The organism is Cellulomonas sp. JH27-2 (assembly GCF_014837175.1).
Lineage (GTDB): Bacteria > Actinomycetota > Actinomycetes > Actinomycetales > Cellulomonadaceae > Cellulomonas.
On the sequence record NZ_JACYFR010000001.1, the window covers coordinates 1 to 228900 of the forward strand.

A 228900-nucleotide genomic window follows, 5' to 3' on the forward strand; every position below is an offset into this window, starting at 1 on the left:
CGGTCCTCCCACCGGGGCGCCGGCAATTCGCATGCAAGCCACGAAGGCAGTCACGCTAGGAGTCAGACGCCCCGGTGACAGGACCCAACCACCGCTAAGCGGCACCGTCACCCTGACACTGAGCCTCACGCTACGCCGCGCATGCACGAGGGCCCGGACACCGTGCGGTGTCCGGGCCCTCGTGGGGTGCTGCGGGCGTCAGGCCTTGTCGGCCTCGGTCGCCTCGGCCTCGGTCGCCTCGTCGGCGGACGCCTCCGTGGCGGTCTCCTCGGCCTGGGGCTCCTCGGCCGGCTTGGCCTTGGGCGCCGACTTCTGCGTCGCCTTGGTGGCCTCGCGGACGACGGCCTGCTTCGGCGAGACGGGCTCGAGGACGAGCTCGATCACGGCCATGGGCGCGTTGTCGCCCTTGCGGGGGCCGACCTTCGTGATGCGGGTGTAGCCGCCCTGACGCTCGGCCATGGCGGGCGCGATCTCGGTGAAGAGGACGTGGACGACCTCCTTCTCCTTGATCACGGTCATGACGCGGCGACGAGCGTGCAGGTCGCCGCGCTTGCCGAACGAGATCAGGCGCTCGGCCAGGGGGCGCAGGCGCTTGGCCTTGGCCTCCGTCGTCGTGATGCGGCCGTACTTGAACAGCTGCGTCGCGAGGTTGGCGAGGATCAGGCGCTCGTGCGCCGGTCCGCCACCGAGCCGGGGACCCTTGGTGGGCGTAGGCATGGTCATTCTCCTTGGAAGTTCATCGTCAGTACCGAATCAGTACTGGTCGGTCCTGAGGCTGAATCAGTACTGCTCGTCCTCGACGAAGTCGCCCTCGTCGTCGCCGTAGTAGGCCGCCGTGGTCGGGTCGAAGTCGAGCGGGCTGTCCTTGAGGGACAGGCCCAGCTCGGCAAGCTTCTCCTTGACCTCGGTGATCGACTTGGCGCCGAAGTTGCGGATGTCGAGCAGGTCGGCCTCGGAACGCGCCACGAGCTCACCCACCGAGTGGATGCCCTCACGCTTGAGGCAGTTGTACGACCGGATCGTCAGCTGCAGGTCCTCGATCGGCAGAGCCAGGTCGGCGGCGAGCGCGGCGTCCGTCGGCGACGGACCGATCTCGATGCCCTCGGCCTCGACGTTCAGCTCACGGGCCAGGCCGAAGAGCTCGACCAGCGTCTTGCCGGCCGACGCGAGCGCGTCGCGCGGGCTGATCGCGGCCTTCGTCTCGACGTCGACGATGAGCTTGTCGAAGTCCGTGCGCTGCTCGACACGCGTCGCCTCGACCTTGTAGGTCACCTTGAGGACCGGCGAGTAGATCGAGTCGACCGGGATGCGGCCGATCTCGGCGTCGAACGACTTGTTCTGGTTCGCGGACACGTAGCCGCGGCCCCGCTCGACGGTCAGCTCGATCTCGAGCTTGCCCTTGTCGTTGAGCGTCGCCAGGTGCAGACCCGGGTTGTGGACCTCGACGCCGGCCGGGGGCACGATGTCGGCGGCCGAGACCTCACCAGCACCCTGCTTGCGCAGGTACATCACGACGGGCTCGTCGTTCTCCGAGGAGACGACCAGCTGCTTGATGTTGAGGATGATCTCGGTGACGTCCTCCTTGACCCCGGGCACGGTCGAGAACTCGTGCAGCACGCCGTCGATCCGGATGGACGTGACGGCGGCACCGGGGATGGAGGAGAGCAGCGTACGGCGCAGCGAGTTGCCGAGCGTGTAGCCGAAGCCGGGCTCGAGCGGCTCGATGGAGAAGCGCGAACGGTTCTCCGAGATGACCTCTTCGGTCAGGGTGGGGCGCTGTGCGATCAGCACGGTGTGATTCCTCTCAGCGGGCGTCCGCCATATGACACGCCGCAGGTACTACAGGCCGCCGCGGTCTCGGTCCACCGGGGCGGGACAGGCGAAACCCCCGGGGGCGGCGAAGCCACCCCCGGGGTACGGGTGATCAGACGCGGCGACGCTTCGGCGGGCGGCAGCCGTTGTGCGCCTGGGGCGTCACGTCCTGGATCGAGCCGACCTCGAGGCCGGTCGCCTGCAGCGAACGGATCGCGGTCTCGCGGCCCGAGCCCGGGCCCTTCACGAAGACGTCGACCTTGCGCATGCCGTGCTCCTGCGCACGACGAGCGGCAGCCTCGGCGGCGAGCTGGGCGGCGAAGGGCGTCGACTTGCGCGAGCCCTTGAAGCCGACCTGGCCCGACGACGCCGACGCGATGACGGCGCCCGACGGGTCGGTGATCGAGATGATCGTGTTGTTGAACGTGCTCTTGATGTGCGCCTGGCCGTGGGAGACGTTCTTCTTCTCCTTGCGGCGCGGCTTGCGCACGGCGGAACGGGTCTTGGGAGGCATGTCTTCTTCTCTCTACAGGATCGAGGGTCCGGCTGCGCGGACGGTGCGCGCTGCGGCGGACAGGGCTACTTGCGCCCGGCCTTCTTCTTGCCGGCCACGGTGCGCTTGGGGCCCTTGCGGGTACGCGCGTTGGTCTTGGTGCGCTGACCGCGCACCGGCAGGCCGCGGCGGTGACGCAGGCCCTCGTAGCAGCCGATCTCGACCTTGCGGCGGATGTCGGCGGCGACCTCACGGCGGAGGTCACCCTCGAGCTTGAAGCTGGCCTCGAGGTAGTCGCGCAGGGCGACGAGCTCGGTGTCGCCCATGTCCTTCACGCGAAGGTCACCGGAGATGCCGGTGGCGGCGAGGGTCTGCTTGGCGCGGGTGCGGCCGACCCCGTAGATGTAGGTGAGCGCGATCTCCAGCCGCTTCTCGCGGGGGAGGTCCACTCCGATAAGACGTGCCATGTGCCTGGTGGCTCCTGAACTGCGTCGGAGGTCTTCCGCACCATCTCCCCGCTGACTGCGGGCCCCGGCCTCCGACCGAGGGTTCGCCGGTCCGGCCCTGCGGGCCGGTTCCGGAGTGGTGGTGCGCTGTGCCGACCCCGTGGGGTCGTCGTACTGCGGGTGGAGCGAGACGCCGTGAGCGTCAGGGCATCAGCCCTGGCGCTGCTTGTGGCGCAGGTTCTCGCAGATCACCTGGACGCGACCGTGCCGGCGGATCACCTTGCACTTGTCGCAGATCTTCTTGACGCTGGGCTTGACCTTCATCGCGTGTTCCTCCGCCGCCGTTTCGTTCCCCGGTGCACGGGGACATGACGGCGTGTTGATGTGGTGATTACTTGTAGCGGTAGACGATGCGACCGCGGGACAGGTCGTACGGGCTGAGCTCCACCACCACGCGGTCCTCGGGGAGGATCCGGATGTAGTGCTGCCGCATCTTGCCCGAGATGTGCGCGAGAACCTTGTGGCCGTTCGTGAGCTCCACCCGGAACATCGCGTTGGGGAGCGCCTCGACGACACTTCCCTCGATCTCGATGACGCCGTCCTTCTTCGCCATGTCCTCCGCTAACTGTCGGTCTTCTGGAACAACCCACGGCGACCGCGAACGACCGGCGACTGCCGACCGATGGCGGACGTACGTGGGGAGCGGGTGCTGATGCCGTTCGACCGGACACCCGCTCGGTCGCAGACCGGCTCGGCATCGGATGACTGACAGGGCGCACACACCCAACGGACAACTGTACGCCATCACTCCCAGCAGACGAAACCGGCTCGGACGTGACGTGCGGGACATCCGCGCCGCTCGGTGCGCGCGGACGCGCACGCCCCGGTCGGATGTCACCCCGGCGTCACGTCCGCCCACGGCGGGCAGGAGCTGGTCAGCCGAGCGGGGCGACCTGCACGCCGAGCGCGGCCAGCGCCTCGGCTCCACCGTCGGGCGAGGTCAGCACCCAGATGCCGCCCTCGTGGAGCGCAACGGTGTGCTCCCAGTGCGCCGCGCGGGACCCGTCCCGCGTCACGACCGTCCAGTCGTCCTCGAGGACGTCGCTCTCCTGCTCGCCACGGACGAGCATGGGCTCGACGGCGAGGCACATCCCCGGCCGCAGGCGTGGACCACGGTCTCGGGTCCGGTAGTTCAGGACGTCGGGCGGCTGGTGCATCTGCGTCCCGATCCCATGCCCGACGTAGTCCTCGACGATCCCGTACCGCACGCCTGCGTTGAGACCCGCTTCGTGCGCGGCGTCGACGACGTCCTCGACGGCCTCCCCCACCACACCGAGCCTGTCGGCCGTGGCGAGGGCGGCGATGCCGGCCCACATGGCGGCCTGGGTGGTGGCGACGAGCGCATCGTCACCGTCGTCGACCGCCCCGGGCACCACCATCGAGAACGCGGCGTCACCATGCCAGCCGTCGACGACCGCACCGAAGTCGACCGAGACGACGTCCCCGGCTGCCAGCTCGCGTTCGCCGGGGATGCCGTGCACGACCTCGTCGTTCACCGACACGCACAAGACCGCCGGGTAGTCGTGGTAGCCGAGGAAGGACGAGCCCGCGCCGGCCTCGGCCAGGACGCCCGCCGCGACGGCGTCGAGCTCCGCGGTCGTCACGCCGACGGCGACCGCCGCGCGCACCGCCGCGTGAGCGTCGGCCACGACGAGTCCGGCCCGCCGCATGAGCAGCATCTGCTCGGGCGACTTGAGCTCGATCCGTTCCCGGCCGAACATCGTCAGCGCGCAGCCGTGCCGATCACCGCGAGCAGCCGCTCAGTGACCTCGTCGACCTCACCCAGGCCGTCAACCTGCGCGAGCAGGTCGCGCTCGGCGTAGACCGCCGAGATCGGCGCGGTCTGCTCGGCGTACACGTCGAGCCGGTGGCGGATGACGTCCGCCGTGTCGTCCTCGCGTCCCTCGATCTCGGCGCGCTTGATCAACCGCTCGGTCACGACCTCCGGGTCCGCCGTGATCTCGACCGCGAGGTCGAGCGAGAGACCGGCGTCGGCGAGGATCGTGTCCAGCTCCGCGACCTGAGCCACGTTGCGCGGGTAGCCGTCGAGCAGGAACCCCTCGGCCGCGTCCGCCTCGGCGAGCCGGTCGCGCACCATGGCGTTCGTGACCTCGTCGGGCACCAGGGCACCACGCGAGGAGTACGACTGGGCGAGCTTGCCCAGCTCCGTGCCGCCCTTGATGTTGGCGCGGAAGATGTCGCCCGTCGAGATGGCCGGCACGCCCAGGCGCTCGGCGAGCCGTGCGGCCTGGGTGCCCTTGCCCGCTCCGGGAGGACCGAGGAGGACCAGACGCGCGCTCACCGGAGGAACCCTTCGTAGTGCCGCTGCTCGAGCTGCGACTGGATCTGCTTGACCGTCTCGAGGCCGACGCCGACGACGATGAGGATCGACGAGCCACCGAACGGGATGTTGTTGCCGACGCCCAGCACGATGAACGTGATCGTGGGGATCAGCGCGACGAGCGCCAGGTAGATCGAGCCGGGCGCGGTGATGCGCGAGATGACGTAGTTCAGGTAGTCCGCCGTGGGGCGCCCCGCGCGGATGCCGGGGATGAAGCCGCCGTACTTCTTCATGTTGTCGGCGACCTCGTCCGGGTTGAACGTGATGGCCGTGTAGAAGTAGCAGAAGAAGATGATCAGGACGACGTAGATCGCCAGGTGCAGCGGCGCGCTCGTGCTCGCCAGGTTCAGGGAGACCCAGCGGACCCACTCGGAGTTCTGGTCACCGAACTGGGCGATCAGCGCGGGCACCTGCAGCAGCGACGACGCGAAGATCACCGGGATGACGCCCGCCATGTTGATCTTGATCGGGATGTACGTGCTGGAGCCGCCGTACATGCGCCGCCCCACCATCCGCTTCGCGTACTGGACCGGGATGCGGCGCTGGCTCTGCTCGACGAACACGACGAGCCCGATGACGAGGATGATGATCGCCATCACGACGATGAACTTGCTGACACCGTTGTTCGAGCCGGCGATCGACCACATGTTGCCCGGGAAGCTCGCGGCGATCGAGGTGAAGATCAGCAGCGACATGCCGTTGCCGACACCGCGCTCGGTGATGAGCTCGCCGAGCCACATGATCAGGCCCGTACCGGCGGTCATGGTGATGACCATGATCAGCAGCGTGACCCACGAGTCGTCGGGGATCACGTCGAAGGAGCAGCCCTGGAACAGGTTGCCGCTGCGCGCGATCGTGATGATCGTCGTCGACTGCAGGATCGCCAGGCCGATCGTCAGGTACCGCGTGTACTGCGTGAGCTTCGCGGTGCCCGACTGCCCCTCCTTGTGGAGCTCCTCGAACTTGGGGATCACCACGCGCAGCAGCTGGACGATGATGCTCGCCGTGATGTACGGCATGATCCCGAGCGCGAAGACGGACAGGTGCAGCAGCGCACCACCGCTGAAGAGGTTGACCAACCCCAGCAGGTTGCTGTCCGCCGTCGCGTCGATGCACTTCTGGACGTTCGGGTAGGACACCCCCGGCGTCGGCAGGAAGGAGCCGAAGCGGAACACGACCATGATCCCGATCGTGAAGAGCAGCTTCCGCCGCAGGTCGGGCGTCCTGAACGCCCGCACGAATGCGCCTAGCACCTGATCCTCCTGTACCGCTGTCGCGGCAGTTCGTGCGACCGGGTCGTTCCGGCCGCGTCGCCCGGCTGTCGCACAGGCACCCGGGGCACCCTAGCCGATCGAGGTCGAGATACGGAACGAGGCCGGTGGGCGTGAGAACGCACCACCGGCCTCGTACCGGTTTGTCAGTCCTGCGAGACGCTGCCGCCGGCAGCGACGATCTTGTCCTTCGCCGACGCCGAGAAGGCGTCCACGGCGACGGAGACCTTGACCGTCAGCTCACCGGTGCCGAGCACCTTGACGGGCTGGCCCTTGCGGACCGCACCCTTGGCCACCAGGTCGGCGACCGTCACGTCGCCACCGTCGGGGTACAGCGCCGAGAGCTTGTCCAGGTTGACGACCTGGTACTCGACGCGGAACGGGTTCTTGAAGCCACGAAGCTTGGGCAGACGCATGTGCAGCGGCATCTGACCACCCTCGAAGCGGGTGGGGACCTGGTAACGGGCCTTCGTACCCTTGGTACCGCGACCGGCCGTCTTACCCTTCGACGCCTCACCACGACCCACGCGGGTCTTGGCGGTCTTGGCGCCGGGGGCCGGACGCAGGTGGTGCACCTTGAGGGTGCCACCGTTGCCGGGCACAGCAGCCGCCTCGGCAGCCGCGACCGCGGCAGCCGACTTCTCGGCCTTCGGCGCAGCGGCCGTGGCCTTCTTGGCGGCGGGCTTCTTGGCGGCAGGCTTCTCGGCCGACTCGCTCGCAGCCTCGGACTTGGCCGAGGTCTTGCTCGCAGCCGGCTTCTTCGCAGCCGTCGTCTTCGCAGCAGCCTTGGGGGCCGCAGCCTCCGAGGCAGCAGCCTTCTTTGCCGGAGCCTTCTTGGCGGTCGCCTTGGGGGCGTCCTCCGTGGACTCCGTGGCCTTCTTGTCGTCAGCCATGGTCACTCGACCTCCTCGACCGCGACCAGGTGCTGCACGGTCCGGACCATGCCGCGGATCTCAGGACGGTCCTCCTTGACGACGACGTCGCCGATCCGCTTGAGGCCCAGGGTGCGCAGCGTGTCGCGCTGGTTCTGCTTGCCACCGATGCCGGACTTCTTCTGGGTCACCTTGAGACGGGCCATCACGCACCCACCTTCTCGGCAGCCTTCGCCCGACCCTCGGCCTGGGCGCGCAGGAGCGCGGCCGGGACGACGTGCTCGACCGGCAGGCCACGACGAGCGGCCACAGCCTCGGGCTGCTCGAGGCCACGCAGGGCCTCGACCGTCGCGTGCACGATGTTGATCGCGTTCGACGAGCCGAGCGACTTGCTCAGGACGTCGTGGATGCCGGCGCACTCCAGGACGGCGCGCACGGGACCACCGGCGATCACACCGGTACCCGGCGACGCCGGACGCAGGAACACGACACCGGCAGCGGCCTCACCCTGGATGGGGTGCGGGATGGTGCCCTGGATGCGGGGGACGCGGAAGAAGTTCTTCTTCGCCTCCTCGACGCCCTTGGCGATCGCCGCGGGCACCTCCTTGGCCTTGCCGTAGCCGACACCGACGGTCCCGTCGCCGTCGCCCACCACGACGAGCGCGGTGAAGCTGAAGCGGCGGCCGCCCTTGACGACCTTCGAGACACGGTTGATCGTCACGACGCGCTCGAGGAACGCGCTCTTCTCTGCGGCGTCGCGGCCTCCGCGGCCGCCGCCGTCGCGGCCACGACCGCCGTCGCGACGGTCACCGCCGCCCGTCCCGGTGCCGCCCGCGGGCGCCCCGGTGTTGCTGCGCTGAGGAGCAGCCATCAGTGAGTCCTCTTCTTCCGGTTCGTCGTCGTCACAGCGCCAGACCACCCTCGCGGGCACCGTCGGCCACCGCGGCCACCCGGCCGTGGTACTTGTTGCCGCCGCGGTCGAAGACGACCGCGTCGATGCCTGCTGCCTTGGCGCGGTCGGCGATGAGCTCGCCGACCTTCTTCGCCTTGGCGGTCTTGTCGCCGTCCGCGGTCCGCAGGCTCGCCTCGAGGGTCGAGGCCGAGACCACGGTCTGCCCGATGCCGTCGTCGACGACCTGAGCGGTGATGTGGCGCGCGGAGCGCGTCACGACGAGACGGGGGCGCGTGGCCGAACCCTGAACCTTCTTGCGAAGACGCAGGTGACGACGCTGGCGCGCCTTCCGCTTGCCCTTGCCGATGATCTTGATCGCCATGGCTTACTTACCGGCCTTTCCGACCTTGCGGCGCACGTTCTCGCCCGCGTACCGCACGCCCTTGCCCTTGTACGGCTCAGGCTTGCGGATCTTGCGGATGTTCGCTGCGACCTCGCCGACCTGCTGCTTGTCGATGCCCTGCACCGAGAAGCGCGTCGGGGCCTCGACCACGAAGGTGATGCCCTCGGGCGGGGAGACGACGACGGGGTGGCTGAAGCCGAGGGCGAACTCGAGGTCCGAACCCTTGGCGACGACTCGGTAACCCGTGCCGACGATCTCCAGCTTCTTGACGTAGCCCTCGGTCACGCCGGTGACGAGGTTCGCCAGCAGCGTGCGGGTCAGGCCGTGCAGCGAGCGCGACGCGCGCTCGTCGTCAGGACGCGAGACGACGAGGGTGCCGTCCTCGTTCTTGACCTCGATGGGGGCGGCGACCGTGTGCGCGAGGGTGCCCTTGGGGCCCTTCACCGTCACGACGGCTCCGTTGATGTTGACATCCACGCCGGCCGGGACCGGGACGGGGATTCTGCCGATACGAGACATTGGCTAGCTCCTTTCCGTCTCGGGATTACCAGACGTAGGCGAGGACTTCCCCACCCACGCCCTTCTTGGCGGCCTGCTTGTCGGTGAGGAGACCGGAGGACGTGGACAGGATCGCCACGCCCAGGCCGCCGAGCACCTTGGGCAGGTTGGTGGACTTGGCGTAGACGCGCAGGCCCGGCTTGGACACGCGCTTGACGCCGGCGAGCGCACGCTCGCGGTTGGGGCCGTACTTCAGCTCGATGACGAGGTTCTGGCCAACAGTGGCCTCCTCGACCTTCCAGCCGACGATGTACCCCTCGGCCTGAAGGATCTCCGCGATGTGCGACTTCAACTTCGAGAACGGGATCGAGACCTCGTCGTGGTGCGCCGAGTTCGCGTTCCGCAGCCGCGTGAGCAGGTCTGCGATCGGGTCGGTCATGGTCATGGGGGCTTCCGCCCTTTCTCGCCGGGGTATCCCGGCCCGCTCTGCGCTGTGCAGGGAGCTGGCCGGGACCTACCGACGCTCGTACTACTGAGTGATTACCAGCTGCTCTTGGTGACGCCGGGGAGCTCGCCGCGGTGGGCCATCTCCCGCACGCAGATCCGGCACAGGCCGAACTTGCGGTACACCGAGTGCGGACGGCCGCAGCGCTGGCAGCGCGTGTAGCCGCGAACCGCGAACTTGGGCTTCGCAGCCGCCTTGTTCTTCAGAGCGGTCTTCGCCATGGTCAGTTCTCCTTGAACGGGAAGCCGAGGAGCTTGAGGAAAGCGCGACCCTCGTCGTCCGTGTCAGCGGTGGTGACGATCGTGATGTCCATACCGCGGACACGGTCGATCTTGTCCTGGTCGATCTCGTGGAACATCGACTGCTCCGTGAGGCCGAACGTGTAGTTGCCGTGGCCGTCGAACTGCTTGGGCGACAGGCCGCGGAAGTCACGGATGCGCGGGAGCGCGGTCGACAGCAGTCGGTCCAGGAACTCCCAGGCACGGTCGCCGCGCAGCGTGACGTGGGCGCCGATCGGCATGCCCTCGCGCAGCTTGAACTGGGCGATCGACTTGCGGGCCTTGGTGACCTGCGGCTTCTGGCCCGTGATCTGGGTGAGGTCGCGGATAGCGCCCTCGATCAGCTTCGAGTCCTTGGCGGCGTCACCGACACCCATGTTGACGACGACCTTGACCAGCCGCGCGACCTGGTTGATGTTCGCGTGGCCGAAGTCCTTGAACAGGGCCGGCTTGATCTCGTCGTTGTACTTGGTCTTGAGGCGCGGCAGGGCCGGGGCCTCGAGAGTCGTCTCGGTCATCAGACGTCCTTCCCGGAGCGCTTGGCGACGCGAACGCGAACGTTGCGCGTGCGGCCGTCACGCTCGACCTGCTCGGTGCGGTAGCCGACGCGAGTGCCCTTCTTGGTCTCCGGGTCCACGAGCATCACGTTGCTGATGTGGATGGGAGCCTCGACGGTCTCGATGCCACCGGTGCGCGTTCCGCGCTGGGTCTGGCCGGCCTTGACGTGCTTCTGCACGCGCTGGACGCCCTCGACGACGACGCGCTGCGTCTCCGTGAGCACCTCGAGCACGCGGCCCTGGCGGCCCTTGTCACGGCCGGAGATGACGACGACGAGGTCGCCCTTCTTGATCTTCGCCATGATCAGATCACCTCCGGTGCCAGCGAGATGATCTTCATGAACTTCTTGTCGCGCAGCTCGCGGCCCACGGGGCCGAAGATGCGCGTGCCACGGGGCTCGCCGTCGCTCTTGAGGATCACTGCGGCGTTCTCGTCGAACTTGATGTACGAACCGTCGGGCCGGCGCCGCTCCTTGCGGGTGCGCACGATGACGGCCTTGACGACGTCGCCCTTCTTGACGTTGCCGCCGGGGATCGCGTCCTTGACGGTGGCGACGATGACGTCGCCGATTCCGGCGTAACGGCGGCCCGAGCCACCGAGAACACGGATGCAGAGAATCTCCTTGGCACCCGTGTTGTCGGCGACGCGCAGTCGCGTCTCCTGCTGGATCATCTACCTACTCCTGTCGTCTGGCGGGTTCTGCGCCGCGCTTCTCGCGAGCAGCCTGGCCGAACGGATAGTTGCCGTGATGCACACGTCGCGGCGGGGACCTTCTTGCGTCGGCCCCCGCCGCCCGTGGGCAACTTGGGGTGGTGCTGGGCTTACTTGGCCTTCTCGAGGACCTCGACCAGACGCCACCGCTTGGTGGCGGAGAGCGGCCGCGTCTCCATGATCAGCACGAGGTCGCCCACGCCCGCCGAGCCCTGCTCGTCGTGCGCCTTGACCTTGCTGGTGCGTCGGATGACCTTGCCGTAGAGCGGGTGCTTGACCCGGTCCTCGACCTCGACCACGACGGTCTTGTCCATCTTGTCGCTCACGACGTAGCCCCGACGCGTCTTGCGGTACGCGCGGTGCTCGGCCGTGGCGGTGGTGTGCTTGTCGTTCATGTCAGCCTCACTCGCTCGCGGTCGGAGCGGTACGGATGCCGAGCTCACGCTCGCGCAGGATCGTGTAGATCCGGGCGATGTCGCGGCGCACGGCCTTGAGCCGCCCGTGGCTCTCGAGCTGACCGGTGGCCGACTGGAAGCGGAGGTTGAAAAGCTCCTCCTTGGACTTCTTCAGCTCGGCAACCAGCTTCTCGTCGTCAAAGGCGTCGAGCTCGGTGGGAGCCAGGTCCTTGGTTCCGATAGTCATCAGTTACCACCCTCGCGAACCACAAAACGGGTCTTCATGGGGAGCTTGTGCTGCGCGCGACGCATGGCCTCGCGGGCGAGCTCCTCCGGGACGCCGGCGAGCTCGAACATCACTCGGCCGGGCTTGACGTTGGCGATCCACCACTCGGGGGAACCCTTACCGGAACCCATGCGGGTCTCGGCGGGCTTCTTGGTGAGCGGACGGTCCGGGTAGATGTTGATCCAGACCTTGCCGCCACGCTTGATGTGGCGGGTCATCGCGATACGAGCAGCCTCGATCTGACGGTTGGTGACGTAGGCGGGCTCGAGGGCCTGGATGCCGTACTCACCGAACGTGATCGACGTACCACCGGTCGCGGCGCCGGAGCGCCCGGGGTGGTGCTGCTTGCGGTGCTTCAGCCTGCGCGGGATAAGCACGGCTCAGGCCTCCGTTCCGGACTCGGGGGTCGCCTCGGGGTTGGCCTCGACGGCACCCTCGGCCGCGGGGGCCTCAGTGCGCTCACGACGAGGGCCACCGGCACGGGGACCGCGGTCTCCACCGCGCTCGCCGCGGTCACCACGCGGGCCGCGCGACGGACGAGGAGCCTGCGTCGCCTGCTCGCGGGCGAACTCCTTCTCCGTCATGTCGCCCTTGTAGATCCAGACCTTGACACCGATGCGACCGAAGGTGGTACGGGCCTCGAAGAACCCGTAGTCGATGTTCGCGCGCAGCGTGTGCAGCGGCACACGACCCTCGCGGTAGAACTCCGTCCGGCTCATCTCCGCGCCACCGAGGCGGCCGGAGACCTGCACGCGGATGCCCTTGGCGCCGGCGCGCTGCGCCGACTGGATGCCCTTGCGCATGGCGCGACGGAACGAGACACGGCTCGCCAGCTGCTCGGCGATGCCCTGGGCGACCAGCTGGGCCTCGATCTCGGCGTTCTTGACCTCGAGGATGTTCAGCTGGACCTGCTTGCCCGTGAGCTTCTCGAGCTCGCCACGGATGCGGTCGGCCTCCGCGCCACGACGCCCGATGACGATGCCCGGGCGGGCGGTGTGGATGTCGACGCGAACGCGGTCACGCGTGCGCTCGATCTCGACCTTGGCGATGCCCGCACGCTCGAGGCCGGTGCCCATGAGCTTACGGATCTGCACGTCCTCGCGGACGTAGTCGCGGTAGCGCTGACCCGGCTTGGTCGAGTCGGCGAACCACCGCGAACGGTGATCGGTGGTGATGCCCAGGCGATACCCGAGCGGGTTGACCTTCTGTCCCACTATCGGGTCCGTCCCTTCGTGCTCTGGCGCTCGCTGACGACCACGGTGATGTGGCTCGAACGCTTGAGGATCTGGCTCGCACGGCCCTGCGCCCGGGGGCGGAACCGCTTGAGGGTGGGCCCCTCGTCGACGAAGACCTCGGAGATGTAGAGGTCCGCCTCGTCGAGGCGCTCACTGTTGCGCTTGGCACCCTCGACCGCGTTCGCGATCGCGGACTGCACCGTCTTGAGGACGGGCTCCGCTGCAGACTGCGGTGCGAACTTCAGCACCGCGACGGCCTCGCCGGCCTGCTTGCCACGGATGAGGTCCACGACGCGCCGGGCCTTCTGGGGAGTGACGCGGACGAACCGCGCGCTCGCCTTGGCTTCCATTGCTGTCCTGCTCTCTTGTCTCTGCCGCTCGGGCGTCACCTGCTGACCGGGGTCAGCGGCGACGGCCCTTACGGTCGTCCTTCTCGTGGCCGCGGAACGTCCGCGTCGGGGCGAACTCGCCGAGCTTGTGCCCGACCATCGACTCCGTCACGAACACCGGGGTGTGCTTGCGTCCGTCGTGCACGGCAAAGGTGTGGCCGAGGAAGTCCGGGGTGATCACCGAACGGCGCGACCACGTCTTGATGACGTTCTTCGTGCCGGCCGTGTTCTGGACATCGACCTTCTTCTGCAGGTGACCGTCGACGAACGGGCCCTTCTTCAGGCTACGTGGCATCTCAGGCTCCTATCAGCGCTTGTTCTTGCCGGTGCGCCGACGGCGCACGATGAGCTTGTCGCTCGGCTTGTTCGGACGGCGGGTACGACCCTCCGACTGGCCCCACGGGCTGACGGGGTGACGTCCACCGGACGTCTTGCCCTCGCCACCACCGTGCGGGTGGTCGATCGGGTTCATGGCGACACCACGGACGGAGGGGCGCTTGCCCTTCCAGCGCATGCGGCCGGCCTTGCCCCAGTTGATGTTCGACTGCTCGGCGTTGCCCACCTCGCCGACCGTCGCGCGGCAGCGCAGGTCGACGTTGCGGATCTCACCGGACGGCAGACGCAGCTGGGCGTAGGGGCCGTCCTTGGCGACGAGCTGCACGGACGCACCAGCCGAGCGGGCGATCTTCGCGCCGCCACCGGGCTTCAGCTCGATGGCGTGGATGACCGTACCGGTCGGGATGTTGCGCAGCGGCAGGTTGTTGCCGGGCTTGATGTCGGCGCCGGGGCCGTTCTCGATGACGTCACCCTGCGACAGCTTGTTCGGCGCGATGATGTAGCGCTTCTCGCCGTCCGCGTAGTGCAGGAGCGCGATGCGCGCCGTGCGGTTGGGGTCGTACTCGATGTGCGCGACCTTGGCCGGCACGCCGTCCTTGTCGTGACGACGGAAGTCGATGACGCGGTACGCACGCTTGTGACCGCCACCCTTGTGACGGGTGGTGATGCGGCCGGTGGAGTTGCGGCCACCGGTCTTGTGCAGCGGGCGGACCAGCGACTTCTCCGGCGTGGAGCGCGTGATCTCAGCGAAGTCGGCGACCGACGAGCCGCGACGGCCCGGGGTAGTCGGCTTGTACTTACGGATTCCCATGAGTTCTCAGTCCTTCGATCAGCCGACCGGACCGCCGAAGATGTCGATCGTTCCCTCGCGGAGGGTGACGATCGCACGCTTCGTGTCCTTGCGGCGGCCGGTGCCGAAACGGGTCCGACGGGACTTGCCCTGTCGGTTCGCGGTGTTGACCGAGTCGACCTTGACGCCGAAGACCTGCTCGACAGCGATCTTGATCTCAGTCTTGTTGGCACGCGGGTCGACGAGGAAGGTGTACTTCCCCTCGTCCAGCAGGCCGTAGCTCTTCTCCGACACGACGGGGGCGAGCAGGATGTCGCGCGGGTTCTTCCCGAGGTCGCTCACTTGGACTCCTCCTTCGCGCCCTTGACGGGGCCAGCGAGGAACGCGTCGAGCGCGCCCTGCGTGAAGACGACGTCATCCGAGATGAGCACGTCGTACGTGTTGAGCTGGTCGGCGACGAGCAGGTGGACCCGCTCGACGTTGCGCAGCGACTTCCACGTGATCTCGTCCGAACGCTCGACGACGACCAGCACGTTCTTGCGACCCGAGAGGTTCTCGAGCACGGCCAGAGCGGACTTCGTCGACGGCGCGGTCCCGGGCGCGAAGCCCGACACCACGTGGACGCGACCGGCGCGGGCGCGGTCCGAGAGAGCACCACGGAGCGCCGCGGCCTTCATCTTCTTGGGCGTGCGCTGGCTGTAGTCACGCGGCGTGGGGCCGTGGACGACGCCACCACCGGCGAACTGGGGCGCACGGGTCGAACCCTGGCGGGCGCGGCCGGTGCCCTTCTGCTTGTACGGCTTGCGGCCGCCACCACGGACCTCGCCACGAGACTTCGTGTCGTGCGTGCCCTGGCGAGCCGCCGCGAGCTGCGCGACGACGACCTGGTGGATCAGCGGAACATTGGTCTGCACGTCGAAGACGTCGGCGGGAAGCTCGGCCTGGCCGGCCTTCGCACCCTTCGCGTCCAGGACGTCGACGGTCAGCGTGTCACTCATCGTGTTCACGCACCCTTCGCAGCGGAACGCACGACGACGACGCCACCCTTGGGGCCGGGAACGGCACCCTTGACGAGGATCAGGCCCCGCTCGGCGTCGACCGCGTGCACGGTCAGGTTCTGGGTGGTCTGGCGGGCGACGCCCATCCGACCGGCCATCTTGATGCCCTTGAACACGCGCGACGGCGTCGATGCGCCACCGATCGAGCCGGGCTTGCGGTGGTTCTTGTGCGCACCGTGGGACGCGCCGACTCCGTGGAAGCCGTGGCGCTTCATGACACCGGCGGTGCCCTTGCCCTTGGTGGTGCCGATGACGTCGACGATCTGGCCGGCCTCGAAGGCCGCCGCGGTGATCTCCTGACCGAGCGCGAACTCGGCAGCGTCGGACGTACGGATCTCGGCCACGTGCCGGCGCGGGGTGACCCCGGCCTTCTCGAAGTGGCCCTTCAGCGGCTTGGTGACCTTGCGGGGGTCGATCTGGCCGTAGGCCAGCTGGACCGCAGCGTAGCCGTCAGCGTCAGCGGAGCGCACCTGGGTGACGACGTTCGTACCGACCTCGACGACCGTCACCGGGACGAGGCGACCGGCCTCGTCCCAGAGCTGGGTCATGCCGAGCTTGCGGCCGAGCAGTGCCTTCACGGGGCGCTCGTTCTGCTGGGTAACCATAGAAATCAGTTCCTTCCCAGCGTCAGAGCTTGATCTCGATGTTCACGTCCGCGGGCAGGTCGAGACGCATGAGCGAGTCGACGGCCTTCGGCGTGGGATCGATGATGTCGATGAGCCGCTTGTGCGTGCGCATCTCGAAGTGCTCGCGGCTGTCCTTGTACTTGTGGGGCGACCGGATGACGCAGAAAACGTTCTTCTCCGTCGGCAACGGCACCGGACCCACGACCGACGCACCAGCGCGAGTCACCGTGTCGACGATCTTGCGCGCCGAGCTGTCGATGACCTCGTGGTCGTAGGACTTGAGCCTGATGCGGATCTTCTGTCCCGCCATGGCGTCGTCTCAATCTCTCTCTTCGAACCGATCCGTCCGACCCCCGCACTCGGGCGTGTCGCATTTCGCGCCACACCGTTGCGCTGCGTACCGTCAGGCACGAGGTCGGTGGTTGTTGTCGAACGTCCACCACCGGGTTGACCCCGGGGTCCTGCCGTTCGCCACGTCTGTCAGCCCAGCTGGCCGAGCGCGCACGAACGCGCCACCTCAGCGGGCAACTTGACTAGTCTGCCAGAGACACCCAGCAATGGCCAATTCCCTGCGTCACACCGCCCGCACCGACACCCGTGATCTCCCCCACACCCCCGGCGGCGCGACCGCGCGTCAGGCGGCACGACCGCGCGTGGCGCTCGACGCGCGGTCGACGCGGGAGACGCGCGGTCGAGGCGATCCGTCGACGAGCACGCCGGCATTACGGAGGTGGGCCGCGAAAAGCGCCGGGTCAAGCGCTGTTCGCCACGTCCAGCGCGTGACGCCCAGCCCGGTCGCGCGGATCGCGTCCTCGCGCCGCTTCTCGCTCCAGAGTCGCTCCTCGAGCGGGCGCCCATCGGCGATCCCGTCCATGCGGTACTTCAGGCGCCCGTCGAACTCGCCCACGAGCCCGAGCGCCGGCCAGTAGAAGTCGACACGACCTACGAGGCGGTCGTCGACGCGCACCTCGTGCTGCAGGTCGGGTAGCGAGACCGCGAGCTCGATCATCCGCGCGCGGCTGAGCTACTCCCCTACCGACTCCGCACGAGCATCGGCCGCAGCGACGACGCGCCGTGCGCGTGCAGCGCCCCGCCTCGACCCCAGTGTCTCGGCCCCCGCTGCCAGCGCGTCTGACGTCGTCAGCTCGGCGCGCAGCGCGTGGTCGGCCATCGCGAGGCCAGTGGCGAACGGTGCGACGCGTGCGACACCGAGCACCGTGGTCGCCGGATCCGTGACGGTGAAGCCGTCGCGAACGTCTGTCGGCGGGTCGAGGTCGGTCCCGTGCACGACCACACCCCGCCAGGAACGCCCGCCGCTCGCGCCGCGCGCCACGACGTGCACCGACTCCGGCCATCGGCCCACCAACGGCAGGCCCCAGAGAGCCGCCGCGGAGTAGTGGGAGAAGACCGGAGCGGTGAGCGTCCGCGCGGCGGCCATGACGGTCTGCCGGTAGCGAGCCTCGTCGGACATCGCCGCCCACACCTGCGCGTCCACGTACGCGCCCGGGCGGATCCGCGTCATCAGTGCTGCCGCGCGCGCCGTCCTCAACGCGCGGTCGTCGAGCCCTGCCGCGCGCGCATCCTCGGTCAGCACCACACCCCTGCGCGCCAGCGCGCGCACCGCCTCGTCATCCACCAGGCCACCGTGGCACCGCTGGATCCGTCACGATGGCGGTCATCCACAGCGCCGCACATCTCATGACCGGCCCACCCGCCCGCACCCGCGCAACGTGGGCCGCGACCCACCGCGGGTCCGGCGGCGGCGACGCGCGGCGCATACAACGCACGCCGGCGACGGACGACCCGCCGTCGCGGTCCGGTGTGCGGGCGTGGCGATGGGCCGGTCCGCGGTGGACCGGCCCATCGATGGAGCACGTCAGGGGTGGTCGATGGTGAGGGTGGACAGGCCACCACCCACCTTGAGCTCGTAGCGGTCGTCGCCGAGCTGCTCGGTCTTGAGCGTCGTGCCGCTCCCGACGCCCTGCGTGGCCTTGCCGTCGACGGTCGCGGTGCCGATGCCCGAGGTGACGTCGACCTGGGCGCCGACTCCGTCTGGCAGGTGCACGGCCAGGTCCTGCGCACCGCCCGGCTGGTCGATCGTCACGGCACCGTCAGGCTTGGGCAGCGTGAGCTCGATCGTCCGGGTACCGCCGGCGAGGGTGAGGTCGGTCAGCTTGCCGGCACCGAGATCGGCCGTGAGCGTGTCCAGGCTCGAGGAGATCTCCAGCGTCCACGCCACGTCCGGCGCAAGCCGCAGCGCGACCTCGTCGCCCGAGCCGAGGTGGAGCTTGTCGGCGCCGTCCGCCGTGGGCTGCTGCCCCGTGGTCGCGTCGGCCGTCAGCAGGTTGGCACTCGGGGCGTCTGCCGTGATCGTCAGCGCTCGGACGGAGCCGTCGATCGCGAGCGTCGCCTCGGTGGCGCTGCCGCGGTCGATGCGGACCGGGTCCCCCGTGGGGCCGTCGCCATCGCCCGCCCACGGCTTGATGACGATCAGGGCGATCGCCACGGCGACCGCGACGGCTGCTGCGACGACGATCCAGGCCGTGCGCGCGGGGGGCCGACTGCTCCGCGTGGAGGATCGTCGGGTGGTCATCGTCGACGAGCCGGTACTCGACTCGCCCGTTCCCGCGTCGTTGCGGTCGGGGGTATCCATGGCGGAGATGGTAGCGATCCCACGCCCGCTTTTCACCCGCTTGTCCGCTCTGCGGGATCCGCCCGGAAAGCGAGCGGGTACGCAGGAAGGCCCGGACGCCGAAGCGCCCGGGCCTTCCCGGTGTTCCTACCCCGAAGGGCTCAGATCACTTGATGATCTTGATGACGCGGCCCGAGCCGACGGTGCGGCCACCCTCGCGGATGGCGAAGCCGAGGCCCTCCTCCATGGCGATGGGCTGGATCAGCGTCACGGAGATCTCCGTGTTGTCGCCGGGCATGACCATCTCGGTGCCCTCGGGCAGCGTGATGACGCCGGTGACGTCGGTGGTGCGGAAGTAGAACTGGGGGCGGTAGTTCCCGTAGAACGGGTTGTGACGGCCACCCTCGTCCTTGGCCAGGATGTAGACCTGGCCCTCGAACTCGGTGTGCGGCGTGATCGAGCCGGGCTTGACGACGACCTGGCCGCGCTCGACCTCCTCGCGCTTCGTGCCACGCAGGAGCAGACCGACGTTCTCGCCGGCCTCCGCGTAGTCGAGCAGCTTGCGGAACATCTCGACGCCGGTGACCGTGGTCTTGATCGCCTTCTCCTTGATACCGACGATCTCCACCTCCTCGTTCACCTTGAGCGAGCCACGCTCGACACGACCGGTGACGACCGTGCCACGGCCGGTGATCGTGAAGACGTCCTCGATCGGCATGAGGAACGGCTTGTCGATGTCGCGCACCGGGTCCGGCACGTTCTCGTCGACGGCGTCCAGCAGGTCCTCGACCGACTTGACCCACTCCGGGTCGCCCTCGAGCGCCTTGAGGCCCGAGACGCGAACCACGGGGACGTCGTCGCCCGCGAAGCCCTGCGAGGAGAGGAGCTCGCGCACCTCGACCTCGACGAGCTCGAGGATCTCCTCGTCGTCGACCATGTCCGACTTGTTCAGGGCGACGAGCAGGTAGGGCACGCCGACCTGACGGGCGAGCAGGACGTGCTCACGCGTCTGGGCCATCGGGCCGTCCGTCGCGGCGACCACGAGGATGGCGCCGTCCATCTGCGCCGCACCCGTGATCATGTTCTTGATGTAGTCGGCGTGACCGGGAGCGTCGACGTGAGCGTAGTGACGCTTCTCCGTCTGGTACTCCACGTGCGCGATGTTGATGGTGATGCCGCGCTGCTTCTCCTCAGGCGCCTTGTCGATCTCGTCGAACGGCGTGAAGGGGTTCAGCTCGGGGTACTTGTCGTGCAGCACCTTCGAGATGGCGGCCGTCAGCGTCGTCTTGCCGTGGTCGACGTGACCGATGGTGCCGATGTTGACGTGCGGCTTGGTGCGCTCGAACTTCGCCTTGCCCACTGGGTGTCCTCCTCAGGACTTGGTAGAGATTGCCCGTCTGCGATACCGAACGGTACCTGCCAGGCGCGCGTCCTACGGGTCGGTTTATGTGATGGAACTACAGGGTTCGACCTGTGGGACTACTCGCCCCGGGTCTTCTTGATGATCTCCTCGGCAACGTTCCGAGGAACCTCGGCGTAGCTGTCGAACTGCATCGAGTACACCGCACGACCCTGCGTCTTGGAACGCAGGTCGCCGACGTAGCCGAACATCTCGGAGAGCGGAACCTGGGCGCGAATGACCTTCACGCCCGTGGCGTCCTCCATGGACTGGATCATGCCGCGGCGCGAGTTCAGGTCGCCGATGACATCGCCCATGTAGTCCTCAGGGGTGCGGACCTCGACGGCCATGACCGGCTCCAGCAGAACCGGGTCGGCCTTGCGGACCGCTTCCTTGAGGATCATCGAGCCGGCGATCTTGAACGCCATCTCGGAGGAGTCCACGTCGTGCGCGGCACCGTCGAGCAGCGTGGCCTTGACGCCCACCAGCGGGAAGCCCGCGAGGACACCGAGCTGCATCGCGCTCTGGATACCGGCGTCGACCGACGGGATGTACTCGCGCGGGACGCGGCCACCGGTGACCTTGTTCTCGAACTCGTACAGCTCGCCCTCGGCGGGGTCCAGCGGCGCGAAGGTCATCTGCACCTTGGCGTACTGGCCCGAACCACCGGTCTGCTTCTTGTGCGTGTAGTCGATCTTCTCCACCGTGCGGCGGATCGTCTCGCGGTACGCGACCTGCGGCTTGCCGACGTTGGCCTCGACCTTGAACTCGCGACGCATACGGTCGACGAGGATGTCGAGGTGGAGTTCGCCCATGCCGCCGATGACGGTCTGGCCGGTCTCCTCGTCGAGCTTGACGCGGAAGGTCGGGTCCTCCTCGGCGAGCTTCTGGATGGCCAGGGAGAGCTTCTCCTGGTCACCCTTCGTCTTCGGCTCGATGGCGACGTCGATCACCGGCTCGGGGAACGTCATCGACTCGAGCACCACCGGCGCGGACGTGTCGGCCAGGGTGTCACCCGTGGTGACGTCCTTCAGACCGATGAACGCGTAGATGTGGCCGGCCGTGGCCTCCTCGACGGGGTTCTCCTTGTTGGAGTGCATCTGGAAGAGCTTGCCGATGCGCTCCTTCTTGCCCTTCGTGGCGTTGAGCACCTGGGCGCCCTGCGCGACCTTGCCGGAGTACACCCGGACGTAGGTCAGCTTGCCGAAGAAGGGGTGCGCGGCGACCTTGAAGGCCAGCGCGGAGAAGGGCTCCGTCGCGTCGGGGTGACGCTCGACGACGACCTCGGGGTCCTTGACGTCGTGGCCCTCGACGGCCGGGACGTCCAGGGGCGTCGGCAGGTAGTCGATGACCGCGTCGAGCATGGGCTGGACGCCCTTGTTCTTGAACGCCGAGCCGCACAGGACCGGGTAGGCCTGGCTGGCGACCGTGAGCTTGCGGATGCCCGCCTTGATCTCGTCGACCGTCAGGTCCTCGCCACCGAGGAACTTCTCGAGCAGCTCGTCGTCCGTCTCGGCGACGGCCTCGAGCAGCTCGGCCCGGTACTGCTCGGCCTTCTCCTGCAGGTCGGCCGGGATGTCCTCGACCTCGTACTTCTCGCCCAGGGCCGTCTCGCCGCGCCACACCAGCGCGCGCATCTCGACGAGGTCGACGACACCGATGAAGTCGTTCTCGGCGCCGATGGGCAGCTGGATGACCAGCGGCTTGGCCTTGAGGCGGTCGACGATCGTCTTCACCGTGAAGTAGAAGTCCGCGCCCAGCTTGTCCATCTTGTTGACGAAGCAGATACGGGGGACGTCGTACTTGTCGGCCTGACGCCAGACGGTCTCCGACTGGGGCTCGACGCCCTCCTTGCCGTCGAACACGGCGACAGCACCGTCGAGGACGCGCAGCGAGCGCTCGACCTCGACCGTGAAGTCGACGTGACCGGGCGTGTCGATGATGTTGATCTGGTTGTTCTTCCAGTAGCAGGTCGTCGCGGCGGACGTGATCGTGATGCCGCGCTCCTGCTCCTGCTCCATCCAGTCCATCGTCGACGCACCGTCGTGCGTCTCACCGATCTTGTAGTTGACCCCGGTGTAGAACAGGATCCGCTCGGTGGTCGTCGTCTTGCCGGCATCGATGTGCGCCATGATGCCGATGTTGCGGACCTTCGTGAGGTCGGTGAGCACGTCGAGTGCCACGTTGGTTGCCCCTTGTCGGTTGGCTCGTGGAGGTGCCGCGTGCCCGCCCGCATCGGGGCGGACGGGCCGCGGCTGCCGGGATTACCAGCGGTAGTGCGCGAAGGCCTTGTTGGACTCGGCCATCTTGTGCATGTCCTCGCGGCGCTTGACCGCGGCACCGAGGCCGTTCGAGGCGTCGAGGATCTCGTTCATGAGGCGCTCGGTCATCGTCTTCTCGCGGCGGGCGCGGGAGTAGTCGGTGAGCCAGCGCAGCGCGAGCGTCGTCTGGCGGACCGGACGGACCTCGACGGGCACCTGGTACGTCGCACCACCGACGCGGCGCGAACGCACCTCGAGCGACGGGCGGACGTTGTCGAGCGCGCGCTTGAGCACGACGACCGGGTCGCCCTGCGTCTTCTCACGGACGCCCTCGAGGGCGCCGTAGACGATCGACTCGGCGACGGACTTCTTGCCGTCGAGCAGGATCTTGTTGATCAGCTGCGTGACGACCGGGGACCCGTAGACGGGGTCAGCGATCAGCGGCCGCTTGGGGGCCGGACCCTTGCGAGGCATCAGCCCACCTTCTTCGCGCCGTAGCGGCTGCGCGCCTGCTTGCGGTTCTTGACGCCCTGCGTGTCGAGGGCGCCGCGGACGATCTTGTAGCGGACACCGGGGAGGTCCTTCACACGACCACCGCGCACGAGCACGATGGAGTGCTCCTGCAGGTTGTGGCCGACGCCCGGGATGTACGCCGTGACCTCGACCTGGCTCGAGAGGCGAACGCGCGCGACCTTGCGGAGGGCGGAGTTCGGCTTCTTCGGGGTCGTGGTGTAGACGCGGGTGCACACACCGCGTCGCTGGGGGCTGCCCTTGAGGGCAGGCGTCTTCGACTTGTTCGTCTTCGCCTGCCGGCCCTTGCGGACCAGCTGCTGGATCGTAGGCACTACGTCTCCGTCTGTTGGATGAGCTCTGGTCGACCGGATCCCGTCACCCTGGACGGCCGGCATGTTCGAGGAGTGCCGCCCGTCGCGCGGCTGCCTCGGTGGTCTGGAGTCCCGAACCGACCCCCGCGCCCGGGCGTGTCGCCCCGCTCCCCGGCGGCACCGGCCATCCAGGTAGACCTGGCTGATTCGGCTTCGCTCGGCGGCGGTTCTCCACCCGGTGCACGTCCCCGGACGAGTCCGGATCGTGTGCACGCACGAGGGCCCGACGGCGCGGGCACGGTGTCCTACGCTACCTGCCACCTCGATGGGCGTCAAAGTGGCTGACCAGCGGCCCCTCGCCTCGCGTGCGCGGGTCACACCACGTCATCGACGCTACGCCTTCGTGACGCCGCGCACCAGGGACCAAAGACCCGAGGGGGCCCGCCGCGAACGGCGAGCCCCCTCGGGCTGGGACGCGAGTCCCGGTGGATCGGATCAGCGGAAGTCGCCGAAGTCGATGTCCTCGAGCGGGATCGCCTCGCCCGAGCCGAGGCCCAGGGCGGGGAAGTCGATCTCGTCGTAGCCGAAGGTCGGGTACAGCTCGGCCTTCGCCTCCTCGGTGGGCTCCACCGCGATGTTGCGGTAGCGGGGCAGGCCCGTGCCGGCGGGGATGAGCTTGCCGAGGATGACGTTCTCCTTGAGGCCCAGCAGCGGGTCGGACCGACCCGACATCGCGGCCTCGGTGAGGACGCGCGTCGTCTCCTGGAAGGAGGCCGCAGACAGCCACGAGTCGGTCGCGAGCGACGCCTTCGTGATGCCCATGAGCTCCGGACGACCCGAGGCCGGCTGGCCACCCTCGGACACGGCCTTGCGATTCGCGTCCTCGAAGCGCCCACGCTCGGCCAGCTCGCCCGGCAGCAGGTCCGTCGTGCCCGAGTCCAGCACGGTCACGCGACGCAGCATCTGCCGCACGATGACCTCGATGTGCTTGTCGTGGATGTCCACGCCCTGCGAGCGGTAGACCTCCTGGACCTGCTCGACCAGGTGCTCCTGCGTCTTGCGCGGGCCGAGGATGCGCAGGACCTTCTTCGGGTCCACCGCTCCCTGGACGAGCGACGTACCGACCGTCACCCGGTCACCGTCGCCGACCAGCAGGCGCGAGCGCTTGGTGATCGGGTAGGCGACAGGCTCGATCTCGGAGTCGTCCGGCGTGAGGACGATCCGCCGCGAGCGGTCACCCTCCTCGATCGTCACGACGCCCGAGTACTCCGCGATGGGCGCCTCACCCTTGGGGGTGCGGGCCTCGAAGAGCTCCTGGACACGCGGCAGACCCTGCGTGATGTCGTCGGCGGACGCCACACCACCGGTGTGGAAGGTACGCATGGTCAGCTGCGTGCCGGGCTCACCGATGGACTGGGCGGCGATGATGCCGACGGCCTCGCCGATGTCCACCAGCTTGCCGGTGGCCAGAGAACGGCCGTAGCACTTGGCGCACGTGCCGACGCGCGACTCGCACGTCAGGACCGAGCGGACCTTGAGCGACTCGACGCCCGCCTCGATGAGGCGGTCGAGCAGCACGTCGCCCACGTCGTCACCGGCGTGGCCGACGATCTCGCCGTCCACCTCGACGTCGGTGGCCAGCGTGCGCGAGTAGACGCTCGTCTCCACCTTGTCGTGGCGGCGCAGGCCGGCGCCGTCCGGCGTGCCGATCGGCATGGGCAGGCCGCGCTCCGTGCCGCAGTCCTCCTCGCGGACGATGACGTCCTGCGAGACGTCCACCAGACGACGCGTGAGGTAGCCCGAGTCGGCGGTCCGCAGAGCCGTGTCCGCCAGACCCTTGCGGGCACCGTGCGTGGCGATGAAGTACTCGAGGACGGACAGGCCCTCGCGGTAGTTGGACTTGATGGGACGAGGGATGATCTCGCCCTTCGGGTTGGCCACCAGACCACGCATACCGGCGATCTGACGGACCTGCATCCAGTTACCACGCGCACCCGAGCCGACCATCCGGTACACCGTGTTGCGCGCAGGGAAGTTCTCCTGCATCGCCTTGGCGACCTTGTCGGTGGCCTGCGTCCAGATCTCGATGAGCTCCTGGCGACGCTCGTCGTCGGTGATCAGGCCCTTGTCGTACTGGCCCTGCACCTTGGCGGCCTTGCCCTCGTGCTCCTCGAGGATGCCGGCCTTGGCGGACGGCGTCGCGACGTCGGAGATGGCGATCGTGACGCCCGAGCGGGTGGCCCAGCGGAAGCCGGCCTCCTTGAGCGCGTCGAGGGACGCCGCGACGGCGACCTTCGGGTAGCGCTCGGCCAGGTCGTTCACGATCACCGAGAGGCGCTTCTTGTCGACGACGCCGTTCTCGTACGGGTAGTCGACGGGCAGCAGCTCGTTGAACAGCGCGCGGCCCAGCGTCGTCTCGAAGGCCAGCGAGTCGCCCTCGGTCCAGCCCTCGGGTGCGTCCTCCTCGGCCAGCACCAGGTCGTCGAACTTGATCTTGACGACCGCGTTCAGGTCCAGGCTGCCCTGGTCGAACGCCATGACGGCCTCGGACACCGAGCTGAACGCCCGGCCCGCACCGAGGGCGTCGTCCTTGTCCGACGTCAGGTGGAACAGACCGATGATCATGTCCTGCGAGGGCATGGTCACCGGACGACCGTCCGACGGCTTGAGGATGTTGTTGCTCGAGAGCATGAGGATGCGGGCCTCGGCCTGCGCCTCGGCGCTCAGGGGCAGGTGCACGGCCATCTGGTCACCGTCGAAGTCGGCGTTGAACGCCGCGCAGACGAGCGGGTGCAGGTGGATGGCCTTGCCCTCGACCAGCTGGGGCTCGAACGCCTGGATGCCGAGGCGGTGCAGGGTGGGTGCACGGTTCAGCAGCACCGGGTGCTCGGTGATGACCTCCTCGAGCACGTCCCACACGACCGGGCGGGCGCGCTCGACCATGCGCTTGGCCGACTTGATGTTCTGCGCGTGGTTCAGGTCGACCAGGCGCTTCATCACGAACGGCTTGAACAGCTCGAGGGCCATCTGCTTGGGCAGACCGCACTGGTGCAGCTTGAGCTGCGGGCCGACGACGATGACCGAACGGCCCGAGTAGTCGACGCGCTTGCCGAGCAGGTTCTGGCGGAAACGCCCCTGCTTGCCCTTGAGCATGTCGGAGATCGACTTGAGCGGGCGGTTGCCCGGACCCGTCACCGGACGGCCACGGCGGCCGTTGTCGAACAGCGAGTCGACGGCCTCCTGGAGCATCCGCTTCTCGTTGTTGACGATGATCTCCGGCGCACCCAGGTCGAGCAGTCGCTTGAGCCGGTTGTTGCGGTTGATCACGCGGCGGTACAGGTCGTTCAGGTCGGAGGTGGCGAAGCGGCCACCGTCGAGCTGGACCATCGGACGCAGGTCCGGCGGGATGACCGGGACGGCGTCCAGCACCATGCCCGTGGGCGAGTTGCTGGTCGTGAGGAACGCGTTGACGACCTTCAGACGCTTCAGGGCACGCGTCTTGCGCTGGCCCTTGCCGTTCTTGATGATGTCGCGCAGCGACTCCGACTCGGCCTCGAGGTCGAAGGCCTCCAGGCGCTTCTGGATCGCCGCGGCGCCCATCGAGCCCTCGAAGTAGTTGCCGTAGCGGTCCTGCAGCTGGCGGTAGAGCAGCTCGTCGCCCTCGAGGTCCGCGACCTTGAGGTTCTTGAAGCGGTCCCACACCGTGTCGAGGCGGTCGATCTCGAGGTCCGCACGCTTGCGGATCTGCGCCATCTCGCGCTCGGCCGAGTCGCGCACCTTGCGACGTGCGTCGGCCTTGGCACCCTCGGCCTCGAGCGCGGCCAGGTCGGCCTCGAGCTTGGCGGCACGGGTGTTCACGTCGTTGTCGCGGCGGTCCGAGATCTCCTTGCGCTCCAGGTCGATCTCGTTCTGGAGGTTGGGGAGGTCCTCGTGCCGACCGTCGACGTCGACCCAGGTGATCATGTACGCCGCGAAGTAGATGACCTTCTCGAGGTCCTTCGGGGCCAGGTCCAGCAGGTAGCCCAGACGCGAGGGCACACCCTTGAAGAACCAGATGTGCGTGACGGGCGCGGCCAGCTCGATGTGGCCCATGCGCTCACGACGTACCTTCGAACGGGTCACCTCGACGCCGCAGCGCTCGCAGATGATGCCCTTGAAGCGCACGCGCTTGTACTTGCCGCAGTTGCACTCCCAGTCCCGGGTGGGGCCGAAGATCTTCTCGCAGAACAGGCCATCCTTCTCCGGCTTCAGGGTCCGGTAGTTGATGGTCTCGGGCTTCTTCACCTCACCGTGCGACCAGGCACGGATGTCGTCGGCAGAGGCCAGGCCGATACGCAGCTCGTCGAAGACGTTGACGTCGAGCAAGGGGGGTCCTACTTCCTTCGCTTGCCGGGTTGTCCGGCGGACGGAAATGGTGCAAGGGGTGCGGGCGCCCGCCGCCCGCCCTCACGGAAGGGCGGCGGGGCTCGGCGTCAGATCTCTTCGATGCTGCTGGCGTTGGGCCGGCGCGACAGGTCGATGCCGAGCTCCTCCGCTGCGCGGTAGACCTCGTCGTCGTTGTCCTTCATGTCGATCGACACGCCATCCGAGGACAGCACCTCGACGTTCAGGCACAGCGACTGCATCTCCTTGAGGAGGACCTTGAAGGACTCCGGGATGCCCGAGTCGGGGATGTTCTCCCCCTTCACGATCGCCTCGTAGACCTTCACGCGGCCGGGCACGTCGTCCGACTTGATCGTCAGGAGCTCCTGGAGCGTGTAGGCCGCGCCGTACGCCTCGAGGGCCCAGACCTCCATCTCGCCGAACCGCTGGCCACCGAACTGCGCCTTACCACCCAGCGGCTGCTGCGTGATCATCGAGTACGGGCCGGTCGAGCGGGCGTGGATCTTGTCGTCGACCAGGTGGTGCAGCTTGAGGATGTACATGTAGCCGACCGAGACGGCCTCGGGGAACGGCTCGCCGGAGCGGCCGTCGAAGAGGAACGCCTTGCCGTCGCCGCCGACGGTGCGCACACCGTCACGGTTGGGCAGCGTGCTGGAGAGCAGCCCCGACAGGGCGTTCTCCTGCAGACCGTCGAACACCGGCGTCGCCACCGGGTTGCGCGGCTCGCTGCTCGCGGCGATCGCGGGGACGTTGTCCTTCCAGGACAGGTCGCCCTCCGTGGCCAGGGAGATGTCCCAGCCCTGCGCGGCGATCCACCCGAGGTGGACCTCCAGCACCTGGCCGACGTTCATGCGCCCGGGCACACCCATCGGGTTCAGGATGATGTCGACCGGCGTGCCGTCCGCGAGGAACGGCATGTCCTCCTCGGGCAGGATCGTCGAGATGACGCCCTTGTTCCCGTGGCGGCCGGCGAGCTTGTCACCCGCGGTGATCTTGCGGCGCTGGGCGATGTAGACGCGCACCAGCTCGTTGACGCCGGCGGGCAGCTCGTCGCCGTCGTCGCGGCTGAACGTGCGCACCTCGATGACCGTGCCGGACTCGCCGTGGGGCACCTTGAGCGACGTGTCGCGGACCTCGCGGGCCTTCTCGCCGAAGATGGCGCGCAGCAGGCGCTCCTCCGGGGTGAGCTCGGTCTCGCCCTTGGGCGTGACCTTCCCGACGAGGATGTCGCCGGCCGCGACCTCGGCACCGATGCGGATGATGCCGCGCTCGTCGAGGTCCGCCAGGACCTCCTCGGAGACGTTCGGGATGTCCCGCGTGATCTCCTCGGGGCCGAGCTTGGTGTCGCGCGCGTCGACCTCGTGCTCCTCGATGTGGATCGAGGAGAGCACGTCGTCGGCCACGAGACGCTGGCTCAGGATGATGGCGTCCTCGTAGTTGTGGCCCTCCCACGACATGAACGCGACCAGCAGGTTGCGGCCGAGCGCGAGCTCGCCCTCGTCCGTGGCGGGACCGTCCGCGAGCACCGAGCCGGGCTCGACGCGGGCGCCGGCCTCGACCAGGACGCGCTGGTTGTAGCTCGTGCCCTGGTTGGAGCGACGGAACTTCGCGACGCGGTGCGTCGACGTCGTGGCGTCGTCGTTGGCGATCGTGATCAGGTCGGCCGAGACCTCGGTGACCACACCGGGCTTGCTCGCGACGATGACGTCACCGGCGTCGACGGCCGCGCGACGCTCCATGCCGGTGCCGACGAGCGGCGCCTCGGAGCGGACCAACGGCACGGCCTGGCGCTGCATGTTGGCACCCATGAGGGCGCGGTTGGCGTCATCGTGCTCGAGGAACGGGATCAGCGCGGTGGCGACCGACACCATCTGGCGCGGGGAGACGTCCATGTAGTCGACGTTCTCGCCAGCGACGTACTCGATCTCGCCGCCCTTGACGCGGACCAGGACGCGGTCCTCCGCGAAGTGGCCGTCGGCCTTGAGCGCGGCGTTCGCCTGGGCGATGACGAAGCGGTCCTCGTCGTCGGCCGTCAGGTAGTGGACCTCGTCGCTGACCTTGCCCTTGATGACCTTGCGGTAGGGGGTCTCGACGAAGCCGAACGGGTTGATGCGCCCGTAGGTGGCCAGCGAGCCGATGAGGCCGATGTTCGGGCCCTCAGGGGTCTCGATGGGGCACATGCGGCCGTAGTGCGACGGGTGGACGTCACGGACCTCCATGCCGGCGCGGTCGCGGGACAGACCACCCGGGCCGAGTGCCGACAGACGCCGCTTGTGCGTCAGGCCCGCGAGCGGGTTGTTCTGGTCCATGAACTGCGACAGCTGGCTCGTCCCGAAGAACTCCTTGATGGAGGCGACGACGGGGCGGATGTTGATCAGCGTCTGCGGCGTGATGGCCTCGACGTCCTGCGTCGTCATGCGCTCGCGCACGACGCGCTCCATCCGGGACAGGCCCGTGCGGACCTGGTTCTGGATGAGCTCGCCGACCGCGCGGATGCGACGGTTGCCGAAGTGGTCGATGTCGTCGGTCTCGACGCGCACGTCCACGGCCTCGCCGGCACGCTGGCCGGGCAGGGTGCCGACCTCGGTGTGCAGGGCGGCGAGGTACTTGATCGCGGCGACGACGTCGGCCAGCGACAGCACCGAGTCGGCGAGCGGCACGTCGATGCCGAGCTTCTTGTTCAGCTTGTAGCGGCCGACCTTCGCCAGGTCGTAGCGCTTCGGGTTGAAGTAGAAGTTCTCGAGCAGCGCGCGACCGGCCTCGACCGTGGGCGGCTCGCCCGGGCGGATCTTGCGATACAGGTCGAGCAGCGACTCGTCCTGGGTCTGGACGTGGTCCTTCTCCAGCGTGTCGATGACGGCCGGGAACTGCGCGAACTCCTCGCGGATCTCCGCCTCGCTCATGCCGAGGGCCTTGAGCAGGACGGTCGCGTTCTGCTTGCGCTTGCGGTCGACGCGGACGCCGACGTTGTCGCGCTTGTCGATCTCGAACTCGAGCCAGGCGCCGCGGCTCGGGATGATCTTGGCCGTCAGGATGTCCTTGTCGGACGTCTTGTCGGCGGTGCGCTCGAAGTAGACGCCCGGCGAGCGGACGAGCTGCGAGACGACCACGCGCTCGGTGCCGTTGATGATGAACGTGCCGCGCTCGCTCATGAGCGGGAAGTCGCCCATGAAGACGGTCTGGCTCTTGATCTCACCGGTGGTGTAGTTGACGAACTCCGCGGTCACGAAGAGCGGCGCGGCGTACGTGAAGTCCTTCTCCTTGCACTCTTCGGCCGTGTACTTGGGCGGCTCGAAGCGGTGCTCGCGGAAGGAGAGGGACATGGTGCCGCCGAAGTCCTCGATCGGGGAGATCTCCTCGAAGATCTCCTCGAGGCCGGCGGTCTCCGGGACGTCCTGACGTCCCGCCTCGAGAGCGGCGGCCACACGGGCCTGCCAGCGCTCGTTGCCCAGGAGCCAGTCGAAGCTCTCGGTCTGCAGACCGAGCAGGTCCGGGACCTCGAGGGGCTCGTGGATCTTGGCGAAGGAGATGCGGCGCGATGCGGTGCGGTTCGCGATGGCGTCGGCGGACGGAGCAGAAGGGGTGCGCGAGGCAGCCAAGAGGGGTCCTTCCCTGCGGATCGATTGCACGCTGCGCCAGAACCTGGCGAGTCGCGACCCCCCGGCCTCGCAGCACTCCGCGTCGCGCACGTACGGCGCGTGAGGGCTGGGGTTATACGGGATCGCGGGCACAGGCCAGCGCAAAGCGCTAGCATACTCAGCCCGTGGGGGAAAGTCCACCCCCGCCGACGGGCCGGGCCGCGCCGGACGTCACCGCCCGGTGGACGACCTCGTCGTCGTCGGGCGCCATGGTGGCACAAGTCACGGCGCGCGCCAAGCCCAGGGCGCCGCTGCCGGCCGGTCGCCGGGGGGACGACGAAGGCCCGCACCCCAGGGGTGCGGGCCTTCGGTGCGCTCCGGTGCTCAGATCACGCGAGAGCTCCGGAGCTCAGATCACTTGAGGGTGACGGTCGCGCCGGCGCCCTCGAGCTGCTCCTTGGCCTTCTCGGCCGTCTCCTTGTTCGCGCCCTCCAGGACGGCCTTGGGAGCGGCGTCCACGAGGTCCTTGGCCTCCTTCAGGCCGAGGGACGTGAGAGCGCGCACCTCCTTGATGACCTGGATCTTCTTGTCGCCGGCGGCCTCGAGGACGACGTCGAACGAGTCCTTCTCCTCCTCGGCCGGGGCGTCGGCGGCGCCGCCACCAGCGGCGGGGGCGGCAACGGCGACCGGGGCGGCCGCGGTGACCTCGAAGACGTCCTCGAACGCCTTGACGAACTCGGAGAGCTCGATGAGGGTGAGGCCCTTGAACTGCTCGATGAGCTCGTCGGTGCTGAGCTTCGCCATGAGAGGCGTCCTTTCTTCGGTGCCAGGCAGCGGGGTCGTCCCGCGCCTGCGCAGGGTGTGGGTGTGCGCGGTGCGCGACCTCGGCAGGAGCCGGGATCAGGCAGCTGCGGCTTCCGATTCCTGCTTCTGGCGCAGGGCATCGATGACACGGGCGGCCTGAGCGGTGTTCGCGGTGAAGACGTAGGCAGCCTGGTAGAGCTTGGCCTTCATCGCACCGGCCGCCTTGGCCAGGAGAACCTCGCGGGACTCGAGGTCCGCGAGCTTGGTGACCTCAGCAGCGGTCAGGGCGCGTCCGTCGAGGACACCGCCCTTGATGACCAGTGCCGGGTTCGCCTTGGCGAAGTCACGCAGACCCTTGGCGGCCTCGACCGGGTCGCCGTTGACGAAGGCGATCGCCGACGGGCCCGCGAGCGCGTCGTCGAGGCCGGTCAGACCAGCGTCCTTGGCCGCGATCGCGGTCAGCGTGTTCTTCACCACGGCGTAGGTTGCGTTGCCGCTGAGCGCGACGCGCAGCTGCTTGAGCTGCGCGACGGTGAGCCCGCGGTACTCGGTCAGCACGGCCGCGTTCGACTCGCGGAACTTGTCCGTGAGCTCTGCGACTGCGGCTGCCTTGTCCGGCCTCGCCATGGCAATCCTTCCAGTGGTGGTGCCACCGGTCCTGGTCCCCACAAACGAAAGAGCCCCGCGCAGGCGCGGGGCTCGCATCCGGATCGCTCCGGGACGTGAACTCTCACCTGCGCTGGCCTCCGCGTGCTGCGGGACTTCGGGCGGTCCGACGAATCGGGCCGACGACCGGCGGTCTTGGGCTCGTCCAGCGTACGTGACATCCGCGCGACGACCAAATCGCCCGCCACGCGCCGGGCCGGACCCATCCGCACGCGGCTCGGCGTCGAACCACGTGCGACCGACCCCGGCCGTCGCCGGGATCCACCGCACGGAAGGCCACATCCCATGAGCCAGTCACCGAATCGCCTGCTCGGAGCCGTCTTCGGCACCGTCTACCTGCTGGTCGGCCTCGCCGGCTTCTTCGTCACGTCGGGTGTCGCGTTCGCGGCGACGACCGGCAAGGCGCTGATCATCTTCGACGTCAACCCGCTGCACAACATCATCCACCTGCTGATCGGTGCCGCCCTGCTCTTCGCCGCCACCCGGTCGGTGCCGGCGGCGAAGGGTGTCAACACGACCGTCGGGGCCGTCTACCTGCTGGTGGGCGTCGTCGGCCTGTTCTTGGTGGGGTCGAGCGCCAACATCATCGCGCTGAACGGCGCGGACAACGTACTGCACCTCGCGAGCGCCGTGCTCCTGCTGGGAGTCGGCCTGGGCGCGGACAAGGTCGCGAGCACCACGGCCGGCGCACGGACGGCGTGACGTCCCGATGACCATCGCCCACCCCCTGCGGACCGGCGCGGGCCCGCGCGCGGCGGACCACACCGCCCGCACGACCCCGCCGGCCCCTGCGGGCGTAGCCGGTCTCGTGGCGGCCGAGGGTGCCGGTGCCGAGCGCACCGGCGCCCTCGCCGCCCGGACGTGGGCCGCGGACGCCGCGCTCGGCGCCGGCCTGGTCCTGTTCGCACTGGGCGCCGAGCACCTGGGCGACCACGTGGTGCTCGCCGCGATCCTGATCACCTGGGGCGCAGCCGAGACGCTCTGGGCGGTGCTCGCGCTGCGCGGTCCCGCACCGCTGCCCCGGTCCGCGCTCGCCGTCCTGCTGGTGGGCGCCGCCGGATGGGTGGTCGTCCAGCCCGCCACCCGGACGACGATCGGCACGGCCGACCTCGCCGTCGTCGTCCTCCAGCTCGCGGCCGCGATGCTCCTGGCCGCACGCCTGCGCGCAGGTCGCGTCGGCGCGGGTCGCGGGAACCGCGCGACCGGCGGAGCGGCGACACCGGTCGCCGTGGGCGCCGGACGCCAGCTCGCCGTCATGGCCGCCGGCGCACTCGTGGTCGCCACCGTCACGGTGCCCGGCCTGGCCGCCACGAACGCAGGCGCCCACGCGGTGCCGCACTCGGAGCACTCCGTCAGCTGGCTGGGTGGCGGCCACCACCACGGATGATCCATCGTCGTCGGCCCGCCATCGAGCCACCGCCTCGCTGACGCCGCAGGTCAGCGGGGCGGTGCTGTACCCCCGGTGTACCCCCGGCACCCCAGGGTCCACGAGTGCAGCCGGAACCTCCGGCTCGGACGTGACCGTCGGCGTCCCGGCCGGCGGGTCAGACCGGGGCGCCGAAGCAGACGAGCGGGACGAGGGCGCCCGTCGCGTCGCGGTCCTCGCTGGTCGCCTGGGCGAGCGCCCGAGCGACGGGGACGTCGTCGCGCAGCAGCTGGTGCGTGCGCGTCATGACCCGCCGCGCGGTCTCGTCGGGCAGCGGCGCCAACGCCGCGACCACGCACCCGACGCCCTGGCGCAGCAGCACGCTCGCCATCCCGAGCGCCTCTCCCCCCGCGCGGATGCTGGCGCGGCCCACCTCGCAGGACGACAACAGCACGAGGTCCGGCACGGACCCGCCCGTGTCGAGCTCGTGCGCGAACAGCGGGCCGTCGGCCAGTCGCACCGACGAGAACAGCGGGTTGTCGGGCTCGTGCCGACCGTGCGCGGCGAGATGGACGATCCCGGGAGACGCGAGCAGCTCGATCATGCGCGCGACGGTCGCGTCCTCGCCGACCACCGCCTCTCCCCCGGGCCACAGGTCGGCGACCTCGCGGACCTCGGCCTCGGCGTGACGCAGGCCGGGACCGGCCGCCGCGCGGATGCGCACCGGCGGCAGGGCGGCCGAGCCGGCGTACCGCATCCAGTGGTGGACCGACGGTGCGACCACCGTCGACGAGCCGATCCGCGACGGCAGCAGCGACCAGGGCAGGACCCCCAACCAGCCCCCCGCGACCACCACCAGCTCGCCCGACGAGGGCAGGACCGGCGACAGACTCTCCTCCAGGCGCGCCAGGCACGCGTCCAACGACCTGTCGGCGACCGCGCGCAGCTCGGCCGGGACCAGCGGGTTCGCGACGACCTCGAGGTCGGCGTGCACGCGTCGCACCTGCTCCGCCACGTGGGCCGCGGGACCGAGCTCGTGCAGCGTCGCCACCCGGCCGTCGACGAGGACCGCGACCAGCTCACCCCGGTGCTCGACGACGTCGAGCAGCACGACGTCGCCCCGCTCGCCGACGGCCTCGACCACGGCGGGCGCCCGCGGAGCACGCTCGGCCCGCGCGCTGCCCTGCTCGTGCCACGACCGGGCCAGGATCTCGTGCTTGAGGCGACGCTCCTCACGCAGGTGCTGCACGCGGACCGGGTCGCTCGCGGGCAGCGACGGCGCGGCGCGACCTTCGTCGACGAGCCGGCGCAGCTGCCACAGCAGCGTCGCGGTCTCCGGGTCGGACGGCGGCCGCACGCGCGGCGACCCTCCGATCACCGCCCGCACCCGCTCGGTCGCCTCCAGCACCGCACCCGCCCGCTCGGTGCTCAGCGCGATCTGCATGTCGAGGTCGGCGAGCGCCGACCCGTGCACCGCACCCGCCGTACGCAGGTCCAGCGAGCCGAACCGGGCGCGGTGCATCTCGAGGTCCTGCTGACCGGCCCGGACGTGCTCGCCGGCGCTGATCCGCTCGCCGGCCGCGAGCGCGAGCATCGCCCGGATGCGCCGGCCGTGCAGGCGCACGGGCAGCGGGTCGTCGGTACGCACCGGGCCCAGGTCCTCGAGCAGGCCGCCGGGATCGGGCATGGCACCACGCGCGATGTCCGCCTCGATGCGGACGTAGGCGGCGGCGTCCTGCCACACCCGCCGCCCGGTCTGTGCGCACAGGTGCTCGAGCTCGGTCGCGCGACGCGCCAGGGCCGTCCAGGCCGCCCGCGTACCTGCCGGACCTGCGGCGAAGTCGGCGGCGTCGGCCTGCAGCCCCAGCAGGGCGGCGCGCACGGCCCACGCCTCGTCGCCGCGCCGGCGGAACCGCCGCCGCGCGGACGCCGCGAAAGCCCGCGCCGCGGGAAGGTCGCCGCGCAGCAGCGCGCACTCCGCGCGCCCCAGCTCGCACTCCGCGACGTCGCGGGTCAGACGACGTCGCGCGAACATCGCGGCGGCCTCGGCGAGCGTCGCGTCGGCGACGCTGACCAGACCCGCCTCGAGCAGGACGTCGCTGCGGTCCCGCAGCGCCGTGGGTCGGGGCGGTCCGGGCAGCGAGCGCGCCGCCTCCTCCATGCTCGCGAGCGCCTCAGGCAGCTGACCGGCGTAGAAGTGCACGTACCCGAGGTTGTGCTCGGCCTTGAACCGCAACAGCTCGAAGCCCCCCTCGCCCGCCCGACGCGCGCACTCCGTGAGGTCGGCGCGCGCGAGCGTGATCTCCCGGCGTTCGAGCTGCAGCACGCCGCGGTTGAGCAGGGCTCGGCAGACGTCGACGGCATCGGCCACCGCGGAGGCGTCGACCGTCGCCGTGAGCAGCCGCAACGCCTCGTCGTGCCGCCCCGCTCGCACCGCGGCCAGCCCGCGCATACCGTCGACCGCCGGCCGCAGACCGGGCCAGACGTCAGCCGCCCCCGCAGCCAGCATCGCGTCGAGCCGCTCCTCCGCCACGCGCGTCCGGCTGCCCGTCTCCGTCTCGCTCTTGGCCAGCTCGGTCAGGGCCCGCGCGCGGACGCGCACCACCGCCTCGGCACGATCCGCGGGGTCGATGCCGTCGAGCTGCTCGAGCGCGACACCCAGGCGACGACGCGCACTCTCCGGACGCCCTTCCGCGTTGTCCCTCTCGGCACGACGAACCGCCCCGACGACGGCGTCGAGGGACGACGGCCCGGCGGCCGCCGGTCCGTGCTTCGCGGGCATGGGTTCCTTTACAGCTCGATCTGAGGCGTCACCACGGGGACGGTGGGCTCGGACAGACGACGCAGCACCAGCCTGGCAGGTCCGCGCTCGATGTCGACGAACGAGAACCGCCCGTCGTCGTCGGAGATCGTGGAGATGACCTCCGCGCCCTGGTGCAGCTCGACGTCGATGGCCTCGGCCGGGGCGGCCCAGCCGTCGACACGCACCCGGCCGGCTTCGGCGTGCACCGAGATCATGACGGTCAGGACGTCGGTCGTGAACGTGATCGTGCCGGCCTCGATGCTCGTCTCGTCGGTGCGCACCGCGAGCGCGAGCTCGCCGTCCAGGCGGAGCTCGGCGACGTCCGCGTGCAGCGCCTCGATCGTCAGGGCCATGCCGATCCGGTCGACCAGGCCCGCCGGCACGGGATCCGTGTCCTCGACCATCCGGGCCAGGCTCTCGAAGACCTCGCGGTCCAGCTCGTCCAGCACTCCTGCCGCCAGGAGGGCGACCGTGGCGTCGTCGTTGCTCATGACAGGCTCCAGGTGGGGTCGGCGTCGAGGGCGGCGCGCAGCTTGCCGAGGCACCGGCCACGCGTGGGGCCGATGCTTCCGACCGGCATCCCCAGCGCCTGGGAGACGACCGTGTAGTCAGGGCGTTCGACGAGGGCCACGAGCCCGAGCAGCTTGCGGCACCGGTCCGGAAGCGCCCGCACGTGGTTCCACAGCGCCTGGTCGCGCTCGCTGCGGACCGCGACCGAGTCAGGCAGGTCCTCGACGGGCGCGGTCAGCCACTCGGTCGCGTTCTCGTCGGCCGCCTGCCGCACGTGCTCGTCGCGGCTGCGCCGGACCGAGCGCCAGGCGGCGCGCTTGGCGGTGACGAGCATCCACTGCAACGTGGCGCGGGGGTCGCGGATCTGCTCGATGTCCCGCACCAGCGTGAGCCACACGTTCTGCACGATGTCTTGGGCCTGCTCCGGGTCGGCACCCTGCGCCCGCACCGTGTGCCAGAGCAGCGGGGTCATGACCTGCACGAGCGCAGCGAGCTGGCCGCGGTCTCCGGCTCGGTAGGCCAGCACCGCTCGGGCGGCCTGGTCGGCCAACCCATCCCCCTGGTCGCGGAGCGCGGTGTCCACCGGCTCCACCAGGTCGTCACTCATCATGGAACCCCTCACAGCGGGCCTCGTCGGGCGGCCGCCCTGCTCAGACTAGGGCGACCCGGATGACCCGGACAAGGAACGGCGCGCAGCCCGGGTGCCGGTGCCCGGGCGGCAGCGCGGGCAGGCGGCATGGACAGACGCTCCTCGACCAGGAACGCCGGGAAGGAGCACGCACCCGGCCACCAGATACATGCAGTCCACGATCTCTGCCCTCTTTCTTGCGCCGCGGTGTATCTGGGCCGGTCGTGCGCGCTCCTGACCTGGTGCCGCACCCCCGGGAGACCGCGTGCAGCACGCCCCGTTCGAGCCCGACGCCAGGAGAGACCGCGAGATGAGCGAGCACGAGAGCGCCACGCCGGCGGACGCCGCCGACCAGATCCGACCGACGAAGCGCCGCGTGGAGGATGCCCTGCTGGCCAGGCCCGGTGTGGTCGGTGTCGACATCGCCGAGAAGTGGTCCGACGGCCGTCCGACCGGTCAGCAGGCGATCGTGGTGCACGTGGTCGCGAAGCGCGACCACGGTGACCTGGGGGCGGACGAGCTCGTCCCGCCGTCGTTCGACGGCATCCCGACGGACGTCGTTGCCCGGGTCGTGCGCCCCCTGTCCGTCCAGGAGTCCGACCCGCCGCAGGTCGACGACGAAGGACCGACGACGCGCCGGCGCACGCGGCCGCTGGCCGGCGGCCTCAGCTTCGGTCCCGCCGACGCCGTGACGATCCCCGTCGACGGGATCGCGCAGCGCCGGACCGTCAACGGGACGCTCGGCGCACTCGTCGTCGAGCGTCACACGGGGCGCCTCATGGCGCTGACCAACTGGCACGTGGCGGCGGGCGACGGGCTCGAGGACCTCGGCAGCACCTGGATCCAGCCGGCCCTCGCCGACGACGGCGACCCGCGCTCCGACCGCGTCGGCGCGCTGGTGCGCGGCACGCTCACCGACCGGATCGACGCCGCGCTCGTGGCCATCGCTCCCGGAGCGCCGTGGCTGCCTGGGATCGTGGGCATCGGTGCCGTGACGGGTGCCGCGCCCGCCGTCACCGGTACGACCGTCCGCAAGAGCGGGCGCACGACGGGCCTGCGCACGGGCGTCGTCACGTCCGTGGACTACACGACGTCGGTGGACTTCGGCCCGGGGATCGGCTGGCACACCCTGCGCGATCAGGTCCGCGTCGAGCCCGAGGCCGGCGGCCAGGCTTTCTCGGCGGGGGGCGACTCCGGGTCCGTGGTGGTCGACGAGGAGGGGCGCGTCGTGGCGTTGCTGTGGGCCGGGGAGGACGACGGCAGCTTCTCGGTGGCCAGCCCGATCGCGGTCGTGCTCGACACTCTGGGGATCGATGTCCTCGACGTCCGCACGGCCCGGGCGCTGCTGGCCGCCCAGGCGCGTGCCGCGCGCGCCCGGAAGGTGCAGGCGATCAGCCCGTGGGCGGCGTCGCTGCCCCCGATCTCGTCCGTCTACCGGGGTGTCTCGACCTGGGGCGCGCGGCCGCCCGCCGGTGCGCGGAGCCGGTCGGCTGCAGCCCGGCCGACGTTCCGCCCGACCTGGACGTCGTCCCCTGCCGCGGGTGCGGCGTCGTCCGACGGTGCGGCACCGGGTCGGCCGACGGGGAGCGCTCGCACGCACGACGGCGCGTCGACGGAACCGTTCACCGAACCTTTCACGGAGCCCTTCACCGAGCCGTTCACGGAGCCGTTCACCGAACCGTTCACCGAGGCCCTCGGGACCAACCCGTTCACCGAACCCTTCACCGAGCCCTTCACCGAACCGTTCACCGAACCGTTCACCGAGGCCCTCGGGACCAACCCGTTCACCGAACCCTTCACCGAGCCCTTCACCGAACCGTTCACGGAACCCTTCACGGAACCGTTCACCGAGGCCCTCGGCACCAACCCCTTCACCGAACCCTTCACCGAACCCTTCACCGAGCCCTTCACCGAACCGTTCACGGAACCCTTCACCGAGCCGTTCACCGAGTCCGCCGGCACCGCATTCACAGCGTCGCTCGCGTCCGCCTCGCCGCGCACGCAGGCCCGCGTGATCGCGGCGATCCGGGCCCGGGAGATCTTCTGGGCGGGCTTCATCGCCGCGGCGACGCGACGAGCGCGGTGACGGACCGCACCAGCCGGCCCGTCACCGCGGGCCGGCGCCCGCCCACCGACAGGAGAGGACGATGACGATCCCGACCACGTCAGTCGACGACACCGACCTGGTGCCCGTCCCGCTGCGGCGGAGCCTGCGGCTCCTGCCGGGCGACGGCGCAGCGGTGCACGCTGCACGGCCCCTCGTCCGCGAGCTCGAGGACCTCACCGACGCCATGCACGAGCGCGGTGCCACGGCGCGCTTGCGGTCGGACCTGGTGGACCTGCTCGGGTGCTGGGCACAGGCGCTCGTCGGCCTGCACCGCAGCAGCGTCACCATGCTGACGCCTGTCGGCGAGCTGCCCTGGGTGCTGGCCGACGGCCTGCCGGCGTGGCTCGACGAGCTCCCCCGTGAGGCGGGGCCCGTGTGGGCGGTCCGCGCTCACCCGGCGATCCGGCGGGCGCTCGACGACACCCGCCGGGCCTGGTCCGCGGTCCAGCTGACCCACGGTGACCCGACCGGCGACGCCGTCGACGTCACCCGTTCGGCCGCCGAGGTGGAAGCGCGGCTGACACCGACCGGATCGGCGCGGGCGGGCGTCCTCGGCGACCCGCGCTGGGACGTCGCGACTGTCGTCGACTGGCTCGCGTGCGCGCTCGATCCGGCGCTCGACCCGGTGTGGGGCATCGACCCTGCCGCGACCTTCGTCGCGCGCTACCGGGCCCACGGCGGTGACGCGCTGCCGTCCCGCGCGATGGCGGCCGCCCGCACGCTGACGACCGCCGTCGAGTGGACCGCTCAGCTCGCGGTCCTGCAGGAGCCCGACGAGGAGGAGCTCGCCTGGCTCGCCGGGCTGTGGGGACGCCCGCTCTCGCTCGTGGCGCCCGGGGGCTGATCCGCAGGGGGGACCAGACCGCGGCCCACGTCGGACCGACGCAGGCAGGCAGGCAGGCAGGCAGGGTACGACGAAGGCCCGATCCGCAGGGGGGATCGGGCCTTCGTCGTACGTTCAGCCGAGCGTGACCTGGATCAGGCCGCGTCGTCCTCCGACGTCAGGTTCCGGGTCTTGTTCTGGTCGAACAGGATGCCGGGGCCGTTCGTGGTCGAGATCGTCGCCTTGGCGATGTAGCGACCCTTCGAGGCCGACGGCTTCAGACGCAGGACCTCGTCGAGAGCGGCAGCGTAGTTCTCCACCAGCTGGACGTCGGAGAACGACGTCTTGCCGATGATGAAGTGCAGGTTCGCGTGACGGTCCACACGGAACTCGATCTTGCCGCCCTTGATGTCGGCGACAGCCTTCGCGACGTCCATCGTCACCGTGCCGGTCTTCGGGTTCGGCATCAGACCACGCGGGCCCAGCACCTTGCCCAGTCGACCGACCTTGCCCATGAGGTCGGGCGTCGCGACGGCGGAGTCGAAGTCCGTGTAGCCCTTGGCCACCTTGTCGATGAGCTCGTCGCCACCGACCTCGTCGGCGCCGGCCGCGCGGGCCTGCTCGGCACGCTCACCCGTCGCGAAGACGATGACGCGGGCGGTCTTGCCCGTGCCGTGGGGCAGGTTGACGGTGCCACGGACCATCTGGTCCGCCTTGCGCGGGTCGACACCGAGGCGGAAGACCACCTCGACGGTCGCGTCGTACTTGGTCGTCGACGTGGCCTGGGCCAGACGAACGGCCTCGAGCGGGTTGTAGAGCTTGCCCGCCTCGATCTTCTCGGCGGCGTTGCGGTACGCCTTGCTGTGCTTAGCCATCTGCTTGTTCTCCTTGTCAGCAGTCGTGGTCTTCACGGGCCGCACTGGCCCTGCCACTGGAACTTCTTGCTCAGTCGGTTCGTGCTTCGTTCTCAGTCGGTTCGGCCCGTCTCGGACGTCGCCTTGCCCACTGTTCCTTCTTCTCGGGCTGACCGCCGCTCCGTGATCGGCGGAGGCGTCGCCCCCACCGATCACTGCGCTCTGGTCAGCCCTCGACCTTGATGCCCATGGAACGCGCGGTCCCGGCGATGATCTTCTCGGCCGCGTCCAGGTCGTTCGCGTTGAGGTCCTCGAGCTTGGTCGAGGCGATCTCGCGCACCTGGGCGGAGGTCAGCGTCGCGACCTTGACCGTGTGAGGGGTCGGCGAGCCCTTGGCCACACCAGCGGCCTTCTTGATGAGCTCGGCGGCCGGCGGCGTCTTGGTGATGAAGGTGAACGAGCGGTCCTCGTACACCGTGATCTCCACGGGGATGACGTTGCCGCGCTGGGCCTCGGTCGCCGCGTTGTACGCCTTGCAGAACTCCATGATGTTGACGCCGTGCTGACCCAGCGCCGGACCGATCGGCGGCGCGGGGGTGGCGGCGCCGGCCTTGATCTGGAGCTTGATCAGGCCGGTGACCTTCTTCTTCGGGGGCATGATGCCTTCCGTTTCTTCTTCGTGGACCGACGCCGTGGGCGATGACCCGGTTGCAGGACGCCCCGGGACCGGGGCGTGACAGTCAGATCTTGGCGACCTGGCTGAAGGCGAGCTCGACCGGGGTCTCCCGGCCGAAGATGGAGACGAGGACCTTGAGCTTCTGGTTCTCGGCGTTGATCTCGGAGATCGTCGCGGGGAGCGTGTCGAACGGGCCGTCCGTGACGGTGACCGACTCGCCGACCGTGAAGTCGACCTGGATCTTGGGGGCCGCCTTGGCGCCACCGGCCGCGGCGGCGGGCGCCTTGACCTCGAGCGTCGGGGCCAGCATCGAGAAGACCTCGTCGAGCGTGAGCGGGACGGGCTGGTGCGTGTGGCCGACGAAGCCGGTCACGCCGGGCGTGTGACGGACGGCGCCCCACGACTCGTCGGTCAGGTCCATGCGCACCAGGACGTAGCCGGGGATCCGGACGCGACGCACGACCTTGCGCTGCGCGTTCTTGATCTCCACGACCTCCTCCATGGGGACCTCCACCTGGTAGATGAAGTCCTCCATGTTGAGGCTCTGCGTGCGGTTCTCGAGGTTCGCCTTCACGCGGTTCTCGTAGCCCGCGTACGAGTGGATGACGTACCAGTCGCCGAACTGGCTCTTGAGCTGCGCCTTGAACGCCGCGACGGGGTCCTCGTCGACGTCGGGCTCGTCGGCCTGCTCGTCCTCGTCCGCCAGCTCAGCCTCGTCCGCCAGCTCAGCCTCGTCGGCCTGCTCGGCCTCAGCCTGCTCGGCCTCGTCGTCCTCGTGCTCGGGCGCGACGTCACCCTCGGGCGCCTCGACGGCCTCGACCGACGCCAGGGCGTCCTCGAGCTCGGCGGCAGCCGGCGTGGGCTCCTGCGACTCCTGCGACACGTACGAACCTGCTTTCTCAGCGTGTGGTGCGGGGCGATGCCCCGCGTGTGACGACGGACGATGTCTGCCCGTGACGGCGGTCAGCCGCCGAAGACCCAGAAGGTCAGCTTGCCGATGGCGAGGTCGACCACGGTCACGAAGGCCATGACGACCGCGACGAACACGAGGACGACCGACGTGTAGGTGATCAGCTCCGAGCGCGTCGGGCGGACGACCTTCTTGAGCTCGGAGACGACCTGGCGGAAGAACAGCGCGATGCGGGCGAACAGGCCGCGCTTGGCGGTCTTGCTCGCGCCCTTCGACGAGTTCGACGACGGCGTCCGCGGCGCGTCGGCACCCGGCGCTGCGGAAGCTGCGGTTTCGCTCACGTCTGGCCCCTACGTCTCGTCGTGGTCGATCCCCCGTGCGGGGGTCGACGCTGCGGTCAGGCCGACGCTTCGCGCCGGACCGTCCGGCGGTCCTGCTCGCGTCCGCCCGGGAACTGCGAAGTTCCCGGGACGGACCGCGTGCGCAGGGTAGACAGGACTCGAACCTGCAACCTGCGGTTTTGGAGACCGCTGCGCTACCAATTGCGCCACTACCCTTCGAGGTCCACGCCGCCACGACCGGTCCGACGGCCCCTCGCAGGGCGCAGACCATCATGGCGTTCGTCAACCGCCGACGGATCACTGTACGCGACGCGAGGCCATGGGTCGAACCGCGTCTCCCGGAGCAGTCCGCCCCCCGTCCACCGACCGAAATTCGGACGTCGACCGGACGTGACGTCTGCCACTATGGTGCCCGTGAGCGAGTCCACCTCCCGTCCGCGCGTGTCCGCCCGTCTGGCCGCGATCGCCGAGTCCGCGACGCTGGCCGTCGACGCCAAGGCCAAGGCCCTCAAGGCCGCTGGCCGCCCGGTCATCGGGTTCGGTGCCGGCGAGCCCGACTTCCCGACGCCGGGCTACATCGTCGACGCCGCCGTCGCCGCCGCGAAGGACCCGGTCAACCACCGGTACACCCCCGCCGCCGGGCTCCCCGCGCTCCGCGAGGCCGTGGCCGCCAAGACGCTGCGCGACTCGGGCTACGAGGTCTCGCCCGGTTCGGTCCTGGTGACGAACGGCGGCAAGCAGGCCGTCTACCAGGCGTTCGCGGCGATCCTGGACCCGGGCGACGAGGTGCTGCTGCCGGCGCCGTACTGGACCACCTACCCCGAGGCGATCTCGCTCACGGGCGCGCGGCCGGTGGAGGTGTTCGCCGGCGTCGAGCAGGGGTACCTCGTGACGGTCGAGCAGCTGGAGGCGGCCCGGACCCCGCAGACGAAGGCGCTGCTCTTCTGCTCGCCGTCCAACCCCACGGGGGCCGTCTACTCCCCCGAGCAGACCGCGGAGATCGGACGCTGGGCGCTCGAGCACGGCATCTGGGTCATCACCGACGAGATCTACGAGCACCTGACCTACGACCACGCGGTGTTCACGCCGATCGTCCGCGTCGTGCCCGAGCTCGCCGACACGACCATCGTCCTGAACGGCGTCGCGAAGACCTACGCCATGACGGGCTGGCGCGTGGGCTGGATGATCGGGCCGGCCGACGTCATCAAGGCGGCGACCAACCTGCAGAGCCACCTGACGTCCAACGTCGCGAACGTCTCGCAGCGTGCGGCGATCGCGGCCCTCTCCGGCGACCTCGCCGCCGTCGAGCAGATGCGCACCGCGTTCGACCGTCGCCGGCGCACCATGGTCGAGATGCTGGCGGCGATCGACGGTGTGCAGATCCCCGCCCCGCAGGGCGCGTTCTACGCGTACCCCTCGGTGGAGGGGTTGATCGGTCGCACGGTCCGCGGTGTCACGATCGGCTCGTCGGCGGACCTGGCCGCCGTGATCCTCGACGAGGCCGAGGTCGCGGTCGTGCCCGGGGAGGCGTTCGGGCCCAGCGGGTACCTGCGTCTGTCGTACGCGCTGTCCGACGACGACCTCGTCGAGGGCGTCGGGCGCATCCAGAAGCTGCTCGCCGAGGCGGAGTAGAGCCGTGCCGGGCGCCGTCCTCGAGGTGATCGGGCTGCGCAAGCGGTACGGCGACAAGCAGGCGGTCGACGGGCTCGACCTGCACGTCGACCTCGGCGAGATCGTCGCCGTGCTGGGTCCCAACGGCGCCGGGAAGACCACCACCGTCGAGATCTGCACGGGGTTCCGGCACCGCGACGACGGTGACGTCCGCGTGCTCGGCGTCGACCCGCAGCGCGGCGACCGGTCGTGGCGCTCGCGCATCGGCGTGGTGCTGCAGACGAACAACGACCTGGCCGAGGCGTCGGTCGGCGAGCTCGTGCGGCACTTCGCGCGCTTCTACCCGCACGCGCGCGACCCCGACGAGGTGGTCGACGCGGTGGGGCTGCGCGAGAAGGTCGGTGTCCGGGCCCGCCAGCTCTCCGGTGGTCAGCGCCGCCGCCTGGACGTCGCGCTCGGCATCGTCGGCTCGCCCGAGCTCATCTTCCTCGACGAGCCCACGACGGGCTTCGACCCGCAGGCGCGGCGCGCCTTCTGGGACCTGATCGGCAGCCTGCGCGACGACGGCACCACGGTGCTGCTCACGACGCACTACCTCGAGGAGGCGGAGCACCTGGCCGACCGCGTCGTGGTCGTCGACCGGGGCACGGTCGTGGCCCAGGGGGCACCGCAGGAGCTGGGCGGTCGCGGTGCGCGGCAGGCGGTCGTCCGGTGGTCGGAGGGCGGCGGCGTGCGCGAGGAACGGACCGACACGCCGACGGCGTTCGTCGCGCAGCTCGGCGCCCGCCTCGGCGAGGTCCCCGGCCTGGAGGTGCGCCGGCCGACGCTCGAGGACGTGTACCTCGCGCTCGTGGACGCCACGCCCGACGACGAGGAGCGGTCCTGATGGCCACCGCGACGCAGGTCACGACGCCACTGCCCGGCACCCTGCGGCTCGGCTGGGAACGCACCCGGTTCGAGCTGCGGACGTACTTCCGCGAGCGCGACGCGGTCGTGTTCATCTTCGCCTACCCCGTGATCATGCTGGCGATCTTCGCGACGGTGTTCGGGCAGGACGGTGCCAGCGTCGACGTCGGCGACGTGCGGATCCCGTTCGCGCAGTACTTCCTGCCCGGCATGGTCGCCACCGGCGTCATGCTGTCCAGCTTCCAGAACCTCGCGATCTCCATCGCCGTGGAACGCGACGAAGGGGCGCTCAAGCGCCTGCGGGCGACGCCTCTGCCGCCCGCGTCGTACTTCGTCGGCAAGGTCGGGCAGGTGCTGCTCAGCTCGCTGCTGCAGACGACGCTGCTGCTCGCGGTCGCCCGTGTCGTCTTCGACGTCCCGCTGCCCGCCGACGCGGCACGCTGGGCGACCTTCGCGTGGGTGTTCGTGCTCGGCACGGCCACCGGTTCGGTGTGCGGCGTCGCCTACTCGAGCATCCCCCGCTCCGGACGCGCCGCGAGCGCGGTCGTGACGCCCGTCGTGCTGGTCCTGCAGTTCATCTCCGGCGTCTTCTTCCAGTTCGACCAGCTGCCCGCCTGGATGCAGCAGGTCGCGGCCCTGTTCCCGCTCAAGTGGATGGCGCAGGGGATGCGGTCGGTGTTCCTCCCCGACGCGGCCGAGCAGCTCGAGGTAGGCGGCTCCTGGCAGCTGGGCATGGTCGCCGCGGTGCTGCTCGTGTGGCTCGTCGGAGGCCTGGTGCTCGGCGTGCGCACGTTCCGCTGGAGGCGCCGCGACGACGGTTGAGGGCTACGGCCCCGCGAGGACGGTGCCGTCCTCGTCGAGCAGGCTTCCGTCGTTGCGCATCGACCAGTTCTCGACCACCTCGCCGTCGGGTCCGTGCAGGACGCCGTCCGAGTCGAACGAGTAGCCGGACCCGGCCCACGGGTCGGGCTCGAGCAGGTCGGAGCCCAGCCCGTCACCGTCGTCCGTCTCGGGGAGCGGCCACACCGAGTCCGTGTCGCCGGGAGCCGTGTCGTCGACCCCCTCGAGCTGCTCGGAGAACGCGTCCATCCACAGCTTTTGCAGGAACTCGCCGTCGTCGAGGTCCCCGGACGCCTTGAGCTCGCGCACGTGGTGCGCGACGAGCCTGCTGATGTCCGCGGTCGTCGCGAGGATCGAGACGCGCCAGCCGTCGTCGTCGCGCACGGCGACCAGACCGGCGTCGTCGAGGCCCAGCTGCCGGACGAGCGGCTGGTCGGCGAAGCACTCGCGCGGCCCGTCGTCCTGCGTCACGCACGTCCCTTCGATCGTCGTCCGGACCGGGTCGCGGTCCGTCGCCGGGGTGGTGACGACCACCGGTGCGGCCACGAGCCGTGCGCGGTCGCCCTCGCCGTCGATGGCCGTGCTGGTGAACCGCGCCTCCTCGATCGTCGGGACGTCCATCGCGTCGGGCTCGTCCTGGTCGGCCCATACCTGGCCGTAGACCGCGACGAACCGGCGCTCGGCGGGCGGGAGCAGGTCCGCGAGCGGGCCCAGGTCACCCGACGCCGCGTCCGTGAACGAACGGACGAATGCCTCGCCCGCATCCTCGGGCGTCCCGACGAACGTCCCCGGCCCGGTCGGCATCGCGCCACGCGTCGTGCCCCGCTCGGCCGTGGCGTACTCGCCCATCGTCATGAGCGGGCTCACGTACCACGCGTCGCCCTCGCGGACGGCGACGAGGAACGGCTCGATGTCCCCCCGCTCGGAGTGCGCGACGAGTTCGTCGGCCGTGATCGTCCACGGCAGCTTCGCGTCGATCTCCTGCGTGGCCTCCGCCCAGCCCGCGTCGACGTCCTCGGCCGACAGGCCGGCCGTCGCGAGCGGCCCGTACACGTCCGCGAGGGCGTCCACGATCGCGGCGCCGTCGCCGTCGACGGTCAGCGAGCCGCCGACGATCGTCACCTTCGCCAGGCCGTCGCCGATCGACTCGCTGTGCAGCCGCAACCCGCTCAGGTCCGCGTCGAGCGTGTCCAGCACGCCCAGCAGCTTCTGCGCGGAGACCTCCTGCCCCGTCACCCCGCTGAGCTCGGAGAAGGGCTCGACCAGGTCGGTGAACGTCGAGACCTCGGCCGGTGAGATGGCTCCGTAGACCGCGACACCGTCCTTCGCGGCCGCCCCCTCGACGAGCTGCGTGACGGCCGCCTCGGGCGTCGACGACCCGCCCAGCTTGCTCAGGACCAGCAGCCACGCGGCGCCGGCCCCCAGTCCGACGACGAGCACGACGGCCACCGCGACCGCGACCGACCTTCCGCGCCTCGAGCGCCCCGGAGCCTCGGGCGTGCCGGCCTGCTCGTCCAGGGCGACACCGACCGCGGCGGACCCGCCTCCCGGCGTGGTCCGCGCGGGGGCACCGTCGGGGTGGAACACGGCGCCCGGTCGCACGGTCGGCGGCGTCGCGGACACCGACCGGCGCGCGAGCGCGGCATCGACTGCCGGGTCCCGCAGTGCAGCCAGCCAGTCGAGGAGGCCAGGGTGCGCGGCGGGGTTGGCGGCGACGACCGGGCGCAGGTCGGGACGCTGCGTGACGATCCGCGCCAGGTCGGCCGCCGAGGCCTGTGGGTGCGCCGCGAGCGCCGCGTCGTCTGGCATGTGGACCTCCCCCTCGGCGGCGCGGGTCGCGCTCAGCCAGCTCACAGGCTAGGGGTGGCGACGCGCCCACCACGCCGCCCGTCCGGGTGAAGCGCTCGGACTTGCTGGCACACTGGCCGGGTGCGTGACCTGGCGAAACTCCCCAAAGCGCACCTGCACCTGCACTTCACGGGTTCGATGCGCCCGTCGACGCTCGCCGACCTGGCTGCGCAGCACGGCGTGCGGCTGCCGTCGGCGCTGCTCGACGACGACCCGCTCAAGGTGCCCGCGGACGAGCGCGGCTGGTTCCGGTTCCAGCGGTTGTACGACGCGGCGCGCGCGTGCGTGCGCAGCGAGGCGGACATGCGGCGCATCGTCACGGAGGCCGCGGCCGACGACGCCGCCGAGGGTTCAGGCCGCCTGGAGATCCAGGTCGACCCCACGTCGTACGCGCCGTTCGTCGGCGGCATCACTCCCGCGATCGAGATCGTGCTCGACGCGGCGCGCCAGGCCGGCGACGCGGCCGGCATCGAGGTGGCCGTCGTCGTCGCAGCCTCCCGCATGCGCCACCCGCTCGACGCCCGCACCCTGGCCCGGCTCGCGGCGCGGTACGCGGGCGACGGGCACGGCGAGGTGATCGGCTTCGGGCTGTCGAACGACGAGCGGCGCGGCGAGACGGCCGAGTTCGGGCCTGCATTCGCGATCGCCCGCCGAGCGGGCCTGGCATCGGTGCCGCACGGCGGCGAGCTGCTGGGGCCGGCGCACGTCGAGGCCGTCGTCGACTCGCTGGTGCCCGACCGACTGGGGCACGGGATCCGCTCCGCGGAGGACCCGCGCGTGCTGGAACGCGTGGTCGACGACGGCATCGCCCTCGAGGTCTGCCCCGCGTCCAACGTCTCGCTGGGCGTCTACCGGTCCCCCGCCGACGTGCCGCTGCGCGCGCTCGTCGACGCCGGCGCGACCGTGGCGCTCGGCGCCGACGATCCGCTGCTGTTCCGTTCCCGCCTGCTCGCGCAGTACGAGGACGCGCGCACCGTGCTCGGCTTCTCCGACGACGAGCTCGCCGACCTGGCCCGCTCGTCGATCCGAGCGAGCCGCGCGTCGGACACGACGAAACGGGGCCTGCTGGCAGGCGTCGACGACTGGCTCGCGACGCCTGCGCGCTCGTCGGGCTAGCGCCGCTCGGCCTCGTCGACCCATTCGACCGGATCTGCCTGCGCCCGCTTCTCCGGGTCTGCCACGTGCCGCAGCACGAGCGAAGCGGCAACGAGCGCGGCGCCCAGGACGATTCCGATCTGCAGCACCTGGCTGAGCACGATGAAGAAGCGAAGGGTGACCTCGCCGTCGAACGGACTGCGGAACTGCAGCCAGACGTTCACGACGAACCCCACGGCGAGCATGACGACCCCCGTCCAGAACGTGCGGGCGGGCGTGAGGCGAGGCGGCATCGTCATCGGTGCTCCCGGTGTGAAGGCCATCCGGGCGGACGGCGCGTCGGGGGATGCTATCGGAGCCCGGTGCTCGCCGTCCGGCGAACGAGCCGTCGCGGCGACTACAGCGAGAGGCCCACCAGCACGGGTTCGGCCTCGAGGGTGACGCCGTAGGCGGCTCGCACGCCGTCGCGGACCTCGCGGGCCAGGGCGACGAGGTCAGCTGCCGACGCGCCACCGCGGTTGGTGAGCGCGAGGGTGTGCTTCGTCGACAGCGTCGCCCGGCCGGGCGCGCCGTAGCCGCGTGTGAAGCCGGCGTGCTCGATGAGCCAGCCCGCGCTCGTCTTGACGGCACCGTCCGCGGCCGGGAAGCGCGGAGCCTCGTCGGGCAGCGTCGCGGCCTGCTCGGCCGTCAGGATCGGGTTGGTGAAGAACGAGCCGGCGCTCGTCGTGTCGGGGTCGGTCGGATCCAGGACCATGCCCTTGCCGGCCCGCAGCGCGAGCACGGCGGCGCGGACGTCGAGCAGCGGCGCCCGCTCCCCCACCTCGACGCCGAGCGTGCGCGCGAGCTCGGCGTAGGCGATCGGCGCCGACAGCGTCCCCTGCCGGAGTTGGAAGGTCACGTCCAGGACCACGTAGCGCGGGGTCGGGTGCCAGGGGCTGCGCGGGTCGTCGACCGACGCACGCATCGACCGCTTGAGCAGCGACGTCCGGTAGCCGAACTGCAGGTCGACGAACGGCAGCGTCCGCACGCGGGCGCGCTCGCGGTCCCAGACCCGGACGGTCGCGATCGTCTGTGACACCTCCTGCCCGTACGCGCCGACGTTCTGCACGGGCGTCGCGCCCGTCGAGCCCGGGATACCGGACAGGGCCTCGATGCCGTACAGGCGGTGGCTCGTCGCCTCGGCGACGACGTCGTCCCACGGCGTCCCCGCAGGGACCTGGTACGTCACGCCCGCGCACGCGGAGTGGTCCGGGACGTCGATGCCGGCGCGCAGGTCGCGCACGACGACGCCGTCGAAGCCCTCGTCGGCCACCAGCAGGTTGGACCCGCCGCCGAGGACCAGGAGCGGTCGTCCTTCCTCGTCGGTCGTGCGAACCGCGTCGATGAGCTCCGCCTCGGTGTTCGTCGTGACGTACTGGCCCACCGGGCCGCCGACGCGCAGGGTCGTGAGGTCGGCGAGGGCGGGGGCGGTGGTCACGTCGGGCACCACCCCAGGTTAGTCGCCCTGCGCAGGCCGGAGCGGGCGGGCGGCGTTGGTCACCAGCAGGCCCAGGACCGTGGGGATCAGCACGGCCAGCAACGCGTGCCGGTAGCCGACGTGGTGGGCGAGCAGCCCGAGCAGCGGCGGACCCGCCAGGAACGCGGTGTAGCCGATGGTGGACACGACGCTGACGCGCGCGGCGGCGCGCACGGGGTCGTCGGACGCCGAGCTCATGCCGACGGGGAAGCCCAGCGCGGCACCGGCGCCCCACAGGACGATGCCGACCGCGGCGAGCCACAGCGGTCCCACCAGCGCGAAGATCGACAGACCGACGATGGCCAGCGCGCTGCACGCGCGCAGCACGGCGACCCGGCCGTAGCGGTCCAGGACCCGCGTGCCGAACCAGCGTGCCGTCGTCATCGTGCCGACGAAGACACCGAACGCGACCGCCCCGAGCGAGTCCTGGGTGTCCCAGCCGTCGACGACCGCGAGGCCCACCCAGTCGTTGGCCGACCCCTCGGTGAGGGCTGCGGCCATGACGATGAGGCCGATCATGAGCGTGCGCGGCTCGGTCCACGCGGCGAGCGCGCCCCGCGCGCCACGGGGGGCGGTCGCGGCCGGCTCGTCGCCGGGCGTCACGGTGAGCACGTGCTCCTCCGAGGCAGGGAGGAACCAGCGCACGGCCACGATGACCAGCACCGACGTGATCACGACGGCGACCGGCACGTGCACCCACACGTCGACGTGCAGCGCGGCGGCGCCCGCCGCGATCGCTGCGGCCGCGAACGTGCCGAAGGAGAAGCCCGCATGGTAGCGCGGCATGACGGTGCGCCCGAGCTTCTGCTCGACGGCGGCACCCTCCAGGTTCATCGCGGCGTCCCACACGCCGGTGCCGGCGCCGAACACGAGCAGGCCCGCAGCCGTGAGCGGCACCGAGTCGATGCCGACACCGCTGGTCGCCACGATCAGGCCACCCGCGTTGAGCAGCGCGAAGATCGTCACGGTGCGACGCGCGCCGAGGCGCTCGACGACGAGCCCCGCGAGCGGGATGGAGACGAGCGAGCCGACGGCGATGACCAGCAGCAGCAGGCCCATCTGCGCCTGCGAGAACGACAGCCCGTCACGGACGGCGGGCAGCCGCGACGCCCACGTCGCGAAGTTGAAGCCGTTGAGGAAGAAGACTGCGAAGACGGCGAAGGACGAGGCCTGCGCGGTCGGGCGGCGTGTCATAGCCCCTCTCAGGGTGTCGGTCGTCATCGATCGTCCTCGGTGGTCGTGGTGGATGGTCTCATGGGGTTTCAGGGCACCCGCAGCGGAGCGGGCTCGCCCGCGCTCTGGCCGACGAGCACCGACAGCTCTTCCTCGATCGGCCGGGCGGTTTCGGCGGCCTCGTCGGGCCGGCGCGTCGCCTCGACCAGGGCCGGAGCCTCCGGGGCGACCCGACGCGAGAGGCTCACGGAGACCACCATCGCCGCCGCGATGAGCACGAGTGCGTGCCGCGCGCCCATGGACTCGGCCGCAAGGCCCAGCAACGGTGGCGCCGCGATCGACGCGACCGACGAGAACGACGACACGACGGACACGCGTCCCGCAGCCCGCAACGGGTCGTCCGAGGCGGCCGCGATGCCGACCGGTACAGCCAGCGCCGCGCCGAAGCCCCACAGGGCGACACCGGTGCCGGCGAGCTGCAGGCTCGGGGCGAAGCCGAAGACCAGCAGGCCGACGAGCGAGACGAGGCCGGAGGTCCGCAGCACGACGACGCGCCCGAAGCGGTCGATCAGGCGCGTGCCGAGCAGCCGCACGACCGTCATCGACGCGACGAACAGCCCGAGCACGAGCCCTCCGATCGCCTCCGTCCGGTCGAAGCCGTCGACGACGGCGAGCGAGAGCCAGTCGTTCGCCGACCCCTCGGACAGGGCGGCCGCGAGCACGACGACGCCGATCAGCAGGGTGCGCGGCTCGCGCCAGGCGTCGAGGGTCGACCCGATCCGACGGCCCGCGCCGGCCGGCGCCGCAGGCCGCGACTTCGTCGGGGCCTCGTCGGGCGCGTAGGGCAGGACGACCCCGCGCAGCGACGCGAGTCGCCACACGACCGCGACGCCGGCGACGACTGAGAACTGCACGACGACGGGCACCTCGAGGTGCGACGCAGCCGCGCCGAGCGCCGAGCCCGTCACCGCGCCGATCGAGAAGGCGGCGTGGAACTGCGGGATGACCGTGCGACCCATCGCACGCTCGATCCGGCCGGACTCGACGTTGATCGGGACGTTGCCGAGCGCGATCGCGACACCGTTCAGGAAGATGCCGACCGCCAGCACCGGGATCGAGCCCGTCGCGGGCCCCACGCCCATCAGCACGTACCCGAGCGCGAGCACGGCGGTCGACGCGACGATCGCGCGACGGCTGCCGAAGCGCTGCACGACGATCCCCGACGCGGTGACCGTCAGGAGCGCACCGACCGAGCCGACGAGGAGGATCCCGCCGAGCTCCGCCGTCGACAGGCCGAGGTCGCTGCGGACCGTGGGGATCCGGGCGAGCCAGCTCGAGAACGTGATCCCCGTGAGCGCGAACAGACCCATGAGGAGCCATCGGGCCCGGGCGAGCTCGGGGTGCCCGGTCGGGGCGGGATGGGACACGTCGGACTCCGGGACAGGCCGTGGTCGAATCGTTTCGATATGTCAGCGAACGAGACGGTCGAATCGATTTGAGGGACGATGCCATTGTGCGGGTACGCTGACCGCGGCGTCAAACAGGCCGCCAAGCCACCGACCAGCAACGATGTCGACGGTCTCGTCCCGGGTCCCCCGGCCCGACACGGAGGTGTCCCCTGTCTTCCCAGCGCCCCACGCTCGCCGACGTCGCGGCAGCTGCCAAGGTGTCCGTGTCGACGGCCTCGCTCGCGTTCTCCGGGGCCGGCCCCATCGCCGCGACGACGCGACAGCGGGTGCACGATGCCGCCGCCGAGCTCGGCTACGCCGGTCCGAACCCCCTCGGCCGTCAGCTGCGACGCGGCCGGTCGGGCATCGTCGGGGTCGTCGTCGGGGATGCCTTGAGCCGCGCGTTCCGTGACCCGGTGACCACGCAGGTGCTCGACGGCCTCGTCGGCCACCTCGGGACCCTGGACCTGGGCGTCCTGCTCATCCCCAGCGCATCCGGACCCACGACCACGACGATCGACCCTCTGCTCGAGTCCGCGGCCATGGACGTCGCCGTGGTGATGTGGGGCGGCGCGGGCGACAGCCCCGTGCTCGCAGGCCTCGCCCGGCGCGGCATCCCCACCGTGCTCATCGAGGGTCGGCTCGCACCGGGCGTCAGCGTCGTCGGCATCGACGACCGCGGGGGCATCGAGCAGGTCACCCGCCACCTCCTCGACCTGGGCCACACGCGCATCGCGTCGGTCACGCTGCCGTTCGACCACGAGCGTCGCGACGGTCTCATGACCAGCCAGCGACTGGCCGACCCCGCCTGGGAGATCACCCGGCGGCGCCTCGCCGGCATCCACGACGCCGGCGTCACGCCCGTCGCGGTCTACGAGACGCCCGCCTCGCTCGTCGAGCACGGCGCTACCGCCGGCCGGGTCCTGCTCTCCGGCCCGGACCGCCCCACGGCGGTCGTCTGCCAGTCCGACCTGCTCGCCTCCGGCGTCGTGCTCGCCGCCCGCGAGCTCGGCCTGCGCGTGCCGCAGGACGTGTCGATCGCCGGCTTCGACGGCATCGACCTGCCGTGGCTCGCGCCCGACGTGCTCACGACCGTGGTCCAGCCGCTCACCGAGAAGGGTGCGACCGTCGGCCACCTGGTCGAGGACATCCTGGCCGGTGCCGAGCCCGAGCACCGCGAGCTGCCCGTCACGCTGCGCGTCGGGACCACCACGGGCCCCGCGCCCTCCTGACGATCAGCCCAGACGGACGACCGCCTGCGCCTTGCCCAGCACGCGCGCGCCCTCGACAGTGACCGTCAGGTCGATGCGGGCGGTGTGCGCGTCCTCGTCGAGCGCACCGACGGCACCGACGACCTCGACCGTGGCCGAGCCGGGGTCCGGCACGGGGACCGGACGCGTGAAGCGCACCTGGTAGTCGACGACGGCGCCCGGGTCACCGGCCCAGTCGGCGACCGGCCCGGCCGCGGCGCCCATCGTCCACATGCCGTGCGCGATGACACCGGGAAGGCCGACGGCCGTCGCGACCCGCTCGTTCCAGTGGATCGGGTTGAAGTCGCCCGACGCACCGGCGTAGCGGACCAGGCGGGCACGGTCGACGACGATCTGCGCGCGCAGGACCTCATCCCCGACGCTCAGGTCGGCGATCGCGGGGCTCATGCGGCCTCCTCCGGACGGACGGCGAGCGTGGAGACGACGGTGGCGACGCGCTCGCCGGCCTCGGTGCCGATCTCGCAGCGCGTCGTGATCATCGCCAGGCCCGCGCGCTCGACGATCGAGTCGACGTGCAGCACCGTGACCAGGCGGTCGCCGGCCATGATGGGGCGGTGGTGGGTGAAGCGCTCGTCGGCGTGGACCACGCGGGAGAAGTCGATGCCCGCAGCCTCGTCGGTGAACAGCTGGGACTCGGCCCGCTGCGCGACGACGACCGCGAACGTCGGCGGTGCGATCACGTCGGCGTGGCCGAGGGCGCGCGCCGCGGCCTCGTCGGTGTGCGCGTGGTGGTTCGCGCCGACCGCGTCGGCGAACTCGGCGAGCTTGACGCGGCTCACCTCGTAGACGGCGTTCGGCGGGTACTCGCGCCCCGCATAGCTCGTGTCGACGGGCATCGTTCGCTCCCAGCGTCGTTGATGGTCTGGTCCGAGTCCTGGTACGACACAGGCACGCCTACCGGCCTGGGCCGGGGCGTGCCTGACGTCTGTGAGCCCCTGTCGGGGCCGAGATCAGCGGGTCTCGCGGTGAACCGTGTGGCGGTTGTCGCGGGGGCAGAACTTCTTCATCTCGAGACGGTCGGGGTCGTTCCGACGGTTCTTCTTCGTGATGTAGTTCCGCTCCTTGCACTCCGTGCACGCGAGCGTGATCTTCGGACGGACGTCCGAGCTCTTGCTGGCCATGGTCTTGCCACCTCTCGCGCCCGAGGCGCTTGCATCTGCTTGTCGCGGTGCGCCGGCCGACGCACTGCTCTCGTTCGTCTTGGTAGCGGGAGCGGGGCTCGAACCCGCGACCTCACGATTATGAGTCGTGCGCTCTAACCAGCTGAGCTACCCCGCCACTGTCAGTGGGTCCGGGCCCGCGCTGACGCGCGGGCCCCGAACACACCACAGAGCCCCGAAAGGGAATCGAACCCTTGACCTTCTCCTTACCATGGAGACGCTCTGCCGACTGAGCTATCGGGGCAGCGCGGATTAGGTTACACGGCGACCAGCGCGGAAGCGAAATCGGCCCCGAGCCCGCCCGCGGGTCGCCCGCCACCACCGCGCGTCGCCCGCAGCACGCGCCCGCGCCGGCGGACCCGCGGTCGGTGTCGACGGAGCGCCACCGGCGACGTCGGGTGCCGCACGCGGTGGCGTCGATCACTGCGGCGGCGCGGTCCTGGCGCGGGCGCGGTGGGACGACGAAGGGGCCGTCCTGGTCAGGACGGCCCCTTCGGCAACGTGGCGGGTGAGGGATTCGAACCCCCGTAGGCGTTGCCAGCTGATTTACAGTCAGCCCCCTTTGGCCACTCGGGTAACCCGCCGGGGATGCGCACCGGGTGGACCGCCGCTCGGGCGGCACCGCCGTGGCGTGCCGTGGAAGGATAGCAACACCCGGGCGCCCAGAGCGAAACGGGTGGTCACCGGCCTCGCGGGATCGCGGCGGCCCGGTGGCGACGAAGCAGCAGTGACCGCGCAACGAGCACGAGGAACAGCCCGGCGGGCAAGGGCCGACGACAAGTCGGGACCGCGCCGGACAGGAGAGGAATGCCATGGCGAGCGAGTCGTCGTTCGACGTCGTCAGCAAGGTCGACCACCAGGAGGTCGACAACGCGCTGAACCAGGCCGGCAAGGAGATCGCGCAGCGCTACGACTTCAAGGGCGTCGGCGCGTCGATCGCCTGGTCGGGCGAGAAGATCCTGATGGTCGCCAACTCCTCCGAGCGCGTGCTGGCGGTGCTGGACGTCTTCCAGACCAAGCTCATCAAGCGCGGCATCTCGCTGAAGTCCCTCGACACCGGCGAGGACGGGCCCGAGCCGAAGCCGTCGGGCAAGGAGTACCGCCTGGAGGCGGGCATCAAGGAGGGGCTGAGCAGCGAGACCGCGAAGAAGGTCGCCAAGATCATCCGCGACGAGGGCCCCAAGGGCATCAAGACGCAGATCCAGGGCGACGAGCTGCGCGTCACGGGCAAGAGCCGCGACGACCTGCAGGCCGTGATCGCGCTGCTCAAGGGCGCCGACGTGGACGCCGACCTCCAGTTCACGAACTACCGCTGATCGTGCGCGTCTTCCAGATCGGAGCGGCGGGCGGGGTCGGCCAGCGGCTGTCGGCCCTGCTCGTCGCGCGCGGTGACGAGGTCACGGGGATGCACCGGCGCCCGGAGCAGGCCGCCGTGATCGAGGCGACTGGGGCGACGGCCGTCACCGGTGACCTCGTCGCGGACGACGTGGCGACGCTCGCCGAGCGCCTGGCCGGCCAGGACGCGGTCGTCTTCAGCGCGGGTGCGCACGGCACGGGGACCGACGCGACGACGAAGATCGACGGTGAGGGCCTGCGCAAGGCCGCCGACGCGGCGGTGCAGGCGGGCGTCCGGACGTTCGTGCTCGTGTCGGTGTTCCCCGACGCCGGTCGGGCGGCCGGCGCCGGCGACGCGTTCGAGCACTACATGCGGGTGAAGAAGTCGGCCGACGTGCACCTGGTCGGCACCGACCTGGACTGGGTGATCGTCCGCCCCGGCACCCTCGTCGACGAGCCGGGCGACGGGCACGTCACCGCGGGACCGGCGATCGAGTACGGCGACGTGCGGCGCGACCACGTCGCGGCGTTCATCGCCGAGGTTCTCCACACGCCGGGGTTGCGGCGCAGCATCGTCGAGCTCACCGACGGCCCGACGCCGGTCGCCGAGGCCGTGGCCGCGCTCGTCGACCGCTGACGGGCCAGGACGCGACAGGCGCCGCACCCCTCGGGGAGCGGCGCCTGCGGCGTGCCAGGGGCGTCAGCCCACGGTGACGTCCAGGTCGACGACCACGTTGCCGCGCGTCGCGTTGGAGTACGGGCACACCTGGTGGGCCTTGGCGACGAGGTCGTCGGCCACGTCCTGCGCGACGCCGGGGAGCTCGACGCGCAGCACGACGGCCAGGCCGAAGCCGACCTCCTGCTTGAGCAGCGAGACCTCGGCGGTCACGGAGTCGTCGGCGAGCGTCGCCCCGGACTGGCGGGCCACCCCGCGCAGCGCCGAGTGGAAGCACGCGGCATAGCCGGCGGCGAAGAGCTGCTCGGGGTTGAGCGCCCCTCCCCCACCACCCATCTCCTTCGGTACGGCGAGGTCGACGTCCAGGGTGCCGTCCGACGTGCGGACGTGGCCGTTGCGGCCGTCACCGGTCGAGAGGGCGGATGCGGTGTAGATCGGGTCCACGGGTGAAACTCCTTGCCTCGGGTACCTACCCGACAACGAACGTAGGACCCGACGTGTTCCGCCCGCGTCAGCCCTGGTTGCGCCTGCGCGCGACGAGCAGGAGCACCAGGCCCGCGAGCAGCAGGACAGCCACACCCACGACGACCGGAGCGACGTTCGAGCCGGTCTGCGAGAGCTCGCCGCCCGGAGTGGTCGGGGAGGCGCTCGGCTGCGGACTCTGGGTCGGGGCCTGCGTGGGGCTCACCGTGGTCGACGGGGTCGGGGTCGGAGTGGGCGACGGGGTGGGAGCCGCCTCGACCTGCGTGGTCGCGCTCGCGGTGCGGGCGGCGCCTGGGGTGCACGCATCGCACGGCGTCACGACGGCGGTGTTCGTCACCGAACCAGCGACGCTCGCCGTCGCGGTCACCTGGACGGTCATCGAACCGCCCGCGGGCACGGTGGCCACGGCGTCGACGTCACCGCCGCCTGACGACGGTGCGCACGACGACCCGTCGGACACCGCGCACGTCCACGTCGCGTCGTCCAGGCCGGCGGGCAGGGCGTCCGCGACCGTTGTGGCGGGCGCGGCGACCGCTGCCGCGTTCGTCACCACGACGGTGTACGCCACCTGGTCCCCCACCGTCGCGGTGGCCGGACCCGACTTCGTGATCGCGAGGTCCACCGGGACGGTGCACGGCACCCGCACGGTGTCGGTGTCGTTGTCCGGGTCGGCGTCGGTGAGCGACGTCGACGTCGTCGCGCTGAACGCAGCATCACCAGCCAGGCACGCGTCGAGGCCGCCTGAGGCGTCGCCCGTGAACGACAACGTGTCAGCACCGCTCGCGGCGATGGCCCCCAGGCTGCACAGGAACCCCGCCGGGCTGGGGGTGCACCCGGCCGGTGTGACGATGCTCGACCGGTCGATCAGGGCCGGGACGGTGACCGAGACGGCGGCGTCCGGTGCGTCACCGTCGGGTGCGGCCAGGTTCTCGACGTCGACCGTCCACGTCACCGGCTGCCCGTAGAAGATCGGGTCGGTGGCGACGTCGACCGTCGGTGCCAGGTCCGGCAGGGCGCGCACGCGGGTGGTCCAGGTCGCGGTGTTGTCGGCGGGTGTCAGCTCGCTGCGGTGGGCGGCGGTGATCGTGGCGGTGTTGGCGAGGTCGCTGCCCGCGAGCGCGTCGGTGGTCGTCCCGGTCACGGTGATCGTCGCGGACTCGTCCCGCTGGAGGGCGAGCGGTACGTCGAGCGTGCTGCCGGTGACGTCGCCGCTCGCGGGGTCCGGGCAGGCCGTCGACACGTCGGAGGTGCACGTCCACGTCACGTCCTGGAGACCGCCGGGGATCGTGTCGCTCACCACGGTGTCGGCGGCAGGGTTGATGTCGTCGTTGCTCGCGATGATGGTCCACGCGACCTGGTCGCCCGCGTTCACCGTCGCCGGGCCGGTCTTGGTCACGGACAGGTCGGCGTCCGCGGTGGCGACGAAGTTCGAGATCTCGTAGTTGTTGGTGGCTCCGCCGGTGCCCGCGGAGAAGCCGAGCTTGAGCTGGGCCGGCCGAGCGGGCTCCCCCTGCCCGAGCCCGCGGACGTCCACACGGTTGTAGACCGTCTGCAGCGGACCGCCCGACGTCGCATTCATCTGCACGGTCACGAAGAGGCTGTCGGTGCCGCTCGGCTCGACCTCGACGTGCACGTGACGCGGCGCCGTGGGCAGGGCCGTCAGCGCGCCGCCCGGCGCGTCCGTGTCGGCGAGCACCGGCCACGCCGTGGGGAGCGCGGCCGCGGCACCACGCAGGGTGATCGTGTTGGGCGTGCTCGGGAACCCGTTCCCCGCCCCGAAGTTGCCGTCGTTGTCGAAGCCGATGCCCAGGTACGCGCCCTGGATGGAGACGTATCCCGCCGCACCGCCGCTCTGCCCCAGGTTCGGAGCCTGCGCGGCGTCCATGAGGAACACGGTCGCGGCGTCGCCCGGGTTGCCGCCGCCGTAGTTGGCGTAGTCGAAGTCGAGTGAGAACGCGACGTCCGAGGGGAAGCCGTCGTCGAGCGTCGCGTTGCCCACCTGGAAACCTGGCGAGGCGCTCGTCAGACGCAGCGCGTCGGCCGTGAGGACCGCCGAGTTGGACGCCGGCTCCGGAAGCACCCAGTCGGGGCTCGCGAACGAGCCGGCGAAGGGCTCGTCCACCGGGAAGGGGTCCGCGAGCGCGGGAGCGGCGACCGCGACGACGAGCGCTGCGGCACCGACGGCCGCCGCGAGACGATGTGTCCTCATCCAGGCATCTTGCCTCGTGCCGCCCGATGCGTCCTGCTTCCTCAGGTCACGATCGAGAATCACCCGGCGGCTACCGCCCCCGCGGTGGATCAGTACCGCGTGATGCCGCCCTGCTGACCGGCCTGAGCCTCGAGACGCGCGATCCTCTCGGCCATCGGCGGGTGCGTCGAGAAGAGCCGGGCGGCACCCTTGGCGCTGAACGGGTTCGCGATCATCAGGTGCGACACGTTCTCGAGCTTCTGGTCCTGCGGCAGCGGACGCGCGGCCGTGCCCTGCTCGAGCTTGCGCAGGGCCGACGCGAGCGCGAGCGGGTCGCCCGTCAGCCTGGCGCCGTCCTCGTCGGCGTCGTACTCCCGCGTCCGGCTGATCGCGAGCTGGATCACGGTCGCCGCCAGCGGCGCGAGGAAGACGAGCAGCAGCCCGGCGAGCGGGTTGCCGCCGTCCCGCCGGTCCCCACCGCCGAAGAACAGCGCGAACTGCGCCAGCGACGTGATGACCCCTGCGATCGCTGCCGCGACGGACGACGTCAGGATGTCCCGGTTGTAGACGTGCTGCAGCTCGTGGCCGAGCACGCCGCGCAGCTCACGCTCGTCGAGCAGCTGCAGGATGCCCGCCGTGCAGCACACCGCCGCGTTCCGGGGGTTGCGGCCCGTCGCGAAGGCGTTGGGTGCCATCGTCGGCGAGACGTACAGGCGCGGCATGGGCTGCTTGGCCGACGTGGAGAGCTCACGCACGATCCGGTACATCGCCGGCTGCTCCGCCTCGCTGACCGGCGCGGCGCGCATGGAACGGATGGCGATCTTGTCGCTGTTCCAGTAGCCGACGAAGGTCATCACCAGGCCGAGCGCGGTGAAGATCAGCAGGTACCGGGGTGTCCCACCGCCAAGGATCCAGCCGATCCCGAGCAGCACAGCCCACATGACGCCGAACAGGGCCGCCGTCTTCAGGCCGTTGTAGTGCTGGTGCCCCATGCGTCCGTCCTCCTCGAGATGTCGAACCTGCCAACGTCCCGAGGATTCTCGCAGTTCCCTGCGCCGCAGCAGGCGCCAGTCAGCTCACCGACGCGCGGTTCAGCGCGACCTGCACCATCTCGTCGCGCGGGACCACCTTGATGCGCTCGCGGCCGTGCGGCTCACCCAGCGTCTTCTCGTAGGCGTCGAGCAGCTCCCAGTCGGTCCACTGGATGACGTCGACGCCACGCTCGGTGAGGAAGTCCACGATCGCCGCGGGGTCGCGGTCGGTCGCCGTGTAGAACGCCTCGCCGGCGGCCTCGACGTCCTCGCTCAGGTGGCGGATGGTCTCCGACGCGTCCGACTTGGTGTGGCCGATGAGGCCGACGGGGCCACGCTTGATCCAGCCCGTCGCGTACACGCCGTCGATGTGCTCGCCGTCCACGTCGAGCACCCTGCCCTCGCGGTTGGGGATGACGCCCGCGACGTCGTCGAACGGGATGTCCACCAGCGGCGAGCCGAAGTACCCGACCGCGCGGTAAACCGCCTGGACGTCCCAGTCGTGGAACTGGCCGGTGCCCGTGACGTTGCCGTCGCCGTTGAGCGCCGTGCGCTCGGTGCGCAGGCCGACGACCTTGCCGTCCTCACCCACGATCTCGGCCGGCTTGTGCAGGAAGTGCAGGTGGAGGCGGCGGCTGGCCGAGTTCTCCTCCGGGTCCTTCAGCGTCCAGTCCGTCAGGGTCTTGACGACCTGCTTGGTCTGGTTCGACGAGTGGATCGCAGCCATCGAGCCCTCGTCGAACTCGAAGTCCTCCGGGTAGACGATGACGTCGACGTCCGGGACGTGACCCAGCTCGCGGAGCTCCAAGGGCGAGAACTTCACCTGCGCGGGACCGCGACGCGCGAACACGTGCACGTCGGTGACCGGCGAGGCCTTCAGGACGGCGTAGACGTTGGCCGGCACGTCGGTCGGCAGCATGTCGTCCGCGTGCTTGGCCAGCACGCGCGCCACGTCGAGCGCGACGTTGCCCGCGCCCAGCACCGCGACCTGCTGCGCGTGCAGCGGCCACGTGCGCGCGACGTCGGGGTGCCCGTCGTACCAGGACACGAAGTCGGCGGCGCCGTAGGAGCCGTCCAGCTCGATGCCCGGGATCGGCAGCGCCGCGTCGCGGAACGAGCCCGTCGAGAAGATGACCGCGTCGTAGAACTGGCGCAGGTCGTCGAGCTTGAGGTCCGTGCCGTAGTCGACGTTGGCGAGCAGACGGATGTCGCCGCGCTCCAGCACCTTGTGCAGGGCGACGATGATCTGCTTGATGCGCGGGTGGTCCGGTGCCACGCCGTAGCGGACCAGGCCGAAGGGCGCGGGCAGTCGCTCGAACAGGTCGATGCTGACGTCGAGGCCGCTCTTGGAGAGGATGTCCGAGGCGTAGATGCCGGCCGGGCCGGCGCCCACCACGGCTACGCGCAGGGTCGGGGTGCTCACGGGTGCGGTGCCTTCCGATCGGGGAGCCCGCCCGGGTGCGTCACGGGGCAGGGCTGGTCTGCGGACCAGTGTAGGACTCCAGGTGAGTCTTGCCTCAGTCCCCGGCCACAATGCGGACAAGGTGAGTGGGAATTGCCGCGTGGTGACGTCACCTAGAGTCGCTGGGTGCCGACCACCTCGACCCGCGCCGGGTTCGCCGCAGGCATCGCGGCCTACTCGCTCTGGGGCGTCTTCCCCCTGTACTTCCCACTGCTGGAACCCGCCGGCGCCGTCGAGATCATCGCGCACCGCGTCGTCTGGTCGCTCGTCGTCTGCCTCGTCGCCCTGCTCGCCACCCGCTCGTGGGGCGCGTTCGTCGCGACGCTGCGCGACCGACGGGCCTTCGGTCTGCTCGCTCTCGCGGCCGTGCTGCTCGCGGTCAACTGGCTGGTCTACGTCGTCGCCGTGCTGTCCGACCGCGTCGTCGACGCCTCGCTCGGCTACTTCATCAACCCGCTGGTCACCGTGGCGCTCGCGGTCGCGCTGCTGGGTGAGCGGCTCCGCCCGACGCAGTGGGTCGCGCTCGGCTTCGGCGCGGCGGCCGTCGTCGTCATCACCGTCGGATACGGCCGCCTGCCCTGGATCGCGCTGACCCTGGCGCTGAGCTTCGGCCTCTACGGGCTGCTCAAGAATCGCGTGGGCCGCTCGGTCGAGGCGCTGCCCGGCCTGGCCACCGAGACCCTCGCGCTCGCGCCGCTCTCGCTCGGCTACCTGCTGGTGCTGCAGTGGCAGGGCACCGGCTCGTTCACGACGCACGGGGCCTGGCACGCTGCGGCGCTCGCGTCCGCCGGCCTCGTCACAGCGGTCCCGCTGCTGCTTTTCGGGTCCGCCGCCCGGCGGCTGCCGCTGTCCGTCGTCGGGATGCTGCAGTACCTGACGCCCGTGCTGCAGTTCCTCATCGGCGTCCTCGTCTTCCACGAGGTCATGCCGCCCGCGCGCTGGTGGGGGTTCGGTCTCGTGTGGGTCGCGCTCGTCCTGCTCAGCGCTGACGCGCTGCGGCACTCGCGGGCGCAGCAGCTCGCCCGCCGGGCCGACGAACGCGCTGCGGGGTCAGCAGCCTGACGCCTCCTCGACGTCGGCCTGGATCGAGACGTCCAGCTCGTCGGCGATTCGGTCGACGACGAGGAACGCCGTGGTGCCCTCGAACGGGCGCGACAGGCACAGCTCGACGTCTGCATCCGACTCCCCCATCCCACGGACCCAGCCGAGCTGGTTGGCGCGGTCCGCATAGAACGCCAGCGCGTCCGCCGAGCCGTCGCTGATCGACTGTGCCGCCGACGCGGCGTCCTCGTCCTCGTCGCACGGCCCCGCCACGACGGCGCCCGCGTCGGCTCCCGGCGGGGCGACGGCGAACATCGGATCGGCCACGATCGAAGCCGTCAGTGCGCGGTCCGTGTCCGTGCACCCGCGCGAGACGACCGTGACGACGGCCACGGCACCGAGGACGACGAGCATCGCCACACCGACGACGAGCGACGACACCGCGGTACCGGGGCAGTCGTCGAGCCAGGATCGGGACGGGTGTCGCGACCGGGACGGTCATCGGGCCGCCGCCGTCTCTGCGTCGACGACCAGCACCGTGACGTTGTCCGAACCGCCTGCGGCGAGCGCGGCCTCGACCAGCCGGTCGGCGGCCGCCTGCGGGTCGGGCTCCGCCTTGAGCTCGGCCTCGATGCGGCTGTCCGGGACCTCGTCGGTCAGGCCGTCCGAGCACACGAGCATCCGGTCCCCCGGGCTCACCGGGATCCAGAACACGTCGGGATCGACCGTCTCGGAGCCGCCGCCCAGGGCGCGCGTGACGACGTTGCGTCGCGGGTAGCGCGCGGCGTCCTGCGGCGGGACGACGCCGCTCGCGACGAGCTCGGCGACCTCGGAGTGGTCCTGCGTGACCTGCTCCAGCACGCCGCCGGCCATGCGGTAGGTCCGCGAGTCCCCGACGTTGAGGACCAGCCAGCACGGCGTCCCGCTGTGCTCGCTCAGCACGACGCCCGTCGCGGTGGTGCCCGGGCGCCGCAGGGGGTCGTCGGCGGGCAGGGCGCGGACGCGGGCGTGCGCCGCGCGGATCACCTGCCGGGCGCGGGCCAGGTCGGGCGTGCCGCGGCCCAGGACCCGCAACGCCTCGACGGCCGTGCGGCTCGCCAGCTCGCCGGCCTCGTGGCCGCCCATGCCGTCCGCGACGACGTACACGCCGCCGCCCGCGTGCAGCGCGTCCTCGTTGGTCGCGCGCCCCGCACGTTCCGTGGCCACGCCGACCGCCACGCGCACCGCCGTCACCGGGTCGTCCCCGCCGACGTGCGCGCGATGCTCATCGTGCTCCCTGGGCCGGCTCCGGAGGTCGTCGGCCCAGCATAGTCAGCGGCGCTCGACCCTCGCGCTGCGCTGCCCGAACCGGATGGTCCAACCCGGCCCGACCAGCGCACGCGTGCCGGCCGGCAGCGTCGCTGCCACGCCGTCGGGGTCCACGAGCACGGTCCCGTTCACCGACGCGCGGTCGATGACCCACAGCTCGTCGCCCGCCGGGGTCAGCCCGAACGAGACGTGCACCTTCGAGACCGACCGTGCAGGGTCGTCGATCACGACGACGTGCACGATCCCCATCTCGCCCTCGGGGCTGCGCCCGACGATCCCGTCACCCGTGACGTCGAACTGCTGGCCCGTGTCGAAGACCATCCGCAGGACGGCTTCGCGGTCCTGCGGCATGCTCTCTCGCAGCCGCGTGTACTCCAGGTCGCCCAGGTCCTCGGCCCGCGGCACCGGCACGACGCCCGGCTGACCGGGGTAGCCGGTGATCAGCGGTGCGGTGGCCGGCTTCGGGTCCGCGGCCGGGCTCGGTTCCGGCGTCGGCTCCTGGTCGGCAGCACCGGGAGCACCCGCCGCGCCGCTCTGTGACGCCTGGGAGGCCGCCTCCTGCGCCGCGACCGTCTCCTGCCACGCCGCCGGGTTCTCGGCGGCCTGGGCAGCCGCCAGCCGCTCGGTGTACGCCGAGGCGACGGGGCCACCGCGCGGGCGCACCGGCGGGGCGGGCTCCGGCTTCGCGGCGGACGGGGCCGCCGGGGGCGTCGGAGACGACTCGGGCAGGCGGCTCCAGTCGGGCGCGCCCGCTGCCGCCAGGGCCGCGCCGTTCGTCGGACCGTCCGTGGCGCCCGGCGCCGCCTCGAATCGGGCTACGGGTGCGGGCCATGCCACGCCCTCGGGCTGCTCGGGCATGGGCGGGACGACGGGCAGCGGGCGTACGGGCTGCTGCGCCGGGGCCGCCCCACCCCCGACGGCCCGCTCGACGGCCTGGTTCCACGCACCCGCTCCGGACTTGCGCGGCCTCAGGGCGGAGGCGCGCAGCACCAGGGTGCCGGCCGCCTTGTCGTGCCAGCCGCGCTGCGCGGGGCCGTCGTCGAAGGCGCCGGACGCGACGACGACGAGGGCGCCGACGCCGCAGGCCAGCGACCCGGCGGCGACGACGAGCTGGCGCACGAGGATCTTGACCAGGCCGGCCGGTGCACCGGTCTCCGTGGACACCGTGCGGTAGCCCAGCAGCGCGGAGCCGACGGTCGCGCCCGTGAACGCCTCCGCGAACCACTGCCCGATCCCGACGAGGACCGCCAGGACGAGCCCGACCATCAGGTAGCTCGGCTGCCCGGTGACCGCGACGAGCAGGAGCCCGACGCAGTACGCGAGCGTCCCCACGAGCCCGTCGATCACGAACGCGCCGACGCGACCGCCGACGGGTGCGACGGTGCCCGGGCTCACCGGGACCCCGGCCCCGGGGAATGTCGAGCTGCTCACGTGACCCCCACTCCTGGTCGGCGGCCGTCGTGGCCGCGCGGCACATCGTGCCAGAGCGGAGGCCCCCGGCGCGACGCGGGTCGCAGGGTCAGGACGCGCGGTCCACCAGCAGGTCCGCGAAGGCGACGAGCGCCTCCTTGACGGGACCGTCCGGCAGCGGGGCGAGCTCGGCCGTCGCGGCCCGGATCAGGGCCACCGACCGCTCGCGCGTCTCGTCGACGACGGGGTGGGCCGCCAGCGCCGCGACGGCTGCCGCGAGGGCGTCGTCGTCGGACAAGTCGGCGTCGAGCAGGGCCAGCGTGCGCCGATCCTCGTCCGTCGCGTCCGGGCCGGCCGCGCGGGCCCGCAGCAGCAGCACCGGCATCGTCGGGACACCTTCACGCAGGTCGGTGCCGGGCGTCTTGCCGGTCACCGCGCCGGCCGAGGTCAGGTCGATGACGTCGTCTGCGAGCTGGAACGCGACGCCGATCTTCTCGCCGTAGGCGGCAACGGTCGCGACGACGTCCGGCGTGCAGCCCGCGAACATCGCACCCAGGCGCGCGGAGGTCGCGATGAGCGAGCCCGTCTTGTCGGCGAGCACCTGCAGGTAGTGCTCCACCGGGTCGTCGTCGGCGCGCGGCCCGACGGTCTCGTGGAGCTGGCCCAGGCACAGGCGCTCGAACGTCGCCGACTGGATCCGCACCGCCTCCGGGCCCAGACCGGCGACGGTCGACGACGCACGCGCGAACAGCAGGTCGCCGGTCAGGATCGCCACCGAGTTGCCCCACACCTGGTGGGCGGTCGGGGCGCCGCGACGCACGGGAGCCGAGTCCATCACGTCGTCGTGGTAGAGCGTGGCCAGGTGGGTCAGCTCCACGACGACGGCGGCGTCGAGCACCTCGCGCCGCGCACCGTCGCCCAGCTCCGCGGCCAGCAGCGTCAGCACCACCCGCAGCCGCTTGCCCCCGGCGTTCATCAGGTGCCGCGAGGCCTCGTCGGCCAGAGAGTCCGCATGGGACACGGCGTCACGCAGCCGCTCCTCGACCAGCGCGAGGCGGTCGGTGAGGCGCGCAGCCAGGTCCGGATCGGCCAGCGGGATGGCCGTCGTCGTCGTCACAAGGACGAACCTATCCCGCGCGAGCGCCTGCCCCGGCACCGACGGGCGTCACGGCAGGAACGTCGACATGTGCGAGATCGCGTCGAGCACCGGCGTCGGGAACACGCCGAGCACCAGCGTGACCGCCGCACACACCGCGATCGCGACCGTCGCGAAGCCCTCGGTCCCGACCACCGTGGTGGTGACGGACGGTGCGCGCTGCGCGACGAGCGTCGCGACGGCACCGCCGTCGGCGTCCACCGGAACGTCGTCGCCTGCCTCGACCGGAGCAGCGGCGGCGGCGTCGTCGGCCTCGTCGGCCGTCTGGTCCGCCGGTGCGTCGCTGAAGAACATCAGCACGACGATGCGCACGTAGAAGAACGCGGCGCCCGCCGACGCGAGCACGCCGAGCAGGGCCAGCGGCCACGCGCCGCCGTCGACCGCCGCGGAGAACACGCCGAACTTCCCGATGAAGCCGGCCGTGAGCGGGATGCCCGCGAACGAGAACAGGAACAGCGCGAACGACCCCGCGAGCCACGGGTGCCGGCGGCCGATGCCGGCCCACTGCGACAGGTGCGTCGCCTCGCCGAGCACGATGCCGTCGGCGTCCCGCTCGCGCACCAGCCACACCACGCCGAACGCGCCGATCGTGGCGGCGCCGTAGACGAGCAGGTAGAACAGCACGGCCGAGACGCCCTGCGCGTCGAGCGCGACGATGCCGGTGAGGATGAACCCGGCGTGCGCGACCGACGAGTACGCGAGCAGCCGCTTCATGTCGGTCTGCGTCATGGCGATGACGGTCCCGACGACCATCGTCGCGATCGTCACGATCCACAGGACGACGTCGAGGTCCCACTTCAGCCCGGGCATGACCGTGTACCAGACCCGCAGCAGCGCACCGAAGGCGGCGACCTTGGTGCAGGCCGCCATGAACCCGGTGATCGGCGTCGGGGCCCCCTGGTAGACGTCGGGCGTCCAGCTGTGGAACGGCACCGCACCGAGCTTGAACAGCAGACCGGCCAGGACCAGGACGGAGCCCACGAGCAGCAGGGAGTCGGTGCCGGTCGGCGTGGCGACGGCGGTGGTGATCCGCGCGTAGGTGAGCGAGCCGCTGTAGCCGTAGAGCAGCCCGATGCCGAAGAGCATGAGCGCCGAGGCGAACGCACCGAGCAGGAAGTACTTCATGGCCGCCTCCTGCGAGAGCAGGCGACGGCGACGGGCCAGACCTGTGAGCAGGTAGAGCGGCAGGGACAGGACCTCGAGCGCGACGAAGAGCGTGAGGAAGTCACCTGCTGCGGGGAAGACGAGCATGCCTCCGGTGGCGAACAGGACCAGCGGGTAGACCTCGGTCTGCTGCAGCCCGCGGCGGCGCGCCAGCTCCTCGTAGTCCGACCCGGGCACCGCGGCGGCGGTGGGCGCGAAGGCGTCCTCACCCGTGCTGGTGCGGTCGGCGACGGTCAGCAGCGCGACGATCGCGAGGAGCGCGATCGTGCCCTGCAGGACGAGCGTCGGGCCGTCGACGACGAGCGAGTCGCCGAGCACCCGCACGCCGCCCGTGCGCTTGACGCCGTTCCAGAGCAGCGCAACCGCCAGGACCGCACCCGCGAGCGCTGCCAGCGAGAACGCGAGCTGGACGACCCGACGGCGGCGCTCGGGGACGAACGCCTCGAGCAGCACGCCGATCGCGGCCGCGCCGAGCACGACGAGGACGGGGCTCAGGTGCGCCCAGTCGACCTGGGGGGCCGTGAACGTCACGGGTTGCTCCCTTCAGCGGCGGCCGGTAGGTCGGTGACGCCCACCTGCTCCAGGGTGACCGAGGCCGGCGGGCGGACCAGGTCGAGGGCCGGACCGGGCACGAAGCCCAGCACGATCATGGCGGCGAGCAGGGGTGCGATCGCCCAGGTCTCGCGCGGACGCAGGTCGGGCATCGTCTCCAGACCGTCCTTGACCGGCCCGGTGAAGATGCGCTGGTAGGTCCACAACACGTAGACGGCGGCGAGGACCACGCCCGTCGAGGCGACGATCGCCGCGGCAGGGTGCCGGGCGAACGAGCCGACGAGCACCAGGAACTCCGAGACGAACGTCGACAGGCCGGGCAGCGACAGCGCGGACAGGCCGGCCACCAGGAACGTCCCGGCCATCACGGGCACCACGCGCTGCAGTCCGCCGAAGTCGGCGATGTCCTGCGACCCTCGTCGGGCCACCAGGTAGCCCGCGATGAGGAACAGGGCACCGGTCGAGAGCCCGTGGTTGACCATGTAGAACGACGAGCCGGCCACCGACGTGGACGTGAACGCGAAGATGCCCAGCACGATGAACCCGAAGTGCGACACCGACGTGTAGGCGATGAGCCGCATGAGGTCCTTCTGCCCGATCGCCAGCAGCGCGCCGTAGATGATCGAGATCACCGCGAGCACGATGACGAACGGGGCCGCCCACCGCGAGGCCGCCGGGAACAGCGGCAGGCACAGTGTGAGCATGCCGAACGTGCCGACCTTGTCCAGCACGCCGACGAGCAGCGTGGACGTCCCGGGCGTCGCGTTCTGCGCTGCGTCGGGCAGCCAGGTGTGCACCGGGAACATGGGCGCCTTGATCGCGAACGCCAGGAAGAAGCCGGCGAACAGCCACTTCTCCAGCGTCGGGTCCATGGTCAGGCCGGTGAGGTTGTCGGTCAGGAAGCCGTCCTTGCCTCCGGGACCCTGCAGGTACAGCCCGATGACGGCCACCAGCATGATGAGGCCGCCGGTGAGCGAGTAGATGAGGAACTTGATCGCCGCGTACCGCCGCTGGGCGCCGCCGAAGGCGCCGATGAGGAAGTAGACGGGGATCAGCATCGCCTCGAACAGGACGTAGAAGAAGAACACGTCCCGCGCGGCGAACACCGCGACGATGAAGGCCTCGAGCACGAGCGTGAGCGCCAGGAAGTGCCGCAGGCGGTCGGTGGGCGCGTCGTCGGAACCCTGCTCGCGCCAGCCCGCCAGGATCACGAGCGGCACCAGGGCGATCGACATGAGGATCAGCGCGATCCCGACGCCGTCGACGCCCACCGCGTAGGAGACCCCGAGCGACGGGATCCACTGGTGGGTCTCCTTGAGCTGGACGCCGGCGTCGCCGGTGTCGAACGCGGAGAGGGTGGCGACGCCGATCGCGACCTCGACGAGGGCGACGGTCAGCGCGACGGCACGTGTGCGGCGGCGGGCTCCGGCGGGCATCAGCCACAGGACCGCGGCCCCCACCAGGGGGACGACGATCAGGGCAGTCAGCCAGGGGAAGTCGGAGGACATCGTGTTGTGCGCTCCTCAGCTCTGGATGACCAGGACGACGACGACGAGGACGACCAGACTGACGAGCATGGTCGCGGCGTAGGAACGCACGTAACCGGTCTGGGTCTTGCGGAGCAGGCCGCCGAGTCCGACGGCCGTCTGGCCCACACCGACCGCGGCGCCGTCGACGACCGCCTTGTCGGTGTAGACCAGCGAACGGGTGAGGTGCTGCCCGGGCTCCACCAGCAGCGCGTCGTTGACGACGTCCTGGTAGAGGTCCACGCGGGCCGCGCGGGTCAGCGCGGTGCCGAGCGGCGGGACGACGGGCACGGTCGAGATCGCGTACCGCCGCCAGGCCAGGACGGCGCCGGCGACGACGAGCACCAGGGTCAGGATCACCAGCACGACGGGCTGGATCACGGGCTCGCCGTGCTCGGTGTGCCCGGTGACCGGGGCGAGCCAGTCGACGAACCGGTTGCCGATCCCCAGCACCATGCCGAGCCCGGCCGAGCCCACGGCCAGGATGATCATCGGCCACGTCATGAGCGCCGGGCTCTCGTGCGGGTGCTGCTCGCTGCCGTCGGCCTTCGTCGACCAGCGGCGCTCGCCCTCGAACGTCATGAAGAACAGGCGCGACATGTAGAACGCGGTGATCCCGGCGCCGAGCAACGCCACCATGCCGAAGACCCAGGCGCGCCAGGTGTGCCCGTCCGTGGGGATGAACGCGGCCTCGATGATCTTGTCCTTCGACCAGTAGCCGGAGAACGGCGGGATGCCCAGGATCGCGAGCCAGCCGAGCCCGAAGGTCACGTAGGTGATCTTCATGTAGCGAGCCAGGCCGCCGAACCGGCGCATGTCCACCTGGTCGTCCATGCCGTGCATCACGGATCCGGCGCCCAGGAACATGCCGGCCTTGAAGAAGCCGTGCGTCACCAGGTGGAAGATCGCGAACGCGTACCCCACCGGGCCCAGGCCCGCGGCCAGGATCATGTAGCCGATCTGCGACATCGTCGAGGCGGCGAGCGCCTTCTTCAGGTCGTCCTTGGCGCAGCCGACGATCGCCCCGAACAGCAGCGTGATGGCGCCGACGATCACGACGACGAGCTGTGCCGTGGGTGCCGCGTCGAACAGCGTCGACGAGCGCACGATCAGGTAGACGCCGGCGGTGACCATGGTCGCGGCGTGGATGAGCGCCGAGACGGGCGTCGGGCCGGCCATCGCGTCACCGAGCCAGGACTGCAGCGGGAACTGCGCCGACTTGCCGCAGGCAGCCAGCAGCAGCATGAGCCCGATGCCGGTGAGCGTGGCCTGTGACACGCCGCTCATGTCGTGGTTCAGGACGGTGTCGAAGTCGACCCCGCCGAACGTCGAGAACATGAGCCCGAGGGCCACGATGAGCCCGATGTCGCCGACGCGGTTGGCGACGAACGCCTTCTTGGCCGCCACCGCGTACGGCGTGCGCTGGTTCCAGAAGCCGATGAGCAGGTAGGACGCCAGACCGACACCCTCCCAGCCGACGAACAGCAGCAGGTAGCTGTCCGCGAGCACCAAGATGAGCATCGCGGCGACGAACAGGTTGAGGTACGCGAAGAACCGGCGCCGGTCGCGGTCGTGCTCCATGTACGCCACGGAGTAGACGTGGATCAACGTGCCGACGAACGTCACCAGCAGCACGAACGTCATCGACAGCGGGTCCAGCCGCATGCCGGCGTCCACGTGGAACGCGCCCGCGTCGATCCACGTACCCAGGTGAACGTCGAGGATGCGGCTGCTCGCGTCGCGGCCCAGCAGGTGCAGGAACGTGATGAGGCCGATGACGAAGGCACCGGCCGAGGCGAGCACGCCCAGCCAGTGTCCCCACTTGTCCGACCGCCGCCCGGCCAGCAGCAGGACCGCCGCGGACGCCAGCGGCAGGCCCACGAGCAGGGGCGCCACGGCGTAGATGCCGTGCTTGACGGGTTCGGCCGCGACGGGCGCGATGTCGGTGAAGGGCACGCTCGTCGCCCAGGACGTCAGGGTGTGCACGATCCGCCCCTCAGCTCTTCAGCAGGTTGATGTCGTCGACCGAGGCCGAGCGTCGGGTCCGGAAGATGGCCACGATGATCGCCAGCCCGACGACCACCTCCGCCGCCGCGACGACCATGACGAAGAACGCCATGACCTGTCCGTCCAGCGTCCCGTGCAGCCGGGAGAACGTCACCAGCAGCAGGTTGGACGCGTTGAGCATGAGCTCGACGCCCATGAAGACGATGATGGCGTTGCGCCGCAGCAGCACCGTGGCCGCGCCGATCGAGAACAGGATCCCCGACAGCACCAGGTAGTGGGTCAGGCTCACTTGTCGTCCTCCCCTTCCACGTCCGGCCCGGCCGGCGGTTCGGTCGCCGACCTCCCGGCCAGGACGCGGTCGATGCGCGCCGCGTACTCGGAGGCGTCGGCCTCCTGGCCGCGCACGCGCAGCACGCGGGGCACGGACGACTCGATCGGGTTGCCGAACGGGTCGAGCGCCGGGACGTCCATCGCGTTGTGCCGCGCGTAGACACCGGGCGCCGGCAGCGGCGCCAGGTGGTGACCACCCGCGACGCGCAGGTCGGCGAGCTGCTTCTGGTCCCGCTTGGTGGTCAGGCGACGACGGTGCGTCAGGACGAGCGCGCCGAGCGCGGCAGTCACGAGCAGCGAGCCGACGACCTCCATCGCGAACACGTGGTCGGCGAAGATCGCGTGGGCGATGCCGACGGGGTTGGACGCCTCGTTGGCCTCCTCGACACCCACCGGGTTCGGGTAGACCGCGGTCCCGATCACGCCGACGACGACGGCGACGAGCCCGAGCCCCGCGAGCCAGCCGATCCAGCGCTGGCCGCGGATCGTCTCGACGAGCGAGTCGGCCGAGTCGACGCCCACCAGCATGAGGACGAACAGGAACAGCATCATGATCGCGCCGGTGTAGACGACCACCTGGACGACGCCCAGGAACACCGCCCCCTGCGCGACGTAGATGAACGCGAGCGAGATCATCACCACGACCAGGCAGAGCGCCGCGTGCACCGACTTGCGGGCGAACAGCAGGCCGAGCGCCGCGATCACCATGATCGGCGCCAGGATCCAGAACAGGGCCTCCTCGCCGCCGGACGTCTGTCCGGTGGACGCGAGCGTCGCGGGAAGCGCAGCAGGAACTGCCGCCAGCGCGCTCATCGGCTGCCCTGCTTGTTCGCGCCGGCCACCAGGCGGGCCATCTCGGCCGCTGTCTCGCCCTGCGCCGCCTCGTTGGCGGCGGCGATGCCGTCGCCCTCCGGCAGCGTCGGGTCGTCGGGCCGGTGCTCGCGCACCCACGCCCGCTGGGCGTCCGTCGCGTGCGTGACCTCGCCGCGGTAGTACTCGGTGTCCGTGGTGCCCTCGACCATCGGGTGCGGCGCGGCCAGCATCCCCTCGCGCAGGGGGGCAAGCAGGTCCTGCTTCTCCCAGATCATGCCCGCGCGGGTCGGCCCGGCCAGCTCGTACTCGTTGGTCATCGTCAGGGCCCGCGTCGGGCAGGCCTCGATGCACAGGCCGCAGAAGATGCAGCGCAGGTAGTTGATCTGGTAGACCGCGCCGAACCGCTCGCCGGGCGAGCGCTGGTTGTCGGGTGTGTTGTCGGCACCCTCGACGTAGATGGCGTCGGCCGGGCACGCCCACGCGCACAGCTCGCAGCCGATGCACTTCTCCAGGCCGTCCGCGTACCGGTTGAGCTGGTGGCGGCCGTGGTAGCGCGGCTTGGCCGGCACCTTCTCCGACGGGTACTCCTCGGTGACCGTCTTGCGGAACATGTTGGACAGCGTCACGCCGAACCCGCCCACCGGGGCGAGCAGACCCTTGATGCCCGAGCCGGGCTGCATGAGCGGCGTGTAGCTGTCGGGCGCGCCGACGTCACCGACGGGCGAGCGACGCTCGACCTCGGTCTTCGGCTTCGGTGCCGGCTTGGCGGCGGGGCGCGCCACGGCCTTCGTCTGCGGCCGGGCGCCCGACGAGGCCGCCGGGCGGGCAGGCTTCGCCGGCGGCTTGCCGGAGCCGCCGGACGCAGGGGGGTTCTTGCGCGGCTCAGCCACCGTGCACCTCCGGGGTGGTGGGGTCGGTCTCGCTGGGGGCGTCCGGGCTGGAGGCGACCTGCGCCTGCGCGCCGACGGAGGCCCGCTGACGGTCGCGGCGCGGCGACGGGGGCAGCACCTGGCCGGGCAGCGGCGGCACGGGGTAGCCACCGGCGAACGCGTCGAACGGCTCGGGCTTCGCCGGGGGTGGGGGTTCGGGCTTCTTGCGCTCGGGCAGGAACGCCGTGATGACGATGAACACCACCAGCACGCCGGCGGCGCCGAACAGCACGCTGCGGTCGATCTCCCAGAACTTGCGCATGCCCTGCACCAGCGCGACGAGCACGAGCCAACCGAGCGCCGCGGGGATGAGCACTTTCCAGCCCAGCTTCATGAACTGGTCGTACCGGAACCGCAGCACCGAGCCGCGGACCCAGACGAAGAAGAACATGACGGCCCAGAGCTTGACCAGGAACCACAGCACGGGCCACCAGCCGTGGTTGAACATCCCGTCGTTGATCGCGGAGATCGGCCACGGCGCACGCCAACCGCCCAGGAACAGCGTGGTCGCGACGGCCGAGACGTTGAGCATGTTGATGTACTCGGCCAGGAAGAACCAGGCGAACTTCATCGACGAGTACTCGGTCATGTAGCCGGAGACCAGCTCGCCCTCCGCCTCGGGGAGGTCGAAGGGCAGGCGGTTGGTCTCCCCCACCATCGAGAAGACGTAGATGACGAACGCCGGGATCAGCGGGATGAACCACCAGATCTGCGTCTGCGAGCTGACGATCTGCGAGGTCGACATCGAGCCCGCCACAAGGAACACCGAGACCAGCGACAGGCCCATGGCCAGCTCGTAGCTGATGACCTGGGCCGTGGAGCGGACCGAGCCCAGCAGCGGGTAGGTGGAGTTGGACGCCCAGCCGCCGAGCACGATGCCGTACACGCCCACGGACGCGCAGGCCAGGATGTAGAGCACGGCCACGGGGAAGTCGGTGAGCTGCAGCGGGGTCTGGTGGCCGAACAGGTTCACCACCGGGCCCAGGGGGATGACGGCGAACGTCAGCAGCGAGCAGAACACCGCGATCATGGGCGCGACGAAGTAGACGATCTTGTCCGCCGCCGTGACGGTCATGTCCTCCTTGAACAGGAGCTTCATGGCGTCGGCGAGCGACTGCAGCAGACCGAACGGGCCGTGCACGTTGGGGCCGGGACGCACCTGCATGCGTGCGACGACCTTGCGCTCGAACCAGATCGCGAACAGCACGCTGGTCAGCAGGAAGACCACCAGGACGACGGCCTTGATGACCGAGATCCACCAGGTCTCCTGGCTGAAGTCGGCCGTGACGGGCGCGACGGCTGCGGTGAGCATCAGACCACCTCCGAGGATCCTGCGGCGATCCGGACGACGTCGCCGGCGTCCGCGTGCAGGGTGTCGCGCACGGCGCTGCCGGGCGCGTTGGTGGGCAGCCAGACCACGTGGTCCGGCATGTCCGTGACCGCCGCGGGCAGCGTGATCGTGCCCGCGTCCGTGCTGACCGCGAGCGCGCCGCCGTCGGCGACACCGGCCGCGGCCGCGGTGGCGGCGGAGACCCGGGCGACGGCCCGCTTGGCCGTGCCGGCCAGGTGGGGCTCGCCCGTCTGCAGGCGGCCGGCGTCCAGGAGCTGGTGCCAGGTGGCCAGGACCGCGGTGCCCGGCGCGACCGCGGGCGGCTCGTCGGCCGTGACCGCGGGGGCGGCCACCCGTGCACCGTCCCAGCCGCCGAGCTGGTCGAGCTCGGCGTGCACGTCGGCCAGCGTCGCGAGGCCGAGCACCACGCCCAGCTCGTCGGCAAGCTTGTCCAGCACCCGGTGGTCCGGCATCGCGTGCGAGGCGAGGGCCTGCGGGAACGGGCGCGGACGCCCCTCCCACGTGACGAACGTGCCGGAGCGCTCGACCGGCGGGGCGACCGGCAGCACCACGTCGGCGCGGTCGGTCACCTCGGAGGCACGCACCTCGAGCGAGACCAGGAAGCCCACGCGATCGAGCGCGTCGCGCACCAGCGTCGGGTCCGGCAGGTCCGAAGGCTCCAGTCCGCCGACGACGAGGGCGCCGAGGCTGCCGTCGCGCGCCCCCGCGATGATCTGCGTGGTGCTACGACCCGGCGCCGCCGGGAGGCTGTCGACGTCCCACACCGCAGCGAGGTCCACGCGGGCCTCACCGTCGGCGACCTGGCGACCGCCCGGCAGCAGCGACGGCAGCAGGCCGGCCTCGACCGCGCCACGCTCCCCCGCCCGGCGCGGGACCCAGGCCAGCCGCGCACCGGTGCGCTCGGCCAGCGCGAGCACGGCGGTGAACCCGCCGGCCACGCCGGCCAGCCGCTCGCCGACCAGGATCACGGCGCCGTCGGCGGCCAGCGCCTCCGCGGTCGTGCCCAGCTCGTCGGCGGCGCCGTCGACGATGCCGTCGAGGACCTCCGCCTCGGTGCCGGGCGCCGCAGCGAGCAACGTGCCCGACAGACGCTCGACGCCCCGGCTGGCCAGCGCCGCGACGGAGACGACGCGCGTCTTGTGCCGCACGACGGCCTGCCGCAGCCGCAGGAAGAGGACTCCCGCCTCCTCCTCGGGCTCGAGCCCCACGAGCAGCACGGCGGGTGCCCGGTCCAGGTCACCGAACGTGACCTCGAGCGTGCGACCCGCGACGCGGTGGGCGAGGAACGCCTCCTCCTCGTCGGAGTGCGGGCGCGCCCTGCCGTCGACGTCGTTGGTGCCCAGTGCGACGCGCGCGAACTTGCCGTACGCGTAGGCGTCCTCGAGCGTGAGGCGCCCACCGGGCAGGACCCCGACGGCGCCGGCCGCGCGCAGACCCGCCGCCGCGGCGCCCAGCGCCTCGACCCAGCTCGTGGGCTCGAGCGGGCCGCGCGTGCCGTCAGCGTTGCGCGTGCGGACCAACGGCGTCGTCAGACGGTCGGGGGCCGACTGCCACGTGAACGCGAAGCGGTCCTTGTCGCTGATCCACTCCTGGTTGACCGCGGGGTCCTCGCCGGACAGCCGGCGCAGCACCACACCGCGGCGGTGGTCGATGCGCAGCGCGGAGCCGTTGGAGTCGTGCTCGGAGACGCCGGGCGTCGAGACCAGGTCGAACGGTCGCGAGCGGAACCGGTATGCCGCCGACGTCAGCGCGCCCACCGGGCAGATCTGCACCGTGTTGCCGGAGAAGTACGACGCGAACGGCTTGCCGGTCGTGTCCGTCGTCGCCGCACCGACCGGCACATCGCCCTCGATGCCCAGCACCGCGGGGTCGAAGGTGCCGATCTGCTGGTTGGCGCCGCGCTTCTGCAGGTCGATGAACGTGTCGCCCGCGATCTCCTCGGAGAACCGGGTGCAGCGCTGGCACAGCACGCACCGCTCACGGTCGAGCAGGATCTGCGTGGAGACCGCGATGGGCTTGGGGAACGTGCGCTTGACGTCGACGAACCGGGTGGACGCCCGGCCGTTGCTCATGGCCTGGTTCTGCAGCGGGCACTCGCCGCCCTTGTCGCAGACCGGGCAGTCGAGCGGATGGTTGATGAGCAGCAGCTCCATCACGCCGTGCTGCGCCTTGTCGGCCTCGGGCGACGTGTGCTGGGTCTTGACCTCCATGCCCGGCATCACCTCGAGCGTGCAGGACGCCTGCGGCTTGGGCATCTTCGCGAGCTTGCCGTCGCGGCCCGGGGCCCAGACCTCCACCAAGCACTGGCGGCACGCGCCGGCCGGGGCCAGCAGCGGGTGGTCGCAGAAGCGCGGGATCTGGATGCCGAGCTGCTCAGCGGCGCGGATGACGAGCGTGCCCTTGGGGGCAGAGGTCTCGATGCCGTCGATGCTGAACGTGACCTCGTCGGCCGGTGCCTCCGGGACGGCCGGCGGAGCAGCCGGGACCAGCGGCGTCGTCGGCGCTGCGGACGTGATCGTCATCAGTGTGCTCCCGCCAGCTGGGCGCCGCTGCGCGGCCGGTAGTCGAACAGGGCGCTGCGCTCGGGCGGGAACAGGACGTCGGCCGGTGTGTGGCAACCCGCCTCGAACTCCTCCCGGAAGTACTGCACCGCGCTGGTGATCGGGCTCGTCGCGCCGTCGCCCAGGGCGCAGAACGCCCGGCCCAGGATGTTGTCGCACAGGTCGAGCAGCAGGTCGATGTCGGCGCTCGTGCCCTGCCCGCGCTCGATCCGCTGCAGCACCTGGGCCAGCCAGAACGTGCCCTCGCGGCACGGCGTGCACTTGCCGCACGACTCGTGCTTGTAGAACTCGGTCCAGCGCGTCACGGCCCGGACCACCGACGTGGTCTCGTCGAAGATCTGCAGCGCGCGCGTGCCGAGCATCGAGCCGGCCGCTCCCACGGACTCGTAGTCCAGCGGCACGTCCAGGTGCTCGGCCGTGAAGATCGGCGTCGACGAGCCGCCGGGCGTCCAGAACTTCAGCGCCCGGCCGCCGCGCATCCCGCCGGCCATCTCGAGGAGCTCGCGCAGCGTGATGCCGAGCGGGGCCTCGTACTGGCCCGGGTTGGTCACGTGGCCCGAGAGGCTGAACAGACCGTGGCCGGTGGAGCGCTCGGTGCCCATCTGCTTGAACCAGTCGGCGCCGCCGACGACGATGCCGGGCACCGAGGCGATCGACTCGACGTTGTTGACCACCGTCGGGCGCGCGTACAGGCCGGCGACGGCGGGGAACGGCGGCTTGAGGCGCGGCTGACCGCGCAGGCCCTCGAGCGAGTCGAGCAGCGCGGTCTCCTCGCCGCAGATGTACGCACCCGCGCCGGCGTGGACCGTGATCTCCAGGTCGTAGCCGGAGCCCAGGATGTCGCTGCCGACGTAGCCCGCCGCGCGGGCCTCCTCGACCGCGCGCAGCAGGCGGCGGTAGACGTGCAGCACCTCGCCGCGCACGTAGATGAAGGCGTGGTGGCAGCCGATGGCGTAGGACGTGATGATGACGCCCTCGATGAGGTGCTGCGGGCTCGCCATCATCAGCGGGATGTCCTTGCAGGTCCCCGGCTCGGACTCGTCGGCGTTCACGACGAGGTAGCGCGGGCCGCCGTCGGGCGCGGGTAGGAAGCCCCACTTCATGCCCGTCGGGAAGCCGGCCCCGCCGCGACCGCGCAGGCCCGAGTCCTTGACCATCGTCACGACGTCGGGCGCCTGCATGTTCAGGGCGCGCCGCAGGCCGCGGTAGCCACCGCCTGCCTCGTAGGTCTCCAGCGTCCAGGACCTGTCGGCGTCCCAGTGGGCCGTCAGCACCGGTGCGAGCGTGGTGGCCATCAGGACTCCTTCGCCTCGTCGGACGCCTGCTTGTTCTCCTGCTGCGCGGCCGACGAGTCCGCGGCGGTGGCCGCCGGGCGCTCCGCGCTGGACTGCTCGTCCCCGGCCTTCGGCGTCGCGGTCGCGCCGGACGCCGCGGCGGACGACGACGCCGTCTTCGTCTCGACGGGCTCCTCGGCCGGCTCGTCGCCCGGGAACGCGGGCGCCTCCCAGCCGTTCTCGCGCGCCAGCACGGTGCCGCGCACGGTCGGACCGCCGGCGCCGACGCCCTCGTCGGCCCGCCCGTCCGGGAACCCGGCGAGCACGCGGGACATCTGCTTGAACGAGCACACGCTGTCCGCCCCGCGCGTCGGAGCCACGGGCTCGCCGGCCCGCAGCTTCCCGACGAGCTCGTCCGCCGACTCCGGCGTCTGGTTGTCGAAGAACTCCCAGTTGACCATCACGACGGGCGCGTAGTCGCAGGCAGCGTTGCACTCGATGCGCTCGAGCGTGATGGCGCCGTCGTCCGTCGTCTCGTCGTGCCCGATGCCGAGCTCGTCGGACAGGTGCTCCCAGATCGCGTCGCCGCCCATGATCGCGCACAGCGTGTTGGTGCAGACGCCCACCGTGTACTCGCCGTTGGGGTGGCGCTTGTACTGCGTGTAGAACGTGGCGACTGCCGACACCTCGGCGGTGCTGATCCCGAGCGTCGCGGCGCAGAACGCGATGCCGCGCGGGCTCACGTAGCCGTCCTCGGACTGGACCAGGTGCAGCATCGGCAGCAGCGCCGAGCGCTCCTGGGGGTAGCGCGCGATGATCTGCGCGGCGTCCGCGGCCAGGCGCGCGTGCGTCTGCTCGTCGTACGCGGTGCGGTGGGTCTGGCCGGGTGTCCGGCCCGCCTCGACGGACATCAGCGGTCCACCCCTCCCAGCACCGGGTCGAGGGACGCGACGGCGACGACGACGTCGGCCACCTGCCCGCCCTCGCACATGATCGACGTTGCCTGCAGGTTGTTGAAGCTCGGGTCGCGGAAGTGCGCCCGGTAGGGCTTGGTGCCGCCGTCGGAGACCAGGTGGACGCCCAGCTCGCCGCGCGGGTGCTCGACCGTCTGGAACACCTGGCCGGCCGGGACCCGGAAGCCCTCCGTGACCAGCTTGAAGTGGTGGATCAGGGCCTCCATCGAGGTGCCCATGATCTCGCGGATGTGGTCCAGGGAGTTGCCCATGCCGTCGGCGCCGATCGCGAGCTGTGCGGGCCAGGCGATCTTCTTGTCCTCGACCATGACCGGTCCGGCGTTCTTCTCCAGCCGCTCCAGGGCCTGCTCGACGATGCGGATGGACTGGTGGATCTCCTCCATCCGCAGCACCACGCGCGACCACGAGTCCGCGTCGGTGGCCGTCGGGACCTCGAAGTCGTACGTCTCGTAGCCGCAGTACGGCGTCGCCTTGCGCACGTCGTACGGGAGCCCGGCGCTGCGCAGGACCGGCCCGGTGATGCCCAGGCCCATGCAGCCGGCCAGGCCGAGGTAGCCCACGTCCTTGAGGCGCAGGTGCAGGATCGGGTTGGCCAGCATCAGCTCCTCGAGCTGGGCCAGGTAGTGCTTGACCTCGACGAGCGCGTCGCGCGTGGCGCGGACCGCCCCCGGGGGCAGGTCCTGTGCGACACCGCCGGGGCGGATGTACGCGTTGTTCATGCGCAGGCCCGTGACCATCTCGAAGATCCGCAGGATCTCCTCGCGGGCCGTGAAGCCCACCGTCATGATCGTCGTGGCGCCCAGCTCGTTGCCGCCCGTCGCCAGGCACACCAGGTGCGACGTGATGCGGTTCAGCTCCATCATCAGCACGCGGATCACCGACGCGCGCTCGGGGACGTCGTCGGTGATGCCCAGCAGCTTCTCCACGGCCAGGCAGTACGCGGCCTCCTGGAACAGCGGAGCCACGTAGTCCATGCGCGTGCAGAACGTCACGCCCTGGGTCCAGGTGCGGAACTCCATGTTCTTCTCGATGCCGGTGTGCAGGTAGCCGATGCCCGCCCGGGCCTCGGTCACCGTCTCGCCGTCGATCTCCAGCATCAGGCGCAGCACACCGTGGGTGGACGGGTGCTGCGGTCCCATGTTGACGACGATGCGCTCCTCGCCCAGGCGCGCAGCCTCCTCGGCGATCTGCGACCAGTCGCCGCCCGAGGCCTCGAACATCGGCAGATCGGCGTCGTCGACGATCCGAGCCGTCGAGTGGGTGGTGCTCATGAGTAGGACCTCCGCTGGTCAGCGGGTGGGATGGTGGCGCCCTTGTACTCCACGGGGATGCCACCCAGGGGGTAGTCCTTGCGCTGCGGGTGCCCGGGCCAGTCGTCGGGCATCTCGATGCGGGCCAGGCCGGGGTGGCCGTCGAAGATCAGCCCGAAGAAGTCGAACGTCTCGCGCTCGTGCCAGTCGTTGGCCGGGTACACGCCGACGGACGACGGGAGGTGCGGGTCCTCGTCGGGCACCGACACCTCGAGCCGCAGCGCGCGGCTGTGCGTCACCGAGAACAGGTGGTAGACCGCGTGCAGCTCGCGGCCCGTCTCGTGCGGGTAGTGCACGCCGCTGACGCCCAGGCTGAGCTCGAAGCGCAGGTCCTGGTCGTCGCGCAGCGCCTGGACCACCTCGACCAGGTGCTCGCGCGCCACGTTCAGGGTCAGCTCGCCGCGGTCGACGACGACGGACTCGACCGCCGCGTCGAACCCGGTGCCCGACTCCCCCAGGATCTCGGCCAGCACGTCGACGGCCTCGTCGAACCAGCCGCCGTACGGACGCTGCGACGGGCCGGGCATCGCGATGGTCGTGACGAGCCCGCCGTAGCCGGAGGTGTCCCCGCTGCCGTGCACCCCGAACAGGCCGCGGCGGACGTCGACGACCTCGAACGCGGTGCGGTCGCCGGGCGTCTGCGAGCCGGCCTCGAGCGCGGCCTTGCTCGTGCTCTGCGCGTCGGTGGTCGCGTCGCCGGGCTTCACGGCCGCGGCAGCATCCTGCTTCTCGTCCGTCATCGCAGCAGGCCCGTCATGTGCGAGGTGGGCGTCGCTGCGAGCGCCGCTGCCTCGGCGGCCGCGGCGGCTTCCTGGCGGTTGACGCCCATCGGCTCGTTCTGGATCTGCTCGTGCAGCGTGAGGATCGCGTTGATGAGCATCTCCGGCCGCGGCGGGCAGCCGGGCAGGTAGATGTCGACGGGCACGATGTGGTCGACGCCCTGCACGATCGCGTAGTTGTTGAACATGCCGCCCGAGCTCGCGCAGACGCCCATCGACAGCACCCACTTGGGCTCGGACATCTGGTCGTAGACCTGCCGCACGACGGGCGCCATCTTCTGGCTGACGCGCCCGGCGACGATCATCAGGTCGGCCTGACGCGGCGAGGCTCGGAAGACCTCCATGCCGAACCGGGACAGGTCGAAGCGCGGCGCGCCGGCGGCCATCATCTCGATCGCGCAGCACGCGAGTCCGAACGTCACCGGCCACAGCGAACCCTTGCGGAAGTAGCCGACCAGGTCCTCGATCGTCGTCAGCAGGAAGCCCGACGGTGCCTCTTCGATGCCCATGTCAGGCCTCCTTCCGGTTCGACACCTGCGTCAGTCCCATTCCAGACCGCCCCGCTTCCACTCGTAGACGAACGGGATGGTGATGAGCACCAGGAACAGCAGCATCGCGAGCAGGCCGAACGTCGCCAGGTCGGCGAAGCTGACGGCCCACGGGTAGAGGAAGACCACCTCGATGTCGAAGACGATGAACGTCATGGCCACGAGGTAGTACTTGATCGGGAACCGGCCGCCGCCGATGGCGTGCGGCGTGGGCTCGATGCCGCACTCGTACGCCTCGAGCTTGGCGCGGTTGTACCGCTGGGGGCCGATGATCGCGCTGGTGCCGACGCCGCCGAGTGCGAGCACCGCCGCGACGCCCATCAGGATGAGCAGCGGGACGTACGGGTTGCTCATCGTGCGTCACTCCACTTCGTCGTGGTCGAGCTTCGGGGGGTCATGCTGCGGGTGCGATCCTGGCGAGGGCCGCGATGGTCCGGTCGACCACGTCGCCGCCGCGCGGCTCGTAGCAGTCGGCCAGGAGCTTGAGCACGAACTTCATGAGCAGCGGCCGGGGCAGCCCGTACCGCGTGCAGATCCTCATGATCTCCGGGTGCTCGATGATCCGGACGAAGAGCCGGCCGAGCGTGTAGTACCCGCCCAGGTCGTCCTTCATGCGGCGCTGGTAGGTGGCGAAGGCCCGCTCCCGCCCGGCGACCGTGCCGCGCGCCAGGCCCTGCGCGATCGCGTCGGCGGCGACGCGGCCGGCCTGCAGGCCGTAGGCGATGCCCTCTCCGTTGAACGGGCTCACCATGCCGGCGGCGTCGCCGGCGAGCATCAGCCCGTTGCCGTACAGCGGGCCACGGTTGAAGCCCATCGGCAGCGCAGCGCCGCGCACGGGCGCGAGCTGGTTGTCCTCGGTGAACTCCCACTCCGCCGGCGCGTTCTTCATCCACGCCGCGAACAGCGCCTTGTAGTCGACCTTCGTCGCGGCGGCCGTGGAGCTCACGGAACCCAGGCCGACGTTGGCCGTCCCGTCGCCGAGGGAGAAGATCCAGCCGTAGCCCGGCATGAGGTTGGAGCGGCCGGGCTCGCCGTCCCACAGCTCGAGCCACGACTCCATCCACGGGTCGTCGTGCCGCGGGGTGCGGAAGTAGGTGCGCACCGCGACGCCCATCGGACGGTCGTCCCGCTTCTTCAGGCCCATGCCGGTGGCGAGGCGCGCGCTCACGCCGTCGGCCGCGATGACCACGGGCGCCCGGTAGACGATGTCGTCGCCCGCTCGCTTGCCTGCGTCGTCCACGGGCCGCGCCGCCACGCCGAGGATCCGCCCGGTGCGCTCGTCGCGCACCGGACCCGTCACGCTGGTGCGCTCGTGCACCTTGGCACCCGCGGCGCGCGCGTGCTCGACGAGCGTGTGGTCGAAGCTCATCCGCGCCTTGGCCAGCCCGTACGACGGGTACGAGGAGATCTCCGGCCACGGCAGCTCGAGGCGGTGACCGCCACCGATGACCCGAAGGCCCTTGTTGCGGATCCAGCCGTCCTGCTCGCGCGTGGGCAGGCCCATGCGGACCAGCTCGGCGACCGCGCGGGGCGTCAGGCCGTCGCCGCAGATCTTGTCGCGCGGGAAGGACGCCTTGTCGAGGAGCAGCACGTCGAGGCCGCCGGAGGCGCAGTGGAACGCGGCGGAGGCACCCGTCGGCCCCGCGCCCACGACGATGACGTCCGCGTCATCGCCTGCGATTTCCACCACCAGTGACCCCACTTGTGACGTTGTTCACTATCGACCTCTGGCGAGCATAACCACGACTTCTGGGGCTGTCTGCGAAGGTATGGCTAACCTGCAGGGTGCAGGCCCGTGATCATCGGCCGGGCCGGGTGAAAGTACCCCTGTGACCTGCGCGTCGACACGCTTGCGCAACACCCCGGACGCGTGGGCCGACGTGGCGCCGGGGTCGGCGGCCCTTGCCGCTCGTCGCCCGAGTGCCGGCTCTCGTCAGGGCTACGGACGCGTCGCCCGGTGCAGCGCGACGATGCCACCGGAAAGGTTCCGGTACGCCACGCTCCCCCAGCCCGCGCGCTTGACCATCACGCCGAGCTGGTGCTGGTTCGGCCACTCGCGGATCGACTCCGCCAGGTAGACGTAGGCGTCCGGCTCCTTGGAGACGGCGCGCGCCACGGGCGGCAGCGCCCGCATCAGGTAGTTGCTGTAGACGGCGCGGAACGGCTTGAACGTGGGTGTCGAGAACTCGCAGACGACCAGCCGCCCGCCGGGCTTCGTCACGCGCAGCAGCTCCGCGAGCGCGGCCGGCACGTCGCTCACGTTGCGCAGCCCGAAGCTCATCGTGACCGCGTCGAACGACTCGTCGGCGAACGGCAGATGCAGGGCGTCACCGTTGACGAACGGCAGGTCGGGCCGACGACGCTTGCCGACGCCCAGCATCCCCTCGGACAGGTCGCACGGGATCACCCGCACCCCGGCGTCCGCGAGCGGCTCGGACGACGTGCCCGTGCCCGCGGCCAGGTCCAGCACGGTCTCACCCCGCTGCGCGTCCAGCGCCGTCAGCGTCGCCTTGCGCCACCGACGGTCCTGCCCCATCGAGATGACGTCGTTGGTCAGGTCGTAGCGATGTGCGACGGCGTCGAACATCGCGGCGACCTCGTGCGGGTCCTTCTCCAGGCTGGCGCGCGACATGCCCCCATCGTCGCAGGTCTGGGTCGTGCTGCGTCACTCGTGCGGGCTGAGCAGCTGGTACATCTCGAAGTCCTGCCAGCGCCCCGCGATCTTGAGGTACTGCGGCGCCAACCCGTACCGGACGAACCCGTTGCGCGCGAGCACGCGCTGCGAGCGCCCGTTGTCCGGCAGCGTCTCGGCCTGGACGCGGTGGAGCCCCAGGTCGTCGAAGGCGAGCGTCGTCATGCGCGGCGACGACGTCCGCCCGCTGGCCGCCCGCGGTGAAGTGCTCGTCCTGACGCAGCGGCTCGTACGGGGCGAGGAAGTCCCGGTTCTCACGCAGCAGCGCCGCGAGCTCCTCGGCGTCCTCGGTGCGGATCAGGCGTGTGGTGGGCACGGCGCAGTGTGGCTCGTGCCCTGCGGAGATCGTCGGGGCCCGCAGGCAGCTGGGCCGCCGGTCAGCCCTGCGCCTGCCCTGCGACGGCGTCGCCGCCGTCGCAGTGCTCGTCGAGCGAGCACCCCGGGGGAAGGTCGGGAGCGGACGCCTCAGGAGCGGTGTCGGTCGGCCCCTGATCGAGGTACGTCGCGCGGTACGGCGGGATGTCCTTGCCGTAGTCCCAGACCATCTCGAGCAGAAGCCCCGTCGCGGGGTCGAGGATCAGCCGTTCGCGGTCGTGGATGACCAGCTCCCCGGGACGGCCCGTGCTGTCGGTGATCTCTCCTCCGCTCCGCACACCCGGGAGCTGAGCAGCGACCTCCCAGAGCCCCTGCCGCAGCTTCGGCGGCGCCGGACTGGCGGTGAGGAGGTCGACGACTGCGGACCACATTGCTCCGTCTGTGACGGGCTTCCGGTCGTCAGCCTGCAGGATGCGCCGAAGGGCACGCTCGAGCGACCCCGGGTCGGTCGGCAGCGCGACGACCTCCGCCCACGTGAGATCGGCGCCGAACGCAGAGTGCCCCGAGAGGTACGGCGTACCGCCCTCGACCGAGGACCGACTGATCACGCTCCAGTCACGACGGCCGGCCCACTCCTCCACGCGCTCCTTCTTCGCTCCGGCCTGCTCGTCCGAGTACACGAACGTGGTGTGCCAGTAGGCGGCATCCCGCGCGTCCCCCGTCTGAGACGCCGCACCCTGGGCAGCGCGCCGCAAGACCTCGGCCGCGCTCGCGCTCGATGCAGGATCGCTGCCGGCCACCTCGAGCGCGGGGACAGCGAGGATGGCCGCCGCAGCTGCTGAGGCCACCAGGGCGACCAGTCCGCGCCGGCGCGCTCGTCGCCGGTCGAGCAAACGTGCGCCGCTAGTCCCGGCGCGGTCGACGTCCGGGTCGAGACGAGCGCTCAGCAGGGCGTAGGCGCCGACCAGCGCGTCGGGGTCGGGAGATCCCGCGGGGCCGATCCGGGTGAGCCGTTCGTCGATCGTGGGCGTGTTCACTGCGTCCTCCGGGCCAGGTCGAAGATGCGAGTACTGAGATCGGCGCCCCCATCGGCGGCTGATCGGTCGTCGGGCGAGTCGGCGGGTGGCGCGTCCAACAGCCCCGCGAGCCTTCGTCGGGCTCGGTGCAAACGCACCTGAAACGTCGCGACCGCGACCCCGTGCACGGCCGCGGCCTGAGCCGGCGTCAGGCCGTCCCAGGTGACGAGGAGCAGCGCTTCGCGATCCACCGCCGAGAGTGCCGCGAGCCCGCGCAGCATCGTGGTGCGTTCGATCGCCTCGACCTCCGCGCCAGGCGCAGGCGCCGGTGAGACCGACGCGAGGCGAGCGAGCTCGTCGTGAAGCACTCGCTGCCGATAGTGCGACCGCTGCGCGTTCGCGATCGTGTTGCGGGCCACGACGATGAGCCACGGCAGAGGTTCACCGGGGATCTCGGCCAGCCGGCGCCATGCCACGAGGAACGTCTCGGCGACGATCTCCTGCGCGGTGTCAGGATCGACGTGCCGCATGGCGTACGCGTGGACTCGGGGTGAGTGAGCGGACCAGATCGCCTGGAAGGCCGCGGCCGCCGTGTCGGAGCTGACGCTTATGCTGTCCGGCTGCCCAGGCTGCTGTGTTCCCATGCCTTGAAGTGTCCGGCAGGGAGCCGTTCTTACACTCCGCCTCTATCTGTTGTCCGGCCGCCGCCCGACGACCGACGTCGCGATCGGGGCCAGCAGCGCGACCGCCGCCACGACGAACGCGGTCGTCGCGACCGTGTCGTCGACCAGCGGACCGTTGGTGCGGCCCAGCCCGATCCACCCGATGCCCCACGCCATGGCGAGGCCGATCGGGATCGTCACCGACGGTCGGCCGCGCCCGAACACCGCGTAGGCGATCGCGAGAAGCGCGGCGAGGACGAGCACGACCACCGACCAGCCCGTGGCCCCGAGGCCGAGCTCGCCGACGTCGGCGACCGAGAGGAACGAGGCGATGTTCGCGAGCGTCGCGACGCTGACCCAGCCCAGGTAGAGGCCGAGGGTCGTGTCGGTGATCCAGGAGGTCGCGGCGCCGGTGTGGGCGGTGCGGACGAGCCGGACGAAGATCACCGCGAGGACGGCCAGGAGCGCGAGGATCACCACGACGCTCCCGCCGACGGATCCCGCCTGGACGACCCCGATCCACAGCGCGTTGAGCAGCATCGACGCGAGGATCCACCACGAGACCGCGCGGAGGCGCGGGTCCGCGGCCTGCCGCGGGAGGGCCTGGGCCACTGCGAAGGCGGCGAGCCCGAGGTAGATCAGCGACCAGATGGAGAAGGCCGGCGTGTCGGGGGCCAGCGGGGTTGCCGTGGCGGACAGGGCGCCGTCCGCGGCGTCGGCGATCGCCTGCCCGCCGAACGCACCCGAGCCGACAGCAGCTCCACCGATGGCGACGATGGCCCCGACGAGCACCGTGACCTGCCGGACCCGGTCCCCCGTCGTCGCCTCGTCGTGCACTGCCACCGTCGCCGTCTGCATCACGTCAGCGTGCCAAGCCGTCACGTCCCCGGCATCTCGAGGGCCTGTCAGCCCCCGCTCCGCAGCGGGTCGCGGCCGATGAATCCGAGCAGGCGGGTCTGGACGTCGGCGTCGTCGGGGACGGGCACCGCGGGGCCGTACTGACCCGACGACCGCAGCAGGTCCTCGATCGGTGTCATCCCGGCGAGCAGGTCGGCGCACGTCTGCTCGTCGAGCCGCTCGTCCTGACCCGTCGCGCGAGCGAGGTCCCACGTGTGCAGGAAGACGTCGGTGGTGTAGAACCGGTCGACCGCCTCGGGCAGCGGCATCTCGCCCACCATCGGGTGCCGGAACGGGGTATCGGCCCCGGCCCCGTCGAGCAGCCGCTGCACGGCGTCGGCGTGCACCTCCCACGCCGCGACCGGGTCGACCTGCGGCGACCGGCCGCGGTCGAGCGCCAAGCCTGTACCGGCCTCCAGGAACGCAGGGAACCACTCGACCAGGTGGGCGACCACGTCCCGCGCCTGCCAGCCGGGCACCGGTGCGGGCGCGTCCCAGTCCGACGCGCCGCGCACCCGCGCGGTGAAGGTGGCGGCCACCGCACGGTGGCGTGCTGCTGGTTCGCTCGGGAGGGTCATCACGTGCTCCTGGGGTAGGCGTCGGGCGTGCTGCGGTCGCGACGAGGATCGACCCACCGCGCACGGCTGGTGCGCAGGCGCGTCGACAGATGCCGTCGTGCCTACGAGTCCAACGAGTCGAACGCGTCGACGAACTTCACCGACGCGGCCGAGATCTGCGCGCGGGCGTCGTCGTGGGAGATCGTCGGCGTGCCGTCGCCGGGCTGCGGGCCGTAGTCGGCGAAGAAGGCGTGCACTCCCCCGTCGATCACCGTGTAGTGGGTCTGCGCCGGCAGGTCGGGCTTGGCGGCGTCGATCTTGGCCGGCGTGGCCAGCCCGTCCTGGGAACCTGAGATCGACTCGACCTTCGCGGTCAGCGACGTGCTCTCGTCGCCGGCGGGGTAGGACGCGTAGAGCAGGAGCCCGACGACGGGCGCCGTGGCGTCGGAGTCCGCGGCGTCGGCCTCGGACGAGGCCACGACCCCGCCCAGCGAGTGCCCGCCGACCACCCAGCGCCGGGCGTCCGGGAAGGCCGACCGCGCGTCGTCGAATGCGCCGGTGGCGAGGAAGGCGATGCCCAGGGGCTGCTTGGCGATGACGACCAGGTGCCCCGACTCCGCCAGCGGGCGCAGGACCGCGGCGTAGGCACGGGCCTCCACCTTGGCGCCGGGCTGGAAGAAGACGGCCGTGCCGGTGACCTCGCCCCTGGGCTCCAGCGAGATCCGCGTCGCGGACTCGGTGACCGTGACCGCGGCGTCCGAGCGCATCGCGGCGAGCGCCGGCTCGACCGCGGTGAACGGCCGCAGCCAGGCCATCGTCGCGACCCACCCGATCGCGACGGCGACCAGCACGAGGTCGCCGACCAGGCGCCAGCCGGCGTGCGCCGATCGGCGCCGCACGCTGCGCCACAGCACCAGGACGCCGCCCACCACGGTGAGCCCGAGCAGCATCGGGTACAGGGGGTGCCCGTGCAGGACGGCGCCCCACTCCGTGAGGCAGACCCAGGCCACGACCACGAGGCCCGCCACCGCGACGACGCGCACGGTCCACGTCAGCCACGCCGGTCGAGCTCGGCCGCCTGCAACGTTCGTCTCCTCGTCGGCGTCGGACGCCACATCACACCTCCGCAGTCGGCTGCCTCCCAGGGTGCCACCCGCTCACCCGGCTCCCACGACGACCGCGGCGCGCAACGCCCGACGTGGCGAGCCTCACGCCGCGGAGCCGGGCGCGGCGCCCGTGCGGGCATACCCTGGAACCGATGAGCACGCTGACCTCCGCGGACGACGTGCCGCAGCCGCTCGTCGTGCGGACCGTCGCGCTCGACGGCCTCGGCACCGACGACGCCACTACCTCCGCCCCCGATCCTGCGGACCTGCTCGACCTGCTTCCCTCCGACGCACCGCTCGCGTGGGTACGCCGGGGTGACGGTCTCGTCGGGTGGGGCGAGGCGCTGCGCGTCGAGGTGGGCGGCGCGAGCCGGTTCGCGGACGCGGAGCGGGCTTGGCAGGACGTGCTGACGCGTGCGATCGTGCGCGACGAGGTGCGCCTGCCCGGCACGGGTCCGGTCGCCTTCGGGTCGTTTGCGTTCGACGACGAGTCCCCCACCGGTGGCGTCGTGGTGGTGCCGCAGGTAGTCGTCGGCCGACGCGGCAGACGGACCTGGCTGACGACGATCAGCACGGGCGCACAGCTCGTCGGGCCTCCGGCGCTCGCCGACGTGACTGCCGCGCACGTGCCGCCCACGGACCCAGGTGCGGTGGCCTACGACGACGAGGACGCAGCCGACTGGAAGGACGTGGTCGCGCAGGGCATCGCCGCGATCCGGGCGGGCGACGTCGACAAGGTGGTGCTGGCGCGGGACGTCCGCGCCACCACGGAGCACCCCGTCGACGCGCGCTGGGCGCTGGACCGGCTGGCCGCGCAGTACCCGTCGTGCTGGACGTTCAGCGTCGACGGGCTCGTCGGCGCGACGCCGGAGCTGCTGGTCCGCTCCGAGAAGGGCCTGGTCACCTCACGCGTGCTGGCGGGCACCATCCGGCGCACGGGAGACGACGACGCCGACGTGGCCCGCGCCGCGATCCTCGCCCATTCCTCGAAGGACCTCGAGGAGCACGAGTACGCGGTGACGTCGGTGGCCCACGCGCTCGAGCCGTTCTGCTCGTCGACCAACGTTCCCGACGTGCCGTTCGTGCTGCACCTGCCCAACGTCCTGCACCTCGCCTCGGACGTGACCGGCGTGCTGACGGCGACCGACGCCGCGCACCCGTCGTCGCTCGCGCTGGCCGCCGCGCTGCACCCCACCGCGGCCGTCTGCGGCACGCCCACGCAGGCCGCGAGCGCGCTCATCGCGCGCGTGGAGGGCATGGACCGCGGCCGCTACGCCGGGCCGGTCGGTTGGTTCGGCGCGGACGGCGACGGCGAGTGGGGCATCGCGCTGCGCTCGGCGCAGATCGACCACGACGACCCGCGTCGCGTGCGGCTGTTCGCCGGCTGCGGCATCGTCGCGGCGTCCGACCCGGCCGCCGAGCTCGCGGAGTCCGAGGCCAAGCTGGTGCCGATGCGGCACGCGCTCGCGCGCGACTGAACGCTCAGCGCTCGGGCCACCGCCGCAGCACGTCGACGAGCAGAGCCTTCTCGGCCGCCTGCACGCGCGCCCGCAGCGCGTCGAGGTCGTCGCTCTGCTGCACCGGCACCTCGGCCTGCGCCACGATCGGGCCCTCGTCGTACTCCGCCGTCACCAGATGAACCGTCGCGCCCGTGCACGTCGCGCCGTCCTCGAGCACTGCCGCGTGCACGCGGTCTCCGTACATGCCCTGCCCGCCGTACGCGGGCAGCAGCGCGGGGTGGGTGTTGAGGATGCGGCCCTCGTAGGCGGCCAGGGTGCGCGGGCCCAGCTTGCGCATGTAGCCGGCCAGGACGACGACGTCCACGCCCGCGTCCTGCAGCGCGGCGAGGATCGCGGCGTCGAGGTCGTCGGGCTCGGGGTGCGTGGCCGACGACAGGTGCGCGGTGGGGACGCCGCGGTCGGATGCGACCGTGAAGATGCCGGCCCGGCTGTTGTTGCCGACGACGAGGCAGGCGACCGCGTCGACCGTGCCGTCCTGCGTCGCGTCGATGACGCGGGCGGCCGTGGTGCCGCTGCCGGAGCCGAGCAGCGCGATGCGGGGGCGCGAGGTTTCCGTCACGGCGCCATTGTCCACGCCTCGCAGCAGGTGCCGGGACGCGGTCTCACGACGACGACCGAGCTACGGCCGCCGCGTCGAGGCCGTGACCGTGAACTTGCGGTCGCGAGCCACCTGACGCGTCGGCCCGACCGTCCGCTCGAGCGCGGGTCGGTACCGCAGGTGCGAGTTCCACACGCACCACAGCTCGCCGCCCGGGGTCAGCAGCCGGGCCGACGCCTCGAACAGCCGGTGCGCCACGCCCGTGTCGAGCGCGGCACCCACGTGGAACGGCGGGTTGAGCAGCACCAGGTCCGCGCTCGCACCGGGCAGCGTCCCGGCGGCGTCGTCCTGCACGACCCGCACGCGGTCCGCGACGCCGTTCGCGGCGGCGGTCGCGGTGGCCGACGCGACAGCCGCCGCGGAGTCGTCGGTCGCGACCACGCGGACGTCCGGGCGCCGCATCGCGAGCGCCGTCGCCAGCACGCCGGTGCCGCAGCCGAGGTCGACGGCGGACCCCGCACGGGGCGCCTGGTCCAGCACGCCCAGCAGCAGACGGGTGCCGATGTCGATCCTCGTCCCCGCGAACGCCGCACCGTGCGCGCAGACCGTCAGGCCCAGGTCGTCGTGCCACTCGCTCGCCGGCCACGCCGAAGGGCCTGGCAGCGGCGACGACGCGACGAGCACCCGCGACTTCTGCCGCGCCAGGTGCGGCTCGACGCGGCCGAACCAATGGCCCAGCACGTCGTTCATGGCGAGCGTCATGTGCTTGACGCGGCCCCCGGCGACGACGGCGACGCCCGGGTCGGCGTTGGCGGCGACGAACCCGGCGATCTCGTCGAGCGCGTCCAGCGAGCGCGGCAGCTGCGCCAGCACGACGCGCGCGCCGGCCAGCGTCGTCGCGTCGAGAGGGCCGGAGACGAACGTGCCCGCGAGGCCGAGCCGGTCCGCGTTCGCGGCCAGCGCGCGCTCGCCCGAGCGCAGGTCCTGGTGGCTGCGGACGCCCCGGGCGCCGTGCAGCGCGACCGCACCGAGGGTCAGCGCTCCGTACCGGTCACCGATCGTGACCACCTCACCGGGTCCCGCCGCGGCGAGCGCCGAGGCCGCCTCGTCGAGCACCAGCCGGTCGGTCGCATCGGCGGCGGGCTCGTCGTCCGCGCCCGGACCGGCGACGGCTTCGTCGTCCGGTCGACGACGCAACGCGTCGAACGAGAACTCCACCACGCGCCTCTTTTCGTCGTCCGACCCGCCGACGAGCGGATCGCACCGACCGTAACCGACGCGCGCCCGCCGGGACGCGCTCGCGCCCGCGGGGTCCCGTCCTGATCGGACGGTCCGCGCGGGCGCGAGGGGGGTTCCGGTCACCCGCAGGGGGTCGGGTGACCGGAGGCGGTCCGGATCGGACCGCGCCGCGGCACAGGGGGTGCGTGCCGCGGGGAGGTGGCCGGCGACCGGGCACTCAGGGGGGTGCGCCCGATCGCCGGCCGGCTTGGGGAGGTCAGCCCTGGCCGCCCTGCTGCTCCTGGAACCACTTCCAGAGCTGCTCGGGGGTCATGGTGTTCGGGTCCAGGCTGCCGGAACCGGAACCGTCGCCCTGCTGGGTCGAGCCGTCGCCCTGCTGGGAGCCGTCACCCTGCTGCGAACCGTCACCCTGCTGCGAGCCGTCGCCCTGGCCGAACGGGTCGGTGCCCTGCTGACCCTGGCCCTGCTGGCCGGAACCGTCGCCCTGCTGGCCCGAGCCGTCCGAGCCCTGCGACCCGTCTCCGGGCGTCGTCTGCTGGCTTGACGCGGTGTCGGTCTTGGTCGCGAGCTTGACGGTGACGTCCTTGGCGTCGCCGTCGCGGACGACCGTCAGCTTGACCTCGTCGCCGGCGGCGTACGAGCGGACGAAGGCGGTCAGCGACTCGGCGCCGCCCACGGCCTTGTCGTTGATCGCGACGACCACGTCGCCCTTCTGCACACCGGCGTCGGCAGCCGGCGAGCCGTCCGTGACGCCCTCGACCACGGCGCCGCGGCGCGTGACGCCGTCGGCGGTGGCCGTGCCGTCGTTCAGGCTGACGCCCAGGAACGCGTGCTTGGCGGTGCCGGAGTCGATGAGCTGGCTGGCGATGTTCTTGACCAGGTTCGACGGGATGGCGAAGCCCAGGCCGATCGAGCCGGACTCGCTGGACAGCGTCGCGATGGACGAGTTGATGCCGACGACACGACCCTGCGCGTCGAACAGGGGGCCACCGGAGTTGCCCGGGTTGACCGCGGCGTCGATCTGGATCGCGTTGGTGACGGTGCCCTCGCCGCCGTTCTCGCCCTGCGTCGAGACGGGACGGTCGACGGCGGAGACGATGCCGGTGGTGACGGTGTTGGCCAGGCCGAGCGGGTTGCCGACGGCCATGACGGCCTCGCCGACGACGACGTCCGAGGAGTCGCCGATGGCGGCCGGCGTCAGGTCGTCGGGGACCTTGTCGAGCTTGATGACCGCGAGGTCGGTGGTCGGGTCGGTGCCCACGACGGTCGCGTCGTAGATCCGGCCGTCGGTCAGCGTGACCGTCGCCTTGCCCTGCGCGCCGGAGACCACGTGGTTGTTGGTGACGATGTGGCCCTTGGTGTCGATGATGACGCCCGAGCCCTGCGCGCTGCCGTCGGCCGTCGTGACCTGGATGGCGACGACGGACGGGGAGACGGCCTTGGACACGGCCTGCCAGTCCGGGTCGTCGGAGGTGGAGCCGGACACCGGGACGGCGTCGTTGGACGTCTGGCCGATCGTCGCGATGGAGGCCGACGACGTGCCGTCGTTGTTGTCCGACTCGGCGATCCCGAACACCGCACCACCGGCGATGATCGCGCCGACGGCCGCGGCGGCCGTGACCGGGAGCCACAGGCGGCGCTTGCGGGCCGGGGCCGGCGCCGTGGCGACCGACTGCTCGGCCATGCCCCACGGGTTGTACTCACCGGAGCCGGCGGGCGCCGCGTTCGACGTGGCCGTGCTCGACGCGGCGACGTACGGCAGCGGGGTGGTCTGGGGGTGCGCCTGCGGCTGCTGCATCGTGGGCGGCTGCATCGTCGGCTGCTGCATGGTCGGCTGCTGCATCGTCGGCTGGACTGCGGCGTGCTGCTGCGTCGCGGCGCGCTGGGCTGCCTCGCGCTGGGCTGCCTCGTAGGCGGCGCGCTGGTCGGCGGGGGCTGCGGGGTGCGGCGGCACGAAGGGGTTCGTGGGGTGCGCGACCGGCGGGATGGGCTGCGTCGCGTCGTCCTGCGGGTGCTGGTTCTCAGGCGTGGTCATCAGTTACGGCCTCCTTGGTATGTCTCCATACAACTAGGTCGCACTGGAGGGACCCTTCAGGGAACCTGGGAGTTCCCTGCGAGTTCTGCAGGAGGCGCCGATGCCCCCGTCGGTCCGCCCGCCGGACCGACGGCGAGACAGACCCTTGCGGCTGAGACAGACCTCTGCAGACGCCTGTCTCGCCCGCAGAGGTCTGGCTCGTCCACCTGTGATGGGGCGGAAGGCAAGGTCTCAGGTGGGGAGCGAGGCCGTGACCGCCGCGGCGATGGCCTCGTTCAGGGCGCGGCGCGACGTGCGGTCGACGCGCACCTCGACGACGGACAGGCCCGTCCCCGGTGCCGCGAGCGCCGGGAGCAGCCCGTCGACGTCGCCGACGCGCGTGTGCCGCACCCCGTAGCCCGCGCACAGCGCGGCGAGGTCGGCGCCGTGCGGGGTGCCGAAGAAGCGCTCGAACACGTCGGCACGCGCAACCTCGCCGGGTTCGAGGGTGGCGAAGATCGAGCCGCCGTCGTCGTTGGCGACGACGATCTGCAGATCGGCGCCCCGCTCGAGCGGTCCACGCAGCAGGCCGCCGACGTCGTGCAGGAAGGTCAGGTCGCCGACGAGCGCGCGCACGCGCCGGTGCGGCAGCCCGAGGGCCACGCCGACGGCCGTGGAGACGGTCCCGTCGATGCCGGCCAGCCCCCGGTTGGCCAGGACGGTGGGCGCGACGTCCCAGCGGGCCAGCAGGTCGAGGTCGCGCACGGGGTTGGAGGCGCCGACGACGAGCACGTCGTCGGCCGACGACGCCGCCGCGACCGCTCGGGCGAGCACCGGACCCGTGACGCGGGCGCCGGCCCGTGTCCGCATCCCGCGCTGCGGCGGGTCGAGCAGAGCGTCGATCGCTCGGCTCGCGGCCTCGTCGGCAGCCTGCCAGGACTCCAGCCAGCCCACCGACGAGCCCAGCCGTCCCGTCCGCATCCGCGGCGGGACCTCGAGCAGCACCTGGTCGGCGCGGCGTCCCGCGTCGACCCAGCTCGCCCCGGACGCGGCGACGACGATCACCTCGACGTCGTCGCGCGTCAGCAGGGCCTGCACCGGGCGGCTCAGGGTGGGACGGCCGAACACGACGACGCGGCGGACCTGGCCGCCCAGCGCGTCGGCAGACAGCAGCAGCCGGTACGCGGCGATCGCGTTGGCGCCCGCGCGGGCACCCGACGACGGCTCGGCGAGCAGCGGCCAGCCGTTGGCCTCCGCGGTCCGGCGCGCGGCCGGGCCGGCCCCGTCGCCCGCGACCACGACCGTGGGTGTCGCGGCCGCCCGGCCCGCCCGGATCAACGGCCGGTCCGGATCGGGGGCGGCGACGGCTGCCGGCGCGGGGCGCCGCTCGACGTGCGCCAACCCGTCACCCGACGGCGCGGGCCACGGCTCGTCGCCGGGCACCAGCGGGTCGCGGTAGCAGAGGTTGAGGTGCACCGGACCGGGGTCACCTGTGCGCGCTCCGACGGCGGCGGCGACGGCCCGGACCGCGACGGCGCGCAGGTCCCGCGCCTCGTGCGCCAGCCCGGTCGGCGCCGGGACGTCGAGCACCAGGCGCGTCGCACCCGCGAAGATGCCGACCTGCTCGGTGGTCTGGTTGGCGCCGGTGCCGCGCAGCTCGTGCGGCCGGTCGGCGGACAGCACGAGCAGCGGGACCCCGGCGTGGTGCGCCTCGAGCACCGCCGGGTGCAGGTTGGCGACGGCGGTGCCGGAGGTCGTGACGATCGCGACGGGCCGGGGCACCTCGCCGAGCGCGTGGGCGCGGGCCAGCCCGAGCGCGAGGAAGCCCGCCGACCGCTCGTCGATGCGGACGTGCACGCTGAGCGCGGGGGAACCGGCGGGGCGCGCGTCGTCGGGCAGCGCGGCGTCCGCGAGCGCGTAGGCGAGCGGGGCGCTGCGTGAACCCGGCGCGAGCACCACGTCCTGGACGCCGAGAACCGCGAGCGCCTGGATCAGCACCCGCGCCGCCGTCGTCGCCGGGTGCGTGGTCACACCCGCCATCATGCCTGGTCGCGCGCGTGGTCGACGCCGTCGCCGTCCGCGCGCAGATGGTGCTCGACGGCGCCGATGCGCGCGACCCACTGCGCGGCGAGGTCGTCGTCGGCCGTCGGGACCCGCGCGGCGACCACGTCGGGCCGACGCACGGGCAGCGCACCGTCGACGGGCAGCAGCGGCTCGGCGACCACGTCGGCCGTCAGCAGCTGGGCGGTCGCCAGGCCGCACGCGTACGGCAGGTCCGGCAGCGCTGCGGCGAGCGCGACGCCCGCCGCCAGCCCCACCGACGTCTCGAGCGCCGACGACACGACGACGGGCAGCCCGATCCGCTCGGCGAGCTCCAGGCACGCGCGCACACCGCCCAGCGGCTGGACCTTGAGCACGACGACGTCCGCGGCCTCGGCCCGTGCCACGGCGAGGGGGTCCTGCGCGCGGCGGATCGACTCGTCGGCCGCGATCGGCACATGGGTGCGACGACGCAGCCGCGCCAGCTCGTCGACCGCCGGCACGGGCTGCTCGGCGTACTCCAGGCCGCCGGCGGCACGGTCCAGCAGCGCGAGCCGCTCGACCGCCGTCTCCAGGTCCCACGCCGCGTTGGCGTCCACCCGGATGGCCCCGTCGGGCCCGATCGCGTCCCGGACGGCCTCGAGCCGCGCGATCTCGTCGTCGACGCTCTGCCCGCGCTCCGCGACCTTCACCTTGGCGGTCCGGCAGCCGCCGGACCCGGTCACGATGCGGTGCGCCAGCTCCGGGCCCACGGCAGGAACGGTGACGTTGACGGGGACGCTGTCGCGGACGGCCGCCGGCCACCCCTCGTCGGCCGCCTCCCGCGCCGCCCGCCACCAGGCGCTGGACTCCGCGGCGTCGTAGTCCCAGAACGGGCTGAACTCCGCCCAGCCGGCGTCGCCGCGCAGCAGGACGCCGTCGCGACGCAGCAGGCCGCGGAACCGGGTGCGCAGGGGGATGTCGTACACGAGCACGTCCCCCACGGTAGGCGACGCGTCAGCGTCCGAGCGCGGCGGCGACGACGGTCCGGGCGTGCGCGCGCACGTCCCGCCCCTCGCTGAGGGCGGCCACCGCGGCGCCGTCGACGAGCGCGACGAGCACGGCGGCCGGCAGCGGCAGGCCCAGGGCGTCGACGGCGGCGTCCAACCCGGACCGGCCCTCGGCGTAGGCGGCAGCCAGCGTCGCCGACGCACCCGCGCCGACGAGGTGCACGTAGTGGCTGCTCACGTCGCCCACCGGCAGCACGGCGTCGACGAGCACGCCGACGGCACCGTTGTCGGACCCGTCGTCGGACCCGTCGCCCGTCGCCGCACCGGCGCGCCCCGCGACCGTCGCGCGCGCGTGCTCGGCCCACCGCCGGGCGACCTCCTGCCCGGCCGCCGCGAGCAGCTCGTCGAGGTCGGCGAAGTAGTAGGTCGTCGCGGAGAGCGACGCGCCGGCGCGCGCGGCGACGGCCCGGTGGCTCACGGCGCCCGGCCCCTGCTCGACGAGGAGCTCGACCGTCGCGGCGACCAGCGCGTCCCGACGCAGGGCTCCCCGCGCCCGCCGACCGTCGCTCACGCGTGCGCCGACCCGGACAGGTTGAGGCCGACGACGCCCGCGATGATCAGGAGGATCGAGGCGACCTTGAGCAGCGAGGCCGGCTCGCCCAGCACCGTCATCCCCAGCACGGCGGTGGTCACGGCCCCGATCCCCACCCACACCGCGTACGCGGACCCGACCGGCAGCGACCGCAGCGCGAACGCCAGTCCGGCCATGCTCGCAGCGAGCAGCACGACGAACGAGACGGACGGCCACAACCGGCTGAACCCGTCGGAGGCCTTGAGCGACAACGCCCAGCCCGCTTCCAGCAGACCCGACACGACCAGCACGCCCCACGCCATGACACACCTCAAGCTTTCGAGCGCGCACCGGGTGACAGGTCCGCCGTCGTGCGCACTTTCTGGTACGACCGTACCAGATTTGTCCCGACTAGGCTGAACCCCGTGAACGCACCGCTGCCCGACCGCGTGTCCGAGACGTTCGACCCGACGCGGTGGCGCACCGTGGACGGGTTCGAGGACCTCACCGACCTCACCTACCACCGCGGTGTCGACCGGACCGGCGCGGAGCCGCGCGACCTGCCCGTCGTCCGCGTCGCGTTCGACCGTCCCGAGGTCCGCAACGCGTTCCGCCCGCACACCGTCGACGAGCTCTACCGCGTGCTCGACCACGCCCGCATGACGTCGTCCGTCGGGACCGTCCTGCTCACCGGCAACGGCCCCAGCCCGCGCGACGGTGGCTGGGCGTTCTGCAGCGGCGGCGACCAGCGCATCCGCGGCCGCGACGGGTACAGGTACGCGGAGGGCGAGCAGGCGCAGGACGTCGACCCGGCCCGCGCCGGTCGGCTGCACATCCTCGAGGTCCAGCGCCTCATGCGGACCATGCCGAAGGTCGTCGTCGCGCTGGTGGGAGGCTGGGCCGCGGGCGGCGGCCACTCGCTGCACGTCGTCGCCGACCTGACCATTGCGAGCCGCGAGCACGCGCGCTTCATGCAGACCGACGCCAACGTCGGCTCGTTCGACGGCGGCTACGGCTCCGCGCTCCTGGCCCGTCAGGTGGGAGACAAGCGCGCGCGAGAGATCTTCTTCCTGGCCCGGGAGTACTCGGCCGACGACGCCCTGGCCTGGGGAGCCGTCAACGACGTCGTCCCCCACGCCGAGCTCGAGGAGGCCGGCCTGGAGTACGCGCGCATCATCGCGACCAAGTCCCCGCAGGCCATCCGGATGCTGAAGTTTGCCTTCAACCTGGCCGACGACGGCCTGGCCGGCCAGCAGGTCTTCGCCGGCGAGGCCACGCGGCTGGCCTACATGACCGACGAGGCCGTCGAGGGGCGCGACGCGTTCCTGCAGCGCCGCGACCCGGACTGGTCAGGCTTCGGCTACGCGTTCTAGCGAGTCGCCATCGCCCAGGAGGCCAGGCCCACGAGCTGGGCGACGAGCGCGGCAGCGCCGATCACCAGGCCCAGCAGGATCAGGCCGGACACGACGACCGCGCCCAGCGATGAGGTGTCGTGCTCGTGGTGGTCCGGCTGCGTCGTGGTCATGCGACCAGCGTCGTCCGCGGTCGCCGCGCCGGGCATCGGCCCCGGGGCGCGACCCGGCGCGCCCGCCGTCAGACCGCGGGCGCGCCGGCGTCAGACCTCAGGACGACACCTTGAACGACCCGTCCTCCTTCGGGACGAGCTCCACCCACGTGTTCCCCGGCGCCAGCAGCGCGGGCGACCCGTCGGACAGGAACAGCCGCAGCGGCTCGTCCTTCGCCTTCTTCTTCCACGTGACGGCCACCGTCTTGCCGCCCGTCGCGACCAGGCCCTTGCCGGAGCCGACCAGGTCGTAGGTCGGGACGGGGGCGCCGCCCTGGGCGTTGAAGCCCGAGTCGGGGTGCTTCGCGACGATCGTGACCACGTTGGTCGCGGTCAGGCGCTTGCCGTCGCGGGCGGTCGCCGGGGTCGAGTCCTCGCTGCGGTTCCACTTCTTGGCCTTGGCGTCCCACGTCCACGAGGGGTGCGCGGCAGCGGACAGGGCGTAGGAGATCTTCGAGGTGCCCTTGCCGCCCCCGACTGCCGCGGCCTCGTCGGCCGAGCGCGCGAACAGGAACTGCTGACCGGGCGCGTCCTGGTGCTTGTCGTTGGCGCTCTTCCAGAACGTCTTGGGCGTGCCGTAGACGTTGTGCGGCGCGGCCCGGTCCGACGTGCGGTACATGCCGGCCGCGCCCGCGTCGTGGCTGATGGGCTGGATGCCGTTGGCGGCGACGAGCGGCAGGATGCCCTTCTGCCCGCCCGAGAACGCCAGCAGACCGTGCATGGGCGCCAGGATGATCGGGTCCATCGGGCGCACCGAGCGGATGGGGCCCACCTCGTCGGGCACCTTCGACTGGAAGACCGCGATGAAGCGCGACACCTGGAACTCGACGACCGTCTCCCAGACGATGTCGGCCTGGTCGAGCCCCGTCTGCGGGCGGGCCTGGTGCGTGTTCTCGATCTTCACCGCGAGCGCGGGCCGGTTGACCGGCTTGCCCTCGACGCCGGTCAGCGGCCACGTGGGCGCGATCGACGGCGTGGGGGCGGGCGTCTTGTCCGCGACGACGGTCGGGGCGACCGTCACGGGCGAGGCCGTGGGCGCCGGGGAGTCCGAGCCGCCGCTGCAGGCGGTCAGGGTCAGGGCTGCTGCCCCGGCGAACGCGGCGGCGCTCCACACGGTCCGGCTGGTCATCGGTTCTCCCTGGGCGTTCGGTCTGGCTTCGGTGCGCACGTGGGCACCGGTCAGGCGGGTCACGGGACTGGCACGGTCGGGCGCCTTGCGCCCGGGGACAAGGCTGACACACGCCGGGCGACGACCGTGCCATCACCGCGCCGCACGCCGGGCGAGTCCTGGCGCACGTCGCGCACGGGGTCCGCGTGAGTCCCCGGCGGGAGCCGGGCGCCGTGACGACGACTGCGCGCCACTACCGTCAGCGCGGCCTACGCTGGTGGGATGACCCGGCCGCTGCGCGACGTGCCCGCGCAGGCGGAGCCGCTGCTCGCAGCGCTGGAGCCGGCTCTGGACGGTCGCGGGCCCGCGGTGGCGCCCGTGCCCGACGAGCACCGCGACGCGTCGCACGCGACGAAGGCCCCGGGCGTGCCCGACGAGGTCGCGGTCGTCGTGCGCACGTCCGGCTCGACCGGCGACTCCCGCGCGGTGATGCTGGGCGGCGAGGCGCTGCGCGCGTCGGCGGGCGCCACGTACGACCGCCTGGCGGGCCCGGGCCGGTGGTTGCTGGCGCTGCCGGCCGAGCACGTCGCGGGCATCCAGGTGCTGGTCCGGTCCGTGCTGGCGGGCACGACGCCCGTCGTGATGGACGCGGGCCCGTTCCGGTCGGCGGGCTTCGTCGCCGCGACCGCACGCCTGGGCGCCGGGACTCGGTACACATCCCTGGTCCCCACCCAGCTCGTCCGCCTGCTCGACGACGAGGCCGCCCGCGCCGCGCTCGCCACGTACGACGCCGTCCTGCTCGGCGGTGCGGCGGCACCGGCGGCGCTGCTCGATGCCGCGCGCTCGTCGGGCGCCCGCATCGTCACGACCTACGGGATGTCGGAGACCTGCGGCGGCTGCGTCTACGACGGCGTCCCGCTGGACGGCGTCGAGGTGACGCTCGACGACGGCGTCGTGGAGCTCGCCGGCCCCGTGCTGGCCACCGGCTATCTTGGTCGGCCCGACCTGGACGCGCAGGCCTTCGTCCACCGCGACGGCGGGCGGCACCTGCGCACGTCGGACCTCGGCACGCTCGACGACGGCGTGCTGCGGATCCTCGGCCGCGTCGACGACGTCATCGTGACGGGCGGCGCCAAGGTCGCGCCCGCCGCGGTCGAGGACGTCGTCGCAACCCTGCCCAGCGTCGCGGAGGTGTGCGTCGTGGGCGTGCCCGACGACGAGTGGGGGCACGCCGTCGTGGCGGCCGTCGTGCCCGCCGGCGCCCCTCCGACGCTCGACGAGGTCCGCGCCCTCGTCGCCGCCCGCCTGGGGCCTCGCCACGCTCCGCGCCGGCTCGTCCTGCGCGACCACCTGCCCCACCGCGGCATCGGCAAGCCCGACCGCCGTGCGCTCGTCCGCGAGCTGACCGACCCCACTCCCCGGAGGACCCTGTGACGACCGCCCACGACTGGGTTGCCGGCGCCCGCCTGCGCACCCTGCCCGCCGCCGCCGCGCCCGTCCTGGTCGGCACGGGCGCGGCCGCCCAGCTCGACTCCGAGCACCTGGGCCGGGCGCTGCTCGCGCTCGGCGTCGCGCTCGCGCTGCAGGTGGGCGTCAACTACGCGAACGACTACTCCGACGGCATCCGCGGCACGGACGTGGACCGCGTGGGACCGATGCGGCTGACCGCGTCGGGCACGGCGACCCCCCGGTCGGTCAAGACGGCGGCGTTCGCGTGCTTCGGCGTCGCGGCGCTGCTGGGCCTGTGGCTGGTCGCCCTGTCCGGGCAGTGGTGGCTGATCCTGCTGGGCATCGCGTCGATCGTCGCCGCCTGGTACTACACGGGCGGCAAGAACCCGTACGGCTACCGCGGGCTGGGCGAGGTGGGCGTGTTCGTGTTCTTCGGCCTCGTCGCGGTGCTCGGCACCACGTACACGCAGGCGGGACGGCTGTCGTGGCCGGCCTGGGTGGGGGCCGTGGCCGTCGGCCTGCTCGCGTGCGCGCTGCTCATGGTCAACAACCTGCGCGACGTGCCCACCGACGCCCTCGTCGGCAAGCGCACCCTGGCCGTGCGGCTGGGCGAGCACCGCGCCCGACGCGCCTACGCGGGCCTGGTGATCGTCCCCGTGCTGCTCGGCGTCGCGTGCTCGTTCGCGTCGCCGTGGTGCCTGTTCGTCTCGATCCTGCTGCTGCCCGCGATCATCCTGGCGGTCACGGTGCTCGTCGGCGCCCGCGGGCGGGCCCTGGTCCCCGTGCTCGCCGCGACGGGGATGCTCGAGCTCGCGTTCGGGATACTGCTGGGGTTGACCCTGGCGCTGTAGCGCGTCAGGCGTCGGAGCGCGGAGCCTGCTCGGGCTGCTGGGCGGCTCGGGCGGCGTCGTCGGCCGCGTCCTCGAGGTCCGCGTCGCGGTCCAGCGCGGTCTTGGCGCGCGCCGGCGCCCGCTCCGAGCGGGCCTGCACGTAGGCGGCAGCGGCGGCGCTCTGCTTGCCCAGCAGCACGTACCCCAGCCCCCAGGCCAGGAACAGCGCGGCGAGCGGGGCGAGCCAGTCGCGCAGGCCGATCATCCAGAGGCCGACGGTGATGACGGCGAACAGGAGCAGGCGCAGAGCGGTGTAGACGACGACAGGCACCCCTCCAGGGTAGGTCAGCCCGTCACGTGGACCGAACGCGCACTACCCTGACGGCATGCTGCGCAACCTCGGGGTCCTGCTCCTCATCGGCCTGGTCGTCTACTGCGTCATCGACATCGTGCGCAGCGAGGCGCACGAGCGACTCGGCGTGCACCAGGCCCTGTGGATCCTGCTCGTGGTCCTGTTCCCGCTGCTCGGGTCGGTCGTCTGGCTGGCCGTCAGCATCACGCGCCGCGGCCAGGCACAGCCGCGCCCCGCCGGCTGGGGCGCCACGACGTCGCGCGGCCCGTCGGCGCCCGACGACGACGACGAGTTCCTCTGGCGCCTGGACCAGGAGCGCCGCGAGAACCCCCCGAAGGACGACCCGAAGCCCTGACCCGGCCACCACGCCCACCCGCACGTCCGCCCACCCGGCGAACCTGCGATCATTGGCGCCAAGACGTCAGATGACGTGCACGATCGCAGGTTCGGGATCGGGTCCTCGCTCGGAAACCGCTCGTGCTCAGAGGCCCGAGTACGAGTGCTTGCCGGTGACGAACAGATTGATGACCGTGAAGTTGGCGAGGACGCAGGCGTAGCCGACGAAGACGAAGTACGCGGCCCGCCGTCCGCTCCAGCCGCGGGTGGTGCGCGCGTGCAGGTAGGCCGCGTAGACGACCCAGGCGACGAACGTCCCGATCTCCTTGGGGTCCCAGCCCCAGTAGCGGCCCCACGCGTGCTCGGCCCAGATGGCACCGGCGATGAGCGTGAACGTCCACAGCACGAACCCGACGGCGTTGAGCCGGAAGGACATGGCCTCGAGGCGACGCGCGTCGGGCACCTGCTCGAGCCACGCGAACCGCGGTCCGGTCACGGCCCAGCCGGACAGCGCGCGGCGCATCCCGTCGCCGCGCGACCAGGGCGCGACCAGGTGGGAGTGGTCGTTCTCGCGGCCGTCGCGCAGCACCTGCAGCACCGCGGCGGCGAACGCGACCGTGAAGATGCCCGTGGCGCTGATGGCGACGCCGACGTGCAGCACCAGCCAGTAGCTCTGCAGCGCGGGCTGGACGGCCTCGGCCTGGACGTAGAACTTGAGCAGCGCGGTCGCGAGGAACAGGACGGCGAGGCCCAGCACGACGACGCTGATGAACGGGATGGCGCGGCGGCGCTGCACGATCGCTAGCACCAGGGTCGCCATGAAGACGCCGACGAGCGTGAACTCGTACATGTTGGCGGTGGGCCAGCGGCCGGCGGCGATGCCGCGCAGCACGATGCCGCCGAACAGCAGCGCGACGCCCAGGAGGTGCGTCGACCGGGCGATGCCCTCGGCGCGGTGCGAGCGGTCGGGCGCGGCCTCGTCGGCCGATCCCGCTGCCGCGCTCACGGGGCCGCTGGACGCGCCGGCCATCGCCGGGACAGCGGCGCGCGTGCGCTTCTGGGCCTGCTCCGCGATGCGCGCCATGTCGACCGTGTAGGCGATCAGCGCGATCGTGAAGGAGGTGGCGGCCGCCCACACCAGCAGGGTGCTCAGGTCACCGGTGTTCATGGCGTCTCCTGCGTCGAGGTGGGGGTCGAGGTGGTGCTGGTGTCAGCAGCGGGTTCAGCGGGCGGTTCCAGCGGCAGCGCCGCGAGGATGCGGTCGAGCTCGGGTTGGAGCCCCACGTCGTCGCCGCGCGCGAGCCCCGCGGCGGTCACCACTGTACGACCGTCGCCGGCCTCACGGCCCGGAGCAGCGCGGACCCAGATCCGCCGCCGCGGCGCGAACAGCGAGGTGGCCAGCCCGACGAACGCCAGCAGCGCGAAGACCAGCACGTACAGCAGCGCGGGGTCGTGCCGCAGGTCGAGCGCGACGTACCGCGGCAGCGCCTTGAACGTCAGCGTGCCGAGCCCGTCGGGCAGGTCCACGGTCTCGCCCATCTTGACGTAGAGCGTGACGGGCTTGCCGTCCTCGTCGACCGACTGCGTCATCTTCGACTCGTCGAGCTCGTAGACGTTCTGCGGGACGCCGGTGTCCAGGCCCAGGTCGCCGTGCCAGACCGTCAGCACCAGCATCGGGTTGCCCGGCTGCGGGTAGATGGACTGCCACGTGGTGTCGTCGACCTGCTGCGCTGTGGGCAGCAGGTAGCCGACGATGCCGATCTGGTCCTGGCCGCCCGTGACGTCCGGCGCCTTGATGACCCCGCGGGACGTGTAGACGTTGTTCTGCGGGATGAACGGCGTCGGGCCGTCGGCCGCGACGTTACCCGCGGCGTCCTTGATCTCGACGTCCGGCGCGTACCCGTTGCCCGTCAGGTAGACCTTGGCGCCGCCCGCGTCGAGCGGGTGGTTGACCTTGATCGTCTTCTTGGTCGGGTCGCCGCCGGGCTCGGTCAGCGTGACGTGGGCGGTGAAGTCGCGCGGGTTGAGCGTGGTGGGGTCGAAGGCCGACTCGAAGTCGTCGAGCTTGAGGGTGAACGGGTCGAGCGACGACGGGTCGAACGCCGTGCCCTGCTCGAACGTGTCGTAGGCGACCTTCGCGTTGGCGAAGCCCTCGCCCTGGATCACGATCGCCTGCGCGCGGTAGTGCAGCAGCTGGCCCGTCGCCACGGAGATGAGCAGCCCGACCAGGGCCAGGTGGAACAGCAGGTTGCCCGTCTCGCGCAGGTAGCCGCGCTCGGCGGACACCGACCACGCGCCCCCGCCCTCGTCGCGCACGTCCGTGCGGTACCGCGGCCACAGCGGCAGCCACGGGCGGCGCAGCACCTTCTCCGCCGCGCGCACCAGGGTCTCGGGCTCGTCGGCCGACGAGCCGGCGCCCTGGGCCGGGAACCGCGTGAACCGCCGCGGCGTGCGCGGCGGACGGCCCCGCAGGGCGCTGAAGTGCACCTTGGTGCGCGGCAGGATGCAGCCGACGAGCGAGACGAACAGCAGGATGTAGATCGCCGAGAACCACACCGACGCATAGACGTCGAAGAACCCGAGGCGGTCCAGCCACGGGCCGCTCGTCGGGTGGTCCAGCAGGTAGGTCGCGACCTTGGCCTCGTCCTGCGCGCGCTGCGGGAACATCGCGCCCGGCACCGCGGCGACGGCCAGCAGCATGAGCAGCAGCAGCGCCACGCGCATGCTCGTCAGCTGGCGCCACGTCCAGCGCAGCCAGCCGAAGAAGCCGATCGCGGGGACCACGACGCGGGGCTCCGCGGGCGACGACGAGCCACCGGCCGTGTCGTCGGCTGCGTCGCGTGATCCGCCGTCGCGCGCCGCGTCGTCGGCCGCCGGAGCCGTCGGCGTGTCCGCGGGATTGTCCGCGAACGTGTCCTCGAGCCCCTCGGGGCGGTACCGGGCCACGTCACACCACCGTCGTGAAGGGGTCGTTGCCGGTCAGCAGGCCCTGCAGCCACGAGGCCCACTGGCCCCAGACGCCGGTCACCAGCGCCAGCCCGATGACGATGAGCATGCCGCCGCCGATGCGCATGATCGCGACCCGGTGCCGGCGCAGGAACCCGAGCGCACGCGTCGAGGACTCGAACCCGAACGCGACCAGCACGAACGGCAGCCCGAGGCCCAGGCAGAACATGACGGACAGCAGCGCCCCGCGCCACGGCGTCCCGCCGTCGAGCGAGAGCGCGAAGATCGCGGTCAGCGTCGGGCCGATGCACGGCACCCAGCCGAGACCGAACGTCAGCCCGAGCAGCGGCGCACCCCACAGCCCGGCTCGCGGCGCGAGGTGGACGCGGCGCTCGTTCTGCAGGAAGGGGATCAGCCCGCAGAACGCCAGGCCCATGACGATGACGACCACGCCCATGATCCGCGTGATCGGGTTCTGGTAGCGGTTCAGCCACCCGCCCAGCGAGCCGGCCAGCACCCCGAACGCGACGAACACGACCGTGAACCCGGCGACGAACAGCGAGACGCCGAGCAGCACCCGCGAGCGCGCCGGGGCGACGCGCGTCGTCGTCGTGCCCACACCCCGCTCGCCCAGGCTCGCGGCGGACCCGGACATGCCCCCCAGGTACCCCAGGTAGCCGGGCACCAGCGGCAGGACGCACGGGGAGGCGAACGAGACGAGCCCGGCGATCACGGCGACGGGGATCGCCAGCAGCAGGGTCCCGGAGGCTGCGGTCTGGCCGAACCAGTCGCCGGCCCCGGTCAGGACGGTCACGAACCCTCCGCGAGCACGTCGTCGACGATGCCGCTCAGGGTCGAGGCCCGCGCCGTGCCGAGGATGCGGGCGGCCACGTCACCGTCCCGGTCGAGCACGACCGTCGTCGGGACCGCGTTGATGGGGATGACGCCCTGCAACGACGCGATCGCCGTGCCGTCCGTGTCGTGGATGCTCGGGTACGGCACGTCGAACGCCTTCTGGAACGCGAGCGCAGGGCCCTTGGAGTCCGTCCCGTTCACGCCGATGACGTGCACGCCTTTCGACTCGTAGTCGTTGGCGAGCGCGACGAGGTCGGGCGCCTCGGCACGGCACGGCGGGCAGTTGGCGTACCAGGTGTTCACGACGACGACATCGCCCTGCCACGCCGTGACGTCCTGCTCCTTGCCCGCGTAGTCCGTGCCCGTGAGCTCCACGGGCCCCTTGCGGTCGTCGGCCGCGAAGATCGCGGTGCCCCCGTCCCCGGAGACGTACCCCTGGCCGCTGACGTCGTTCGACGCCTTCTCGTCGGACGTGCTGCAGGCACCCAGCAGCGCGACGACGACGAGGGCCGCGGCGAGCGACCGCACGCGCGCGCTCACGCCCCCGCCACCGTGGCGGCACCAGGCAGCAGGTGCGCGGCGGGCTCGCTGTAGCCGATGCGCACCAGGCGGTCGTCCTCGAACGTCAGGCTCGTCAGGCTCGCGAGCGAGCACTGCCGCTTGCGCGGGTCGTGCCACAGGCGGCGCTTCTCCGACGCCAGGCGCAGCACCCACACCGGGAGCTGGTGGCTGACGACGACGGCCTCGTGGCCGCGGGCCAGCTCACGCGCGTCGGCGACGGCCGCGCTCATGCGGGCCACCTGCTCGACGTACGGCTCACCCCACGACGGGCGGAAGGGGTTGCGCAGGTAGGGCCAGTGCTGCGGGTGGCGCAGCGAGCCGTCACCGACGCCGAACTTCATGCCCTCGAAGTGGTTGCCGGCCTCGATGAGGCGGGGGTCCGTGCCGACCTCGAGCCCGAACGCCGCGGCGATCGGGGCGGCCGTCTCCTGCGCGCGCTGGAGCGGTGAGGCGATGACGGCGACGACGTCGTGCCGGTGGGGCTCGTCGGCCAGGTACGCGGCGACCGTGCTCGCCATCTCGTGGCCGCGCTCGGACAGGTGGTAGCCGGGCAGGCGTCCGTACAGGACCCCCTCCGGGTTGTGCACCTCACCGTGGCGCATGACGTGGACGGTCGTGGCAACCATGAGGCTCAGTGTCCCCTACGTCGCTGTGTGTCGGAGTCGATCAGTCCACGCTCACGGCGTGACACGGGCCACTGACCAGGTGCGTGCGGACGATCTCCATGGCCTCCCCCAGCGCGGCGAACTGCTCCGGGGTCAGCAGGTCGACGAGGTGGTCGCGCACCTGCTGGACGTGCAGCGGAGCAGCGGCGACCAGCGTCGTCCAGCCCAGCTCCGTCATCGTGCAGTTCACCCCCCGCGCGTCGGCCGAGCACGACGAGCGCGTGACCAGGCCACGTTCCTCCATGCGGCGCACGGTGTGGGTGAGCCTGCTGCGCGAGTGCGCGAGGTCGTCGGCCAGCGCGGACATGCGCTGCGTGCGGCCGGGCTGCTCGGACAGGCGCACCAGCACCTCGTACTCGTGCGTGGACAGGCCCGACGACGCCTCGAGGTCGTGCGCCAGCACGTTGGTCAGCCGCGCCGTCCCGTCCCGGAACATGCGCCAGTGGTGCTGCTCGGCGTCGGAGAGCCAGCGCACGTCGGTCGCCGGGTCCTCGGGGGCGGCCGGCTGGGTGGCGGTGGGCTCGGTCGAGGCCTGCTCGGTCGAGGCCGTCGAGATGCTCATCACACGGACCTCCGTCTCGTCTGCTGTTGCGGTCCTGCCGCAACTGTAGTACAACTTTTAACTATCAAGGTGATTGATACTTCAACTTCCCTCGGAGGCACCCGATGAGCACCACCACCACGAACGTCCCCACCGACCTGACCGCCGGCACCTGGGCCATCGACACGTCGCACTCGGAGGCGGCCTTCACGGTCCGCCACGCGGGCATCTCGAAGGTGCGTGGCACCATCGGCATCGCCGAGGGCACCGTCACGGTCGGCGACGACCTGGCCGGCACGTCGGTCTCCGTCAAGCTGGACCCGTCGACGGTCTCCACCGGCGACGCGGGCCGCGACGGTCACCTCAAGAGCGGCGACTTCTTCGACGTCGAGGCGTTCGGCGAGTGGACCTTCGTCTCCACCGAGGTCCGCGGCCAGGGTGGCGACTACGTCATCGTCGGCGACCTGACGATCCACGGCGTGACGCAGAGCGTCGAGCTCGCCACCGAGTTCAACGGCACGGCCACCGACCCGTTCGGCAACCAGCGCGCGGGCTTCGAGGCCTCCGTGACGATCTCCCGCAAGGACTTCGGCCTGACGTGGAACGCGGCCCTCGAGGCCGGCGGCGTCCTGGTCAGCGACAAGGTCGTCATCGCGCTCGACGTCTCGGTCATCAAGCAGGCCTGACGACCCCAGCACCACCCGCACCACCCCCAGCGTCCGAGCATGTGGTCGTCATAGCGACCACATGCTCGGACGTTGTGCATGACGGGTCGTCTCAGGCGCCCGTGGCCGAGCGGCGTGCGTCGTGGAACGCCAGGATCTGCAGCTCGGAGGCCACGTCGACCGCACGGACGTCCACGTGGTCCGGGACGCGCAGGGCACGCGGCGCGAACGTCAGGATCCCGGACACGCCCGCGTCGACGAGCGCGTCGCACACCCGCTGGGCGGCGTGCGCGGGCGCCGCGATGACCCCGATGCTGACGTCCCGCTGCTCGACGACGCGCGCGAGCTCGTCGGCCGGCTCCACCACCAGACCCGCCACCGTGGTGCCGACCACGGCCGGGTCGGCGTCCAGCAGTCCCACCACCGCGAAGCCGCGCTCGGCGAAGCCGGAGTAGTTGGCGAGCGCGTGGCCCAGGTTGCCGATGCCGACGATCACGACGCGCCGCTGCGTCGCGAGCCCCAGCACGACCCCGACCTGCTCGCTCAGGTGCGCGACCTCGTAGCCGACACCGCGCCGGCCGTACGAGCCGAGGAACGACAAGTCCTTGCGGAGCTGCGCGGAGCTCACCCCGGCCCGCTCTGCCAGCTCGTCCGACGACGTCGTCACGATGCCCTCGTCGCCCAACGCACCCAGCGCCCGCAGGTACCCGGGCAACCGCGCGACCGTGGCCGGCGGCACAGCGCGCACACCGGCGCCGCTCGAACGAACCCCCACGTCAACCCCCTCGTCGACCAGGATCACCGTCGACCCTGCGAGCCAGGTTAGGGCTCGCGCGGCGCCTTGGCGAGAGCCTTGCGCACCCGATCTGCGTCGATGCGCCAGTAGCCTTGCCGCACGCCGTCGACCTCGACCACCGGCACCAGCTCGCCGTACTCGGCCAGCACGTGCCCGCCGGCCTCGTCGACGTCCACCTCCGACCAGGACGCACCGAGCCCGCGGAGCGTCTCGCGCGCCTCGTCGCACAGGTGGCACCCGGCACGGCCGAAGAGCACGGTGCGGACACGGTCGCTCGTCATGGCAGCGAGCCTAGACCGGACGAGGTGCCGGGCCTGTGCACGGCCGTCCGCGCGTGGTTTCGATCGTTACAGTGACCCGGTGCAGCAGGCTCCCCCCACCCCCATGTCGGACGCCTGCCCCGTCGCCGCCTTCTTCGACGTCGACAACACGCTCATCCGCGGCGCCAGCGCGTTCCACCTCGCGGCCGGCCTGTACCGGCGCGGGTTCTTCCGCAAGCGCGACCTGTGGCGCTACGCGTTCCACCAGCTCCGCTACCGCGTGCTGGGCGAGAACAAGGATCAGATCGACGAGCTGCGCTCCGAGGCGCTGCAGATCATGCGGGGGCACTCGGTCGCGGAGGTCACCGCGATCGCCGAGGACATCTACGACCAGGTGCTGTGCCTGCGGATCTACCCCGGCACGCAGAAGCTGCTCGACGAGCACGTCGCGGCCGGCCACGGCGTCTGGCTGATCACCGCCACGCCCGTCGAGATCGCGTCCCTGCTGGCGCGCCGGCTCGGCGCGACCGGCGGGCTCGGGACCGTCGCCGAGCACGCCGACGGGCACTACACCGGACGGCTCGTCGGCGACATGCTGCACGGCGAGGCCAAGGCGGCCGCGGTCCGCACACTCGCCGCCGAGCGCGGCATCGACCTGTCCCGCTCCTACGCGTACGGCGACTCGCTCAACGACGTCCCGATCCTGTCCGAGGTGGGCCGGCCGTGCGCCATCAACCCCGAGCGCCGGCTGCGCCGGTACGCGGCGGAGGTCGGCTGGCCCGTGCGTGAGTTCCGGGGCCGACGACGGGCCGCCCGACGAGGCGTCAACGCCGCCAGCCTGGCGGGCGCCGCGTGGGCCGCGAGCCTGGTACTGCGCGCGGTACGCCGCTCGCTGCGCGGCCGCTGAGCCACCGTCAACTGCCGGTTCTGCTCAGGCCTTCACGGCGCGGCTCATGGGGAAGATCCACGGGCCGTCGTCGGGGTGGTCGGACATCGGCACGCGCTCGCGCACGGACGCGTAGCCGAGGTCGGTGTAGTAGCCGACGTTGTCCGGCTTCGTCGTCTCCAGATAGCTGGGCCCGCCGGCCTCGTCGACGAGCGCGAACGCCGTCGCCATCAGGAGCTTGCCGCGGCCGGCCCGCTGCAGGTCGGGCCGTACGCCCAGCGCCTCGACGTACCACGCGTCCTGCGGGACGCCGGCCGACGTGACGTCGCCGAACCGGATGATGCCCAGGCTGTGCTCGCGGGTCGTTGCCGCGATCCGGGCGATGCGCAGCGACTGGCGCAGCCACCGGGCCGTCGTCATGGGGTACGTGCCGGGCGGGTAGATCGCGATGGCGCCGGTCGTCACACGGTCGAGGCGCGTCACGAACGCGTGCCCGTACCGGACGCCGTCGGCGAGCGTCATCCGGTACAGCGCACGCAGCTCACCCTCGCGCCGTGCGCGCACGGGGAACAGGTGGACGAAGCCGGGGTCGTCGGCCAGCGCCGCCGCCAGGACGTCCGCCGCCTCGGCGATGCCTTCCGGGCGCAGCGGCTCGACGGAGTCGGGAAGGGGCGCGGCGGACATGTCGGGCATCCTCTCTGGGACATGCGTCCAGATGCAAGCCCGAGGCGCCTCTGACCTGCGAAATCACGACCGAGATCGCTGCCTCTACCAGCCACTTGCAGGGAACGTGGTGCCGGAGGTGCCTATGCTCGGCTGGTGCCCCTCCAGGTCCGCCCCGCCCAGCCCGACGACGTCCCCGCCCTGGCGCGCCTCGCTGCGGCCACGTTCCCGCTGGCCTGCCCGCCGGACTCGACGCCGGCCGACCAGCAGGCGTTCATCGACGCCGTGCTCTCCCCCGCCCGGTTCGACGAGTACCTCGCCGACCCCGCTCGCACGGTGCTGGTGGCCGACGAGGACGGCGAGCTGGTGGGCTACACGATGCTCGTCGCCGGGACGCCCACGGACGCCGACGTGCGGGCGACGCTGAGGCTGACGCCGACCGTCGAGCTGTCCAAGTGCTACGTCCTGGCCGGCCACCATGGCGCCGGCATCTCGAACGCCCTGATGGCGGCCTCGCTGGAGGCGGCCCCCGCGGACGCCGCCGGGATCTGGCTGGGCGTCAACCAGCTCAACGAGCGCGCGCAGCGCTTCTACGGCCGCCACGGCTTCCGGCGCGTCGGCGTCAAGCACTTCCAGGTCGGTGACCGGCTCGAGGACGACTACGTCCTGGAGCGCGCGCTCGACCGCTGAGCCCGACGCCCTCGACGCCGCAGACCGACCCCGGACGCACGACGGGCCCGGCATCAGCCGGGCCCGGTCGGGTCACTTCTTGTTACGACGCTGGTGGCGCGTCTTGCGAAGCAGCTTGCGGTGCTTCTTCTTGGCCATCCGCTTGCGGCGCTTCTTGATGACGGAACCCATAGGTCCACTCTCGCTTCCCGGTGGAGTGGCCCGACCCGGCGGGGCCGGACCTTGCTGATCGATCGACGCGCGGTTCGTCGATCAGCCATCGAGTCGCGCACGCACGGAGAAAGTCCGAGGCCCTACCTTACGCGATCTTCGGCACCGCCCGCGACGCGCCGTCGGATCCGCCCCGCTCACAGGCCCCTCAGGAGGTGCGGCGGTCGGCCTCGTCGGCCGTCTCGACCGGCGCGATGGACGTGGCGAGGAAGTGCTCGAGGGCGTCGGCGGGGACGCGGAAGGACCGGCCGACGCGGACGCCGAGCAGCTCGCCCGAGTGCAGCAACCGGTACACGGTCATCTTCGAGACACGCATGATCTCCGCCACCTCGACGACGGTCAGGTAGCGCTGGCGGCCCGGCTGGTCGCTCATGTTCTGCTGCTCTTCCATTCCGGCCGGCGATGCGTCGGCCCCGCGCACCCCCGCTGGGTGTTGCCCCACCCTAGTGGCGCGTGGGACTGGAGTGAAAGAGGTGAACTCGTGTGACACCTGTGCGGCACCTGGACGGCCCAGTCGCCGCTCAGGCGTCGGCGTGCAGACCCAGCCGGGGGAAGGTCGCCGCGCGCGTCGCGCGGATCGCCCGGTCCACCTCGTCGTCCGGGTCGTACCCTGAGGACCACGGCCGGAACGCCGGCTCCCGCCCGTCCCCCATCTCGGGCGGGCCCGCGCGACCGTAGCGGTTGGTGACCAGCTCGCGCCACGCGTCGGGCACGGGGGTGGCCGGGTCCAGGGGGCGGTGCGCGGCGACGGCCAGGACGTGGGTCCAGGCGCGCGGGACGACGTCGATCATGGCGTAGCCACCTCCGCCGAGCGCGAGCCAGCGGCCGTCGCACACCTCGTGCGCCAGGTCGTGCAGCCAGGTCGCCGCGAGCCGCTGACCGTCCACCGAGACGCGCAGGTGCGTGAGCGGGTCCATGACGTGCGAGTCGCACCCGTGCTGGGTCACGAGCACCTGCGGCGCGAAGTCCCGGACGACCTCCGGCACCACCGCGTCGATGGCCCGCAACCACCCGGCGTCGCCGGTGCGCGACGGCAGCGCCAGGTTGACCGCGAGGCCGTCGGCGTCCGGGCCGCCCGTGTCGGTCGGGTAGCCCGTCCCCGGGAACAGGTGGTGGCCGGTCTCGTGGACGGAGATCGTCAGCACGCGCGGGTCGTCCCAGAACACGGCCTGCACGCCGTCGCCGTGGTGCGCGTCGACGTCGACGTACGCGACGCGCTCGGCTCCCGCGGTGAGCAGGGAGCGGATGGCGACGGCGGCGTCGTTGTAGACGCAGAAGCCCGACGCGGCACCCGGCATGGCGTGGTGCAGGCCGCCCGCGATGTTCACCGCGTGCTCGCAGTCCCCGCGCCACACCGCGCCCGCGGCGTCGACGGTCCCCTGGACCACGCGCGCGGCCGCCTCGTGCATGTGCGGGAACACCGGGTCGTCGCGCGTGCCCAGACCGCGGTCCGGGTCCGCCGTGCCCGCGGCGGCACGGCGCACCGCGGCCACATAGTCGGGGTCGTGCACCGTCTCGAGCAGGGCGTCGGGCGCGATCCCCGGCGCGAGGAGCTCGACGCCGTCGAGGACGCCCAGCTGCTCGGCGAGCCGAATGGTCAGCTCGACGCGGTCCGACGTCATGGGGTGCCCGTGCCCGAAGTCGTACCCGAGCATGTCGGACGACCACACCACGCGCGCGGAGCCGGCCGTCATGACCCCACTGTGTCATGCCGCCGACTCTCGACGACCACCGCCCGCGCGAACGGCCTGGCCATGCCACAGTGGTGCACGTCGTCCGGGACGCCGGGACAGACAGGGGACATGCGCGCGACGACCGCGTCGACACGGGCGCGAGGAGGTGGGATGACACGCGGCAACCTGGCCTGGCGCGGGCGCGAGCTCGTCGACCGCGCCGCGCGGCAGTCCCCCGCCCGGCTGGCGCTCGGGGTCTTCGCCGCCGTGATCGCACTGGTGACCGTGCTCCTGCTGATGCCGTGGGCCACGACGAGCGGCGAGCGGGCCCCCTTCGTCGACGCCCTGTTCACCGCAACCTCCGCCAGCACCGTGACGGGCCTCGTCGTGGTCCCGACCGGGGAGTACTGGTCCGGGTTCGGGCTCGTCGTCATCCTGGTCGCCATCAAGGTGGGCGGCCTCGGCGTCATGACGCTCGCGTCGCTGCTCGGCATGGCGGTCTCGCGGCGGATCGGGCTCACACAGCGCCTGCTGGTCTCCTCCGAGACCAAGACGACCCGCCTGGGCGAGGTCGGCTCGCTGGTCCGCACCGTCATCGTCACGTCGACGGCCCTCGAGCTCACCATCGCGGTGATCCTGCTCCCCCGGTTCCACATGTACGACGAGGACTGGGGCGAGGCGGCCTGGCACGCGCTGTTCTACGGGGTCTCGGCGTTCAACAACGCCGGATTCGTGCCCACACCGGAGGGGCTCGAACCGTTCGTGAGCGACTGGTGGGTGCTGCTGCCGATCATCGTCGGCGTCTTCATCGGCTCGCTCGGCTTCCCGGTCATCCTCAACGTGGCGCGCCACCTGCGCGAGCCACGGCGGTGGAACCTGCACTCCAAGCTCACGGTCGTCACGAGCCTGGCCCTCGTCGTGTTCGGGTCGCTGCTCGTGGCGGCGTTCGAGTGGACCAACCCGGGCACCTTCAAGCCGCTGGGTCCCAGCGGCACCGTGCTCGCCTCGCTGTTCGCGGGCGTCATGCCCCGCTCGGCCGGGTTCTCGACCGTGGACGTCGGCCAGATGCACGAGGGCACGTGGCTGCTCACCGACGCCCTCATGTTCGTGGGTGGCGGCTCGGCGTCGACCGCCGGCGGCATCAAGGTCACGACGCTGGCCGTCATGCTGCTCGCCATCGTCGCCGAAGGGCGTGGCGACCGGGACGTCGAGGCGTTCGGGCGGCGCATCCCGCGCGAGGCCCTGCAGGTCGCCATCGCCGTCTCGCTGGTGTCCGCGACGTTCGTGCTCATCGCCTCGCTGCTGCTGCTGGCGATCACCGGGTGGACCCTGGACGTGGTGCTGTTCGAGGTCATCTCCGCGTTCGCGACCTGCGGGCTGTCCACGGGCCGGACCCCCGACCTGCCCGATGCGGCCAAGTACGTCCTGACCGTGCTCATGTTCATCGGCCGGACCGGCACGATGACGCTTGCGGCGGCGCTCGCGCTGCGCAACCGTCGTCGGGTCATCCGGTTCCCGGAAGAGAGGCCGATCATTGGCTGACACCCCGCAGAACGCCCCCCGCAACCCCAAGAAGGCCGACGGCGTCCTCGTCATCGGCCTGGGTCGGTTCGGGTCGGCCATCGCCGCGACCCTCGACCGGCTGGGCCAGGACGTGCTGGCCGTCGAGCGCAACCCCGAGCTGGTGGCCCAGTGGGCCGGCCGGGTGGCGCTGGTCGAGGCCGACGCGGTCAACCCCGAGGCGCTCGAGCAGCTCGGCGCGCGCGAGTTCCCCGTGGCCGTCGTCGGCGTGGGCTCCTACCTCGAGGCGTCCGTGCTCATCACCGCGAACCTCGTGGACATCGGCATCCCCCAGATCTGGGCCAAGGCCATCAGCTCCGAGCACGCGCGCATCCTGCAGCGCATCGGTGCGCACCACGTGATCCTGCCGGAGGCCGACGCCGGCGCCCGCGTCGCCCACCTGGTCAGCGGCAAGCTGCTCGACTACATCGAGGTCGAGGACGGGTTCACCGTCGTCAAGATGCGCCCTCCCAAGGAGACCCAGGGTTTCACCCTGGCGCAGTCCAAGATCCGCGAGCGGTACGGCGTCACCGTCATCGGCGTCAAGAGCCCCGGGCTCGACTTCGTCTATGCCGACTCAGAGACACGCATCTCCGCCAACGACCTGCTGGTCGTCAGCGGCCACGCCGACCTGCTGGAGCGGTTCGCGGCCCGCCCCTGACAGGCCTGCCACACCCCGGGCACTCCACCCACTCCACGCACTTCACGCACTTCACTCGAAGTGAATGCCTGGTTGAACGACACGCCGCGCGCACGGTGTCCGGCGCGCGGCATGTCGTTCAACCAGCGATCCACCGCTACCGCTTGACCACCAGGGTGGTGGTCGACTTCGACGAAGTGATGTCGGCCGTGCCGGCGTACGTCGTCGTCACCTTGTACGTGCCCTTGGCCAGCTTCGGCAGCGTGATCTGCGCCTTGCCGGACCGCAGGGTCGCGGTCTTGGCCGCGTAGGTCCAACCGCCGCGGGTGACCTTGACGGTTACCTGGCCGGTGGGCGTGACCTTCGACGCGGTCACCGACACCTTGACGACGGCCTTCTTCGACGCCTTCACGGACGCCGCCGACGCCTTGGTCTTCGACGACGCCTTGGTCACCTTGACCGTGGCCGTGTCCGACGAGCCGAGGAACCGGGTGTCGCCGCCGTACACAACCGTCAGCCGGTGCGTGCCCGCCGTGGGTCGCGTCAGCGTGAGCGTCACACGGCCGCTCGCCAGCTTCCCGGACGCGACCTGCGCGCTGCCCTCGAGCACCCGGACGGTGCCTGTCGGCACGCCGCCCGCGCCGCTGACGCGGACCACGACCGTCGCCGAGCCGCCGTACACGAGCGACGACGTGGCCGTCGCCGCCGTGACCGACGCCTTGAGCTGGACGCCTGTGGCGGGCAGGGACAGCGCGTTGACGGCCTCGGTGTTGCCGGCGACGTCGACGGCCCGGTACTGCACCGTCGTCGCAGCCGACCCGATGCGCACCGCGGAGGTGTACGCCTTCCACGCGCCGGTCGTCCCGAGCCGGTACTCCACCCGGGCCACGCCCGACGTGGTGTCCGCCGCCCGCACGCTGACCGCGCGGGCCGCGTCCACCGCCGCGCGGCTCACCGGCGCCGTCGCGTCGACACCGACCGTCAGGTTCACGGACGCCGAGCGGCGAGCCGTGGTGTCGGTGGCACGCGCCGCGACCAGGTGCAGTCCGTCAGCAGACAGCGACGTCGACGCCGACGAGCCGGCCGTCGCGGCCCACGCCCCGCCGTCGACCGCGAGCTCGACGCTCGACACGCCCGACGGGTCCGTCGCGGAGGCCTGGACGGCGACCGGCGCGGTGCGGAACCAGCCGGACAGACCGTCCGCCGCCCGAGCGGCCGCGAGTGCGACCACCGGGTCGGTGTCGTCGGTGACCGTCACCGTGACGACGGCCCGCACCTGCGAGCCTGCCGCGACGGTCCCGGACACCGTGAACGTGCCGGGTGCCGCGTACGACGAGCCGGCGACGTGGTCCCACTCCACCGGCGCGACGGCCGTGCTCCCGTCGGCGTAGTGCACGGTCGCCGTGGCGGGGAGGTGCGGCGCCGTGCCCTGCGCGGTCGTGACCGCCTGCGCGTCCACCGACGTGACCAGCAGGTCGGGCTGGTAGGCGCCGAGCAGCCGCTCGTACTCCGCCTGGGTCACCGGCAGGACGGTCCCGTGCCGCGGGCTCGACGGCAGCTGCGCCGACGGCACGCTCGTCCAGTCCCCCGAGTCGAGGTCGGTGGACGTGAACGCCAGGTACCCCTGCCCGCCGTGGTAGCTGGGCTGGTCGATGAACAGGTACCAGCGCTCCTCGGTGTTGGACCTGAAGATCGTCGGCCCCTCGCCGCCCGTGAACGTGCCGCCCCACGGGTTGGGCTGGTTCAGGCCCACCTTCTCCTTGACGAGCTGCCAGCCGGGCGCGCTCGTCGTCGTCGGCAGCGAGCCGGTGACCGTGGCGAGCAGGTCCGTGGACCTCTCCTCGCGCGGGATCATGTACGCCTCGTCCTTGGTGAAACGGTAGAACGTGTCGCCGTCCTTGATCACCGTCGAGTCGATCATGCCCAGGCCCGTGCCGCGCTTGACGTCGATCCACGGCTTCGGGTCGGAGAACGTGACGAAGTCACGCGTGGTCGCGTACATCATGCGGTTGTAGCTGGTCCGGTAGTCGCGGCCTGCCGTGTCCGTGGTCGGGTACAGGTTGGACGCCCAGTAGACGACGTAGGAGCCGAGGTCCTCGTCGTAGTAGGCCTCCGGCGCCCACGTGTTGCCGGCGTAGTCCGACGAGACCTTGACGTGCCGCTGGTCGGACCAGTGCACCAGGTCGGTGGACTCCCAGACCTCGAGGTAGGTGCTGCCGTTCTGCTGGGCGGCGGAGAAGTTGTTCCCGCCGTAGATCTTGAGGTCGGTGGCCAGCAGGTAGAACTTGTCCCCCTCCGGCGAGCGGACGATGAACGGGTCGCGCAGGCCCTTCTCGCCGAACGACGAGGTCAGCACGGGGTCGCCGTCGTTGAGGTCGGCCCAGTGCGTCGGGTCGTTCCCCTTGCTCGCGCCGAAGTAGATCGACTCGCCGTCCGGCGTCGTCTCACCCTCGAAGTAGGCGAACATGTAGGCCGTCGGGTCGGCGGCCTCCGGCAGCGCCGGGACGGTCGCGGTCAGGACGCGGGAGGCGCTCAACCCGTCGAGCGTCGCCGTCACCGTCAGGTCGACGGTCGTCGCCGCCTGGCCGTGCGCGGGGCGGTGCACGACGCCGGTCGCGTCGACGACGGCCTCGTCGGCCGACTCCCACGTCAGCGCCGCACCATGCGCGCCCGTCGTGGGGAGCGTCAGGTTCCCGCGGACGTCGCCGAGGTTCGGCACGACGACGCCGTCGAGCGCGTCCGTCAGCAGGCCGTCGGTGTCCGGCAGCGCGAGGACGGTCACCGCCAGGGCGCGCGTCGTGCTGACGCCCGCGCGCGTGACCGTCGCCGTCAAGGTGACGTCGGTGTCGCCCGTCGCGGCCGACGGCCGCGTCACGACCCCCGCCGCGGACACCACGTCCGGGTTCGACGACGCCCACGAGACGGTGGTGCCGTGCGCGCCCGTCGTCGGCAGCGTGAGCGACGACGTGACGCCGGACGTGTCGCCCAGCGACAGCGCGGCCGCGTCGGTGGTCACGGCCGGGGTCACGACGTCGACGGCGAGATCGGTGCGCTCGTCGTCCGTCAGCGTGCGGTCGTAGACGCGGAAGTCGCGGATCGCGCCCTTGAACGAGTTGTCCCCGGCCCACGGCGAGCGGCCCAGCATGTTGTTCGTGCCGCCTCCCACGATGTCGCTGGGCTTGACCGTGATCGCGCTGTTGCGCGCGACCTCGACGCCGTCCTCGTAGAGCACCGAGTACCCGGGCGTCGCGACGGTGCCGCCGACGATCGTGTAGGTCAGGTGCTTCCAGATGCCGGTGGTCAGTGCGCCGGCCCGGATCGTGTTCAGCTCTCCGCTCGCACCGGTGGTGATGGCGCCGCGCAGCCGCGGCTCCCAGTCCTTGCCCGTGACGAAGACGTAGCCGGCGTCGGACGCGTTGCCGAGGCTGAAGATGAAGTAGTTGTTGGCGAGCGTCGGGTCGATGTTCACGTCGAAGTCGACCGACACCGTGCCCAGCCCGGTGAGCAGGCCGTCGGGCAGGTCGATGGCGTTGCCCGAGCCGCCGGCGCCACCGGAGAACGTGAACCCGTCACCGCCGGCCCACGTGCTGGCGCCGAGCACGGTCCCGTCGCGCCCGTGGCCCGACGAGTCCGCGGCGACCGTGCCCGACGTCTCGTCGAGGGCGTACCGGGCGACGAGCCCGTCGTCCGGTCCGTCGGCGGCGGTCGCGGGCGTCGCCGCGACCACCCCCGCGAGCGCGACCGCGATCGCGGTCACCGCCCCTGTGGTTGTGCTGATCCTCATCAGAGCACTCCTTCGTGTCTGGAAGCTGCTGGAACGTACGTGTGGTGGGTGCGGCGGGGCGCCCCGGTCCGGGCCGGAGCGCCCCGCCCGCGGGCTACCGGCGGACGGTGAGTGTCACGGTCCGGGTCGACGAGGCCACGCCCGACGAGCCGGCGTAGGTGACCGTGACCTTGTAGGTGCCGGCCTTGAGCTTCGCGAGCCGCACGTTCGCGGCGCCCTTCGAGGACAGCGCCGCGCTCTTCGCCTGGACCTTCTTGCCCGACTTCGTGACCGTCACGGTGACCTTGCCGGTGGCCTTGACGCCGGTCGACGACGTCACGGCGACCTTGACCGTCGGCTTCGTCGTCGTGCGCACCTTGGCCGGCGCGACCGACGCCCTGGTCGCCGAGGACGCCTTGACGACCTTGAGCGACACGGCGTCCGACGAGCCGGAGAACCGCGCGTCGCCGCCGTAGACCACCGTGAGGCGGTGCGTGCCGACCTTGAGCGACGACGACAGCGACACGGTGACCCGGCCGCTCGCGAGCGTGCCCCGACCGACCTGCGTCGAGCCGTCCAGCACCCGCACGGTCCCGCTGGGGGTCCCACCGGCTCCGCTCACGCGGACGGTGACCTTCCCGGCGCGCCCGTAGGAGACCGGCGAGGCCGCCACGAGCGCGACGGTCGACGACGGCGCCAGGACGACGCCCGCCTTCGGGACGACGACCGAACCCGTGTTCTCGACGTTGCCGACCTCGTCGACCGCGCGGAACTGCACGGTCGTCTGGGCCGAGCCGACCTGCACCGCGGACGAGTACGTGCTGTACGACCCGTTCGTGCCGATCCGGTACTCGATCCGGGCCACGCCCGAACCGCCGTCGGCCGCCCGCAGCGCGACCGTCCGGGCCTTGGCGTCCACCACGGCCTGCGAGACCGGCGCCGCCGCGTCGACCGTCACGGTCAGCGACCTCTCGGCGGACACGTTGCCGGACCCGTCGACCGCCCGGGCTCGCACCACGTGCGACCCGTCCCCGGTGACCTGGACGGACGCCGATGTGCCGACGGTCGACGCCCACGCGCCGCCGTCCACGCTCAGCTCGACGTGGTCCACGCCGCGGTCGTCGGACGCCGTGGCCGTGACCGTCGCCGGGGAGGCCCGGTAGCCGTTCACCGCCGTGCCGGCCGCGGACAGGTCCGTGACCGTCGGCGCCTTCTGGTCGGTCGTGTGCAGCCGCAGGAAGGTGATCGAGTAGGCCGGGAAGTCGTAGGTGAAGTCGTTCGACAACCCCGTCAGCTCCCGGTCGACCGGCAGGATCTTGGTCTTGTCGGCCTTGGTGTTCATGTCGGTCGGGTTGCCCACCATCTCGGTGGCCGTGCCCGTCCCCGTGACCGTGACGTCCGAGACCTGGACCTGCGTGCGCAGGCTGCGGTCCGCGGTGTTGACGACCTTGACCAGCAGGTCGCCCGTGCTCTGGTCGCGGGTGACCACCTGGTAGATCTCGGTGGTGGGCAGCTCGTCGGTGTAGTCGATCTGCAGCTCGCCGTCCAGGTAGAGCTGGATGTGGCGACCGTCGACGACGACCTTCACCTTGTAGGTCTGGCCCGTGACGACCGACGTGTTCTCGACGGCCTTGACCTCGCTGGCGCTGCCGCCCGTGGCCTTCTGCAGGACGGACCGGGTGTTGTTCCAGCCACCCAGGTTCCACCAGAAGAAGTTGTTCGGGCCGCCGGCCGCGAAGCCGACGAGGAAGCCCTCGCTGCCGGAGATCTTGCGGGCGTCGACCTCGAACGTGTAGTCCGACCAGTCCTTGGTGTAGGCGTCCGTGATGATCGAGCGGGCGTCGTTGACGGTCGTCGAGCTCTGCACGTACTCACCGTTGGTCACCGCCCACGTGCCGGACTGGCGCTGCCACCTGCTCGCGTCGGTGAACGTGTCGCTGAACAGCTCGCCGTCCGCGCCGGTCACCTTGACGTTGTCGTAGGCCGCGGCCGTGGACCACGTCGACAGGAACACGCCACCGGTGAGGTCGGGGACCTCCGGGGCCGGGCCCTCGTAGGTGCTCGGCACCACCTGGTCGCCGCGGTTGTTCGAGAACAGCTTCTGCACGTAGTAGTTGACCGAGCCCCACGACTCGTCGTTGTCGAACCAGATGGCGTCCGGGCTCCACTGCACGTAGTCCTCGTTGGCCAGCAGCGGCGCGTACGACGCCAGCTTGACCACGTCGGAGTTCCGCTCCAGACCCGTCATGTACGAGGCCTCCGACAGCGCGTTCCACATCGTGTTCCCCTGGCTGGCGTACTCGCCGAGGAAGACGTCGGGACCGGAACGGTCGTAGGTGTCGTAGCGGTCGTTGTTGGCCAGGAACCACGACGGGTCGTTGTAGTAGTGCTCGTCGACGAGGTCGACCTTCTGCTTCTTGTTGAAGGCCCACAGCGTGTCGAACCGGCTGCCGGAGTCGTCCGGACCGGAGTTCGACAAGATCTTCACGTCCGGGTACTTCGCGGCGACGGCGTCGCGGAACTTCGGGAAGTTCGCCTCGAACGTCGTCGTGTTCTCCTCGTTGCCCAGGCCGATGTAGCGCAGGTTGAACGGCTCCGGGTGGCCGAGCGCCGCACGGCGCGCGCCCCACGTCGTCGTGACGTCGCCGTTGGCGAACTCGATGAGGTCCACGGTGTCCTGCACCCACTGCTTGATGCGGGCGGCGTCCGTCATTTCGGGGATCGTCGAGCCGCAGCCGTTGGCACCCACCGAGAGCACGGGCAGCGGCGTGGCGCCCAGGTCCTCGGCGAGCTCGAAGTACTCGAGGTAACCGATGCCGTAGGACTGGTTGTAGCCCCAGAAGTTCCAGTTGGTGGCGCGCTCCTCGACCGGGCCGAGCGTCTCCTTCCACTGGTAGGTGCGCTTGCGGTCGGTGTAGCCCGAACCGGAGTAGGAGTCGAACGTGCCGACGTTGGTGACGCAGCCGCCCGGGAACCGCAGGAACGACGGGTTGAGCGCCGCGATCTTGTCCGCCAGGTCCTTGCGCAGCGACGTCTTGCCGTTGACCGGCCCCACCCAGGTGTCCTCGGGGAACAGCGAGACCATGTCGAGGCGCAGCGTCCCGGTGGCGCCGGCGAGCACGGCCAGGCGGCCCGCCGCCGTCGTGGCGTCCGCCGTCAGGGTCGCCGTGTACTTCTTCCAAGTGTCGGAGCCGCCGACGGCGACGGTGCCCGCCGCGAAGACCGTGTCCCCGGCCGCGTTCTCGACCTGAACGGTCAGGTCCTGCGCGACGCTCGAGCGCGCCCAGACCGAGAAGTCGTACGTCTGGCCGGCCTTCAGCGCCAGACCCGAGTTGTAGCCCGCGTTGCGGATGCCGGCTCCTGCGCCCGTCGCATCGAGCTTCAGGTAGTTGCGGTTGGTCGCTTTCAGGCGGTCGCCGTCGTTGACGACGGTGCCCGTGCTGCCCGCACCGTCACCGCGCTCGAGCACGTCCCAAGCCGTCAGGCCGGTGAACGAGGAGTTGTCCGAAGCGTTGAACTCGAAGGACCGGTTGCGGACGAGCTCGGCGTACAGGCCGCCGTCCGCGGCGTAGTTGATGTCCTCGTAGAAGATGCCGTAGAGGTCGTCGGAGATGTCGACGCTCGTCGCGCCGCCGTCCACCGCCAGCGTGCCGGTGGTCGCCGCCTGGTACTCGATCGTCAGCGCGGTCGCGTCCTGCTCGTCGCCCAGCGTCAGCAGACCGTCGCCGTCGAGCCTGACGTACGGCGCTCCGGCCGCGAGCCGCAGGACCAGCTTGCCGCCGCCCGCGTCCGTGAACCGCAGGGCGCTGGCGGCGCCGTCCGCGTCACCCAGCACCAGGCGCCCGTCGGCCGCGACCACGGGCAGGTTCCCGTCCCGCGTGCGCAGGCTGACGGAGCCGTCGCCCAGGTCCGTCGGCACCAGGCCGACGACGCTCTGCGGCCGGTCGGACGTCAGCGCCAGGACGCCGTCCCGGTCGACGAGGTAGCGCGGACCGGACGCGGCGTGCACGGTGAACGGACCGGTCGGCACCGTGTCGGCACCCTCGGCCGTCGTGAGGCCGAAGGAGTCGAACCGGACCGTGTGCGACGTGCCGTCCTGAGCCGCCAGCGCATACAGGCCGACGGCGGTCATGTCGAAGCCGACCGTCGTGGTGTTGGCCGGCACCCAGCCGGTGCCGTCCCAGTAGCTGGTGGTGACCTGGTCACCCGTGCGCTTCAGCTGCAGCGTCTCGCCCGTCGAGCCCGGCCGGTCCTCGAAGTCGAGCGCGGCAAACGAGCCGCCCGTCTCGGCGTCCGTCTCGATCGCGCGACCGGACGGCGCCAGGTCGCCCACGTACGTCAGGCCAGCACGGACGTAGTTGTCCATGTCCTTCCAGGCGATGATCCCCGCGCCCTGGTAGACCTTGGACACCGCGCCGCTGAACGTCGCGACCGCGGTGAAGTCACCGGCGGGGACGTCCACCATGAACACGTTCTTGGCCGAGTTCGCGGTCTGCCACGTGTCGCCGGTCTGCGACTGCAGCGTGAGCGCCCCGTCGCCCAGGGACCACGCCGACGGCGCCTCCTGGGTGATCGACCAGTGCGGGTCCAGCGTCGTGCCGTCGAAGTCGTCGGTCCAGGCCTGCGGTTCCGGATCCGCCGCGGACGCCGGCGCACCCACGGCCACGGCACCGGCCGTGACCAGGGCGAATGCCGTCAATCCGGCAGCCAGACGGGCCGTGCGGCGGTGCCGCGCTCCCGTCGTCGGGGCATGTGCAATCATCGTCAGTGCTCCTACCTCTCCCAGGTGTGGTGCGCCCGATCACGGCCCGTGCGCTTCGTTGCCCACGGACCCGGATCGGCAGCCCCCGTCCACGCCAGGGACTCACCGGTGGCAGCCGGCCCTGGCGGGACGGGAGCGTGCCGTCCTCATGCGTATGAAGTTGTGGATGGGTGGGTGGCGCTACCTGCGCCGGACGACCAGCAGACGCTGCAGGATCACGAACACCAGCAGCAGCGCGCCGATCACGATCTTGGTCCACCACGACGAGAGCGTGCCCTCGAACGTGATGATGGTCTGGATGAGGCCGAGCACCAGCACGCCCAGCACGGACCCGAGCACGAAGCCCGAGCCACCCGTCAGCAGCGTGCCGCCGATGACGACCGCGGCGATCGCGTCGAGCTCCATGCCGACACCGGTCAGCGAGTAGCCCGACCGCGCGAACACCGCGAAGAGCAGGCCGCCCAGACCGGCGCACGTACCCGAGATGACGTAGACGAGCACCTTGGTACGCGCCACCGGCAGGCCCATGAGGCGGGCCGACTGCTCGTTGCCGCCGATCGCGTAGACCGTGCGGCCGAACCGCGTGTAGTGCAGCGTCACGAACGCGACGAGGACGACGCTCAGGGCGATGACCCCGCTGGGGGTCACGGCGAAGTTGTCGACGATCTCCCACCGCGTCTCGGACAGCTTGACGATGGTCGCGTCCGTGATCGGGATCGACTCGGGCGCCACGACGTAGCACAGGCCGCGGGCCAGGAACATCGCGGCCAACGTCGCGATGAAGGGTTGGATCTCGAACACGTGGACCATCACGCCCACGATCCAGCCGATCAGCGTCCCCACCAGGATGGAGGCGGGGATCGTGATGATCGCGTCCCAGCCGTGCAGGAACATCCACGCGGAGATGCAGGTGGACAGCGCGACGACCGCGCCGACGGACAGGTCGATGCCGCCCGTGAGGATCACGAACGTCATGCCCACGGCGACGACGATGAGGAACGAGTTGTTGATGAACAGGTTGGCCATGACGCGGCCGGACAGGAAGTTCTCGTACCGCGTCCCGCCGATGACGAGCATCAGCACGAGCACGACGAAGGTGCCGAGCACCGGCAGGTAGCGGCGGTCGAGCACGGGCAGGCTGCGTCGGGGGGCGGGCTTCACCGTCGGCTGCGGGCCCTTGCCCGAGGCCTGGACGGTCATCTGGTCGGTAGCCATCAGGCCGGCACCTCCACGGGCACGGGAGCCGCCTTCCTGCGGCGGGCTCGCAGCTTGTGCTGCACCACGGGGGACTGCAGCAGGCACACGACGATGACGACGAGGGCCTTGAACAGGGACACGGCGTTCACCGGGATGCCGATGACCGTGATGGACAGGGTCAGCGTGGTGATGACCAGGACGCCGACGAGCGTGCCGGTGAGCGAGAACTTGCCGCCCGCCAGCGAGGTGCCGCCGATGACGACCGCGAGGATCGCGTCGAGCTCGATGAACAGGCCGGCGTTGTTGGAGTCGGCCGCCATGATGTTGGAGCTCTGCAGGAACCCGGCGATGCAGGCGAACAGCGCGCACAGCACGTACACGGTCCAGATGATCGTCCGGGCCCGGACGCCGGCGAGCCGCGACGCGACCGGGTTGATGCCGACCGACTCGATCAGCACACCCAGCGCGGTCCGGCGGGTCACCACGGCGACGACGGCGAAGAAGAAGCCGGCGATCAGCGCGGCGATCGGCAGGCCGAGCCAGAACCCGGAGGCCAGCGCCTTGTAGGGCGCGCTGGTCACGGTGGTGATCTGACCGCCGGTGATGAGCATGGCGATGCCGCGCCCCGCGGTCATCAGGACCAGCGTCGCGATGATCGGTTGGATGCCGAGGACCGCCACGAGGAAGCCGTTGAAGACGCCGATGACCAGGCAGACCGCCAGGCCGGTCGCCATGGCGAGCGCGACGGTGGTGAGCGAGCCGGGGTCCGGGCTGTCCGCGATCTGCGAGAGCGTCACCGCTCCGGCGATCGCCATTACGGCGCCGACCGACAGGTCGATGCCGCGGGTGGCGATGACGAGCGTCATGCCGAGCGCGACGAGCAGCAGGATCGAGGACCGGCGCAGGATGTCGATCGGGCCGCCGTACAGGTGACCGTCACGGATAGTGACCTCGATGAACGTGTGGTGCTTGAGCGTGCTCGCCAGCAGGAGCACGAACAGGGCGACGATCGGCCAGAACAGCCGGTGCCGCGTGAGTTGGGCCAGCCCGGTCATGCGCTGGTTCCTCCGCTCGCGATGAGGTCGACGACGACGTCGGTCGTGACGTCCTGGGAGTTGACGAGCTCGGCGACCTTGCGGCGGTCGCGCAGCACCGCGATGCGGTGCGAGAGGCGCAGGACCTCGTCGAGCTCGGCCGAGATGAAGACGACGGACATGCCCTGGGACGCGAGCTCGGCGACGAGCTTCTGGATCTCCGCCTTGGCGCCGACGTCGATGCCACGGGTGGGCTCGTCCAGGATCAGGAGCTTGGGGGCGGTGGCGAGCCACCGCGCCAGCAGCACCTTCTGCTGGTTCCCGCCGGACAGGTTGCCGGCGATCGCGTCGGGGTTGGCCGGGCGGACCCCGAGCGCCTTGATGTACCGGTCGACGACCTCGTCGGCCTTGCGGCTCGGGACCCGACGCAGCCAGCCGCGCTCGGCCTGCAGGCCCAGCACGATGTTCTCGCGAACCGTCAGGTCACCGATGATGCCCTCGGTCTTGCGGCTCTCCGAGGAGAAGACGATGGACCGAGACAGGCCCGCGCGCGGGTTGCGCAGCCGGACGGGCTCGCCGGCCACGCGCGTCTCGCCGGAGTCGGCGTGGTCGGCGCCGTACAGCAGCCGCGCGAGCTCGGTGCGTCCCGACCCGAGCAGGCCCGCCAGCCCGACGATCTCTCCCGGGAAGATGTCGAGGTCGAACGGCTCGATGGAGCCCTTGCGGCCCACGCCGATCGCCTGCAGGTACGGCGTTCCCGTCCAGTCCACGACGGCCCGCTCGGAGCTGGTCTCGAGCTCGGACAGGACCTCGAGCTCACGGCCGATCATCTTGCCGACCAGCTCGACGCGCGAGAGCTCCTCGGTGCGATACTCCCCCACGAGCGTGCCGTTGCGCAGCACGGTCAGGCGGTCGCTGATCGCGTAGATCTGGTCCAGGAAGTGCGACACGAACAGGATCGCCACGCCGCGGTCGCGCAGCGTGCGCACCACGTCGAACAGCCGCGCGACCTCGTCGGCGTCCAGGCTGGACGTGGGCTCGTCGAGGATCAGGACGCGCGCGTCCACGACCATGGCGCGCGAGATGGCGACCAGCTGCTGCACCGCGAGCGAGTGGCTCGAGAGCGAGGAGCGGGGGTCGATGTCCAGGTTGAGCGCCTGCAGGTAGCCGCGGGCGGCCTTGCGCGTCGCGTGCCAGTCGATCACGCCGAACCGGCGGATCTCGTGGCCCAGCATGACGTTCTCGGCCACGGACAGGTTGTCGGTCAGGTTGACCTCTTGGTACACCGTGCTGACGCCCGCGGCCTGGGCTGCTGCCGGTCCGGAGAAGACCTGCTCGACACCGCCGACGACGATGCGGCCGGAGTCGATGCCGTAGACGCCGGTCAGCGCCTTGATCAGCGTGGACTTGCCCGCGCCGTTCTCGCCCATGAGGGCGTGCACCTCACCGGGAAGGAGCCGGAAGTCGACCCCGTCGAGCGCCTTGACGCCGGGAAAGGTGATGGAGATCCCCGTCATCTCGACGATCGGGGTCGTGCTCTGCTCGGTCATCGTCGACCTCTCGTGCTGGTGTCGTGCCGGGCGTCCTGGGAAGACCTGCGCCCCCGGGAACGCGACGTCGCCGTCGCGATCCCGAGGGCGCAGCCGTCCGTCAGTACTGCCGGTCGGGCAGAGCGGCCTTGGCCTGCTCCTGGTCGAACGCACCGTCCTGCGTGACGATGCGCGGCTCGACGGTGCCACCATCGTGCAGCGTCTGGATGATCTTGGCCAGGTCCGGGCCGAGCAGCGGGTTGCACTCGACGATGTAGTTGATCTTGCCCTCGGACAGGGCGGTCATGCCGTCCTTGACACCGTCGATCGAGACGATCTTGATGTCCTTGCCGGGGGTCTTGCCGGCGGCCTCGATGGCCTCGATCGCGCCGAGCGCCATGTCGTCGTTGTGCGCGTAGACCACGTCGATGTCCGGGTTGGACTGCAGGAAGCCCTCCATGACCTTCTTGCCACCGTCACGCGTGAAGTCACCGGTCTGCGACGCGATGATCTTGATGTTGGTGTTGTCCTTGGTCGCGTCCAGGAAGCCCTGCTTGCGGTCGATGGCCGGAGCCGAACCGGTGGTGCCCTGGAGCTCGACGACGTTGATCGGCTCGGTGCCCAGGTTGTTGGAGACCCACTCGCCGACGCGCTTGCCCTCCTCGACGAAGTCCGAGCCGATGAAGGTCTTGTAGAGCGTCTTGTCCTGCGTGTCGACCGCGCGGTCCGTGAGGATCACGGGGATGTTGGCCGACTTGGCCTCCTGGAGCACCGCGTCCCAGCCGGTCTCGACGACGGGCGAGAAGGCGATGTAGTCGACGCCCTGCGCGATGTAGGAGCGGATCGCCTGGATCTGGTTCTCCTGCTTCTGCTGCGCGTCCGAGAAGCTCAGGTCGAACCCGTTCTCCTTGGTGAGCGTGTCCTGGATGGACTTGGTGTTGGCCGCGCGCCAGCCCGACTCGGCGCCGACCTGCGAGAAGCCGACCTTGATGGTGTCGCCCGAGCTGCCGCCCGTGTCGCCGGTCGACGAGCTGCCCGCGTCGGTCTTCGTGTCACCGTCGTCGCTGGAGCAGGCCGACAGGCCGAGGGCCAGGACCGCCACACCGGCTGCGAGCATCGAGAACTTCTTGCTGACCATGCTTCTCCTCCTCGAGAACCACTGGTGCGAGCGGGAACCCCACGTCCCCGCTCCTGTTTCCGGACGACGGGGCACGGACCTGCGGGGCTACGTCGTCCCGTCCGTGCGTGTCGTACTGGTGGAAATGTTAGCGCTCACATCCGACGCGCGACAAGCCTCTTCTGCCGTCGTGACGAAGTTGTGACAATCGGCCGCGCTCGTGCCGCACTGGTGACCGAACCACCCACCACCCGGAACCACCTCGGTTCGAGCGCCGAGCCAGACCCTTGCGGGCGAGACAGACCTCTGCAGGCGCCTGTCTCGCCCGTAGAGGTCTGTCTCGGCCACGGTCCGTCAGCGGCGCACGGTCAGCACCGCCTTCCCGCTCGAGGCCAGCAACGTCGACGAGCCGCCGTACCGCGCCGCCACGGTGTACGTGCCGGCGGGCAGCTGCGGCAGCGTCACCTTCGCGGTCCGCCTCGACGAGAGGGTCACGGTCCTCGTCGCCACCGTGCGGGTCGTCGTCGTGCGGACCTTCGTGCCCTTGACGACCTTCGTCGTCGTGACCTTGGTCGTCACCGTGAACGTCACCTTGCCGGAAGGCGTGCCCGCGCCCTTGACCGTCGCGGTCGCCGTGGCGTGCGCCTTCGTCGACACCGTGCCGTGGTTCAGCGCGACCTTCGTCGTGCTCGCCGCCTTGACCACGGTCAGTGCGGTCGTGTCCGTCGAGCCCGTGAACGCGGCGTCACCGGAGTAGGTCACGGTCAGCGTGTGCCGGCCGACGACGAGCTTCGAGGATAGCACCACGATCGCCTTGCCGCCGGACAGCGTGGCGCGGCCGACGAGCGTGCTGCCGTCCGTCACCCGCACCGAACCCGTGGGAGTCGCCCCGTATCCGGTGACCCGCACGGTGACCTTCGCCCCCGTGCCGTAGACGCTCCGCTCGGGCGAGACCACCGCGGCCGTCGCGCTGGACCGCAGCACGACTCCCGTGGACGGCACCACCAGCGCGTTCGCGACCTCGACGTTGCCCGCCACGTCGACGGCCCGGTACTGCACCGTCGTCGCGGCCGACCCGAGCCGGATCGCGCCGGCGTACGTCGTCCACGTGCCCGACGAGCTCGTCCGGTACTCGATCCGCGCCAGGCCCGACGTCGCGTCCGCGCCGCGCAGCGTTACCGTCCGCGCCGCGAGCGAGGCGTTGGAGACCGGCGCGGCCGCGTCGATCGCCACGTCTCGGGAGACGACCGCCGAGACGTTGCCGCTGGCGTCCGTGGCACGGGCCGCCACCGTGTGCCGGCCGTCCGTGGCGAGGGTCGCCGACGCCGAGGTGCCCCACGCCCCGCCGTCCACCGCGAGCTGCACGGTGGGCGCGACCTGGTCGTCGGTGCCGGACGCCGTCGCCGTGACCGGCCCCGTCCACCACCCGGCCGAGCCCGTGGGCTGCGCCGGCGTCAGGGCGAGGGTCGTCGTCGGAGCCGTCGTGTCCCGCAGCGGCGTGACCGTCAGGCTGTCGACGTTCGGCGCCCACTGCGAGCGGAGCAGCAGATCCGGGTGCGTGTCCGAGATGAGCGTGGTGCCGTCGAAGCTCGGCAGCTCCTGCGACCGGAACGCGATCGTGTTGGCGCCCTTGGCCAGGGTCACGAAGAACGTCAGATCCCAGAAGTTGTCGTCGTGGAACGTGTGCGGGAACCACACCCGCGTCGCGTCGCCGTCGTTGACCGAGACGTCCGCGTGCCGGGCCAGCGGGTCCGGGTTGTAGTGCGACGCGGGCGACTGCTCGCCGTTGGAGTAGCGCACGGTGATCGCGTACGTCCCGGCGGCCTTGGCGGGCACGTCGAACGTGAGCGTGTTCCGGTTGCCCGGCGCCCCGCCGACTCCCGTGACGGCCTTGCCGCCGTCGGCCAGCGGGTAGTCGGCGACCTTCGCAGTACCGGAGGTCGTCGCGCTCTCCGCCTGGTAGGTCGTGCCGACGAGCGCGCCGGACGACGCCCCGACCTGGAGCCGGTCGACGAGCAGCGTGCCGGTCGTGCCGGTGACGGTGACCTTGTTGATGCCGCCGAGCAGGAAGACGTGGCGCGTCGACGTGGCCTGCACGTCGCCGACCGCCTGCCCGTTCACCGCCAGGCCGGCCGTACCGCCGCCCAGGGTGTCGAGCGTGAGCGTGTGCTCGCCGTCGTCCTTCGAGTAGACCCAGAAGGTCGCCTCGTCGTCCGCACCGACCGCCGCCACGCCCGAGCCGGACACGCCGGCGTGGGTGTACTCCGTGGCCGCGCCGGTCAGCGTCGCGTCCTCGGCCTCGTAGGTCGTGGCCGCGGCCGCCGGGTTGGCCAGCGACAGGTCAATCTTGTCGACGATCGCGTCACCCTTCGTCGTCCGGGTCCCGTCGAGGCTCTTGGCCGCGAGGGTCAGCGTGTGCGTGCCGGCCGTCAGGTCGACGGTCGTGTCGGTGTGGTCCCAGACCACCCACTTGTAGCCGAGCGTCAGGTCGAGCTCCTGCTCGGCCTTGCCGTCCACGGTCAGGAACACGTTCGTCGGCCCCTGCGCGGAGTTCAGCGCGTACGTGTTGAGCGAGTTCGCGAACACGCTCAGGTCGTACGTGCCGTCCTGCGGGACGTCGACCGTGAAGCCGAGCGTCACATTCGACCCTGTGCGCAGGCCGCCCACGTCGTAGCCGCCCGAGGTGTAGAAGCCCGAGACGTTCGTCGTGGTGCCCTCGGGGCCGTTCCTCGACCAGCCCGTCCCCGTGTGCGCCGCGTCCTCTGCCTCGTACGTCGCCTTCCACAGCGTCGGCGTCACCGTGGTGGCGGTGGCGTTGGCGCCGGGGGTCACGACGATGACGTACGCCGACTCGGCGTCGAGCGCCGGCAGGTCGCCGGCGCCGAACTGCAGCGCCAGGTTCCCGTCGGTGATCGGCACGTCGAGCTCGGCCACCTCCTGCGGGCCGGCCGAGTCGCCGACCTGCCCGCTCCAGCCGATCTCCTCGACCGACACGTGCGCGGTGGCGCCGAAGGTACCGGCGTGCGAGAAGCTCACCAGCGACGAGCCGGACGCCCCGCCGATGATCGCCTGCGCCCGCTTCCTCGACTCGTCGAGCGTCGCCACACCCTGCAGCGTGTAGCTGGTCCCCGGGCTCGGCGGGACCAGCGAGACCGTGTGCCCGGTCATCTGGCCGTACGCGTTGAACAGCCACCACTGGCCGTTGCCCCGGTTGGCCTGCACGGCCGAGTCGGAGATGTTGCCGTCGATGTTCCAGTACGCCACGTCGCCGTCGACCTTCGCGTCCTCCAGCGCGCTGATCCACTGGATCATCTGGCCGGGGACAGACGTGTGGTAGTTGAACGCGTACTCGTCGATGTTGATGGGCAGGTGCTTGCCGGCGTAGTCCGTGCCCGCGTAGAGCGTGTCCTCCCACGTCCGGAACTTCGCCACGTTGTCGCGGATGGACGCCGGGTTGGTCAGCTCGTGCCACGTGATGACGTCGGGCATGGTTCCCGCGGCGAGCGCGTGCGTGACGAACCCCTGCACCTGGGTGAACAGCACGCTCGTGTTGGGGCCGGCGATGCGTGCGTCGGGCAGCTCGCCCTTGATGATCGCGTACACGTCGTCCCACGCCTGGAAGTACTCGGTGGGGTCGGTCAGCCAGCTGACGCCGTCGTAGCTCCACTCGCCCGTGCCGAACATGTTGCCCTCGGGCTCGTTGAACGGCACGAAGACGACGTGCTGGCGATACTTCTCCGGCAGCGTGGCCACCTGTTCCACCTGGACGCGAATCTTCGCCTTGAAGTCGTCGAGCTTGGCCTGCGGCGTGTCACCCGGCCACTCGTACGGGAAGCCGCGGTAGATGTCCGTCATGTAGATGTAGACGTCGCCGTTCGAGCTGTCGACGAGCGGCTTGAGCACCTCGAGCGCGTCGGCGCCGGGGTGCTGCGGGCCGTCCTGCGCCTTGGTCGCGACCGTGCGCAGCTTGATCCCGTCGATGACGTTGTTGGACGGGATGTCCTGGCCGTACAGGCCGTACAGCGTGCCGACGGCGCCGCCCATGAAGTCGCCGGTGTTGCTGGACAGGTCGATGTCGACCTGGTTGGCCTCCTTGACCAGCACCGTCGCCGTGACCGCGAGGCCCGCGGCCGTGCCGTGCACGGTGAACGAGCCGCGCTGCGCGTAGGCGTCCGCGTCGACCGCGTCCCAGGTCACCGGGGCGCCGCGGGTGTAGCCGTCGGTGTAGGTGGTCTGCGCGGTGAGCGGCAGGACGGGCGCCGTGCCGACGGCGGTCGTGACGGTCAGGTCCGGGTCGACGACCGCGACCGGCGTCGGAACCGTGCCGGCCGTGATCGAGGCGACCTGGGCCGCGTCGAGCGCCTTGCCGTAGATCTGGACGTCGTCGAACGCGCCCGCGAAGTTGGGGTCGGCGTAGAACGACCTGCCCAGGTACCCCGACGAGGTCGCCGTGCTCGCCAGCAGGTCACCGGCGGTCAGCGTCGTGGCGACGGTGCCGACGGCGGCGCCGTCGAGGTAGGTCGTCATCCGGTCGGCGCTCGTGTCGAGCGTCGTCGTGATGGTGTGCCAGGCGTTCGTCGGAGGCGCCGCCGAGCCCGTCACGGTCGCCTCCGCTCCCCCGCCGGCGGTCGTGATCGCGCTGCGGAGCACCCCGTCGGCGTTGGCAGGCGTCGCGAACATGTACCGCGTCGAGTTGGTGCCGAGCGCGTAGACCCACTGCCACGACGCGCCGCCCGACCACTTCACGCGCGTCGAGATCGTCAGGTCGGTGCGCCCGGACAGGATGTTCTTGGGGAGCCGGACGTAGGCGCCGGTGCCGCCCGACGCACCGCCCGGAAGCGCCAGCGCCTGGGAGTCGTCGGCGCCCGCGACCACGGAAGCCGTGGCCGGGTTGACGAGCGTCGCGTCGAGGCCGTTGCCCGACGAGTCCGCGACCGTGGCGCTCGCCGCGGCGTCGTCGAACGCGTAGTGCGCGACGAGGTCGCCGACCGGCTTGGCGACCACCGTGACCGTGGCGGTCACGGTGCGGCCGGACACGTCCCCGTGCACGGTGAACGTGCCCGGCGCCTCGTAGTCCGCGGCGTCGACGTCGTCCCACGCCACCGCAGTGTCGCGGGGCCAGCCGTCGGCGTAGGTCGCCGAGACCGTGGCGGGCAGCTCCGGCGCCGCGCCGGTGTAGGTCGTGACGCTCACGGCGTCCGTCTCCAGACCCGTCACGTCCGGGACGCCGCCGGCGACCTGCGCCACCTGACCGGCGTCGAGCGCCGAGGTGAACACCTGGAAGTCGTCGACCTGGCCGCCCAGGAACGACGCCCACGGCGTCGACCACTGCGTCCGGCCGATCATGCCGCTGAACGTGCTGGACGCCGAGTACAGCTTGGCGAAGTCGACCGGGGCCGGGACCGAGTCCGTGCGCAGGCCGTTGACGTACAGGACCAGGTCCGTGCCGTCCTCGGTGATCGCGACGTGCGTCCACGTGTCCGCGGGGATCGCGGCCTTCGTCGTCGCGCTGTACTCCGGGCCGTCGTTGGCCAGGGCCGAGATCTTGCCGCCGTTGGACGGCGAGAAGAACACGCCGTAGTTGTTGGGCAGCTTGTCGCCACCCAGGATGAACGCCCAGGGGGTCCCCACGGCCTTCTTCCCGTCCCACCGCACCCACGCCGCGACCGTGACCGCGGAGGCGCCCTGGTAGACGCCGTTCGGGATGGTCACGTACGGCATGGTCGCGTCGGCCGTGCCCTGCGGTCCGCCGGGCAGGGACAGCGTCGCGGCGCCGTCGCGCGTGCCGGACCCGAGCTTGCTCGCGTTGACGACCGAGCCGTCGTACGCAGAGCCGCCGGAGCCCGAGTTGTGGATGGTGGCCACACCCGCGGCGGCGTCGTCGAACGTGTAGTCGACGAGCGGCGTGGGGATGGTGACGTCGGCCGCGGCGGGCGCGACGGCGAGGGCCGTCGTGGGGGTCGCCGCGTGCGCGGCGGGGGCGCCGACGACGAGGAGACCGAGTGCGGCGATCGACGCCACCCCTGCTCCCCCGCGGGCTCGTCGGGTGCCGGCGGGTACGCCGGCGGGGGGCGTGGTGCGCATGGTCGCTCCTGGCTTCGTCGCTGAAGTTCGCAGTGCTGTGCTCCGTGGGGCCGGCCGCAGCCGGTCCGTGCGGCGCCTCGGCGTCGCGTCCAACGCTCGTGTGAGCGTTCACATCGGCGGAGCGTCTTGCTTCGGGCGCCCCGCCGTCCTCGTCAGTCCTCGTCAGGCCCTGGCGACCGCGTCCGCGGCCATCAGGAGGTACACCGCGGCCGTCCAGGTGTAGGCGCGGTCGCGCAGCCCGGCGCCCGTGCGGGCGTCGAAGTTCTCGGCGAACCCGGACCGCTCGCACAGCGCGCGGAAGCGCGCGCTGACGGTGTCAGCCAGGTCCGTGAGACCGCTGGTGCGCAGACCGTCCTCGATCAGGGCGGTCGACGGCGCCCAGATGGGTCCGCGCCAGTAGCCGTCGTCCTCGTAGTGCGGCGAGTCGACGGGCTCGGTGGCGGGGCCGAAGTCGGTGAGGTGCTGCTCGAGCCGCGCGCCCAGGACCTCCCGGACGTCGGCCGGCAGCCGCTCGCCGAGCACCAGCGGCAGCAGGTTGAGCAGGCTCGTGGCCGTGCTCGCCCGGCCGCTGCGGGCGCCGACGGCCACCAGCTCCTTGCCGGTCCACAGCTCGTCGAGCAGCGCCGTCACGAGCGCGTCGCCCTGCGTCCGCCATTCCTGCGACGGCAGGCCCAGCTCGTCGGCCAGGTCCGCCAGCACCTCGAGCTGCACGGCCAGGAACCCGGCCAGGTCGGGCGACTCGACGACCCGGTCCACGTCGAACGTCGTCGAGTTGTCCCACCCGCTGTCGTTGCCGTGCTGGTAGTACGGCAACGCGTGCCCCGGTACGCGGCGGCGCTCGAGCCAGAACCTGGACCAACGGACCAGGCGGTCGTGGATCTCGGTGAGCTCTGCGCGCGTGAGCGGCCGGCCGGCGCGGGCCCGCAGGCGGCGCAGCGCCCAGCCGTGGATGGGCGGCTTCACGTAGTTGTAGAGGACCTCGGAGTGCGTGATGGAGTCCGGCAGCGCACCCGTCGCGTCCTGGTGGTCGAACGGGGCCAGCAGCTGGTCGAGGGCCGCATCGGGCTCACCGGCCGCGAGCGCGAGCGCGTTGAAGCAGTGGTCCCAGCTCCAGAGCTTGTCCATCCAGTGCATCGACATGAGCACCGACTCGCGCGTGGCCAGGCCCTCGGCCGCCACGGTCGCGGACCACAGCACATAGGCCGCGAGCTCGGCTGCGGGCGTCGCATCCGTGCGCCACGGCGCGATGCGGTCGACGTAGGCCGTGAGCTCGGCGGCCACCGCGGCGACGACCTCGTCGAACGAGCGCGTCACCGCGAACGGCTGCGCGGCGGCGTCGATCTCCTCGAGCGTCGCCTCCCACGGCTGGCCGTCCGCGCCCAGCACGACCGCGCGGTCGGCCACGCCCAGCGCCTCGTCGCCCTCGACGTCCAGGCGACCTGACAGCGCGACCGCGCGGTAGCGGCGTCCCGTCTCGTACGACGTGAACACGGCGCTGCCGTCGACCGCGTCGGTAAACAGGTAGGTGCCGGTGAACGGCGTCAGTCCGCCGGCCGCGTCGGCGAGCCGCAGACCCAGTCCCTCGCCGCGCAGGCGCAGCGTCCGCAAGCCGTCGAAGACCGCCGTGACCGTCCCGGCGCCGGAGCGCCAGGTGAACGTCGCGGCGTCGGCGTGCCACGTGACGTCGTCGGGAGCCCCGACGACCTCACAGCGCAGCACCGCGTGCATGCCGTTGCGGTGCGAGACCAGGTGGACGGCGTCCGCGTGCGTGTGCAGCGCGACGACGGGCGACAGGTTGAGCCACGAGCCGCGCACCGAGAACGGGATCTCGCGGACGTCGAACGTGGGCAGGGCGGAGGCGCTCGAGGGCGTCATGGGTCAGTCCTTCACTGCGCCGGCGGTGACCCCGGCGGCGACGTAGCGCTGGGCGACGACCAGCAGGATGGCGGTGGGGACCGACGCGAGGACGGCGGTCGCCATCATCGGGCCCCACTCCTGGTTCTGGGAGCCGATGTAGTCGTAGATGCCCATGGTGATCGGGCGCAGGTTGCCGCCACCACGGTTGAGGGTCGAGGCGAACAGGAAGTCCGACCACGCCCACAGGAACGCGAACAGGGCGACCGTGACCGCGGAGTTGCGCGACACCGGCAGGACGACCGACCGGAACGTGCGCCAGAAGGACGCGCCGTCGATCTGCGCCGCCTGCAGCAGCTCGCGCGGGATGCCGGCCATGAACGCGGAGAACAGCATGACCGCGAACGGCACGGCGATCGTCGAGTCGGCCAGGATCAGGCCCGGCACGGTGTCGAGGATCCCAAGGTCGGAGTAGATCTGGTAGAAACCGAGCGCCATCACGACGGCCGGGATCATCTGCGCGACGATGAGCACGAAGCTCAGCACGCGCCGACCCGGCTTGAGCAGACGGGACAACGCGTACCCGGCCGGCGCGGAGACGACCAGCGTCAGGGCCACCGTCCCCAGGCCCACCAGCAGGCTCGTACCCAGGTACGGGAGCTGGTCGCCCAGCACCACGCGGTAGTGGTCGAGAGTGAAGTCCTTCGGCCACAGGTCGCCGTCGCGGATGGACCCGCGGGACGTCAGGGAGACGTTCACCATCCAGTAGACGGGGAACAGCATGATCGCGGTGAGGACGACGCCGATCGTCGTCTTCCACCAGGAGCGCTGCACACGGTCCATGGGTCAGTCCTCCTGACGGCGCTGGACGACGAGGTAGACGATGCCCATGACCAGCGCCACGAGCAGCAGGATCGAGCCGACCGCGGACGCCTCGGAGTACTTGATGGTTGCGGACGTGCCCTTGCCGAAGGCCATCGCGTACGCCCACGTCGCCAGGGTCTGGGACTTGCCCGTGCCCTGCGTCATGATCCAGATGATGTCCACGACCTTGAGCGTGTAGACGAAGCCCAGCAGCAGCGTGATCGCGGAGACCGGCTTGAGCAGCGGGAAGGTGATCGACCAGAACTGCCGCCAGGCACCGGCACCGTCCAGCGAGGCCGCCTCGTACATCTCCGTCGGGATGTTCTGCAGCCCCGAGTAGAGGATCACCAGGTTGAACGGGATGCCGAGCCAGATGTTGGCGATGATGACCGCGGTCAGCGAGTGGTCGGCACTGAGCCACCACACCGGGTCGATCCCGAAGACCCCGAGGAAGCGGTTGATGATGCCCGAGTCGGCGTCCATCATCCACTGCCACGTGGTGGCCGAGACGATGATCGGCAGCAGCCACGGGACCAGGAACAGCCCGCGCAGCACCGCCGAGAGCGGGAACGCCCGACGGAAGAACACCGCGAGCCCGAGCCCGAACGAGTACTGGAAGAGCAGCGAGGCGACGACGAAGACGGTCGTCTGCCACACGATCGTCCAGAACTGCGACGAGCCGATCACCTCGCGGTAGATGTCCAGGCCGACGAACGGCGCCTCGCCGGTCACGTACGTCGCGCGCGTGTACCGGTGCAGGCTCATCGAGACGTTCTCGTACAGCGGGTAGGCGTAGAACACGACCAGGTAGACGAGCAGGGGTGCCGCGAAGGCGAGGCCTGCCCAGGTCGTCGGCTGGACGCGCCTCCGCCGCCGCTGCGGCTCGGGTCGCCCCGCGGCCGCCGCCACCGCGGCATCCGCCGTCGGCACGGGTGCTGGAGTCTGGATTCCCACGAGTGTCACCGTTCGTCGTTCCTTGCCTGTGCGGCGTGTGCCGGCTGGCGGCGGCCCGGGCTGAGGCGCCCGGGCCGCCGGTCAGCGCTGGTCAGCGCTGGGTCAGCTCTGCGCCGCCTGCGTGAAGGCGTCCTTGACCTTGGCCGAGTCGCCGGCCGCGTTCAGCGCGCCCTGCAGGGCCGTGGAGAGCTGGGCGGACGCCGCGGTGTAGTCGGCACCGAGCTCCGAGGTGCGGCCCTGGGCGGCCTCGATGGCCGACGCCCACGGGGCCCACACCGGGTCGGCCGCGATCTGCTTGGCGCGCTCGTCCTTGTTGGCCGCGAAGTAACCGAGCATGCCGGCCGTCTTGACCTGGTTCTCCGCGCCGACGAGGCAGTCGATGACCTTCTTCGCGTTGGCGTAGTGCGCGTCCGCGTCGTCCTTCTGCAGCGGGGCCAGGACGAACTCACCGCCGGTCGGGACCGGGGCGGCGCCGCCGTCCTTGCCCGGGAGCGCCATCGCGACGGCCTTGAAGTCCGTCAGCTTGGCCGCGGCCTGCGCGAACCACGAGCCGTTCTCCGCGAACGCGTAGTCGCCCGTCAGGAACAGGTCCCACGACGCCGACTGGTTGTCCGTGGCGGCCGACTTGGGTGCGTAGCCCTTGCCGATCCAGTCGGAGACCAGCTGACCGGCGGCGACGGCCTGGTCGGAGCCGATGTCCTTGAGGTCGGCGCCCGCGCCCCAGAACCACGGCTGGAACTGGAAGACGCCCTCCTCGCCGGCGATGCCGGAGAACGTGATGCCCTTGTGGCCGGCCTTGGTGACCTTCTCGAGCGCCGCGTTGAGCGTGTCCCAGCTGGTGATGCTCGCCGGGTCGACGCCCGCGTCCTTGAGGATGTCCTCGTTGTAGTACAGCCCGAGCGTGTTGGCGCCGATCGGGACGCCGTACGTCGTGCCGTCCACCGTGCCGGGGCCGGCCAGGTTGGCGTCGAAGCCGCTCGTGTCGATGCCGACCTCGTCGGCCGGGGCGAGCAGGCCCGCCGACGCGGCGTCCGGGACGGCCGGGTTGTCGAGCAGGATCACGTCGGGCGCGTTGCCCGCCTTGACTGCGGTGGTGAGGTTGTTGAGCAGGTCGGCCGTGGCGGCCGACGTGCGCTTGACCGTCACGCCCGACGGCGCGCAGCTCTGGACGTAGGTGGCCCAGTCGGAGCTGTCGTCGTACTGGGGGTACGGGTCCCAGATGTTCAGCGTGGTGAGCGTCTTGCCGCCGGCGGACGCGCCGTCGGAGCTGCTGGGAGTGGCGTCGTCGTCGCTGCTGCAGGCGGCGAGCGTGGTGGCGAGGGCTGCGGCGGCGGTGAGGCTCAGGATCCGCAGGGTGCGCTGGGTGGTGAACACAGGTGGTTCCTCTCTGAATCTGCTGTGTCGGGACTTCTTCGTCGGGCAACTTCTGGGTGGGTCGTGAAACGGAGCAGGACTGGTCCGAACGGGTGGCGAACCGGTTCGAAAGCCGGACGTCGTCCAGGACCGCCGCCGTTACCTGCGGGGGTGCTGGGTGCTCCCCCTGTCGGTGAGGACGGGTGGGACGAACCGGACGACGGGTGCGCCCGCGTCCGGGGACCTGGTGATGCGGCGGACCAGCTGGGTCACGGCGCTGCGGCCCAGCACGTCGGCCGCCGACTCGACCGCCGTGAACGGCAGCGAGAACTCCTCGCCGAAGTCGCGCGAGTAGAGGCTGACGACGCTCAGGTCGGTGGGGACGTCCACGCCGCGCTCGCGCAGGATGGCGGGCAGCGCGGCGATCGTCGCGTCGTTGTGCACGACGAGCGCCGTGGCCTTCGGGTGCGCGTCCAGGATCGCGTCGACGCTGTGCCGGATGGCCGGCTGGCGCGACTCGCCGTAGTACGGGTGGATCTGCAGGCCGTAGCGCGCCGCACGCTCGATGGCGCTGTCGCGGAACCGCCAGACGTACGAGCCGCCGCGCTCGACCACGTGGTGCGGCGGGCAGATCAGGACGATCTCGCGGTGGCCGAGCTCCTGCAGGTGGTCGACGAGGATGCGGGCCGCCTCGCCGAAGTCCAGGTCGATGACGTCGAGCCCGGCCGTGTCGCGCGGGAGCCCGATAAGGGCGGCGGGCTTGCGGGTGGCACGCAGCGCGTCGAGCCGCGGGTCCTGGGCCGTGACGTCCAGCAGCACGATGCCGTCGACCATGTCGGAGTCGGCGATGCGGCGGATGCCGCGCGGACCGTCGGGGTCGGTGACCATGAGGATGTCGTAGCCCTCCTCGCGGGCGGCCTCCGACACCGGCAGGACGTACTGGAGCATGGCGGGCGCGAACTCGTCGGGGTGGAACTGCAGCAGCAGCCCCAGCACCATCGTCTGCGCCGTCTTGAGCGCCCGGGCGCCGGCGTTGGGCGTGAAGCCGAGCTCGTTGATCGCCGCCTCGATCCGGGTGCGGGTCTCGTCGGAGATCGCCCGCTTGCCGGACAGCGCGTACGACACCGTGCTGCGGGAGACCCCCGCCTGCTTGGCGACGTCGCCGATCGTGCTCATTGTTTCCGCCTCATCGTCGAACCGGTTCGAAAGCCGTGCTTCAGGTGATCTCAGGATCAGTGGGGGCTCTCGTAGACTGATGTTAGCGCTAACAGCGCACTCGTCAACCCCCTGTACGGACTCGGACGCCACCGATGCCACACCGTGACCACCCCCGCACCCCGAGCCACCCGCCCCTCCCGTCCCATCTCCAACGAGTTCGAGGCTTGCACGCGACTTCGAGCCCAGGAACGGTCGAAGTCGCACGCAAGCCTCGAACTCACGGGCGCGCGGATACGGGCCGCGCGCGCGGGCGCAGGACGTGTGCTGGTGGGGTCAGAAGCCCTGGGCCAGGCGGTGGTAGGCCTGGTTCCAGCGGATCTGGTCGCGGAAGCCGCGGGCCGTGGTGCTCTCGTCGATGACCAGCAGCTCGGAGCGGGTCAGGTCGGCGAAGATCTCGAACGCGTCCACACCGGCCGCCGTGGACAGCACGGTGTGGTGCGCGCCGCCGGCGGTGAGCCAGGCCTCCGCGCTCGTCGGGAAGTCCGGGCGCGGCTTCCACACGGCCCGCGCGACGGGCAGGTTCGGCAGCGCCGCACGCGGCGGGACGATGTCGACGACGTTGGCCGTCAGGCGGAAGCGTTCGCGCATGTCGGCCAGCGAGACGACGACGCCCACGCCAGGATCGGCGTCGAACACCATGCGCACCGGATCCTCCTTGCCGCCGATGCCCAGCGGGTGGATCTCGACGCGTGGGGTGGACGTGGTCAGCGACGGACAGATCTCGAGCATGTGGGCGCCCAGGATCACCTCGTCGCCCGGCGTCAGGTCGTAGGTGTAGTCCTCCATGAGCGAGGCGCCGCCGGGCAGGCCGGCGCCCATCACCTTGGCGGCGCGCACCAGGACGGCCGTCTTCCAGTCGCCCTCGGCGCCGAACCCGTAGCCCGCCGACATCAGGCGCTGCACGGCCAGGCCGGGCAGCTGGCGCAGGTCGCCCAGGTCCTCGAAGTTCGTCGTGAAGGCCTTCGCGCCCAGGTCGCCCAGCAGCGCGAGCAGCGCGACCTCCTGACGGGCGGCGTAGCGCAGCGACTCGTGCCGGTCGCCGCCGGCCCGCAGCTCGGGCACCACGTCGTAGAGGTCCTCGTACTCCTTGACCAGCACGTCGACCTCGGCGTCGGAGACCTGCGCGATGGCCGCGACCAGGTCGTTGACGCCCCACGTGTTCACCGAGACGCCGAACCGCACCTCGGCCTCGGTCTTGTCGCCCTCGGTGACCGCGACGTTGCGCATGTTGTCGCCGAACCGGGCCAGCCGCAGCGAGCGCGTCGCCGTCAGGCCCGCAGACGCCCGCACCCACGTGCCGACGCGCGCGGTCACCGCGGGGTTGCTCACGTGGCCGGCCACCGTGGTCCGGGCGACGCCCATGCGCGAGGCGATGTAGGCGTACTCGCGGTCGCCGTGCGCGGCCTGGTTGAGGTTCATGAAGTCGAAGTCGATGTCCGCCCACGGCAGCTCGACGTTGGCCTGCGTGTGCAGGTGCAGCAGCGGCTTGTCGAGCGCGGACAGGCCCGCGATCCACATCTTGGCCGGGCTGAACGTGTGCATCCACGTGATGACGCCCAGCACGCGGTCGTCCGCGTTGGCGTCCAGCATGGCGCGGCGGATCGAGTCGGAGTCCTTCAGGACGGGCTTCCAGACGATGCTCACCGGCACGTCGGACGAGGCGTCGAGCGCGCGCGCGACCTCCTGCGACTGCTCCGCCACCTGGCGCAGCGTCTCCTCGCCGTACAGGTCCTGGCTGCCGGTGAAGAACCAGACCTCACGGTCGGCGTACGGCTTGCTCACGCGTGCTCCTCCTTGGTCGCCGGGGCGTCGTCGCCCAGGCTCGATGACTGTCCGTAGACGTTCTGGTACCTCGCGTACAGCGAGTCGACGTGGTGCTGCGCGATGGGCAGCGGGTCCCCGAGCTGGCGGGAGATGTGCACGGTCCGCGCGACCTCCTCGACCATCACCGCAGCCTTGACCGCCGCCTTCGCGTCGGCGCCGATGGTGAACGGGCCGTGGTTGCGCATGAGCACGGCGGGGCTGCGCGACGAGCGCAGGGTCTCGACGATGCCGCGGCCGATGGAGTCGTCGCCGATCAGCGCGAACGGCCCGATCGGGATGTCGCCGCCGAACTCGTCGGCCATCATCGTCAGCACGCACGGTACGGGCTCCGCGCGCGCGGCCCACGCGGTCGCGTACGTCGAGTGCGTGTGCACCACGCCGCCCACCTCGGGCATGTGCCGGTACACGTAGGCGTGCGCGGCCGTGTCGCTCGAGGGTGCTCGCGTCCCGTCGACGAGGTTGCCGTCCAGGTCGCACACGACCATCGACTCGGGCGTCAGCTCGTCGTACGTCACGCCCGACGGCTTGATGACGAACAGGTCGGTCCCGGCCACGCGCTGCGAGACGTTGCCGGCCGTCCACACCACCAGGCCCCAGCGGGGCAGCTCGGCGTGCAGGCGCGCGACGACGTCACGGGTCCGCGCGACCTCGTCGCGCAGGTGCTCGGGAATCCCTGCTGTCTCAAGACTCATCACGATGCACTTTCCCTCAGACCGCGTCCGTGGCGGCGCGCTCGACGACGAGACCGTCGGCGTACCGCTCGAGGAACGTGGTGAAACCCTTGGCGTCAGCGGCATCCGGCTCCACGACGTCGAGCCGCGCGCCCGCGAAGACGCGGTCGGTCAGGTAGGTGCCCAGATCGACCTCGTCGGCCGCCGCCAGGTACCCGGCCAGCACGGCCATCCCCCACGGCCCGCCCTCCCCCGCCGCGCTGCCGACGGCGACGGGCGCCCCGAGCGCCGCGGCGAGCAGGCGCTGGGCCGGCCCGGCCGTGCGGAACAGGCCGCCGTGCGCGAACATCGCGTCCACCTCGACACCCTCGTCCGTCAGCACGCGCATGCCCAGGCTGAGCGTCGCGAACGCGGAGAACACCTGCGCGCGCACGAAGTTGGCGAGCGTCAGGCGGCTGTCGGGCGTGCGCACGACGAGCGGGCGCCCGTGCTCGAGGCCCGTGATCGGCTCGCCGGACAGGTAGTTGTAGGCCAGCAGGCCGCCCGCGTCGGGCTCGCCGTCGAGCGCGGCGTGCAGGAGCGCGCCGAAGACGTCGTCGGGCGACGCCGTGGACCCGACCGCCGCCGCCAGCTCGCCGAAAACCCCCGCCCACTCGCCCAGCTCGCTGGCACCGTTGTTGCAGTGCACCATCGCGACGAGGTCGCCCGCGGGCGTCGTGACCAGGTCCAGCTCCTCGTGCACGCCGCCGAGCGGCTTCTCGAGCACGACCATCGCGAAGATGCTGGTCCCGACGCTGACGTTGGCTGTGCGCGGCGCCACCGACGCGGTCGCGACCATGCCCGTTCCCGCGTCGCCCTCGGGCGGGCACGTCGGCACCCCTGCGCGCAGGGTTCCGCTGGGATCCAGCAGCGCGGCACCCTCGTCGGTCAGCGTGCCGGCGTCCTGGCCTGCGACGAGCACCTGTGGCAGAAGGCCGGACAGGCTCAGACCGGGGCGGGCACGCCCGACGAGGTCATCGGCGGTCGCCAGCCGGGCGGCGTCGTAGGTCCGCGTCGCGGGGTCGACGGGGAAGACGCCCGACGCGTCACCGACGCCCAGCACGTCGCGGCCCGTGAGCCGCCGATGGACGTAGCCGGCGAGCGTCGTGATCGACGCGATCCGGTCGACGTGCTCCTCGTCGTCCAGCACCGCCTGGTAGAGGTGGGCCACCGACCAACGCAAGGGGATGTTGTACGTGAGCGCGTCGCTCAGCTCCGCGGCCGCCCGGCCCGTGCTGGTGTTGCGCCAGGTGCGGAACGGCACCAGCAGCTCGCCGGCGGCGTCGAAGGCCAGGTAGCCGTGCATCATCGCGGACACGCCCATGGCCGCGAACGTCGTCGGCCGCACGCCGTACCGGCGCTCGCAGTCGTCGAGCAGGTCCGCGACGCACGCCTGCAGCCCCGACCACACGTCGTCGAGCGCGTACGTCCAGCGCCCGTCCACGAGCTGGTTCTCCCAGGTGTGGCTGCCCGATGCGAGGGGGCGCGCCCCCGGCCCGACGAGCGCGGCCTTGATCCGCGTCGAGCCCAGCTCGATGCCGAGCACCGCTCCCCCGTCGGCGACCATAGTCCGATCGTCGGACACGGCGGTCCGGTCCTGCTCCTGGCTCATCGCGCCCCTTCGCACGTCACGTCCGGGACATCAGTGTCCCGTGGCTCGAATGTTAGCGCTAACACGTGGGGCTTGTACATCGCCTCCACGGGATTCCGAGCTTTCGGCGCGTCAGACGCACGAGTTCCTCGGAATCCTCCGGTGGGCCGCGGTGATCAGGCGCGGACGGAGCTCGCGCGGACCACGAGCTCGGGCGGGAGCAGACGGTGCTCCACGCTCTCGCCGTCGATCAGGTCCTTGAGGATCGTGATCGCCATGCGGCCCAGCTTGCCGAAGTCCTGCCGGACGGTCGTCAGCGGCGGCGTGTAGTGGGCAGCCCCGGTCTCGTCGTCGAACCCGACGAGCGCGACGTCCTGCCCCACGCGGACGCCCGCCTCCCAGAAGGCGTGCTCCAGGCCCAGGGCCAGCTGGTCGTTGGCCGCGAAGATCGCCGACGGCACACCCTCGGCGACGAGCATGCGACCCAGCGCGTAGCCGTCGTCGGCGCGCCAGCCGGACACCAGCGGCGACGCGGTCTCGATGCCCGCGGCCGCGCACTCGTCGCGCCAGCCGGCCAGGCGGTCGCGCGCGTCGAACCAGTCCTGCGGACCGGCGACGTGCAGGACGGAGTCGTGCCCCTGTTCCAGCAGGTGGCGCGTCGCCAACCGTGCGCCCATGCGCTGGTCGACGCCGACGAGGTGCACGTGGCCGCTGGTCGGCACGTCCGGGGCCGACGAGATCATCACGACCGGGACCGGCGAGTCGATGCCCGCCACCGCGCGCGCCACCTCGGCGGTCGGGGCGATGACGACGATGCCGTCGACGCCCTGGTCCAGGAAGTGCTCGACGGCGGTGCGCATCGACTTGCCGTCGAACGTCCGCACGGTCGCGACCGAGACGTACCAGCCGGCCTCGCGCGCAGCCTCCTCGAAGCCGACGAGCGTGCTGGTCGGCCCGTACAGCGCGGTGGCCGGCGTGACGACGCCGAGCGTGTCCGAGCGTCGCGTCACGAGCGCCCGGGCGGCGCTGTTGCGGCGGTAGCCGAGCGTCGCGATCGCCTCGAGGACCCGCTCGCGCGTCTCCTCGCGCACGCTGGGGTGCCCGTTCAGCACCCGGGACACGGTCTGGTGGGAGACGCCCGCGTGCTGCGCGACGTCGCTCATGGCCGGGGGCCGCGCCGCGGCGTTCATCGTCGTCAGCCCGCGTACTGCGAGCCGAGCTCGCGCGATCGGTCCGCGGCGGCCACCGCGGCGGCGACGACGCCGGCACGCACCCCGTGCGCGTCGAGCTCGCGCACCGCGGCCACCGTGGTCCCGCCCGGGGAGGAGACGCGTTCGCGCAGGATCGCCGGGTGCTCGCCCTGGACCGCGAGCGCCCCCGAGCCCTCGACCGTCGCGGCTGCCAGGCGCGTCGCGAGGTCGCGCGGCAGGCCCAGCAGCACCCCGGCCTCGGCCATCGCGTCGATCAGGTAGAAGGCGTAGGCCGGGCCGGAGCCCGAGATGGCCGTGACCGCGTCGAGGTCCTTCTCCGCGACCCGCACCACCAGACCGGTGGACGCCAGGATCTTCTCGACGAGCACCAGGTGGCCGTCGGTCGCGGACGAGCCCGCCGCGATCGCGGACGCGCCCTTGCCCACGACGGCCGGAGTGTTGGGCATGACCCGCACGACCGGCGTCCCGGCGGGCAGGCGCTGCTCGTAGAACGACAGCGGCAGCCCCGCCGCCACGCTCACGACGAGGGTGCCGCCGCGCAGGCTCGGCGCGATCTCGTCGAGCACGGCGCCGACGACCTGCGGCTTCACCGCGATGAGGACGACGTCGGCACGTGCCGCGGCCGCTGCGTTGCCCGCTCCCGTGCGCACCGAGTACCGTCCGGCGAGCTCGTCGGCGCGAACACGCGAGTGCTCGGTGACCTCGACGTTCTCCGCCGACCAGTCGGACGCCAGGAGCGCAGCCAGCAGCGTCTCCCCCATCACGCCACCGCCGAGCACCGCCACGTCCGCGTCCGTGGAACTGCCGGTGGAATCCTGCTGCTCGCTCATCGTCGTGCGCCCTCTCGGATCCTTGCGTCGCGCCGCGTGCATGGTGCCGCCCGCGGCGTGCGACGACGCCGTCGCGAGCCTAGCGACAACCGGCACCCGAACCCCGCAACGTCCGAGCAAGCGGTCGCTATGGCAGCCACGTGCTCGGACGTTGCAGGTGGGTGGGCTCAACGGGTCAGCGGTTGCCGCCACCGCCGAAGTTGCCGCCACCGAAGTTGCCGCCTCCGGGCGGGCCACCCTGGAAGCTGCCGGCGCCGCGCTGCTGGTCGGACGAGCCGCCCAGGCCCGACAGGCCGCCCGACGAGCTGTCGTCGCCCGACTCCATCGGCTCCTTCAGGTCGGCGAGGACCACCTTCTGCCCCTGCGTCAGGCCCTTGGTGATCTCGGTCAGCTCGCTGCCGACCGCCCCGCGGGTCACGTCGACCGACTTCACGCTGTCGCCGGACAGCACCTGCACCGACGCCTGCGACCCGTCCATGTGGACCGCGGAGGTGGGGACCGTCAGCACCTTCGCGCCGCCGGCCACCTCGATCCGCACCTGCGCGGACGAGCCGTCGTAGAGCTGCGTGTCGGTGTCGACCTCGAGGTCCACCGCGTACGACGGGGTCGAGCTGCTGGTCGAGACGTTCGTGACACCCATGCTGGACACGGTGCCCGTGAGCGCCTCGTCGGTGCTGCGGACCGTCACGGCGGCCGACTGCCCCACCTTGACCACGTCGATCGAGCCGAGCGGGACGGTGGTGCTCACGGTGTACCCCGTGCCGCCGACGACGGTGATCACCGCCGTCGTCGAGCCGGCCTGCACCGAGTCGCCCTTGGCGAGGTCCACGGCGGCGACCGTGCCCGAGATCGGGCTCGTCAGCGTCACCAGCGCGAGCTGGCTCTTCGCGATGTCGACGTCCTGCTCGGCCACGTCGATCGCGGCCCGGTCGGCCACGATGTCCGCCGCGGACGCGACCTTGGCGGTCTCGCCCCCGCCGCCTGTCCCGCCGGTGCCGGTCCCGCCGGTGCCGCCGGTGCCGCTCCCGCCGGTGCCGCCGTTGCCCGTGCCGCCGTCGTCCGTGCCGCCGGTCGTGCCGTTCGGTGTACCACCGTTCGGCGTGCCGTTGCCGGTGCCGCCGTCGTCCGTCGTGCCGGGCTTGCCGTTCGGCGTGCCGCCGTCGGTCGTCCCGCCGTCCGTCGAGCCGCCGTTCTTGCCGCCGGTCTTGCCGCCGGTCTTGCCGCCCGACGGGTCGGACGACGCGCTGGGCGTCGGTGTCGGTGCCGGGGTCGGCGTCGTGCCGCCGTCGGTCGATCCGCCGTAGTCGGTCGACGCGGCGTCCACCGCGTCGGACAGGGCGCTGACGGCGTCGTCGAGGTCCTTGGCCAGGTCCATGAGCTTGTCCTGGCCCGCGCCGACGTCCTGCTGCGCGTCGAGGGTGTCGTCGATCGCCCGCTGGCAGGTGGCCAGGGCGTCCGCGACGGTGCTGTCCTTCGCGGCCGTGATCGTGACCTTGGTCGACGAGACCGTGCTACCGGCGCTCACGAGCTGCAGCGCATCCTCGCCGGTCCCGACGCTGCTCGGGATGACGACGCCGACGGTGAACGAGCCACCGTCCGGCGTCACCTCCGCGAGCACGGCGCCGGTCGACTTCAGCACGATCTGCACGGGGTCGGATCCGGAGACGCCCGACGCGCTCACCTTGACGGCGGAGCCCGCGGCCGCGGTGCCCGGCGTGATGGTCAGGACGTCACCGGTCGACGATGCCTGCGAGGTGTCGGTGACCGCGAGGAACGCCTTGCAGGCCGCCGCCTCGGAGTCGACCGCGTCGCCGCTGGCGGTCAGCTGCTTGGTGACTGCCGTGTACTGCGTGAGCAGCGCGTCCTGGGCCTTCTCGACCGCCGCGAGGGCGTCGTCGACGTCGTCGCTGCTGGTCGTGGTCGTCGTCGCTGCCGTGGTTGCCGCCGCCGTCGTCGTCGGCGTGGTCGAGGCCGACGCCGTGTAGACGGCCGAGGAGACCGTCGGGGTCGTCGACGCGCGCAGGACCCCGTCGGAGATCGTCGCGGCCTGCATCGACGACGCCGACGTGGCCGTGGCCGCGGTCGACGTCGTGCTGCTCGTCGTGCTCGTCGTCGACGTCTGCGAGTCCAGGTCGTCCTGGAGCTGCTGCTCGGCGTCCGCCAGGTCGGCCTCGGCCGCGTCGACGTCCGCCTGTAGGTCGCTCTTGTCGAGGGTCGCGAGGGTGTCGCCCGCGTCGACCTTGTCGCCGACCTCGACGTCGACCTTCTTGACCGTGCCGGCCACGGCGAAGGCCGCGTCCCGGCGGGCGGCCGACGAGACGGTGCCGACCGCGTCGACCCGCTGCGTGACCGAGCCGAGCGATGCCGTGGCCGTGCGGTACCGGTCACCCTCGCTGCGGCCGGCCGCGAGCGCGACACCGCCGCCGACGAGGGTCGCAAGGACGACCGCGACAGCCGTGATGATCGCGAAGCGGCGACGACGCGAGCGACGCCGGGCCGCCGCCTTCGACGCCGGGCGGGTGGAGTCACGCATTGCTGCCGCCCTGCGTCCCGTCCTGCTGGTCGCGGCCCTGGCCGTTGCCCTGCCCGCCGTTACCGCCGCGGCCGCCGCCGAAGCCGCCGAAGCCGGTGGTGCAGCTGCCGTCGGTCGGCTGGGAGATGGTCACGCGCGTGGCCGCGACGGCGCCCTTGGTGTCGGCCTTGCCGTTGACCTGGACGCACGCGTCGACCTTGAGCGACTTGGCGGTCGACTTCGCGGTCGTCGTGAATGTGGTCGAGGAGTCGACGGTCACCGTCTTGCTCTCGGTGGTGGCGTCGCCGCCGTCGGTGCTGGGCGTCACCGCGTCGACCGTGATCGTGTCGCCGGACACCGCGGTGACCTTGCCGGACGTGAAGCCTCCGAACCCGCCGCGGCCGCCGCCGGGCATGCCCGTGGCGCCGTCGGTCGGACGGGGCATGTCGGTCGGCATGTCGGTCGGCATCCCACCGGGCTGCTCACCGTTCTGGCCGCCGTTGCCGCCGCGGAACCCGCCGCCGAACCCGCCGCCGGCGGCGCACGTGCCGTCGTCGCCCGCGGCGGTGATCGCCACGGTGCGCGCGGCCGTGCTCGCGCTGTCGTCGGACGACGCCGACGCGCTCGCGTCGTCACCGGGGGCGCCGCCCGTCTGGCCCGTGATCGCGACGACGCACGAGCCGACCTTGACGTCGTCGAGCGAGCCCGTCGACGTCGCGGAGAACGTGGTGTCGCTGCTCCAGGTGACGGTCGTCTGGCCGTCGTCGTCGCGCACCTGCATGGTCTTGTCGCCCACCTGCGCGACGGTGCCGCTGGTGCCGCCGCCCTGCTGGCCGCCGCCCTGACCGCCCTGGCCCTGCTGTCCGCCCTGGGCCTGCTGGTCGTTGTTCTGGTTCTCGCCGGAGGCTGCGGCGGGGGCGTCGGAGCCGTCCGACGAACCCGACGAGCAGCCGGCGAGGACGAGCGCTGCCGCGGCGAGCGGGACGCACAGCGCGAGCGTGCGACGGGTGGCCCGGCGCTGCGGGCGGGTGTTCAACGTGGACATCGTGATGCTCCTCGACGAGTCGTCGGTGGTGGAAGGGGTGGATGCGCGCGCGGTCACTCGGACCTCAGCGCGTCGATGGGGGTCAGGCGCGCGGCCCGCGTCGCGGGGTACACGCCGAAGACGAGCCCGATGCCGACGGCCACGACGACCGAGCCGGCCACGGCCGCACCGGACACGACGATCGACGTGTCGAGCAGGCCGGGCAGCACGTGCGCCGCGAGGATCCCGAGCGCGGCGCCGATGACTCCGCCCGCCAGGCCGAGCACGGACGCCTCGACCAGGAACTGTCGGCGGATCGCCCACGGCGGGGCGCCGAGCGCCTTGCGCAGACCGATCTCCCGGGTCCGCTCGGTGACGGACACGAGCATGATGTTCATGACGCCGATGCCGCCGACCAGCAGGGACAGTCCGGCGATGCCCGTGAGCAGCACGGTCAGCGTCCGGTAGACCGCGGTGGCCGTGGAGACCAACGCGTCCTGCGAGCTGACGGTGAAGTCGGCCGAGTCGGCGTCGGTGATGCCGTGCAGGTTGAGCAGGAGGTTGGTGACCTCCTGGTTGGCCGCCGACAGCTGGTCGGTGGACGCCGCCTGCACGTAGATCGTGGACACCGAGTTGCGGGAGAACCCGCCGACGAGCTCCTCGGACGCCGTCGACAGCGGCACGAGGGCCACGTCGTCGAGGTCGTCGGACCCGCTGGCGCCCTGCGCCGCGAGCACGCCGATCACCTGGTAGTCGTCGTCGTTGATCGTGATGCTCTGCCCGACGACGCGCGTCGTCCCGAACAGCTCCGTGGCCGTCTCCGACCCCAGGACGACGACCTTGGACCGGTCCGTGTCGTCGGCGTCGGTGAGGAACGAGCCGGTCTCGAGCGTCCGGGAGCGGACGTCGAGCCAGTCCGGCGTCGTGCCCGTCACCGACGTGGTCCAGTTGGTGTCGTTGGCCTCCAGGCTCAGCGACGTCGTCTTCTCGGGGGCCACGGCGCCGACGTCGGGCGCGTTGGTCGTCGAGCCGAGGGCCTCCGCGTCGGACCGCGTCAGCGTCGCAGCGGAGCCGAAGCCGCCGCGCACGCCGTCGGTGCCGGTGCTCGAGCCGGGCGTGACGATGAGCAGGTTGGAGCCGAGCGAGCTGATCTGCGCGCTGACGTCCTTCTGCGTGCCCAGGCCCAGGCCGACGGTGAGGATCACCGCGGCGATGCCGATGAGGATGCCCAGCACGGTCAGGGCCGAGCGCAGGCCGTGGGACCGGACGGCCGACCAGCCCGTCCGGAGGGTCTCGAGCCAGCTCACCGGTCGATCACCTCGTCGGACTGGATGAGGCCGTCGCGGACCCACACGATGCGGCGCGCGTGCTGCGCGACCTCGAGCTCGTGCGTGATCAGCACGATCGTGCGGCCCTGCGCGTGCAGCTCGTCGAGCAGGCCCAGGACCTCGTCGGTGGACGCCGAGTCCAGGTTGCCCGTGGGCTCGTCGGCCAGCAGGAGGGCCGGCTCCCCGACGAGCGCACGGGCGACCGCGACGCGCTGCTGCTGCCCACCGGACAGCTCGCCCGGCCGGTTGGCCGTGCGGTCGCCGAGGCCGACGCGCTGGAGCGCGGCGACCGCCCGGTCGCGCCGGACCGCCACGGGCACCTCGCGGTACATGAGCGGGAGCTCGACGTTGCGCTGCGAGGACAGCGACGGCAGCAGGTGGAACTGCTGGAAGACGAAGCCGATGCGCTGGTTGCGGATCTGCGCCAGGTCGACCTCGTCGAGCTGCTCGATGTCCTCGCCGGCCAGGCGGTACTCGCCCTCCGTGAGCGTGTCGAGGCAGCCGATGATGTTCATGAGCGTCGACTTGCCGGACCCGGACGGGCCCATGACGGCGACGTACTCGCCCTGCTCGATCCGCAGGTCGATGCCGCGCAGCGCCTCGAACTCGATGCTGCCGGTGCGGTACGTCTTGCGGGCGCCGACGAGCTCGATGACGGGGACGTCGTCCGGCTGCGGGGCCGGCTCCATGGTGAACGTCGGGAACAGGTCAGCCATTGCGGCCACCGCCCTGGTAGCCGCCCTGGCCGCCACCCGAGAACCCACCCGGGAAGCCGCCCTCGGGGATGTTCCCGCCGCCGGGCAGCTCGCCGCCGCCGAACCCGCCGTAGCCGCCCTGGCCACGCTGGCCCGACTGCCCGTTGCCGCTTCCGGGCGTGAACGTCGCCAGCACCACCGAGTCGCCCTCGGACAGGCCGGAGGTGATCTCGACGAGGTTGCCGGACGTCTCGCCGGTCTTGACGGTGACCTTCTTCTGCGTGCCGTCGCCTGCCTGCGTGGTGACCGTGCTCGTGTCGCCGCTGGTGGTCACGGCCAGAGCAGGGACGGTGAGCACGTCGGCGCGGCGCTGGTAGATGATCGAGACGTCGACGCTCGTGCCGTCGTGCAGCGTGGTCGTGTCGCCCGTGATGGCGACGACGACCGGGTACGACGCCACACCGGACGTGCTGGTCGAGACGAGCCCGACCGACGAGACGGTGCCGTACAGGGTGTCCGTGAGGTCGTCGGACGTCAGCTCGACCTGGTCGCCGGCGGCGACGTTCGCGACGTCGGTCTCGCTGACCGTCGTCTCGACCTGCCAGGCGCCCGTGCCGACGATGGTGAAGGGAGCCGTGCTGGAGGACGTCGCGCTCGACGAGCTCGTCTGACCGCCGCTCTGAGCGCCGCCGCCCGCGCTCGCGCCGCCCGCCGACGAGCCCGAGCCCGACGAGCTGCTCGAGCCGGAGCTCGAGACGACGTCGCCGACCTCCAGGTCGGCCGTCGTGACCAGGCCGGCGACGGGCGCCTTCAGCACCGCGTCGTCGACCGCGTCCTTCGCGTCGTCGACGGCTGACTGTGCCACGTCGACCTGCGCCTGCGCGGCGGCGATCTGCGCGTCGGAGGAGTCCGAGCCGTCGGCGGCGTCGTCGAGGTCGTCGAGCTTCGCCCGGGCCTGCGCGAGCGTCGACTTCGCGTCCAGGACGTCGGCGTCGAGGTTCATGGTGTCCACGGCGGCCAGCTTCTGGCCCTTCTTCACCGTGTCACCGGCGGCGACGTAGACCTTGGTGACGGTGCCGGAGACCGCGAAGCTCACGTCCTCGTCCACCGTGGGCTCGAGGGTCCCGGTACCGGTGACGGTCTTCTGCATCGTCGTCAGGCTCGCCTCGACCGTCCGCGTCGTCGGCCCCTGGGCCTGCGCAGACGTGGGGTCGCGCCACCACAGCCACCAGGCTCCGGTGGCGACGACCGCCAGGACCACGATTCCTGCCACGACCCGGGCCCAGGGCCGAGTCCTTCTCCAGCGCGCGCGCATGCTCTTCCTCACGGTGTCTTGGGAAACCTCGACGACCGTAGGAAGGCGACCTGGTGAGGTGCTCTCAGGAACCTATGCGCAGCCTATGAATCTGCAGGTCGGAATCGATTCAGGCGGTGGTCAGCAGCCCGTCGCGGACCAGGCCCCGCACGCTCGGCAGCACGTCGGCGGCGACGTCGTCGGCCGCCACCCCGAGGAGCGCGGCCAGCGCGCCGACGATCTGGCCGACCGAGAGGTCGCCATCGCACGCGCCGACGAGGCCCGCGAGCGCCGTGCCGGCCTGCACCGCGCGGCCGAACCCGCCGCCCTGGCGCAGCAGCACCACCTGCGGGTCGACGGCACCCGGGGTCAGGTAGCGCTCCTCGGTGACGTCCGGGGCGACGACGAGGCGGGCGGCGGCCAGCGCGGCGTCGTCGCGCTCCGCGAGCCATGCGTGCGCGTCCAGGGCGGCTGCGATGGCCGGACCCAACGGCTGCTGGACCGTGCCCGTGACCTCCTCGAGCCGGCGCAGGGTGACGGCTCCGGTGGGCTTGCGCAACGTGACGATGCCGAAGCCGACAGACTCGACGTCACGCGACGCGAAGTCGTCGAGCCACGCGCCGTACCGCGCGCGCCACGCGTCGGGCTCTCGCTCGGGCGTCGTGCCACCGTCGCGGATCCACGTCTCGGCGTACTGCGCCGGGTCCTGCAGCTCGCGCTGCACCACCCAGCCGTCCAGGCCGGACTCGTCGAGCCACTGCCCGACGCGCTCGTCCCACGACTCGCCGCGGCGGACCTCCCAGTTGCCCAGCAGCTGCGCGACGCCGCCGGGCGCGAGCACGGCCCCGACCCCCGTGATCAGCTCGCGCACGATGGCGTCGCCGGACCGGCCGCCGTCGCGGTACTCGTAGGCGGGCACGTCGGCGGAACGCGGCGTGATGACGAACGGCGGGTTGCTGACCACCAGGTCGAAGGCCTCACCCACCGCGGGCTCCAGCATCGACCCCAGCCGCAGGTCCAGCGTGGCCCCCGCCAGCGCGGCGTTGAACCGCGCGAAGTCCAGCGCCCGCTGCGAGATGTCGGTGGCGACGACGTGCCGCGCGTGCCGCGAGGCGTGCAGGGCCTGGATGCCGCAGCCCGTCCCTAGGTCGAGCACGCGTCCCACCTGCGGACGGATCGTGACCTGCGCCAACGTCGTCGACGCTCCCCCCACGCCCAGGACGTGGTCGGTGCGCAGCGCGCTCCCCGTGGCCAGCTCGCCCAGGTCGGACGCGATCCACCAGTCCACCTCGCCCTGCTCGCCCGACGGCCCGTCGACCTGGCCGTCGAGCGCCGCGTACGGGCGCAGGTCGACGAGCGCGCGCACGTCGTCGCCGTCCGACTCCACCAACCCCAGCTGTTCCGCGCCGTCGACCCCCAGCGTCGGAAGCGCCTCGTCGAGGTCCGCGACGTCGACCGTGGCGCCCAGCAGGAACGCGCCGACGAGCGCGGCGAGCGGGTCGTTCGACTCGGCGAGCGCCCGGCGCGCCGGCACCGACTCCTCGCGGTGCAGCGCGTCGGCCGCCATCGGGCCGATCAGCTCCTCGACGCCGACGACGGAGAACCCGGTCGTCGCGAGGTCGTCACGGAGCCGGTCGACGAGGGTGGGATCGGGCTGCGGCGTCATGCGGCCATTGTCCGGGACGCGCGCCGTGTCCGACAGGTGGACGCCCGAGCCCGGGCTTCGGCGTGGGGGCGTCGTCGGCCCTACCCTGCGCGCGTGACCCGCCTCGAGCTCAGCTTCCTCACCTTCGTCCCGTACGACGATCCCGCCGGCGCCGCCGCGTCCCTGCGCGACGCCGTCGACCTGTTCCGGTTCGCCGAGGAGCTCGGCTACGACATCGGCTGGGTGCGCGTGCGCCACCTGGAGCGGTTTCTGTCCTCCCCGTTCACGTTGTTCGGCGCGATCGGGCAGGCGACGTCGCGGATCCGGTTCGGCACGGCCGTGCTGCCGATGCGGTACGTCGACCCGATCGCCGCCGCGGAGGACGCCGCGACGGTCGACCTGCTCTCGGGCGGCCGCCTGGAGCTGGGGCTGGCGGGCGGCATCAAGCCGGCGGCGGCGCTGCTCGACGGTGTGTACGGCGCGAGCGAGGGGTCGTTCGACGACGAGGCGCAACGCCGGATCGCGCGTCTGCGCTCGGCCCTGGCCGGCAAGCCCGTCGCGCACTCACCCGAGTCCGGCTTCCCGATCGCCGAACCGGGCACGCCGCTCGTCGTGACGCCCCAGAGCCCGGGCCTCGCCGACCGTGTCTGGTACGGGCCGGGATCGGTGTCGACCGCCGTCCGAACCGCGCAGCAGGGCATGGACCTGCTGGTCTCGACGCTCAACACCGACGACGACGGGCGCTCCTTCGAGGAGGGTCAGCGCGACCAGATCCTGGCCTACCGCGACGCGTTCGACGTCCCCGGGCGGACGCCGAGGGTCGTCGCCGGCCGCATCGTCCTCCCGAGCGTCACGCGCGCGGACGACGACCTGTTCGCCGACTACATCGCCTGGTACGCGGGCCGCTTCGACGCCCGTGGACGCCCGAAGCAGGGCGGGTTCGGCGTGTTCAGCCCCACGCACCACGGGCCCTCGTCGGCCGTCGTCGACAGCCTGTCCGCCGACGTCGCGCTGCGCGAGGCGACGGGTCTGGACGTCGTGCTGCCCGCGAACGCCACGCCGGCCATGAGCCGCCGCATCCTGGAGAACGTCGCGACCTCCGTCGCGCCGGCGCTGGGGTGGACGCCCGCTCGCTAGTCCCGCAGCAGCCAGGCGACCTCGCGGCGCAGCAGCTCACGCCGGTCGGGTGCTGCGTAGGCGCGCGGGTCGTGGCCCGTCGCGTCGTAGACGACGCGTTCGCCGTGAGTCCACGCGATCGGGTGCTCGCGGCCGTCGACGTGCGTGCGCAGGAACACGCGGACCGCGTCGTCGACGACGAGGTCGCAGTAGCGCTCGTCGTGCGCGGCGACCGTTCCCAGCCCGGCGCTCACGGGGTGCGCGCCGTCGGCAGCGAACGTCGCCTGCCCGATCTCCGGGTGCCACGACGTCCCCTCCACCCACCGGCCGCCGAGCGTCGCGGCCCAGCGCGGGTCGTCGCCGAACGTGTTCGCGGCCTGGTGGACGGCGAGCACGGCGGTCCCGGCGCGGACCAGCGCGTCGCGGCGGTCGTGCAGGCGCGTGTGGTCCTCGTCCGTCCGCGGCCCCGCGCCTGCGTTGACGACCAGCAGGTCGGGCATGACGTCGTCGAGCGCGTCGGGAAAGGCGCTGCGGACGCTCACGTCGTGGCCGTCCGCGCGCAGCACCTGCGCGATCGCGTCCGACGTCCCCGCGTGGTCGTGCCACGGGTCGCCGTACGCCCCACGCCCGACGAGCACGACGACATGGCTGGTGGCGCGCGGCGGCGAGGTCATGTGCCGATCTTCTCCCACGGGGCAGCCTGTCACTCCGGGTGCGTACGAGCCGGGCGAGGCCCACAGTGGCTCGATACCCGACGAACGGAGCGACCATGCCCGACACGAACCCCGGCCACGACTACGACGACTCCCCTGTCGACGTGCCGCCGATCCCCGAGGCGAACCCGGCGCCCGATGAGGGCCACGAACCTCCCCCGCAGGGCGCGACACAGGACGACACCCCGGCGAAGATCTACCCCACAGACCCCACGGGCGTCGACCCGCACAACTGACGACGCCCCGCTGCGCGCCCGCGCCCGTGCGGGGAAACACAGCGACGGTCCCGGAGCCGAGCTCCGGGACCGTCGCTGCATCACATCAGGGGACCAGTGCGTCCTGCGCCGGGACCTGGTCCCGCTCGTTCTCGCGGTCCACGCGCGCCGCCCGCAGCCGGGACGCGATGACGGCTCCGAACGCGATGAGCGCGGCGACGACCGCGATGCCGAGGCGCAGCCCCGTGTTGGCGTCCTCGCCGACGGTCACCACGACGATGGCCGGGGCGATCAGCACGCTGACCAGGTTCATGACCTTGAGCAGCGGGTTGATGGCCGGGCCGGCGGTGTCCTTGAACGGGTCTCCGACGGTGTCGCCGATGATCGCCGCCTCGTGCGCCGCCGATCCCTTGCCGCCGTAGTGGCCGTCCTCGACGATCTTCTTCGCGTTGTCCCACGCGCCGCCGGAGTTGGCCAGGAACACGGCCATGAGCACGCCCGCGCCGATCGCGCCGGCCAGGAAGCCGGCGAGTGGGCCGATGCCCAGGCCGAAGCCCACGGCGATCGGTGCGAACGCGGCGAGCAGGCCGGGGGTGGCCAGCTCGCGCAACGAGTCGCGCGTGCAGATGTCCACGACACGGCCGTACTCCGGACGCTCCTCGTACGTCATGATCCCGGGGTGGTCGCGGAACTGGCGACGCACCTCGAAGACGATCGCGCCGGCCGCGCGGGTCACCGCGTCGACGGCCAGGCCTGAGAAGAGGAACACGGTCGCGCCGCCCAGGATCACGCCGACGAGGGTGACGGGGCTGATGATCGAGTAGTTGAGCATCGCCTCGGTGATGTCGCTGAGCGCACCGCCGGTCCCCTGGACGTCTGCCAGCTTGACGGCCACCGCGTCGGCATAGGAACCGAAGAGCGCGGTCGCGGCGAGCACGGCCGTCGCGATCGCGATGCCCTTGGTGACGGCCTTCGTCGTGTTCCCGACGGCGTCCAGGTCGGTGAGGATCTGCGCGCCCTCCTCGGTGACGTCGCCGGACATCTCCGCGATGCCCTGCGCGTTGTCGCTGACCGGGCCGAACGTGTCCATCGCCACGATGACGCCCACCGTGGTGAGCAGGCCGCAGCCGGCCAGCGCGATGAGGAACAGCGACAGGCCGATCGAGCCGCCCGCGATGAGGAACACGCCGCAGATGGCGGCCGCGATGATGCCCGCGGTGTAGACGGCGGACTCGAAGCCGACCCCGATGCCGGACAAGATCACGGTGGCCGCGCCGGTGCGGGTGGTCGCCGCGACGTGCAGCGTCGGCTTGCTCGTCGTGCCCGTGAAGTAACCCGTGACCCACAGGATCACGCCCGCCAGCACGACGCCGATGGCGACGGCGGCCGACGCGATGAGCCGCGGGTCGCCGTCGTGGTCCGCCAGGCCGCCACCGGTGAAGTCCGCGAAGGAGGACGGCAGGTAGACGAACGCCGCGATCGCCGCCAGCACCACGCCGATCACGGCGGAGATGTAGAAGCCGCGGTTGATGGCCGCCAGGCCCGACTCAGAGCCGCGGACCTTGGTGATCGCGACGCCCAGCACGGCGACGAGCGCGCCGACGGCGGTGACGATGAGCGGGAACACGAGCCCCTGCTCGCCGAACGCGGCCTTGCCGAGGATGAGTGCGGCGACCAGCGTCACGGCGTAGGACTCGAACAGGTCGGCCGCCATGCCGGCGCAGTCGCCGACGTTGTCGCCCACGTTGTCCGCGATGGTGGCGGCGTTGCGCGGGTCGTCCTCGGGGATGCCCTGCTCGACCTTGCCGACCAGGTCGGCGCCCACGTCGGCCGCCTTGGTGAAGATGCCGCCGCCGACGCGCATGAACATCGCCAGCAGCGCCGCGCCGAAGCCGAAACCCTCGAGCACCGAGGGCGCCTCCTCGCGGTAGATGAGCACGACGCCCGCTGCGCCGAGCAGGCCCAGGCCGACCACCGACATGCCGACGACTCCGCCGGTGCGGAACGCGATGCGCGCCCCCTCGGCCCGGCCTCCGGGCTGCGAGGCGGCCGCGGCGACGCGCAGGTTGGCGCGCGTCGCGAGCCACATGCCCAGGAAGCCGATCGACGCGGAGAACCCGGCGCCGACCAGGAAGAAGATGGACCGACCGACCTTCACGCCGCCGTCGCCCGGCAGCAGGAACAGCAACGCGCACACCACCACCGCGAACAGCGCGAGGGTGCGGAACTGGCGGTTCAGGTACGCCGACGCCCCCTCCTGCACCGCCTTCGCGATGTCCTGCATCGACGTGGTGCCCTCGCCGGCCGCGAGCACCTGGCGGCGTAGCACTGCCGCGATCACGAGCGCGACGACCGCGACCACCGCGATCACGGCGACGATCGTGATGCTCGTGGAACCGAGCTCGACCATGCATCCTCCTCGGATCAAGGCGTGACCCCCCGATCACGCCCGTGCCCGCGGCCCCGTTGCCGCCGGACCCGGGCAGTCTAGCCACGCAAAAGCCGCAGGCCGATGGCTCGCGGGCGACTATTTTGCGGACATCTCGCGGCCGGTCGTGCCGGGGGACCCACCGTTCAGCGCGTCAGCGCGGCGAGGGCGGCCCGGTACTCGCTCGTCGTGCCGTCCGGACGGACCACTTGCAGCACGTGCTCGCGCACGCCGAGGGCCGTGAGCTGGGCGGTCAGCTCGGCGACGTCGGCGACCGACAGGACGGTCGGATCCATCGTGGTGCGCACCTGCACGTCCACGCCCGCGTCGAGGACCAGGCGCAACGACGCGAACGCGGGCTCGGCGCCGGCGCGGCGGGTGATCGCGTCGTAGAGGCGCGCGGGCGCCTTGATGTCGAGCCCGACCCAGTCGACGTGCGGGAGCACGCGGCGCAGCGCCGCCGGGTAGGCGCCCGCCGTGTGCAGCGCGACCCCGAACCCGGACGCCCGGACCTCACGTGCCGCGTGGATGAGCGCCGCCTGCCGGGTGGGCTCGCCGCCGGAGAACACGACGCCGTCGAGCAGCCCGCGCCGACGTCCGAGCAGGTCACGCACGTCCTGCCACGGCACCACGCCGGGCACCCGCGGGTCCAGGATCCCCGCGTTGTGGCAGTACGTGCACCGCCACGGGCAACCCTGCAGGAACACCGTCGCGACCAGGCGCCCGGGCCAGTCGCACGTCGACAGCGGCGTCAGCCCGGCGATCGCGAGCAGCTCGGCGCCGGTCCACGCAGCGGGTCCGGCGGCGGGTTGCTGGCCGCTCACACCAGCACCGGCTCCCGGAAGGGCGTGCGCTGCGCGTGCTCACCGCGCTTGCCCACGTTGAACGAGCTCACGGGCCGGTGGTAGCCCATCACCCGCGTCCACACCTCGCACGCTCCCCCGCACGTCGGGCACGCGTGCACCTCGCCGGCCAGGTACCCGTGCGACGGGCAGATGGAGAACGTCGGCGTCACGGTCAGGTACGGCAGTCGGAACGTCTCGAGCGCGCGGCGGACCAGCGAGCGGCACGCATCCGGCGATGACAGCCGCTCGGCCATGTACAGGTGCAGCACCGTGCCGCCGGTGTACTTCGTCTGCAGCTCGTCCTGCCTGGTCAGCGCCTCGAACGGGTCCTCGGTGAACCCCACCGGCAGCTGGGAGGAGTTGGTGTAGTACGGGTTCTCCTCGGTCCCTGCCTGCAGGATCTGCGGCCAGCGCGCCCGGTCCTCCTTGGCGAACCGGTACGTGGTCCCCTCTGCCGGCGTCGCCTCGAGGTTGTACAGGTGGCCGGTCTCCTCCTGGAGCTCGACCATCCGCCCCCGCACGTGCTCGAGCAGCCGCAGCGCCATCGCGTGCCCGCGCGGGTCCGTGATGTCGTAGGCGTCGGCGGTGAAGTTGCGGACCAGCTCGTTGATGCCGTTGACGCCGATCGTCGAGAAGTGGTTGTCGAGCGAGGGAAGGTAGCGCCGCGTGTACGGGAACAGGCCGTCGTCCAGCAGCTGGGCGATCACCTCGCGTTTGAGCTCCAGGCTGGTCCGCGCCAGGTCGAGCAGCTCGTCGAGCCGCGCCAGCAGCCCCGCCTCGTCGCCCGCGTGCAGGTAGCCCAGGCGCGCGCAGTTCACGGTCACCACGCCGATCGACCCGGTCTGCTCGGCCGACCCGAACAGCCCGTTGCCGCGCTTGAGCAGCTCGCGCAGGTCCAGCTGCAACCGGCAGCACATGGACCGCACGTCGCCCGGGTCCATCTCCGAGTTGATGAAGTTCTGGAAGTAGGGCAGCCCGTAGCGCGCGGTCATCGCGAACAGCCGGTCGGCGTTCGGGCTGTCCCAGTCGAAGTCGCGCGTGATGTTGTAGGTCGGGATGGGGAACGTGAACACGCGGCCGCTCGCGTCCCCCTCCGTCATGACCTCCATGTACGCGCGGTTGATGACGTCCATCTCCGCCTGCAGGTCGCCGTACGTGAAGTCGCAGGGCTGCCCGCCGACGAACGGCACCTGGTCGGCCAGGTCCGCGGGGCACACCCAGTCGAACGTGAGGTTGGTGAACGGCGTCTGCGTCCCCCACCGGCTGGGCACGTTGAGGTTGTAGACGAGCTCCTGGATGCCCTGCCTGACCTGCGCGTACGTCAGTGCGTCCGTGCGGACGTACGGGGCCAGGTACGTGTCGAAGCTGCTGAACGCCTGCGCGCCGGCCCACTCGTTCTGCATCGTCCCGAGGAAGTTGACGATCTGCCCGATGGCCGCGCTGAAGTGCTTGGCCGGGCGTGCGTCGACCTTGCCGGTGATTCCACCCAGTCCCTCCTGGAGCAGGGTCCGCAGCGACCAGCCCGCGCAGTAGCCGCTGAGCATGTCGAGGTCGTGGATGTGCAGGTCGCCCTCGCGGTGCGCGGCGCCGACGGCCGGCGGGTAGATCTGGCTCAGCCAGTAGTTGGCGATCACCTTGCCGGCGGTGTTGAGGATGAGCCCGCCCAGCGAGTATCCCTGGTTGGCGTTGGCGTTGACGCGCCAGTCGCTGCGGTCCAGGTACTCGTCGACCGTCGCCCCGACGTCCACGACCACGCGCTCCATCTGCCCGACCTCCGCATCATGTGGTGGTCAACCCCGACGGCGACCACAAGATGTGGGAATTTCTATGCCCGTATCTCGGTCCCCTCAGGGACGAAGGTCCCGCGGCGCCCGGGTTCAGGCGCGACCGCGCTCACGACCCACGGCGTGTCGTTGCGGCCCGCTCGGGCGATCGACCTGGCTACCGTCTACAACGATTTGCGCCCGCCGCACGTCTGAGGCTGGTGACAGGGTCGCCCGACCCTGCCGTGGCGCCGACGGACGGAGACGCGTGGACGACGACCTGGCGGTGCTGGCCCGCGAACGCGGGCGGGCGCTGTTCGGCTACGCCTACCTGGTGTCCGGCGACGCGCGCGCCGCCGAGGACCTGGTGCAGGACGCACTGGTCCGCACGTTCGCGCGGCGCCGGTCGGGGTTCACGCCCGACGACGCGGAGCGGTACGTCCGCCGCGCGATCCTGACCTGCTACCTGGACGGCGTCCGGCGCACGCAGCGATGGTCACGCGTGCGGCACCTCGTCGGGCACGACGACCACGCCCCCGACCCGGTGCATGCCGCGGCGGCGGTCGTCGACGTCCGGACCGCGTTGGCCACGCTCGCCCCGCAGGAGCGCGTCGCCGCCGTGCTTCGCTACTGCGAGGACCTGACCGTCCCCGAGGTCGCGGCGCGGATGTCGCTCGCCGACGGCACCGTCAAGCGCTACCTGTCCACCGCGACCGCCAAGCTCACGCACCTGCTCGGCGAGTCGTTCCCCGACGCGTCGGACGACGTGCCGGTGCTCGCGACGCGTTCGACACGCCCGACGACGACAGCGACGACGCAGACCGGCACGCCCGGGAAGGAGCAGCCATGAGCAACCCACTCGACGACGCGCTGCCGCAGGCCGAGCACTCGTCGGCCGCGCGACGCTACACCGTCCCCGTGGACCTGGTCCGCACCCGGATCCGGCGTCGCCGACGCATCCGCACCGGCGTCGTCGCCGGCGTCGCCGCGCTCGTCGTCGCCGCGGTCGTCACGCCGGGCACGCTCGGTCGCTCGTTCGTCCAGACGCAGGCGACCGGTGACTGGCCCGGCCAGTTCAGCGCCTGCGGCAAGCCCGTGCAGGGCGTGCTGGAGACGGCGGGCGACATCTCGCTGTCCGCGACGCTGGGTCCCGGGTCGGGCCAGGCGATCGACCTGCACACCGTGACGACCGGGCCGACCGGCGTCGGCGCCTGGTCCTACGGCCTGCAGGTCTACGTGACCGACGACGACGGCACGGTCGTGGGCGTCGGCGAGGGCCAGTTCGTCCCACCGCTGGACGAGCTGGACTCGATCGGTGCCGCGTCGTTCACCGCCGGACCCTTTCCGCTCACGGACGACCGCGAGGTGCGCCTCGCGTCCTGCGCGCAGTACCCGACAGGGAACGGCGCCACCACGCTCCGAGCGGGCGCGTACGAGCTCGTCGTGGTGCAGACGGCCGGCTACGTCGTCGGGGACGGCAGCAACGGCGAGAGGCACGCGCGCGCATCGACGAAGCTGCCGCTCGTCGTGGACCCGGACGGCGTCCCGGGGCCTGCGGCGACACCGCGCGCGGCCCCGACCGCGACCGCCCAGGCAGATCCCGACGACGTCACGCCCAGCCCCGACTACGACGCGATGACACCCGCGCAGCGGGCAGCCGCACTCGGTCCGGCAGCGGGCCTGTTCTGGTGCGGCGAGCCGATCGGCGTGACTGCCGACGCCAAGCCCGATGCCCTCGGCCTGACGCTGACGGGCAGCTTCGACCCGATGTGGCACGAGCTGCTCAGCGCGGACCGCGAGTCGACCGCGACCGTTCCCGGTGCGGGGCGGGCCGCACTGGTCGGCAACGACGGCAAGGTGGTCGGCTTCCTGGTCGGAAACGACGACGTCTCTCGGCAGGTGACGCTGAGCGCCGGCGAGCCGCTGGGTCTGGACGACGACGTCCATGTCGTCGCGTGCGACGACGTCGAGCTCGACGCATTCATGGCATGGCCCTACGCCGAGGTCGAGGTGACGGCGACGAAGGGCAAGAAGCTCGACTCTCCACGCACGGTGGTCGTGATCGGTGACCCGCTCCCTGCCCAGAAAGCGCAGTGACGGGGATTGTTCAGCCGCGGGCGAATCTGATCGGGTCGCCGGGGCGGACCTGCGCGAGCGCGGCCATGCCTGCTCGGCCGACGACGGCGGCGACCGGGTAGCCGCCCGTCACCGGGTGGTCAGGGCCGAAGACGATGGGCATGCCGTCGGGTGGGATCTGGACCGCGCCGGGGACCAGGCCGATCGGAGCAAGCTCGCGACCGGCATTCTCCGGGGTCCGGCGCAGCGGTGGGCCGTCGAGGCGGACGGCGACGCGGTCGGTCGCGGGTGTGACGCGGTAGCCGCCGGGCGCCGTCAGGGCGGCGACCGCGTCGTCGAACCAGTCGGCGTGCGGGCCGGGGAGCAACGGGACGACGACCTCGTCGGGCCAGGGCGGCACGGGCGCGAGGTCGACGACCGGCAGGTCCACCGGCGCGGGCCCGACGGGCAGGACGTCGCCGGCCGCGAGCGCGGCGTGCCCCAGGCCGGCGTGCAGCTCCGACGAGCGCGAGCCGAGCTCGCGCGCCGTGGCGAGCCCGCCGCGCACCGCCACGTAGGTGCGCAGCCCGCGCGCCGCGAGGCCGACGCGCAGCACCGCCCCCGCGGGAAGCTCCAGCACCGCGCCGTGGCCGACGGGTACGCCCTCGACCCAGGCGGGGCCGTGCGCACCGGTCAGCGCGACCGTGACCGGACCTTCCGCGCGCACCTCCAGTCCGCCGAGCAGCACCTCGAGCCCCGCCGCGTCCTCGGGGTTGGCGACGAGCCGGTTCGCGAGCCGCAGCGCCTCGACGTCGGCCGCACCCGACCGCCCCACACCCACGTGCGCCCACCCCGGCCGGCCGAGGTCCTGCACCAGCGTCTGCATGCCCGGCGCGAGCACCTGCAGGCGGGTCATCGCTCCACCCGCACGAACCGCACGCGCATCCCCGGCACCAGCAGCGCGGGCGGGTCGCGATGCACGTCCCAGAGCGCCGCGTCGCACGTGCCGAGCAGCTGCCAGCCGCCCGGCGTCGCGGCCGGGTAGACGGCGCTGAACTCGTCGGCGACGGCCACCGAGCCGGCGGGGACGCGCTCGCGCGGGCTGTCCCGCCGCGGCACGCGCAGGGTCGGGTCCAGCCCGACGAGGTACGCGAAGCCGGGCATGAACCCGCCGAACGCGACCGTGTAGGTCGCGGCGGTGTGGCGGCCGACGACCTCCTCCACGCTCATCCCGACGAGGTCCGCCACCCCTTGCAGGTCGGGCCCGTCGTAGCGAACCTGCAGGTCGACGAGGGTGTCGGCCGACGACGCGTCTTCGACGAGAGTCGCTCCCGCGGTCCCCCGCGTAGAGGCCTCCCAGCACCGGGCGACGGCGACGGCCCACACCGCGGCGTCGACCTGCCCGGCCGCGCGCAGCAGCAGCGACGCGGCGGCGGGCACCTGGTCGACCACGTCGGGCAGCTCACCGCGGGCGCGAGCGGCGCGCACCGCGTCGTCGAGCGCACGCACCTGCGCGAGGTCCGCGAGCTCGACGAGCACGGCGTCGTCGCCGAACGGCACGACCTTCACGACGGGTCCTGACTCATGCGTCGGCCCACTGCGCGGCGGCCCGCCTCACGCGAACGCCCGCACCTGCACACCGGCCGCCTCGAGCGCGGCGCGGACTCGAGCCGCGAGCACCACGGCGCCCGGGGTGTCGGAGTGCACGCACACGGACTCGGCGAGCACGGCGACGTCTCGCCCGTCGGCGCCGGTCACCCGACCCTCGGCCGCGAGGCGCACCACGCGGGCGGCGACCTCGTCCTCGTCGGTGACCAGGTCGCCCGGCTCGCCGCGCGGGACGAGCGTGCCGTCGGCTCGGTAGCCGCGGTCTGCGAACGCCTCGGTGACCGTCCGCAGCCCGCGGGACGCGGCGTACGCGAGGACGGCCGAGCCCGGCAGGCCGACCACGGGCAGGCCACCCGTGCCCGCGCCACCGGCATCGAGCACGCCGTCGACGACCGCCCGGGCGTGCGCCTCGTGGTGGACCACCGTGTTGTAGAGCGCGCCGTGCGGCTTGACGTACGCCACGGCGCCACCGGCGGCGCGCAGGGCCCCGATCTGGTGGGTCACCTGGGCGCGCAGCTCGTCGGGCGCGACGTCCACGAACCGGCGACCGAAGTTCTCCCGGTCGAGGTACGACACGTGCGCGCCGACGCGCACCCCGCGCTCCGCCGCGGTGCGGGACACGAGCGCCATCACGCGATCGTCGCCCGCGTGGAACCCGCACGCGACGTTCGCGCTGGTCACGATCGCGAGCAGCTGCGCGTCGAGCCCGTCGACGCCCGGCGCCCACGCGTCGAACCCCTCGCCGAGGTCGCAGTTGAGGTCGATGCGCGCCGCCACCTGCACAGCGTCCCAGACGCCGGTGCCCGGGTGCGAGGATGAGGCGGTGGACCTGCTGGACGTGCTGGCGGCCGGCGGGCGTCGTACCGACCGGATCACGCACGTGCGCGAGCTGCCCGCGCGCGCGGGCGTCCACGCGGACTGGCCGTCCTGGGCGGACGCCGACCTGGTGCAGGGCTACCGCTCCCTCGGAGTCGAGCGGCCGTGGACGCACCAGGTCACCGCCGCGGACGCCGCATGGTCCGGACGCCACACGGTGCTCGCGACCTCGACGGGCTCGGGCAAGTCGCTCGCCTACTGGCTGCCGGCGCTGTCGAGCATCCGGGCCGACGCGGCGGGCGCGCTGCTGGACCCGGGCCGCATCGAGTCCGTCACTCGCCGCGGCTCCACGCTCTACCTGTGCCCGACGAAGGCGCTGGCGGCCGACCAGCTCGCCGCCCTCGACCGGCTGCTGACGGCCGCGAAGACACGCGATGTGCGGGTGGCGACGTGCGACGGCGACACCTCGCTCGACGAGCGCCGCTGGGTGCAGGAGTACGCGGACGTCGTCCTCACCAACCCCGACTTCCTGCACTTCGCGCTGCTGCCGCAGCATCGACGCTGGTCGCGCCTGCTCGGCTCGCTGCGCTACGTCGTGCTCGACGAGTGCCACGCGTTCCGCGGGGTGTTCGGCGCGCACGTCGCCCTGGTGCTGCGGCGCCTGCGGCGCCTGGCCGCCGCGTACGGCTCGTCGCCCGTGTTCGTGCTCGCGTCCGCGACCACCGCGGACCCGGCCGCGAGCGCTGCGCGGCTGCTGGGGGTGTCGCCCGACGAGGTCACGGCGGTGACCGACGATGCGTCGCCCGCCGGCCGCAAGACGTTCGTGCTGTGGCAGCCGCCCGAGCTGCCCGGCGGCGACGGCCCGTGGTCCGAGCTGCTGCCCGAGGACGACCCGTGGGCGACGCCGCTGCCCGTCCCGGCCGCGGCGCACCCGCTGCCTGACGCGGCGAGCCGCGACGACGGCCGCCCGCTGTCGCGCGAGCCGCGACCACCGTCGCCCGACGACCTGTGGCTGCCGGCCGCGCCCGCGCCCGACGAAGGCTCCGGGCCGGTCGGGACCGGCGAACGACTCGTCGCCGACGCAACCGACCGGCCCCGACGCACGGCGACGGCCGAGATCGCCGACCTGCTGACGGACCTGGTGGTGGGCGGCGCCCGCTCGCTGGCCTTCACGCGCTCGCGCCGCGGCGCCGAGTCGGTGGCGTCCGCGACCCGCGACCACCTGCGCGACGTGGACCCGTCCCTGACCGGCGCCGTCTCGGCGTACCGCGGCGGCTACCTGCCCGAGGAGCGCCGGGCCCTCGAGCGCGCCATCCGCACGGGCGACCTGCGCGCACTGGCCACCACCAACGCCCTGGAGCTGGGCGTCGACATCTCGGGCCTGGACGCCGTGCTCATCGCCGGCTGGCCGGGGACGCGCGTGTCGCTGTGGCAGCAGGCCGGGCGCGCCGGCCGCGCGGGGGCCGACGGCCTCGTCGCGCTGGTGGCGCGCGAGGACCCGCTCGACACGTTCCTGGTCCACCATCCCGAGGCGATCTTCGACGTCCCGGTGGAGGCGACGACGTTCGACCCCACCAACCCGTACGTGCTGGCACCGCACCTGTGTGCGGCCGCCGCCGAGCAGCCTCTGCGGTTCGACGAGCTCGACCTGTTCGGGCCGAGCGCGGCCGAGCTCCTCGACCAGCTGGTGACCCGCGGCGCGCTGCGTCGTCGGCCGTCCGGCTGGTACTGGACGCACGCCGAACCCGCGTCCCGGCTCACCGACCTGCGCGGCACGGGCGGCGACCCGGTGCGTGTGGTCGAGTCCGCCACCGGCCGGCTGCTGGGCACGGTCGACGCCGCGTCGGCCGACTCGACCGTCCACCCCGGCGCCGTCTACGTGCACCAGGGCCTGACGTTCGTCGTCGACGACCTCCACCTGGATGACGGCGTCGCCCTGGTGACCCGGCGCGACGTCGACTACGGCACCTGGGCCCGCTGGGTCACGTCGACCGAGATCGTGTCGGTCGACGAGCAGGTGCAGTGGGGGCCCGTCACGTGGGGGTTCGGCGCCGTCGACGTCACCAGCCAGGTCCTCGGCTACCAGCGCAAACGCATCCCGGACCTGCAGGTGCTGGGCAGCAGCGAGCTCGACCTGCCGGAGCGCACGCTGCGCACGACGGCCGTGTGGTGGACCGCCCCCGCCGAGGTGCTCGAGGCCGCGGGCGTGACGCTCGAGGCCGTCCCCGGAGCGCTGCACGCCGCCGAGCACGCGTCGATCGGGCTGCTTCCCCTGCTCGCGACGTGCGACCGTTGGGACCTGGGCGGACTGTCGACCGCGCTGCACGCCGACACCGAGCACGCCACCGTCTTCGTCCACGACGCCTACCCCGGCGGCGCGGGCTTCGCGGAGCGCGGCTTCCGGCTGGGCGCGACGTGGCTCGCCGCGACCCGCGACGCGATCGCCTCCTGCCGCTGCGCGACCGGCTGCCCCGCGTGCGTCCAGTCGCCCAAGTGCGGCAACGCCAACAACCCGCTCGACAAGGCCGCTGCCGTCCGCCTGCTCGACGTGGTCCTGTCCCACGCCTACCCCTCCCCCAGCACGTCCACCTCCGGCCCCACCGCCGAAGAACCTTCCTGAGCTCGCACAGCGCGGGCCCCGCGCCTGCCGGGTCCTGCTCCGTGTCACGGCCGGGGTCCGGCGCGCGCTCGGGCGGTGGCGTCGCCGGACGGTGCGCCGACCACGGCGACGACCGCGACGATCCCGTCCGCCTGCGTCTCGCAGCCGCCGAGCCGGGCGCCGTTGCGCCGTACCGCCTGGCCCGCCACGTCGCACGGGTCGCCCGTGCCGAACCGCCACGCGGACGCCCCCGCCAGCGCACCGAGGTCGGCGGCGGCCTGCGCCCGACCGCGAGCCCCCTGCGCCACCGCCAGCAGACCGAGCGCACCGGCCACGACCACCAGCACGGCGACGACACCGAGCAGCAGCACCGTCCCCGACCCGCGATCCCCGAGGCACGCGAGGCCACGGCCGGTGACGCCATGCCGTGAGCCGGTGCCGACGTTCATGGCTCGACCCGTGCGACGGCCGTCGCGCTCGCGCGCAGCCGTCCGCCGGGGACGCCGGCCACGTCGGCGGACACGGTCACGGTCACCCACGGCCCGTCGCGCGCGACGACGGCGCGAGCGTCGCCGCCCGCCACCCGGCGGGCGTCGTCCGCGGGGGCGTCCGCACCCAGCGCCGCGGCACGAGCGGCCGCCCGCGCCCCGTCGGCGCACCGCATCTGCGTCATGCCCGCCGCCGCGACCCCGAGCACCAGGACCAGCACCAGCACCACGGCGGGCAGCCCGACCGCGAGCTCGGCCGTCACCGAACCGCGCTCACGGTCGACGCCGCGGCTCCGGCTCACAGGGAGAGCGCCTGCTTCACGATGCCGAGCAGCAGCCCGCGCACCTCGTTGCCTTTGAGGATCACCACCAGCAGCCCGGCGAAACCCACCGCGGCAACCGTGAACGGCTGATGGCGTATTCGCGTCGATCGATCCACCTGGAGGAACCCCATGGCACTTCCAACATGGCACCGCGAGACAATCGCGCTGGACGATCCGGGCATCCCGGCGATCTTCAGCGAAGCACCCGGCGTGGCTGCTGCCCTCCTGGGAGGTGGCAGCATCCTTCTCCTACCCGCGACGGAACTGCTCGACGCCGTCGAGGCGGCAGCGTGGCTCGAAATCTATGCGGAGACGGTGCGCGAGTACGCCGTGCCCGCGGCAAGGGGTGCTGGGGTGTCCTGGGACGAGATCGCCGCGGCCATGGGTGTGACCCGCGCGTCCGCGATCCGCAAGTACGACGAGAAGGCCGCAGCGTGGCTGCGCGACGAGCGAGGCGTTGACGAGCTGGAGTGGCAGGCCCTTGAGCCGATGGCCGCGCCGGAGGGCTTCACGCCCACCGACCACGACCTCCTTCGCGCCGAATTGCCTGCGTGGACGTACACCGGCCCTCTTGAGCCGGGCATCCAGTCGGTCCTCGCGACGCACGACCGAGTGCGCATCGCAACCAAAGGCACAGTTTGGCATCTCAGTCGAACGGACTAACGACAACGGCGCCCTCCAGCACGGCACCACCGTGGCAGACAGCGCGGAAGATGTTTGGCGTCACACGATCGGCAGTCACCTCGGTGCGACCCAGGTCGTGCCGGATGACGCCGAACCTGGTGAGACGCTCGCGGAGCAGAAGGCTCGCGTAGCGGGCGCTGCTGACCGTAACGACGACGATGGCCGAGGCGAGCAGTGACTAGCGGCAACGGCGAGGAGCGCACCTACAGGCTGGGCGGACTCCGGAGGTCGCTGCACGTCACTCAACAGGCCGTCGCCTCGAAGATGGGTGTCGCTCAGTCGCACGTATCTGCCATCGAGCGGTCGGCGCTGCCCTCGATCGAGGTCGGGACGCTGGCCGCGTACGTCGAGGCCCTGGGTGGCAGGCTCGAGCTGGTGGCCGACTTCGAGGATGAGCGGATCACCTTGGCGGGCTGGGAGTGATGCCGTGGTCAGCGTCGGCACACGGCCCCGGCTTAGAACCGGGCGGTTCAGCCGTTGTGCTCGCGCAGGATCTCGAGGTTCCGTACCCCGAACTGATGCAGGACGTCCTCGGCGATCTGCACCGCCGTCGCTCGTCGGTCCTCACGGTCGAGCGGATCGAGCAGGTCCGACGTCACGACCTCGAGACTTTCCAGCGCGATCGTCGTGGGAACCACAGTCTCCGAGAGGGTCCAGGGCCCAGCGGTCTCGGGGGCTATCGCCTTCATCGCGGACGTCGGGATGTCCTTCCGAGGCAGCGCCGTCGCCTGGACCGCGATCGGCCCGCTGATCGCCAGCGACTCCGCCCACGCCGCGGCGAGAGCCACCAGCGCCGTGGCCCCGCGCTCGATGAACGACACGCGCACGAAGGACGTCGAACCTTCCGTCGCGCGCAGTTTGGGATCAGACGGCAGCGGGAAGGCGAAGACCACCGCCCCGTCGTGATGGAGCTCGGCGTACGCATCGTCCACCGCTCCATTCGACTTGCGGATGATCCAGCGCCGAAGCCCTCTCCTCGGGTTGATGAAGTAGTCCTCCATCTGCTTGGCGGCCGGCCCGTAGAGCCGCTGGAGGTTCTCCCCCTTCGCGCTTCCGGTCGGGGTGTCCTGCCAGACCGAGGTGTGGTCGAGACTGACACTCCGGGTCACGGTCTCGATGACCTGCTCGGCTGTAGGGCTTGGCAGGAGAGTCGGCCGCGGGTTGCGCGGGATCGCCACACCGAGGAACCAAGGGTCGGTTCCGTGCAGACGAGCATCGACGTCGAGCCGCACCTGCTGCAGGCGCGCCTCTTCGTTGAGGCGGCGCGCAAACCGGTCGGCGTAGGCCCGCTCGATCTCGCGCTCACGCAGCCACACGGTGTGCGGGCCGTTGCGGCGCGGAGCGGCCAGTGCCCCGTCCTGCCGCAGCACGAAGTGCGGCGCGTCAGGGCTCGCCGGCACGTAGATTGCTAGCACACCGTGCCCGAGGTTGGACGGGTTCTCCAGCCGCTGGACCTCGATGCTCTCGATGATCGGCTGCACGCGAACGGCGTTGATCGCGTGCACCTGCTGCTCCAGCTGAGGGGTCAGCTCGACGTCGGCATGGGAGATCGTCAGTGCGGCACCCGTCCCCGCTTCCGCGACGCCGACCAGGAGCAGCCCGCCGCCGGCGTTCGCCATCGCCGCAAGGTCCTTGGCGAGCTCGGCCTTGGCCGGCTCGTCGGTCCGCTGCGCAGCCTTGTAATCGAGATCGTCGGCCTCCGGGACCTGAGCCGTGACGGCCTGATCGACGAGTTCGTACGTCAGGGGTCCGCGCGCAGCAGCCAGGGCTGCGTGGATCCTCGTCCATGGTGTCGGCACCGCCCTAGTGTTCCAGCCAGCTGGGCACGCGGGAGTTCGCCGAGCGCGGTCACCCACTACGGCGCTGGCCCGCGCTCGGTCCACTCGCCCAGATGTACCGCTCCGCTTACCCCAGGCCGTACATCCCGGCCTCGTCGGTGTGACGTGCCACAGACTGCTGCGATGAACGCGCTTACGCCGAGGCCGACACGGGATCAGTTCATCTACAAGCTGCGGTACCTGGAGATGACCGCCACGACGCGCACGCACCCGTTTGAGGATGGCGAACCCGACGCGTCACGCGGCGCGCTGTAGTGGTCTGTATCCGGAGAAGTAGACATCGACGTCTTCGGCGACGACGAGCTGACGCTCTAGGGCCAGCCTGACCCTTGGCTTCGGCGAAATCCGCGACGAAGACCAGGAATGGCCTCGGCTTACGGTCTTCGCGATGAGGGGCATGACAATGCAGCTGGCTCAGGTTCGCGACTCTTGGGCTGCCCTCGACGCGCGAGACACTGAATCTGCGACCTTCAGGCCTCTGATCGATAGTCGGACCGGGTACGTCCGATACGACGTGGGTGCAAACGACGACGCCGATGCCGCGGACAGCCTCGTCATCATCGATCGTGCGCGGATCGCCGACGGCTGGCGTGGACAGGGAGGCATTGGACGCATCCTCATCGAGCAAGCGATATCCCTCGTCGCCGACCCCGCCGGCCTGTGTCTGGTTGCGTTGAAAGCTCACCCCTACCTCGACGAGACGGAGGAGGAGGAGGCAACGCCCGAAGCCGTGGCATCGACGGAGCAAACCTGGGCCTCGATGGGCTTCACGCGCGTCGAGGACCGAAAGCTCTTCGTCCGCAGCACCGCCAAGAAGAACCTCTTTGGTGACGTCGCGAAGCGGCTCGGTCTGCCCTGACCCCGCGATGGGCGCCCTGCTCGCAAGGTGCTTGGCCTCGAGCTCCGGCAGTGCGCCGGACGCCGGACAGATCATCGCGGCGCGGCCAAGACACACTCGAAGATCAGCCGGCATCTCGGCTCCGCGTGTCCATGGCGTCCACTACCGTGTACGGCGTGACCGCTCCGTTCCCGCCTGGCTGCCCGCCCGAGGAGGCGATCGAAGTGGACCGGTCGTTCTACCGGCTGGCCGAGAAGCGCCTGGCGGTGGGTGCCGCGACCGGTCCAAACTCCTGGCTGAGGCCCTACGAGACCCCGGGCTCCCCACTACTCGGGCGGTCAGACCTGCCGGAAGCGCATGGCCTTTCGGTAATCGGCGACATGGCCGAACTCACGCGGGCTCGGGACATGAGTCCGTGGATGGCGAAGAAGTCGGTCGCAGAAGTCCGCGTGACGCCACAGAGCGGCCGTGTGCAGCACACGCCCTCCCGCGCTTGGCGCTCTCACCACGACTGGTGGACCGACCCCCACGACCTCGTGCCCTTGGCGCTGGTCGTCGAAGCGGCCCGGTACTGAAATGCTGTACATCGACGATCTGCCGGGCGGCCCGTTCGACATGTTCGAGACGTACGTCGAGTACGACGGACCGAAGACCTTCGCACTGTCGAGCTCATTTCTGCCGATCCTCTACTTCGTCAACGCCGTGGACGAAGTAGAGGAATCGGGCGCGATCGTCGCCGTCGCGGTGGCCGTCGACAGGCAGCGGTTCAACGCGGTACGCGCTGGAGTCGTGACGTTCCGGGACGCGTTCCTCGAGGCGTCAGACACGCACCTCTACACCTTCGAGTGGCTGCCGGAACTGGACGACTCGGGCGTTCCTCACCGATTTTCACGAGCGCGTCCTGCGATTTTGATTCCCGACCATTGGCTTCCGGCGGCGCATGCGCGTCTCGACATCGCAACGAACACGGTCGATGAGTTTCAGGAGCGCAATCTCCTCGCACTATCTGCAGCCCAGCATCAGACGCTGTTTGCCTTAGAAGTTGAAGCGCCGGGGCTTAATGTCACGGCCTTCCCAGCGCGAAACTCTGGACATCTTCAGATCGCCACGCATGGAGTTTTCGACGCGCTAGCGCGCGAAGTGGCACCCGGTAGTGACGTAATTCGCGACCTCTACCCGGCTGTGCTTGACCTTCAAGCCGCGTCGTTCGTGATCGTAATGGGCGTAGAAATGCGCGCAGCGATGCTGGAGCCGGTTGAGACCTCAGGGCAAATCGTGGACGGCCTCTCCGACCTCGTCGACTCTGTGGGGTCGGACGACTCGTCGAGCTTCATTTCGACGATGCATCAACATTCACAGCGAGCCCGCAATAGGTTCCGTGATCTCCTCGAGTCAATTGCGCCGGTGAACAGCGGCCTCGCCGTGACCACAGCGAAGCCGGGCGCCGAATCGACGCGGAAGGCCGTGGCAAGTTCGTCGCAGGTAAAGTTGGCCATCCAGGCGCTCGACGACGAACAGCCCGAAATCGAGATGATCGAGGTCACGCGAGGCGTTCTGATGGGCCTCGTTATACGGCTCCGCCGGTTCGAGATCGTCGACCTTGCCACCGGCGTGCGGTACAAGGGCAGGATGACGGAAGAGGCCGTCCAGCAAGCAAACGGCTTCAGTGTCGGCGACGAGAGCTTCGTTGCGGCAACCATTAGGGCGGAGGTGGAGTTCGCCTCGCGCGACGAGACGGCTGGGGCGAAGTACTGGCTCCAAAGCATTGCTCAGACTGGCGAGACCGTCTCCGCCGACGATGAGAGGGACGCCTTTGGTGCTGACGTCGAACGCGGTAGTTCCACTGACGGCTTCTAGGGCCCACGTTGCGGCCCGGTCGACAGCTCGGCCGTGCGGTGTCGACGATCAGTCGGGAGGTGGCTCGTGCCGGTGGCCGGGAGAAGTACTCGGCGTGGGGCGCCCACGAACACGGGCGTTGTCCGACGTGGTCACGCCGGGTGCGTGGCCGTCGTCGATGTCGGCTTGGCGGACCCACAGCCGCACCGACTCCGTGCCCTAGCCGAGCTGACTCGCGACCCGATGAACGGTGCCGCGCTCGGTGCCCAGCTCGGCCCGCAGCGTGCGGACCATCCGGACCGCTGCATCCTTCTCCTTCTACAAGTACCGACGCGTGGCCGGCTTGCCCTGCGACAGATCCTTCGGCATGGCTCCATCCTCGTTTCCAGGGTCAAGAGCCTCCAAGCACCCCAGGGCGGTTCAGACAGCGCCCGCGCTGTGCCAAACAATCGTCCTCACGTTCGCGGGGGCGGTCTAGGCCTAGGAAGCCGGGCCGTCCTGGGCTCCGGCGCGGGCTGGTGCGCTTCGTTCCGTGTTCAGGGAAGTCGCCGCAGGGCGTTCGAGTTGCCCGCGGTGACCGACCTCGGGCGCTATTGGCACGGTACGTCACTCGTTCGGGTGAAGAGGGAGAGCGCTCCCTCGACGTCTCGTATGTCCGACCTGTACTGATTGTTGCGGCGACTCGGTCGATGACGGGCGAGCACCGCGACGCAGGGGGCTGGCATGCGCGGTCGTTGGGGTTTTGTTGCTGGAGTCAGTGCTGCCGCGTTGATCGCGGCGGGGTCGACGGCGGCCGCGGCTGCGCCGGCGACGCCAACAGGATTGACGTTCGAGCGGTCAGTGTCGAACAAGCCGGTCTTGGCGGCCACAATCACCGACCCCGACGGCGGGGCCGTGGCGGGGCGGTTCTACGCCCGCCGCGCCGGGTCCTCCACGTGGAACCTGATCGACGGCACGGACGTCAGCGTGACCTCGGGTCAGGTCGCCCGGGCTACCTTGCCGGCGTTGCCCGCGGGCGCGGTTGTCGAGTGGCAGGTCAAGGGGTGCGACTCGGGGACGTGTTCGGCGCTGACGTCGCTGACATCGAGCACGGTGAACCCGATGGTCGGTGCCGGGCCGCGCAAGAACCAGACGGCCATTCCGTTCACGGTCGGGAACCGGGTACAGGCGAAGGTCGACGTCGGCACAGGCAACCTGACCGTGAGCGGTACGGGCCTGAGCGTCGGCGGCGTTCAGGGCGACCTTCCGATCTCCCTGGTCTACAACTCCCTGTCGGTGGGTGCCAGCGTCCCGCAGGCGTCGACCTCCAGCCCGACCGGGTACGGGTGGACGCTCAGCGTTGCGGCGCGGCTGCAGTCGGCCTCAGACGGCTCTGTCATCTACTGGGCAGGATCCGGTGTCTCTGGGACGTTCCTTCCTGCCTCGGGTGGGTCGTTCACGCCGCCGCCGGGGATGACCGCGGACCTGGCCACGGTCAGCGGAGGTGGCTGGACGCTAACCGACCACAGCTCGCAGCAGAAGCTCACGTTCGACTCGAGCGGCAAACTGAAGAAGATCGAGGACCGCAACGGCAACACCAACACCCTGTCGTACGACCCGTACAGCACCGACCACTTGACCAAGATCAGCGCCACCCGCGGTGGCAGCGGCCTGGACGTGTCGGTGACCTGGTACTCCAACCGTGTCATCACCCTCACCCAGGGGTCAGGCTCCAGTGCCCGCAGCGTGCAGCTCGGGTTCGGCGCCGGTGACCTGACCGGCATCATGGACGCGCTGACGCGTACGACGGCCTTCACCTACACCGGCCACCAGCTGACCAAGATCGTGGCGCCCGGCGGTGTGGAGACGCGGTTCACCTACGACTCCCGCAACCGAGTGACGTCCGTACAGCAGGTCAACGCCTCGGCTGGATCACCGGGTGACTCCTGGACCCGCCTGGCCTACACCTCCGACACCCAGACCCTGGTCTCCGATGGTGCCCAAGAGCAGACCGGCTCCCCAACCTCAGGGCCGCACACCACCTACACGCTGACCTCCGACCAGTCCGGGCGCGTGTCGAAGGCAGTCGACGCGCAGAATCGCGAACGGTCGTCGACGTTCACGGCGAACGTCGACCCGGCCACGCAGACCCTGGGGTCCGGCAGTTCGTCGCAGACCACCACGTACACCTACGGGGCGAACGGCGGTGAGTCCCTGACCAACGTCGCCTCGCAGTCCGGGGCTGAGTCCGACTTGGCCTACGGGTACACCGACGCGGTGGGCAAGTACCTGCCGTCCTCGACGACGAACGACGCCGGCAAGTCCACCACCTACACCTACAACGGCTCCGGCAATGCGCTGTCCTCTCAGGACGCCCTGGCTGCGACAGCCAGTCTGACGTTCAACAGCGACGGCACGGTGGCCACCGCGACCGCACCGGGGAACGGGACCAACAAGACCAGTTACGGGTACAACACCACCAAGCAGCTGACGTCGATCACCCCGGTCACCGGCGCCGGGCTCGGCTCGAAGGCCATGACCTACGACGGCAACGGACGGCTGGCCACCTCCACCAACGGTCGCGGCATCACCACCACCTACACGTACGACAAGAACGACCGCGCTACCGGCATCGACTACTCCGGCACCACGCCCAACCCCGACGTGTCGTTCACCTACGACACCGCTGGACGCCTGGCCACGCGCGTCGACGCAGCTGGGACCACAACGTTCGGGTATGACGCGATGGGCCGGCTCACCTCACGGGTTAACACCGCCGACAACGTCACGCTCACCTACGGGTACGACAAGGCCTCCCGCATCGCCTCGGTGACCGACACTCGCGGCACCACCACCTACGGCTACGACACCGCCGGTGCCCTGACCTCGATGGTCTACAAGTTCGGTGGCAGCACCGCGCGCACGCTATTCGCCGTCGATGACAAGGGTCGACGCACTGACACGTGGATGAACGCCAACGTCACCCACACCACCTGGATCGCCCACTCGCACACCGACTACACCAGCTCCGGGCGCGTCGCGCGCGTCTGGGGTGAACGCGGATCCAGCGCACCCGTGCGCGTCGTCGACGTCACGTACTGCTACCAGGCATCCTCGACCGCCCCGACGTGCGGGTCGTCGACGACGAACGACCGATCCTTCATCCAGTGGTCCAAGGACAACGTCACCGGGCAGGTCACGAACTACACCTACGACGACGCCTCCCGACTCACCGGCGCCAACGTCAGTGCCGGTACCGACCGCGACGGCAACGCGATCGCCGCGGTGAACTACACCTACGGGTACGACTCGCGCGGCAACCGCACCACCGCAACCAAGGCCATCAGCGGCGGGTCGACCACGACCCAGACGCGCACCTTCAACGCAGCTAACCAGACCACCAGCAGCGGGTTCGCCTACGACGGGGCCGGCAACCAGACCACCGACCCCAACGCCGGCACCGTCGCCTACACGGCCGGCGACCAGGTCTCCTCCGTCACCCGCTCGGGCACCACGTACAACTACACGTACGCCGGCACCAGCAACAACGAGCTCATCTCGCAGACCACGCCCGGCTCCATCACCTACGGGTACACCTATGGCCGCCAGAGCGAAGTCGGCAAGCCCGTCATCGAGCAGATCCGCCGCGGCTCAGCCACCGCCTACCTTGAGAACGACAACTACGGTACCCCCGTCATGCTCCGTAGCTCCGCCGGCGTCGAATGCCTCTACATCTACGACGCAGTCGGTTCCCCGCTCGGCCTGATCACCTCCAACAACACCACCGCGTTCGTCTACAACTTCGACCCCTTCGGGGTGGCCGACCTCGTCGAAGACGGCGGCGGCAACGGGCCCCCTCAGACCCCGTTCCTGTTCACCGGCGGCCTCAACGACCGCACCACCGGCTGGACCCTCAACGGCGCCCGCTACTACAACGCAAGTGAAGGGCGCTGGACGCAGCAAGACACCCTTGACACCCCTCTAGATCCCTCCAACGCTAACCGTTACGCCTACGCTGCCAACAACCCGGTCAACTACGTGGACCCTCAAGGACGAGGCTGGTGGACGGTCGGGACAGAGATCGTCAAGCTGATTGGAGATTTCGACACGCTCGCTGGCATGCAGGATCTCGTCAACGCTGACAGCAATGGTGAGATCACAGATGCCGCAGGTTCCTTGTTCGCCAGTATCACGGTGACCGGTCTTTGTTACACAGGCGCAGCACTACTGGGCTTCAGCACCGGCGGTCCCGGCTTCGCGAGCGCTCTAGTATGCGAGGGGGCAGGTGCGGCCGCGGGGGCTGCGTACTAGTGGAGGGAGCAACGTGCGTGCGATGAGGCAGTCAACGAAGTACGCCGTGATCGGCTCAGTCAGCCTTGTCGTTGCGCTCGTCATTCTGTCCGTGATCCCCGCGGATGCACGGACCCGAAGCGGCATTCCACTCTCCATCGTGGGGTGGGTGCTCGCGGGAAACGCGGTGGGCTGCTTCATCGCCGCGGCCGCGCAGCGATCTCGCGGCAAGTGAATGCGGAGGTACTCATGGATTCATCACCGGCCTGGCTAATCGCGCTGGCGGTGGTAGCGGTCACCGCGTTGATTGTAATTCGCGCCCGCCACGGCCGAAAATGACACGGTCTATGAGTTGGACCTTTCGTACGCCGCCACTCCGATTATTTGCACGGATCCCGCCGGTGCTGGCGTAGGTGGGTGCATACTCTCGGCGTCCCTCGACCCGCTCGCCCGACCTGATCCCTCATCGGGGATCGAAAGATCAACCCGGGCAAGGTCTTCGACCTGACCCTGCCGCTCGCAGACATCGCCGAGGGATACCGGGCCATGGACCAACGCCGCGCCACCACGGTGTCGCTTCTCGCCACCTAGCGGGCCCCGACGCAGCACAGCAGGACACCCCTGGAGACGAACAAGTCGGACCAAGTCGCGTCAGATCGACAGGTCGCGGATGGCGCCGAGCCAGCGACGCGGACAGCTCCTCAGGCACACGAAAGCGCGGCCGCCGCCCGTGCGCCGGGATCGGCTCCAGGGCACCGCCGGGTTGCCGAGGGTGTCATACGGAGGAGTGAACTCTGCCTGCACCGGCTGCGACCAGGCGGTGGTACATACCGACGTCGCGCGGGTCGCGCAGCCAGGCGTCAGCGGTCTCTGCGACGCGCTCGGCCAACGCCTGTTCAGCATCCTCGCCCACGGTGTCCTCCTGCCGGGTGAGCGAAGCGCCACCCGGGCATGAGGAGGGGACTACACCAGCGGTGCGGTCGCTTGGTCGTCGGTGCTCCTTTGGTACCGGCCTCGTTCGCGTATGCGTTGACGCGCTGCGTTCGCACGGCTCACTCGCTTCAGGTTGCTGGAGCCATAGTGTCGCCACCGGGTGCCAAGAGATGTCAACGCCTCGTCCGCCTCGCTCGAAATGTGCGGGCGGACCGATCGCCATGAGTGCGAAGCTGTACAGCAACGTCTACGAATCGAAGCCCGCTGACCGCACCAGCAGCAGAGGATCGCTGGGATCGACGGGCTTGAAGCAGCCATAGCGGCGGTATGCCACGAGCAGCGAGGTAGACGCTGCGCGAGTCGCCACGCTCGCCTCTGGCGGGATCACGCCGGCCGCGTAATGGGCAGCCGCGATCAGCGCAGACTGACGGCCGCCGCGCGCAGCCAGCAAGTCGATGACGTACTGCGCGCCGTGCGTCTCGCGGCGCCTCAGCTGCGCCCCGGCACCCGGTCGCCGGGCGATGACCACCGCGCCGGGGACGAAGAGCGCGAACGAGGCGAGGACGACCCAGGTGCCGCTCAACCGGTGGCCGGAGAGACCAGATACGACGTCGATGGCCACGATCATGGCCACGTAGCTCGCGCCCAGGACGATCAACCGTCGGAACTGCCCGAGCACTGCGGGCCCCGCTCGCCGGACGACGACGACGGCCCGGCGCTGCACGTGCCGGGCGCCGGGCTCGACGAGGGCGATGAGGATCCACAGCGGCGTCGTCAAGATCGCCTCGAAGTGGGTGTCGGTGAACGCGCGGGCCAACGTCCATCCCACGCCTGGGGCGTCGCGCACACGAACCGGCGTCATTGCCGTCGAACTCGGCACGGGAGTCGAATCCGTCACCCGCGCTCGCCTGGGATTGACTCGGCTGCAGCGCCCTGCGTCGAGGGCCACACCCACCGGCCCGACGTTGTGCGCAGTGAGGCACGGACGTCGTCAGCGCGGGCTTCGTTCTCGATGACGTCGCGCCAAGCCCTGAACAAGTCGCGGGTGTCGATAAGCGCCCCGCCGGCCTCGACGAGGGGGGCCAGCTCCGCATCGTTGGCCAGCGCTACCTCGCGTGTTGACGGGTCTGCGGTGCGCCAGGCATTGACGATGTGCCAGACACTGTCGGCCGGCCGACCGGCCTCGGCGGCGTAGAACGTCGAGGGACGCCCGACGATCTTGGAGATGTCACCAAGCCTCGCACCCTTGCTGTAGCCCTTGATCTCCACCAGGCAGGTCCAGGCCCCGTCGAGGTCGGTGACGCGCAGGTCTTCGAGCTTGGCTCCTGTCACGGCGTCGTGGTGGTCGTCCATCGCGCGCACACCGAAGCCGAGGTCTCCCAGGGCGTCCTGAACCGCCGCCTCGAGCGCCGCGCCGTCCGCAGTGAGCAGACGTTGTGGACCGTCAGCGGCCGTAGCGGCTGCCTGCTCCAGCTTCGCCGCGGTGATCGATGCGCGCTCGTCGAGCGCTGCGATCACCTGCGCGCGCTCCGCAGCGATGTTGGCCAGCTCTCTAGCCGCCTCTCGGACTTGCGGTGCACCCCAGACCGGCCCCGTGGCCCAGTCCGGCTCGGAGGGAAATCGGCTCGGGTCGTGCACTCGCAGCTCGTTGAGCATGAGCGCTAGCCACTGGTCTTCGTGGGTGGTGTAGTCGGGAAGGACCCAGGTCCAGATCCCGTCGGTCATTCCGCGGCGGGTGCAAATGAAGCTCACCACGCCGTGCTCTGCCCCGACCGTGGCGAGCGGCGTCATGTAGGCCTCTCTCGCGGCGCTGAACACTCGGCGGGGCGGCGCGGGTGCCGTCTCTACGATCGAGCGCTCGACAAGGGCGCGAAAGCGGGGATCCGGTCCGGCTGTGATGGACCTGGCGTGCGACTCCTCCAGGAGGCGCGGCGAGAACGTGGTGCCCCACCCGTCCGTTCCTAGGTCCCAGAAGTCGTCACCGCCGAACGACAGGACGTGCACGTCATCGGGCGTCGAGGGCTGGAGGTCGAAGCTAACGAACAGGTCCCAGTCCGAGGGATGGAGCACAGGCACGTCGACGCCCAGCCGGCCGACGGTGGCCCCATAGGGGGCGAGCTTCGCGAAGAGCTCGTCCGGCATCTCATCGAACAGGACCCGAGGGTGAGGTGCGTCGTGCATGAGCCGAAGATAGCCAGCCCGGGCGTGCGCTGTCGCGGATCGCAAGCGGCAAAGCACCGAACTACGCACGACCTCGTCGCCACGTGCCTACGGGAGCGCTATTCCTTGCCCGCCAGCTCTGGTACATCTGTCGCGAGTGCCGGCGCCGAATCCCCTGGTCCCCGCCAACCGACTGCCGTACGTAGCTCACGAGCCGTGGCTGGACAGTGCTGTGTAGGACAGGCATAGCTCGACCTTAGGCGCGTTAACTGCAGCGAGGGTCGCGATGGCGTACTCGGCCGTCGCCATCCCGGCCTCCGCGAGCTCACCGCGCAGGTGCCGGGCGTAGCGCAGGCGCGGCCGTTCCGGACGAGGCCGGACCGCCCGCCACCGACGCCGGGCATGGAGCTCGTCGGGCTCGTCGCACCGGTCGTCCGGCTCGTCCGGGTCGTCAGAGGGAAGGTTCGGCTGCAGGGTCATCACGCCTCCTCGGTTCGCGCGACGCCCGCCGATCGGGGCCGCGCGACCACAGTGCGCCGCGCCGCCACGGTCGCGGGCGCTACCTGCCCGGATCGGTGGACGGCCGTGCGCGCAGCTGTGGCTGTGGTCGCGTCGAGCACCTCGCAACCGACGCCGCGAGGAGCGACGGCACGTGGCCGGCTGTGTCACGCGCCCGCGTGGGTCCCCCGCGTCGGCCCCTCGCGTCACTGCACGGGCGCGATGCCGTCCACGTACTGCCAGCCGTCGTCGCGGACGAACCGGCTGCGCTCGTGCAACCGCCCGCGCGCGAGCCCGGACGTGTACTGCGCGACGAACTCGACGACACCCTCGTCGTCCCACGGCCCGCCCGCCTCGACGCCCAGCACGACGAGCCGGCGCCAGACCAGGTCGTCATCGAGCTCGAGCGTCGGCGGCCTCGTCGAGCGGTGCCATGAACGCAGCAGGTACGCGACGTCCCCGACCGCGAACGCCGTGTACCGCGAGCGCATGAGCGCCTCGGCGGTCGGTGCCGGGCGCGACCCGTCGAGCGCCGGGCCGCAGCACGTGCCGAACGCGCCGCCGCCGCACGGGCACGGGTCGTCGGGGGCAGGCATCACCGCGGGTCCCGCAGACCCAGCCGCTCCAGGTGCGCGCTCGTGAACACGCCACGCGGGTCCAGCCGCTCGAACAGCGCACGGGCGTCGGCCAGCCGCGGCGTCACGCGTGCGACGGCGTCGGCGGACATCCCGTGGAACTTGCCCCAGTGCGGGCGTGCGTCGAACGGCGCGAGCGCCGCCTCGATCGCGGGCAGCAGCGCGCGCACGTCGTCGGCCCGGTTCCTCCAGGTGAAGTGGAGTGCGACGACGTCGCGCTCGTACGCGGGGCTGAGCCACAGGTCGTCGGCGGCCGCGGCCCGCAGCTCGGTGATGAGCAGGACGGGCGCGATGCGCGGCGCGAGAGTGCGCACGGCGCGGATCGCGTCGGCGGCCCGGCGACGTTCGACGAAGTACTCGGTCTGGATCTCGTCGCCGTTGCTGGGTGTCGAGTCGAGGCGGAAATGCGGCAGCCGCTGCGACCACGGCCCCGGCACACCACCCTGCGGCGTCAGGTTCTCCTCGCTGCCCGCGACCAGGAAGCCCTCCGAGCTCGGGTCGCGCGCGACGCCGAACCACGTGTCCGGTACGTCGTCCGATCCGTCCAGCCGCGTCTTGCGCCAGGTCTGGTCCAGCGTCGGTTCGTCCCACGTCGTGAAGACGCTCACGCTGTACGCGGCGCCCAGCACGCCGTCCAGGTCGTCGAGCAGCGCGTCCCACGGCAGGCCGTGGAACACGTCCTGCCGCACGCGGTAGGAGGGCTGGACGTCCAGGGTCACGCGGACGACGACGCCATAGGCGCCCAGCCCGACGACGACACCGGCGAAGTCGGGCTCGCCGCGGCGGATCGTGACGAGCTCGCCGCCGGCGTCGACGTAGGTCAGGGCGGCGACGGCCGTCGACAGGACGCCGTTCCCGATCCCCGACCCGTGCGTGCCCGTGGCGACCGCCCCGCCGATCGAGATGTGCGGCAGCGACCCGAGGTTGTGCAGGGCCCAGCCGCGCTCCTCGAGCCAGGTGGCGAGCACGCCGTAACGAGTCCCGGCGCCGACGGTGACGGTCCGCGCGCTCTCGTCGAGCACGGGGTCGGCCGGGACGCCCGTCACCGTGACCAACGTGCCGGCGGTGTCAGCCAGGTCGTTGAACGAGTGCCGCGTGCCGAGCGCCCTGACCCGGCCGCCCGCTGCGACCAGGTCGCGCACCTCGTCGACCGAGGTCGCGTCCACGAGTCGAGGTGCGGTGAACGTGTACGTCCCGGCCCAGGTCTGCGTGATGGTCACGCGCTCGATCCTCGTTGCTGGGCGCCGATGCTGCCATGGGCGGTCCGGCCACCGGGACGCGCGACGAGGCGTGGGGGCCCGGCGTCGTGTGCCCGACCCCCACGCCGCCGGTCAGGCCACCGCGCAGGTGGCCGTCGGTGTCGTCGTCGTCCCGTTCTTGTAGAACGTGATCCCGAACGAGCTCCCCGACCCGTTGGGACGCGCCGTCACGGTGCCGTTGCTGCTCGAGACCGCCGCGTTCCAGCTGCTCTGCACCGTCTGGCTGCCGCTCGGCCGCACGGTGACGACCCAGCTGCTCGAGCCGCTGACCGTGAACGTGACGTTGAACCGGTCCGACCACTCGTCACCGCGCGCGACGCTGACGGTGCAGGAGCCGGTGGTGCCGCCGGTCCCCCCTCCGGTCCCGCCGCCCGTGCCCGTGCCGGACGGGGCGACCGCGCGGCCCGTGTCGGGCGAGATGGTGCCCGGGCACAGGTTGCGCCCCTTGAGGTCCGTGAAGATGCCCGGCAGGGCCTGCAGCGTCGCGGCCGGCCAGTCGTGCATCAGGATGATCTGGCCCGCCCGCAGCTGGCTCGCAGCCTGCCGGATCGCCGTCGCACTCGCGTTGTTCCAGTCCTGCGAGTCGACGTCCCAGATGATCTCGCGCAGGCCGAGCGAGGACTCGACCGACTTCAGCGTGCTGTTCGTCTCGCCGTACGGCGGGCGGAACAGACGCGGCGCCGTGCCGGTCGTCTGCTGGATGACCTGCTGGGTCCGCGAGAGCTGCGACTGGATGTCGGACTGGCTCATGGTCGTCAGGTGCGGGTGGTCCCAGCTGTGGTTGCCGATGGTCAGCCCCGCGGCCGCGTAGGCGTTCAGCAGCGCGGGCTGCGCCTGCGCGTTCTGACCGGTCGGGAACACGGTGGCCGTCGCGCCGGCGGACTTCAGGGCGTTGATGAGGCTGGTCGTGTTGCCGGCCGTCGGGCCGTCGTCGAACGTCAGGCCGACGTAGCCGGCCGAGCAGCTCCCGGCCCAGCCGGTGCCCGTCGTGCCGCCGGTGGTGCCACCCCCTGTCGTGCCACCACCGGTCCCACCCGTGCTGCTGCCCGACGTCGAGCACGTGGCGGACGGCGTCGTCGTCGTGCCGTTCTTGTAGAACGTCACGCCGAACGTGTTGCCGGACCCGTTGGGCGTGACCGTGCGCGTCGAGCCGCTGCCCGACACCGTCGCGTTCCAGCTGTTCTGCACGCTCTGGTTTCCGTTCAGGGCCAGGTTGACGGTCCACGCCGACGAGCCCGACACCGCGTAGGTGACGTTGAACCGGTCGGACCACTCGTCGCCGCGCGTCGCGGTGACCGTGCAGCCGCTCGACGTGCCGCCACCGGTCGACCCGCCGCCCGTGCTGCCGCCGCCGGTCGAGGTCGACTCGCCCACGGTGATGCTCGAGCTCCCCGAGCTCTGGTAGCCCTCGGTCGCCATGATCATGTAGTTGTGCGTACCGAGGTTCATCCCGTAGCGCGCCCACGCGTCGAAGTGGTTGCCGGTGGTGATGGTGCCGCCGGTCCGCTTGGACTGCCGCACGCTCCAGAACTGCTTGAACGTCGAGCTGTTGCCCTCGATCGACGGTGCGTTGGTGCGGGTGGTCTCGTAGATGTCGTACGTCCCACCGTCGGTGGTCACCGTGCCCTTGAAGGTGCCGGTGGGACGGTAGGTGCCCCAGTTGTCGACGATGTAGTACTCGACGAGCGGGCCCGTGGTCCACCCGTACAGGGACAGGTAGGCGTTCCCGCTCGGGTTGAACTGGCCCGAGTACGTGACCGTGCGCCGACCACCGGTGGCCCAGCCCTTGCCCGCGACGAAGTTGCCCGTGTTGCTCCACTGCGTCGAGTAGGCGCCGCCGCCGTTGAGGTTCATCGAGACCGTGCCGGGGCTGTCGGTCCAGAACGAGTAGTAGTAGCCGCCGTCGTTACCGGTGCCGTTGGACGTCACCGCGGCCGCGGGCATCGCCATGGCGATACCGCCGACGACGAGCGTCGCAACGGCGGTCAGCAGTGCGGTGACGCGACGCAGCGGGAAGGGAACCGACGACGGGCGTCGTCTGCGCCCGGTCGTCGACGGACGATCGATGATGGACATGCGTGCACTCCTTCGTGCCGTGTGGACGTGCGCCGGCCCCGAACCCCCGCAACACTGCGGCCCCTGGACAAGCCGACCTCGGTATCGATGTCGATACCGTTATCGGCGCACCCTCCTCGTCGAACCGCTTCCCATGCCAGACCTGGCGAGCGGCGAATCGTTTAACCGCTGCTCCTCGCCTGAACTGCTGCCGCTCGCCCACCGCTAGCTCCCGCCGAGCAGCCCGGCGGCGAGGCTGAGGACCAGCGGGACCAGGCCCAGCAGCACGAACGCCGGCAGGAAGCACAGCCCCAGCGGAAGGACCAGATGGACACCGAGGCGTGCGGCGGCCTCGCGGGTCCTGGTCCGACGCTCACGCCGGAGCTGGTCCGCACGCGCGCGCAGGACGAGGCCCGGCGCGACCCCGGAATGCCACGCCGACTCGAGCGCGTCCGCGAGGGGACGCGCACCGTCGGGCGATCGCGCCCAGGCCGACGCCCACGAGGCCCCCAGCAGCAGCGCCGCGCCGGCCCGACGCAGCGCAGCACCCACCTCCCCGCCCATCGCGTCACCCACCACGTCCAGCGCGCGGGGGACGGGCGCGCCCGCCACCAGTGCAGCGTCGACGACGTCCAGCAGCAGGACGGGATCCACGACGACGGCGCGCCTGCCCGCGGACCGGCCTGCCCACCACCGTGACCGGGCCGCCCCACCTGATCCACCCGATCCACCTTGGCCGGTCGCGCCGAGTCGACGAGCGCCACGTCGACGGTGCCCGCCGGCCTCCGAGCGCCCCGCAGCCCACCACCACGGCGAGAGCGCCACCAGCATCGCGACCGCGCAGAGCACCGCGGTCATGATGAGCACCGGGCCCACCGTGGCCACCCACCCCGCCGGGCACGCGGCCCGATCACGACCCACCTCCGGCACGCCTCAGGAGTGCACGGCTCCAGAGACGTCCACCGAGCAGCAGGCCCGCGCCCAGCAGTGCGGTCGTCGTCCCGAGGCCCCCGCCGAGCAGGACCGCGATCGGCCGTGCACCCAGCACCATGCCGACCAGCAGCCCGAGGACGGGAAGCCACGCGAGCACCCGCGCGGTGGCCCGTGGCCCGGCGACCGCCGCGCGCACCTCCGCGGCGGCCTCCTGGTCGGCCGCGAGCGCGGCCGCCAACCGGTGCAGCACCTCGGCGAGGGGTGCACCGAGCCGGTCGGCGGCGACGCACGCGACGACGACCGACGCGCACCGGCCCGGATCCGCATCGCCGCGTCCGGCGCCCACCGCCATGAGGTCCGCGGCCGTGGGCGTGCCGGCGGGGTCGGCCAGACCTCGCGGGAGGGCACGTGACCAGGCGTCGGCGGGTCTCGCCCCGGCCGTGAGCTGGGCAGCGACCTCCAGGAGCACGCCCGGAAGGTCGGCTCCGGTACGGGATCGAGGCTCCGCGTCGCGGTCCGGGTCCCTGGTCGCCGCGGGTCGCCGGCCCGTCGGCGCCAGCACCGCGACCGCCGCCGCGCACGCGACTCCCACGACGATCACGCGACACCCCGACCGGCTCGGCGCAGTCCCAGTCGGTCGGCGAGCGCCGGCCAGCCGGTCCCGAAGACCGTGGCCCCGCCCGCGTCGGCGGTGATCGCCTGCACCACCTCCAGCCCGGGACCACCTCGCACCACGCCGACCTCGGCCAGGTAGCGCAGCGCTCCCGAGCGTCGTACGTGCAGCACCACCTCGAACGCGGTGGCGGCCTGCGCCTGCACCGCCGCGCGCGACAGCCCGGCCAGGGAGCCGAGCGCTTCCAACCGCGCCGGGACGTCGACCGCCGCGTTGGCGTGCAGCGTGGCGCAGCCGCCGTCGTGGCCCGTGTTCAGTGCGGTCATCACGTCGCTGACCTCGGGCCCGCGACACTCCCCGAGCACGATCCGGTCGGGGCGCATCCGCATCGCGTGCCGCACCAGGTCGGCGAGGTCGACGCGGCCGGCCCCGTCGACGTTGGGGCGACGCGCCACGAGCCGGACCAGGTGGGGGTGGCCGCTGGTGAGCTCGGCCGCCTCCTCGATCAGCACGATCCGCTCGTCCGCCGGCACCGTGGCGAGCATCGCCGCCAGCAGGGTGGTCTTTCCTGCGCCCGTCGCGCCGGTGATCAGCAGGTTCGTCCGGGTCGAGACGAGGTCACGCAGTACCGGGAGCAGGGTCGGTGCCACGGTCCGTGCCGCCACCAGCTCGTCCAGGCTGAAGGCCCGGCCGCGCACGGCACGCAGGCTGATGAGCGTCCCGCCCGCCGCGATCGGCGGGAGCACGGCGTGCAGCCGCGTGCCGTCGGGCAGCTGCGCGTCCACCGCAGGCGCGGCGTCGTCGAGCCGGGCGCCGCCTGCTGCCGCGAGGCGCACGGCCAGGGCGCGGACGTCGTCGTCCGTCCCCAGGTCCACCGACGTGCGACTCATGACCCCCGCTCGGTCCACCCAGACGTCGTGCGGCCCGTTGACCAGCACGTCCGTGACCGAGCGGTCGTCGAGCAGCCGCTGCAGCGGTCCCGCCCCCAGCACGGCGTCCCGCACTGCGCGGACCGTCTCCGCGAGCGCCGCGGAGCCCAGCACCTGTCCTCGGGCACGGGCCGCCTCCTCGACCGCGCGGACCACGACGTCGGGTCCGCGCTCACCCTGCCGCGAGAGAGCGGCCCGGACGTCGGCGAGCAGCTCCTCGCTCACCATGGCGCACCACGCTCGAGCGCCGCCGCCACGGTGCGCGCGGCACGCCCCACCCGGCCGTCGGCCCGGAGCCCACCGTGCTCGACGCCACGGGCGAGCCGGCGGTCGTCGCGCAGGACGGCGGCGACGGGCAGCGCGAGCGTCCGCGCCACCTCGGCGGTCCCCAGCCCTCCTCGCGCCCGCACCACGAGCGCCGCCCGCGAGTCCGGACGCGCGCGGAGCGCACCCGTCACGCCGGCGAGGGTCCGCGGCGCGACGAGCAGGACGACGTCGCACGCCACGTCCCCGGCGCGCCCCAGGTCCACGACGACCGCACCGCACTCGCGCACCAGCGCCGCCAGCACGTCGTCGACCACCGCCACCTGCGGCGCACCCGCACCCGCACCGACCGCGGGCCCGAGCACGGCACAGCGCCCCCACCGGGGCAGCAGGTCCAGCAGCTGCCGGCCGTCGACGGCACCGCGCGCACCTGCGAGGTCGGGCCAGCGCGCGCCCGAGACCTGCTCGAGGCCGAGCAGGAGGTCCACGCCGGCGGACACCGGGTCGAGGTCGACGAGCACCGTGGCCGTCCGGCGGGCGATCCGGGCCGCGAGCACCGCCGCGAACGTCGAGGTCCCGACTCCGCCGACCGCGCCGACGACACCCACGACCACGGCACCGCGCGCGGCGCCGACGCGCGACGGGTGCGCATCGTCGGTCCACGCCGAAGCCGGGCGCAGGTCGTCCCGGTGGCCCGACGTCGGCGCGGGTACCAGCTCCCGCTCGGACACGCGGACCGCACGCTCCTCACGCACCGGCCACACACCCATCCGCCACCTCCGACCGCTCACGACCACCGGCGAGCCGGCTCCGCCCGACCCTGCCCACGCAGCGTGCCCGTCCCGCACCAGCACCCGCGGCTACCGCGATCGATCTGTGGACGGGGATGCTCGCTCGGCGTGCCTGTGGTCGCCTCGACGCGCGTTCGTCGCCGATCCGTCACCTGCCCACGCCCCGCGTGTGGGTGCTCCGGGCTACGCTCGCTGCGACCGCACCGCCGCCGGGCCCGGAGCCCGGACCACACCCGGAGCAGCATGGACGCCGACGCGAGCACCGCCCGACAGGCGGCGTTCTTCGACCTCGACAAGACGATCATCGCGACGTCGTCGGCCACGGCGTTCTCGCGCGGCTTCCTGGCTCAGGGGCTCCTGACCCGCAGGTCGGTGCTGCGCACGGCATACGCGCAGCTCGTCTACCTCATGGGCTCGGCGGACGAGGACCAGACGGAGCGCCTGCGCGTCCAGCTCTCACGCATGGTGACAGGCTGGGACGTCGCCCAGGTCTCGGCGGTCGTGGGCGAGACCCTGCACGAGGCGATCGACCCGACCGTGTACGCGGAGGCGGTCGCGCTCATCGAGCGCCACCATGCGGAGGGCCGGGACGTGGTGATCGTGTCCGCCTCCAGCAGCGAGATCGTCGAGCCGATCGCCGCCGTGCTGGGCGCCGACCACGTGATCGCGACCCGGATGGGCGTCACCGCCGGCCGGTACACGGGCCAGATCGACTTCTACGCCTACGGCGAGAACAAGGCGGTCGCGATGCGCGAGGTGGCGCAGCGCGAGGGCTACGACCTGGCCGCCAGCTACGCGTACTCCGACTCGATCACGGACGCGCCCATGCTCGGCGTCGTCGGCCACGCGTTCGCGGTCAACCCCGACCGGACGCTGCGGCGCCTCGCGGAGCAGGAGGGCTGGGGCGTGCTGGCCTTCACGCGCCCCATCTCGTTGTTCGCGTTCGCTCGCAAGCCCGCGTCGCTGGCTGCGCTGGGCGTGCTCGCGCTCGTCGCCACGGGTATCGCGGTGGGCTGGTACGTCGGCCGACGACGATCGCGCGCCTGAGGAGTCCGCATCTCGGGACCCCCGTCCCACCATGCGAGCACCCCGTGGCGACGACCTGCATCGACACACCGTCCTCTTCCCTTCCTGCGCGAAGGGGCGTAGCAAAGGAGTCACAACTGCAGAGCCGCGAGGGAACCCACGAGCAGGAGAGCCCACCTATGGGCAGGTCGACCGGGCTTGACCCGGAGCGAACCAACACAGAGCGCGCTTGATAACCCCCGGTGGCAGATGACGATGGCGCTCCCCCTGCGGGCGCCATCGTTGTGTCCGGGCCCTGCGAGCAGGCCGGGTCAGGCGTCGAGGCGCCCGGCGCGCACCGCCTCGGCGACCGCACGCGCGGCACCAGCGCCGTCCACGACCGCGTCCGCGCAGGCCACGACCCACGCGCCGACACCGCTCGGTGTCCCGGTCGCGAAGCCCGCGGCCGCTCCCAGGTAGGCGTTCGGGGTCCGCGCCCACGCGCCCTCTGCGATGACGGACCCCGTCACGTCCAGCCCGCGCGCGGTGACCAGCAGCCGGGCGGTCGCGCGGGCCACGACGCCGTTGCCGGCGACGAACGGCCGCAGCGCCAGCAGCTCGCCGTGGACCACGGCCGCGACGACGAGCGCCGGAGCCTCGCTCGTCGCGACCACGCGCCCCAGCAGCTCCAGCCGCGCCGCGAGCTCCGCGCCTGTGGGTGCCGCACCCAGACCGGTGAGGTCGCGGGGTGCACGCGTCCCGCGCAGCCGTCCCAGGTCGTCCGGCACGACGAGCCCCGCGGCGGCCGCCGCGTGGATCCGCGCGACCAGCTGCGGCAGGGGCGGCAGCACCGACGACGACTTCCCGCCGAGCTCCGGCATCAGCCGCTCGACGAGCGCCGCCGCCCGCAGGGCACCCCGCGCGACGAGCTCCGTCGCCCCGTCGTCGGGCGAGGTCAACGCCATCGCCCGCACGGCGTCGAGCGGGACGCGCGCCCCGTCCACCGCCGCGCTCGCGCACGCGGACCGCACCCCGGACTCGGCGCGCACCTCGCGCCACCGCCGTCGGAAGGCCTCGTGCCACCGCAGCTCGTCGCACGCGGCACGAGCCCGTTCCCCGGCCTCGACCACCGCAGGCAGGTCACCCAACGACGCCAGGACATCCACGCGGGACACCCTAGGCTCGCCGCTCCGCCGAGCGCGCCCGACATCCACCGAGCGCACCCGATGCAACGGGCGCGCTCGGTGCGTTCGAGGCGCGCTCGGTGCGGCGGCGCGCGCCGGTCGCGAGGTCCGCCCCGATCCGGTGTTGACTGGCCGCATGTCGTCGCCGAGCGTGTCGTCGTCCATCACCGCCCGCCTGCAGGTCGAGGCCCGCCCGACGGCGGTCAGCGAGCTCACCACCGCGATCGAGCAGGCCGGGGGCATCGTCACGGCGCTCGACGTGACGGCGTCGGGCCACGAGCAGATGACGGTCGACGTCACGTGCGCGACGCGCGGCGAGCAGCACGCGGCGGACATCGTCGAGGGTCTGAAGGCACTGACGGGCGTCGTCGTCGACCGCGTCAGCGACCGCACGTTCCTCATGCACCTGGGCGGCAAGCTGGAGATCACGTCCAAGGTCCCGCTGCGCAACCGCGACGACCTGTCGATGGCCTACACGCCGGGCGTCGCCAGGGTCTGCGAGGCGATCGCCGCCCACCCCGAGGACGCGCGCCGCCTGACCATCAAGCGCAACACCATCGCGGTGGTCACCGACGGCACCGCGGTGCTGGGCCTCGGCGACATCGGGCCGCTGGCCGCGCTGCCGGTCATGGAGGGCAAGGCCGTGCTGTTCAAGCGGTTCGCGGACATCGACGCGTTCCCCATCGCGCTCGACACGACGGACGTCGACCAGATCGTGGAGTCCGTGTGCGCGATCGCGCCCGTCTTCGCGGGCATCAACCTCGAGGACATCTCCGCGCCGCGCTGCTTCGAGGTGGAGCGGCGGCTGCGGGAGCGGCTCGACATCCCGGTGTTCCACGACGACCAGCACGGCACGGCCATCGTCGTGGTCGCAGCCCTGACCAACGCGCTCACCGTGGTCGGCAAGGACATCCGCTCGGTGCGCGTCGTGATGTCCGGCGCCGGCGCGGCGGGGACGGCCGTGCTCAAGCTGCTGCTGGCAGCCGGTGTCACGGACGTCGTCGTCGCGGACGTCGACGGCGTCGTCCACGCGGATCGCCCGGGGATCACCGAGCAGCTCGCCTGGACCGCGTCGGTGACCAACCCGCGCGGTGCGACGGGCACGTTGCGTGAGGCGCTGCGGGGCGCCGATGTCTTCATCGGCGTCTCGGCGCCGGACGTCATCACCGGCGACGACGTCGCGACGATGGCCGACGACTCGATCGTCTTCGCACTCGCCAACCCGCGACCCGAGGTGGACCCCGACGAGGCCGCGCTGCACGCCGCCGTCGTCGGGACGGGACGCTCCGACTTCGCCAACCAGATCAACAACGTGCTCGCGTTCCCCGGCGTGTTCCGTGGCCTGCTCGACGCGCAGTCGCACGCCATCACCGACACCATGCTGCTGGCCGCCGCCCGCGCGCTGGCGTCCGTGGTCAGCCCCGACGAGCTCAACCCGACGTACATCGTGCCGAGCGTCTTCAACCCCGAGGTGACCACGCGCGTGGCGCAAGCGGTGGTCGACGCAGCGCGCGCAGGCACCCCGGTCTGACCAGGCACGACGGTAGGCTCGCGGCATGTCCGACACCGCCGCGGAGGGGGCGCCCGGCCCGGCCCCTGCGCGCCGCCCGGCGACGCTCGAGGAGGTCGCCCGACGCGCCGGGGTGTCGAGATCCGTGGCGTCGCGCGCCATGAACAACGTGCGCAACGTCAGCCCGGCCAAGCGGGAGGCCGTCGCGCGCGCGGCGCACGAGCTCGGCTACTCCCCCAACCCGACGGCGCGGGCACTGCGCACCCGCACGGCCGGATCCGTGGTCCTGGCCGTCTCGCACGACGACCCGACGCTGTTCGGCGACCCGTTCTTCTCCCAGGTCCTGGTGGGTGTGGCCGCCGCGCTCGAACGCTCGGAGCTGGACCTGACGCTGCTGCTCGCGTCGTCCGCGCAGGGCAAGGCGCGGCTCGAGCGACTGCTGACCTCACGCCGGTCGGACGGCGTCATGCTCATGGCGCTGCGACGGGACGACCCGCTCGCCGAGGTCGCGGCGAGCACCGACCTGCCGGTCGTGATCGGTGGGCGGCCGCTCGACGGCCAGGCACGCTGGTACGTCGACGTCGACAACCGCGGCGGCGCACGTCAGGCGGCCGAGCACCTGCTGGCCTCGGGCCGCACCCGCCTCGCGACAATCGTCGGGCCGGACGACCTGCAGGCGTCCGTCGCCCGCCACCAGGGGTTCACGGACGCCCTGGTCACAGCCGGCCTGCCGACGGACCGGGTGCAGCGCGCGGACTTCAGCGCGGAGGGCGGAGCGCGCGCGATGGCGCGCCTCCTGGCCGACTTCCCGGACGTCGACGGCGTGTTCGCCGCATCGGACAACATGGCCGCGGGCGCGCTCCGGGCGCTGCGGGCCGCCGGTCGGCGTGTCCCGCAGGACGTCGCAGTGGTGGGCTTCGACGACCTGGAGATCGCCCGCCACACCGAACCCGAGCTCACCACGGTCCGCCAGCCCATCCGCGGCCTCGGTCAGGAGATGGCCGCCATGCTGGTCCGCCTGATCGACGGGGACTCCCCCACGCCGGTCGTCCTGCCCACCGAGCTGGTGGTGCGCGGATCGGCGCCCGGCGGGAGCTAGTCCCCCACCGGGCGCCTGCACGACCGCACGCCGGCTCAGTACTGGGTGTACTTGATCCAGTCGTACGTGGCCGTGCGCTGCCCCGCGTAGCTGAACGGCCCGAGCCAGCCGTCCACCCCCGTCCCGGGCCACAGGTTGGCCATGATCCGTTGAGGGTGCGTGGGCAGCGGTCCGCGCGACCCGTTCTCCTGGTGGACGAGCTTGCCGTCGACGAACCAGTTGATGGTGCCCTGGTTCCACCACTCGATCGCGTAGTCGTGGTACCCCGCCGAGGCGTCGAACCCGAGGTCGATGAGTGTCTCGTGCCCGCCGACCCCGTTCGTGAAGTAGTTGGTCTGCATCTGCCGAGGGTTCTTGCCCAGGATCTCGACGTCGATCTCGTCCCACGGCTGCCCGTCGCTCGGGCCCGTGTAGGTGAAGAACGAGGTCACGGTCCCCGACCCGCCGGGGGCCGACTTGAGGCGCGCCTCGAACCGCCCGTACGAGTACAGATCGGTGGTGCGGTACTCGCCCGACGCGTAGGGCTTGCCCGAGCAGCCGCCCGGGCAGCTGGTCGTGTCGAGGTTGATCCCCATCACGCCGCCGTTGTGCCAGACGTGGTCGGCACGCCAGCCGGCGTTGAACATGCCGCCGTTGCTGTAGCCGTCGGCCTTGTACCAGCGGGCGGTGTCGAACGCGTCGAAGTTGTCGACGAAGCCGCCGCCGATGGCGGCCTGCGCCGGTGAACCGAGCGGTCCGGCGCCCAGGCCGACGAGCAGCGCACCGGCGAGCGCGGCGCGGCGGAGCCGGGAACGGTGCTGCGCGGAACGGTGCTGCGTGGATCCGTGATGCGTCGCCGTTGATCGCATCCGTACCTCCAGTGGTGAACGTCGAAGGGGTGAGCCCCGGCGCCGGTGGACGCCGGGGCGGTGCGTCAGCCTCGGCCTCCTCCCAGGTGCGTCAGCCAGCTGGGCCAGCTCGCGCGACCGTGCCAACCCTGGCTCGGCCACGTCGGCCAGCCGGGCCAGTGGGCGTTCGGTGTGGAGAACGTCGGCAACGCGAGCGTGATCAGCTCACGCGCCTGCGCGCTGAACCACTGCCCGGCAGCGGGGTCGACGATGCCGCGCTCGGGGTCGGTGGGGCCGCCCGTCCCGCGGTAGCACTGACCGTCCGACTCACCCGGGACCTTGATCCAGAGCAGGGCGTCGACGAGGGAGTTCTTCGTGTCCGTCGTCGGGCGCAGCCCCAGGCCGCGGCCGGGCGGGTTGCACCAGGTCTCCGCGTCCGAGTAGACACCGGCGGGCGCGGCCCACGGGCCCTGCCCGTTGCGGCTGGTGTCGACCACGAAGTGGGTGCTCGGCTGCACGTCACCCAGCGCCTGGTCGTAGCGCGACTCGATGCCGGCGGTGTTCAGCAGGGGGTCCGTGGCGGTCGGGCTCCAGATGCCCTGGTTGGTCAGCACCTGGCCGGTCCAGTCGTTCGCCGGACCGCCGCTCCAGTACTGGTTGCCGCAGCCGACGAAGTCGCCGGGCGAGACCTTCGTCGCGTACGCGATGCACTTCGAGACCCACGTGCCGTAGGTGACGTTGTTCTCCGTGTACTCATAGTTGGAGACGTTGAGGAAGAAGCCGTCGGCGCGCTGCACACCGGCCTTGACCAGCCGGTCGGCGGTGTCGCCGACCGCGAGCCAGTACGGACCCGTGCCGTCGAGGTAGACCTTCGCGTTCGGCTGCTTCTTGAGGCGGTCGACCGCGTAGTTGAGCATCTCGAACCGCTCGGCGGCAGCGTCGCGGGTGGTCGTCGCGGGGTCGTACTCGGGCGGCTGGCAGTGCTCCAGCGAGCCGTCGATCGCGGTGTACCAGGGGATGATCCCCAGACCGTCGGGCTCGAGGACGACGACCGCGTCGCGGTTGCCGATGCCCGCCGCGAACCCGTCGATCCACGCCTTGTACGCCGCCACGTCCGCGGCGCCACCGGCGGAGTACAGCGCGCAGTCGCGGAACGGGATGTCGTACGCGACCAGGACGGGGACGGTGCGGCCCGTGCGCCCGACGAGCGCACGCACGTCGTGCTTGACCTCGGCGGGCGTCCCGCCGGTGAACCAGGTGGCGCTCGGCACCGTGCTCAGCGCGAGCGCGTCCTTCTTGGCCTGGCCGCGCAGGTCGCGCGCCGCCTCGGCGGTGCTGCTGTCGGGGTTCACGTAGAGCCGGGTCTGCGGGGTCAGGACGTCGTCGCCCGCGGGGTCGGCGTGGGCGGAGCCGGCCCACGCTGGGCTGCCGCCGAGGGCGGTCAGGGCGAGGGCGGCCGCGGTCAGGGCGATCGCGCGTCGTAGGCGGGTGTTCGGGCGGGCCATCGAGGCTCCCAGGGGTCGTGCGGCGCTCCGTCGCGTCGCTGCGGTTGCTGACCGGACGATTGTGGAATCGATTCCAGTTCTGAGCATCCTGTGGGCTCGAGGGCGAAGTGTCAAGATTTGCGCGCTCTGGCGCGGCGCTCACCGGGTCAGTGCCAGGCGCCGCGCGCGTACTGCGGCTGCCACCCCGTCGTCGTCGCCGGTGCGACGTCGGCCGTCGGCTCGACGACGTCCAGCGCAGGCGCGGCGACCCCGAGATCGTGCGCCGCGCGCAGCGGCCAGGACGGGTCGCGCAGGGCGCCGCGCCCGACGAGGACCGCGTCCGCCTCTCCGTCGGCGAGGATCCGCTGGGCCAGGTGCGGGTCGTCGAGCATCCCGACGGCCGCCACGGGCAGACCCGACGTCGCGCGCACCTCGGCCGCGGCCGCGACCTGGTAACCGGGCCCGACGGGGATGGGCGCGAGCGCGTTGCCGCCTGTCGAGACGTCGACGAGGTCGACGCCGTGCCCGGCGAGCTCCTTCACCACCTGCGCGACGTCGTCGACGACGAGGCCGCCGTCCAGCCAGTCGGTCGCCGAGACGCGGACCAGCAGCGGGCGTTCGTCGGGCCAGGCCGCGCGCACGGCGTCCGCCGTCTCGACCAGCAGCCGGGCACGGTTCTCGGCCGACCCGCCGTACTCGTCGTCGCGCTGGTTGGACAACGGCGAGAGGAACTGGTGCAGCAGGTAGCCGTGGGCGGCGTGCAGCTCGACGGTGTCGAAACCGGCCGCCAGCGCGCGCCGGGCCGCGGCCGCGAACTGGCCGGGCACCGCGGCGATGTCGTCGGCCGTCATAGCGCTCGGCGCCGCGTACCCCGGGAACGCCAGGTCGGACGGCCCCACCGTCCCCCACCCGCCGTCGGCCGCGGGCACGGAGCCCGACGACGCCGCGAACGGCCGGTACGTCGACGCCTTGCGCCCGGCGTGCGCGAGCTGGACCCCGACGTGCGTCCCGCGTGCGTGCACGAACGCGGTGATGCGGCGCCAGGCCGCCACCTGCTCGTCGTTCCACAGCCCCGTGTCCTGCGGGGAGATCCGCCCCTCCGGCACCACGGCGGTGGCCTCGGCGAGCAGCAGGCCGAACCCGCCCGCGGCGCGCGCCCCCAGGTGCACCAGGTGCCAGTCGCCGGGCACGCCGTCGGTGGCCGAGTACTGGCACATGGGTGCCAGCCAGGCCCGGTTGTGGAACGTGGTGCCGCGCAGGGTGATCGGGTCGAACAGGCTCGTCATGCGCACGACGGTACGTGCCGTCACGGCCCGCCCGGTCCTTTCGTCCCACGAACGGGATGTGATTTCGCGACAGGCTGACACCCGTGCTGACCATCGCCCAGACCGTCGACGCCCACGCCCAGGCCGCCCACCACAAGGCCGAGCTGCTGCGCACCCCGGGCCTGTTCCTGGTGCGCACCGCGCTGGCCGGCGCCTACATCGGCATCGGCGTCGTCATCATGGCGACCGCGGGCGGACCGCTCGCCGCGGCGGGATCGGGCTTCACGCCGTTGGTCCAGGGCCTGGTGTTCGGCGTCGCGCTGACGATCGTGCTGGTCGCCGGGGCGGAGCTCGCCACCTCCGCGATGATGATCCTCACCCAGGGTGCGGTCCGCGGCGTCGTCGGCTGGTGCCGCGCCGCGGTCACGCTGCTCGCCGTGCTCGGTGGCAACCTGCTGGGCGCGATCGGCTTCGCCGCGCTCGTCCACGCCTCCGGAGTCCTCGCAGCCGGGACGCCCGGGGGTGCGGTGCTGGCCGGGATGGTCGAGCACAAGGCGCACGAGACGCTCGGCCAGCTGTTCGTCCGCGGCATCCTGTGCAACCTGCTCGTCTGCCTGGGGGTCTGGTGCTTCGGCCGTCTGCGGTCGGAGGGCGCCCGCATCGCCGTCGTCTTCGCGTGCGTCATGGTGTTCATCACCTCGGGCTTCGAGCACGTCGTCGCGAACATGACGACGTTCTCGCTCGGCCTGATGGGCGGGCTGCCCGGCGCGAGCGTCGCCGAGATGGCGCGCAACATCGCCGCGGTCGGGCTCGGCAACACGATCGGCGGCGCCGTCCTCGTCGGCCTCGCGTACGCCTGCGGGACGCGGGCGCCGTCGCCGGTGCTCGGTGCGGCACCCGACGACGAGCCCACGCAGGTCGCGGTCGGCGTGCGGGCCCCCGCCGTCCCGCCGGCCGACACACCCGTGCCCACGCCCGGCGAGGGGGTCGCTGCCGCAATACGGTGAGGGTGCAGGCCGACGTCATGTCGACGCGCCGCGAGCCACCCAGGAGTCCCGATGCCCCCCGCCGACAGCGACCGCCCCACCGACGAGAACGCCGCCGAGCCCGGCCCCGACGCCACGATGACCACGGACGACGGTGCGGGTGCGGAGCGTTCGTCGGACGAGCCCGCGCTCGCACCGGCCGACGAACCGCACACGTCCACGGCGGACACGTCGGAGTCCGCACACCCGGACGAGACCGTCGCCGACGCGGCTGCGAAGCCCGCGAGCACGCCCACGGCGCCGACGGCGGTGATCGGCAAGACCGAGGAACCCGCGACCGACACCGGCCGGCACGCGGTGGTCCGCCCGGCCCCGCAGCCGCCGACGGACGTCGAGGAACCCACCCGCACGTTCGCGGTCCCGGCCCGCGTCAGCTCCCGTCAGCCGCCCGCCGAGCCTGTCGCTCCCCCTGCGCCCCACGGTCCGCCGACCGGTCCCGTGACGGCCGTCGTCGCCGCGCCCGGCACCGGACCGAGCACCAAGGAGCAGCCGGTCGTCGCGGAGACGGCACCGGACACCGGTGACACGGCCCCGCCGGAGACGACGCCGGGCTTCACGGCGCCGCCCCCGGCCGACGAGGAGCTGTTCCCCGACCCCAACGCGCCGCGGTCCACGTCCGTCGGCGCCCACATCCTCGGCGTCATCGTCGGTCTGCTCCTGGGTCCGGCCGCGGCCGGCACGCTGCTGCTCGGCCAGTCCCGGATCCTCGAGGCGCAGACCCCGGGCTGGACGGCGTCGGTCGACACGGTCGGCATCCTGCTCGTCGCCCTGGGCCTGCTGCTGCTCGGCTGGGTGGTGCTGCTGGGCGTCTGGACCCCCGCGGTCCCCATCACCGCCGGCATCGTGCTGTCGGCCCTGGGCGGTGTCGCCCTCGTCGCGCCCGGGGTCGCCCGCGACATCACGCTGCAGTACCTGGACTCGTCGGGCTGGCACCTGACCATCACGCAGGTGCTGGTCTCCGGGTCGTCGGGCACGCTGATCACCGCCGGCTTCCTGGTGCTGCTCGCCGGGTTCGCCGCCGCCTTCGCCCGCCGCCGCGGCCTGCGGCTGGGCGAGTTCCGCGAGCGCCACCGCTGACCGCGGGCCGACCCGCCTGGCGCGGCGCCACCCCCCGTTCGGGCTAGAGTGCGACGGGGATCACACCCCCGCACCGATGCCGCTGCACAGGAGGTCTGCGTGACCGAGTCGACCCCCGGTGGTCTGGAGAACCTGCTCTCCGAGGACCGCCGTTTCCCCCCATCGCCCGAGTTCACGGCCCAGGCGAACGCCCACGCCGACGTCTACTCGTGGGCGGACGCCGACCGGCCCGCGTTCTGGGCCGAGCAGGCGCGCGACCTGCTGGACTGGGACACGCCGTTCGAGGAGGTGCTCGACTGGTCGGGCGCCCCGGTGGCGCGCTGGTTCGCGGACGGGCAGCTCAACGCCGCGTACAACGCGGTGGACCGGCACGTCGAGGCCGGCAACGGTGACCGCGTCGCGCTGCACTTCGAGGGCGAGGGCGGCGACACCCGCACCATCACCTACGCGGACCTGAAGCGCGAGGTCAGCAAGGCGGCGAACGCGTTGACCGGCCTGGGTGTCGAGACCGGCGACCGCGTCGCGATCTACCTGCCGCTGGTCCCCGAGGCCGTGTTCACGATGCTGGCGTGCGCGCGCATCGGCGCCCCGCACTCCGTCGTCTTCGGCGGGTTCTCCGCGGAGGCGCTGTACTCCCGCATCGTCGACGCGGAGGCGAAGCTCGTCGTGACGGCCGACGGCGGCTACCGCCGCGGCGCCCCGTCCGCGCTCAAGCCGGCGGTCGACGAGGCCCTGACCAAGGGCGAGCACCCGGTCGAGCACGTGCTGGTGGTCAAGCGCACGGGCCAGGACGTGGAGTGGACCGACGAGCGCGACGTGTGGTGGTCGGACGTCGTCGACAGCGCGTCCGACGAGCACACCCCGGTGCCGCTCGACGCCGAGCACCCCCTGTTCATCTTGTACACCTCGGGCACCACCGGGAAGCCGAAGGGCATCTTCCACACCACCGGCGGGTACCTCACGCAGGCCGCGTACACGCACAGGAACGTGTTCGACCTCAAGCCCGAGACCGACGTGTACTGGTGCACGGCCGACATCGGCTGGATCACCGGGCACACGTACGTCGTCTACGGGCCGCTGATCAACGGGGCCACGCAGGTCATCTACGAGGGCACGCCCGACACCCCGCACCGCGGTCGGTGGTGGGAGATCGTCGAGAAGTACAAGGTCTCCATCCTGTACACCGCGCCGACGGCCATCCGTACGTGCATGAAGTGGGGCGAGGAGATCCCGTCGAAGTTCGACCTCTCGTCACTGCGCGTGCTCGGGTCGGTGGGTGAGCCCATCAACCCCGAGGCGTGGATGTGGTACCGCCGCGTCATCGGCGGCGACAAGGCCCCGATCGTCGACACGTGGTGGCAGACCGAGACGGGCGCGATCATGATCAGCCCGCTGCCCGGCGTCACCGAGACCAAGCCGGGCTCCGCGCAGGTCCCGCTGCCGGGCATCGCTGCGACCGTCGTCGACGACGACGCGAAGCCCGTCCCGGACGGCGCCGGCGGCTACCTGGTGCTCACCGAGCCGTGGCCGTCCATGCTGCGCGGCATCTGGGGCGACCCGGAGCGCTACGCGGACACGTACTGGTCGCGGTTCAAGGGCCTGTACTTCGCGGGCGACGGCGCCAAGAAGGACGACGACGGCGACATCTGGCTGCTGGGCCGCGTCGACGACGTCATGAACGTGTCCGGCCACCGGCTGTCGACCACGGAGATCGAGTCGGCGCTGGTCTCGCACCCGTGGGTCGCGGAGGCGGCGGTCGTCGGCGCGAACGACGAGACCACAGGCCAGGCGGTCGTCGCGTTCGTCATCCTGCGCGGCGACGCGGCGGGCGGGTCGGAGTCGGCCGACGAGGTGCAGACGACGCTGCGCAACCACGTCGCCAAGGAGATCGGGCCCATCGCCAAGCCCCGCCAGATCCTGGTGGTCGCCGAGCTGCCCAAGACCCGGTCCGGCAAGATCATGCGCCGCCTGCTGCGCGACGTCGCCGAGAACCGCCAGGTCGGCGACGCGACCACCCTCGCGGACAGCTCGGTGATGGACCTGATCGCCCAGGGCCTCTCCCAGCCCGGCGCGAAGCAGGAGGACTGAGGGACCGAGGCGTACGCACCTCGAGTCGTCGGGTTCCCCTCGAGGTAGTCGGTTGCGACCGACTACCTCGAGGGGAGACCGACGATCGGCGGCAGCGAACCGACGACACGAGCGGTCGGGCGGCGCCGGTGGAATGCGGTTCGGCGCGGCGCGCTCGCCTGCCACACTGGCCTCTCCCGAGCGAGAGGCGTGCCGTGGCCGACCTGATCATCCCCGCCGACCTGCTGCCCGCCGACGGCCGGTTCGGATCCGGGCCGTCCAAGGTGCGCACCGAGCAGGTGGACGCCCTCGTCGCTCGCCAGGCGCTGCTGGGGACGTCGCACCGGCAGAAGCCGGTCAAGGACGTGGTCCGCTCGGTCCAGGAGGGCGTCGCGGAGCTGTTCGGGCTGCCCGACGGCTACCAGGTGGTGCTCGGCAACGGCGGCGCGACCGCCTTCTGGGACGTCGCGACGTTCGCGCTGGTCCGCGAGCGCAGCCACCACCTGGTGCTGGGCGAGTTCAGCCGCAAGTTCGCCAAGGAGACGGCCGCCGCGCCGTTCCTGGCCGAGCCCACGGTCCAGGAGGTCCCCGCGGGCCAGGGCGTGCTGCCCGTCGCCAGCCCCGGCGCCGACGTGTACGCCTGGCCGCACAACGAGACGTCGACGGGCGTCGCGCTGCCCGTCCGGCGGGTCGAGGGGGCCGACGACGACGCGCTGGTGGTCGTCGACGCGACGTCGGGCGCCGCCGGTCTGCCCGTGGACGTCGGGCAGACGGACGTCTACTACTTCTCGCCGCAGAAGGGCTTCGCGTCCGAGGGCGGACTGTGGCTCGCGATCCTGTCGCCGGCGGCGATCGAGCGCGCTCGCCAGATCGGCGCGACCGACCGCTGGATCCCCGACTTCTTCGACCTCAACGTCGCCATCGACAACTCCGCCAAGCACCAGACGTACAACACGCCGGCCATCTCGACCCTCGTGCTCATGGACGCCCAGCTGCGGTGGTTCAACGAGCACGGGGGTCTGGACTGGGCGGTGGCCCGGACGGCGGACTCGTCGTCGCGGCTGTACGACTGGGCGGAGCGCACGGCGTGGACGACGCCGTTCGTCGCAGACCCGGCGTTCCGCTCGCAGGTGGTGGGCACGGTCGACCTGACCGACGAGATCGACGTGGACCGCGTGCTGGCGGCGCTGGCGGCGAACGGCGTCGTCGACGCCTTCCCCTACCGGGCCCTGAACCGCAACCAGCTGCGCGTGGCCATGTTCCCCGCGATCGACCCGGACGACGTGAGCCGGTTCGTCGCGAGCGTGGAGTACGTCGTCGAGCACCTCTGAGCAGCACCTGAAGCGGTTCAGGGCGTGAATCGTTTAAGGGGATCAGCGCGCGGGCGCTGACCTGGTTGGGTGACGCCGTACCAGCCCGTCGGCCGACGAAGGTGCGGCGGGCCGGTACACGCCAAACGGCTGCCGCACGCGCGGCCACCCGATGCCCCGGAACGAGGATGTCCCATGAGGTCTCGACTGTCCCTGCTGCCAGGCGCCGCCCTGGCCACCGCCCTCGTCGCGCTCGGCGCGACGTCCGTCCTGGCCACGTCGGCCCAGGCGGACACGCCCCCCGGCCTGCACGTCTCGGGCACCCAGCTCGTCGAGAAGAACGGCACGCCGTTCATCGCTCGCGGAGTCAGCCACGCGCACACCTGGTACACCTCCCAGACGGCGACCGCGATCCCCGCGATCCGTGCCGCCGGGGCGAACGCCTTGCGCGTGGTGCTCTCGGACGGCCACCGGTGGAACAAGAACGACGCCACCGACGTCGCCAACATCATCAGCCTGTGCAAGGCCAACAAGCTGATCTGCATGCTCGAGGACCACGACACCACCGGCTACGGCGAGGAGGGTGCCGCCTCCAGCCTCGACGTGGCGGCCGACTACTGGATCTCGCTGGCCTCCGTGCTCAAGGGCCAGGAGGACTACATCCAGATCAACATCGGCAACGAGCCGTTCGGCAACAACGACACGGCCAACGCCAAGTGGTCGTCGGACACCCAGGCCGCGATCAAGAAGCTGCGTGCTGCCGGCCTGCACCACAACATCGTCGTCGACGCCCCCGCGTGGGGTCAGGACTGGAAGAACGTCATGCAGGCCGCCGCGCCCGCCGTGGCCGCGTCCGACCCCGACAAGAACGTCCTGTTCTCCATCCACATGTACGGCGTCTACAACCAGGCGTCCACGATCACGTCCTACCTGGACGCGTTCAAAACGATGGGCCTGCCGCTCATCATCGGCGAGTTCGGGTACCACGCCACGTCGGCCGACGTCGACACCGCGACCGTCATGTCCGAGGCCGTCAAGCGGAACATGGGCTACTACGGCTGGTCGTGGTCGGGCAACACCGACCCGATCCTCGACATGGTCCTGGGCTTCGACCCCAAGAACGTCTCCGCGTGGGGCCAGCAGGTCCTCAACGGAGTGAACGGCATCAAGTCGACGGCCGTGACGGCGACGATCTACGGCGGCACGACGCCGACTCCGACGCCGACCCCCACCGTGACACCCACGCCGACGCCTACCCCGACGCCGACGCCGACGCCGACGCCGACCGTCACGCCGACTGCGACCCCCACTCCCACCGTCACGCCCACCCCGACCCCCACGCCCACGACCCCGCCGGTCACCGGTGCGTGCACGGCGGCGCTGCAGGTCGTCGGCACGTGGCCCGGCGGCTACCAGGCCACGGTCACGGTCAAGGCCGGCAGCAAGGCGATCACCGGCTGGAAGACGGCGCTCACGTTGCCCGCGGGCGGCACGGCCCAGGGCTGGTCGGGCACGTTCAGCCAGTCCGGCACCACGCTGACCGTCGCCAACGCCGCGTGGAACGGTGCGCTGGCCGCGGGCGCCACCACCAGCTACGGCTGGGTCGGCACGGGTTCTGCCCCCGCTGCCTCGACCGCGGTGAGCTGCGGCTGACCCGCTGACCGGGAAGGGGGTGCCGAGCCGGGGCCGGCTCGGCACCCCCGTTCGTTCATGCCTCGGGTCAGTCCCGAACAGTCCGCTTCAGGACCGCACGCAGGCGCGTGACGGCCTCGCGGCCGGCGCGGTTCGCGCCGATCGTCGACGCGCTGGGGCCGTAGCCGACGAGCTGGATGCGCGGGTCGGCGACGACGGCGGTGCCGTCCATGACGATGCCGCCGCCCGGTCCGCGCAGGTGCAGCGGCGCCAGGTGGTCGAGCGCGGCGCGGAACCCGGTGCACCACAGCAGCGTCGCGGCCTCGACGGACGACGGGCCGTCCGCCCAGCCCTCGTCGGCCGGCGACCCGTCCCACTCGACGCCCGTGGGTGTGATCCGGCTGAACGCGGGCCGCGCGACGAGCACGCCGGACTCGATCCCGGCGCGGTAGGCGTCGGTCAGCGGCAGACCCGTCACGCTGACGACGCTCTGCGGCGGGAGCCCGGCGCGTGTGCGCTCCTCGACGAGCGCGACCGCCGCCCGGCCGACCTCCGGCGTGAACTCCTCGTCGCGCCACAGCGGCGGCCGGCGCGTCACCCAGGTGGTGGTCGTGACGCGGGACAGCGCGAGCAGCAGCTGCACGGCCGACGTCCCGCCGCCGATCACCACGACGTGCCCGTCGGCCAACGCCTCAGGGGTCGTGTAGTCGTGCGTGTGCAGCTGGCGCCCCCGGAACTGACCCTGCCCGGGGTACGCCGGCCAGAACGGCTTGGTCCACGTCCCTGACGCGTTCACCAGACCACGCGCCCGCCACACGACACGCTCGTCCGGCCGGTCCACGACGTGCGACTCGACCAGCAGCCGGCCGTCGTCGTCGCGCACGCGAGCCACGCGCACGGGACGCTGCACCTGCAGGTCGAAGGCGTCCTCGTACTGGGCGAAGTAGTACGGCACCGCACGCGCGGCCGGCTCGGTCGGGTCCGGCACGAGCAGCGGCATGCCCGGCAGCTCGTGCACGCCGTGCGCGTCGGCCATCGTCAGACCGGGCCAGCGGTGCTGCCACGCGCCGCCGGGCTGCGGCGCCTCGTCGAGCACGACGAAGGTTCGCTCGGCGTCCTCCCACCCGCGCTCCCCCGCCGCGGAGAAGCCGTGGGCTCGCAGGTGATAGGCGGCCGACAGCCCGGCCTGGCCCGCGCCGACGACCACGACGTCGACATCCACGGGCGCGTCCGCGCCGCCCTCGGCGCGTTCCCGACGTCGGCGCCGGGTGTCCCGCTTCTCCCGCAGCGCACGCCGCGAACCGGCACGAGGCGCGACCGTGTGCTGCGGCTCGTCGGGTGTGGCTGCGTCGGGCACGTGATCCGGCGCGCCGACGCGCGGGACGGGTGTGGAGTGCACCGCACCCTCGTCGTCGAACGTGAGCACGAGCTCGACGGTGTCGTCCGTCCGCCGGACAGGGGCCGACCCTGCGGCTTGCTCGTCCGAAGCCGGCTCCATGGCTCCCCACGGTACCCCGGGCGCCTGCCGCCCCCGGCACGGGTCCAGGGTTCACCCACGGGAACCGTCCAGGTCGTGGTGAGATGGACGGATGTCCGACGTACAGATCGAGGTCGTGAGCGGACCGCTCGACGGCGCCACCGCCGACGACGTCCGCCTCCTGGCCGGCCGTGCCGCCCAGGAGGACGGCACCGCGCCGCTGTCGGAGCAGCCGCTGCTGTGGCTGCAGGACGACGAGGCGCGGGTGTCGCACGTGCTGGCACGACGCGAGGACGCGCTCGTCGGCTACGCCCAGCTCGACCTCTCGCTGACGGCGACGGCCCGCGGCGAGCTCGTCGTCGACCCCGCGCACCGCCGGCACGGCGCGGGGACCGCGCTGCTCGACGCGGCGCGCTCGCTCGCTCACGCCGTCCCGGACCGCGTCCTGCACGTGTGGTCGCACGGCGACCTGCCGGCCGCGCGCGCGTTCGCGGACGCCGCCGGGATGCCCGCGGTCCGTGAGCTGTGGCAGATGCGGCTGGAGCAGGACGACACCCCGCGCGACGTTCCCCTTCCCGCGGGCGTCACGATGCGCACGTTCGTGCCCGGCCAGGACGAGGAGGCGTGGCGCCGCGTCAACTCGCGCGCGTTCGCCTACCACCCCGAGCAGGGCCGGATGACGAAGGCCGACCTGCGGGCCCGCGAGTCCGAGGACTGGTTCGACCCCGACGGCTTCCTGCTCGTCGAGCGCGACGGTCAGCTGCTGGGGTCGGTGTGGACCAAGGTGCACGCTGCTGGCGAGCACGGGCCGGCGCCCGTCGGCGAGATCTACGTCGTGGGCGTCGACCCGGACGCCCAGGGTCTGGGACTGGGCCGCGCGCTGACGGCCGCGGGGCTCGACCACCTGGCCGCGCGCGGCCTGCGCACGGTCATCCTCTACACGGGCGCGGAGAACGAGGTCGCGATCCGGACGTACCGCCGCGCGGGGTTCGCCCATGCCTCGAGCGACGTGATGTTCGGTTCGGATACCCGGCGTTCACCCATCGGTGCCACGATGGCGTCATGACCGACGCCTCGATCCTGGACAGCGAGCTCGCCGCCCATATCGCCGAGCACCTCGAAGCCCCTCTCGCCGCAGACGGCGGCGCGCCCGACGACGCGCAGGCGCCCCTGCCCGAGGACCGGTTCGGCGATCGCGAGCTGTCGTGGCTGGCGTTCAACCAGCGCGTGCTCGAGCTTGCGGAGGACCCGGATCTGCCGCTGCTGGAGCGGGTGCGGTTCCTCGCGATCTTCGCGTCCAACCTCGACGAGTTCTTCATGGTGCGCGTCGCCGGCCTCAAGCGCCGCATCGCCACCGGGATCGCGGTCACGGCCGCATCCGGCCTGGCGCCCCGCCAGGTGCTGGACTCGATCAGCGAGCACGCGCACGCCCTGATGAACCGGCACGCGCGCGTGTTCGCCGAGCAGGTGAAGCCGGCGCTGGCCGGTGAGGGCATCACGCTCGTGCGCTGGCAGGACCTGGGCGAGAGCGAGCAGGACCGCCTGCGCAAGTTCTTCCGCCGACAGATCTTCCCGGTGCTGACGCCGCTGGCCGTGGACCCCGCGCACCCGTTCCCGTACATCTCCGGCCTGTCGCTCAACCTCGCGGTCGTCGTCGTGAACCCCGCCACAGGCAAGGAGCACTTCGCGCGCGTCAAGGTCCCGCCCCTGCTGCCGCGGTTCATCGCGGTGGACGCGAGCGGTCGGCCCAGCGCGCCCGACGAGCAGACGGCCAGCGTGGAGAAGGGCCCCACCAGCTTCGTACCCGTCGAGGACGTCATCTCCGAGCACCTGGAGCACCTGTTCCCCGGCATGGAGGTGCACGAGCACCACACGTTCCGCGTCACGCGCAACGAGGACGTGGAGGTCGAGGAGGACGACGCCGAGAACCTCCTCAAAGCGATGGAGAAGGAGCTGCTGCGCCGCAGGTTCGGCCCGCCCGTCCGTCTCGAGATCGCCGAGGGCATCAGCCCGCGCATCCGCAAGCTCCTCATCCGCGAGCTGGGGATGGCCGACGAGGAGGTCTACGAGCTGCCCGCGCCGCTCGACCAGACCGGCCTGACCGTCATCGCCGACCTGGATCGCGCCGAGCTGCAGTACCCCCGTTTCGTCCCGACGACGCACCGCCAGCTCGCCGAGGTGGAGAGCGCGACGCCGTCGGACATGTTCGCCAAGATCCGCGAGCGCGACATCCTGCTCCACCATCCGTACGACTCGTTCTCCACGAGCGTGCAGACGTTCCTGGAGCAGGCCGCCGCCGACCCGCAGGTGCTGGCCATCAAGCAGACGCTCTACCGCACGTCGGGCGACTCCCCCATCGTCGACGCCCTCATCGACGCCGCCCAGGCGGGCAAGCAGGTGCTGGCCCTCGTCGAGATCAAGGCGCGGTTCGACGAGCAGAACAACATCTCCTGGGCCCGCAAGCTGGAGCAGGCCGGCGTGCACGTCGTCTACGGCATCGTCGGCCTCAAGACGCACTGCAAGCTCAGCATGGTGGTGCGCCAGGAGTCCGACGGGCTGCGCCGCTACAGCCACGTCGGGACCGGCAACTACCACCCCAAGACGGCACGCCTGTACACCGACCTCGGGCTGCTCACGGCCGACGTCGAGGTGGGCCAGGACCTGACCCGGCTGTTCAACCAGCTCTCCGGGTACGCGCCCAAGAGCCGGTTCCACCGCCTGCTCGTCGCGCCGCGCAGCGTGCGCACGGGCCTGATCGAACGGATCGAGCGCGAGGCCCGCGCGGCCGTCGCCGGTGAGCCCGCGTGGATCAAGATCAAGGTCAACTCGATGGTCGACGAGGCCACGATCGACGCTCTCTACCGCGCCTCGCAGGCGGGTGTCCCGGTCGACATCGTCGTGCGCGGCATCTGCTCGCTGCGCCCCGGCGTGCCCGGCCTCAGCGAGAACATCCGCGTCCGCTCCATCCTGGGACGCTTCCTCGAGCACTCGCGCATCTTCGCCTTCGCGCACAGCGTCCCGGGCGACGAGGACACCTTCGAGGGGCCTGACGTGCTCATCGGGAGCGCGGACCTCATGCACCGCAACCTGGATCGCCGGGTGGAGGCGCTCGTGCGGATCGCTGACCCCGATCAGGTCACCGAGCTCGTCGACCTGATCGACGAGTCCATGGACGACGCGACCTCGTCGTGGCACCTCGAGCCGGACGACACGTGGACCCGGCACGCCAAGGACGCCGACGGCGCGCCGCTCGTCGACCTGCAGTCCGTGCTGATCCAGCGCCAGCGCCGGCGCCCGGGATCGGTCAGGTGAGCTCTCCGGGGACACGGACGGTCGTCGAGGCCGCCGGGGCGCTCGTCTGGCGCGTCCGCACGGGCCGCCTGCAGGTCGCGCTCGTCCACCGACCGCGCTACCGCGACTGGTCGTGGCCCAAGGGCAAGCTGGACCCCGGCGAGTCGATCGTGCAGGCCGCGTGGCGCGAGGTCGCCGAGGAGACCCAGCAGGACGTCGTGCTCGGCATCCCGCTGCCCGGCCTCGAGTACCGGATCTCCGACGGACGCACCAAACGCGTGCACTACTGGGCCGCACAGGTGGCGGGCCGGGTGGACGCCGCCGCGCTGCGCGCCCGTCCGCCCGTCCCCCGGGCGTCGACGCACGAGATCGACGACGTGCGCTGGTTCGACGTCGACGCCGCCGGGGCGCGGCTCACGCGGCCCGAGGACAACGCGCCGCTCGTCGCGCTCGTCGACGCGCACGCCAAGGGACGGCTGGACACCCGGGCCCTCGTGGTCGCGCGGCACGGGACGGCCGTCAAGCGTCACGCGTGGAAGGGCGGCGAGCTGGACCGGCCACTGACCCGCGAGGGCGCCGACCAGGCGAAGGCCCTGGTGCCGATCCTGTCCGCCTTCGGCGTCACGCGCGTCGTGACGAGCGCGTGGGCGCGGTGCGCCGCGACGGTCCAGCCGTACGCCGCCGCCGCTCAGGTGCCGGGCGAGGTGTCGTCGCTGCTGACCGAGCACGAGCACTCGTCGTCCCCCGCTCGGGTGGCCCGGCAGGTCGTCGACCTGCTGGAGTGGCCCGGCGACAGCGTGCTGTGCACGCACCGGCCCGTGCTGCCGACGGTCGTCGACGTGCTGGCGCAGCACACGCGGCGCGCCGTCGCCGACGAACTGCCGACGGGCGACCCGTTCCTGGAGCCCGGCGAGGCGCTCGTCGCGCACGTCGCCCAGACCGCCAAGGGCCCGCGCGTGGTCGCCGTCGAGCGGCACGAGCCGGTCGTCGGCTGACAGACGCCCGGGCGACGTCCTACAGGAAGATGTTCAGGACCAGGTAGACCAGCGCCGCGACGACAGCCGCCGCCGGGATCGTCAGGACCCATGCCACGGCGATGTTCTTGGCCACGCCCCACCGCACGGCCGACGCGCGCTTGGTGGCGCCGACGCCCATGATCGCCGATGTCACCGTGTGCGTGGTGGAGACCGGAGCCTGCAGGACGTACGCGTTGAAGTACAGGACCGTCGCCGACACGGACTCGGCGACGAAGCCGCGTGCCGGGTCCACCTCGATGATCTTGCGGCCCAGCGTGCGCATGATGCGCCAGCCGCCCGAGTACGTCCCCGCCGAGATCGCGGCGGCCGCGCAGACCTTGACCCACAGCGGGATGCCGGCGTGCTTGTCGGCCCAGCCGACCGTCAGCAGTGCCAGGTAGATGACACCCATCGTCTTCTGCGCGTCCTGCAGGCCGTGACCGAGGGCCATCGCGGAGGCGGACACGGTCTGCGCGAGCCGGAACCGGCGCATCGTCTTGGCCGGCGCCTTGTTCCGCAGCAGCCACAGGACGCCAACCATGATCGCGAACGCGAGGCCGAACCCGACCAACGGCGAGATCACCATCGGGAGCACGACCTTGTCGTACACCGAGCTCCAGTACACGCCTAGGCTCGCCGCAAGGCCGGCACCCACGAGGCCGCCGATCAGCGCGTGGGTCGACGACGACGGCAGGCCGAACCACCACGTGATGAGGTTCCAGCCGATCGCACCCACGAGAGCGGCGACGATCACCACGAGCGCCTGGTGACCGGAGGCGTCCTTGAGGTCGACGATGGACGTCGCGATGGTCTCCGCGACGGCCGTGCCCAGCAGGGCGCCGACGAAGTTCATGATCGCGGCCATGGTGAGCGCCACGCGCGGCGTCAGGGCCCGTGTCGAGACCGATGTCGCGATGGCGTTGGCCGCGTCGTGAAAACCATTGGTGTAGTCGAAGCCGAGCGCGAGCGCGATGACGACGACGACGAGTGCTGCCTCCACCCGGCTCAGGACTCCTTGAGCGCGATGGTCTCGACCGTGTTCGCCACCTTCTCGAAGGCGTCGGCCGCGTCCTCGAGCTTCTCGACGATCTCCTTGAGCTTCATCAGCAGGATCGGGTCGGAGATCTCGTCGAACATCTGGGCGAGCAGCTTGCGGTGGGACTTGTCGGCCTGGTTCTCGAGGCGGTTGACCTCGACCCAGTACTCGGACAGCGAGTCCATCGAGCGCAGCCGCGGCATCGCCTCGGCCGTCAGCTCGGCCGCGCGCTGCAGGACCTGCACCTGGTCGGAGACGCGCGCCGGCAGCTCGTCGACCTTGTACAGGACGATGAGGTCGGCGGCCTCGTCCATGTAGTCCATGCAGTCGTCGAGGCTCGAGGCGAGGTTGTAGATGTCGTCGCGGTCGAACGGCGTGACGAACGTCTGGTTCAGCCGACGCATGATCGAGTGGGTCGCGTTGTCGGCCTCGTGCTCCGCGTCGGAGATGAGCTTGCCGATCTCCTTGCGGGTCGCGCGGTCGGCACCCAGCATCTGTCCCAGGAGGTTGGCTCCGGTGACCAGGTGCTGTGCCGAAGCGGCGAAGAGGTCGAAGAACGTGGTGTCGCGCGGTGTCAGGCGCAGGCGCACGGGAAGCTCCGGGGAGGGGGTGGGACGGTCGGGATCAGGCTAGGACACGGGCCCGTGTTTGCCTAACGCCCGACGACGAGCAGGTGACCGCCACGTGACGCCACGCCGTCCGAGGCCCGTCCGGATTGCCCCGCCGTGCCGCGTGTCGACTGCTGCGCGCCATGGCGCGCCTCACTCGTCGAGGCCGCAGGAAGGCGACGAAGGAGCGACGCCGGGCCGGTGGGTCCTGGCACGCGCGGACGCAGTCCGCGCATCGGGCGTCACGACGTAGGAGCGACGCCGGGCCGGTGGGTCCTGGCCCGCGCGGACGCAGTCCGCGCATCGGGCGTCGCGACGTAGGAGCGACGCCGGGCCGGTGGGTCCTGGCCCGCGCGGACGCAGTCCGCGCATCGGGCGTCGCGACGTAGGAGCGACGCCGGGCCGGGAGCGCCTCTCGGCGCGAGGCCGCTCGAAGCGGCTTGAGATGGAGCCCGGGGCTACCGCGACCCGGCGTCGAGGACCATGCTACGCCGGTTGGCAGGAGCCGAGCCTGGCTCAGTCGAGCTTGCCGGCCCGCCACAGCGTGGCGGCGTGCTCGAGCTCCTCGGCGGTGCGCACGAGCGAGGCGGCTCCACGTGTCATGCGTGCCGCGCCACCGGGGTCGACGTCGTCGAGGTGGTCGGCGTCGAAGGCGGCACCCGCGGCCAGGACGCGGCGGAACGAGGCGGCGCGCTCGAGAGCGACGGCCAGGTCGCCGGTGTAGACGCCGGAGAGCACGGCGTCGGCGACGGCGCGCACGTCTGCGGGACCGGGTGCGTCGGCCACGCCGGCGACGACCTCGTGCACGGGCGCCACCCCCGCACCGAGCTTGTACCGGTCGGACACGGTGCCGGGGTCCCGGCGCACCCACTCGCGCAGCACGTACAGCCGCCACAGCGCGCCGGGGAGGGTCTCCGCGGGCGCGTCGGACCAGAGGGCGGCGACGACGTCGAGGCCTTCGGTCTCGACGAGGGCGACGAGCCGCGCGACGACGTCGGGGTCGGCGTTGGCCCGCCCCTGGTGCACGATCGCCGCCGCCGTGGTGTGGGCCACCTGCGACCGGGTCGCGGGGTCGATGCCTCCGGGCAGGGCCTCGGCCGCGACCGCGTCCAGGCTCGCCGGCCTGCGTGGTCGTCGTGGTTCAGAGCTCATCGCACCTCCCGCTCACCGATCGCTCATCGAGCTCGACCCCCGCCGCGATCCGGGCGGCCGCACCGCGGCGAGAGTCGATCTCGACGCCGTCGGCCGGGCGTGGGGTGCCATTGTCGGTCACACCTGCCGCAGATGCGTCAACTTCGGTAGTGTCCGATTCGGCCCTCGGCGTGCAATGGCGCAGGTCGGGGGCCAGAGTGGGGTTGGAACCCTCAGGAGGCGCCTGAGGGCGCGAGCGCGAGGAGTGCCGCCGATGTCGCAGACGCCGGAGTCCCAGACGGGAGGGGCAGTGTCGTCCACCGGTCGAAGCCCTCATCACAACCGCGCTATCGCACTCGCGGTGGCCGCCGCCGTCGGTGGCTTCCTGTTCGGCTTCGACAGCTCCGTGATCAACGGTGCCGTCGAGGGCTTCACCCACGACTTCAAGATCCTCGACATGTCCGCCGGCACGTTCATCAAGGCCTTCGTGGTGGCGGTCGCACTGCTCGGCTGCGCCCTCGGGGCATGGTTGGGCGGGCGGCTGGCTGACCGGTGGGGCCGCACCAAGGTGATGTTCCTCGGTGCCGTCCTCTTCTTCATCTCCTCGATCCTGTCCGCCATCGCGTTCGGCGTGTGGGACCTCGTGCTGTGGCGCTTCATGGCCGGCATCGGCATCGGCATCGCCTCGGTGATCGCCCCCGCCTACATCGCCGAGATCGCCCCAGCGGCCGTCCGTGGGCGGCTCGGGTCCCTGCAACAGCTCGCCATCGTCCTCGGCATCTTCGCGGCGCTGCTGTCCGACCAGCTTCTCGCAGTAGCCACCGGGGTCGACGACAACCCCGCGGCCGCCGAGCTGTGGTTGGGGTTGGAGGCCTGGCGCTGGATGTTCCTGGTCGCGATCGTGCCGGCCGCCGTCTACGGGTATCTCGCGCTCCGCATACCCGAGTCGCCGCGCTACCTCATCGCCCGGGGCGACCGTGAGCAGGCCAAGACGATCCTCGCCGGCGTGCTCGGTCCGGACGAGGACCCCGAGGAGCGCGTCGCCGAGATCGAGCGGAAGATCGAGACCGACAAGAGCCTGGCCGAGCAGTCGAGCCTCAAGGGGCCGGTGCTCGGCCTCCAAGGGATCGTCTGGGTCGGCATCCTGCTGTCCGTCTTCCAGCAGTTCGTCGGCATCAACGTGATCTTCTACTACTCCAACACCTTGTGGCAGGCGGTGGGGTTCGACGCGAGCGACTCGTTCACCTACTCGACCATCACGTCGGTCACCAACGTCGTCGTCACGTTCATCGCGATCGCGCTCATCGACAAGATCGGTCGTCGACCGCTGCTGCTCATCGGGTCCGTGGGCATGGCGGTGTGCCTCGGCTTCATGGCGCTGGCCTTCACCCAGTCCACCGGTTCCGGGGACGACGTCACGCTTCCGGGTGCCTGGGGCACCAGTGCCCTCATCGCCGCGAACCTGTTCGTAGTGTTCTTCGGAGCCACCTGGGGGCCGCTGGTGTGGGTCCTGCTGGGCGAGATGTTCCCGCCCCGGATCCGCGCTGCGGCGCTCGGTGTCGCCGCCGCCGCGCAGTGGCTGGCCAACTTCGCCATCACCATGACCTTCCCCCCGATGCTCGATGCGTTCGGCGCCACCGGCCCGTACCTGATGTACGCCATCTTCGCGGCGCTGTCCTTCGTCTTCGTGCTGTGGAAGGTGCCCGAGACCAAGGGCATCCAGCTCGAGGACATGGAGGACGTCAAGGTGGTCCGCCGCCAACGCGGCTCCACCGCCTGACGTCACCTTGCGCGACCGACCTTCAGCCGCGGCGCCCGCGCACACCTCGACCCATGGGCCGAGGTGTGCGCGGGCGTCGTCGTTCCCACAGGGTGGCTGAGGACACATCGAATCGATTGCCTGGTGCAAACATCTAGGCGTATGCTTGCAGCACGCAACCAAGGAGATCCCGTGCCCACCTCGCTCGCCGAACCGCGACCGGCGCCCGACGCCGCGCCGCCGGACGCCGGCCGCGCGGACGCCGCTTCGTCGCAGCACCAGTCGCTCATGCGCTCCCTGGAGGCGTTCACGCGGGCGATGCGTGAGGCCAGCGCCGATCTGGCACGCAGGGCCGACTGCTCGCGCGCGACGCTCGCCATTTTCCACGCGCTCGATCGCCGCGGCCCGCTCCCCGTCGGGGACATCGCCCAGGTCCTGCGGGTGGACATCTCGGTGGCCAGCCGCCAGGTGAGCTGCATGGTCGACGAGGGCTACGTGGTCCGCCAGGTCGACGCCGACGACCGGCGCGTCCGCACGATCGCCCTGTCCGACGCCGGCCGCGCACGGGCGCGGGCGATCGACGCGAAGGCCGACGGGTTCATGCGCGACGTCTTCGCCCGCTGGGAGCCCGACGCGATGGCCGCCGCGGACGACGTCCTGGACCGCCTGGTCCGGTCGCTCGACGACGCGTCGAGCCGCCCGCACCGCTCCGTCGGCCGGGACCGCACCGACTGACCTGAGCCAGCCACCGAACCGCACCACCCACCGAACCGCACCACGCACTCCGACCTGCCGACGACGCCGGGCCGCACACACCAGCCGAACCAGCAGGAAGAGAACCACGTTGACCAGCACCACCACGCCCCACGACGTCGAGGCCGGCGCCGCACCCGACGGCGCCATGTCGCACCGCCAGGTGCTCGAGGCGCTGTCCGGCATCCTCCTCGGGATGTTCGTCTCGATCCTCGCGACGAGCGTCGTCTCGTCGTCCCTGCCGCGCATCATCACCGACCTGCACGGCAAGCAGTCGGCGTTCACCTGGGTGGTCACGGCCACCCTGCTGACGACGACCATCTCGACCCCCATCTGGGGCAAGCTCGCCGACCTGGTCAACCGCAAGCTGCTCATCCAGCTCGCGCTGACCATCTCGGTGATCTCCGCCGCGCTGGCCGGCTTCTCGCACAACACCGAGATGCTCATCACGATGCGCGCCTTCCAGGGCATCGGCGCCGGCGGTCTGACCGCGCTCGGCACCGTCCTGATCGCCGACATCATCAGCCCGCGCGAGCGCGGCCGCTACATGGGTTACATGGGCGCGGTCATGGGTGTCGCCATGGTCGGCGGCCCGCTGCTGGGCGGCGTGCTGACCGACTCCGCGCTGGGGTGGCGCTGGAACTTCTTCGTCGGCCTGCCCTTCGCGGTCGCCGCGATCGTCGTCCTGCAGCGCACGCTGCACCTGCCCAGGGCCGCCAAGCGCGACGTCAAGATCGACTACCTGGGCGCCACGCTCATCTCCGTCGGGATCGCGGGCCTGCTGCTGTGGGTCACGTTCGCCGGTGACAAGTTCGACTGGATGTCCTGGCAGACGGTCGCGATGGTCGGCGGCTCGCTGGTCGTCCTCGCGCTCGCCGTCCTCGCGGAGGCCAAGGCCAGCGACCCGATCATCCCGCTGCACCTGTTCCGCAACCGCACGCTGGTGCTCGCGGTCATCGGGAGCGTCGCGGTGGGCATCGCCATGTTCGGCACGTCGGTCTTCATCGGCCAGTACATGCAGCTCGCCCGCGGCAAGACGCCCACGCAGTCCGGCCTGCTGACCATCCCGATGGTCGTCGGCCTCATGGGCTCGTCGATGATCGTCGGCCGGATCATCGCCCGCACCGGCCGCTACAAGAAGTTCATGGTCGCCGGAGCGGTCCTGCTGACCGCAGGCCTCGGCCTCATGGGCACCATCCACTACGACACGAACTTCGTGCTCGTCGCGCTCTACATGCTGATCCTGGGCGCCGGTGTCGGCATGCTCATGCAGAACCTCGTCCTCGCGGTGCAGAACACGCTCGACGTCCGCGAGATCGGCTCGGGCACCGCGTCCGTGGCCTTCTTCCGCACGCTCGGCGGCGCAATCGGCGTCTCCGCGCTGGGGGCCGTGCTGTCCACGCACGTCACCGACCTGATGGCCAAGGGCCTGGCCCGCATCGGCATCGACCCGAGCGCGATGGCGGGGGACGGCAGCCTGCCCGACCTGAGGACGCTGCCCGCACCTGTGCGCACCGTCGTCGAGCAGGCGTTCGGCGACTCGATCGCGGACCTGTTCCTCATCGCGACGCCCATCGCGCTGATCTCGTTGGTCGCGGTCCTGCTGCTCAAGGAGGTCCCGCTGGGTAACCGCTCGGGCATCCAGCAGCGCCTCGAGGTCGACGGTCAGCCCGTCGACGAGCAGGTCCCCGGTCAGCCGCTGGTCGGCGAGCCCGTGGTCGTCTCGCAGGACGGCCGTCCCGTCGACGAGGCAGCCGACGACGCGCGCCAGGACGCGCGCGTCTGACCGCACGCACCGACGCCCGGCTCCCCCACGTGGGGAGCCGGGCGTCGCCGTTCGTCGGGCGGGTCAGCCCGCGTCGGGCAGCGCGGCGCTCTCGTGGCCGTCGTCGGCCACCGCGCGGAGACCCAGCTGTCCGACGGCGGACATCGCGCGGTTGAGCCGCCCGAGCTGGCGCGTCAGCTCGTCGATCTCCTCGGGCGTCCAGTCGTCGAGCGCGCCGTGCAGGTACGCACGCCGGGACGCCTGGGCCGCCTGGAGCTGGGCCACGCCCGCGTCGGTGAGGCTGAGCAGCTGGCCCCGGAAGTCGTCGGGGTCGGGCCGACGAGCGAGCAGCCCGAGGCCGGTGAGCCGGGTCAGCTGACGCGACATGGTGCCGCGCCCGACGCCGATGTAGGCCGCGAGGTCGCTGCCGCGCATGTCCGGCGTCGACGCGACCAGAGCCATCAGCTCGTAGGCGGCCGGCTCCAGGTCCGGGTGCACCTCACGTGCCAGACGCGACGACGAGGCGTGCGCGCGCCGCAGGAACAGGCCGAGCTCGCGCTCCAGCTCGCCGAAGTTGTCATCCACCACGCCGCCCATCTTGGCGGATCGCGACGCGTGCTCCGAGCATCGAACGGCCTCGTCTAGGTGACAGCACCCAGACGAGCCCGAATTACCCCGGTCGGGCTCAGCGGCTCCAGGTCACGCGCTGGCGCGCGACGTGCGCGAGGGCCGCGACCCGCGTCGGGTCGAGCGCCGCCGGCATCGCACGGAAGACGGCCGGGACCACGTGCCGCGGGACCACCAGGACGGGCCCGAGCGGGTCCTGCCGCCCGGCGACCTCGAGCTCGCCCTGGACGACGACGACGCTGCGCACCGTGATCGACGCGCAACCCGCGGCGACCAGCAGCGCGTGCACACGCTCCGCCTCCAGTCGTGCGTTGCGCACGTAGGGCCGGGCCTGCCCGTCGACCTCGATGACGCGGCCCTCGAGCCGGACGTGCTGCCCGGGCAGCCGGTGCTCCGCGACGGTGAAGATCCCGCCCGGACCCACCAGCAGGTGGGCGACGTGCGAGCCCTGCCGACCCAGCGGCACGTCGTGCACCACCTGCCAGCCCTCGACGTGCAGCCGCTCGAGCCTGGCCCGCAGCGGCGAGCCCCGCTCCGCGCGCGCCTGTCGCACCTCCGGCGCATCCCGGTCCTCGTTGCCCAGCCACGCCTCGAGCGCGGCCTGGTCGGCAGGTGCCAGGGTGGGCGAAGGCGCCGTCACCGGCATCACCAGCTCGGCGACGTCGGAACGCAGGTACGCCTGGGCGGCCTTGCGGAGGCGGTCCTCGAGCACCGGGTCATCGACGACGACCTCGCCCGACTGCAGGTCCACCGAGCCCACCGGGGCGCCCGTCTCCTGGGTCACGAACAAGCGGTCGGCGCCGTAGCGCCTCCACCGTCGGACCGTCAGGAGCTGTTCCACGTGAGCATTATCGGCAGCGCCGCACCCGAACTACAGCGGTGTCCACCAGGTGCGCACCGGGTGTCGACCGAATGGCCGACACCCGGACGTGTCCCGCGCCGACCGGAGACCGGTCAGCGCAGGATCGAGGCGTAGGTCAGGCGTCTGCGGGCTCGAACGTCAGGCTCACCGAGTTCATGCAGAACCGGTCGCCGGTGGGGGTCTGCGGGGCGTCGTCGAACACGTGCCCCAGGTGCGAGCCGCACCGGGCGCACCGCACCTCGGTACGCACCATGCCGTGCGTGCGGTCCTCCAGCAGCTCGACCGCGTCGCCCGCGAGCGGCGTGTAGAAGCTCGGCCACCCGCAGTGCGAGTCGAACTTCGCGTCCGAGCGGAACAGCTCCGCGCTGCACGCCCGGCACCGGTACACGCCGTCGCGCTTCTCCCCCAGCAGCTCGCCGGTCCACGCCCGCTCGGTCCCGGCCTGCCGCAGCACCGCGAACTCCTGCGGGTTCAGCTCCAGGGCCCACTCCTGCTCGGTCTTCGTCACCTCGTACGTCACGTCGTCTCCTTCGTCGTGCTCGTGGGGCCGTTCCCCCGTCCAGCCCAACACCTCCCCCGGGCGCATCGTTCCCGCAGGTACCCTCACCTCACGCGCGCCGCCCCGGCGCGCCCGCCGAGATCGTGAGGTCCGCCGGTGCCGCGCTCCGGATCCCGCCGCCGCTGGTCGCTGACACGCTATTTCGCGTTCGTCAGCATCCTGGCCATGGCCGCGCTCGGCTGCGCGCTCGTGTGGGTGACGTCGACCGTCATGCGCCAGCAGGCCATCGACGACGGCATCGCGTCCGCCGAGTCCGTGATGTCCTACGCCGCACGCTCGCTGCCCGCCGACGCGTTCGTCACCGGGCAGCTGACGGACGAGCAGGAGGCAGCGGTCGACGACGCGATCGCCGGGTTCGGCGAACAGCGCCTTCGTGATCTGCGCCTGTGGAGCGCCGCCGGGAGCCTGCTCTACAGCAAGGCCGGGGAGTCGTCGGGCTTCCCGGACACCACGCGCAACCAGGCGGCGCAGCGTGGCAACGCGAACGCCGAGGTGATCGTCGACGTCCGCAGCTCGACGGAGGCGGAGCAGCCCGGCGAGCAGACCCAGGTGCTCGACGTCTACGTCCCGGTGACCGTCGAGGACACCGACCCGTCGGGCGCCGCACCCCCCGGCGCGACACAGGCCACCGTCGTCGGGACGGCCGAGGTCATGCTCGACCACACCGAGTCGGCCGCGACGCTCGCCTCCGCTGTCGCCAAGGTCGCGCTCGTGGTCGCCGGCGGCCTGGTCGCCCTCTGGCTGCTGCTCTTCCGCACCGTGTGGACCACGTCGAAGAACCTCCAGGCGAAGGCGCTCGAGAACGCCCGCCTCGCGCTGCTCGACTCCCTGACGGGCCTGCCCAACCGGCGGCTGCTGGCGGAGCGCATGCAGCACACGGTCGCGGAGGCACAGAGCACGGGCGGGCGGCTCGGCATGGTGCTGCTCGACATCGACAGGTTCAAGGACATCAACGACTCGCTCGGCCACGACCACGGGGACGAGCTGCTCGAGCAGGTGGCGACGCGCCTTCGCCAGGCGTTACGGGACGAGGACATCGTGGCGCGTCTGGGTGGCGACGAGTTCGCCATCCTGCTGACCGACGTGCGCTCGGTCGCAGACGCGGAGCGCCTGGCCCGACGAGTCCGAGACCTCTTCGTGCCACCCTTCCAGCTCGGAGAGATGTCGCTGCACGTCGAGACGTCGGTCGGCGTGGCCTGCCTCCCCGACCACGCTGCCGACGCGTCCTCGCTCATGCGCACCGCCGACGTCGCGATGTACAGCGCCAAGCACCACCGCACGGGCGTCGCCACCTACTCGCCGGACGAGGACCACTCCTCCCCCGCCCGGCTGGTGCTGCTGGGGGACCTCCACCGCGCTCTGGACCCCGCCGACGACGAGCCCCGCACGCTCGAGATGCACTACCAGCCCAAGGTCGACCTGGACACGGGGCGGATCGTGGGGCTCGAGGCGCTCATGCGCTGGCGCCACCCCACGCAGGGTCTGCTCGCACCCAGCGTCTTCATCCCGCTGGCGGAGCAGTCCGGCATCATCCACCGGCTGACCCGGTACGCGCTGACGGAGTCGGTGAAGCAGCTCGCGACCTGGCTGGCGGAGGGGCGGTCGACGCCCGTCGCGGTCAACCTGTCCGCGCACGACGTGACGAGCACCCGCGTGGTCGAGGTGATCGAGGAGCTGCTGGCGGAGCACGACGTGCCCGCCGCGCTGCTCGAGGTCGAGATCACGGAGACGGCGCTGGTCGCCGACCCGTCCCGCGTCGTCCCCGTGCTCGAGCGGCTCGCGGCGCTCGGCGTCAGGGTGGCGATCGACGACTTCGGCATCGGCAACACCTCGATCGCGCAGCTGCGGGACCTGCCCGTGGCCGAGCTGAAGATCGACCGCCTCTTCGTCGCGGACCTGGGCGACGGGGGCCGCGAGAGTGCCCACGTGGTCGTGCAGGCGATGGTCGACCTGGCGCACTCCTTCGGGTTGAGCGTCGTCGCGGAAGGGGTCGAGGACGAGATCGCGGCGGCCGTCCTGCGCCGCCTGAGCGTCGACCAGGCGCAGGGCTTCCTGTACTCCCCCGCCATCCCCGCCGACGAGCTCGTCGGGCTGGCCATGCTCCCCCGGCCGACCGGGACACGCGTTCACGACGACATCGCGGGGTGAAAGTACGGCAGAATCCTCAAGTCTGGCGCTCGAGTGCCGATGGACGACCTGGGAGAGTCATCTCCGCTCGCCGATGCACAAGGAGTGCCCGACCGTGATGGACGACCTGCTGCAGGAGATGATCAACCCGGCTCCGGCACAGCACGACCGGCCCCGGCGCCGC

Annotated in this window: 213 protein-coding genes, 4 tRNA genes and 2 pseudogenes (1 of these 219 only partly in view); 51 read left to right on the plus strand and 168 right to left on the minus strand. The window is 71.6% G+C overall.

The window, feature by feature from the left end; translation table 11 throughout:
- Nucleotides 1-198: 198 nt before the first annotated feature.
- From rplQ to rplJ, 41 genes are all read right to left on the minus strand, one after another.
- The gene (gene rplQ / locus IC607_RS00005) at nucleotides 199-717 is read right to left on the minus strand and encodes a 50S ribosomal protein L17 (protein ID WP_191784969.1); all 519 of its coding nucleotides are present in this window, start codon (nucleotides 715-717) and stop codon (nucleotides 199-201) included.
- A 63-nt stretch (nucleotides 718-780) separates the two neighbouring features.
- Nucleotides 781-1791, minus strand: coding sequence for a DNA-directed RNA polymerase subunit alpha (locus IC607_RS00010; protein WP_191784970.1), 1011 nt, complete (start codon nucleotides 1789-1791; stop codon nucleotides 781-783).
- Between the two features lie 133 nt (nucleotides 1792-1924).
- Entirely contained in the window at nucleotides 1925-2326 is a 402-nt protein-coding gene (gene rpsK / locus IC607_RS00015) for a 30S ribosomal protein S11 (RefSeq protein ID WP_123370304.1), read from the minus strand.
- A 65-nt stretch (nucleotides 2327-2391) separates the two neighbouring features.
- Nucleotides 2392-2772: a 30S ribosomal protein S13 gene (rpsM, locus tag IC607_RS00020; RefSeq protein WP_191784971.1), complete on the minus strand. Its 381-nt coding sequence runs from the start codon at nucleotides 2770-2772 to the stop codon at nucleotides 2392-2394.
- A gap of 189 nt (nucleotides 2773-2961) precedes the next feature.
- On the minus strand, nucleotides 2962-3075 hold the full coding sequence (gene rpmJ / locus IC607_RS00025; protein WP_013117849.1) for a 50S ribosomal protein L36: 114 nt from the start codon (nucleotides 3073-3075) through the stop codon (nucleotides 2962-2964).
- Nucleotides 3076-3142: 67 nt separating this feature from the next.
- The gene (gene infA, locus IC607_RS00030) at nucleotides 3143-3364 is read right to left on the minus strand and encodes a translation initiation factor IF-1 (protein ID WP_013770189.1); all 222 of its coding nucleotides are present in this window, start codon (nucleotides 3362-3364) and stop codon (nucleotides 3143-3145) included.
- A 322-nt stretch (nucleotides 3365-3686) separates the two neighbouring features.
- Entirely contained in the window at nucleotides 3687-4532 is an 846-nt protein-coding gene (gene map, locus IC607_RS00035) for a type I methionyl aminopeptidase (RefSeq protein WP_191784972.1), read from the minus strand.
- 2 nt (nucleotides 4533-4534) lie between these two features.
- A complete protein-coding gene (locus tag IC607_RS00040; RefSeq protein ID WP_191784973.1) occupies nucleotides 4535-5113 on the minus strand; it encodes an adenylate kinase in 579 nt (192 codons plus the stop codon).
- Nucleotides 5110-6405 (minus strand): preprotein translocase subunit SecY, encoded by a 1296-nt coding sequence (gene secY / locus IC607_RS00045; RefSeq protein ID WP_191784974.1) that lies wholly within the window; start codon nucleotides 6403-6405, stop codon nucleotides 5110-5112. The genes IC607_RS00040 and secY overlap by 4 nt, the downstream gene beginning before the upstream one ends.
- A 164-nt stretch (nucleotides 6406-6569) precedes the next feature.
- Entirely contained in the window at nucleotides 6570-7316 is a 747-nt protein-coding gene (gene rplO / locus IC607_RS00050) for a 50S ribosomal protein L15 (RefSeq protein WP_191784975.1), read from the minus strand.
- Nucleotides 7317-7318: 2 nt separating this feature from the next.
- A complete protein-coding gene (gene rpmD, locus IC607_RS00055; RefSeq protein ID WP_029290623.1) occupies nucleotides 7319-7501 on the minus strand; it encodes a 50S ribosomal protein L30 in 183 nt (60 codons plus the stop codon).
- The gene (gene rpsE / locus IC607_RS00060; RefSeq protein WP_191784976.1) at nucleotides 7501-8166 is read right to left on the minus strand and encodes a 30S ribosomal protein S5; all 666 of its coding nucleotides are present in this window, start codon (nucleotides 8164-8166) and stop codon (nucleotides 7501-7503) included. Before rpsE ends, rpmD begins: the two co-directional genes overlap by 1 nt.
- A gap of 31 nt (nucleotides 8167-8197) precedes the next feature.
- Nucleotides 8198-8569: a 50S ribosomal protein L18 gene (rplR, locus tag IC607_RS00065; RefSeq protein ID WP_191784977.1), complete on the minus strand. Its 372-nt coding sequence runs from the start codon at nucleotides 8567-8569 to the stop codon at nucleotides 8198-8200.
- Nucleotides 8570-8572: 3 nt separating this feature from the next.
- Nucleotides 8573-9109, minus strand: a complete 537-nt coding sequence (gene rplF / locus IC607_RS00070) for a 50S ribosomal protein L6 (RefSeq protein WP_191784978.1) — start codon at nucleotides 9107-9109, stop codon at nucleotides 8573-8575.
- 25 nt (nucleotides 9110-9134) lie between these two features.
- Nucleotides 9135-9533, minus strand: coding sequence for a 30S ribosomal protein S8 (gene rpsH, locus IC607_RS00075; protein WP_191784979.1), 399 nt, complete (start codon nucleotides 9531-9533; stop codon nucleotides 9135-9137).
- Between the two features lie 95 nt (nucleotides 9534-9628).
- Entirely contained in the window at nucleotides 9629-9814 is a 186-nt protein-coding gene (locus IC607_RS00080; RefSeq protein ID WP_028045055.1) for a type Z 30S ribosomal protein S14, read from the minus strand.
- 2 nt (nucleotides 9815-9816) lie between these two features.
- Nucleotides 9817-10389: a 50S ribosomal protein L5 gene (gene rplE, locus IC607_RS00085; protein ID WP_304516298.1), complete on the minus strand. Its 573-nt coding sequence runs from the start codon at nucleotides 10387-10389 to the stop codon at nucleotides 9817-9819.
- Nucleotides 10389-10730, minus strand: a complete 342-nt coding sequence (rplX, locus tag IC607_RS00090) for a 50S ribosomal protein L24 (protein ID WP_191784980.1) — start codon at nucleotides 10728-10730, stop codon at nucleotides 10389-10391. The genes rplE and rplX overlap by 1 nt, the downstream gene beginning before the upstream one ends.
- A gap of 2 nt (nucleotides 10731-10732) precedes the next feature.
- Nucleotides 10733-11101, minus strand: coding sequence for a 50S ribosomal protein L14 (gene rplN, locus IC607_RS00095; protein WP_191784981.1), 369 nt, complete (start codon nucleotides 11099-11101; stop codon nucleotides 10733-10735).
- Nucleotides 11102-11250: 149 nt separating this feature from the next.
- The gene (gene rpsQ / locus IC607_RS00100; protein WP_191784982.1) at nucleotides 11251-11535 is read right to left on the minus strand and encodes a 30S ribosomal protein S17; all 285 of its coding nucleotides are present in this window, start codon (nucleotides 11533-11535) and stop codon (nucleotides 11251-11253) included.
- Nucleotides 11536-11542: 7 nt separating this feature from the next.
- On the minus strand, nucleotides 11543-11782 hold the full coding sequence (gene rpmC, locus IC607_RS00105) for a 50S ribosomal protein L29 (RefSeq protein ID WP_118767719.1): 240 nt from the start codon (nucleotides 11780-11782) through the stop codon (nucleotides 11543-11545).
- Complete coding sequence (gene rplP, locus IC607_RS00110) at nucleotides 11782-12198, minus strand: 50S ribosomal protein L16 (protein ID WP_191784983.1); 417 nt, start codon at nucleotides 12196-12198, stop codon at nucleotides 11782-11784. The genes rpmC and rplP overlap by 1 nt, the downstream gene beginning before the upstream one ends.
- Nucleotides 12199-12201: 3 nt before the next feature.
- Nucleotides 12202-13035, minus strand: a complete 834-nt coding sequence (rpsC, locus tag IC607_RS00115) for a 30S ribosomal protein S3 (protein WP_191784984.1) — start codon at nucleotides 13033-13035, stop codon at nucleotides 12202-12204.
- The gene (rplV, locus tag IC607_RS00120) at nucleotides 13035-13406 is read right to left on the minus strand and encodes a 50S ribosomal protein L22 (RefSeq protein WP_191784985.1); all 372 of its coding nucleotides are present in this window, start codon (nucleotides 13404-13406) and stop codon (nucleotides 13035-13037) included. The genes rpsC and rplV overlap by 1 nt, the downstream gene beginning before the upstream one ends.
- Nucleotides 13407-13458: 52 nt before the next feature.
- Nucleotides 13459-13740: a 30S ribosomal protein S19 gene (rpsS, locus tag IC607_RS00125; RefSeq protein WP_028045064.1), complete on the minus strand. Its 282-nt coding sequence runs from the start codon at nucleotides 13738-13740 to the stop codon at nucleotides 13459-13461.
- A gap of 12 nt (nucleotides 13741-13752) precedes the next feature.
- Entirely contained in the window at nucleotides 13753-14592 is an 840-nt protein-coding gene (gene rplB / locus IC607_RS00130) for a 50S ribosomal protein L2 (RefSeq protein WP_191784986.1), read from the minus strand.
- Nucleotides 14593-14610: 18 nt separating this feature from the next.
- Complete coding sequence (rplW, locus tag IC607_RS00135) at nucleotides 14611-14913, minus strand: 50S ribosomal protein L23 (protein ID WP_118767715.1); 303 nt, start codon at nucleotides 14911-14913, stop codon at nucleotides 14611-14613.
- A complete protein-coding gene (rplD, locus tag IC607_RS00140) occupies nucleotides 14910-15569 on the minus strand; it encodes a 50S ribosomal protein L4 (protein ID WP_191784987.1) in 660 nt (219 codons plus the stop codon). The genes rplW and rplD overlap by 4 nt, the downstream gene beginning before the upstream one ends.
- Nucleotides 15570-15574: 5 nt before the next feature.
- Nucleotides 15575-16234, minus strand: coding sequence for a 50S ribosomal protein L3 (gene rplC, locus IC607_RS00145; protein ID WP_191784988.1), 660 nt, complete (start codon nucleotides 16232-16234; stop codon nucleotides 15575-15577).
- Between the two features lie 22 nt (nucleotides 16235-16256).
- Nucleotides 16257-16565: a 30S ribosomal protein S10 gene (rpsJ, locus tag IC607_RS00150; RefSeq protein ID WP_013117879.1), complete on the minus strand. Its 309-nt coding sequence runs from the start codon at nucleotides 16563-16565 to the stop codon at nucleotides 16257-16259.
- Nucleotides 16566-16889: 324 nt separating this feature from the next.
- Nucleotides 16890-17264, minus strand: coding sequence for a hypothetical protein (locus tag IC607_RS00155; RefSeq protein WP_191784989.1), 375 nt, complete (start codon nucleotides 17262-17264; stop codon nucleotides 16890-16892).
- A 15-nt stretch (nucleotides 17265-17279) separates the two neighbouring features.
- On the minus strand, nucleotides 17280-17891 hold the full coding sequence (locus IC607_RS00160) for a type IV toxin-antitoxin system AbiEi family antitoxin domain-containing protein (protein ID WP_191784990.1): 612 nt from the start codon (nucleotides 17889-17891) through the stop codon (nucleotides 17280-17282).
- Nucleotides 17892-18131: 240 nt separating this feature from the next.
- Nucleotides 18132-18908, minus strand: a complete 777-nt coding sequence (locus IC607_RS00165) for a hypothetical protein (protein WP_191784991.1) — start codon at nucleotides 18906-18908, stop codon at nucleotides 18132-18134.
- A 145-nt stretch (nucleotides 18909-19053) separates the two neighbouring features.
- Complete coding sequence (tuf, locus tag IC607_RS00170; RefSeq protein WP_191784992.1) at nucleotides 19054-20247, minus strand: elongation factor Tu; 1194 nt, start codon at nucleotides 20245-20247, stop codon at nucleotides 19054-19056.
- 119 nt (nucleotides 20248-20366) lie between these two features.
- Nucleotides 20367-22469: an elongation factor G gene (gene fusA / locus IC607_RS00175; RefSeq protein ID WP_191784993.1), complete on the minus strand. Its 2103-nt coding sequence runs from the start codon at nucleotides 22467-22469 to the stop codon at nucleotides 20367-20369.
- Between the two features lie 81 nt (nucleotides 22470-22550).
- Nucleotides 22551-23021 carry a 30S ribosomal protein S7 gene (gene rpsG / locus IC607_RS00180; protein ID WP_191784994.1) on the minus strand — a complete coding sequence of 157 codons (471 nt, stop codon included), beginning with the start codon at nucleotides 23019-23021 and terminating at the stop codon, nucleotides 22551-22553.
- Nucleotides 23021-23392, minus strand: coding sequence for a 30S ribosomal protein S12 (gene rpsL / locus IC607_RS00185; protein ID WP_013770160.1), 372 nt, complete (start codon nucleotides 23390-23392; stop codon nucleotides 23021-23023). Before rpsL ends, rpsG begins: the two co-directional genes overlap by 1 nt.
- Nucleotides 23393-23866: 474 nt before the next feature.
- A complete protein-coding gene (locus IC607_RS00190; protein ID WP_191784995.1) occupies nucleotides 23867-27736 on the minus strand; it encodes a DNA-directed RNA polymerase subunit beta' in 3870 nt (1289 codons plus the stop codon).
- Nucleotides 27737-27843: 107 nt separating this feature from the next.
- Nucleotides 27844-31353, minus strand: a complete 3510-nt coding sequence (gene rpoB, locus IC607_RS00195) for a DNA-directed RNA polymerase subunit beta (protein WP_191784996.1) — start codon at nucleotides 31351-31353, stop codon at nucleotides 27844-27846.
- Between the two features lie 393 nt (nucleotides 31354-31746).
- On the minus strand, nucleotides 31747-32136 hold the full coding sequence (gene rplL / locus IC607_RS00200; protein WP_191784997.1) for a 50S ribosomal protein L7/L12: 390 nt from the start codon (nucleotides 32134-32136) through the stop codon (nucleotides 31747-31749).
- Nucleotides 32137-32232: 96 nt separating this feature from the next.
- Entirely contained in the window at nucleotides 32233-32763 is a 531-nt protein-coding gene (gene rplJ, locus IC607_RS00205; RefSeq protein ID WP_191784998.1) for a 50S ribosomal protein L10, read from the minus strand.
- A gap of 324 nt (nucleotides 32764-33087) precedes the next feature.
- On the opposite strand from rplJ, the gene IC607_RS00210 reads away from it, so the two are divergent.
- Nucleotides 33088-33504: a DUF4383 domain-containing protein gene (locus IC607_RS00210; RefSeq protein WP_191784999.1), complete on the plus strand. Its 417-nt coding sequence runs from the start codon at nucleotides 33088-33090 to the stop codon at nucleotides 33502-33504.
- Nucleotides 33505-33511: 7 nt separating this feature from the next.
- Entirely contained in the window at nucleotides 33512-34189 is a 678-nt protein-coding gene (locus tag IC607_RS00215; protein ID WP_191785000.1) for a hypothetical protein, read from the plus strand.
- A 157-nt stretch (nucleotides 34190-34346) separates the two neighbouring features.
- Here the strand turns inward: IC607_RS00215 and IC607_RS00220 are convergent, their stop codons facing one another.
- The 3 genes from IC607_RS00220 to IC607_RS00230 are packed head-to-tail and all read right to left on the minus strand — an operon-like array spanning nucleotide 34347 to nucleotide 38088.
- Complete coding sequence (locus tag IC607_RS00220) at nucleotides 34347-36950, minus strand: CHAT domain-containing protein (RefSeq protein WP_191785001.1); 2604 nt, start codon at nucleotides 36948-36950, stop codon at nucleotides 34347-34349.
- An 8-nt stretch (nucleotides 36951-36958) separates the two neighbouring features.
- A complete protein-coding gene (locus tag IC607_RS00225; protein WP_191785002.1) occupies nucleotides 36959-37462 on the minus strand; it encodes a carboxypeptidase regulatory-like domain-containing protein in 504 nt (167 codons plus the stop codon).
- Nucleotides 37459-38088: an RNA polymerase sigma factor gene (locus IC607_RS00230; RefSeq protein WP_225224273.1), complete on the minus strand. Its 630-nt coding sequence runs from the start codon at nucleotides 38086-38088 to the stop codon at nucleotides 37459-37461. Before IC607_RS00230 ends, IC607_RS00225 begins: the two co-directional genes overlap by 4 nt.
- A 331-nt stretch (nucleotides 38089-38419) precedes the next feature.
- Between IC607_RS00230 and IC607_RS00235 the strand changes: the two genes are divergently transcribed.
- Both IC607_RS00235 and IC607_RS00240 read left to right on the plus strand, forming a co-directional pair.
- Nucleotides 38420-40195: a peptidase S32 gene (locus tag IC607_RS00235; RefSeq protein ID WP_191785004.1), complete on the plus strand. Its 1776-nt coding sequence runs from the start codon at nucleotides 38420-38422 to the stop codon at nucleotides 40193-40195.
- A 61-nt stretch (nucleotides 40196-40256) separates the two neighbouring features.
- The gene (locus tag IC607_RS00240; protein ID WP_191785005.1) at nucleotides 40257-41060 is read left to right on the plus strand and encodes a hypothetical protein; all 804 of its coding nucleotides are present in this window, start codon (nucleotides 40257-40259) and stop codon (nucleotides 41058-41060) included.
- A 134-nt stretch (nucleotides 41061-41194) separates the two neighbouring features.
- Here the strand turns inward: IC607_RS00240 and rplA are convergent, their stop codons facing one another.
- The 5 genes from rplA to IC607_RS00265 form a co-directional block, all read right to left on the minus strand.
- Nucleotides 41195-41914 (minus strand): 50S ribosomal protein L1, encoded by a 720-nt coding sequence (gene rplA, locus IC607_RS00245; protein WP_191785835.1) that lies wholly within the window; start codon nucleotides 41912-41914, stop codon nucleotides 41195-41197.
- A 205-nt stretch (nucleotides 41915-42119) separates the two neighbouring features.
- Nucleotides 42120-42551: a 50S ribosomal protein L11 gene (gene rplK, locus IC607_RS00250; protein WP_191785006.1), complete on the minus strand. Its 432-nt coding sequence runs from the start codon at nucleotides 42549-42551 to the stop codon at nucleotides 42120-42122.
- Nucleotides 42552-42633: 82 nt separating this feature from the next.
- Complete coding sequence (gene nusG / locus IC607_RS00255; RefSeq protein WP_191785007.1) at nucleotides 42634-43452, minus strand: transcription termination/antitermination protein NusG; 819 nt, start codon at nucleotides 43450-43452, stop codon at nucleotides 42634-42636.
- Nucleotides 43453-43532: 80 nt separating this feature from the next.
- Nucleotides 43533-43820, minus strand: coding sequence for a preprotein translocase subunit SecE (secE, locus tag IC607_RS00260; protein ID WP_191785008.1), 288 nt, complete (start codon nucleotides 43818-43820; stop codon nucleotides 43533-43535).
- 143 nt (nucleotides 43821-43963) lie between these two features.
- Nucleotides 43964-44036 (minus strand) — tRNA-Trp (locus IC607_RS00265).
- 198 nt (nucleotides 44037-44234) lie between these two features.
- Here IC607_RS00265 and IC607_RS00270 point away from each other — a divergent pair.
- The 3 genes from IC607_RS00270 to IC607_RS00280 are packed head-to-tail and all read left to right on the plus strand — an operon-like array spanning nucleotide 44235 to nucleotide 47159.
- Entirely contained in the window at nucleotides 44235-45452 is a 1218-nt protein-coding gene (locus tag IC607_RS00270) for a pyridoxal phosphate-dependent aminotransferase (protein ID WP_191785009.1), read from the plus strand.
- 4 nt (nucleotides 45453-45456) lie between these two features.
- Nucleotides 45457-46317: an ABC transporter ATP-binding protein gene (locus IC607_RS00275; RefSeq protein ID WP_191785010.1), complete on the plus strand. Its 861-nt coding sequence runs from the start codon at nucleotides 45457-45459 to the stop codon at nucleotides 46315-46317.
- Nucleotides 46317-47159, plus strand: coding sequence for an ABC transporter permease (locus tag IC607_RS00280; RefSeq protein ID WP_191785011.1), 843 nt, complete (start codon nucleotides 46317-46319; stop codon nucleotides 47157-47159). The genes IC607_RS00275 and IC607_RS00280 overlap by 1 nt, the downstream gene beginning before the upstream one ends.
- A 3-nt stretch (nucleotides 47160-47162) precedes the next feature.
- Here IC607_RS00280 and IC607_RS00285 read toward each other — a convergent pair whose 3' ends face one another.
- Complete coding sequence (locus IC607_RS00285; RefSeq protein ID WP_191785012.1) at nucleotides 47163-48986, minus strand: hypothetical protein; 1824 nt, start codon at nucleotides 48984-48986, stop codon at nucleotides 47163-47165.
- 120 nt (nucleotides 48987-49106) lie between these two features.
- On the opposite strand from IC607_RS00285, the gene IC607_RS00290 reads away from it, so the two are divergent.
- Nucleotides 49107-50141, plus strand: coding sequence for an adenosine deaminase (locus IC607_RS00290; RefSeq protein WP_191785013.1), 1035 nt, complete (start codon nucleotides 49107-49109; stop codon nucleotides 50139-50141).
- Here the strand turns inward: IC607_RS00290 and IC607_RS00295 are convergent.
- The 4 genes from IC607_RS00295 to IC607_RS00310 all read right to left on the minus strand — a co-directional run bounded on the left by IC607_RS00295 (nucleotide 50138) and on the right by IC607_RS00310 (nucleotide 54236).
- Nucleotides 50138-50419: a hypothetical protein gene (locus IC607_RS00295; RefSeq protein ID WP_191785014.1), complete on the minus strand. Its 282-nt coding sequence runs from the start codon at nucleotides 50417-50419 to the stop codon at nucleotides 50138-50140. The genes IC607_RS00290 and IC607_RS00295 overlap by 4 nt on opposite strands.
- Before the next feature lie 98 nt (nucleotides 50420-50517).
- Nucleotides 50518-51606 carry a UDP-N-acetylmuramate dehydrogenase gene (locus IC607_RS00300; RefSeq protein WP_191785015.1) on the minus strand — a complete coding sequence of 363 codons (1089 nt, stop codon included), beginning with the start codon at nucleotides 51604-51606 and terminating at the stop codon, nucleotides 50518-50520.
- 9 nt (nucleotides 51607-51615) lie between these two features.
- Nucleotides 51616-52857, minus strand: coding sequence for an MFS transporter (locus IC607_RS00305; RefSeq protein WP_191785016.1), 1242 nt, complete (start codon nucleotides 52855-52857; stop codon nucleotides 51616-51618).
- A gap of 41 nt (nucleotides 52858-52898) precedes the next feature.
- Nucleotides 52899-54236, minus strand: coding sequence for an MFS transporter (locus IC607_RS00310; RefSeq protein ID WP_370525924.1), 1338 nt, complete (start codon nucleotides 54234-54236; stop codon nucleotides 52899-52901).
- A 191-nt stretch (nucleotides 54237-54427) separates the two neighbouring features.
- Between IC607_RS00310 and IC607_RS00315 the strand changes: the two genes are divergently transcribed.
- Complete coding sequence (locus IC607_RS00315; protein WP_191785837.1) at nucleotides 54428-55489, plus strand: LacI family DNA-binding transcriptional regulator; 1062 nt, start codon at nucleotides 54428-54430, stop codon at nucleotides 55487-55489.
- Nucleotides 55490-55492: 3 nt separating this feature from the next.
- On the opposite strand, the gene IC607_RS00320 is transcribed toward IC607_RS00315, so the two are convergent.
- The 6 genes from IC607_RS00320 to IC607_RS00345 form a co-directional block, all read right to left on the minus strand.
- Nucleotides 55493-55915: a MaoC family dehydratase gene (locus IC607_RS00320; RefSeq protein ID WP_191785017.1), complete on the minus strand. Its 423-nt coding sequence runs from the start codon at nucleotides 55913-55915 to the stop codon at nucleotides 55493-55495.
- Nucleotides 55912-56364 (minus strand): MaoC family dehydratase N-terminal domain-containing protein, encoded by a 453-nt coding sequence (locus IC607_RS00325; protein ID WP_191785018.1) that lies wholly within the window; start codon nucleotides 56362-56364, stop codon nucleotides 55912-55914. Before IC607_RS00325 ends, IC607_RS00320 begins: the two co-directional genes overlap by 4 nt.
- 114 nt (nucleotides 56365-56478) lie before the next feature.
- Entirely contained in the window at nucleotides 56479-56649 is a 171-nt protein-coding gene (gene rpmG, locus IC607_RS00330; RefSeq protein ID WP_028045094.1) for a 50S ribosomal protein L33, read from the minus strand.
- Nucleotides 56650-56729: 80 nt separating this feature from the next.
- Nucleotides 56730-56806, minus strand: a tRNA-Met gene (locus IC607_RS00335).
- Nucleotides 56807-56859: 53 nt separating this feature from the next.
- Nucleotides 56860-56932: transfer RNA gene (locus IC607_RS00340), tRNA-Thr, on the minus strand.
- Between the two features lie 258 nt (nucleotides 56933-57190).
- Nucleotides 57191-57272 (minus strand) — tRNA-Tyr (locus IC607_RS00345).
- A 228-nt stretch (nucleotides 57273-57500) separates the two neighbouring features.
- Here IC607_RS00345 and IC607_RS00350 point away from each other — a divergent pair.
- Nucleotides 57501-58004, plus strand: coding sequence for a YajQ family cyclic di-GMP-binding protein (locus IC607_RS00350; RefSeq protein ID WP_191785019.1), 504 nt, complete (start codon nucleotides 57501-57503; stop codon nucleotides 58002-58004).
- Between the two features lie 2 nt (nucleotides 58005-58006).
- Nucleotides 58007-58660 (plus strand): NAD(P)-binding oxidoreductase, encoded by a 654-nt coding sequence (locus IC607_RS00355; protein WP_191785020.1) that lies wholly within the window; start codon nucleotides 58007-58009, stop codon nucleotides 58658-58660.
- Nucleotides 58661-58723: 63 nt separating this feature from the next.
- Here the strand turns inward: IC607_RS00355 and IC607_RS00360 are convergent, their stop codons facing one another.
- The 4 genes from IC607_RS00360 to IC607_RS00375 all read right to left on the minus strand — a co-directional run bounded on the left by IC607_RS00360 (nucleotide 58724) and on the right by IC607_RS00375 (nucleotide 63824).
- Entirely contained in the window at nucleotides 58724-59143 is a 420-nt protein-coding gene (locus IC607_RS00360) for an organic hydroperoxide resistance protein (protein ID WP_191785021.1), read from the minus strand.
- Between the two features lie 67 nt (nucleotides 59144-59210).
- Nucleotides 59211-61391 (minus strand): DUF11 domain-containing protein, encoded by a 2181-nt coding sequence (locus IC607_RS17700; protein WP_191785022.1) that lies wholly within the window; start codon nucleotides 61389-61391, stop codon nucleotides 59211-59213.
- A gap of 89 nt (nucleotides 61392-61480) precedes the next feature.
- Nucleotides 61481-62362 (minus strand): zinc metalloprotease HtpX, encoded by an 882-nt coding sequence (gene htpX / locus IC607_RS00370; RefSeq protein WP_191785023.1) that lies wholly within the window; start codon nucleotides 62360-62362, stop codon nucleotides 61481-61483.
- 79 nt (nucleotides 62363-62441) lie between these two features.
- Nucleotides 62442-63824, minus strand: coding sequence for an FAD-dependent oxidoreductase (locus IC607_RS00375; protein WP_191785024.1), 1383 nt, complete (start codon nucleotides 63822-63824; stop codon nucleotides 62442-62444).
- Nucleotides 63825-63989: 165 nt separating this feature from the next.
- Here IC607_RS00375 and rarD point away from each other — a divergent pair, with 165 nt between their 5' ends.
- Complete coding sequence (rarD, locus tag IC607_RS00380) at nucleotides 63990-64925, plus strand: EamA family transporter RarD (protein WP_191785025.1); 936 nt, start codon at nucleotides 63990-63992, stop codon at nucleotides 64923-64925.
- On the opposite strand, the gene IC607_RS00385 is transcribed toward rarD, so the two are convergent.
- From IC607_RS00385 to IC607_RS17740, 26 genes are all read right to left on the minus strand, one after another.
- On the minus strand, nucleotides 64914-65345 hold the full coding sequence (locus IC607_RS00385) for a hypothetical protein (protein ID WP_191785026.1): 432 nt from the start codon (nucleotides 65343-65345) through the stop codon (nucleotides 64914-64916). The genes rarD and IC607_RS00385 overlap by 12 nt on opposite strands.
- Before the next feature lie 57 nt (nucleotides 65346-65402).
- Nucleotides 65403-66137 (minus strand): protein phosphatase 2C domain-containing protein, encoded by a 735-nt coding sequence (locus IC607_RS00390; protein WP_191785027.1) that lies wholly within the window; start codon nucleotides 66135-66137, stop codon nucleotides 65403-65405.
- A 78-nt stretch (nucleotides 66138-66215) separates the two neighbouring features.
- Complete coding sequence (locus IC607_RS00395; protein WP_191785028.1) at nucleotides 66216-67643, minus strand: RDD family protein; 1428 nt, start codon at nucleotides 67641-67643, stop codon at nucleotides 66216-66218.
- Nucleotides 67644-67731: 88 nt separating this feature from the next.
- Nucleotides 67732-68739, minus strand: a complete 1008-nt coding sequence (locus tag IC607_RS00400; protein WP_191785029.1) for a polyprenyl synthetase family protein — start codon at nucleotides 68737-68739, stop codon at nucleotides 67732-67734.
- Between the two features lie 48 nt (nucleotides 68740-68787).
- A complete protein-coding gene (gene nuoN / locus IC607_RS00405; protein WP_191785030.1) occupies nucleotides 68788-70473 on the minus strand; it encodes an NADH-quinone oxidoreductase subunit NuoN in 1686 nt (561 codons plus the stop codon).
- The gene (locus tag IC607_RS00410; RefSeq protein WP_191785031.1) at nucleotides 70470-72002 is read right to left on the minus strand and encodes an NADH-quinone oxidoreductase subunit M; all 1533 of its coding nucleotides are present in this window, start codon (nucleotides 72000-72002) and stop codon (nucleotides 70470-70472) included. Before IC607_RS00410 ends, nuoN begins: the two co-directional genes overlap by 4 nt.
- Before the next feature lie 15 nt (nucleotides 72003-72017).
- Entirely contained in the window at nucleotides 72018-74006 is a 1989-nt protein-coding gene (gene nuoL / locus IC607_RS00415) for an NADH-quinone oxidoreductase subunit L (RefSeq protein WP_191785032.1), read from the minus strand.
- Nucleotides 74007-74016: 10 nt separating this feature from the next.
- Nucleotides 74017-74316, minus strand: coding sequence for an NADH-quinone oxidoreductase subunit NuoK (nuoK, locus tag IC607_RS00420; protein ID WP_191785033.1), 300 nt, complete (start codon nucleotides 74314-74316; stop codon nucleotides 74017-74019).
- Nucleotides 74313-75170, minus strand: coding sequence for an NADH-quinone oxidoreductase subunit J (locus IC607_RS00425; protein ID WP_191785034.1), 858 nt, complete (start codon nucleotides 75168-75170; stop codon nucleotides 74313-74315). Before IC607_RS00425 ends, nuoK begins: the two co-directional genes overlap by 4 nt.
- Nucleotides 75167-76060, minus strand: coding sequence for an NADH-quinone oxidoreductase subunit NuoI (gene nuoI, locus IC607_RS00430; protein WP_370525925.1), 894 nt, complete (start codon nucleotides 76058-76060; stop codon nucleotides 75167-75169). The genes IC607_RS00425 and nuoI overlap by 4 nt, the downstream gene beginning before the upstream one ends.
- Complete coding sequence (gene nuoH, locus IC607_RS00435) at nucleotides 76053-77411, minus strand: NADH-quinone oxidoreductase subunit NuoH (protein ID WP_191785035.1); 1359 nt, start codon at nucleotides 77409-77411, stop codon at nucleotides 76053-76055. The genes nuoI and nuoH overlap by 8 nt, the downstream gene beginning before the upstream one ends.
- Nucleotides 77411-79972, minus strand: coding sequence for an NADH-quinone oxidoreductase subunit G (locus IC607_RS00440; RefSeq protein ID WP_191785036.1), 2562 nt, complete (start codon nucleotides 79970-79972; stop codon nucleotides 77411-77413). Before IC607_RS00440 ends, nuoH begins: the two co-directional genes overlap by 1 nt.
- Complete coding sequence (gene nuoF, locus IC607_RS00445) at nucleotides 79972-81306, minus strand: NADH-quinone oxidoreductase subunit NuoF (RefSeq protein ID WP_191785037.1); 1335 nt, start codon at nucleotides 81304-81306, stop codon at nucleotides 79972-79974. Before nuoF ends, IC607_RS00440 begins: the two co-directional genes overlap by 1 nt.
- On the minus strand, nucleotides 81306-82196 hold the full coding sequence (gene nuoE, locus IC607_RS00450; protein ID WP_191785038.1) for an NADH-quinone oxidoreductase subunit NuoE: 891 nt from the start codon (nucleotides 82194-82196) through the stop codon (nucleotides 81306-81308). Before nuoE ends, nuoF begins: the two co-directional genes overlap by 1 nt.
- Entirely contained in the window at nucleotides 82196-83530 is a 1335-nt protein-coding gene (locus IC607_RS00455; protein ID WP_191785039.1) for an NADH-quinone oxidoreductase subunit D, read from the minus strand. The genes nuoE and IC607_RS00455 overlap by 1 nt, the downstream gene beginning before the upstream one ends.
- A complete protein-coding gene (locus tag IC607_RS00460) occupies nucleotides 83527-84309 on the minus strand; it encodes an NADH-quinone oxidoreductase subunit C (RefSeq protein ID WP_191785040.1) in 783 nt (260 codons plus the stop codon). Before IC607_RS00460 ends, IC607_RS00455 begins: the two co-directional genes overlap by 4 nt.
- The gene (locus tag IC607_RS00465) at nucleotides 84306-84857 is read right to left on the minus strand and encodes an NADH-quinone oxidoreductase subunit B family protein (RefSeq protein WP_191785041.1); all 552 of its coding nucleotides are present in this window, start codon (nucleotides 84855-84857) and stop codon (nucleotides 84306-84308) included. The genes IC607_RS00460 and IC607_RS00465 overlap by 4 nt, the downstream gene beginning before the upstream one ends.
- 30 nt (nucleotides 84858-84887) lie before the next feature.
- The gene (locus IC607_RS00470) at nucleotides 84888-85250 is read right to left on the minus strand and encodes an NADH-quinone oxidoreductase subunit A (RefSeq protein WP_191785042.1); all 363 of its coding nucleotides are present in this window, start codon (nucleotides 85248-85250) and stop codon (nucleotides 84888-84890) included.
- A gap of 40 nt (nucleotides 85251-85290) precedes the next feature.
- Nucleotides 85291-86583: a geranylgeranyl reductase family protein gene (locus IC607_RS00475; protein WP_191785043.1), complete on the minus strand. Its 1293-nt coding sequence runs from the start codon at nucleotides 86581-86583 to the stop codon at nucleotides 85291-85293.
- A gap of 252 nt (nucleotides 86584-86835) precedes the next feature.
- Entirely contained in the window at nucleotides 86836-87528 is a 693-nt protein-coding gene (locus tag IC607_RS00480) for a demethylmenaquinone methyltransferase (protein WP_191785044.1), read from the minus strand.
- A gap of 33 nt (nucleotides 87529-87561) precedes the next feature.
- Nucleotides 87562-87753 (minus strand): GNAT family N-acetyltransferase, encoded by a 192-nt coding sequence (locus tag IC607_RS17195; protein WP_225224275.1) that lies wholly within the window; start codon nucleotides 87751-87753, stop codon nucleotides 87562-87564.
- Nucleotides 87754-87965: 212 nt separating this feature from the next.
- On the minus strand, nucleotides 87966-88940 hold the full coding sequence (locus tag IC607_RS00490; RefSeq protein ID WP_191785045.1) for a CU044_5270 family protein: 975 nt from the start codon (nucleotides 88938-88940) through the stop codon (nucleotides 87966-87968).
- Nucleotides 88937-89563, minus strand: a complete 627-nt coding sequence (locus tag IC607_RS00495) for an RNA polymerase sigma factor (RefSeq protein WP_191785046.1) — start codon at nucleotides 89561-89563, stop codon at nucleotides 88937-88939. The genes IC607_RS00490 and IC607_RS00495 overlap by 4 nt, the downstream gene beginning before the upstream one ends.
- A gap of 42 nt (nucleotides 89564-89605) precedes the next feature.
- Nucleotides 89606-90439, minus strand: coding sequence for a TspO/MBR family protein (locus IC607_RS00500; RefSeq protein WP_191785047.1), 834 nt, complete (start codon nucleotides 90437-90439; stop codon nucleotides 89606-89608).
- Nucleotides 90440-90486: 47 nt separating this feature from the next.
- A complete protein-coding gene (locus tag IC607_RS00505) occupies nucleotides 90487-91056 on the minus strand; it encodes a TIGR03086 family metal-binding protein (protein ID WP_191785048.1) in 570 nt (189 codons plus the stop codon).
- A gap of 101 nt (nucleotides 91057-91157) precedes the next feature.
- Nucleotides 91158-92150, minus strand: coding sequence for an alpha/beta hydrolase (locus IC607_RS17740; protein WP_191785049.1), 993 nt, complete (start codon nucleotides 92148-92150; stop codon nucleotides 91158-91160).
- Nucleotides 92151-92293: 143 nt separating this feature from the next.
- Here IC607_RS17740 and IC607_RS00515 point away from each other — a divergent pair, with 143 nt between their 5' ends.
- Complete coding sequence (locus tag IC607_RS00515) at nucleotides 92294-93619, plus strand: isochorismate synthase MenF (RefSeq protein WP_191785050.1); 1326 nt, start codon at nucleotides 92294-92296, stop codon at nucleotides 93617-93619.
- Between the two features lie 4 nt (nucleotides 93620-93623).
- Here the strand turns inward: IC607_RS00515 and purN are convergent, their stop codons facing one another.
- From purN to IC607_RS00550, 7 genes are all read right to left on the minus strand, one after another.
- Nucleotides 93624-94220, minus strand: a complete 597-nt coding sequence (purN, locus tag IC607_RS00520) for a phosphoribosylglycinamide formyltransferase (RefSeq protein ID WP_370525926.1) — start codon at nucleotides 94218-94220, stop codon at nucleotides 93624-93626.
- A 60-nt stretch (nucleotides 94221-94280) separates the two neighbouring features.
- Nucleotides 94281-95417, minus strand: a complete 1137-nt coding sequence (locus IC607_RS00525) for a class I SAM-dependent methyltransferase (RefSeq protein ID WP_370525927.1) — start codon at nucleotides 95415-95417, stop codon at nucleotides 94281-94283.
- Between the two features lie 277 nt (nucleotides 95418-95694).
- Nucleotides 95695-97473 carry a S1C family serine protease gene (locus tag IC607_RS00530; RefSeq protein WP_191785052.1) on the minus strand — a complete coding sequence of 593 codons (1779 nt, stop codon included), beginning with the start codon at nucleotides 97471-97473 and terminating at the stop codon, nucleotides 95695-95697.
- A gap of 231 nt (nucleotides 97474-97704) precedes the next feature.
- Nucleotides 97705-99492, minus strand: coding sequence for a 2-succinyl-5-enolpyruvyl-6-hydroxy-3-cyclohexene-1-carboxylic-acid synthase (menD, locus tag IC607_RS00535; RefSeq protein WP_225224276.1), 1788 nt, complete (start codon nucleotides 99490-99492; stop codon nucleotides 97705-97707).
- Nucleotides 99492-100475 (minus strand): o-succinylbenzoate synthase, encoded by a 984-nt coding sequence (locus tag IC607_RS00540; protein ID WP_191785054.1) that lies wholly within the window; start codon nucleotides 100473-100475, stop codon nucleotides 99492-99494. The genes menD and IC607_RS00540 overlap by 1 nt, the downstream gene beginning before the upstream one ends.
- Nucleotides 100476-100488: 13 nt before the next feature.
- A complete protein-coding gene (locus IC607_RS00545) occupies nucleotides 100489-101052 on the minus strand; it encodes a TetR family transcriptional regulator (RefSeq protein WP_191785055.1) in 564 nt (187 codons plus the stop codon).
- Complete coding sequence (locus IC607_RS00550) at nucleotides 101049-101375, minus strand: multidrug efflux SMR transporter (RefSeq protein ID WP_191785056.1); 327 nt, start codon at nucleotides 101373-101375, stop codon at nucleotides 101049-101051. Before IC607_RS00550 ends, IC607_RS00545 begins: the two co-directional genes overlap by 4 nt.
- 102 nt (nucleotides 101376-101477) lie before the next feature.
- Between IC607_RS00550 and IC607_RS00555 the strand changes: the two genes are divergently transcribed.
- On the plus strand, nucleotides 101478-102425 hold the full coding sequence (locus IC607_RS00555; protein ID WP_191785057.1) for a 1,4-dihydroxy-2-naphthoyl-CoA synthase: 948 nt from the start codon (nucleotides 101478-101480) through the stop codon (nucleotides 102423-102425).
- Here IC607_RS00555 and IC607_RS00560 read toward each other — a convergent pair.
- Nucleotides 102422-102577 (minus strand): hypothetical protein, encoded by a 156-nt coding sequence (locus IC607_RS00560; protein ID WP_191785058.1) that lies wholly within the window; start codon nucleotides 102575-102577, stop codon nucleotides 102422-102424. The genes IC607_RS00555 and IC607_RS00560 overlap by 4 nt on opposite strands.
- 97 nt (nucleotides 102578-102674) lie before the next feature.
- Complete coding sequence (locus tag IC607_RS00565; protein ID WP_191785059.1) at nucleotides 102675-103745, minus strand: DUF3048 domain-containing protein; 1071 nt, start codon at nucleotides 103743-103745, stop codon at nucleotides 102675-102677.
- Nucleotides 103746-104006: 261 nt separating this feature from the next.
- On the opposite strand from IC607_RS00565, the gene menE reads away from it, so the two are divergent.
- Nucleotides 104007-105158 (plus strand): o-succinylbenzoate--CoA ligase, encoded by a 1152-nt coding sequence (gene menE, locus IC607_RS00570; RefSeq protein WP_191785060.1) that lies wholly within the window; start codon nucleotides 104007-104009, stop codon nucleotides 105156-105158.
- A complete protein-coding gene (locus tag IC607_RS00575) occupies nucleotides 105155-106024 on the plus strand; it encodes a 1,4-dihydroxy-2-naphthoate polyprenyltransferase (protein ID WP_191785061.1) in 870 nt (289 codons plus the stop codon). The genes menE and IC607_RS00575 overlap by 4 nt, the downstream gene beginning before the upstream one ends.
- A gap of 4 nt (nucleotides 106025-106028) precedes the next feature.
- Here the strand turns inward: IC607_RS00575 and IC607_RS00580 are convergent, their stop codons facing one another.
- Nucleotides 106029-106334, minus strand: a complete 306-nt coding sequence (locus tag IC607_RS00580; RefSeq protein ID WP_191785062.1) for a DUF4229 domain-containing protein — start codon at nucleotides 106332-106334, stop codon at nucleotides 106029-106031.
- Between the two features lie 55 nt (nucleotides 106335-106389).
- Here IC607_RS00580 and IC607_RS00585 point away from each other — a divergent pair, with 55 nt between their 5' ends.
- Nucleotides 106390-106710, plus strand: a complete 321-nt coding sequence (locus IC607_RS00585) for a PLD nuclease N-terminal domain-containing protein (RefSeq protein ID WP_191785063.1) — start codon at nucleotides 106390-106392, stop codon at nucleotides 106708-106710.
- 126 nt (nucleotides 106711-106836) lie between these two features.
- On the opposite strand, the gene ccsB is transcribed toward IC607_RS00585, so the two are convergent.
- From ccsB to IC607_RS00615, 6 genes are read right to left on the minus strand one after another with little or no spacing between them, the layout of a single operon-like run.
- Nucleotides 106837-107859 (minus strand): c-type cytochrome biogenesis protein CcsB, encoded by a 1023-nt coding sequence (gene ccsB, locus IC607_RS00590; RefSeq protein WP_191785064.1) that lies wholly within the window; start codon nucleotides 107857-107859, stop codon nucleotides 106837-106839.
- A complete protein-coding gene (locus IC607_RS00595) occupies nucleotides 107856-109637 on the minus strand; it encodes a cytochrome c biogenesis protein ResB (protein ID WP_370525928.1) in 1782 nt (593 codons plus the stop codon). Before IC607_RS00595 ends, ccsB begins: the two co-directional genes overlap by 4 nt.
- A 1-nt stretch (nucleotide 109638) precedes the next feature.
- On the minus strand, nucleotides 109639-110442 hold the full coding sequence (locus tag IC607_RS00600) for a cytochrome c biogenesis CcdA family protein (RefSeq protein WP_191785841.1): 804 nt from the start codon (nucleotides 110440-110442) through the stop codon (nucleotides 109639-109641).
- Nucleotides 110443-110447: 5 nt separating this feature from the next.
- Nucleotides 110448-111032: a TlpA family protein disulfide reductase gene (locus IC607_RS00605; protein ID WP_370525929.1), complete on the minus strand. Its 585-nt coding sequence runs from the start codon at nucleotides 111030-111032 to the stop codon at nucleotides 110448-110450.
- Nucleotides 111029-111679: a histidine phosphatase family protein gene (locus IC607_RS00610; protein ID WP_191785065.1), complete on the minus strand. Its 651-nt coding sequence runs from the start codon at nucleotides 111677-111679 to the stop codon at nucleotides 111029-111031. The genes IC607_RS00605 and IC607_RS00610 overlap by 4 nt, the downstream gene beginning before the upstream one ends.
- Before the next feature lie 40 nt (nucleotides 111680-111719).
- Nucleotides 111720-112280: a MarR family winged helix-turn-helix transcriptional regulator gene (locus tag IC607_RS00615; protein ID WP_191785066.1), complete on the minus strand. Its 561-nt coding sequence runs from the start codon at nucleotides 112278-112280 to the stop codon at nucleotides 111720-111722.
- A gap of 104 nt (nucleotides 112281-112384) precedes the next feature.
- On the opposite strand from IC607_RS00615, the gene IC607_RS00620 reads away from it, so the two are divergent.
- Nucleotides 112385-112945: a YceI family protein gene (locus IC607_RS00620; RefSeq protein WP_191785067.1), complete on the plus strand. Its 561-nt coding sequence runs from the start codon at nucleotides 112385-112387 to the stop codon at nucleotides 112943-112945.
- Between the two features lie 91 nt (nucleotides 112946-113036).
- On the opposite strand, the gene IC607_RS00625 is transcribed toward IC607_RS00620, so the two are convergent.
- Nucleotides 113037-113699, minus strand: coding sequence for a redox-sensing transcriptional repressor Rex (locus IC607_RS00625; protein WP_191785068.1), 663 nt, complete (start codon nucleotides 113697-113699; stop codon nucleotides 113037-113039).
- Between the two features lie 47 nt (nucleotides 113700-113746).
- Nucleotides 113747-114001: a glutaredoxin family protein gene (locus IC607_RS00630; RefSeq protein ID WP_191785069.1), complete on the minus strand. Its 255-nt coding sequence runs from the start codon at nucleotides 113999-114001 to the stop codon at nucleotides 113747-113749.
- Between the two features lie 79 nt (nucleotides 114002-114080).
- Here IC607_RS00630 and IC607_RS00635 point away from each other — a divergent pair, with 79 nt between their 5' ends.
- A complete protein-coding gene (locus IC607_RS00635) occupies nucleotides 114081-114887 on the plus strand; it encodes an HAD family hydrolase (protein WP_370525930.1) in 807 nt (268 codons plus the stop codon).
- A 24-nt stretch (nucleotides 114888-114911) separates the two neighbouring features.
- On the opposite strand, the gene IC607_RS00640 is transcribed toward IC607_RS00635, so the two are convergent.
- On the minus strand, nucleotides 114912-115550 hold the full coding sequence (locus IC607_RS00640) for a GNAT family N-acetyltransferase (protein ID WP_225224277.1): 639 nt from the start codon (nucleotides 115548-115550) through the stop codon (nucleotides 114912-114914).
- A 135-nt stretch (nucleotides 115551-115685) separates the two neighbouring features.
- Between IC607_RS00640 and IC607_RS00645 the strand changes: the two genes are divergently transcribed.
- A complete protein-coding gene (locus IC607_RS00645) occupies nucleotides 115686-116219 on the plus strand; it encodes a GNAT family N-acetyltransferase (RefSeq protein WP_191785071.1) in 534 nt (177 codons plus the stop codon).
- A gap of 72 nt (nucleotides 116220-116291) precedes the next feature.
- On the opposite strand, the gene IC607_RS00650 is transcribed toward IC607_RS00645, so the two are convergent.
- The 3 genes from IC607_RS00650 to IC607_RS00660 form a co-directional block, all read right to left on the minus strand.
- A complete protein-coding gene (locus tag IC607_RS00650; protein WP_003792170.1) occupies nucleotides 116292-116390 on the minus strand; it encodes a 30S ribosomal protein bS22 in 99 nt (32 codons plus the stop codon).
- Between the two features lie 187 nt (nucleotides 116391-116577).
- The gene (locus IC607_RS00655; RefSeq protein WP_191785072.1) at nucleotides 116578-116802 is read right to left on the minus strand and encodes a helix-turn-helix domain-containing protein; all 225 of its coding nucleotides are present in this window, start codon (nucleotides 116800-116802) and stop codon (nucleotides 116578-116580) included.
- Between the two features lie 148 nt (nucleotides 116803-116950).
- A complete protein-coding gene (locus IC607_RS00660; RefSeq protein WP_191785073.1) occupies nucleotides 116951-118123 on the minus strand; it encodes an acetoin utilization protein AcuC in 1173 nt (390 codons plus the stop codon).
- 150 nt (nucleotides 118124-118273) lie between these two features.
- Between IC607_RS00660 and IC607_RS00665 the strand changes: the two genes are divergently transcribed.
- Together IC607_RS00665 and IC607_RS00670 are read left to right on the plus strand one after the other, a co-directional pair.
- Entirely contained in the window at nucleotides 118274-119644 is a 1371-nt protein-coding gene (locus tag IC607_RS00665) for a TrkH family potassium uptake protein (protein WP_191785074.1), read from the plus strand.
- Nucleotides 119637-120323: a TrkA family potassium uptake protein gene (locus IC607_RS00670; RefSeq protein ID WP_191785075.1), complete on the plus strand. Its 687-nt coding sequence runs from the start codon at nucleotides 119637-119639 to the stop codon at nucleotides 120321-120323. Before IC607_RS00665 ends, IC607_RS00670 begins: the two co-directional genes overlap by 8 nt.
- A 136-nt stretch (nucleotides 120324-120459) precedes the next feature.
- On the opposite strand, the gene IC607_RS00675 is transcribed toward IC607_RS00670, so the two are convergent.
- From IC607_RS00675 to IC607_RS00785, 23 genes are all read right to left on the minus strand, one after another.
- Nucleotides 120460-124086 (minus strand): immunoglobulin-like domain-containing protein, encoded by a 3627-nt coding sequence (locus tag IC607_RS00675; protein WP_191785076.1) that lies wholly within the window; start codon nucleotides 124084-124086, stop codon nucleotides 120460-120462.
- Nucleotides 124087-124180: 94 nt separating this feature from the next.
- Nucleotides 124181-128827, minus strand: coding sequence for an alpha-L-arabinofuranosidase C-terminal domain-containing protein (locus tag IC607_RS00680; protein WP_191785077.1), 4647 nt, complete (start codon nucleotides 128825-128827; stop codon nucleotides 124181-124183).
- 180 nt (nucleotides 128828-129007) lie between these two features.
- Nucleotides 129008-130042: a galactofuranose ABC transporter, permease protein YjfF gene (gene yjfF, locus IC607_RS00685; RefSeq protein WP_191785078.1), complete on the minus strand. Its 1035-nt coding sequence runs from the start codon at nucleotides 130040-130042 to the stop codon at nucleotides 129008-129010.
- Complete coding sequence (locus tag IC607_RS00690; RefSeq protein WP_191785079.1) at nucleotides 130042-131079, minus strand: ABC transporter permease; 1038 nt, start codon at nucleotides 131077-131079, stop codon at nucleotides 130042-130044. The genes yjfF and IC607_RS00690 overlap by 1 nt, the downstream gene beginning before the upstream one ends.
- On the minus strand, nucleotides 131076-132608 hold the full coding sequence (locus IC607_RS00695) for a sugar ABC transporter ATP-binding protein (protein ID WP_191785080.1): 1533 nt from the start codon (nucleotides 132606-132608) through the stop codon (nucleotides 131076-131078). Before IC607_RS00695 ends, IC607_RS00690 begins: the two co-directional genes overlap by 4 nt.
- Nucleotides 132609-132708: 100 nt before the next feature.
- Nucleotides 132709-133725: an ABC transporter substrate-binding protein gene (locus IC607_RS00700; protein ID WP_191785081.1), complete on the minus strand. Its 1017-nt coding sequence runs from the start codon at nucleotides 133723-133725 to the stop codon at nucleotides 132709-132711.
- A gap of 333 nt (nucleotides 133726-134058) precedes the next feature.
- A complete protein-coding gene (locus IC607_RS00705; RefSeq protein ID WP_191785082.1) occupies nucleotides 134059-139788 on the minus strand; it encodes a LamG-like jellyroll fold domain-containing protein in 5730 nt (1909 codons plus the stop codon).
- Nucleotides 139789-139950: 162 nt separating this feature from the next.
- Nucleotides 139951-141663, minus strand: coding sequence for an amylo-alpha-1,6-glucosidase (locus IC607_RS00710; RefSeq protein ID WP_191785083.1), 1713 nt, complete (start codon nucleotides 141661-141663; stop codon nucleotides 139951-139953).
- A 3-nt stretch (nucleotides 141664-141666) separates the two neighbouring features.
- Nucleotides 141667-142485, minus strand: a complete 819-nt coding sequence (locus IC607_RS00715) for a carbohydrate ABC transporter permease (protein WP_191785084.1) — start codon at nucleotides 142483-142485, stop codon at nucleotides 141667-141669.
- Between the two features lie 3 nt (nucleotides 142486-142488).
- Nucleotides 142489-143460, minus strand: a complete 972-nt coding sequence (locus IC607_RS00720; protein ID WP_370525931.1) for a carbohydrate ABC transporter permease — start codon at nucleotides 143458-143460, stop codon at nucleotides 142489-142491.
- Between the two features lie 102 nt (nucleotides 143461-143562).
- Nucleotides 143563-144834: an extracellular solute-binding protein gene (locus IC607_RS00725; RefSeq protein ID WP_191785085.1), complete on the minus strand. Its 1272-nt coding sequence runs from the start codon at nucleotides 144832-144834 to the stop codon at nucleotides 143563-143565.
- Nucleotides 144835-144972: 138 nt separating this feature from the next.
- The gene (locus IC607_RS00730) at nucleotides 144973-145989 is read right to left on the minus strand and encodes a LacI family DNA-binding transcriptional regulator (protein WP_191785086.1); all 1017 of its coding nucleotides are present in this window, start codon (nucleotides 145987-145989) and stop codon (nucleotides 144973-144975) included.
- A gap of 315 nt (nucleotides 145990-146304) precedes the next feature.
- Nucleotides 146305-147813: an L-arabinose isomerase gene (gene araA, locus IC607_RS00735; protein WP_191785087.1), complete on the minus strand. Its 1509-nt coding sequence runs from the start codon at nucleotides 147811-147813 to the stop codon at nucleotides 146305-146307.
- Entirely contained in the window at nucleotides 147810-148547 is a 738-nt protein-coding gene (locus IC607_RS00740; protein WP_191785088.1) for an L-ribulose-5-phosphate 4-epimerase, read from the minus strand. The genes araA and IC607_RS00740 overlap by 4 nt, the downstream gene beginning before the upstream one ends.
- 16 nt (nucleotides 148548-148563) lie before the next feature.
- Nucleotides 148564-150177 (minus strand): xylulokinase, encoded by a 1614-nt coding sequence (locus IC607_RS00745; RefSeq protein ID WP_191785089.1) that lies wholly within the window; start codon nucleotides 150175-150177, stop codon nucleotides 148564-148566.
- A gap of 155 nt (nucleotides 150178-150332) precedes the next feature.
- Nucleotides 150333-151319 carry a LacI family DNA-binding transcriptional regulator gene (locus IC607_RS00750; RefSeq protein ID WP_191785090.1) on the minus strand — a complete coding sequence of 329 codons (987 nt, stop codon included), beginning with the start codon at nucleotides 151317-151319 and terminating at the stop codon, nucleotides 150333-150335.
- Nucleotides 151320-151351: 32 nt separating this feature from the next.
- On the minus strand, nucleotides 151352-152197 hold the full coding sequence (gene proC / locus IC607_RS00755) for a pyrroline-5-carboxylate reductase (RefSeq protein WP_191785091.1): 846 nt from the start codon (nucleotides 152195-152197) through the stop codon (nucleotides 151352-151354).
- Nucleotides 152198-152372: 175 nt separating this feature from the next.
- Complete coding sequence (locus tag IC607_RS00760) at nucleotides 152373-154730, minus strand: HlyD family efflux transporter periplasmic adaptor subunit (protein ID WP_191785092.1); 2358 nt, start codon at nucleotides 154728-154730, stop codon at nucleotides 152373-152375.
- A complete protein-coding gene (locus IC607_RS00765; RefSeq protein WP_191785093.1) occupies nucleotides 154723-155754 on the minus strand; it encodes a DUF5666 domain-containing protein in 1032 nt (343 codons plus the stop codon). Before IC607_RS00765 ends, IC607_RS00760 begins: the two co-directional genes overlap by 8 nt.
- A gap of 53 nt (nucleotides 155755-155807) precedes the next feature.
- The gene (locus IC607_RS00770; RefSeq protein WP_191785094.1) at nucleotides 155808-157040 is read right to left on the minus strand and encodes an ABC transporter permease; all 1233 of its coding nucleotides are present in this window, start codon (nucleotides 157038-157040) and stop codon (nucleotides 155808-155810) included.
- Nucleotides 157037-157777, minus strand: a complete 741-nt coding sequence (locus tag IC607_RS00775; protein WP_225224278.1) for an ABC transporter ATP-binding protein — start codon at nucleotides 157775-157777, stop codon at nucleotides 157037-157039. The genes IC607_RS00770 and IC607_RS00775 overlap by 4 nt, the downstream gene beginning before the upstream one ends.
- The gene (locus IC607_RS00780; RefSeq protein ID WP_370525932.1) at nucleotides 157770-159029 is read right to left on the minus strand and encodes an efflux RND transporter periplasmic adaptor subunit; all 1260 of its coding nucleotides are present in this window, start codon (nucleotides 159027-159029) and stop codon (nucleotides 157770-157772) included. The genes IC607_RS00775 and IC607_RS00780 overlap by 8 nt, the downstream gene beginning before the upstream one ends.
- Nucleotides 159030-159180: 151 nt before the next feature.
- Nucleotides 159181-160716: a methyltransferase gene (locus IC607_RS00785; RefSeq protein WP_191785096.1), complete on the minus strand. Its 1536-nt coding sequence runs from the start codon at nucleotides 160714-160716 to the stop codon at nucleotides 159181-159183.
- A 93-nt stretch (nucleotides 160717-160809) separates the two neighbouring features.
- On the opposite strand from IC607_RS00785, the gene IC607_RS00790 reads away from it, so the two are divergent.
- Nucleotides 160810-161832: an LLM class flavin-dependent oxidoreductase gene (locus IC607_RS00790; protein ID WP_191785097.1), complete on the plus strand. Its 1023-nt coding sequence runs from the start codon at nucleotides 160810-160812 to the stop codon at nucleotides 161830-161832.
- Here IC607_RS00790 and IC607_RS00795 read toward each other — a convergent pair.
- Nucleotides 161829-162485, minus strand: a complete 657-nt coding sequence (locus IC607_RS00795) for a ThuA domain-containing protein (protein WP_191785098.1) — start codon at nucleotides 162483-162485, stop codon at nucleotides 161829-161831. The two genes, IC607_RS00790 and IC607_RS00795, sit on opposite strands and share 4 nt — an antisense overlap.
- A gap of 95 nt (nucleotides 162486-162580) precedes the next feature.
- On the opposite strand from IC607_RS00795, the gene IC607_RS00800 reads away from it, so the two are divergent.
- Complete coding sequence (locus tag IC607_RS00800) at nucleotides 162581-162760, plus strand: hypothetical protein (RefSeq protein WP_191785099.1); 180 nt, start codon at nucleotides 162581-162583, stop codon at nucleotides 162758-162760.
- 85 nt (nucleotides 162761-162845) lie between these two features.
- Here the strand turns inward: IC607_RS00800 and IC607_RS00805 are convergent, their stop codons facing one another.
- The 3 genes from IC607_RS00805 to IC607_RS00815 form a co-directional block, all read right to left on the minus strand.
- The gene (locus IC607_RS00805) at nucleotides 162846-165149 is read right to left on the minus strand and encodes a sodium-translocating pyrophosphatase (RefSeq protein ID WP_191785100.1); all 2304 of its coding nucleotides are present in this window, start codon (nucleotides 165147-165149) and stop codon (nucleotides 162846-162848) included.
- 164 nt (nucleotides 165150-165313) lie between these two features.
- Nucleotides 165314-165991, minus strand: a complete 678-nt coding sequence (locus IC607_RS00810) for an anaerobic ribonucleoside-triphosphate reductase activating protein (RefSeq protein WP_191785101.1) — start codon at nucleotides 165989-165991, stop codon at nucleotides 165314-165316.
- Nucleotides 165988-167775 (minus strand): ribonucleoside triphosphate reductase, encoded by a 1788-nt coding sequence (locus tag IC607_RS00815; RefSeq protein ID WP_191785102.1) that lies wholly within the window; start codon nucleotides 167773-167775, stop codon nucleotides 165988-165990. Before IC607_RS00815 ends, IC607_RS00810 begins: the two co-directional genes overlap by 4 nt.
- A 268-nt stretch (nucleotides 167776-168043) precedes the next feature.
- Here IC607_RS00815 and IC607_RS00820 point away from each other — a divergent pair, with 268 nt between their 5' ends.
- Entirely contained in the window at nucleotides 168044-168625 is a 582-nt protein-coding gene (locus IC607_RS00820) for a sigma-70 family RNA polymerase sigma factor (protein ID WP_370525933.1), read from the plus strand.
- Complete coding sequence (locus IC607_RS00825; RefSeq protein WP_191785104.1) at nucleotides 168622-169872, plus strand: hypothetical protein; 1251 nt, start codon at nucleotides 168622-168624, stop codon at nucleotides 169870-169872. The genes IC607_RS00820 and IC607_RS00825 overlap by 4 nt, the downstream gene beginning before the upstream one ends.
- A gap of 10 nt (nucleotides 169873-169882) precedes the next feature.
- Here the strand turns inward: IC607_RS00825 and IC607_RS00830 are convergent, their stop codons facing one another.
- Genes IC607_RS00830 through IC607_RS00840 form a run of 3 tightly spaced genes read right to left on the minus strand, consistent with a single transcriptional unit; the run spans nucleotide 169883 to nucleotide 172221 of the window.
- A complete protein-coding gene (locus tag IC607_RS00830) occupies nucleotides 169883-170746 on the minus strand; it encodes a biotin-dependent carboxyltransferase family protein (RefSeq protein ID WP_191785105.1) in 864 nt (287 codons plus the stop codon).
- Nucleotides 170743-171399: an allophanate hydrolase subunit 1 gene (locus tag IC607_RS00835; protein ID WP_191785106.1), complete on the minus strand. Its 657-nt coding sequence runs from the start codon at nucleotides 171397-171399 to the stop codon at nucleotides 170743-170745. The genes IC607_RS00830 and IC607_RS00835 overlap by 4 nt, the downstream gene beginning before the upstream one ends.
- 45 nt (nucleotides 171400-171444) lie before the next feature.
- Nucleotides 171445-172221 carry a LamB/YcsF family protein gene (locus IC607_RS00840; protein ID WP_370525934.1) on the minus strand — a complete coding sequence of 259 codons (777 nt, stop codon included), beginning with the start codon at nucleotides 172219-172221 and terminating at the stop codon, nucleotides 171445-171447.
- On the opposite strand from IC607_RS00840, the gene IC607_RS00845 reads away from it, so the two are divergent.
- On the plus strand, nucleotides 172202-174874 hold the full coding sequence (locus IC607_RS00845; RefSeq protein ID WP_191785107.1) for a DEAD/DEAH box helicase: 2673 nt from the start codon (nucleotides 172202-172204) through the stop codon (nucleotides 174872-174874). The genes IC607_RS00840 and IC607_RS00845 overlap by 20 nt on opposite strands.
- 44 nt (nucleotides 174875-174918) lie before the next feature.
- Here the strand turns inward: IC607_RS00845 and IC607_RS00850 are convergent, their stop codons facing one another.
- The 3 genes from IC607_RS00850 to IC607_RS17205 are packed head-to-tail and all read right to left on the minus strand — an operon-like array spanning nucleotide 174919 to nucleotide 175795.
- On the minus strand, nucleotides 174919-175302 hold the full coding sequence (locus tag IC607_RS00850) for an Rv3654c family TadE-like protein (protein ID WP_191785108.1): 384 nt from the start codon (nucleotides 175300-175302) through the stop codon (nucleotides 174919-174921).
- A complete protein-coding gene (locus IC607_RS00855; protein ID WP_191785109.1) occupies nucleotides 175299-175643 on the minus strand; it encodes a TadE family type IV pilus minor pilin in 345 nt (114 codons plus the stop codon). The genes IC607_RS00850 and IC607_RS00855 overlap by 4 nt, the downstream gene beginning before the upstream one ends.
- On the minus strand, nucleotides 175640-175795 hold the full coding sequence (locus IC607_RS17205; protein ID WP_225224279.1) for a DUF4244 domain-containing protein: 156 nt from the start codon (nucleotides 175793-175795) through the stop codon (nucleotides 175640-175642). Before IC607_RS17205 ends, IC607_RS00855 begins: the two co-directional genes overlap by 4 nt.
- On the opposite strand from IC607_RS17205, the gene IC607_RS00865 reads away from it, so the two are divergent.
- Complete coding sequence (locus IC607_RS00865) at nucleotides 175794-176327, plus strand: hypothetical protein (protein WP_191785920.1); 534 nt, start codon at nucleotides 175794-175796, stop codon at nucleotides 176325-176327. The genes IC607_RS17205 and IC607_RS00865 overlap by 2 nt on opposite strands.
- A 195-nt stretch (nucleotides 176328-176522) precedes the next feature.
- Nucleotides 176523-176771 (plus strand): helix-turn-helix domain-containing protein, encoded by a 249-nt coding sequence (locus tag IC607_RS00870; protein ID WP_191785111.1) that lies wholly within the window; start codon nucleotides 176523-176525, stop codon nucleotides 176769-176771.
- A 47-nt stretch (nucleotides 176772-176818) separates the two neighbouring features.
- Here IC607_RS00870 and IC607_RS00875 read toward each other — a convergent pair whose 3' ends face one another.
- Nucleotides 176819-178396, minus strand: coding sequence for an ATP-binding protein (locus IC607_RS00875; RefSeq protein ID WP_191785112.1), 1578 nt, complete (start codon nucleotides 178394-178396; stop codon nucleotides 176819-176821).
- A 178-nt stretch (nucleotides 178397-178574) separates the two neighbouring features.
- Here IC607_RS00875 and IC607_RS00880 point away from each other — a divergent pair, with 178 nt between their 5' ends.
- The 3 genes from IC607_RS00880 to IC607_RS00890 all read left to right on the plus strand — a co-directional run bounded on the left by IC607_RS00880 (nucleotide 178575) and on the right by IC607_RS00890 (nucleotide 180881).
- A complete protein-coding gene (locus tag IC607_RS00880) occupies nucleotides 178575-179045 on the plus strand; it encodes a hypothetical protein (protein WP_191785113.1) in 471 nt (156 codons plus the stop codon).
- A 155-nt stretch (nucleotides 179046-179200) separates the two neighbouring features.
- The gene (locus IC607_RS00885; protein ID WP_191785114.1) at nucleotides 179201-179599 is read left to right on the plus strand and encodes a hypothetical protein; all 399 of its coding nucleotides are present in this window, start codon (nucleotides 179201-179203) and stop codon (nucleotides 179597-179599) included.
- Between the two features lies 1 nt (nucleotide 179600).
- Nucleotides 179601-180881: a hypothetical protein gene (locus tag IC607_RS00890; protein WP_191785115.1), complete on the plus strand. Its 1281-nt coding sequence runs from the start codon at nucleotides 179601-179603 to the stop codon at nucleotides 180879-180881.
- Nucleotides 180882-180986: 105 nt separating this feature from the next.
- On the opposite strand, the pseudogene IC607_RS00895 reads toward IC607_RS00890, so the two are convergent.
- Nucleotides 180987-181229: pseudogene (locus IC607_RS00895) on the minus strand (IS3 family transposase); the annotation flags it as partial.
- A gap of 489 nt (nucleotides 181230-181718) precedes the next feature.
- On the opposite strand from IC607_RS00895, the gene IC607_RS00900 reads away from it, so the two are divergent.
- From IC607_RS00900 to IC607_RS17210, 3 genes and pseudogenes are all read left to right on the plus strand, one after another.
- Nucleotides 181719-185150 (plus strand): RHS repeat-associated core domain-containing protein, encoded by a 3432-nt coding sequence (locus tag IC607_RS00900; RefSeq protein WP_191785116.1) that lies wholly within the window; start codon nucleotides 181719-181721, stop codon nucleotides 185148-185150.
- 46 nt (nucleotides 185151-185196) lie between these two features.
- A complete protein-coding gene (locus tag IC607_RS00905; protein WP_191785117.1) occupies nucleotides 185197-185364 on the plus strand; it encodes a hypothetical protein in 168 nt (55 codons plus the stop codon).
- 227 nt (nucleotides 185365-185591) lie between these two features.
- Nucleotides 185592-185720 (plus strand): annotated as a pseudogene (locus IC607_RS17210) (IMP dehydrogenase); the annotation flags it as partial.
- 589 nt (nucleotides 185721-186309) lie between these two features.
- On the opposite strand, the gene IC607_RS00910 reads toward IC607_RS17210, so the two are convergent.
- The 10 genes from IC607_RS00910 to IC607_RS00955 all read right to left on the minus strand — a co-directional run bounded on the left by IC607_RS00910 (nucleotide 186310) and on the right by IC607_RS00955 (nucleotide 196178).
- On the minus strand, nucleotides 186310-186879 hold the full coding sequence (locus tag IC607_RS00910) for a hypothetical protein (RefSeq protein WP_191785118.1): 570 nt from the start codon (nucleotides 186877-186879) through the stop codon (nucleotides 186310-186312).
- A 77-nt stretch (nucleotides 186880-186956) separates the two neighbouring features.
- A complete protein-coding gene (locus tag IC607_RS00915; RefSeq protein ID WP_191785119.1) occupies nucleotides 186957-188243 on the minus strand; it encodes a hypothetical protein in 1287 nt (428 codons plus the stop codon).
- A 186-nt stretch (nucleotides 188244-188429) separates the two neighbouring features.
- Nucleotides 188430-188702 (minus strand): DUF4244 domain-containing protein, encoded by a 273-nt coding sequence (locus IC607_RS00920; RefSeq protein ID WP_191785120.1) that lies wholly within the window; start codon nucleotides 188700-188702, stop codon nucleotides 188430-188432.
- A 224-nt stretch (nucleotides 188703-188926) separates the two neighbouring features.
- Entirely contained in the window at nucleotides 188927-189316 is a 390-nt protein-coding gene (locus IC607_RS00925; RefSeq protein ID WP_191785121.1) for a YchJ family protein, read from the minus strand.
- Nucleotides 189316-190575, minus strand: coding sequence for an FAD-binding protein (locus tag IC607_RS00930; RefSeq protein WP_191785122.1), 1260 nt, complete (start codon nucleotides 190573-190575; stop codon nucleotides 189316-189318). Before IC607_RS00930 ends, IC607_RS00925 begins: the two co-directional genes overlap by 1 nt.
- A 111-nt stretch (nucleotides 190576-190686) precedes the next feature.
- Complete coding sequence (locus tag IC607_RS17705; RefSeq protein ID WP_191785123.1) at nucleotides 190687-192690, minus strand: glycoside hydrolase family 11 protein; 2004 nt, start codon at nucleotides 192688-192690, stop codon at nucleotides 190687-190689.
- A 204-nt stretch (nucleotides 192691-192894) separates the two neighbouring features.
- Complete coding sequence (locus tag IC607_RS00940; RefSeq protein WP_225224372.1) at nucleotides 192895-193527, minus strand: type II secretion system F family protein; 633 nt, start codon at nucleotides 193525-193527, stop codon at nucleotides 192895-192897.
- Between the two features lie 52 nt (nucleotides 193528-193579).
- Nucleotides 193580-194203: a type II secretion system F family protein gene (locus IC607_RS00945; RefSeq protein WP_191785124.1), complete on the minus strand. Its 624-nt coding sequence runs from the start codon at nucleotides 194201-194203 to the stop codon at nucleotides 193580-193582.
- On the minus strand, nucleotides 194200-195372 hold the full coding sequence (locus IC607_RS00950; RefSeq protein WP_191785125.1) for a TadA family conjugal transfer-associated ATPase: 1173 nt from the start codon (nucleotides 195370-195372) through the stop codon (nucleotides 194200-194202). The genes IC607_RS00945 and IC607_RS00950 overlap by 4 nt, the downstream gene beginning before the upstream one ends.
- Entirely contained in the window at nucleotides 195366-196178 is an 813-nt protein-coding gene (locus tag IC607_RS00955) for a pilus assembly protein FlpE (RefSeq protein WP_191785126.1), read from the minus strand. Before IC607_RS00955 ends, IC607_RS00950 begins: the two co-directional genes overlap by 7 nt.
- 264 nt (nucleotides 196179-196442) lie before the next feature.
- Here IC607_RS00955 and IC607_RS00960 point away from each other — a divergent pair, with 264 nt between their 5' ends.
- On the plus strand, nucleotides 196443-197246 hold the full coding sequence (locus IC607_RS00960) for an HAD family phosphatase (protein ID WP_191785127.1): 804 nt from the start codon (nucleotides 196443-196445) through the stop codon (nucleotides 197244-197246).
- Between the two features lie 290 nt (nucleotides 197247-197536).
- On the opposite strand, the gene IC607_RS00965 is transcribed toward IC607_RS00960, so the two are convergent.
- On the minus strand, nucleotides 197537-198370 hold the full coding sequence (locus tag IC607_RS00965; RefSeq protein WP_370525935.1) for a Fic family protein: 834 nt from the start codon (nucleotides 198368-198370) through the stop codon (nucleotides 197537-197539).
- A 154-nt stretch (nucleotides 198371-198524) separates the two neighbouring features.
- Here IC607_RS00965 and IC607_RS00970 point away from each other — a divergent pair, with 154 nt between their 5' ends.
- Both IC607_RS00970 and IC607_RS00975 read left to right on the plus strand, forming a co-directional pair.
- Entirely contained in the window at nucleotides 198525-199919 is a 1395-nt protein-coding gene (locus IC607_RS00970) for an NAD-dependent malic enzyme (RefSeq protein ID WP_191785128.1), read from the plus strand.
- 25 nt (nucleotides 199920-199944) lie between these two features.
- Complete coding sequence (locus tag IC607_RS00975; RefSeq protein ID WP_191785129.1) at nucleotides 199945-200997, plus strand: LacI family DNA-binding transcriptional regulator; 1053 nt, start codon at nucleotides 199945-199947, stop codon at nucleotides 200995-200997.
- Nucleotides 200998-201032: 35 nt separating this feature from the next.
- Here the strand turns inward: IC607_RS00975 and IC607_RS00980 are convergent, their stop codons facing one another.
- From IC607_RS00980 to IC607_RS00990, 3 genes are all read right to left on the minus strand, one after another.
- A complete protein-coding gene (locus IC607_RS00980; RefSeq protein ID WP_191785130.1) occupies nucleotides 201033-201845 on the minus strand; it encodes a glycoside hydrolase family 16 protein in 813 nt (270 codons plus the stop codon).
- 65 nt (nucleotides 201846-201910) lie between these two features.
- Nucleotides 201911-203329, minus strand: coding sequence for a glycoside hydrolase family 6 protein (locus IC607_RS00985; RefSeq protein WP_191785131.1), 1419 nt, complete (start codon nucleotides 203327-203329; stop codon nucleotides 201911-201913).
- A 146-nt stretch (nucleotides 203330-203475) separates the two neighbouring features.
- Nucleotides 203476-204594, minus strand: a complete 1119-nt coding sequence (locus IC607_RS00990) for an NADH:flavin oxidoreductase/NADH oxidase (protein WP_191785132.1) — start codon at nucleotides 204592-204594, stop codon at nucleotides 203476-203478.
- 83 nt (nucleotides 204595-204677) lie between these two features.
- On the opposite strand from IC607_RS00990, the gene IC607_RS00995 reads away from it, so the two are divergent.
- From IC607_RS00995 to IC607_RS01015, 5 genes are all read left to right on the plus strand, one after another.
- Nucleotides 204678-205580, plus strand: coding sequence for a formate/nitrite transporter family protein (locus tag IC607_RS00995; RefSeq protein ID WP_191785133.1), 903 nt, complete (start codon nucleotides 204678-204680; stop codon nucleotides 205578-205580).
- A gap of 51 nt (nucleotides 205581-205631) precedes the next feature.
- Nucleotides 205632-206696: a hypothetical protein gene (locus IC607_RS01000; RefSeq protein ID WP_191785134.1), complete on the plus strand. Its 1065-nt coding sequence runs from the start codon at nucleotides 205632-205634 to the stop codon at nucleotides 206694-206696.
- A gap of 99 nt (nucleotides 206697-206795) precedes the next feature.
- Nucleotides 206796-208784 (plus strand): acetate--CoA ligase, encoded by a 1989-nt coding sequence (gene acs / locus IC607_RS01005; protein WP_191785135.1) that lies wholly within the window; start codon nucleotides 206796-206798, stop codon nucleotides 208782-208784.
- Between the two features lie 194 nt (nucleotides 208785-208978).
- On the plus strand, nucleotides 208979-210094 hold the full coding sequence (serC, locus tag IC607_RS01010; RefSeq protein ID WP_191785136.1) for a phosphoserine transaminase: 1116 nt from the start codon (nucleotides 208979-208981) through the stop codon (nucleotides 210092-210094).
- Between the two features lie 174 nt (nucleotides 210095-210268).
- A complete protein-coding gene (locus tag IC607_RS01015) occupies nucleotides 210269-211726 on the plus strand; it encodes a cellulase family glycosylhydrolase (RefSeq protein ID WP_191785137.1) in 1458 nt (485 codons plus the stop codon).
- A 67-nt stretch (nucleotides 211727-211793) separates the two neighbouring features.
- On the opposite strand, the gene IC607_RS01020 is transcribed toward IC607_RS01015, so the two are convergent.
- A complete protein-coding gene (locus tag IC607_RS01020; protein WP_191785138.1) occupies nucleotides 211794-213203 on the minus strand; it encodes an NAD(P)-binding domain-containing protein in 1410 nt (469 codons plus the stop codon).
- Nucleotides 213204-213294: 91 nt separating this feature from the next.
- Here IC607_RS01020 and mshD point away from each other — a divergent pair, with 91 nt between their 5' ends.
- The 3 genes from mshD to IC607_RS01035 are packed head-to-tail and all read left to right on the plus strand — an operon-like array spanning nucleotide 213295 to nucleotide 217468.
- Nucleotides 213295-214248, plus strand: a complete 954-nt coding sequence (gene mshD / locus IC607_RS01025) for a mycothiol synthase (RefSeq protein WP_191785139.1) — start codon at nucleotides 213295-213297, stop codon at nucleotides 214246-214248.
- Nucleotides 214245-216494, plus strand: coding sequence for an RNA degradosome polyphosphate kinase (locus IC607_RS01030; RefSeq protein ID WP_191785140.1), 2250 nt, complete (start codon nucleotides 214245-214247; stop codon nucleotides 216492-216494). The genes mshD and IC607_RS01030 overlap by 4 nt, the downstream gene beginning before the upstream one ends.
- The gene (locus tag IC607_RS01035; protein WP_191785141.1) at nucleotides 216491-217468 is read left to right on the plus strand and encodes an NUDIX hydrolase; all 978 of its coding nucleotides are present in this window, start codon (nucleotides 216491-216493) and stop codon (nucleotides 217466-217468) included. The genes IC607_RS01030 and IC607_RS01035 overlap by 4 nt, the downstream gene beginning before the upstream one ends.
- 19 nt (nucleotides 217469-217487) lie before the next feature.
- Here the strand turns inward: IC607_RS01035 and IC607_RS01040 are convergent, their stop codons facing one another.
- The 3 genes from IC607_RS01040 to IC607_RS01050 form a co-directional block, all read right to left on the minus strand.
- The gene (locus IC607_RS01040; protein ID WP_191785142.1) at nucleotides 217488-218489 is read right to left on the minus strand and encodes an inorganic phosphate transporter; all 1002 of its coding nucleotides are present in this window, start codon (nucleotides 218487-218489) and stop codon (nucleotides 217488-217490) included.
- A gap of 5 nt (nucleotides 218490-218494) precedes the next feature.
- Nucleotides 218495-219115: a DUF47 family protein gene (locus IC607_RS01045; protein WP_191785143.1), complete on the minus strand. Its 621-nt coding sequence runs from the start codon at nucleotides 219113-219115 to the stop codon at nucleotides 218495-218497.
- Nucleotides 219116-219649: 534 nt separating this feature from the next.
- On the minus strand, nucleotides 219650-220285 hold the full coding sequence (locus IC607_RS01050; protein ID WP_191785144.1) for a hypothetical protein: 636 nt from the start codon (nucleotides 220283-220285) through the stop codon (nucleotides 219650-219652).
- 253 nt (nucleotides 220286-220538) lie between these two features.
- Between IC607_RS01050 and IC607_RS01055 the strand changes: the two genes are divergently transcribed.
- The 3 genes from IC607_RS01055 (at nucleotide 220539) to IC607_RS01065 (ending at nucleotide 224562) form a co-directional block, all read left to right on the plus strand.
- The gene (locus IC607_RS01055) at nucleotides 220539-222044 is read left to right on the plus strand and encodes a sugar porter family MFS transporter (protein ID WP_191785145.1); all 1506 of its coding nucleotides are present in this window, start codon (nucleotides 220539-220541) and stop codon (nucleotides 222042-222044) included.
- 171 nt (nucleotides 222045-222215) lie between these two features.
- Nucleotides 222216-222758 carry a MarR family winged helix-turn-helix transcriptional regulator gene (locus IC607_RS01060; protein ID WP_191785146.1) on the plus strand — a complete coding sequence of 181 codons (543 nt, stop codon included), beginning with the start codon at nucleotides 222216-222218 and terminating at the stop codon, nucleotides 222756-222758.
- A gap of 166 nt (nucleotides 222759-222924) precedes the next feature.
- Entirely contained in the window at nucleotides 222925-224562 is a 1638-nt protein-coding gene (locus IC607_RS01065) for an MDR family MFS transporter (protein WP_191785849.1), read from the plus strand.
- Nucleotides 224563-224625: 63 nt separating this feature from the next.
- Here IC607_RS01065 and IC607_RS01070 read toward each other — a convergent pair whose 3' ends face one another.
- The 3 genes from IC607_RS01070 to msrB all read right to left on the minus strand — a co-directional run bounded on the left by IC607_RS01070 (nucleotide 224626) and on the right by msrB (nucleotide 226550).
- Nucleotides 224626-225129, minus strand: coding sequence for a MarR family winged helix-turn-helix transcriptional regulator (locus IC607_RS01070; protein ID WP_370525938.1), 504 nt, complete (start codon nucleotides 225127-225129; stop codon nucleotides 224626-224628).
- Nucleotides 225130-225226: 97 nt separating this feature from the next.
- Complete coding sequence (locus tag IC607_RS01075; RefSeq protein ID WP_191785148.1) at nucleotides 225227-226009, minus strand: NERD domain-containing protein; 783 nt, start codon at nucleotides 226007-226009, stop codon at nucleotides 225227-225229.
- Nucleotides 226010-226145: 136 nt separating this feature from the next.
- Nucleotides 226146-226550, minus strand: coding sequence for a peptide-methionine (R)-S-oxide reductase MsrB (msrB, locus tag IC607_RS01080; RefSeq protein WP_191785149.1), 405 nt, complete (start codon nucleotides 226548-226550; stop codon nucleotides 226146-226148).
- 204 nt (nucleotides 226551-226754) lie between these two features.
- Here msrB and IC607_RS01085 point away from each other — a divergent pair, with 204 nt between their 5' ends.
- Both IC607_RS01085 and IC607_RS01090 read left to right on the plus strand, forming a co-directional pair.
- Nucleotides 226755-228737 (plus strand): bifunctional diguanylate cyclase/phosphodiesterase, encoded by a 1983-nt coding sequence (locus IC607_RS01085; RefSeq protein WP_191785150.1) that lies wholly within the window; start codon nucleotides 226755-226757, stop codon nucleotides 228735-228737.
- Between the two features lie 97 nt (nucleotides 228738-228834).
- Nucleotides 228835-228900 carry the start of a TasA family protein gene (locus IC607_RS01090; RefSeq protein WP_225224384.1) on the plus strand. The gene runs 645 nt beyond the window's last position, so only the first 66 of its 711 coding nucleotides appear in the window; its start codon is at nucleotides 228835-228837; its stop codon lies off the right edge, out of view.

What these genes read in the sequence shown, in the direction of transcription:
- rplQ (WP_191784969.1), bottom strand. Translation starts at nt 717, where the DNA reads ATGCCTACGCCCACCAAGGGTCCCCGGCTCGGTGGCGGACCGGCGCAC.
- rpsK (WP_123370304.1), bottom strand. Translation starts at nt 2,326, where the DNA reads ATGCCTCCCAAGACCCGTTCCGCCGTGCGCAAGCCGCGCCGCAAGGAG.
- rpsM (WP_191784971.1), bottom strand. Translation starts at nt 2,772, where the DNA reads ATGGCACGTCTTATCGGAGTGGACCTCCCCCGCGAGAAGCGGCTGGAG.
- rpmJ (WP_013117849.1), bottom strand. Translation starts at nt 3,075, where the DNA reads ATGAAGGTCAAGCCCAGCGTCAAGAAGATCTGCGACAAGTGCAAGGTG.
- infA (WP_013770189.1), bottom strand. Translation starts at nt 3,364, where the DNA reads ATGGCGAAGAAGGACGGCGTCATCGAGATCGAGGGAAGTGTCGTCGAG.
- map (WP_191784972.1), bottom strand. Translation starts at nt 4,532, where the DNA reads ATGTTCGGCCGGGAACGGATCGAGCTCAAGTCGCCCGAGCAGATGCTG.
- rplO (WP_191784975.1), bottom strand. Translation starts at nt 7,316, where the DNA reads ATGGCTGACGACAAGAAGGCCACGGAGTCCACGGAGGACGCCCCCAAG.
- rpmD (WP_029290623.1), bottom strand. Translation starts at nt 7,501, where the DNA reads ATGGCCCGTCTCAAGGTGACCCAGAAGAAGTCCGGCATCGGTGGCAAG.
- rpsE (WP_191784976.1), bottom strand. Translation starts at nt 8,166, where the DNA reads ATGGCTGCTCCTCAGCGCAGCAACACCGGGGCGCCCGCGGGCGGCACC.
- rplR (WP_191784977.1), bottom strand. Translation starts at nt 8,569, where the DNA reads ATGGCGATCAAGATCATCGGCAAGGGCAAGCGGAAGGCGCGCCAGCGT.
- rplF (WP_191784978.1), bottom strand. Translation starts at nt 9,109, where the DNA reads ATGTCTCGTATCGGCAGAATCCCCGTCCCGGTCCCGGCCGGCGTGGAT.
- rpsH (WP_191784979.1), bottom strand. Translation starts at nt 9,533, where the DNA reads ATGACCATGACCGACCCGATCGCAGACCTGCTCACGCGGCTGCGGAAC.
- IC607_RS00080 (WP_028045055.1), bottom strand. Translation starts at nt 9,814, where the DNA reads ATGGCGAAGACCGCTCTGAAGAACAAGGCGGCTGCGAAGCCCAAGTTC.
- rplE (WP_304516298.1), bottom strand. Translation starts at nt 10,389, where the DNA reads ATGACCGAGACGACTCTCGAGGCCCCGGCCCTGCCGCGCCTCAAGACC.
- rplX (WP_191784980.1), bottom strand. Translation starts at nt 10,730, where the DNA reads ATGGCGAAGATCAAGAAGGGCGACCTCGTCGTCGTCATCTCCGGCCGT.
- rplN (WP_191784981.1), bottom strand. Translation starts at nt 11,101, where the DNA reads ATGATCCAGCAGGAGACGCGACTGCGCGTCGCCGACAACACGGGTGCC.
- rpsQ (WP_191784982.1), bottom strand. Translation starts at nt 11,535, where the DNA reads ATGAACGACAAGCACACCACCGCCACGGCCGAGCACCGCGCGTACCGC.
- rpmC (WP_118767719.1), bottom strand. Translation starts at nt 11,782, where the DNA reads ATGACTATCGGAACCAAGGACCTGGCTCCCACCGAGCTCGACGCCTTT.
- rplV (WP_191784985.1), bottom strand. Translation starts at nt 13,406, where the DNA reads ATGGAAGCCAAGGCGAGCGCGCGGTTCGTCCGCGTCACTCCCCAGAAG.
- rpsS (WP_028045064.1), bottom strand. Translation starts at nt 13,740, where the DNA reads ATGCCACGTAGCCTGAAGAAGGGCCCGTTCGTCGACGGTCACCTGCAG.
- rplB (WP_191784986.1), bottom strand. Translation starts at nt 14,592, where the DNA reads ATGGGAATCCGTAAGTACAAGCCGACTACCCCGGGCCGTCGCGGCTCG.
- rplD (WP_191784987.1), bottom strand. Translation starts at nt 15,569, where the DNA reads ATGAGTGACACGCTGACCGTCGACGTCCTGGACGCGAAGGGTGCGAAG.
- rplC (WP_191784988.1), bottom strand. Translation starts at nt 16,234, where the DNA reads ATGGTTACCCAGCAGAACGAGCGCCCCGTGAAGGCACTGCTCGGCCGC.
- rpsJ (WP_013117879.1), bottom strand. Translation starts at nt 16,565, where the DNA reads ATGGCGGGACAGAAGATCCGCATCAGGCTCAAGTCCTACGACCACGAG.
- IC607_RS00155 (WP_191784989.1), bottom strand. Translation starts at nt 17,264, where the DNA reads ATGATCGAGCTCGCGGTCTCGCTACCCGACCTGCAGCACGAGGTGCGC.
- IC607_RS00165 (WP_191784991.1), bottom strand. Translation starts at nt 18,908, where the DNA reads ATGGATACCCCCGACCGCAACGACGCGGGAACGGGCGAGTCGAGTACC.
- rpsG (WP_191784994.1), bottom strand. Translation starts at nt 23,021, where the DNA reads ATGCCTCGCAAGGGTCCGGCCCCCAAGCGGCCGCTGATCGCTGACCCC.
- rplL (WP_191784997.1), bottom strand. Translation starts at nt 32,136, where the DNA reads ATGGCGAAGCTCAGCACCGACGAGCTCATCGAGCAGTTCAAGGGCCTC.
- rplJ (WP_191784998.1), bottom strand. Translation starts at nt 32,763, where the DNA reads ATGGCGAGGCCGGACAAGGCAGCCGCAGTCGCAGAGCTCACGGACAAG.
- IC607_RS00210 (WP_191784999.1), top strand. Translation starts at nt 33,088, where the DNA reads ATGAGCCAGTCACCGAATCGCCTGCTCGGAGCCGTCTTCGGCACCGTC.
- IC607_RS00215 (WP_191785000.1), top strand. Translation starts at nt 33,512, where the DNA reads ATGACCATCGCCCACCCCCTGCGGACCGGCGCGGGCCCGCGCGCGGCG.
- IC607_RS00220 (WP_191785001.1), bottom strand. Translation starts at nt 36,950, where the DNA reads ATGCCCGCGAAGCACGGACCGGCGGCCGCCGGGCCGTCGTCCCTCGAC.
- IC607_RS00225 (WP_191785002.1), bottom strand. Translation starts at nt 37,462, where the DNA reads ATGAGCAACGACGACGCCACGGTCGCCCTCCTGGCGGCAGGAGTGCTG.
- IC607_RS00230 (WP_225224273.1), bottom strand. Translation starts at nt 38,088, where the DNA reads ATGAGTGACGACCTGGTGGAGCCGGTGGACACCGCGCTCCGCGACCAG.
- IC607_RS00235 (WP_191785004.1), top strand. Translation starts at nt 38,420, where the DNA reads ATGAGCGAGCACGAGAGCGCCACGCCGGCGGACGCCGCCGACCAGATC.
- IC607_RS00240 (WP_191785005.1), top strand. Translation starts at nt 40,257, where the DNA reads ATGACGATCCCGACCACGTCAGTCGACGACACCGACCTGGTGCCCGTC.
- rplA (WP_191785835.1), bottom strand. Translation starts at nt 41,914, where the DNA reads ATGGCTAAGCACAGCAAGGCGTACCGCAACGCCGCCGAGAAGATCGAG.
- rplK (WP_191785006.1), bottom strand. Translation starts at nt 42,551, where the DNA reads ATGCCCCCGAAGAAGAAGGTCACCGGCCTGATCAAGCTCCAGATCAAG.
- IC607_RS00280 (WP_191785011.1), top strand. Translation starts at nt 46,317, where the DNA reads ATGGCCACCGCGACGCAGGTCACGACGCCACTGCCCGGCACCCTGCGG.
- IC607_RS00285 (WP_191785012.1), bottom strand. Translation starts at nt 48,986, where the DNA reads ATGCCAGACGACGCGGCGCTCGCGGCGCACCCACAGGCCTCGGCGGCC.
- IC607_RS00295 (WP_191785014.1), bottom strand. Translation starts at nt 50,419, where the DNA reads ATGACGATGCCGCCTCGCCTCACGCCCGCCCGCACGTTCTGGACGGGG.
- IC607_RS00305 (WP_191785016.1), bottom strand. Translation starts at nt 52,857, where the DNA reads ATGACGACCGACACCCTGAGAGGGGCTATGACACGCCGCCCGACCGCG.
- IC607_RS00320 (WP_191785017.1), bottom strand. Translation starts at nt 55,915, where the DNA reads ATGAGCCCCGCGATCGCCGACCTGAGCGTCGGGGATGAGGTCCTGCGC.
- IC607_RS00325 (WP_191785018.1), bottom strand. Translation starts at nt 56,364, where the DNA reads ATGCCCGTCGACACGAGCTATGCGGGGCGCGAGTACCCGCCGAACGCC.
- rpmG (WP_028045094.1), bottom strand. Translation starts at nt 56,649, where the DNA reads ATGGCCAGCAAGAGCTCGGACGTCCGTCCGAAGATCACGCTCGCGTGC.
- IC607_RS00350 (WP_191785019.1), top strand. Translation starts at nt 57,501, where the DNA reads ATGGCGAGCGAGTCGTCGTTCGACGTCGTCAGCAAGGTCGACCACCAG.
- IC607_RS17700 (WP_191785022.1), bottom strand. Translation starts at nt 61,391, where the DNA reads ATGAGGACACATCGTCTCGCGGCGGCCGTCGGTGCCGCAGCGCTCGTC.
- htpX (WP_191785023.1), bottom strand. Translation starts at nt 62,362, where the DNA reads ATGGGGCACCAGCACTACAACGGCCTGAAGACGGCGGCCCTGTTCGGC.
- IC607_RS00410 (WP_191785031.1), bottom strand. Translation starts at nt 72,002, where the DNA reads ATGTCCTCCGACTTCCCCTGGCTGACTGCCCTGATCGTCGTCCCCCTG.
- IC607_RS00425 (WP_191785034.1), bottom strand. Translation starts at nt 75,170, where the DNA reads ATGAGCGCGCTGGCGGCAGTTCCTGCTGCGCTTCCCGCGACGCTCGCG.
- nuoH (WP_191785035.1), bottom strand. Translation starts at nt 77,411, where the DNA reads ATGCTCACCGCAGCCGTCGCGCCCGTCACGGCCGACTTCAGCCAGGAG.
- IC607_RS00440 (WP_191785036.1), bottom strand. Translation starts at nt 79,972, where the DNA reads ATGACGATCACGTCCGCAGCGCCGACGACGCCGCTGGTCCCGGCTGCT.
- nuoF (WP_191785037.1), bottom strand. Translation starts at nt 81,306, where the DNA reads ATGGCCACCACGCTCGCACCGGTGCTGACGGCCCACTGGGACGCCGAC.
- nuoE (WP_191785038.1), bottom strand. Translation starts at nt 82,196, where the DNA reads ATGTCCGTCGAGGCGGGCCGGACACCCGGCCAGACCCACCGCACCGCG.
- IC607_RS00455 (WP_191785039.1), bottom strand. Translation starts at nt 83,530, where the DNA reads ATGAGCACCACCCACTCGACGGCTCGGATCGTCGACGACGCCGATCTG.
- IC607_RS00460 (WP_191785040.1), bottom strand. Translation starts at nt 84,309, where the DNA reads ATGACGGACGAGAAGCAGGATGCTGCCGCGGCCGTGAAGCCCGGCGAC.
- IC607_RS00465 (WP_191785041.1), bottom strand. Translation starts at nt 84,857, where the DNA reads ATGGGCATCGAAGAGGCACCGTCGGGCTTCCTGCTGACGACGATCGAG.
- IC607_RS00470 (WP_191785042.1), bottom strand. Translation starts at nt 85,250, where the DNA reads ATGAGCAACCCGTACGTCCCGCTGCTCATCCTGATGGGCGTCGCGGCG.
- IC607_RS00480 (WP_191785044.1), bottom strand. Translation starts at nt 87,528, where the DNA reads ATGTCGCGCGCCAGCCTGGAGAAGGACCCGCACGAGGTCGCCGCGATG.
- IC607_RS17195 (WP_225224275.1), bottom strand. Translation starts at nt 87,753, where the DNA reads ATGACGACGCTCGCCTTCGACGACCTGGGGCTCCACCGCGTCCAGGCC.
- IC607_RS00495 (WP_191785046.1), bottom strand. Translation starts at nt 89,563, where the DNA reads ATGGGAACACAGCAGCCTGGGCAGCCGGACAGCATAAGCGTCAGCTCC.
- IC607_RS00500 (WP_191785047.1), bottom strand. Translation starts at nt 90,439, where the DNA reads ATGCAGACGGCGACGGTGGCAGTGCACGACGAGGCGACGACGGGGGAC.
- IC607_RS00505 (WP_191785048.1), bottom strand. Translation starts at nt 91,056, where the DNA reads ATGACCCTCCCGAGCGAACCAGCAGCACGCCACCGTGCGGTGGCCGCC.
- IC607_RS00515 (WP_191785050.1), top strand. Translation starts at nt 92,294, where the DNA reads ATGAGCACGCTGACCTCCGCGGACGACGTGCCGCAGCCGCTCGTCGTG.
- IC607_RS00530 (WP_191785052.1), bottom strand. Translation starts at nt 97,473, where the DNA reads ATGACCACGCCTGAGAACCAGCACCCGCAGGACGACGCGACGCAGCCC.
- menD (WP_225224276.1), bottom strand. Translation starts at nt 99,492, where the DNA reads ATGGCGGGTGTGACCACGCACCCGGCGACGACGGCGGCGCGGGTGCTG.
- IC607_RS00550 (WP_191785056.1), bottom strand. Translation starts at nt 101,375, where the DNA reads ATGGCGTGGGGCGTGCTGGTCGTGTCGGGTCTGCTGGAAGCGGGCTGG.
- IC607_RS00560 (WP_191785058.1), bottom strand. Translation starts at nt 102,577, where the DNA reads ATGACCACGACGCAGCCGGACCACCACGAGCACGACACCTCATCGCTG.
- IC607_RS00565 (WP_191785059.1), bottom strand. Translation starts at nt 103,745, where the DNA reads ATGACCAGCCGGACCGTGTGGAGCGCCGCCGCGTTCGCCGGGGCAGCA.
- menE (WP_191785060.1), top strand. Translation starts at nt 104,007, where the DNA reads ATGACCCGGCCGCTGCGCGACGTGCCCGCGCAGGCGGAGCCGCTGCTC.
- IC607_RS00585 (WP_191785063.1), top strand. Translation starts at nt 106,390, where the DNA reads ATGCTGCGCAACCTCGGGGTCCTGCTCCTCATCGGCCTGGTCGTCTAC.
- ccsB (WP_191785064.1), bottom strand. Translation starts at nt 107,859, where the DNA reads ATGAACACCGGTGACCTGAGCACCCTGCTGGTGTGGGCGGCCGCCACC.
- IC607_RS00610 (WP_191785065.1), bottom strand. Translation starts at nt 111,679, where the DNA reads ATGGTTGCCACGACCGTCCACGTCATGCGCCACGGTGAGGTGCACAAC.
- IC607_RS00615 (WP_191785066.1), bottom strand. Translation starts at nt 112,280, where the DNA reads ATGAGCATCTCGACGGCCTCGACCGAGCAGGCCTCGACCGAGCCCACC.
- IC607_RS00620 (WP_191785067.1), top strand. Translation starts at nt 112,385, where the DNA reads ATGAGCACCACCACCACGAACGTCCCCACCGACCTGACCGCCGGCACC.
- IC607_RS00630 (WP_191785069.1), bottom strand. Translation starts at nt 114,001, where the DNA reads ATGACGAGCGACCGTGTCCGCACCGTGCTCTTCGGCCGTGCCGGGTGC.
- IC607_RS00640 (WP_225224277.1), bottom strand. Translation starts at nt 115,550, where the DNA reads ATGTCCGCCGCGCCCCTTCCCGACTCCGTCGAGCCGCTGCGCCCGGAA.
- IC607_RS00650 (WP_003792170.1), bottom strand. Translation starts at nt 116,390, where the DNA reads ATGGGTTCCGTCATCAAGAAGCGCCGCAAGCGGATGGCCAAGAAGAAG.
- IC607_RS00655 (WP_191785072.1), bottom strand. Translation starts at nt 116,802, where the DNA reads ATGAGCGACCAGCCGGGCCGCCAGCGCTACCTGACCGTCGTCGAGGTG.
- IC607_RS00660 (WP_191785073.1), bottom strand. Translation starts at nt 118,123, where the DNA reads ATGACGGCCGGCTCCGCGCGCGTGGTGTGGTCGTCCGACATGCTCGGG.
- IC607_RS00665 (WP_191785074.1), top strand. Translation starts at nt 118,274, where the DNA reads ATGACACGCGGCAACCTGGCCTGGCGCGGGCGCGAGCTCGTCGACCGC.
- IC607_RS00675 (WP_191785076.1), bottom strand. Translation starts at nt 124,086, where the DNA reads ATGAGGATCAGCACAACCACAGGGGCGGTGACCGCGATCGCGGTCGCG.
- IC607_RS00680 (WP_191785077.1), bottom strand. Translation starts at nt 128,827, where the DNA reads ATGATTGCACATGCCCCGACGACGGGAGCGCGGCACCGCCGCACGGCC.
- yjfF (WP_191785078.1), bottom strand. Translation starts at nt 130,042, where the DNA reads ATGGCTACCGACCAGATGACCGTCCAGGCCTCGGGCAAGGGCCCGCAG.
- IC607_RS00690 (WP_191785079.1), bottom strand. Translation starts at nt 131,079, where the DNA reads ATGACCGGGCTGGCCCAACTCACGCGGCACCGGCTGTTCTGGCCGATC.
- IC607_RS00695 (WP_191785080.1), bottom strand. Translation starts at nt 132,608, where the DNA reads ATGACCGAGCAGAGCACGACCCCGATCGTCGAGATGACGGGGATCTCC.
- IC607_RS00700 (WP_191785081.1), bottom strand. Translation starts at nt 133,725, where the DNA reads ATGGTCAGCAAGAAGTTCTCGATGCTCGCAGCCGGTGTGGCGGTCCTG.
- IC607_RS00705 (WP_191785082.1), bottom strand. Translation starts at nt 139,788, where the DNA reads ATGCGCACCACGCCCCCCGCCGGCGTACCCGCCGGCACCCGACGAGCC.
- IC607_RS00710 (WP_191785083.1), bottom strand. Translation starts at nt 141,663, where the DNA reads ATGACGCCCTCGAGCGCCTCCGCCCTGCCCACGTTCGACGTCCGCGAG.
- IC607_RS00715 (WP_191785084.1), bottom strand. Translation starts at nt 142,485, where the DNA reads ATGGACCGTGTGCAGCGCTCCTGGTGGAAGACGACGATCGGCGTCGTC.
- IC607_RS00730 (WP_191785086.1), bottom strand. Translation starts at nt 145,989, where the DNA reads ATGAGCACGATCGGCGACGTCGCCAAGCAGGCGGGGGTCTCCCGCAGC.
- IC607_RS00740 (WP_191785088.1), bottom strand. Translation starts at nt 148,547, where the DNA reads ATGAGTCTTGAGACAGCAGGGATTCCCGAGCACCTGCGCGACGAGGTC.
- IC607_RS00745 (WP_191785089.1), bottom strand. Translation starts at nt 150,177, where the DNA reads ATGAGCCAGGAGCAGGACCGGACCGCCGTGTCCGACGATCGGACTATG.
- IC607_RS00750 (WP_191785090.1), bottom strand. Translation starts at nt 151,319, where the DNA reads ATGAGCGACGTCGCGCAGCACGCGGGCGTCTCCCACCAGACCGTGTCC.
- proC (WP_191785091.1), bottom strand. Translation starts at nt 152,197, where the DNA reads ATGAGCGAGCAGCAGGATTCCACCGGCAGTTCCACGGACGCGGACGTG.
- IC607_RS00760 (WP_191785092.1), bottom strand. Translation starts at nt 154,730, where the DNA reads ATGCGTGACTCCACCCGCCCGGCGTCGAAGGCGGCGGCCCGGCGTCGC.
- IC607_RS00765 (WP_191785093.1), bottom strand. Translation starts at nt 155,754, where the DNA reads ATGTCCACGTTGAACACCCGCCCGCAGCGCCGGGCCACCCGTCGCACG.
- IC607_RS00775 (WP_225224278.1), bottom strand. Translation starts at nt 157,777, where the DNA reads ATGGCTGACCTGTTCCCGACGTTCACCATGGAGCCGGCCCCGCAGCCG.
- IC607_RS00785 (WP_191785096.1), bottom strand. Translation starts at nt 160,716, where the DNA reads ATGACGCCGCAGCCCGATCCCACCCTCGTCGACCGGCTCCGTGACGAC.
- IC607_RS00795 (WP_191785098.1), bottom strand. Translation starts at nt 162,485, where the DNA reads ATGACCTCGCCGCCGCGCGCCACCAGCCATGTCGTCGTGCTCGTCGGG.
- IC607_RS00800 (WP_191785099.1), top strand. Translation starts at nt 162,581, where the DNA reads ATGCCCGACACGAACCCCGGCCACGACTACGACGACTCCCCTGTCGAC.
- IC607_RS00805 (WP_191785100.1), bottom strand. Translation starts at nt 165,149, where the DNA reads ATGGTCGAGCTCGGTTCCACGAGCATCACGATCGTCGCCGTGATCGCG.
- IC607_RS00815 (WP_191785102.1), bottom strand. Translation starts at nt 167,775, where the DNA reads ATGGAGCGCGTGGTCGTGGACGTCGGGGCGACGGTCGACGAGTACCTG.
- IC607_RS00825 (WP_191785104.1), top strand. Translation starts at nt 168,622, where the DNA reads ATGAGCAACCCACTCGACGACGCGCTGCCGCAGGCCGAGCACTCGTCG.
- IC607_RS00830 (WP_191785105.1), bottom strand. Translation starts at nt 170,746, where the DNA reads ATGACCCGCCTGCAGGTGCTCGCGCCGGGCATGCAGACGCTGGTGCAG.
- IC607_RS00845 (WP_191785107.1), top strand. Translation starts at nt 172,202, where the DNA reads ATGCGCGCCGCCACCTGCACAGCGTCCCAGACGCCGGTGCCCGGGTGC.
- IC607_RS00850 (WP_191785108.1), bottom strand. Translation starts at nt 175,302, where the DNA reads ATGAACGTCGGCACCGGCTCACGGCATGGCGTCACCGGCCGTGGCCTC.
- IC607_RS00865 (WP_191785920.1), top strand. Translation starts at nt 175,794, where the DNA reads ATGGCACTTCCAACATGGCACCGCGAGACAATCGCGCTGGACGATCCG.
- IC607_RS17205 (WP_225224279.1), bottom strand. Translation starts at nt 175,795, where the DNA reads ATGGGGTTCCTCCAGGTGGATCGATCGACGCGAATACGCCATCAGCCG.
- IC607_RS00880 (WP_191785113.1), top strand. Translation starts at nt 178,575, where the DNA reads ATGAGGGGCATGACAATGCAGCTGGCTCAGGTTCGCGACTCTTGGGCT.
- IC607_RS00890 (WP_191785115.1), top strand. Translation starts at nt 179,601, where the DNA reads ATGCTGTACATCGACGATCTGCCGGGCGGCCCGTTCGACATGTTCGAG.
- IC607_RS00915 (WP_191785119.1), bottom strand. Translation starts at nt 188,243, where the DNA reads ATGCACGACGCACCTCACCCTCGGGTCCTGTTCGATGAGATGCCGGAC.
- IC607_RS00920 (WP_191785120.1), bottom strand. Translation starts at nt 188,702, where the DNA reads ATGACCCTGCAGCCGAACCTTCCCTCTGACGACCCGGACGAGCCGGAC.
- IC607_RS00925 (WP_191785121.1), bottom strand. Translation starts at nt 189,316, where the DNA reads ATGCCTGCCCCCGACGACCCGTGCCCGTGCGGCGGCGGCGCGTTCGGC.
- IC607_RS17705 (WP_191785123.1), bottom strand. Translation starts at nt 192,690, where the DNA reads ATGTCCATCATCGATCGTCCGTCGACGACCGGGCGCAGACGACGCCCG.
- IC607_RS00940 (WP_225224372.1), bottom strand. Translation starts at nt 193,527, where the DNA reads ATGACCGCGGTGCTCTGCGCGGTCGCGATGCTGGTGGCGCTCTCGCCG.
- IC607_RS00950 (WP_191785125.1), bottom strand. Translation starts at nt 195,372, where the DNA reads ATGGTGAGCGAGGAGCTGCTCGCCGACGTCCGGGCCGCTCTCTCGCGG.
- IC607_RS00955 (WP_191785126.1), bottom strand. Translation starts at nt 196,178, where the DNA reads ATGGGTGTGTGGCCGGTGCGTGAGGAGCGTGCGGTCCGCGTGTCCGAG.
- IC607_RS00960 (WP_191785127.1), top strand. Translation starts at nt 196,443, where the DNA reads ATGGACGCCGACGCGAGCACCGCCCGACAGGCGGCGTTCTTCGACCTC.
- IC607_RS00970 (WP_191785128.1), top strand. Translation starts at nt 198,525, where the DNA reads ATGTCGTCGCCGAGCGTGTCGTCGTCCATCACCGCCCGCCTGCAGGTC.
- IC607_RS00975 (WP_191785129.1), top strand. Translation starts at nt 199,945, where the DNA reads ATGTCCGACACCGCCGCGGAGGGGGCGCCCGGCCCGGCCCCTGCGCGC.
- IC607_RS00980 (WP_191785130.1), bottom strand. Translation starts at nt 201,845, where the DNA reads ATGCGATCAACGGCGACGCATCACGGATCCACGCAGCACCGTTCCGCG.
- IC607_RS00985 (WP_191785131.1), bottom strand. Translation starts at nt 203,329, where the DNA reads ATGGCCCGCCCGAACACCCGCCTACGACGCGCGATCGCCCTGACCGCG.
- IC607_RS00990 (WP_191785132.1), bottom strand. Translation starts at nt 204,594, where the DNA reads ATGACGAGCCTGTTCGACCCGATCACCCTGCGCGGCACCACGTTCCAC.
- IC607_RS01000 (WP_191785134.1), top strand. Translation starts at nt 205,632, where the DNA reads ATGCCCCCCGCCGACAGCGACCGCCCCACCGACGAGAACGCCGCCGAG.
- IC607_RS01015 (WP_191785137.1), top strand. Translation starts at nt 210,269, where the DNA reads ATGAGGTCTCGACTGTCCCTGCTGCCAGGCGCCGCCCTGGCCACCGCC.
- IC607_RS01020 (WP_191785138.1), bottom strand. Translation starts at nt 213,203, where the DNA reads ATGGAGCCGGCTTCGGACGAGCAAGCCGCAGGGTCGGCCCCTGTCCGG.
- mshD (WP_191785139.1), top strand. Translation starts at nt 213,295, where the DNA reads ATGTCCGACGTACAGATCGAGGTCGTGAGCGGACCGCTCGACGGCGCC.
- IC607_RS01030 (WP_191785140.1), top strand. Translation starts at nt 214,245, where the DNA reads ATGACCGACGCCTCGATCCTGGACAGCGAGCTCGCCGCCCATATCGCC.
- IC607_RS01050 (WP_191785144.1), bottom strand. Translation starts at nt 220,285, where the DNA reads ATGAGCTCTGAACCACGACGACCACGCAGGCCGGCGAGCCTGGACGCG.
- IC607_RS01055 (WP_191785145.1), top strand. Translation starts at nt 220,539, where the DNA reads ATGTCGCAGACGCCGGAGTCCCAGACGGGAGGGGCAGTGTCGTCCACC.
- IC607_RS01065 (WP_191785849.1), top strand. Translation starts at nt 222,925, where the DNA reads ATGTCGCACCGCCAGGTGCTCGAGGCGCTGTCCGGCATCCTCCTCGGG.
- IC607_RS01085 (WP_191785150.1), top strand. Translation starts at nt 226,755, where the DNA reads ATGGCCGCGCTCGGCTGCGCGCTCGTGTGGGTGACGTCGACCGTCATG.